The sequence below is a fragment of the Polynucleobacter sp. AP-Latsch-80-C2 genome (genome assembly GCF_018882185.1).
In the GTDB taxonomy this organism is placed as follows: domain Bacteria; phylum Pseudomonadota; class Gammaproteobacteria; order Burkholderiales; family Burkholderiaceae; genus Polynucleobacter.
Genome location: NZ_JACVOY010000001.1, coordinates 115344 through 345381 on the forward strand (window position 1 = coordinate 115344; position 230038 = coordinate 345381).

Annotated in this window: 236 protein-coding genes, 2 tRNA genes, 1 other RNA gene and 1 pseudogene (2 of these 240 only partly in view); 170 read left to right on the top strand and 70 right to left on the bottom strand. The window is 45.7% G+C overall.

What is annotated here, in order from left to right; all coding sequences use genetic code 11:
* Positions 1–307, bottom strand: the 5' portion of a protein-coding gene (trxB, locus tag ICN47_RS00555; protein WP_216217979.1) for a thioredoxin-disulfide reductase. It extends 650 nt beyond the left edge of the window; only the first 307 of its 957 coding nucleotides appear in the window; its start codon is at positions 305–307; its stop codon lies beyond the left edge, outside the window.
* 105 nt (positions 308–412) lie between these two features.
* Between trxB and ICN47_RS00560 the strand changes: the two genes are divergently transcribed.
* Genes ICN47_RS00560 through serS form a run of 3 tightly spaced genes read left to right on the top strand, consistent with a single transcriptional unit; the run spans position 413 to position 4702 of the window.
* Positions 413–2650, top strand: a complete 2238-nt coding sequence (locus ICN47_RS00560; RefSeq protein ID WP_216218271.1) for a DNA translocase FtsK — start codon at positions 413–415, stop codon at positions 2648–2650.
* 10 nt (positions 2651–2660) lie between these two features.
* Positions 2661–3350, top strand: coding sequence for an outer membrane lipoprotein carrier protein LolA (locus ICN47_RS00565; RefSeq protein ID WP_255538863.1), 690 nt, complete (start codon positions 2661–2663; stop codon positions 3348–3350).
* 41 nt (positions 3351–3391) lie between these two features.
* Positions 3392–4702, top strand: a complete 1311-nt coding sequence (gene serS / locus ICN47_RS00570) for a serine--tRNA ligase (RefSeq protein WP_216217981.1) — start codon at positions 3392–3394, stop codon at positions 4700–4702.
* Here the strand turns inward: serS and ICN47_RS00575 are convergent.
* Entirely contained in the window at positions 4699–5121 is a 423-nt protein-coding gene (locus ICN47_RS00575) for a type II toxin-antitoxin system VapC family toxin (protein ID WP_216217982.1), read from the bottom strand. The two genes, serS and ICN47_RS00575, sit on opposite strands and share 4 nt — an antisense overlap.
* Complete coding sequence (locus ICN47_RS00580) at positions 5121–5366, bottom strand: AbrB/MazE/SpoVT family DNA-binding domain-containing protein (RefSeq protein ID WP_216217983.1); 246 nt, start codon at positions 5364–5366, stop codon at positions 5121–5123. The genes ICN47_RS00575 and ICN47_RS00580 overlap by 1 nt, the downstream gene beginning before the upstream one ends.
* Positions 5367–5498: 132 nt before the next feature.
* Here ICN47_RS00580 and ICN47_RS00585 point away from each other — a divergent pair.
* The 3 genes from ICN47_RS00585 (at position 5499) to ICN47_RS00595 (ending at position 6516) form a co-directional block, all read left to right on the top strand.
* Positions 5499–5588, top strand: a tRNA-Ser gene (locus ICN47_RS00585).
* 229 nt (positions 5589–5817) lie between these two features.
* Complete coding sequence (locus ICN47_RS00590) at positions 5818–6222, top strand: Rap1a/Tai family immunity protein (protein WP_216217984.1); 405 nt, start codon at positions 5818–5820, stop codon at positions 6220–6222.
* An 18-nt stretch (positions 6223–6240) separates the two neighbouring features.
* Positions 6241–6516: a YMGG-like glycine zipper-containing protein gene (locus ICN47_RS00595; protein ID WP_216217985.1), complete on the top strand. Its 276-nt coding sequence runs from the start codon at positions 6241–6243 to the stop codon at positions 6514–6516.
* 58 nt (positions 6517–6574) lie between these two features.
* On the opposite strand, the gene ICN47_RS00600 is transcribed toward ICN47_RS00595, so the two are convergent.
* Both ICN47_RS00600 and ICN47_RS00605 read right to left on the bottom strand, forming a co-directional pair.
* Positions 6575–6982, bottom strand: a complete 408-nt coding sequence (locus tag ICN47_RS00600) for a BON domain-containing protein (protein WP_216217986.1) — start codon at positions 6980–6982, stop codon at positions 6575–6577.
* A gap of 21 nt (positions 6983–7003) precedes the next feature.
* Complete coding sequence (locus ICN47_RS00605) at positions 7004–7159, bottom strand: DUF3309 family protein (RefSeq protein WP_216217987.1); 156 nt, start codon at positions 7157–7159, stop codon at positions 7004–7006.
* 175 nt (positions 7160–7334) lie between these two features.
* Here ICN47_RS00605 and ICN47_RS00610 point away from each other — a divergent pair, with 175 nt between their 5' ends.
* On the top strand, positions 7335–7559 hold the full coding sequence (locus ICN47_RS00610; RefSeq protein ID WP_216217988.1) for a CsbD family protein: 225 nt from the start codon (positions 7335–7337) through the stop codon (positions 7557–7559).
* Between the two features lie 124 nt (positions 7560–7683).
* On the top strand, positions 7684–8148 hold the full coding sequence (locus tag ICN47_RS00615) for a hypothetical protein (RefSeq protein ID WP_216217989.1): 465 nt from the start codon (positions 7684–7686) through the stop codon (positions 8146–8148).
* Positions 8149–8155: 7 nt separating this feature from the next.
* Here ICN47_RS00615 and ICN47_RS00620 read toward each other — a convergent pair whose 3' ends face one another.
* The 3 genes from ICN47_RS00620 to ICN47_RS00630 form a co-directional block, all read right to left on the bottom strand.
* Positions 8156–8842, bottom strand: coding sequence for a Crp/Fnr family transcriptional regulator (locus ICN47_RS00620; protein WP_216217990.1), 687 nt, complete (start codon positions 8840–8842; stop codon positions 8156–8158).
* A gap of 124 nt (positions 8843–8966) precedes the next feature.
* On the bottom strand, positions 8967–9686 hold the full coding sequence (locus tag ICN47_RS00625; protein ID WP_216217991.1) for a Crp/Fnr family transcriptional regulator: 720 nt from the start codon (positions 9684–9686) through the stop codon (positions 8967–8969).
* 190 nt (positions 9687–9876) lie between these two features.
* Positions 9877–10125, bottom strand: a complete 249-nt coding sequence (locus tag ICN47_RS00630) for a hypothetical protein (protein ID WP_216217992.1) — start codon at positions 10123–10125, stop codon at positions 9877–9879.
* 236 nt (positions 10126–10361) lie between these two features.
* On the opposite strand from ICN47_RS00630, the gene ICN47_RS00635 reads away from it, so the two are divergent.
* The 7 genes from ICN47_RS00635 to ICN47_RS00665 all read left to right on the top strand — a co-directional run bounded on the left by ICN47_RS00635 (position 10362) and on the right by ICN47_RS00665 (position 16208).
* Positions 10362–10697: a BON domain-containing protein gene (locus tag ICN47_RS00635; RefSeq protein WP_216217993.1), complete on the top strand. Its 336-nt coding sequence runs from the start codon at positions 10362–10364 to the stop codon at positions 10695–10697.
* A gap of 67 nt (positions 10698–10764) precedes the next feature.
* Positions 10765–10941, top strand: a complete 177-nt coding sequence (locus ICN47_RS00640) for a CsbD family protein (protein ID WP_216217994.1) — start codon at positions 10765–10767, stop codon at positions 10939–10941.
* Between the two features lie 213 nt (positions 10942–11154).
* Positions 11155–12423, top strand: a complete 1269-nt coding sequence (locus tag ICN47_RS00645) for an NRAMP family divalent metal transporter (protein ID WP_216217995.1) — start codon at positions 11155–11157, stop codon at positions 12421–12423.
* A 43-nt stretch (positions 12424–12466) separates the two neighbouring features.
* Positions 12467–13219, top strand: coding sequence for a class I SAM-dependent methyltransferase (locus tag ICN47_RS00650; protein WP_216217996.1), 753 nt, complete (start codon positions 12467–12469; stop codon positions 13217–13219).
* Positions 13220–13252: 33 nt separating this feature from the next.
* Positions 13253–14287, top strand: a complete 1035-nt coding sequence (locus ICN47_RS00655; protein ID WP_216217997.1) for an alpha/beta fold hydrolase — start codon at positions 13253–13255, stop codon at positions 14285–14287.
* Positions 14288–14402: 115 nt separating this feature from the next.
* Positions 14403–15368, top strand: coding sequence for a dienelactone hydrolase family protein (locus ICN47_RS00660; RefSeq protein ID WP_216217998.1), 966 nt, complete (start codon positions 14403–14405; stop codon positions 15366–15368).
* 33 nt (positions 15369–15401) lie between these two features.
* On the top strand, positions 15402–16208 hold the full coding sequence (locus tag ICN47_RS00665; RefSeq protein WP_216217999.1) for a hypothetical protein: 807 nt from the start codon (positions 15402–15404) through the stop codon (positions 16206–16208).
* Positions 16209–16213: 5 nt separating this feature from the next.
* Here the strand turns inward: ICN47_RS00665 and ICN47_RS00670 are convergent, their stop codons facing one another.
* On the bottom strand, positions 16214–16921 hold the full coding sequence (locus ICN47_RS00670) for a hypothetical protein (RefSeq protein WP_216218000.1): 708 nt from the start codon (positions 16919–16921) through the stop codon (positions 16214–16216).
* A gap of 112 nt (positions 16922–17033) precedes the next feature.
* Between ICN47_RS00670 and ICN47_RS00675 the strand changes: the two genes are divergently transcribed.
* Positions 17034–17267, top strand: coding sequence for a hypothetical protein (locus ICN47_RS00675; RefSeq protein ID WP_255538864.1), 234 nt, complete (start codon positions 17034–17036; stop codon positions 17265–17267).
* A gap of 20 nt (positions 17268–17287) precedes the next feature.
* On the opposite strand, the gene ICN47_RS00680 is transcribed toward ICN47_RS00675, so the two are convergent.
* Positions 17288–18166 (bottom strand): hypothetical protein, encoded by an 879-nt coding sequence (locus ICN47_RS00680; RefSeq protein WP_216218001.1) that lies wholly within the window; start codon positions 18164–18166, stop codon positions 17288–17290.
* Between the two features lie 217 nt (positions 18167–18383).
* Here ICN47_RS00680 and ICN47_RS00685 point away from each other — a divergent pair, with 217 nt between their 5' ends.
* On the top strand, positions 18384–18608 hold the full coding sequence (locus ICN47_RS00685) for a YdcH family protein (RefSeq protein WP_216218002.1): 225 nt from the start codon (positions 18384–18386) through the stop codon (positions 18606–18608).
* 3 nt (positions 18609–18611) lie between these two features.
* Here the strand turns inward: ICN47_RS00685 and ICN47_RS00690 are convergent, their stop codons facing one another.
* The 4 genes from ICN47_RS00690 to ICN47_RS00705 are packed head-to-tail and all read right to left on the bottom strand — an operon-like array spanning position 18612 to position 19821.
* Complete coding sequence (locus ICN47_RS00690; protein ID WP_216218003.1) at positions 18612–18953, bottom strand: zinc ribbon domain-containing protein YjdM; 342 nt, start codon at positions 18951–18953, stop codon at positions 18612–18614.
* Positions 18954–18962: 9 nt separating this feature from the next.
* On the bottom strand, positions 18963–19313 hold the full coding sequence (locus ICN47_RS00695; RefSeq protein ID WP_216218273.1) for a phage holin family protein: 351 nt from the start codon (positions 19311–19313) through the stop codon (positions 18963–18965).
* 59 nt (positions 19314–19372) lie between these two features.
* Positions 19373–19576: a SlyX family protein gene (locus tag ICN47_RS00700; RefSeq protein ID WP_216218004.1), complete on the bottom strand. Its 204-nt coding sequence runs from the start codon at positions 19574–19576 to the stop codon at positions 19373–19375.
* A 26-nt stretch (positions 19577–19602) separates the two neighbouring features.
* Positions 19603–19821, bottom strand: a complete 219-nt coding sequence (locus ICN47_RS00705; protein ID WP_216218005.1) for a hypothetical protein — start codon at positions 19819–19821, stop codon at positions 19603–19605.
* A gap of 33 nt (positions 19822–19854) precedes the next feature.
* Between ICN47_RS00705 and ICN47_RS00710 the strand changes: the two genes are divergently transcribed.
* Entirely contained in the window at positions 19855–20853 is a 999-nt protein-coding gene (locus ICN47_RS00710) for an LLM class flavin-dependent oxidoreductase (protein WP_216218006.1), read from the top strand.
* On the opposite strand, the gene ICN47_RS00715 is transcribed toward ICN47_RS00710, so the two are convergent.
* Both ICN47_RS00715 and ICN47_RS00720 read right to left on the bottom strand, forming a co-directional pair.
* Positions 20848–21258 (bottom strand): putative toxin-antitoxin system toxin component, PIN family, encoded by a 411-nt coding sequence (locus tag ICN47_RS00715; protein ID WP_216218007.1) that lies wholly within the window; start codon positions 21256–21258, stop codon positions 20848–20850. The genes ICN47_RS00710 and ICN47_RS00715 overlap by 6 nt on opposite strands.
* A 21-nt stretch (positions 21259–21279) precedes the next feature.
* Entirely contained in the window at positions 21280–21828 is a 549-nt protein-coding gene (locus ICN47_RS00720; protein WP_216218008.1) for a YaeQ family protein, read from the bottom strand.
* A gap of 91 nt (positions 21829–21919) precedes the next feature.
* Here ICN47_RS00720 and ICN47_RS00725 point away from each other — a divergent pair, with 91 nt between their 5' ends.
* The 4 genes from ICN47_RS00725 to ICN47_RS00740 all read left to right on the top strand — a co-directional run bounded on the left by ICN47_RS00725 (position 21920) and on the right by ICN47_RS00740 (position 26762).
* On the top strand, positions 21920–22909 hold the full coding sequence (locus ICN47_RS00725) for a tripartite tricarboxylate transporter substrate binding protein (protein ID WP_255538865.1): 990 nt from the start codon (positions 21920–21922) through the stop codon (positions 22907–22909).
* A gap of 9 nt (positions 22910–22918) precedes the next feature.
* Positions 22919–24547, top strand: coding sequence for an NAD(P)/FAD-dependent oxidoreductase (locus ICN47_RS00730; RefSeq protein WP_216218009.1), 1629 nt, complete (start codon positions 22919–22921; stop codon positions 24545–24547).
* Positions 24548–24553: 6 nt separating this feature from the next.
* The gene (hemN, locus tag ICN47_RS00735; protein ID WP_216218010.1) at positions 24554–25969 is read left to right on the top strand and encodes an oxygen-independent coproporphyrinogen III oxidase; all 1416 of its coding nucleotides are present in this window, start codon (positions 24554–24556) and stop codon (positions 25967–25969) included.
* Positions 25970–26126: 157 nt separating this feature from the next.
* Positions 26127–26762 carry an OmpW family protein gene (locus ICN47_RS00740; protein WP_216218011.1) on the top strand — a complete coding sequence of 212 codons (636 nt, stop codon included), beginning with the start codon at positions 26127–26129 and terminating at the stop codon, positions 26760–26762.
* A gap of 48 nt (positions 26763–26810) precedes the next feature.
* Here ICN47_RS00740 and ICN47_RS00745 read toward each other — a convergent pair whose 3' ends face one another.
* On the bottom strand, positions 26811–27407 hold the full coding sequence (locus tag ICN47_RS00745; protein WP_216218012.1) for an AAA family ATPase: 597 nt from the start codon (positions 27405–27407) through the stop codon (positions 26811–26813).
* Between the two features lie 67 nt (positions 27408–27474).
* Between ICN47_RS00745 and ICN47_RS00750 the strand changes: the two genes are divergently transcribed.
* Positions 27475–29403: an ATP-binding cassette domain-containing protein gene (locus tag ICN47_RS00750; protein WP_216218013.1), complete on the top strand. Its 1929-nt coding sequence runs from the start codon at positions 27475–27477 to the stop codon at positions 29401–29403.
* A 7-nt stretch (positions 29404–29410) separates the two neighbouring features.
* Here the strand turns inward: ICN47_RS00750 and ICN47_RS00755 are convergent, their stop codons facing one another.
* From ICN47_RS00755 to ICN47_RS00765, 3 genes are all read right to left on the bottom strand, one after another.
* Positions 29411–29722, bottom strand: coding sequence for a chaperone modulator CbpM (locus tag ICN47_RS00755; protein ID WP_216218014.1), 312 nt, complete (start codon positions 29720–29722; stop codon positions 29411–29413).
* A 5-nt stretch (positions 29723–29727) separates the two neighbouring features.
* Positions 29728–30708: a DnaJ C-terminal domain-containing protein gene (locus ICN47_RS00760; RefSeq protein ID WP_216218015.1), complete on the bottom strand. Its 981-nt coding sequence runs from the start codon at positions 30706–30708 to the stop codon at positions 29728–29730.
* A gap of 70 nt (positions 30709–30778) precedes the next feature.
* Entirely contained in the window at positions 30779–32326 is a 1548-nt protein-coding gene (locus ICN47_RS00765; protein WP_216218016.1) for a UxaA family hydrolase, read from the bottom strand.
* Positions 32327–32501: 175 nt separating this feature from the next.
* Between ICN47_RS00765 and ICN47_RS00770 the strand changes: the two genes are divergently transcribed.
* On the top strand, positions 32502–33647 hold the full coding sequence (locus ICN47_RS00770) for a mandelate racemase/muconate lactonizing enzyme family protein (protein WP_216218017.1): 1146 nt from the start codon (positions 32502–32504) through the stop codon (positions 33645–33647).
* On the opposite strand, the gene ICN47_RS00775 is transcribed toward ICN47_RS00770, so the two are convergent.
* Positions 33634–34572 carry a 3-hydroxyacyl-CoA dehydrogenase NAD-binding domain-containing protein gene (locus ICN47_RS00775; RefSeq protein WP_216218018.1) on the bottom strand — a complete coding sequence of 313 codons (939 nt, stop codon included), beginning with the start codon at positions 34570–34572 and terminating at the stop codon, positions 33634–33636. The genes ICN47_RS00770 and ICN47_RS00775 overlap by 14 nt on opposite strands.
* A gap of 151 nt (positions 34573–34723) precedes the next feature.
* Between ICN47_RS00775 and ICN47_RS00780 the strand changes: the two genes are divergently transcribed.
* From ICN47_RS00780 to ICN47_RS00795, 4 genes are read left to right on the top strand one after another with little or no spacing between them, the layout of a single operon-like run.
* Positions 34724–35656, top strand: coding sequence for an SMP-30/gluconolactonase/LRE family protein (locus ICN47_RS00780; protein WP_255538866.1), 933 nt, complete (start codon positions 34724–34726; stop codon positions 35654–35656).
* A 1-nt stretch (position 35657) separates the two neighbouring features.
* Positions 35658–36392, top strand: coding sequence for a GntR family transcriptional regulator (locus ICN47_RS00785; protein WP_216218019.1), 735 nt, complete (start codon positions 35658–35660; stop codon positions 36390–36392).
* A 6-nt stretch (positions 36393–36398) separates the two neighbouring features.
* On the top strand, positions 36399–37457 hold the full coding sequence (locus ICN47_RS00790; protein WP_216218020.1) for an Ldh family oxidoreductase: 1059 nt from the start codon (positions 36399–36401) through the stop codon (positions 37455–37457).
* 19 nt (positions 37458–37476) lie between these two features.
* Positions 37477–38448, top strand: coding sequence for a tripartite tricarboxylate transporter substrate binding protein (locus ICN47_RS00795; RefSeq protein WP_216218021.1), 972 nt, complete (start codon positions 37477–37479; stop codon positions 38446–38448).
* 22 nt (positions 38449–38470) lie between these two features.
* On the opposite strand, the gene ICN47_RS00800 is transcribed toward ICN47_RS00795, so the two are convergent.
* The 4 genes from ICN47_RS00800 to ICN47_RS00815 all read right to left on the bottom strand — a co-directional run bounded on the left by ICN47_RS00800 (position 38471) and on the right by ICN47_RS00815 (position 41397).
* Positions 38471–39175, bottom strand: coding sequence for a pirin family protein (locus ICN47_RS00800; RefSeq protein WP_216218022.1), 705 nt, complete (start codon positions 39173–39175; stop codon positions 38471–38473).
* A gap of 34 nt (positions 39176–39209) precedes the next feature.
* On the bottom strand, positions 39210–39662 hold the full coding sequence (locus ICN47_RS00805; protein ID WP_216862578.1) for a phosphate-starvation-inducible protein PsiE: 453 nt from the start codon (positions 39660–39662) through the stop codon (positions 39210–39212).
* A gap of 114 nt (positions 39663–39776) precedes the next feature.
* Positions 39777–41051 (bottom strand): NAD(P)/FAD-dependent oxidoreductase, encoded by a 1275-nt coding sequence (locus ICN47_RS00810; RefSeq protein WP_216218277.1) that lies wholly within the window; start codon positions 41049–41051, stop codon positions 39777–39779.
* Between the two features lie 10 nt (positions 41052–41061).
* Complete coding sequence (locus ICN47_RS00815) at positions 41062–41397, bottom strand: c-type cytochrome (RefSeq protein ID WP_216218023.1); 336 nt, start codon at positions 41395–41397, stop codon at positions 41062–41064.
* A 185-nt stretch (positions 41398–41582) separates the two neighbouring features.
* Here ICN47_RS00815 and ICN47_RS00820 point away from each other — a divergent pair, with 185 nt between their 5' ends.
* The 6 genes from ICN47_RS00820 to ICN47_RS00845 are packed head-to-tail and all read left to right on the top strand — an operon-like array spanning position 41583 to position 47604.
* The gene (locus ICN47_RS00820; protein WP_216218024.1) at positions 41583–43307 is read left to right on the top strand and encodes a glycosyltransferase family 39 protein; all 1725 of its coding nucleotides are present in this window, start codon (positions 41583–41585) and stop codon (positions 43305–43307) included.
* Complete coding sequence (locus ICN47_RS00825; protein ID WP_216218025.1) at positions 43304–44554, top strand: exo-alpha-sialidase; 1251 nt, start codon at positions 43304–43306, stop codon at positions 44552–44554. The genes ICN47_RS00820 and ICN47_RS00825 overlap by 4 nt, the downstream gene beginning before the upstream one ends.
* Positions 44551–45171, top strand: coding sequence for a hypothetical protein (locus ICN47_RS00830; RefSeq protein ID WP_216218026.1), 621 nt, complete (start codon positions 44551–44553; stop codon positions 45169–45171). The genes ICN47_RS00825 and ICN47_RS00830 overlap by 4 nt, the downstream gene beginning before the upstream one ends.
* A gap of 47 nt (positions 45172–45218) precedes the next feature.
* Entirely contained in the window at positions 45219–46373 is a 1155-nt protein-coding gene (locus tag ICN47_RS00835; RefSeq protein WP_216218027.1) for a DUF3300 domain-containing protein, read from the top strand.
* A gap of 19 nt (positions 46374–46392) precedes the next feature.
* Positions 46393–46761: a Rap1a/Tai family immunity protein gene (locus ICN47_RS00840; RefSeq protein ID WP_216218028.1), complete on the top strand. Its 369-nt coding sequence runs from the start codon at positions 46393–46395 to the stop codon at positions 46759–46761.
* A 54-nt stretch (positions 46762–46815) separates the two neighbouring features.
* On the top strand, positions 46816–47604 hold the full coding sequence (locus ICN47_RS00845; protein WP_216218029.1) for a hypothetical protein: 789 nt from the start codon (positions 46816–46818) through the stop codon (positions 47602–47604).
* Here the strand turns inward: ICN47_RS00845 and ICN47_RS00850 are convergent.
* A complete protein-coding gene (locus ICN47_RS00850; protein ID WP_216218030.1) occupies positions 47601–48587 on the bottom strand; it encodes a tripartite tricarboxylate transporter substrate binding protein in 987 nt (328 codons plus the stop codon). The genes ICN47_RS00845 and ICN47_RS00850 overlap by 4 nt on opposite strands.
* A gap of 117 nt (positions 48588–48704) precedes the next feature.
* On the opposite strand from ICN47_RS00850, the gene ICN47_RS00855 reads away from it, so the two are divergent.
* The 3 genes from ICN47_RS00855 to ICN47_RS00865 are packed head-to-tail and all read left to right on the top strand — an operon-like array spanning position 48705 to position 50779.
* Complete coding sequence (locus ICN47_RS00855; protein ID WP_216218031.1) at positions 48705–48986, top strand: SemiSWEET family sugar transporter; 282 nt, start codon at positions 48705–48707, stop codon at positions 48984–48986.
* 36 nt (positions 48987–49022) lie between these two features.
* On the top strand, positions 49023–49715 hold the full coding sequence (locus ICN47_RS00860; protein WP_216218032.1) for a fumarylacetoacetate hydrolase family protein: 693 nt from the start codon (positions 49023–49025) through the stop codon (positions 49713–49715).
* Positions 49716–49717: 2 nt separating this feature from the next.
* A complete protein-coding gene (locus ICN47_RS00865) occupies positions 49718–50779 on the top strand; it encodes an alpha/beta fold hydrolase (protein ID WP_216218033.1) in 1062 nt (353 codons plus the stop codon).
* Here ICN47_RS00865 and ICN47_RS00870 read toward each other — a convergent pair whose 3' ends face one another.
* Positions 50780–51559, bottom strand: coding sequence for an enoyl-CoA hydratase/isomerase family protein (locus ICN47_RS00870; RefSeq protein ID WP_216218034.1), 780 nt, complete (start codon positions 51557–51559; stop codon positions 50780–50782). It abuts the gene before it with no gap.
* An 86-nt stretch (positions 51560–51645) separates the two neighbouring features.
* On the opposite strand from ICN47_RS00870, the gene ICN47_RS00875 reads away from it, so the two are divergent.
* From ICN47_RS00875 to ICN47_RS00895, 5 genes are all read left to right on the top strand, one after another.
* On the top strand, positions 51646–51804 hold the full coding sequence (locus tag ICN47_RS00875; RefSeq protein WP_216218035.1) for a DUF5993 family protein: 159 nt from the start codon (positions 51646–51648) through the stop codon (positions 51802–51804).
* Positions 51801–52364 carry a disulfide bond formation protein B gene (locus ICN47_RS00880; RefSeq protein ID WP_216218036.1) on the top strand — a complete coding sequence of 188 codons (564 nt, stop codon included), beginning with the start codon at positions 51801–51803 and terminating at the stop codon, positions 52362–52364. Before ICN47_RS00875 ends, ICN47_RS00880 begins: the two co-directional genes overlap by 4 nt.
* Before the next feature lie 30 nt (positions 52365–52394).
* A complete protein-coding gene (locus ICN47_RS00885) occupies positions 52395–53378 on the top strand; it encodes a tripartite tricarboxylate transporter substrate binding protein (RefSeq protein WP_216218278.1) in 984 nt (327 codons plus the stop codon).
* A 105-nt stretch (positions 53379–53483) separates the two neighbouring features.
* The gene (locus ICN47_RS00890; protein ID WP_216218037.1) at positions 53484–53969 is read left to right on the top strand and encodes a hypothetical protein; all 486 of its coding nucleotides are present in this window, start codon (positions 53484–53486) and stop codon (positions 53967–53969) included.
* A gap of 56 nt (positions 53970–54025) precedes the next feature.
* The gene (locus ICN47_RS00895) at positions 54026–54448 is read left to right on the top strand and encodes a glycine zipper family protein (RefSeq protein WP_216218038.1); all 423 of its coding nucleotides are present in this window, start codon (positions 54026–54028) and stop codon (positions 54446–54448) included.
* Between the two features lie 13 nt (positions 54449–54461).
* Here ICN47_RS00895 and ICN47_RS00900 read toward each other — a convergent pair whose 3' ends face one another.
* From ICN47_RS00900 to trxA, 5 genes are all read right to left on the bottom strand, one after another.
* The gene (locus ICN47_RS00900) at positions 54462–55853 is read right to left on the bottom strand and encodes an MATE family efflux transporter (protein WP_216218039.1); all 1392 of its coding nucleotides are present in this window, start codon (positions 55851–55853) and stop codon (positions 54462–54464) included.
* A 3-nt stretch (positions 55854–55856) separates the two neighbouring features.
* Positions 55857–57572 carry a glycosyltransferase family 39 protein gene (locus tag ICN47_RS00905; RefSeq protein ID WP_216218040.1) on the bottom strand — a complete coding sequence of 572 codons (1716 nt, stop codon included), beginning with the start codon at positions 57570–57572 and terminating at the stop codon, positions 55857–55859.
* Positions 57573–57657: 85 nt separating this feature from the next.
* A complete protein-coding gene (locus ICN47_RS00910; protein WP_215363251.1) occupies positions 57658–58005 on the bottom strand; it encodes a type B 50S ribosomal protein L31 in 348 nt (115 codons plus the stop codon).
* Positions 58006–58184: 179 nt separating this feature from the next.
* Entirely contained in the window at positions 58185–59447 is a 1263-nt protein-coding gene (gene rho, locus ICN47_RS00915; RefSeq protein ID WP_011903147.1) for a transcription termination factor Rho, read from the bottom strand.
* 250 nt (positions 59448–59697) lie between these two features.
* Positions 59698–60024 (bottom strand): thioredoxin TrxA, encoded by a 327-nt coding sequence (gene trxA, locus ICN47_RS00920; RefSeq protein ID WP_068948270.1) that lies wholly within the window; start codon positions 60022–60024, stop codon positions 59698–59700.
* Between the two features lie 132 nt (positions 60025–60156).
* On the opposite strand from trxA, the gene ICN47_RS00925 reads away from it, so the two are divergent.
* From ICN47_RS00925 to ICN47_RS00955, 8 genes are all read left to right on the top strand, one after another.
* Positions 60157–63171, top strand: coding sequence for a PD-(D/E)XK nuclease family protein (locus ICN47_RS00925; protein ID WP_216218041.1), 3015 nt, complete (start codon positions 60157–60159; stop codon positions 63169–63171).
* The gene (locus tag ICN47_RS00930) at positions 63168–66686 is read left to right on the top strand and encodes a UvrD-helicase domain-containing protein (protein ID WP_370626232.1); all 3519 of its coding nucleotides are present in this window, start codon (positions 63168–63170) and stop codon (positions 66684–66686) included. The genes ICN47_RS00925 and ICN47_RS00930 overlap by 4 nt, the downstream gene beginning before the upstream one ends.
* A 106-nt stretch (positions 66687–66792) precedes the next feature.
* Positions 66793–67611, top strand: coding sequence for a tetratricopeptide repeat protein (locus ICN47_RS00935; RefSeq protein ID WP_255538868.1), 819 nt, complete (start codon positions 66793–66795; stop codon positions 67609–67611).
* A 40-nt stretch (positions 67612–67651) separates the two neighbouring features.
* On the top strand, positions 67652–68155 hold the full coding sequence (locus ICN47_RS00940) for a DUF1993 family protein (RefSeq protein ID WP_216218043.1): 504 nt from the start codon (positions 67652–67654) through the stop codon (positions 68153–68155).
* 292 nt (positions 68156–68447) lie between these two features.
* Complete coding sequence (locus ICN47_RS00945) at positions 68448–68921, top strand: LexA family transcriptional regulator (protein ID WP_255538869.1); 474 nt, start codon at positions 68448–68450, stop codon at positions 68919–68921.
* 1 nt (position 68922) lies between these two features.
* A complete protein-coding gene (locus ICN47_RS00950; protein WP_216218044.1) occupies positions 68923–70218 on the top strand; it encodes a Y-family DNA polymerase in 1296 nt (431 codons plus the stop codon).
* A 36-nt stretch (positions 70219–70254) separates the two neighbouring features.
* Positions 70255–70386, top strand: a complete 132-nt coding sequence (locus tag ICN47_RS12905; protein ID WP_255538870.1) for a hypothetical protein — start codon at positions 70255–70257, stop codon at positions 70384–70386.
* A gap of 203 nt (positions 70387–70589) precedes the next feature.
* A complete protein-coding gene (locus tag ICN47_RS00955; RefSeq protein ID WP_216218045.1) occupies positions 70590–71159 on the top strand; it encodes a phasin family protein in 570 nt (189 codons plus the stop codon).
* 68 nt (positions 71160–71227) lie between these two features.
* On the opposite strand, the gene ICN47_RS00960 is transcribed toward ICN47_RS00955, so the two are convergent.
* Positions 71228–71587 (bottom strand): hypothetical protein, encoded by a 360-nt coding sequence (locus tag ICN47_RS00960; RefSeq protein ID WP_216218046.1) that lies wholly within the window; start codon positions 71585–71587, stop codon positions 71228–71230.
* 195 nt (positions 71588–71782) lie between these two features.
* On the opposite strand from ICN47_RS00960, the gene ICN47_RS00965 reads away from it, so the two are divergent.
* Positions 71783–72151: a hypothetical protein gene (locus ICN47_RS00965; protein WP_216218047.1), complete on the top strand. Its 369-nt coding sequence runs from the start codon at positions 71783–71785 to the stop codon at positions 72149–72151.
* A gap of 87 nt (positions 72152–72238) precedes the next feature.
* Positions 72239–73228: a sulfurtransferase gene (locus ICN47_RS00970; protein ID WP_216218048.1), complete on the top strand. Its 990-nt coding sequence runs from the start codon at positions 72239–72241 to the stop codon at positions 73226–73228.
* A 288-nt stretch (positions 73229–73516) separates the two neighbouring features.
* On the opposite strand, the gene ffs is transcribed toward ICN47_RS00970, so the two are convergent.
* Positions 73517–73615, bottom strand: an RNA gene (ffs, locus tag ICN47_RS00975) — signal recognition particle sRNA small type.
* Between the two features lie 32 nt (positions 73616–73647).
* Between ffs and dnaX the strand changes: the two genes are divergently transcribed.
* The 15 genes and pseudogenes from dnaX (at position 73648) to ICN47_RS01050 (ending at position 89863) form a co-directional block, all read left to right on the top strand.
* Positions 73648–75306 (top strand): DNA polymerase III subunit gamma/tau, encoded by a 1659-nt coding sequence (dnaX, locus tag ICN47_RS00980; RefSeq protein ID WP_216218049.1) that lies wholly within the window; start codon positions 73648–73650, stop codon positions 75304–75306.
* 58 nt (positions 75307–75364) lie between these two features.
* Positions 75365–75688, top strand: coding sequence for a YbaB/EbfC family nucleoid-associated protein (locus ICN47_RS00985; protein ID WP_216218050.1), 324 nt, complete (start codon positions 75365–75367; stop codon positions 75686–75688).
* Positions 75689–75697: 9 nt separating this feature from the next.
* Positions 75698–76312, top strand: coding sequence for a recombination mediator RecR (gene recR / locus ICN47_RS00990; RefSeq protein ID WP_216218051.1), 615 nt, complete (start codon positions 75698–75700; stop codon positions 76310–76312).
* 85 nt (positions 76313–76397) lie between these two features.
* Complete coding sequence (locus ICN47_RS00995) at positions 76398–76616, top strand: ParD-like family protein (protein ID WP_216218052.1); 219 nt, start codon at positions 76398–76400, stop codon at positions 76614–76616.
* Positions 76613–76885 carry a type II toxin-antitoxin system RelE/ParE family toxin gene (locus ICN47_RS01000; RefSeq protein ID WP_216218053.1) on the top strand — a complete coding sequence of 91 codons (273 nt, stop codon included), beginning with the start codon at positions 76613–76615 and terminating at the stop codon, positions 76883–76885. The genes ICN47_RS00995 and ICN47_RS01000 overlap by 4 nt, the downstream gene beginning before the upstream one ends.
* 215 nt (positions 76886–77100) lie before the next feature.
* Complete coding sequence (locus tag ICN47_RS01005; RefSeq protein WP_216218054.1) at positions 77101–78516, top strand: carbohydrate porin; 1416 nt, start codon at positions 77101–77103, stop codon at positions 78514–78516.
* A 186-nt stretch (positions 78517–78702) separates the two neighbouring features.
* Positions 78703–80247, top strand: a complete 1545-nt coding sequence (locus ICN47_RS01010; RefSeq protein WP_216218055.1) for a TolC family protein — start codon at positions 78703–78705, stop codon at positions 80245–80247.
* Between the two features lie 9 nt (positions 80248–80256).
* A complete protein-coding gene (locus tag ICN47_RS01015; protein ID WP_370626233.1) occupies positions 80257–81537 on the top strand; it encodes an efflux RND transporter periplasmic adaptor subunit in 1281 nt (426 codons plus the stop codon).
* Positions 81538–84615: an efflux RND transporter permease subunit gene (locus ICN47_RS01020; protein WP_216218056.1), complete on the top strand. Its 3078-nt coding sequence runs from the start codon at positions 81538–81540 to the stop codon at positions 84613–84615.
* A gap of 2 nt (positions 84616–84617) precedes the next feature.
* Entirely contained in the window at positions 84618–85418 is an 801-nt protein-coding gene (gene surE / locus ICN47_RS01025; RefSeq protein WP_216218282.1) for a 5'/3'-nucleotidase SurE, read from the top strand.
* 29 nt (positions 85419–85447) lie between these two features.
* Positions 85448–86071: pseudogene (locus ICN47_RS01030) on the top strand (protein-L-isoaspartate(D-aspartate) O-methyltransferase); the annotation flags it as partial.
* Positions 86068–86868: a peptidoglycan DD-metalloendopeptidase family protein gene (locus tag ICN47_RS01035; RefSeq protein WP_216218058.1), complete on the top strand. Its 801-nt coding sequence runs from the start codon at positions 86068–86070 to the stop codon at positions 86866–86868. The pseudogene ICN47_RS01030 and the gene ICN47_RS01035, both read left to right, overlap by 4 nt.
* A gap of 6 nt (positions 86869–86874) precedes the next feature.
* Complete coding sequence (locus tag ICN47_RS01040; protein ID WP_216218059.1) at positions 86875–87696, top strand: 3'-5' exonuclease; 822 nt, start codon at positions 86875–86877, stop codon at positions 87694–87696.
* Positions 87689–89122 carry a 23S rRNA (uracil(1939)-C(5))-methyltransferase RlmD gene (rlmD, locus tag ICN47_RS01045; RefSeq protein ID WP_216218060.1) on the top strand — a complete coding sequence of 478 codons (1434 nt, stop codon included), beginning with the start codon at positions 87689–87691 and terminating at the stop codon, positions 89120–89122. Before ICN47_RS01040 ends, rlmD begins: the two co-directional genes overlap by 8 nt.
* A 324-nt stretch (positions 89123–89446) precedes the next feature.
* Positions 89447–89863 carry a hypothetical protein gene (locus ICN47_RS01050; RefSeq protein WP_216218061.1) on the top strand — a complete coding sequence of 139 codons (417 nt, stop codon included), beginning with the start codon at positions 89447–89449 and terminating at the stop codon, positions 89861–89863.
* Between the two features lie 70 nt (positions 89864–89933).
* On the opposite strand, the gene ICN47_RS01055 is transcribed toward ICN47_RS01050, so the two are convergent.
* Positions 89934–90635 carry a Bax inhibitor-1 family protein gene (locus tag ICN47_RS01055; protein ID WP_216218062.1) on the bottom strand — a complete coding sequence of 234 codons (702 nt, stop codon included), beginning with the start codon at positions 90633–90635 and terminating at the stop codon, positions 89934–89936.
* Positions 90636–90902: 267 nt separating this feature from the next.
* On the opposite strand from ICN47_RS01055, the gene ndk reads away from it, so the two are divergent.
* The 14 genes from ndk (at position 90903) to ICN47_RS01125 (ending at position 107202) form a co-directional block, all read left to right on the top strand.
* Positions 90903–91328, top strand: coding sequence for a nucleoside-diphosphate kinase (gene ndk, locus ICN47_RS01060; RefSeq protein ID WP_216218063.1), 426 nt, complete (start codon positions 90903–90905; stop codon positions 91326–91328).
* Between the two features lie 27 nt (positions 91329–91355).
* A complete protein-coding gene (rlmN, locus tag ICN47_RS01065; protein WP_216218064.1) occupies positions 91356–92546 on the top strand; it encodes a 23S rRNA (adenine(2503)-C(2))-methyltransferase RlmN in 1191 nt (396 codons plus the stop codon).
* Positions 92547–92550: 4 nt separating this feature from the next.
* Positions 92551–93816 carry a flavodoxin-dependent (E)-4-hydroxy-3-methylbut-2-enyl-diphosphate synthase gene (gene ispG, locus ICN47_RS01070; RefSeq protein WP_216218065.1) on the top strand — a complete coding sequence of 422 codons (1266 nt, stop codon included), beginning with the start codon at positions 92551–92553 and terminating at the stop codon, positions 93814–93816.
* A gap of 19 nt (positions 93817–93835) precedes the next feature.
* Positions 93836–95155 (top strand): histidine--tRNA ligase, encoded by a 1320-nt coding sequence (gene hisS / locus ICN47_RS01075; protein WP_216218066.1) that lies wholly within the window; start codon positions 93836–93838, stop codon positions 95153–95155.
* Positions 95156–95192: 37 nt separating this feature from the next.
* Positions 95193–95852, top strand: a complete 660-nt coding sequence (locus ICN47_RS01080) for a tetratricopeptide repeat protein (protein ID WP_216218067.1) — start codon at positions 95193–95195, stop codon at positions 95850–95852.
* Positions 95852–96994 carry an outer membrane protein assembly factor BamB gene (gene bamB / locus ICN47_RS01085; protein WP_216218283.1) on the top strand — a complete coding sequence of 381 codons (1143 nt, stop codon included), beginning with the start codon at positions 95852–95854 and terminating at the stop codon, positions 96992–96994. The genes ICN47_RS01080 and bamB overlap by 1 nt, the downstream gene beginning before the upstream one ends.
* A complete protein-coding gene (der, locus tag ICN47_RS01090; RefSeq protein WP_216218068.1) occupies positions 96991–98355 on the top strand; it encodes a ribosome biogenesis GTPase Der in 1365 nt (454 codons plus the stop codon). Before bamB ends, der begins: the two co-directional genes overlap by 4 nt.
* A gap of 151 nt (positions 98356–98506) precedes the next feature.
* Entirely contained in the window at positions 98507–98749 is a 243-nt protein-coding gene (gene hfq / locus ICN47_RS01095; protein WP_216218069.1) for an RNA chaperone Hfq, read from the top strand.
* Positions 98742–99983 (top strand): GTPase HflX, encoded by a 1242-nt coding sequence (gene hflX / locus ICN47_RS01100; protein ID WP_255538891.1) that lies wholly within the window; start codon positions 98742–98744, stop codon positions 99981–99983. The genes hfq and hflX overlap by 8 nt, the downstream gene beginning before the upstream one ends.
* Positions 99973–101475, top strand: coding sequence for an FtsH protease activity modulator HflK (hflK, locus tag ICN47_RS01105; protein WP_216218071.1), 1503 nt, complete (start codon positions 99973–99975; stop codon positions 101473–101475). Before hflX ends, hflK begins: the two co-directional genes overlap by 11 nt.
* A complete protein-coding gene (hflC, locus tag ICN47_RS01110; protein WP_216218072.1) occupies positions 101475–102344 on the top strand; it encodes a protease modulator HflC in 870 nt (289 codons plus the stop codon). The genes hflK and hflC overlap by 1 nt, the downstream gene beginning before the upstream one ends.
* A 20-nt stretch (positions 102345–102364) precedes the next feature.
* Entirely contained in the window at positions 102365–103531 is a 1167-nt protein-coding gene (locus ICN47_RS01115; RefSeq protein ID WP_216218073.1) for an ATP phosphoribosyltransferase regulatory subunit, read from the top strand.
* Positions 103532–103588: 57 nt separating this feature from the next.
* The gene (locus tag ICN47_RS01120) at positions 103589–104929 is read left to right on the top strand and encodes an adenylosuccinate synthase (protein WP_216218074.1); all 1341 of its coding nucleotides are present in this window, start codon (positions 103589–103591) and stop codon (positions 104927–104929) included.
* A gap of 59 nt (positions 104930–104988) precedes the next feature.
* Positions 104989–107202, top strand: a complete 2214-nt coding sequence (locus tag ICN47_RS01125; RefSeq protein ID WP_216218075.1) for a malate synthase G — start codon at positions 104989–104991, stop codon at positions 107200–107202.
* Between the two features lie 665 nt (positions 107203–107867).
* Here ICN47_RS01125 and ICN47_RS01130 read toward each other — a convergent pair.
* Together ICN47_RS01130 and ICN47_RS01135 are read right to left on the bottom strand one after the other, a co-directional pair.
* Entirely contained in the window at positions 107868–108023 is a 156-nt protein-coding gene (locus ICN47_RS01130) for a hypothetical protein (protein ID WP_216218076.1), read from the bottom strand.
* A gap of 97 nt (positions 108024–108120) precedes the next feature.
* The gene (locus tag ICN47_RS01135) at positions 108121–108576 is read right to left on the bottom strand and encodes a hypothetical protein (protein WP_216218077.1); all 456 of its coding nucleotides are present in this window, start codon (positions 108574–108576) and stop codon (positions 108121–108123) included.
* 115 nt (positions 108577–108691) lie between these two features.
* On the opposite strand from ICN47_RS01135, the gene ICN47_RS01140 reads away from it, so the two are divergent.
* Genes ICN47_RS01140 through ICN47_RS01160 form a run of 5 tightly spaced genes read left to right on the top strand, consistent with a single transcriptional unit; the run spans position 108692 to position 112198 of the window.
* Positions 108692–109921, top strand: a complete 1230-nt coding sequence (locus ICN47_RS01140) for an MFS transporter (RefSeq protein ID WP_255538871.1) — start codon at positions 108692–108694, stop codon at positions 109919–109921.
* Positions 109922–109931: 10 nt separating this feature from the next.
* Positions 109932–110615, top strand: a complete 684-nt coding sequence (locus tag ICN47_RS01145) for a dienelactone hydrolase family protein (RefSeq protein WP_216218078.1) — start codon at positions 109932–109934, stop codon at positions 110613–110615.
* A 16-nt stretch (positions 110616–110631) separates the two neighbouring features.
* Complete coding sequence (locus tag ICN47_RS01150; protein ID WP_216218079.1) at positions 110632–111129, top strand: hypothetical protein; 498 nt, start codon at positions 110632–110634, stop codon at positions 111127–111129.
* A gap of 8 nt (positions 111130–111137) precedes the next feature.
* Positions 111138–111863 carry an AzlC family ABC transporter permease gene (locus ICN47_RS01155; protein ID WP_216218080.1) on the top strand — a complete coding sequence of 242 codons (726 nt, stop codon included), beginning with the start codon at positions 111138–111140 and terminating at the stop codon, positions 111861–111863.
* Entirely contained in the window at positions 111863–112198 is a 336-nt protein-coding gene (locus ICN47_RS01160) for an AzlD domain-containing protein (RefSeq protein ID WP_216218081.1), read from the top strand. Before ICN47_RS01155 ends, ICN47_RS01160 begins: the two co-directional genes overlap by 1 nt.
* 15 nt (positions 112199–112213) lie before the next feature.
* Here ICN47_RS01160 and ICN47_RS01165 read toward each other — a convergent pair whose 3' ends face one another.
* Both ICN47_RS01165 and ICN47_RS01170 read right to left on the bottom strand, forming a co-directional pair.
* On the bottom strand, positions 112214–113182 hold the full coding sequence (locus tag ICN47_RS01165; protein WP_216218082.1) for a tripartite tricarboxylate transporter substrate binding protein: 969 nt from the start codon (positions 113180–113182) through the stop codon (positions 112214–112216).
* A gap of 23 nt (positions 113183–113205) precedes the next feature.
* Complete coding sequence (locus tag ICN47_RS01170; protein ID WP_216218083.1) at positions 113206–114357, bottom strand: mandelate racemase/muconate lactonizing enzyme family protein; 1152 nt, start codon at positions 114355–114357, stop codon at positions 113206–113208.
* A 218-nt stretch (positions 114358–114575) separates the two neighbouring features.
* On the opposite strand from ICN47_RS01170, the gene ICN47_RS01175 reads away from it, so the two are divergent.
* Both ICN47_RS01175 and ICN47_RS01180 read left to right on the top strand, forming a co-directional pair.
* On the top strand, positions 114576–115382 hold the full coding sequence (locus tag ICN47_RS01175) for a DUF2092 domain-containing protein (RefSeq protein WP_216218084.1): 807 nt from the start codon (positions 114576–114578) through the stop codon (positions 115380–115382).
* Positions 115383–115397: 15 nt separating this feature from the next.
* Entirely contained in the window at positions 115398–115889 is a 492-nt protein-coding gene (locus ICN47_RS01180; RefSeq protein WP_216218085.1) for a hypothetical protein, read from the top strand.
* Between the two features lie 117 nt (positions 115890–116006).
* On the opposite strand, the gene ICN47_RS01185 is transcribed toward ICN47_RS01180, so the two are convergent.
* Positions 116007–116093 (bottom strand) — tRNA-Leu (locus ICN47_RS01185).
* Between the two features lie 152 nt (positions 116094–116245).
* Between ICN47_RS01185 and rnr the strand changes: the two genes are divergently transcribed.
* Genes rnr through ICN47_RS01200 form a run of 3 tightly spaced genes read left to right on the top strand, consistent with a single transcriptional unit; the run spans position 116246 to position 119634 of the window.
* Entirely contained in the window at positions 116246–118630 is a 2385-nt protein-coding gene (gene rnr / locus ICN47_RS01190) for a ribonuclease R (RefSeq protein WP_216218086.1), read from the top strand.
* Between the two features lie 22 nt (positions 118631–118652).
* The gene (gene rlmB / locus ICN47_RS01195) at positions 118653–119408 is read left to right on the top strand and encodes a 23S rRNA (guanosine(2251)-2'-O)-methyltransferase RlmB (protein WP_216218087.1); all 756 of its coding nucleotides are present in this window, start codon (positions 118653–118655) and stop codon (positions 119406–119408) included.
* A gap of 40 nt (positions 119409–119448) precedes the next feature.
* The gene (locus ICN47_RS01200; RefSeq protein WP_216218088.1) at positions 119449–119634 is read left to right on the top strand and encodes a DUF2892 domain-containing protein; all 186 of its coding nucleotides are present in this window, start codon (positions 119449–119451) and stop codon (positions 119632–119634) included.
* 25 nt (positions 119635–119659) lie between these two features.
* On the opposite strand, the gene tal is transcribed toward ICN47_RS01200, so the two are convergent.
* Positions 119660–120628 carry a transaldolase gene (gene tal, locus ICN47_RS01205; protein WP_216218089.1) on the bottom strand — a complete coding sequence of 323 codons (969 nt, stop codon included), beginning with the start codon at positions 120626–120628 and terminating at the stop codon, positions 119660–119662.
* 91 nt (positions 120629–120719) lie between these two features.
* On the opposite strand from tal, the gene rpiA reads away from it, so the two are divergent.
* Positions 120720–121430: a ribose-5-phosphate isomerase RpiA gene (gene rpiA / locus ICN47_RS01210; protein ID WP_216218090.1), complete on the top strand. Its 711-nt coding sequence runs from the start codon at positions 120720–120722 to the stop codon at positions 121428–121430.
* Between the two features lie 260 nt (positions 121431–121690).
* Here rpiA and ICN47_RS01215 read toward each other — a convergent pair whose 3' ends face one another.
* Positions 121691–121963 carry an oxidative damage protection protein gene (locus tag ICN47_RS01215; RefSeq protein ID WP_062308940.1) on the bottom strand — a complete coding sequence of 91 codons (273 nt, stop codon included), beginning with the start codon at positions 121961–121963 and terminating at the stop codon, positions 121691–121693.
* Between the two features lie 15 nt (positions 121964–121978).
* Positions 121979–123343 carry an amino-acid N-acetyltransferase gene (argA, locus tag ICN47_RS01220; RefSeq protein WP_216218091.1) on the bottom strand — a complete coding sequence of 455 codons (1365 nt, stop codon included), beginning with the start codon at positions 123341–123343 and terminating at the stop codon, positions 121979–121981.
* A gap of 53 nt (positions 123344–123396) precedes the next feature.
* On the opposite strand from argA, the gene hrpA reads away from it, so the two are divergent.
* From hrpA to xth, 10 genes are all read left to right on the top strand, one after another.
* Positions 123397–127410, top strand: a complete 4014-nt coding sequence (hrpA, locus tag ICN47_RS01225; RefSeq protein WP_370626240.1) for an ATP-dependent RNA helicase HrpA — start codon at positions 123397–123399, stop codon at positions 127408–127410.
* 77 nt (positions 127411–127487) lie between these two features.
* Positions 127488–128486: a cytochrome D1 domain-containing protein gene (locus ICN47_RS01230; RefSeq protein WP_370626241.1), complete on the top strand. Its 999-nt coding sequence runs from the start codon at positions 127488–127490 to the stop codon at positions 128484–128486.
* A 45-nt stretch (positions 128487–128531) separates the two neighbouring features.
* Positions 128532–129287: a polysaccharide deacetylase family protein gene (locus ICN47_RS01235; protein ID WP_255538872.1), complete on the top strand. Its 756-nt coding sequence runs from the start codon at positions 128532–128534 to the stop codon at positions 129285–129287.
* A gap of 3 nt (positions 129288–129290) precedes the next feature.
* Positions 129291–130262, top strand: coding sequence for a sterol desaturase family protein (locus ICN47_RS01240; RefSeq protein ID WP_216218094.1), 972 nt, complete (start codon positions 129291–129293; stop codon positions 130260–130262).
* Between the two features lie 30 nt (positions 130263–130292).
* Entirely contained in the window at positions 130293–131162 is an 870-nt protein-coding gene (locus ICN47_RS01245) for an EI24 domain-containing protein (protein WP_216218095.1), read from the top strand.
* Positions 131155–132009: a molybdopterin-binding protein gene (locus ICN47_RS01250; protein WP_216218096.1), complete on the top strand. Its 855-nt coding sequence runs from the start codon at positions 131155–131157 to the stop codon at positions 132007–132009. The genes ICN47_RS01245 and ICN47_RS01250 overlap by 8 nt, the downstream gene beginning before the upstream one ends.
* Before the next feature lie 206 nt (positions 132010–132215).
* Positions 132216–133631 (top strand): type I glutamate--ammonia ligase, encoded by a 1416-nt coding sequence (gene glnA / locus ICN47_RS01255; protein WP_216218097.1) that lies wholly within the window; start codon positions 132216–132218, stop codon positions 133629–133631.
* Between the two features lie 26 nt (positions 133632–133657).
* Entirely contained in the window at positions 133658–134779 is a 1122-nt protein-coding gene (gene glnL / locus ICN47_RS01260) for a nitrogen regulation protein NR(II) (protein ID WP_370626242.1), read from the top strand.
* Positions 134776–136227 carry a nitrogen regulation protein NR(I) gene (gene ntrC, locus ICN47_RS01265; RefSeq protein ID WP_216218098.1) on the top strand — a complete coding sequence of 484 codons (1452 nt, stop codon included), beginning with the start codon at positions 134776–134778 and terminating at the stop codon, positions 136225–136227. The genes glnL and ntrC overlap by 4 nt, the downstream gene beginning before the upstream one ends.
* Positions 136220–137065 (top strand): exodeoxyribonuclease III, encoded by an 846-nt coding sequence (xth, locus tag ICN47_RS01270; RefSeq protein WP_216218099.1) that lies wholly within the window; start codon positions 136220–136222, stop codon positions 137063–137065. The genes ntrC and xth overlap by 8 nt, the downstream gene beginning before the upstream one ends.
* Before the next feature lie 35 nt (positions 137066–137100).
* Here the strand turns inward: xth and ICN47_RS01275 are convergent, their stop codons facing one another.
* The 4 genes from ICN47_RS01275 to ICN47_RS01290 are packed head-to-tail and all read right to left on the bottom strand — an operon-like array spanning position 137101 to position 143344.
* Positions 137101–139224, bottom strand: coding sequence for a M3 family metallopeptidase (locus ICN47_RS01275; RefSeq protein WP_216218100.1), 2124 nt, complete (start codon positions 139222–139224; stop codon positions 137101–137103).
* Between the two features lie 53 nt (positions 139225–139277).
* A complete protein-coding gene (gene folD, locus ICN47_RS01280) occupies positions 139278–140132 on the bottom strand; it encodes a bifunctional methylenetetrahydrofolate dehydrogenase/methenyltetrahydrofolate cyclohydrolase FolD (protein WP_216218101.1) in 855 nt (284 codons plus the stop codon).
* Between the two features lie 14 nt (positions 140133–140146).
* Positions 140147–140794, bottom strand: coding sequence for a response regulator transcription factor (locus tag ICN47_RS01285; protein WP_216218102.1), 648 nt, complete (start codon positions 140792–140794; stop codon positions 140147–140149).
* A gap of 36 nt (positions 140795–140830) precedes the next feature.
* Complete coding sequence (locus tag ICN47_RS01290; RefSeq protein ID WP_216218103.1) at positions 140831–143344, bottom strand: PAS domain S-box protein; 2514 nt, start codon at positions 143342–143344, stop codon at positions 140831–140833.
* A 204-nt stretch (positions 143345–143548) separates the two neighbouring features.
* Between ICN47_RS01290 and aceE the strand changes: the two genes are divergently transcribed.
* From aceE to ICN47_RS01380, 18 genes are all read left to right on the top strand, one after another.
* Complete coding sequence (aceE, locus tag ICN47_RS01295) at positions 143549–146245, top strand: pyruvate dehydrogenase (acetyl-transferring), homodimeric type (RefSeq protein WP_216218104.1); 2697 nt, start codon at positions 143549–143551, stop codon at positions 146243–146245.
* A 15-nt stretch (positions 146246–146260) separates the two neighbouring features.
* Entirely contained in the window at positions 146261–147850 is a 1590-nt protein-coding gene (gene aceF / locus ICN47_RS01300; protein WP_216218105.1) for a dihydrolipoyllysine-residue acetyltransferase, read from the top strand.
* 10 nt (positions 147851–147860) lie between these two features.
* Positions 147861–149633: a dihydrolipoyl dehydrogenase gene (gene lpdA, locus ICN47_RS01305; RefSeq protein ID WP_216218106.1), complete on the top strand. Its 1773-nt coding sequence runs from the start codon at positions 147861–147863 to the stop codon at positions 149631–149633.
* 113 nt (positions 149634–149746) lie between these two features.
* The gene (locus ICN47_RS01310) at positions 149747–150607 is read left to right on the top strand and encodes a helix-turn-helix transcriptional regulator (RefSeq protein WP_216218107.1); all 861 of its coding nucleotides are present in this window, start codon (positions 149747–149749) and stop codon (positions 150605–150607) included.
* Positions 150608–150733: 126 nt separating this feature from the next.
* Positions 150734–153718 (top strand): molybdopterin cofactor-binding domain-containing protein, encoded by a 2985-nt coding sequence (locus tag ICN47_RS01315; RefSeq protein WP_216218108.1) that lies wholly within the window; start codon positions 150734–150736, stop codon positions 153716–153718.
* Positions 153715–154554, top strand: coding sequence for a xanthine dehydrogenase family protein subunit M (locus ICN47_RS01320; protein WP_216218109.1), 840 nt, complete (start codon positions 153715–153717; stop codon positions 154552–154554). The genes ICN47_RS01315 and ICN47_RS01320 overlap by 4 nt, the downstream gene beginning before the upstream one ends.
* Positions 154551–155045: a (2Fe-2S)-binding protein gene (locus tag ICN47_RS01325; protein ID WP_216218110.1), complete on the top strand. Its 495-nt coding sequence runs from the start codon at positions 154551–154553 to the stop codon at positions 155043–155045. The genes ICN47_RS01320 and ICN47_RS01325 overlap by 4 nt, the downstream gene beginning before the upstream one ends.
* A complete protein-coding gene (locus ICN47_RS01330) occupies positions 155038–156573 on the top strand; it encodes an AMP-binding protein (protein WP_216218111.1) in 1536 nt (511 codons plus the stop codon). Before ICN47_RS01325 ends, ICN47_RS01330 begins: the two co-directional genes overlap by 8 nt.
* Before the next feature lie 22 nt (positions 156574–156595).
* Positions 156596–157405 (top strand): enoyl-CoA hydratase/isomerase family protein, encoded by an 810-nt coding sequence (locus ICN47_RS01335; RefSeq protein ID WP_068321263.1) that lies wholly within the window; start codon positions 156596–156598, stop codon positions 157403–157405.
* Between the two features lie 22 nt (positions 157406–157427).
* Positions 157428–158609 (top strand): ABC transporter substrate-binding protein, encoded by a 1182-nt coding sequence (locus ICN47_RS01340; RefSeq protein WP_216218112.1) that lies wholly within the window; start codon positions 157428–157430, stop codon positions 158607–158609.
* 95 nt (positions 158610–158704) lie between these two features.
* Entirely contained in the window at positions 158705–159577 is an 873-nt protein-coding gene (locus ICN47_RS01345) for a branched-chain amino acid ABC transporter permease (protein ID WP_255538874.1), read from the top strand.
* Positions 159570–160553, top strand: coding sequence for a branched-chain amino acid ABC transporter permease (locus ICN47_RS01350; RefSeq protein WP_216218114.1), 984 nt, complete (start codon positions 159570–159572; stop codon positions 160551–160553). The genes ICN47_RS01345 and ICN47_RS01350 overlap by 8 nt, the downstream gene beginning before the upstream one ends.
* Entirely contained in the window at positions 160553–161308 is a 756-nt protein-coding gene (locus tag ICN47_RS01355; protein ID WP_255538875.1) for an ABC transporter ATP-binding protein, read from the top strand. Before ICN47_RS01350 ends, ICN47_RS01355 begins: the two co-directional genes overlap by 1 nt.
* Positions 161305–162015, top strand: a complete 711-nt coding sequence (locus tag ICN47_RS01360; RefSeq protein ID WP_216862580.1) for an ABC transporter ATP-binding protein — start codon at positions 161305–161307, stop codon at positions 162013–162015. Before ICN47_RS01355 ends, ICN47_RS01360 begins: the two co-directional genes overlap by 4 nt.
* Before the next feature lie 19 nt (positions 162016–162034).
* Complete coding sequence (locus tag ICN47_RS01365; RefSeq protein ID WP_255538876.1) at positions 162035–163021, top strand: tripartite tricarboxylate transporter substrate binding protein; 987 nt, start codon at positions 162035–162037, stop codon at positions 163019–163021.
* Positions 163022–163053: 32 nt separating this feature from the next.
* Positions 163054–164478, top strand: a complete 1425-nt coding sequence (locus ICN47_RS01370) for a UbiD family decarboxylase (protein WP_216218115.1) — start codon at positions 163054–163056, stop codon at positions 164476–164478.
* A 12-nt stretch (positions 164479–164490) separates the two neighbouring features.
* Positions 164491–165069, top strand: coding sequence for a UbiX family flavin prenyltransferase (locus ICN47_RS01375; protein ID WP_216218290.1), 579 nt, complete (start codon positions 164491–164493; stop codon positions 165067–165069).
* A complete protein-coding gene (locus ICN47_RS01380; protein ID WP_216218116.1) occupies positions 165066–165347 on the top strand; it encodes a DUF4936 family protein in 282 nt (93 codons plus the stop codon). The genes ICN47_RS01375 and ICN47_RS01380 overlap by 4 nt, the downstream gene beginning before the upstream one ends.
* Positions 165348–165408: 61 nt before the next feature.
* Here the strand turns inward: ICN47_RS01380 and ICN47_RS01385 are convergent, their stop codons facing one another.
* Positions 165409–165963: a phasin family protein gene (locus ICN47_RS01385; protein ID WP_216218117.1), complete on the bottom strand. Its 555-nt coding sequence runs from the start codon at positions 165961–165963 to the stop codon at positions 165409–165411.
* Positions 165964–166174: 211 nt separating this feature from the next.
* Here ICN47_RS01385 and ICN47_RS01390 point away from each other — a divergent pair, with 211 nt between their 5' ends.
* Both ICN47_RS01390 and ICN47_RS01395 read left to right on the top strand, forming a co-directional pair.
* The gene (locus tag ICN47_RS01390; protein ID WP_216218118.1) at positions 166175–167062 is read left to right on the top strand and encodes a DMT family transporter; all 888 of its coding nucleotides are present in this window, start codon (positions 166175–166177) and stop codon (positions 167060–167062) included.
* A 97-nt stretch (positions 167063–167159) separates the two neighbouring features.
* A complete protein-coding gene (locus ICN47_RS01395) occupies positions 167160–168158 on the top strand; it encodes a serine hydrolase (RefSeq protein WP_216218119.1) in 999 nt (332 codons plus the stop codon).
* Between the two features lie 9 nt (positions 168159–168167).
* Here ICN47_RS01395 and ICN47_RS01400 read toward each other — a convergent pair whose 3' ends face one another.
* The 13 genes from ICN47_RS01400 to ICN47_RS01460 form a co-directional block, all read right to left on the bottom strand.
* On the bottom strand, positions 168168–168992 hold the full coding sequence (locus tag ICN47_RS01400) for an IclR family transcriptional regulator (protein WP_216218120.1): 825 nt from the start codon (positions 168990–168992) through the stop codon (positions 168168–168170).
* 83 nt (positions 168993–169075) lie between these two features.
* On the bottom strand, positions 169076–170107 hold the full coding sequence (locus tag ICN47_RS01405) for a quinone-dependent dihydroorotate dehydrogenase (protein ID WP_216218121.1): 1032 nt from the start codon (positions 170105–170107) through the stop codon (positions 169076–169078).
* A gap of 8 nt (positions 170108–170115) precedes the next feature.
* Complete coding sequence (locus tag ICN47_RS01410; RefSeq protein ID WP_216218122.1) at positions 170116–170862, bottom strand: arginyltransferase; 747 nt, start codon at positions 170860–170862, stop codon at positions 170116–170118.
* A complete protein-coding gene (gene aat, locus ICN47_RS01415; protein ID WP_216218123.1) occupies positions 170859–171596 on the bottom strand; it encodes a leucyl/phenylalanyl-tRNA--protein transferase in 738 nt (245 codons plus the stop codon). Before aat ends, ICN47_RS01410 begins: the two co-directional genes overlap by 4 nt.
* 8 nt (positions 171597–171604) lie before the next feature.
* Positions 171605–172165: an NUDIX hydrolase gene (locus ICN47_RS01420; RefSeq protein ID WP_216218124.1), complete on the bottom strand. Its 561-nt coding sequence runs from the start codon at positions 172163–172165 to the stop codon at positions 171605–171607.
* Between the two features lie 9 nt (positions 172166–172174).
* Positions 172175–174007: a bifunctional chorismate-binding protein/class IV aminotransferase gene (locus ICN47_RS01425; RefSeq protein ID WP_216218125.1), complete on the bottom strand. Its 1833-nt coding sequence runs from the start codon at positions 174005–174007 to the stop codon at positions 172175–172177.
* A 21-nt stretch (positions 174008–174028) separates the two neighbouring features.
* Positions 174029–174604: a peptidylprolyl isomerase gene (locus ICN47_RS01430; RefSeq protein ID WP_216218126.1), complete on the bottom strand. Its 576-nt coding sequence runs from the start codon at positions 174602–174604 to the stop codon at positions 174029–174031.
* 72 nt (positions 174605–174676) lie between these two features.
* A complete protein-coding gene (locus ICN47_RS01435) occupies positions 174677–175303 on the bottom strand; it encodes a 2-hydroxychromene-2-carboxylate isomerase (protein ID WP_216218127.1) in 627 nt (208 codons plus the stop codon).
* Positions 175300–176613, bottom strand: a complete 1314-nt coding sequence (locus tag ICN47_RS01440) for a replication-associated recombination protein A (RefSeq protein ID WP_216218128.1) — start codon at positions 176611–176613, stop codon at positions 175300–175302. Before ICN47_RS01440 ends, ICN47_RS01435 begins: the two co-directional genes overlap by 4 nt.
* Before the next feature lie 7 nt (positions 176614–176620).
* Complete coding sequence (locus tag ICN47_RS01445; RefSeq protein ID WP_370626234.1) at positions 176621–177100, bottom strand: DUF3429 domain-containing protein; 480 nt, start codon at positions 177098–177100, stop codon at positions 176621–176623.
* A 32-nt stretch (positions 177101–177132) separates the two neighbouring features.
* Positions 177133–177987 (bottom strand): 3-hydroxybutyryl-CoA dehydrogenase, encoded by an 855-nt coding sequence (locus ICN47_RS01450; RefSeq protein ID WP_216218129.1) that lies wholly within the window; start codon positions 177985–177987, stop codon positions 177133–177135.
* Between the two features lies 1 nt (position 177988).
* Positions 177989–178696: a glutathione binding-like protein gene (locus ICN47_RS01455; protein WP_216218292.1), complete on the bottom strand. Its 708-nt coding sequence runs from the start codon at positions 178694–178696 to the stop codon at positions 177989–177991.
* A 51-nt stretch (positions 178697–178747) separates the two neighbouring features.
* Positions 178748–179950, bottom strand: a complete 1203-nt coding sequence (locus ICN47_RS01460; RefSeq protein WP_216218130.1) for a pyridoxal phosphate-dependent aminotransferase — start codon at positions 179948–179950, stop codon at positions 178748–178750.
* 78 nt (positions 179951–180028) lie between these two features.
* Here ICN47_RS01460 and yaaA point away from each other — a divergent pair, with 78 nt between their 5' ends.
* Positions 180029–180805: a peroxide stress protein YaaA gene (yaaA, locus tag ICN47_RS01465; RefSeq protein ID WP_216218131.1), complete on the top strand. Its 777-nt coding sequence runs from the start codon at positions 180029–180031 to the stop codon at positions 180803–180805.
* Positions 180805–182016: a DUF2863 family protein gene (locus ICN47_RS01470; RefSeq protein ID WP_216218132.1), complete on the top strand. Its 1212-nt coding sequence runs from the start codon at positions 180805–180807 to the stop codon at positions 182014–182016. Before yaaA ends, ICN47_RS01470 begins: the two co-directional genes overlap by 1 nt.
* 82 nt (positions 182017–182098) lie before the next feature.
* Here ICN47_RS01470 and ICN47_RS01475 read toward each other — a convergent pair whose 3' ends face one another.
* Complete coding sequence (locus ICN47_RS01475) at positions 182099–182470, bottom strand: hypothetical protein (RefSeq protein ID WP_216218133.1); 372 nt, start codon at positions 182468–182470, stop codon at positions 182099–182101.
* 12 nt (positions 182471–182482) lie between these two features.
* Entirely contained in the window at positions 182483–183472 is a 990-nt protein-coding gene (locus tag ICN47_RS01480; RefSeq protein WP_216218134.1) for a malate dehydrogenase, read from the bottom strand.
* Positions 183473–183608: 136 nt separating this feature from the next.
* On the opposite strand from ICN47_RS01480, the gene ICN47_RS01485 reads away from it, so the two are divergent.
* The 26 genes from ICN47_RS01485 to ICN47_RS01610 all read left to right on the top strand — a co-directional run bounded on the left by ICN47_RS01485 (position 183609) and on the right by ICN47_RS01610 (position 207168).
* Complete coding sequence (locus ICN47_RS01485; RefSeq protein ID WP_216218135.1) at positions 183609–184370, top strand: GntR family transcriptional regulator; 762 nt, start codon at positions 183609–183611, stop codon at positions 184368–184370.
* A 156-nt stretch (positions 184371–184526) separates the two neighbouring features.
* Positions 184527–184946: a succinate dehydrogenase, cytochrome b556 subunit gene (sdhC, locus tag ICN47_RS01490; RefSeq protein WP_216218136.1), complete on the top strand. Its 420-nt coding sequence runs from the start codon at positions 184527–184529 to the stop codon at positions 184944–184946.
* Between the two features lie 24 nt (positions 184947–184970).
* A complete protein-coding gene (sdhD, locus tag ICN47_RS01495) occupies positions 184971–185336 on the top strand; it encodes a succinate dehydrogenase, hydrophobic membrane anchor protein (protein WP_216218137.1) in 366 nt (121 codons plus the stop codon).
* 4 nt (positions 185337–185340) lie between these two features.
* A complete protein-coding gene (sdhA, locus tag ICN47_RS01500) occupies positions 185341–187119 on the top strand; it encodes a succinate dehydrogenase flavoprotein subunit (RefSeq protein ID WP_216218138.1) in 1779 nt (592 codons plus the stop codon).
* A 16-nt stretch (positions 187120–187135) separates the two neighbouring features.
* Positions 187136–187840 (top strand): succinate dehydrogenase iron-sulfur subunit, encoded by a 705-nt coding sequence (locus ICN47_RS01505; RefSeq protein ID WP_062308838.1) that lies wholly within the window; start codon positions 187136–187138, stop codon positions 187838–187840.
* Positions 187837–188106 carry a succinate dehydrogenase assembly factor 2 gene (locus ICN47_RS01510; protein ID WP_216218139.1) on the top strand — a complete coding sequence of 90 codons (270 nt, stop codon included), beginning with the start codon at positions 187837–187839 and terminating at the stop codon, positions 188104–188106. The genes ICN47_RS01505 and ICN47_RS01510 overlap by 4 nt, the downstream gene beginning before the upstream one ends.
* A gap of 82 nt (positions 188107–188188) precedes the next feature.
* Complete coding sequence (gene gltA, locus ICN47_RS01515) at positions 188189–189502, top strand: citrate synthase (protein ID WP_216218140.1); 1314 nt, start codon at positions 188189–188191, stop codon at positions 189500–189502.
* A 17-nt stretch (positions 189503–189519) separates the two neighbouring features.
* Positions 189520–190929 carry a 3-isopropylmalate dehydratase large subunit gene (gene leuC, locus ICN47_RS01520; RefSeq protein WP_216218141.1) on the top strand — a complete coding sequence of 470 codons (1410 nt, stop codon included), beginning with the start codon at positions 189520–189522 and terminating at the stop codon, positions 190927–190929.
* A gap of 10 nt (positions 190930–190939) precedes the next feature.
* Positions 190940–191140, top strand: coding sequence for a hypothetical protein (locus ICN47_RS01525; RefSeq protein WP_216218142.1), 201 nt, complete (start codon positions 190940–190942; stop codon positions 191138–191140).
* A gap of 33 nt (positions 191141–191173) precedes the next feature.
* Positions 191174–191821 (top strand): 3-isopropylmalate dehydratase small subunit, encoded by a 648-nt coding sequence (leuD, locus tag ICN47_RS01530; protein WP_216218143.1) that lies wholly within the window; start codon positions 191174–191176, stop codon positions 191819–191821.
* Positions 191822–191844: 23 nt separating this feature from the next.
* Positions 191845–192915, top strand: coding sequence for a 3-isopropylmalate dehydrogenase (gene leuB / locus ICN47_RS01535; RefSeq protein WP_216218144.1), 1071 nt, complete (start codon positions 191845–191847; stop codon positions 192913–192915).
* A 55-nt stretch (positions 192916–192970) separates the two neighbouring features.
* Entirely contained in the window at positions 192971–194128 is a 1158-nt protein-coding gene (gene asd, locus ICN47_RS01540) for an aspartate-semialdehyde dehydrogenase (protein WP_216218145.1), read from the top strand.
* A complete protein-coding gene (locus ICN47_RS01545; RefSeq protein ID WP_216218146.1) occupies positions 194128–195501 on the top strand; it encodes a FimV/HubP family polar landmark protein in 1374 nt (457 codons plus the stop codon). Before asd ends, ICN47_RS01545 begins: the two co-directional genes overlap by 1 nt.
* 8 nt (positions 195502–195509) lie before the next feature.
* On the top strand, positions 195510–196340 hold the full coding sequence (gene truA, locus ICN47_RS01550) for a tRNA pseudouridine(38-40) synthase TruA (RefSeq protein ID WP_216218147.1): 831 nt from the start codon (positions 195510–195512) through the stop codon (positions 196338–196340).
* 25 nt (positions 196341–196365) lie between these two features.
* Positions 196366–197043, top strand: coding sequence for a phosphoribosylanthranilate isomerase (locus ICN47_RS01555; protein ID WP_216218148.1), 678 nt, complete (start codon positions 196366–196368; stop codon positions 197041–197043).
* A gap of 30 nt (positions 197044–197073) precedes the next feature.
* A complete protein-coding gene (gene trpB / locus ICN47_RS01560) occupies positions 197074–198267 on the top strand; it encodes a tryptophan synthase subunit beta (RefSeq protein ID WP_216218149.1) in 1194 nt (397 codons plus the stop codon).
* Between the two features lie 43 nt (positions 198268–198310).
* Positions 198311–199108, top strand: coding sequence for a tryptophan synthase subunit alpha (gene trpA, locus ICN47_RS01565; RefSeq protein ID WP_216218150.1), 798 nt, complete (start codon positions 198311–198313; stop codon positions 199106–199108).
* Positions 199109–199114: 6 nt separating this feature from the next.
* On the top strand, positions 199115–200002 hold the full coding sequence (gene accD / locus ICN47_RS01570; protein WP_216218151.1) for an acetyl-CoA carboxylase, carboxyltransferase subunit beta: 888 nt from the start codon (positions 199115–199117) through the stop codon (positions 200000–200002).
* Positions 200003–200006: 4 nt separating this feature from the next.
* The gene (gene folC / locus ICN47_RS01575) at positions 200007–201332 is read left to right on the top strand and encodes a bifunctional tetrahydrofolate synthase/dihydrofolate synthase (RefSeq protein ID WP_216218152.1); all 1326 of its coding nucleotides are present in this window, start codon (positions 200007–200009) and stop codon (positions 201330–201332) included.
* 3 nt (positions 201333–201335) lie between these two features.
* Positions 201336–202142 (top strand): SPOR domain-containing protein, encoded by an 807-nt coding sequence (locus tag ICN47_RS01580; RefSeq protein WP_216218153.1) that lies wholly within the window; start codon positions 201336–201338, stop codon positions 202140–202142.
* Positions 202142–202708, top strand: a complete 567-nt coding sequence (locus ICN47_RS01585) for a CvpA family protein (protein ID WP_216218154.1) — start codon at positions 202142–202144, stop codon at positions 202706–202708. The genes ICN47_RS01580 and ICN47_RS01585 overlap by 1 nt, the downstream gene beginning before the upstream one ends.
* Positions 202709–202712: 4 nt before the next feature.
* Positions 202713–204251 carry an amidophosphoribosyltransferase gene (purF, locus tag ICN47_RS01590; RefSeq protein ID WP_216218155.1) on the top strand — a complete coding sequence of 513 codons (1539 nt, stop codon included), beginning with the start codon at positions 202713–202715 and terminating at the stop codon, positions 204249–204251.
* 59 nt (positions 204252–204310) lie between these two features.
* Entirely contained in the window at positions 204311–205519 is a 1209-nt protein-coding gene (locus tag ICN47_RS01595; protein WP_216218156.1) for an O-succinylhomoserine sulfhydrylase, read from the top strand.
* A 25-nt stretch (positions 205520–205544) separates the two neighbouring features.
* Positions 205545–206165 (top strand): class I SAM-dependent methyltransferase, encoded by a 621-nt coding sequence (locus tag ICN47_RS01600; RefSeq protein WP_216218157.1) that lies wholly within the window; start codon positions 205545–205547, stop codon positions 206163–206165.
* Positions 206166–206190: 25 nt separating this feature from the next.
* Positions 206191–206682 (top strand): rhodanese-like domain-containing protein, encoded by a 492-nt coding sequence (locus ICN47_RS01605; RefSeq protein WP_216218158.1) that lies wholly within the window; start codon positions 206191–206193, stop codon positions 206680–206682.
* 84 nt (positions 206683–206766) lie between these two features.
* Positions 206767–207168 carry a sulfurtransferase gene (locus tag ICN47_RS01610; protein WP_370626243.1) on the top strand — a complete coding sequence of 134 codons (402 nt, stop codon included), beginning with the start codon at positions 206767–206769 and terminating at the stop codon, positions 207166–207168.
* Positions 207169–207224: 56 nt separating this feature from the next.
* On the opposite strand, the gene ICN47_RS01615 is transcribed toward ICN47_RS01610, so the two are convergent.
* A complete protein-coding gene (locus ICN47_RS01615) occupies positions 207225–208334 on the bottom strand; it encodes an ABC transporter ATP-binding protein (protein WP_216218160.1) in 1110 nt (369 codons plus the stop codon).
* Entirely contained in the window at positions 208334–208987 is a 654-nt protein-coding gene (gene modB / locus ICN47_RS01620; RefSeq protein ID WP_216218161.1) for a molybdate ABC transporter permease subunit, read from the bottom strand. Before modB ends, ICN47_RS01615 begins: the two co-directional genes overlap by 1 nt.
* A gap of 108 nt (positions 208988–209095) precedes the next feature.
* On the opposite strand from modB, the gene ICN47_RS01625 reads away from it, so the two are divergent.
* The 17 genes from ICN47_RS01625 (at position 209096) to mnmH (ending at position 221891) form a co-directional block, all read left to right on the top strand.
* Positions 209096–209431 (top strand): helix-turn-helix transcriptional regulator, encoded by a 336-nt coding sequence (locus ICN47_RS01625; protein WP_216218162.1) that lies wholly within the window; start codon positions 209096–209098, stop codon positions 209429–209431.
* 35 nt (positions 209432–209466) lie between these two features.
* Positions 209467–210867 carry a sulfite dehydrogenase gene (gene soxC, locus ICN47_RS01630; protein WP_216218163.1) on the top strand — a complete coding sequence of 467 codons (1401 nt, stop codon included), beginning with the start codon at positions 209467–209469 and terminating at the stop codon, positions 210865–210867.
* Positions 210851–211939: a c-type cytochrome gene (locus ICN47_RS01635; RefSeq protein ID WP_216218164.1), complete on the top strand. Its 1089-nt coding sequence runs from the start codon at positions 210851–210853 to the stop codon at positions 211937–211939. The genes soxC and ICN47_RS01635 overlap by 17 nt, the downstream gene beginning before the upstream one ends.
* 67 nt (positions 211940–212006) lie before the next feature.
* Complete coding sequence (gene soxY / locus ICN47_RS01640) at positions 212007–212459, top strand: thiosulfate oxidation carrier protein SoxY (RefSeq protein ID WP_216218165.1); 453 nt, start codon at positions 212007–212009, stop codon at positions 212457–212459.
* Between the two features lie 55 nt (positions 212460–212514).
* Positions 212515–212823, top strand: a complete 309-nt coding sequence (gene soxZ / locus ICN47_RS01645) for a thiosulfate oxidation carrier complex protein SoxZ (RefSeq protein WP_216218166.1) — start codon at positions 212515–212517, stop codon at positions 212821–212823.
* A gap of 44 nt (positions 212824–212867) precedes the next feature.
* The gene (soxA, locus tag ICN47_RS01650; protein WP_216218167.1) at positions 212868–213680 is read left to right on the top strand and encodes a sulfur oxidation c-type cytochrome SoxA; all 813 of its coding nucleotides are present in this window, start codon (positions 212868–212870) and stop codon (positions 213678–213680) included.
* Positions 213681–213699: 19 nt separating this feature from the next.
* Positions 213700–214338 (top strand): sulfur oxidation c-type cytochrome SoxX, encoded by a 639-nt coding sequence (gene soxX, locus ICN47_RS01655; protein ID WP_216218168.1) that lies wholly within the window; start codon positions 213700–213702, stop codon positions 214336–214338.
* Positions 214339–214385: 47 nt separating this feature from the next.
* The gene (gene soxB / locus ICN47_RS01660) at positions 214386–216116 is read left to right on the top strand and encodes a thiosulfohydrolase SoxB (RefSeq protein WP_216218169.1); all 1731 of its coding nucleotides are present in this window, start codon (positions 214386–214388) and stop codon (positions 216114–216116) included.
* 53 nt (positions 216117–216169) lie between these two features.
* Positions 216170–216577, top strand: a complete 408-nt coding sequence (locus ICN47_RS01665; protein ID WP_255538892.1) for a DsrE family protein — start codon at positions 216170–216172, stop codon at positions 216575–216577.
* Positions 216578–216628: 51 nt separating this feature from the next.
* Entirely contained in the window at positions 216629–217564 is a 936-nt protein-coding gene (locus ICN47_RS01670) for an MBL fold metallo-hydrolase (protein ID WP_255538877.1), read from the top strand.
* Between the two features lie 58 nt (positions 217565–217622).
* The gene (locus tag ICN47_RS01675) at positions 217623–217940 is read left to right on the top strand and encodes a hypothetical protein (protein WP_255538878.1); all 318 of its coding nucleotides are present in this window, start codon (positions 217623–217625) and stop codon (positions 217938–217940) included.
* Between the two features lie 20 nt (positions 217941–217960).
* Positions 217961–219082, top strand: coding sequence for a YeeE/YedE family protein (locus ICN47_RS01680; RefSeq protein ID WP_216218171.1), 1122 nt, complete (start codon positions 217961–217963; stop codon positions 219080–219082).
* 24 nt (positions 219083–219106) lie between these two features.
* The gene (locus ICN47_RS01685; protein WP_216218172.1) at positions 219107–219538 is read left to right on the top strand and encodes a YeeE/YedE family protein; all 432 of its coding nucleotides are present in this window, start codon (positions 219107–219109) and stop codon (positions 219536–219538) included.
* A gap of 7 nt (positions 219539–219545) precedes the next feature.
* Complete coding sequence (locus tag ICN47_RS01690; RefSeq protein WP_216218294.1) at positions 219546–219983, top strand: YeeE/YedE family protein; 438 nt, start codon at positions 219546–219548, stop codon at positions 219981–219983.
* A 43-nt stretch (positions 219984–220026) separates the two neighbouring features.
* Positions 220027–220371, top strand: coding sequence for a TIGR01244 family sulfur transferase (locus tag ICN47_RS01695; RefSeq protein ID WP_216218173.1), 345 nt, complete (start codon positions 220027–220029; stop codon positions 220369–220371).
* Positions 220372–220380: 9 nt separating this feature from the next.
* Entirely contained in the window at positions 220381–220800 is a 420-nt protein-coding gene (locus ICN47_RS01700; protein WP_216218174.1) for a thioesterase family protein, read from the top strand.
* A 17-nt stretch (positions 220801–220817) separates the two neighbouring features.
* The gene (mnmH, locus tag ICN47_RS01705; protein ID WP_216218175.1) at positions 220818–221891 is read left to right on the top strand and encodes a tRNA 2-selenouridine(34) synthase MnmH; all 1074 of its coding nucleotides are present in this window, start codon (positions 220818–220820) and stop codon (positions 221889–221891) included.
* Positions 221892–221896: 5 nt separating this feature from the next.
* On the opposite strand, the gene ICN47_RS01710 is transcribed toward mnmH, so the two are convergent.
* Positions 221897–223075 (bottom strand): acyl-CoA dehydrogenase, encoded by a 1179-nt coding sequence (locus ICN47_RS01710; protein ID WP_216218176.1) that lies wholly within the window; start codon positions 223073–223075, stop codon positions 221897–221899.
* A gap of 100 nt (positions 223076–223175) precedes the next feature.
* Here ICN47_RS01710 and ICN47_RS01715 point away from each other — a divergent pair, with 100 nt between their 5' ends.
* Positions 223176–223886 (top strand): queuosine precursor transporter, encoded by a 711-nt coding sequence (locus tag ICN47_RS01715; RefSeq protein ID WP_216218177.1) that lies wholly within the window; start codon positions 223176–223178, stop codon positions 223884–223886.
* A 98-nt stretch (positions 223887–223984) separates the two neighbouring features.
* Positions 223985–225592, top strand: coding sequence for an ABC-F family ATPase (locus ICN47_RS01720; RefSeq protein WP_216218178.1), 1608 nt, complete (start codon positions 223985–223987; stop codon positions 225590–225592).
* A gap of 23 nt (positions 225593–225615) precedes the next feature.
* Here ICN47_RS01720 and ICN47_RS01725 read toward each other — a convergent pair whose 3' ends face one another.
* The 4 genes from ICN47_RS01725 to ICN47_RS01740 all read right to left on the bottom strand — a co-directional run bounded on the left by ICN47_RS01725 (position 225616) and on the right by ICN47_RS01740 (position 229203).
* Positions 225616–225879 (bottom strand): DUF1289 domain-containing protein, encoded by a 264-nt coding sequence (locus ICN47_RS01725; RefSeq protein ID WP_216218179.1) that lies wholly within the window; start codon positions 225877–225879, stop codon positions 225616–225618.
* Positions 225876–227045: a GNAT family N-acetyltransferase gene (locus ICN47_RS01730; protein WP_216218180.1), complete on the bottom strand. Its 1170-nt coding sequence runs from the start codon at positions 227043–227045 to the stop codon at positions 225876–225878. Before ICN47_RS01730 ends, ICN47_RS01725 begins: the two co-directional genes overlap by 4 nt.
* Before the next feature lie 6 nt (positions 227046–227051).
* Positions 227052–227438: a lactoylglutathione lyase gene (gene gloA / locus ICN47_RS01735; RefSeq protein WP_216218181.1), complete on the bottom strand. Its 387-nt coding sequence runs from the start codon at positions 227436–227438 to the stop codon at positions 227052–227054.
* Between the two features lie 94 nt (positions 227439–227532).
* Positions 227533–229203 (bottom strand): electron transfer flavoprotein-ubiquinone oxidoreductase, encoded by a 1671-nt coding sequence (locus ICN47_RS01740; RefSeq protein WP_216218182.1) that lies wholly within the window; start codon positions 229201–229203, stop codon positions 227533–227535.
* A 156-nt stretch (positions 229204–229359) separates the two neighbouring features.
* On the opposite strand from ICN47_RS01740, the gene ICN47_RS01745 reads away from it, so the two are divergent.
* Positions 229360–230038 carry the 5' portion of a CoA transferase subunit A gene (locus ICN47_RS01745; RefSeq protein WP_216218183.1) on the top strand. The gene runs 23 nt beyond the window's last position, so 679 of the gene's 702 nt are visible here — the first part of the coding sequence; it begins with the start codon at positions 229360–229362; its stop codon lies off the right edge, out of view.

The following is a 230038-nucleotide window of genomic DNA, read 5'->3' on the forward strand; positions in this document are numbered from 1 at the left end:
AGTCGCCAACGAGGCGAATTGGCTTTTCTGTGAGGGCCGCCGTATGAATATGGTCAAAAATGATCTCAGTATTAAAGCGCTCAGCATGCTTTAAAAAGCGATCCATGAGTTCTGGGCCTTGGACGCCATCAGGGTCAGCAGGCCAGTTTTCGACGTCTGTAGTGGTCATTAATTGACCGCCTTGAGCCAGACCAGTAATGAGGGTAGGGTTCAGATTGGCCCTCGCCGCGTAAACCGCTGCTGTATAGCCTGCAGGGCCGGATCCGAGGATAAGTACTTTAGAGTGTTTAGGAGTATTTGTAGTCATACCCAAATTATAGGTTTGCTTGTTTACAATCGGTGGAACATGGCAAGAACCGTATATCCGAAGTCCAAGATTCCAACACCCCCCGATAATGCCGGGCAGGGTAGGATGCCCCGCCTCCTGCTGGAGGCCCGCTGGTTCATCTCCCTAGGCCTATGTCTGGGTTTATTTGCCATTTTGTTGACTTATTCCAAGGCAGATCCAGCCTGGTCCCACGCCAGTTTTGAGGCTCCTAAGAACCTGGGTGGCCGTTTTGGGGCCTATTTAGCCGATTTATTGCTCTATATCTTTGGTATTTCTGCATTTTGGTGGGTGGCCCTATTTGGGCGCCGAGTTCTGAATGGCTGGCGCGAGCTTTGGAGTATTCCATTGCCGCTGGATCCAGAAGCAAAGCCAGATTCCTTATTGGTGCGTTGGCTGGGCTTTGGACTGACCTTAATCTGCAGCATGGGTCTTGAGTCCATTCGTCTCCATTCGCTAGGTTGGGAGCTTCCTAGGCCTCCTGGCGGCATTTTGGGTGAGCTCATCGGCGATCCTTTGCAGATGTCTCTCGGATTTACGGGGGCAACCCTCGTTTTATTGTTTGGCCTGTGTGCTGGCCTTTCTCTGTTCCTGCATTTTTCTTGGTTAGATGTTGCCGAAAAAGTAGGTCGCTTTTTAGAAGTTTCTTATCACCGTATTCGTGAACGCCGCGATAGCGAGGCTGATCGCAAGATGGGTGAAGTTGCTGCGGAAGAGCGGGAAGAGTTTGTTGAAGAGTTTCGGGGTCGCGTAGAAGTAGCGGCACCAGTGCAGATTGTGCGTGCACCAGTAGAGATTCCGAAGAGCGCTCGGGTTGAGCGTGAAAAACAGCAACCTTTGTTCGTAGATATTCCGGATTCAGAATTGCCACCGTTGGCTTTATTAGATCCTGTGCCCGAAGCAAAAGAAACGATCTCTGCAGAAGTATTGGAATTTACTTCACGCTTGATCGAGCGTAAGTTAGCTGAGTTCAATGTACAGGTCACAGTGATTGCTGCGTATCCTGGGCCAGTAGTGACGCGCTATGAGATTGATCCTGCCATTGGTGTGAAGGGCAGTCAGATTGTGAATCTCTCGCGCGACTTGGCACGCTCATTGGGTGTAGTCAGTATGCGTGTAGTCGAAACGATTCCAGGTAAAACCTGTATGGCATTGGAGTTACCAAACCCAACACGCCAATCCGTTTATCTGTCGGAGATTTTGACTTCACAGGTCTACAACGACAATCATTCCTTGTTAACCCTGGCATTAGGTAAAGATATTTCTGGTAGCCCGATGGTTGCCGATTTAGCCAAGATGCCACACTGTCTGGTTGCAGGTACCACTGGTGCTGGTAAGTCTGTTGGTATTAATGCCATGATTTTGTCGCTGCTCTTTAAGGCTAAGCCTGATGAAGTCAGGCTCATCATGATTGATCCGAAGATGCTGGAGATGGCTATCTACGACAAGATTCCCCATTTGCTTTGCCCAGTGGTTACTGACATGAAGCAAGCCTACAACGCGCTCAATTGGGCCGTGAATGAAATGGAACGTCGCTACAAACTGATGAGTAAGTTTGGTGTGCGTAACCTGGCTGGCTTTAATAAAAAGATTCTTGAGGCGGAAGAGAAGGGTGAGAAGCTCACCAATCCATTTAGCTTGACTCCAGAAGATCCAGAGCCAATCTATAAGGCGCCTGTCATCGTAATCGTGATTGATGAGTTAGCCGACTTGATGATGGTCTCAGGTAAGAAGATTGAAGAATTGATTGCGCGTATTGCACAAAAAGCTCGTGCAGCAGGTATTCATTTGGTATTGGCAACCCAACGTCCAAGCGTGGATGTTATTACTGGTTTGATTAAGGCGAACGTGCCAACTCGTATCTCATTCCAGGTGAGCAGCAAGATTGATAGCCGCACTATTTTGGATCAGCAGGGTGCAGAAGCGCTCTTGGGTATGGGTGACATGCTTTACATGGCGCCAGGAACTGGATTGCCGGTTCGCGTTCACGGTGCCTTTGTTTCAGATGATGAAGTTCATCGCGTAGTCGAGTGGTTGAAAGAAAAAGGCGAAGCCAATTACATTGATGGCGTACTCGAAGGTGCCGATGAATCCAATGTCGATGCATTGACCGGTGAAAGCGGTGGCGAATCTGATCCACTGTACGGCCAAGCTGTTGCAATTGTTCTTGAAAATAAACGCCCATCGATTTCACTGGTACAGCGTCACCTGCGTATCGGATATAACCGTGCCGCTCGCTTACTCGAAGATATGGAAAAAGCTGGCTTGGTGTCGAAGATGGGTAATGGTGGTAATCGCGAGATTCTTCACCGTCCTTCGGAATAAGGTTGCAATTTTGTACTCAACATTCTTGAAGATTGCCATTTCAATAGCTATCTCTCTATCAACTCTCCTGGCGACTAATTGCGTTTTTGCTCAAGCTGATAGCGGTGTTGAGCAGTTGCGCCAATTTGTGCGCAACTCTAAAACGGCTGAAGGTGATTTTGTGCAACAGCAGTTGCGCGCACCAAGAGCCAATGAGTCTCAGGAAAAGGGTTTGAAAGTGGTGCGTGAGACTCGTGGGCATTTTGTTTTTCAAAGGCCGGGTCGTTTTGTTTGGGATACCCAAAAGCCTTACGAACAAAAACTTATTACCGATGGTAAGCAACTGATCTTGTGGGATAAGGATTTAAATCAAGCTACCTTTAGACCTGCAGGGCAAGCGCTATCAGCTACGCCGGCTGCCATCTTATTTGGCGAGGCTTCTTTAGATCAGAACTTTGATTTAGTAGAAGGTGAGGAGCGCTTAGGAATGAAGTGGGTTGCCTTGGCACCCAAGCGCAATCCCAATGCGAAGAATGATCTGCCGTACACCAAAATTTCCGTCGGAATGACCAATGGTCTACCTAGAGCGCTTGAATTGATTGATGGCTTGGGCAGTGTTGTTTTGGTGACTTTGGACAAAATCCAGCTCAATATCAATGTGCCAGCAAATCGCTTCACTTTTAACCCACCTGCGGGTGCTGAAGTTCTGCGCTTAAACTAGAGCCTATCTTATCGAATTACCCCAAACCAGTAGAGCATTACATGATTGATCCGCAATTACTCCGTAAAGACATCGCCGCCGTGGAGGCGCGCTTAGCTACTCGCAAATTCAAATTGGATGTTGAGAAATTCAACACCTTAGAGTCCGAGCGCAAATCTTTGCAAACCCGTACCGAAGAATTGCAAGCTAAGCGCAATCAATTGGCTAAAGCCATTGGCATGAAAAAAGGCAAGAGTGAGGATGCATCTGCTGAAATGGCAGAGGCAAGCCAGATCAATGTGGATATGGAATCTGGTGCTGCAAGACTGAGTACTCTACAAGCAGAGATCGCCGATTTCTTAATGGGGATTCCGAATCTTCCTGACGCCTCAGTACCTGTTGGTAAAGATGAAACAGAAAATCAAGAAGTGAAGCGCTGGGGTGAGCAACCCATTTTTGATTTTGAAATTAAAGATCACGTAGATCTGGGCGGTCCACTCGGATTGGATTTTGAAGTCGCAGCCAAGATTAGCGGCTCACGCTTTGTAGTGCTTAAAGGACCCATTGCAAGACTGCACCGGGCTTTATCGCAGTTCATGCTTGACACCCATACAACACAGCATGACTACCAAGAGGTGTATGTGCCTTATATGGTGAACGCCGCCTCGATGCGTGGTACGGGACAGTTGCCGAAGTTTGAAGAAGACCTCTTTAAGGTGCCGCGTCAAATGGGCGGTGAAGATGAGGGTGGTGAAGCGAAGACTGAAAACTTCTACCTCATTCCCACGGCAGAAGTACCAGTGACGAATTTAGTAAGAGATGAGATTGTGAATGCTGACAATCTCCCCATGAAATTTGTAGCGCATACACCATGCTTTCGTTCGGAAGCAGGAAGTTATGGGCGCGATGTGCGTGGCATGATTCGTCAACATCAATTTGACAAAGTTGAGTTAGTGCAAATCACGAAGCCAGAAGATTCCATGCAGGCCTTGGAAGATCTGACTGGTCACGCAGAAAGAATCCTAGAGCTCCTCGAGTTGCCATATAGAAAAGTATTGCTCTGCACGGGCGATATGGGTTTTGGTAGCTCCAAGACTTATGACTTAGAGGTTTGGGTCCCTTCACAAAAAGCCTATAGAGAAATCAGCTCATGTTCTAGCATGGGTGACTTCCAGGCAAGACGGATGCAAGCCAGATTTAAAGCGGGTCAAGGCAAACCAGAATTGCTTCATACCTTAAATGGATCAGGTCTTGCAGTAGGTAGAGCATTGGTTGCTCTGCTTGAGAACAAACAGCAGGTGGATGGCAGTATTGCCATTCCTAAGGCATTGCAGTCTTACTTAGGTGGTATGGATGTGCTAAGGCCGAATTAAAGTAGCACAGCTTTAATTTTTACCCTGGCAGCATTTTTCCCCAAGATCTTATCGAGAGTTGCCAGGGATCTAGATTTGAATTGTTTTGCAACAGCGAGATGTAGGGCGTCACCAGCCCTGAGGTTGGACTTGCTATCAACAACTAAAATTCCCGCGGAATAATAGGCTTTGCCTTCAACGGGCATTAGTTCAATATCATTTTGACAGAGAGTATCAAACTTTTTCCAGGCTTCGCGACTCTGCTTTTCTGTTATTTGATTGGTTCTGACTTTAAGACTCAGGGCGCTAGAGAATTCCGTAAAGGCCCAAGTCGAGGAAATCATTTTTGCAGAACTGCTTTCATGCCATTTATCAACAACCTCGCTCTTTGGTTCAGTTGTGCACAAGGCCACCAAAATGCTTGTATCAACATAAATCATTAGTAACGCGCCTCCGAACGAACTTCGTCCATTACTGATTTACCCATCTTCAGCGTGGCTCTGAATGCTCTTAGCTGTGCTGCGAGTGCCTTGCGATCCAATTTTTGCGGTCTAATAATTAATGAGCCATCTTTTGATAGGGTTGCTTCAACCTTGTCCCCATCTTTTAACTTGATTTCTTTGATGAATGCAGCAGGAATGCGAAGTGCCAGGCTATTGCCCCACTTTGAAATTTGGATATTCATGATTTCCCTTAATATAGATATACATAAGCGTATATCTATATTAAGGGAAATCACCTCTTCTGACCAGTCTATTTTTAGTCAATACCCAATGCATGGCTTTATATCTCAATAGCTATAATGATTTCTTGGTCTGGAGAGGTGGCAGAGTGGTCGAATGTACCTGACTCGAAATCAGGCGTAGGGTCAAACCTACCGAGGGTTCGAATCCCTCCCTCTCCGCCAATGTCAATGGTTTTATAAGGTTTTAATAGACTAAGCACTTTTGGCACCAAAACGTTACTCAAAGCTATCCAGAGGGATGAATTTCTGTTGATGGTGATTAGGCGATATTGCAAAAATTTATTGCTAGTTTCCGTCTAAACATAGTATGTCTGATAACAGACAGACCAATTTACTAAACCTTTCTAGACTTATTTAGTTAGTTAAATTAATCAGAAAGAGTGGGTAGTCTATGAATAAAATCACAATACATTTAGCATCATTATTGTTTTGCTCTGGAGTTGTAATGGCTGCTCCAGATGGCACTAGGGCAATTAGCACTCAAGAGTTAGCGGGTGTATGTGGAGATCAGTCTAGCCCGCAACCACAAATCTACTGTGATGTATATGGTCAGGGTGTATATGATAGCTATCTCGTTACGCGCCATCCTAAAAAGGCTCCAGACTTCATTTGTGTAGTTCAACCTGCCCCTTCTAGGCGTGAGGTGATGAATCAGTTTATTGATTGGGTTAAACAAAATCCTGGATACAACACTGCTCCTGCGGCAGATACATTGTTGCGATTTTTAGCCGTGCGTTTTTCTTGTGAATCTTCAAGTATGTCGCCCGGAAATGCAGTTAACAAAATTATTCGCTGAAAGCATAAGGAAATCACAATGAAAAAGACTCTGATCATTTTATCTGCAACATCTATATTTGCCTTATCAGCATGCTCAAATATGAGTGACACTCAGCAAAGAACTTTATCAGGAGCTGCAATTGGATCGGCTGCGGGAGTTGGTATTGGGGCGCTTACTGGTGGAGGTCTTTTATGGGGTGCTGCGGGAGGTGCTGCTATAGGTGCTGTGGGAGGTTATGTTTATGATCAACATGAAAAAACACAAAGCAACTCACCACCCAAATCCAATTCTTCAAAATCAACGATTAATTGAGGAATTAAAAATTAATAAAAAAGCCGCATTAGCGGCTTTTTTAAGGTTTAAAAATGAATTACTTTGAGAATGCTAGCTTGCTTTTTACAGATTGAACGCCCTCGATTGCAGCAGCTAATTTTATTGCCTTATCGATATTAATTTGTGAGTCGGCAGATCCAGAAAGAGTCACGATACCTTTTTCGGTAACAACAGTGATTTTCATTAACTGCATCCCAGGTTCAGTTAGAAGTGCTGACTTCACCTTTACGGTGATGGTAGAGTCATCAATTGCTTGGCCAGTCTTATTTGCTTGTTTTATAACAGCCTTATCAGCTGCATTGGATACAGAAGTAGAGACATTTTCTGTGACTTGATCGATTTTCTTACCTGCCTTTTCAGCTGGACCTGGATTATCGCAAGCCGCTAGGCCAGAAATAATCATCATTGATGCGAATACTGCTTTAAAGCTATTGTCCATTTTCATGAGATTTCTTTCTTAAAGAATTTAAATTCTGCCGGTCAGTAGAAGAATGAGTAGGATGATTACTACAAGACCTAATCCTCCGCTAGGTACATACCCCCAATTTCTACTGTGCGGCCAAGCAGGTATGGCGCCTAATAACATCAAAATCAAGAGTACTAAAATTATTGTTCCCAACATATCTATTTCCTTTGCGTAAATTGCTTAAGACCAATTTACTTTTTTTGTTGTTCATTGACTGTTCGCTATCAGACATATGATCGAGATATAAATATATTACTTTGTGTGCGGCATCGCACTAAATGACTGCGTTTAAGGTATTACGATCAGCATTCATTCAGCGGAGGAATTTTTTATGAATTGGGATATTGTCGAAGGAAATTGGAAGCAATTTAAGGGTAGGATTCGTGTTCGATGGGGAAAGTTAACTGACGATCAGCTAGAGCGTATTGCAGGCAAGAGAATTGAATTGGCCGGCAATATTCAAGAGGCTTACGGCATAACTGTTGATGAAGCAGAGGAGCAAATTAAGTTATTTGAAGAGCAAAATAAAGACTTTAAGGCTACGGCAGTCAAGTAAAGTGGGGCGGCGCTGTATTGTAGATTTAGTTTTTTAGCGACTTCTAGATCATGCAGCGCCAACTTTAAATTTATTGAGAATTATTATTCACAAATATTTTAAGCTCTTGGTATGCGCACTCTTCATGATATTAGGCTATAGATGCTGCCTTGCAGATTCGTACGGATCCATTGATCTTATTGCTCCAATAAAAAAAAGTGAGCTTTGGCTAAATCCCGGCTTACTTTCTTATCACTTTGATCAAACCAAGAACTTCAATGCCGTTAATTATGGAATTGGAGGTGAATATAGATTTTCATCCATTGCCTCTTTAACGGCGGGTACGTTTCGCAATAGTAATTATCATCAATCAAGCTATATTGGTGTTTATTGGCAACCTATTGCTATAGGGCCAGTCAATATAGGATTAGTTGCTGGAGGGTTCAATGGCTATACAAGTAATAACAATGGCGGTTGGTTTCCTGCAGCATTGCCCGCTTTTACGGTTGAGGGCAAGTGGGTAGGATTCAATTTAATCGTTATTCCAACTATTGGAGAGCGTGTATCGGGATCTTTGTCATTCCAATTTAAATTTAAGGTCTTTGAGTAGCGCAGGCTTACCCAATCAGAGAGGAGTAAATTTTTTGATTCTTTATGTAACAGCTGCAAGCTTCCGCCTTAAGTGCTGGTCTATTCAGTATCTTGATTTCTCCGCGATGATATTCAATTAAGCCTCTTCTCCTAAAATCAGCCGCTGTAGTTGTAACGCCTACCCGCCTAATGCCAAGCATTAGGGAGATAAACTCATGTGTCATGCGAAAGGTAGGCGATTGGGCACGATCTTGACTCATTAATAACCACTTAGCTAGGCGTGGCCCAATCTCATGAAAATGTTCGCACGCAGCCGATAGCCCAAGTTGATTAATGCGAACTGCAAGATAGGTATTAATGATTTCTTTTAGCTCAGGACTGCTGCTAATTTGGCTTAGGAAAAATTGGGACTCCAATTTCCATGCACTTCCCGCTCCCTGTACTAATGCGCTGAATGGATTGGTGCTTATCCCAAGAGCAGTTTCCGCACCAAGCAAGCCTTCTCTGCCAATCATACCAATTTCAATAGGGGGGTAATGATCAATCCCTTGGGTGATAGAAATAAAACAGTTGATTGGAAAGAAAATATGAGTAGTTGGCTTGCCAACGATGCATATTGTTTGAGATAAATTTAACTCAACCAGTTCAGCATTAGCTAAAACAGACTCTTGATTCTGCTGCGGCAACAAATTAATGAGAGCATTTTTATTCATTTACCAAGCCTTCAGGTTGTAGTGATAAACCTTACTCGGGCAATAGGGCTCTAATTTTGTATTTGATATCTTTCCCAGCTGAAGTATGTATGGATACTTTAGTTTGCTCTGTCCGTTATCGCACTTAAACGGCCATTTTTTCTGGGAGTAGGCGATCATATTCAGATTTCACTACTTGATAGCACTCGCAGATGCGCTTTTCTAAGCCCAATCGATTTAAGACGCTAATGTGTCCGCGAGAATATTTGATTAGTCCTGCCTTTTGGACTTTTAGGGCTGCCTCGGTAACACCCTCTCTTCGAACCCCAAGCATGTTGGCAATCAATTCTTGGGTCATACGTAACTCATTACTCGGCAATCTATCTAGACTCAAAAGTAACCAGCGGCAAAATTGCTGATCTAGTGTGTGATGACGATTACAAACTGCGGTTTGAGTCATTTGGGTTATTAATGCTTGGGTGTAGCGCAACAATAGGTGCATTACTGGGCCCGCTCGATTAAATTCTTCAAGGAGGATAGCTGATTTGATGCGATAGCCTTTACCTGCACTTTGTACAACCGCTCTACTAGATGTAGATTCACCGCCCATAAAGATGGAAATTCCAACAACCCCTTCATTGCCAACTATTGCAATTTCAGCTGACGAACCATTTTCTAGTGCGTACAGCAGGGAGACAATCGCTGTTGAGGGGAAGTAAACATGGCTCATTTTCATGCCGGGCTCGTATAAGACTTTGCCTAGCGGGAGCTCTGTTACTTCAATATGGGGAAGAAGTCTTTCCCACTCAATTGTGGGGATTGAATGGAAAAGATGATTTTGATCTTTTGGTGGCGTTTTTTCCATAATGGTACCTAGATATGAATTATCGTGTTGAGACACATCCAATATATTTTCTATAATCATTTGAGTATGTGCGATACCGTACATAAAGTCAGCTTACACGATAAAAACCCACCACATAGTGGTGGGTAGGGTCGTTTATTTGAGTATTTTGCCTATATCAGCATTTTTTACTCTATACAGTCGCAATAACCTATGACTTCATTGCCGGGGCTGAATTGGCGGTATTTTTTAATGCAGCCTCACTATGTTCATTTGCCTGCAGAGTATGACCTTGAGCTACTGCAGCATGAAAGCCAGCTTGCTTAACATCACCAGATTCGCAATGTTTTGCAGCTTCTTTATGGGCCATAGATGCAGCATCACAATGTTCTGCAGCTTTAGCATGAGTTTGTTGTGGAGTAGCCTGCATAGTGCTGCTTGATTTTGGATCGATTGCCATATATTTCTCCTGAAAATATAAATAAAGAGTTCTCTATTTATGTGAGTCAAAAAGTAAACTCACAGATTACTTTAGGGCTTACATAGTATTTACTAAGTCTGATAGCGAACTTATAAAAAATAAATCCTTATGTCTGATAGCGAACATGAAATTAAATACTTCAGGAATACGCTTAAGCCTTGCATAGGGAAATATCGACACCCCAAGTAAGTCGACTACATATATGAAAGAATCAAGTGACCGTACTTAAAAAAATAGCCGCATTAGCATTTTCTAGTATTTTAATTTCACTATCAGCTTGTGCTGCAACAGAAACCAAGGAGAGTACTGGCCAGTATGTCGATAACAGTGTTTTAACTGCCAAGGTTAAAACAGCGATCTTCAATGAACCTACATTAAAGTCTTCGGAAATTACTGTGGAAACCTTTAAGGGGGAAGTCCAGCTCAGCGGCTTTGTCAGTAGTATTGATCAAACTAAAAGAGCTGTTGAAGTAGCTAAGAGTATTCCAGGAGTTACTTCAGTCAAGAACGATATGCGAGTCAAAGGAAGCAATAACCCTTTTTACAAATAAAAAACTATGCAAGAAAAACTTGCGTAAAAGTAGTTCCGCTGTCTAACGCAATACTAAGGAGTTCGCTATGAATAAAGATCAAGTAAAAGGCCGCATTGAAGAGGTTAAAGGCAAGGTAAAAGAGGTTGCTGGTAATGTTGTAGGAAATAAGTCTCTTGAGGCGGAGGGCCTATCTCAAAAAGTAGTTGGAAAGATCCAGGCTGGTTTTGGAGACGCAAAGGATGATTTAAAAAGTAAGCTTTAATTCAGGTTAATTAACGAATTTAACCGCCTTCGGGCGGTTTTTCTTTGATAAACTAATTTAACCGGCCGCATAGATTTATTAGCCAAGATGGCATTTGCTTAAGCGTATTCCACCCCCCCCTTTTTTTTCTTATTCCAAGTGTTGATTGGTTTACTATGGGTTTAAGGTAAACCACTTGGAGATACTTCAAATAATGAGTATTCATTCGCTTTGATGAAGCACTCTCTCTGGAGTCGTATTAAAAACCATCCCCTCTTGAGAGTCGGCCCTGGCCTAGTAACTGGTGTGGCTGATGATGATCCCAGCGGGATTGTTACTTATTCTCAGGCCGGCGCTCAATTTGGCCTCAACATGTTGTGGACGATGCCTATTGCGTATCCTTTGATGGCTGCAATACAAGTTTTATGCGCGCGCCTTGGAAGAGTCACTGGCCATGGCTTGGCATCCAACATCAAAACTACATTTCCACCGGCAGTACTATTTTTGTTGGTACTTCTTTTGCTGATAGCGAATGTACTCAATATTGCTGCTGATATTGCGGCAATGGGTGAAGTGGCAGCATTAGTTACCGGTATTAATTGGCATGTGATGACCGCTTTTTTTGTCGTACTCACTTTAGCCTTACAAATCCTTGTCCCTTACCATCGTTACGTTTATTTCTTAAAGTGGCTCACCTTATCGCTTCTGGCTTATGCAGCTGTATTGTTCACGGTAAGCGTTCCCTGGAGTGAGGTATTTTGGGCCACCCTGATGCCGAGCTTTAAGCTCAACTCAGATGCGGCGGCAATGGTAGTGGGCATCTTTGGTACAACGATTAGTCCTTACCTATTTTTTTGGCAAGCCTCTCAAGAGGTGGAGGATATGAATAGTCGTCACCAGAAAAACTTATTATTAGAAGGTGAGGGCATTGCGCACTCAGAGCTCAAGCGGATTAGCTGGGATACTTGGAGCGGCATGCTGTATTCGAATGTAGCTGCTTATTGCATCATCCTAGCCACAGCTGTCACACTGCACGCCGCAGGAATCACGGATATTAATACTGCAGCCCAAGCAGCTTTTGCCTTAAAGCCCTTGGCTGGAAACTCTGCCTATTTCTTATTCGCAATCGGTATTTTGGGGGTTGGCTTGATTGGTGTTCCAGTATTAGCTGGGTCAGCGGCCTATGCGCTTTCGGAAGTATTTGGCTGGAATGGAAGCCTTGAGCATTCACCACGCCACGCGATTAAGTTTTATATTGTTATTGCACTGAGCGTATTGGGCGCGCTGGGAATACAGTATTCACCAATCAGCCCAATGAAGGCTTTATTTTGGAGTGCCGTGATAAATGGCGTAGTGGCAGTGCCTTTAATGATGGCTATCATGATCCTGGCTTCCAAAAGGTCAGTCATGGGTGACTTTATAGCCAGCAAGTCGATATTGTGTTTAGGGTGGTCTGCCACGATTATTATGGGTATTGCGGCCTTGTTTATGTTTTTTGGCTAAAGTAATTACTGGAATAATTTGAGACCTTGGGAGTCATGTTGGCATGAGTCATCTAACAATTGAACAAATTCATAAGCAAAAAACAGGGAAGGTCAGTGACAAATGGTCTTCTTATCTTCCTTTCTATGATGCGTTATTTGAAAAATATCGCACACAAAAATTAAATCTTTTAGAGATAGGCGTTCAAAATGGCGGATCTTTGGAGACTTGGAAAACCTTTTTTGCTGATGCCAATGTATTAATTGGTTGTGATATCGATGAGCGATGCGCCAATCTTCGTTACGAGGATCCTCGAGTACATGTCATAGTTGGAGATGCAAATCAGCCAGAAACCCACGATCGAATCACCGCTATATGCAAAGACTTTGACATTGTTATCGATGATGGCTCTCATTTATCTAATGATATTTTGAATAGCTTTCTGATCTACTTCCCCCTAGTTAAGCCGGGCGGTTTATTTATAGTAGAAGACGCTCATACCTTGTACTTAAATGATTGGGGAGGGGGAGTGTTAAATGAATTTTCTGCCTATAACTTCTTTAAAAAATTGGTGGATGTCATTAGCATTCAGTTTTGGGGGAATGAACTTCCTCTAGATGTCTATTTCAGAACCTTCTTTGGCTTGGGGCAAATGCCGGCCTTCATAAAGGAAGGTTGGATTGAGTCCATTGAATTTAGAAACTCCATTATTGTCATTAGAAAATCTGCAACTGCTACCCATGAAAAACTCGGCGATAGAATTGTGAGTGGTACAGATGCGATAGTAAATAGCGATATCCTTCAATTCCGTCAATAGCAGATTGCCTAAAATATTTCCCCATCTCCAGAAATGAAAAAAATTCTTCCAGCTCTGCTTGCTGTCATCAGCTCATTCTGTTTTGCAATTGATTATCCCAATCAAAAAGAAGGTGTTTGGATTGCAAAAGATTTCCAGTTTCATACGGGTGAAACTTTAAAAGAAGCCAAGATTGGCTATATCACTTTAGGTGATCCCAGTAATCCCGCTGTACTGATCTTGCATGGCACTGCCGGTACGGCCAAGGGCATGCTCGGAAAAGATTTTGGTGGCGAGCTGTTTCAAGCAGGGCAGCCCTTAGATGCCAACAGCTATTTCATCATCATTCCAGATGCCATTGGTGTCGGTAAATCCAGCAAGCCCTCGGATGGGATGAAGGCGCAATTTCCCCGATATAACTACAGTGATATGGTCCAGGCGCAATACCGCCTTGTTACAGAGGGGCTGGGCATCAAACATCTCAAGCTCGTTTTAGGCAATTCCATGGGCGGAATGCAAACCTGGTTGTGGGGCACCAATTACCCCGGCTATGCTGACTATCTGGCGCCCATGGCCTCCACTCCAAGTGCAATGTCTGGACGCAATTGGATGATGAGGCGCTTTATCTCTGAATCCATTCGTCGCGATCCTACCTGGAATGGTGGAAATTACGAAACACAGCCCAAGAGCGCTCATTTTGCGAGCGTCTTTTATCCCTTTGCTACTAGTGGCGGAAATCAGCACCTACAGTTCTTAGCTCCCAATAGCGAAAAGGCAGATGCCATCGTCAATGAACGACTCAATACCCCTTTATCTATGGACGCTAATGACTTTCTCTATCAATGGGAATCATCGCGGGATTTCAATCCAGGGCCTGATTTAGAAAAGATCAAGGCAAAGGTATTGGTGATTAATTCAGCCGATGATGAAAGAAATCCCCCTGAGCTTGGAATCATGCAAAAAGAGTTAAAGCGCATTAAATCTGCAGAGCTCTATTTAATTCCCGCAAGCGAGCAGACCCTGGGTCATTCAACCACAGGCCAGGCTAAGTGGTGGAAGGATAAGCTGAGTCAATGGATGGCGAAGTAAGTTAGCGCAGTAAGCTGGATTTAGGATTTTTCCTTTAGCTTCGGGTAAGATGTTTTAGCGATATCAATTTATAAAAATAAGTCGTTAATCAATCGTATTTTGGAGACTAAAACTAATGAAGTATTTTCTATTAGCCATTCTGGCGGGCCTATCCTTATCCGCACAAGCTGCTGAGATTGTTTATCCACCTCGCGCAGAAATTTATTCCATTCCAACCCTGACGATCTCCGATAAGCAGTTTTTGCAAGGCGATAAGAATGGTAAGGAAGTTACTGTCAACGGTATTTTACGTTTCCCCCCAAAACCAGTCAGTCAAAAAATCCCGGTGATCTTTTTGATTCACGGCTCAAGTGGCATGGGGGCTAATGTGGAGTATTGGTCAAATCACTTTTTAGGTGAGGGCTATGCCACTTTTAGTCTAGATGGCTTTACTGGAAGAGGTTTAACGGTAGTGGGGCCAAATCAGGCTTTGCTAGGTAGACTAAATCTGATTCTTGACAGTTATAAGGCTATGGAGATTTTGGCCAAGCATCCGCGCTTAGATTCCAGCAAATTTGTCATGATGGGATTCTCGAGAGGGGGTCAGGCAACTTTGTTTGCCAGTGTCGAGCGCTTTAATAAGCAGTGGAATAAGAGCGGCACGGTATTTGCAGCGCACATTCCCTTTTATGCCGACTGTGTCACCAGTTACATCGGTGATGATAAGACCACAGGTAAGCCGATCCAGTTACATCATGGTAAAGCGGATGATTACAACCCTATTGGCGCCTGCAAGACCTACGTCAATAAGTTAAAAGCTGCCAAGCAAAATGTGGAATTGTTTGAGTATGACTTTGGACCTCATGCCTTTGATTCTCCGCTGGGAACTGTACCGCCAGTGATTTCTAAAAATGCGCAAACAGTGAGAGCTTGCACCATTGTCGAAAAGACAGAAGGACTCTTAATTAACACCCAAACCAATCAAGAGTTTCAATATTCTGATGCGTGTGTGCAGTTAGACCCCCACGTTGGGCGTGATGATGACGCTACTCAAAAATCGACGCGTGAGATTGATGGCTTTTTGGCAAAACTCTTTAAATAATCTATCAAGAACAATACATTTTTTAGGAACGCTATGAAAATCACTAAATTATTAGGCCTCGCATTATGTTTGCTGCTTGTGCAAGGTATTTCTCTTGCGCAGCAAAAGCCAACTGTTCAAAGCTATCCCAAGGATGCGCCTAAATCAGTCGCCTTTATAGGTAATAGCTTTTTCTATTTCAATAACGGGATTATTAGCAACCTCGGGCCAATGGTTGCCGAAGGCATGAAAGGTGCTCCACTACGTCAAAGCATGATTACGATCAGTGGTTCGGGCTTTGATTGGCATGACGTGGATTCTTATTTCCGTCCTAATGCCATTGGGAAGTACTCCTTTGATGCGCAAAACAATGTGGTCATGAATCCTGCGCAGAAACCCTTGTTTGATGCGGCGATCTTGATGGACTGCAGTCAGTGCCCCATTCATCCGCAAATGAAATCCGTTTTTACAGAGTATGCAAAGAAGCACAGTGATACGGTAAAGCGTCATGGCTCAGTACCAGTCTTCTTCATGTCATGGGCTTATAAAGATAAGCCTGAAATGACGATTCCTCTGGCAGATGCTTATACCGCTGCTGGTAATGAGAATGGGGTCTTGGTAATTCCAGTTGGGTTAGCGTTTGCCAAATCCATCGCTTCAAAGCCTGACTTGGAGTTGTATGCCCCTGATAAACGCCACCCTAGTGTGGCTGGAACCTATCTGTCAGCTGCAACCACTTATGCAACGCTCTTTAATCAATCACCGGTTGGTCTTAAATATAACGCGGGCTTAAGCCCTGAAGTTGCTTTGTATTTACAGCAAGTGGCCTACGATACTGTTAAGGAATATCAAAAGCGTTAAACGTTTTAAAAGGCGATAGCTGCTATTAGTTTAATAACCCAGTTATCGCTATTTAAGTTGGTTCCCTTGCCCACACCAAAGTTGATCGTTGACTTATCAATTTTGGTGTCCACTACCAGGTAAGCCGTATTAAAGCGTTGAGAGACGGGGAAAGAGTTAGTGGTATTGCTCATTTCACTGTAATACTCTGCGCCCAAGGAGGTGTGGGGTGTTACTGAGTAGGCAATTTTTCCCGTGGGGGCAAAGGCGACACCACCACTTTTATTCAGCCCAAAGTCGATTGATGGGTTGATGGTAAAGCGCCATTGTTGTAGTTGTACCGCAAGAATGGGCGTCATTTCCCAAAAGAGTTGGTTCTCGGTACCAATATCTTTGAGGTAGATAAGTTCATTTTTAATGCCGTAATGAAAAATGCCATCCTCTTCATGGGTGGGAACATACATTTGACTGAGCTTGCCGCCATTAACGTAAGAAACGCCGTTGTAATTACTGAGAAAGATATTGGCGCCAATTTCATTTCCTTGCACAATGCCATAGGCATATTCAAGTCTGGTTTGAAACACATCGGATTTGATCCCCTGCGCTGCACTGGCCTGGAAAAGATTGGTTTCAATCTCGTAACTTGACTCATGCAGCTCCGCAATAAGCTCGTCATGGATCTTGATCTCAAAGGGGGCTGCCCACAGACTTTTACTAAAGAAGCACAAAGTCAAGAGAGCCCCTAGCGCTAAAAACAAAGGTCTAGAATAGGGTCTACTGATGAATATATGGGGATGCTGCATGATGTTTAATCAAGTCGGCTTAATACGCTACAGTCTATTAATAATGTCAGCCTGCATTATACTGGCTTGCTCTACGCCGCCTTCTGAGTTTAGGGTTTATCAACAGTCAGATGGAACTATTGGATTGCATGTTCCCAAAACCGCTAATGAAGCAGAGACGCATGAAGTAGCTGAGGCGGAATGCAAGAAGTTAGGAAAGCGGACTGCTACTTTGGTTGACAGTCGAAAGACTGTCAATGACCGCTTTCCTATGTCCTATACCTACCTCTGTAGGTGAGGACAAGATTGCTTAATGAATTAACTCAGCAACCACTTTTTGATAGATTTGTTTACGCACATTGCATCTAATGCCAAGCCAAAGAATTCAGAGCCGTTGGTGACCATGCTCTCAATTGCCTCAACCTTGCCAGACTTAATACCACGTAAATAAGTAGCAGCGCGGTAGCGTAAGAAATGCTCTGTTTTGCCTTCTTCATTCTCAGTAGAGCAGAGTTCTAAGCTGCCATAACGGGTTTCTGGATTGATATTCAGAATCGCTAGGCCTAGGGCTCCGATCAAATTGTCTGGAACGGAGATAGGGACGTAGGAGTAGAGCGATATCAACATCTCTTCTTCATCTACTTCAATGATGTGATCGATCTCAAATACATCTTTTTCAGTGAGTTCAGTTTCCCCTGAATCGCCACCACCAAAAGTAGATTCAAACTGCAACATCGCAGTGTTGCTGCCTTTGGAGATTTCGATCATGTCAGGATAACCAAGCAAACCTTTCCACCAATACATCAGGGAGAAAGTGCAAGGCTTTACTTCTACCAAACCTTTTTTAGTGGATTTTGCAAAATACAGACCGTAGAACTCATCGTCTTGCTCGAGTCCGTATTGGTCTACCTTTGGTGATTTAGCAGAAGATTTTTTAACTACCTTCTTGCTTACTTTCTTAGCTGCTGGTTTCTTAGTTGCTGGCTTTTTAGCAGGAGCTTTCTTAACAGCTACTTTTTTTGCTACAAGCTTTTTGGCAACGGTTTTTTTAGCTGCTGGTTTTTTCACTACCTTTTTTACTGTCTTTTTGGCAGCTACTTTTTTAGTAGCAACTTTCTTGACCGCTTTTTTTGCAGGGGCTTTTTTTACCACCTTAGTAGCTACTTTCTTTTTTGCTGGTGACTTCTTTGTAGCCATGGTTTATTACCCTTCTTTTCATTTAGTAGTGCTTAGTGCACCTATCGATATTACTGCAATTTCTATCAAGAAATCCTCATTCCCATATGGGGTTTTTCCTGCTCATTACAAGGGGTGGGGAGCAATTAAATTTCTCATGAAATCCATTGTTCTGTGGACTGCGGCTTGATAAACTAAAAACGTGCAGTTTTGATTAACTTCAATGAAAAGAGCGTCTATGTTTCCTGAATATCGTGAACTCATCACCCAGCTAAAAACCTCAGATCGTCATTTTTCTCATTTATTCGATAAGCACAACAATTTAGATCAAAAGATTTTACGTATGGAGGCGCATTCAGAGCCCAGTACCCCTGAGCAAATAGAGATCCTCAAGAAGGAAAAACTCCTCTTGAAGGATCAAATCTACGCTGTTCTGAAAAAGGCGAGCGCCGAGGAAGACTAGGAACTAGGCCTTCTTCAAGAAGCAGGCTTTGAGCAACATGCTGCCTGCTTCTGTTTTGCAATCGACTTCATGATCGCCGGGCACTAGGCGGATTCCCTTAATCTTGGAGCCGACCTTAAGGGTGGTGGACGAGCCCTTCACCTTTAGATCTTTGATTAAAGTAACCGTATCGCCATCTGCCAGAAGGTTGCCATTGGCATCTTTGACAATCAGCCCAGTCTCTTCCTCAATAACTGCTCCCGCTATAGGCCATTCATGGCCACATTGTGCGCAAACATAATTGTCGCCATCGGGATAGGTCATATCCTCCTGACAAGCGGGGCATTTAGGGAGACTCTCGCTCATTGAGTCAGCTTAAGCAATGATGCTCACAACAAAGAGGCTAAATAAAGAAATGAAGATGCTGGCAAAGAATGCGGTCCAGAAGCTTGAAATCGTAAAGCCACTCACCACTGCAGAAACTAACATCAATACCAAAGCGTTAATGACCAAAAGGAATAATCCCATCGTGACCACGGTTAACGGCAAGGTAAAGAGAATGAGCAATGGCTTCACAATGGCATTGGCAAAGCCGAGAAGCAGGGCAGCAATGATGAGTGAGCCGCCGTCAGCAAATCGTAGGCCGCTAAAAATATAGCTAGCAACCCACAGCGATAAAGAGGTTAAGCCCCACTGAACGATAAAAGGTGTTAAGTTGCCCATGATTTGGTCCTTTAGGTGAAGTGAAAAATGACTGCTTCTACAGTATGAATCTTATCAGTCGCCTAGTAGTGCGGCGGGATTTCATCTTTTAAGCTACCCGAGCCACCGCTACCAGCTTGTTCCTTGACTGCTTTGAGCTCTCGATACAGAAACTCAATTTGCTGTTGTTGTTTGTAGACCGTCTCATTGAGCTTTTCAATCAAATCCTCGGTAAAGCTGAGTTTGATCTCTAAATTGGTGATTCTGTCTTCGCTGGGGTTGCTCATTTGGGGTTCCTATTTCTCTTATCTTATTACTCAATGAGCTCAAAACGCCCATCTTCCATTTCTGCCTGGGGTCGGATCCAAAAATCATGTGATTGCATAGATTCATATACGTATGCAGGCTCTAGAGTAGCTTCGACATTGGCCAAAAAGACGACTTTATAGAATCCACCGGTCTTAATGTGCTTAAGTTTGGCGCCGGGCTTAAAGAGCCCTGCATCAGGATCTGCCATTTTAGGTTTGCTCATGATAAAAAACGACTTTCTCAGTATGATCTGGTAATGGCCAATCCCATCCCGTACTCCATTCTAGATATATCTCCCATTCCACAGGGATTTACTGCAGGAGACGCCTTGCGCAACTCATTGGATGTGGCGCAGCATGCGGAGAAGTGGGGTTACACACGCTACTGGGTCGCTGAGCACCACAATATGACGGGTAATGCGAGTTCAGCCACAGCAGTGTTAGTGGGGTATCTAGCGGGCGGCACTAAAACGATCCGTGTGGGCTCAGGCGGGGTCATGCTGCCTAACCATGCGCCACTCGTGATCGCAGAGCAGTTTGGCACCTTAGCCTCCATCTACCCTGGACGAATTGATTTGGGCTTAGGGCGTGCTCCCGGTACTGATCAAATGACGGCTCGCGCTCTGCGCAGAGATTTATTGGGAAGCGACGACCGCTTTCCGCAAGACGTGAGAGAGTTACAGCATTACTTCGGGCCAATTTTGGAGGGACAAGCAGTCAAAGCTATTCCAGGTGCAAATACTGAAGTGCCGATTTGGATCTTGGGCTCTAGTTTATATGGCGCACAACTGGCTGCACACTTTGGCTTACCTTATGCATTTGCATCCCACTTTGCTCCAGAGCAACTATTAGAGGCGATGAAGATCTATCGTGAGCTCTTTAAGCCATCAGATAAGTTAGATAAACCCTATTCTGCTTTTGTAATGAATGTTGTTGCTGCAGATACGGATGAAGAAGCGCAACATCTATTTACTACCCTACAGCAAAATGTCATTCGGATGCGTCGCAATACTCGCGGACCGCTACCGCCGCCAATCAAAGATATTGATGATTTTTGTGAGCCCTATGAAAAAGCAACGGCATCACATGCCTTGCAGGTCTCTGCAGTTGGATCTCTAGAAACGGTAAGAAAGACAATGCGCCATTGGTTAGATCTGACTGGCGCCAGTGAATTGGTCGTAACAGGCCAGATCTTTGATCATCAGGCGCGTTTGAAGTCTTTTGAAATCGCCGCTCAAGCAGCGCAAGGGCTATAAGCAGTTGTAGTCTGCAGTAATCTGTACACCTTCTTTTGCCGCGCCACTGGCTAATTTCAATACTTCATTATCTTTGCTAATCAAGATACAAGGCTTACAGGTAAAGGCTAGATCCAAAAAGATTTGGTCATCCATGTCCCGGCATTGCCAGGGAGCAGCAATAATCTTTTGATCCTCAATAATGCGAGCCAGTGATTGCCATTCTTGGACTAGCCTTTCTTGAGCATCTTGCTCTAATGAAAAGAGTGGGCGCGAGATCACATCGGCAAATTCTTCTAATGTTTGACGGCTAGCGAGAGCATCTAATTGCTTCTCTGCCAATGCTTGTTTGATATGAAGTGCCCTAAAGTCGTTGAAGATAAAAAGATCTAGCAAGACATTGGTATCAAAAATGACGGTCTTCATTGCACTTCTTTGCAATTTGATTTAGGTGGATTGATTGCGCCAGATCTCTGGGGTAATCGTCACTTGACCTTGATCGGATGAAACGTAGGCTTCCCCATCTTGAATATTCACATGCAGGACCATGCTGCGCTCAACCAATTTATTGAGTTCACGAGCTTGCTCGGCTGGAATGGAGATGATTTGGAGATTTTTTGCTCTAGTGAGCTTATTAGCAATGCCGTCCCACCAAATTTTGCTAGTGTGTCCACCATAGCAATACACAACCACTTGATCCGATCTACCGCATGCTTTGAGAATGCGGCGCTCGTCTGGCTGACCTATTTCAATCCACAATTTAATCGAATCGGTGAGATCTTTGATCCATAAATCAGGTTCATCGGTATCGCTCAGGCCCTTCGTAAAGGCCAAATCTTCGTGGGCCTGTAAGACAAAAGCAATGATCCGGACCATCATCCGTTCTTCAGTTTCAGAGGGGTGCTTGGCGATGGTTAGCGAGTGGCTGCCATAGTAGTGACGGTCTGAATCGGCGACGTGAAGGTCGGCTTTGTGGATAGTTGCGCGTAGAGCCATGGCGCATTATCGCCTTTTACCGAAAATACAGAGGGATTTGCCATATTCCCAGTATCATTTTAGGAATTTGTTTAACTCCCTGGAGTATTTGATGAAGCTCGGTCCTATGAAGAAAATGCGCTTTTCTGTCAGTATTTTCGGGGGTCTACTACTGGCCTGCTTTTTCCATTTATCAGCTGCAGCAGCTCCATGGCCAACAAAGCCGATCAAAATCATCGTCCCATTTTCTCCAGGCAGTGTTCAAGACGCCTTAGCGCGTTCATTTTCAAATGAGCTTGGGGTTGCGTTAGGTGAGACCGTTTTAGTAGAAAACAAAGCTGGAGCAGGGGGCACGGTAGGTACTGGAATCGTGGCGAAGTCACCAGCTGACGGCTATACCTTTGTGATGGCAGCAGCAAGCCACAACATCAATGGCACTTTATTTCCAAAACTCAGCTTTGACCCACAAAAAGATTTCACGGCAGCCGCATACATCGGCACTAGCAGCTACGTCATGATGACAAACTCGGAGTTCCCTGCAAAGAACGTGGCTGAATTCATCGCATTAGCAAAAGCCAAGCCGGGACAATATAACTACGCGAGCGCTGGCAATGGCAGTGCCTCCCATTTAGCCATGGCCTACTTTGATAGCATGGCCGGAATTGATTTGGTACACGTACCCACCAAGGGAACCGGTGATGCGATTACTGAGCTCTTGGCGGGGCGCGCTCAAGCAGTCATTGCTGCCAATGTGGCTGCATTGCCTTTCGCAAATGATTCACGCATTCGCTTTCTCGGGGTTTCATCTGAAAAGCCTTCCCCATTTGTGCCAGGCGTTGCACCTATTGGCAATACGGTAAAGGGTTATGTATTTGATAGCTGGTTCGGATTGCTAGCACCAGTAGGCACGCCTAAGGAAGTGATTAATAAAGTTTCAGCAGAGATGACTAAGCTATTAAAGCAACCTGACATTATTGAGCGTATGCGTCGCCAAGGCATTGAGATTGGCGCCTTGACGCCAGCAGAATTTAATCAGTTGTTAGCAAAAGATTTTGATCGTATGGCTAACGTTGTGAAGAGCTCGGGAGCCAAGGCTGAGTAAGTCGTCCACATGATTCGCATTACTGAACTACGTTTACCCATTAGCCATCCGCCGCAAGCGCTTGAGGAAGGCATTCTCAAGCGCTTAGGCTTATCTGCAAAAGATTTGATTGCGTTTGATATCTTTAAGCGTAGCTATGACGCTAGGACAAATGTAGCGCTTGCGTTTATCTATACCATTGACTGTTCCGTCAAGGATGAAGATAGCTTACTTAAGAAGTTTGCGAATGATATTCATATTAGGCCATCCCCAGATACGAGTTATCACTTTGTAGCAAAGGCCCCCGAATCGATTCTGAATGGTGACGTGTTACGCCCAGTCGTCATTGGCTTTGGCCCTTGCGGAATTTTTGCCGCCTTAGTGCTAGCGCAAATGGGCTTTAAGCCGATTGTCTTAGAGCGTGGCAAGCCCGTACGTGAACGCACTCAAGATACCTGGGGTCTGTGGCGTAAAAATATTCTCAATCCAGAGTCGAATGTGCAATTCGGAGAGGGTGGAGCAGGGACATTCTCGGATGGCAAGCTCTACAGCCAAATTAAAGATCCCAAATTTTATGGCCGCAAGGTCATTGCAGAATTTATCAAAGCAGGTGCGCCCGAAGAAATTCGCTATGTTGCCAAACCCCATATCGGCACCTTCCGTTTAGTTGGGGTAGTAGAAAAGATTCGCCAACAAATTATTGAGTTAGGCGGTGAAATTCGTTTCTCTCAAAAAGTCGTAGGCTTTGATATTGAAAATGATCAGATCACAGGTATCAAGATTGAGAATCAACCTGATTTAGCCGCTAATCATGTGATCCTGGCGCTTGGACATAGTGCACGCGATACTTTTAAAGCGCTTCATGAAGCAGGCGTCTTTATGGAAGCCAAGCCTTTCTCGGTGGGCTTTCGGATTGAGCATCCTCAATCATTAATTGATAAGGCGCGCCTAGGACCGCATGCTGGAAATGAATTAATCGGCGCCGCTGATTACAAATTAGTGCATCACGCAAAAAATGGCCGCTCGGTGTATAGCTTCTGTATGTGTCCAGGTGGTACTGTAGTAGCCGCGACATCAGAGCCAAACCGCGTGGTTACTAATGGGATGAGCCAATACTCGCGTAATGAGCGTAATGCTAATGCAGGCATTGTTGTGGGCATAACGCCAGAGGATTACCCTGGTGGCCCGTTAGCTGGGATCGAGTTCCAACGCGCTTTGGAATCTAAGGCCTATGAACTTGGTGGGCGCACCTATGAGGCCCCCGGACAATTAGTGGGTGATTTTTTAGAAGGTAAGCCGTCAACTGAATTTGGTAGCGTGATGCCCTCCTATAAACCGGGTGTCCATCTCACGGATTTAGCGCAAAGTTTGCCAGACTATGCCATTGAGGCAATTCGGGAGGCCATTCCTGCTTTTGAGAAGCAAATCAAAGGCTTCTCGATGAAAGACGCTGTCTTAACTGGAATTGAAACTCGCACCTCTTCGCCACTGCGCATTACTCGGGGGCCCAACTTTCAGAGTTTGAATATTAAAGGTCTTTATCCAGCAGGTGAGGGTGCTGGCTATGCAGGCGGCATCTTGTCGGCAGGTGTTGATGGGATTAAAGTAGCAGAAGCACTTGCGCTTGATTACTGCTCAAAACAATCATCATCCATATAGCTACTTATGAACTCAGCAGTCATTCTTCCGTCAGTACCTGAAAAAGAAGTCTTGTTTCATCCAGAGTTGCTGCAAAAGTTCGATATCAATGGACCGCGCTATACCTCTTATCCAAGCGCTGATCGCTTCCATAACGCGTTTGCAGAGGCTGACTATCTAGGAGCACTCAAGCGAGTGGCAGGCGCTCATGAGCCACTCTCGCTTTATTTTCATCTGCCTTTTTGCCCCAATATTTGTTATTACTGTGGCTGCAATAAGATCATTACAAAAGATCACGGCCGTAGTGCCAAATACATTAAGTATTTAGCTAAAGAGATGGCAATGGTCTGTGCTGCGATGGGCGCCACGAAAAAGATTCCGATTACCCAACTACATTGGGGTGGTGGTACACCTACTTTTTTATCTCATGAAGAGATGACAGAATTAATGCATCACACTCGCACGTATTTTGAATTACTCCCTGGTGGTGAGTACTCGATTGAAATTGATCCGCGACGTGTGACAGAAGACGATATTGCCTTACTGGCGGAGCTGGGCTTCAATCGCATTAGTTTAGGTGTTCAAGATTTCAACTTAGCAGTGCAAGAAGCAGTGCATCGAGTGCAGACGATTGAAGAAACTCAAGCTGTGATGGATTGGTCCAGAAAGTATGGCTTTAAGTCTAGAAGCGTAGACCTGATCTATGGTTTGCCAAAGCAGACCCCAGCCACTTTTAAAGAAACAGTGGATACCGTTTTAAAGATGAATCCCGATCGCCTCTCGGTTTATAACTATGCACACTTACCGCATATCTTTAAGCCCCAGCGCCGTATTTCAGAGGCGGACCTTCCGCCAGCTGCAGACAAGCTCGATATTCTCTCCAATACGATTGAGCGCCTAGGCGAAGCAGGTTATGTCTTTATTGGCATGGATCACTTTGCCAAACCAGATGATGAGTTAGCGATCGCGCAGAAGGAAGGCAAGCTCCATCGTAATTTCCAGGGTTACTCGACTCAAGCCGAATGTGATTTATTGGCCTTTGGTATTTCATCAATTGGCAAGGTGGATGATTGCTACTCACAGAATGTGCGTACGCTTGATGAGTATTACGCTGCGATCGATGAAGGACATCTACCAACTTTGCGCGGATTACAACTTGATCAGGATGACTTGCTGCGTCGTGAATTGATTGGTGAGTTGATGTGTCAATTTGCTTTGGATATTGCAGCGTTCGCAAGCGCTCATCAAATTGACTTCAATACCTACTTCAAAGTAGAACTAGAGGAACTCAAAGGTCTTGAAGAAGCAGGACTTTTGGAATGGCAGGGATCCACCTTAGTGGTGCCGATCAAAGGTCGATTATTAGCCAGAAGAGTAGCTATGACATTTGATCGCCACCTGAGAGAATCTCAGGCAAAAGGTACGTACTCTAAGGTTTTGTAGGTCCCGTTTGATCTAGATCAATGATTGCTCAAAACAGTGTTGCTTTTGAGCAAATATAAAATTTGTAAGCATCTTCGATTTGATACACATCAAATTAATTCCTCTAAATCAATTTCAAAATGAACTCATCGAAATTGAAAACAAAAGGGGAATCATCATGCGTATTAAAACTCTCGTAGTGGCAATGGCTGCCGTAGCTTCACTAGCTCCAATCGTATCACAGGCTCAGTCGTCTGAAGACAATCCTTGGATGTTACGTGTACGTGCCGTAGATTTGCTTTGGCAAAATGGGCAAACGAATACACTTTCGACCTTGAATGTGAAGGCAGAGAATCAGGTTATTCCTGAATTTGATATTTCTTATTTCTTTACAAAGAATATTGCCGCTGAGTTGGTCTTAACTTACCCACAGCAAGTGAATATCACAGCAGGCTCTGGCAATACTAGCGTCGGTAAAATTACTGCACTCCCACCATCATTGTTAGTTCAGTATCACTTCACTGAACTAGGTGCCTTCAAGCCATACGTTGGCGTTGGTGTGAATTACACAATTTTCGGTAATCGTCAGAACTTCCCAGCATTAGGTAACTCTGTAACAGTTGATCAATCCAGTCTTGGTGCAGTTGCTCAAATCGGTGCAGACTATATGTTTGATAGAAACTGGGGTGTGAACCTTGATTTGAAATATGCCACAATCAGCACTAATGTGAATACTGTTGCCGGCAACACTAACCTGGGTAAATTAACATTGAATCCATGGATGCCTGCAGTGGGTGTAACTTACAAGTTCTAAGCATTCAGTTCCTAGATCTTGAGATAGGGCCCTAAAGGGGCCCTATTTTTATTGGATTAAATCTTCCAGCAGCTTGTCAAACACTTGCGCATCAAATTGCAAATGGTTAAAGCGATGTATTAGCGTATGGGTAGGTGGTCCAGTTCTGCGTAGCGCATATTGATCCCAGTGATTCAGTTTCCAATCATCTCTGGGGTCAGATCTTTTTTCCATACGCATCTTGGCTTCATTTTCAGGCAAATCAATCCAGGCAATCTGAATACGGGTTTGCGCAGGAATTCCAAGAGCTTCTGGATCAAACATACGGCCACTCTGAATCTCTTTCGAGAAGGGCCCCACCAAAATCACATTGACTCCTAGCAGTAAATTTTCTCTAGCAATCTCAATCAAGCCTTGATATTCCCAATCGCGGAGATTTTCGAGGTAGTAGGGGCTGTCGCGGTCATGGGAGTTATGTGTAGTGAGCTCCATCACATGGGCGCTATAGGCGCCATAGACAGTATCTTTATCCAAAAAGAAAAAATCTTCCCCGGTTTTCTCAATAATGAGTGGCAATGCTCTTTTGGCTAAAGTGGTTTTACCGGTGCCTGCATGACCTGCAAAGAGGATCAGGCGGGGCGATGAGGGACTGAGTTTGCAGATCATAGGTACCTAGTCTCGCAGAAATTAGCGGAAATATCCCAGCTTTTACTGTAGCGACGATAATGTTGGCATGGCTTTAATCGTACTTACTGATGCAAAACTGGCTTTTGGCCACGTTGACCTCCTCGCAAACACTGCTTTTTCCCTGGAATCAGGTGAACGTGTTGGCTTAATTGGCCGTAATGGCACGGGTAAATCTTCTTTATTGAAGATCTTGGCTGGCATAGAAAAAATGGATGACGGGCTCTTGCAATACCAGCAAGGCTTGCGCATTGCCTATGTCCCACAAGAACCTATTTTTGAGGCAGAAGAAACTGTTTTTGATGCCGTCTCCAAAGGGGTGGCACAAGCAAAGGCCTTGCGTGAAGAATATGAAGCGCTTAGCGTTGGAGAGTGGGATGATGCCTCTCACCATCGCTTAGATGAAGTGCAGTCCCAGCTCGAAGCTTTAAGCGGCTGGAACTGGGAGCAGCGTGTGCATGAAACATTGGATCGTCTGCATTTGGAAGCTGATGTCAAAATTAGTACGCTTTCTGGTGGAACCAAGAAACGGGTTGCCTTAGCGCGTGCACTGGTAGAGATGCCTGATGTGCTCTTGCTCGATGAGCCTACTAACCATCTCGATTTAGATTCGATCGCTTGGCTCGAAGATCTATTAAAAGAGTACCAAGGCTCTGTCATTTTGATTACCCATGATCGCGCTTTCTTGGATAACGTCTGCACCCAGATTGTGGAGCTAGATCGCGGAATCTTGCGTTCCTACCCAGGAAACTTCTCTGCGTATGAAGTCCTCAAGGACCAAGAACTTAATTCGGAATCCCTCGCCAATGCCAGAGCGGATAAATTATTGGCTCAAGAGGAAGTATGGATACGCAAAGGGGTTGAAGCCCGTCGTACCCGTAGCGTTGCTCGTATAGCCCGCTTAGAAAATTTACGCTCAAGCCGTGCGCAGCGCAGAGATGCTATAGGTCAAGTGAAGTTAGCAGTATCAGCGGGTGATAGAAGCGGCAAGATTGTTGCTGACTTGCAAGAAGTATCTAAGTCTTACGATCGTCCGATTGTGAAAGATTTCACGGCCACCATTTTGCGTGGTGATAAGGTTGGTTTATTAGGCCCCAATGGTGCTGGTAAAACGACCTTACTAAAACTCATTCTGGGAACAATTGCTCCCGACTCTGGCACTGCAACCATGGGAACGCGCATTGAAGTGGCTTACTTTGATCAAATGCGTGAAGGCCTAGATCTCAATGCCTCGCTTGAAGATTACATCAGCCCAGGTAGCGAGTGGATTGAAATTAACGGCAATAAAAAACACGTTAAGAGCTATTTGAGTGACTTTTTATTTGCTCCAGAACGCACTAATTCTCCAGTAAGCACCTTATCTGGAGGCGAGCGCAATCGCTTATTGTTAGCGCGTCTATTCGCTAGGCCTGCGAACGTATTGGTTTTGGATGAGCCAACCAATGACTTAGACATTGATACCTTAGATTTACTAGAGCAATTACTGCAAGATTACAAAGGCACTGTTTTCTTGGTGAGTCATGACCGATATTTCTTAGATAACGTGGTCACGAGCATTATTGCGAACGAGGGCGATGGATTCTGGCGCGAATATGAGGGAGGTTATGAGGATTGGAAAATCCAAAAGGCCCGCTCCGACAAGATTCGGGCAGCAAACTCCAGTGCAAAAGCACAAAGTGCAACACCTCCGAAGGCTGAGATCAAGGCAGAGGCAAAAGTAGAGACTAAGCCAGCAGTAAAAAGTGGCGTCCAGAAGCTCAACGGCAAGGAGCGCCACGAGCTAGAAGTCTTACCAGCTCAGATTGAAGTGCTGGAAACAGAGCAGGCAGACATTGGTATTGCGATGAGCAATCCTGATCTTTACAAAAATGAGCCTGAGTTGGCAGCCAGTATGCAAGCGCGTTTGACGGAGATCACTGAGCAGCTAGATCAACTGTTGCAGCGCTGGGAGCAACTGTTAAGCCGCTCCGAATCTTAAAGGGTTCTTAGCTGCCGATTTGGATACGGGCACGCAGATGTGCGATCTCATCTAAGAGATCTAAAGCTAGTGCAACACCCGGCGTATTGAGCTCTAAATCATGAGTGAGGTGAGCAGCGGTCTTTGCTCTACGCAGTGACTCACCGCTAAAACGCCAATCTTGCGGGGATGATCCGGTGGGGCTTAAGACACCCTCGGATACCCACGACATGATGAGATCTTCTGGAGTGCGAGAGGCATGTGAGAGTTCCACAATGCTCATGTGTACTTCATTTTCGACAACGCTACCTTCGATCCAGGTGATATTGGTTTGGGTCATGTTCATCATCCCTTCAAGTGAGTTCTGGGGTTGAAATCAAAAGCCTTTTCAAAAGTTTGATAAGCCTCTTTGTGTGCATCTGAATCAGCAGGTGGCAAAACGATCGTAGGCACGACATACAAATCACCAGCTTCCGCACTAGGGATGCCTTTGCCTTTAAGACGCATCTTACGACCAGCAGTAGTGCCAGCGGGAATCTTGAGTTCTAGTGTTGTACCTGCAGGAGTTGGAACATTGACTGTAGTGCCTAAGGCTGCCTCCCAAGGTGCTAGGGGAATGTCGATGTACACATCTTTCCCATCGACTCGATAGATAGGGTTAGGGTGGAAATCAATTTCTAAATAGAGATCACCTGCGCCACCTTCGCCCATGCCAGGCCCGCCTTGACCAGAGAGGCGTAAATTTTGTCCGGCTTTAATTCCTTTAGGAATGCTGACATCTAATTTACGCTCTTGGGTGCCGACATGACCTTGGGCATCCATGCTGGGCATGTGCAAAGCAATCGTACGCTTAGCACCGTTATAAGCATCCGCAAGATCGATCAAGATTTTGGCATGATGATCTTGGCCTTTAAAGTTCATGCCTTGGCGTGCATTGCCTCCACGACCGCCTTGGCGATGTTTGCCTCTACCAAAAAGAGATTCGAAGAATTCACTTTGATCGCCTTCAAAGCCGCCGCCATAACCAGGGTGACCTCCGCCATAGCCGTCATCAGCGTATTCAAAACCTTCGTTCCAATTAGGAGGAGGGGTGAAATCTTGACCGTTTTTCCAGTTCGCTCCAAAGCGATCGTAGGCTGCACGTTTTTCAGTATCTTTGAGTACAGCATAAGCTTCGCCAATCGCTTTGAACTGCTCTTCAGCGCCAGCTTCTTTGTTCACGTCAGGGTGAAACTTGCGAGCCATTTTGCGGTACGCAGATTTGATCTCAGCCTCAGTGGCAGAGCGCGCCACCCCTAGTGTTTCGTAGTAATCCTTAAATTTCATAAGCCTTATACATTTCGATTAAGTCTTGTTCGGTCTTGATTGAACCTCAAGGATTAATTCTACAGGCCTATTAGCTCATTACGCCGATTTGCCAAGGCACAAATTCATAATCTCCTAGACCCAGCAATTCACTTTTTGAGGCTTCTCCTGAGGCAGTGCGCAAAAATAGTTCAAAAATACGTTGCCCCATTTCCTGGACTGAAACGGTGCCATCGAGGATTTCACCGCAATTGATGTCCATATCCTCAGTTAAGCGCTGGTACATCGGGGTATTAGTAGCTAACTTAATGCAGGGGGCTGGCTTAGATCCAAACATCGAGCCCCGACCAGTAGTAAAGGCAACCAGGTTTGCGCCACCAGCAATTTGGCCGGTGGCAGAGACGGGATCAAATCCAGGGGTGTCCATGAACACAAATCCCTTGGCGGTGACAGGCTCTGCATATTTATACACTTCCATGAGGGGGCCGGTGCCTCCTTTCATGGAAGAGCCTAAGGATTTTTCAAAAATATTGGCAAGGCCACCAATTTGATTTCCGGGGCTCACTTGGCCATTGATTTGCACATCTCGGCCAACAGAGTATTCATCTTTCCACCAGCGAATGCGTTTAATCAGTTTCTCGCCAATTTCTTGGCTGGCAGCTCTACGCGTCAAGGTATGCTCAACACCATAGATCTCAGGAGTTTCAGAAAGAATGCCAGTGCCGCCATGGCGAGAGAGGATATCAATCGCTGCACCCAATGCCGGGTTTGCAGTAATAGAGGAGAAGCCATCTGATCCACCGCATTGCAGTCCAACCGTTAAATGACTAGCGGATACGGTTTCACGTTTTGCTTTATTGGCTTCGGGTAATAAGGCTTTCACTGCTTCAATACCAGCCTCAATCGTTTTGCGTGTACCGCCGCTCTCTTGCATGATGAAGGTATGCAGGTTATGACCTTCTTTGAGATCCTCTTGTTCCATCAAGCCTTTGAGTTGATTGCGCTCGCAGCCTAAGCCTACGATTAATGAAGCTGCGAGGTTAGGGTGACGCGCATATCCCGCCATCGTGCGACGGAGTAACTGCATCGGTTCACCACTCATTTCCATGCCGCAACCAATGTCGTGACTAAATGCCACCACACCATCTACATTTGGAAAATCTTTGAGGCGCTCTGGTGTAAACCAGTCAGCAATCCTATTGACTACCGTTGCTGAGCAGTTCACGGTCGATAAGATGCCAATGAAATTACGGGTGCCGACTTTACCGTTGGGACGCACATAACCCTGGAAGGTAGCGCGCTCAGACTCAGGAAGCATTTGGGTAGGCTTATATTCACTGGAGTAGGCATAGTCACGATCGAATTCACGAAACTCGGTGTTATGACTGTGCACCACGGTGCCAGGCTCAATATCGACATTGGCAAATCCAACCGTAACGTTGTACTTGAGAATAGGATCGCCTTTCAAAATTTTCTTAGCAGCAATTTTGTATCCGGCTGGAACCTGACTGCGGCTAGTGAAATGTTCACTAGGCACTTCTGTACCAATGGCAATATCAACGCGTGCCACCACAATATTGTCATTTGGGTGAAGGCGAATAATGGAGCCTGCTAATTTTTTTCCAGAGGTTTCAATCATGTCATTCTTTCAGTAAAGTAATTTTGTATTTAGGTATTGCGTAGTCGATCGCCAGAGGCGATTGGGTCAGTTGATGGGCAATAATGCCAAAATCAGCATTCTCATGTAATGTTCTCCATAATCGTTTTTATAAGTTATTTTTTAAGTATATTTATTAAAGCATTGATCTAGACAAATGAAAATTACTAGCGCGACCATTTACCCTCTCTCTGTACCGCTCATGGAGCCGATTAAGATGTCGCGGGAAATTGTTGCAGATGCAAAAACTGTACTGCTCTGCATCAGCGATGAGGAGGGTAGGCAGGGCTGGGGTGAAGCCTCGGTAGCTCCGCTCATGACCGGTGAAACCTTGGATAGCCTAGTGGGGAGCGTTAAGTATTTGGTCGAGCAGGCAAAGAATTGGGAATGGACTGAGCCGAAGAAATTTGCGGAGGAGTTTGCAAAAATTTTATACGGCAATGCTTCGGCAAAGTCTTGCTTAGAAATGGCACTGCTAGATTTATTTACGCAACAGCAATCGATTCCGCTATGGCGATATCTGCGCCAGGAAAATAATTTACCGGATGTTGAAACTCCTGCTCCCATCCCACTTCTACGAATGCTCGGTGGTTCTTTTGATAAAGAAGTGGCTGACGCTAAATCATTTCGTGAGCTTGGCTTCCGGCATTGGAAGATCAAAATTGGCTCTCTCTCATTAGCAGAGGATTTGCATCGAGTAGAAGCACTTTCTAATTTACTCGAGGGTGATGTCATTTCTGTAGATGCAAATGGTGCAATGAGTTTATCTGATGCAATCCAATTCTGCGAATCTAAAGAGGCCAGTAAATTAAGTTTTGCAGAACAGCTCGTTCCTGCCGATTTACCGTTAGAAGATTTTGTTCTATTGAAAAAAAGATCGCCCATTCCAATTGGCTTAGACGAGTCCATCCATGGTTTATCTGAAATTGAAGAGTTCATTAAGGCTAAGGCCTTGGATGGTGCAAGCCTGAAGCTCATTAAAACTGGCGGGGTTCTTCCAGCGCTCGAAGCGGGCAAGACCTTGCTAAGCCAAGGCCTCAAAATGAATTTAGCCTGCAAAATTGCAGAGACCTCTCTCGCGGGCGCAGCGACTGCGTCCATTGGCTTTGCTCTTGGAGAAGTACCCTGGGGATTTAGCATGTCAAATCAATATCTGCAGTTTGATATTTGCAATCAGCCGCTAAAGGCTCAGGAAGGCAAACTGGATGTTGCGCAACTGTCTATTAGCGGCATTGGTGTCACACCCAATCTGGATAGGGTTAAGAGCGCCATTGCTAAGGGCTACGCAGCTATTGAATGTTAAGCACATCAAACGCTGCCTTTAATCTTCTGGAATAAGAATCTGACACCTGGGTGATTTCCTCGGGCGTCCATTTTCTAAAACCTTCGCCTGCTTTCATCCCCGTTTTTCCCTCACTCATCAACTGCTCTACTTTGGCCGGCAGGGTGGTGATATTAGAGAGGGAAGGGTAAATCTCACGAGCAGCATTAGCCATGCCGTCCCATCCGGAAATTTCTTTTTGTGTCATTGGCCCAACTGCGGCGTATCGAAAACCAAAGCTATATCTCACGGCATCGTCAATATCATCTGGAGTAGCAATACCTTCTTGCACTAAAGATAAGGCCTCTCTCATGAGGGCATGCTGAATTCGATTGGCCAAAAAGCCTGGAATATCTTTTTTAACCAGCACTGGCTTCTTATCAATGCTTCGATATAGCTCGCATGCTTGTTGTGCAAAAGATAACTCCGTATTTTGTCCCATCACGATTTCTACTAAGGGCACCACTTCTGCAGGCATGAAGTAATGTGCTCCCATCATGCGATTAGCAGTCTTAAGTCCTTCAGCAATTTTGCTAATCGGAAATCCCGAGCTATTGCTGCCAATGGGAATATTGCTTGGTACTACACCGTCAAGATACTGAAACACTTTTTGCTTGAGCGCTAAGTTCTCAGCAACCGTTTCGATGATCCATTGGCATTGATCCCAATTCGTCCAGTCTTCAAGGACAGCTGTGGATTGCGCTGACTTGATCGCTGCTACATCTTTTTTGGCATTCTCACCAACCAAGCCAATTTTGTTGGCCAGAGTAATGGCCTTATCTAAGCAGGCGTCGGATTTGTCTTTTGACCTTCCCAAAATGACCACGGGGATGCTTTGCGCAATAAACCCAGCGGCGATGCCTGCAGCCATAATTCCGGAGCCAATAACGGCGACCTGTTTCGTCATATGTGAGCCTATACGGTTAAGTTGTAATATTTTTTTAATAGCAATATATGATATCGCTCATCTATTTACTGTAGATTATCATTAATCATGGTTTAATAGCAAAAGAATAAGAACTACTTATACGGATAACTTAATAAAGGAACCTTAATATATGACAATGACTAACCCATTCCAGCCTGTTGAAAAGATTAAAGCCGAAGTCTTTATGTCTATGCCTGAGAAATTCAGGAAAAAATCCCGCACGGGTTGGTCTGATCCCAACCGCCAAGGTCAGGAAGTGGAGTGCTTCTTAGAAGGCCCTTCCTTTGATCGTGAAGGTAATTTGTGGTTTGTGGACATTCCATTTGGCCGTATTTTCAGAATTACTCCAAAAGGCGATTGGGATCTCGTGACTCAATACGACGGTTGGCCTAATGGTCTGAAGTTCCATAAAGATGGCCGCGCATTCATCTGCGATTACAAAATGGGTTTGATCGCACTCGATCCTAAAACAGGAAAGATTGAAACTGTTTTGGGCTCCATGTATAGCGAGAACTTCAAAGGCCTTAATGATTTACATTTTGCTTCTAACGGCGACTTGTATTTCACAGACCAAGGGCAGACTGGTATTGCAGATCCAACAGGTCGCGTATTTAGATTGCGTGCCAATGGACAGTTAGATCGCTTGGCAATCAATGTACCTAGCCCTAACGGTATTACTTTGAATACTCAAGAAAAGCATGTATTTGTTGCAGCAACGCGTTCACAACAAATCTGGAGATTGCCATTGATGGCTGACGGTTCAGTTTCTAAAACTGGCGTTGCTATTCAATTAACCGGCGGAGTTGCAGGTCCTGATGGTATTGAGATGGACTCAGAAAATGGCTTATTGGTTTGCCATTTAGGAATTGGTATTTGGCGTTTTGATAACAATATGTTGCCAACCCATTTGATCTATTCAGACAATCCACACCATCATCATTTGGCTAATATGTGTTTTGGCGGCCCTGATGGCAAAGATCTTTACATCACTGAATCGTTGTCTGGAGACATCCTCAAGGCCCGTCTCCCAGTTGCTGGCAAAAAGATGTTTGGGTTAAGTTAAATTGACTGAGCGCCTACCGTTATATAAGTCATTAGCCAATTCGCTCGAGGAGCGTATTTATAACGGCGACTGGCCTGTGGGGTCTGCTTTACCAACCGAGGCAGACCTTTGCAAAAATTTTCAGGCTAGCCGCCATACCCTGCGTCATGCCTTACAAATTTTAGAGGCCAATGGCTTGATTTTTCGTCGTCAAGGTGCGCCTACACAAATCATTTCTAGAAGAAAGCTGAGACGCTTTACACAGAGCTTTAATTCTCCAATAGATATTTTGAGTTATCCACGGGATACCTATCGTGTGAATCTAGTAGAAGAGTTCATTGAGATTGATCAAGTGCAGAGTGAAATGATTGGCTGCCCAATTGGATCCTCTTGGTATCACATTGGCGGTATTCGGAAGCGCCAAGAAACTGAAGAAATCATTTCATGGTCCGATATTTATATCTTGCCGCAATTTGCCTCTTTAACCACTGACCCAGAGCATCCACAAGTGATGGTGTTTGAGCAAATTGAGCAGAAGTATGGCGCCAGAATAGAGCGGGCAGAACTTGACGTCTATGCTTTAGCTGCGCCAACACGGATTGCAGAGCATCTCAAGTTGAAGCCTTCGGATCCCTGCTTAGTCATTATTCGGCGATATTTCGATAGCCAAGATAAGCTTTTTGAAGTTACTGTTACTTATCATCCTGAAAAAAAATACGTCTACAGTATGGAATTTAAAGCGAGCACGGAGATTTAAGAATTCATGGCAACTACGAAATACTTATCTATCGCCGATGCTGAGCAATTCATTGCAAAGGCGCTGGTTGCTAATGCTGTTCCTAGCGCTGATGCTCTGATTGTTGCGCAGTTAATGGTTAAGTCAGATTTAGTAGGAGCGGATGGTCATGGTTTATTTCGCTTGCCTGCTTACCTCAAAAGAATTCGTGCGGGTGGCGTTAATCTCAAGCCCAATATTCGGATTGAGCGTGAGAAGGGTGCTACCGCATTAATTAATGGCGACAACGCTTTAGGTCATCTCGTGATGAACAAGGCGGTAGAAGTTGCCATCGAAAAAGTAAAAGAACATAGTGTTTGCTGGGTAGGTAGTCATTATGGCAATCACTCTGGTGCTGCATCAGTCTATGTTCGTAAATTAGCAGAACAAGGTTTCATTGGCATCTACATGGCCGTAGGCAATGCGAATCATATGGCCCCTTGGGGCGGCATTGATTTGCTTTTATCTACTAACCCGATTGCGATTGCTGTTCCAGCCGGAGACCATCCAATGGTCTTGTTGGATATAGCTACAACAGTGGCTGCTTATGGCAAAGTAAAACTAGCCGCCCAGAAGGGCGAGTCAATGCCAGATGATTGGATGATTGATCGTCAGGGTCGGCCTATTACAGATCCGAAGAGATCATCTGAAGGTTCTTTATTGCCCATCGGTGGATACAAGGGTTATGGCCTGGCGGTCATGATTGGCTTACTGGCCGGCGCTTTGAATAATGCGGCAGTAGGCAAGGGTACTATTGACTTTAATGCCCATCATGATCTGATTACGAATACAGGGCAAACTATCATTGCGGTTGATCCGAGTGCGTTCGGAGATAAACAAGAATTCATCAATCGAGTCATTGCGTTGGTAGACGACTTAAAAAGTTCATCAACATTGCCCGGCGTAAAAGAAATACGTGTACCTGGAGAGGGTGCTGCAAAAATGATGGCTGAAAGAATGCGTCTGGGGATCCCGATTACACCCGAGTTATTGGAATCTTTAAATAGCTGTGCCAAGGAGTGTGGAATTGCTTCTTTGAGTATCTAAATTAAGTGGAGGAGACAATATGTTTAAGAAAATAATAAAAAACATAGCATTAAGCGCAGTGGTATTGCCTGTAGTCATCGGGTCTGCTGTTGCTGCCTACCCAGATAAGTCAATCAAAATGATGATTGGTTATGCGCCAGGAAGCTCAACGGATATTGTTGGCAGAATGATTGCCAATGATCTCAGTCTTGCATTGAAGCAACCGGTGATTGTAGAAAATCGTGGTGGTGCAGCAGGTAGCTTGGCTGCAGAAGCGGTGGCTAAAAGCACTCCAGATGGTTACACCATTTTGTTTGCGCAAAACGGTCTCGCGATAAACGTAGCTGCCAATCCAAAATTGCCATTTAATGGACAAAAGGATCTACTCCCAGTAGTCGGGGTGGCTGCTACCCCCCATATTTTGATCGTGAATAACAATTCCAAAGTCAAGAATGTGGCTGATTTGATTGCCATGCTCAAAGCAGATCCAGGCAAGCTGAGCTTTGGCTCATCAGGTATTGGCAACTCCGATCATATGGCTGGCGAGTTATTTTTAGCCACCACGGGATTGCAAGCGATTCATATTCCGTACAAGGGTGGTTCTCCAGCGGCTACTGATTTAGTGGGCGGACAAATTGACTTCTACTTTGCAGGTATGCCAGTGGGTCTTCCTTTATACAAAGGCGATAAGGCCCACGCATTAGCAGTGACTAGTAAAAATAGATTTAGCGGTGCACCTGAATTACCAACAGTTCAAGAGGCTGGCGTTAAGGGTTATGAAATGGCGCTATGGCAAGGGGTATTTGTGCCGGCGGGGACTTCACCTGCCATCGTACAAACACTGAACAATACCGTACTTAAAATTTTAGAGACACCCGAAATGAAAGAGCGATTCATCAAGGCGGGCGTACAGATTGCGCCAATGAATACTCAGCAATTCTCGGACTTATATTTCTCCGATATTGCTAGGTGGAAAGTGGTGATGGAGAAATCGAAGATTAAGTTAGATTAAATCTCCAGAAATCTGCGGCAAATCACTCAGCGCTGAGGTCGAACACTAAGACTTCAGCGCTTTTTCCATTGCTAATTTGGATTTGCGTTTCATCTTGAATAAAAAGCGCATCGCCGGCAGTCAAAGTTAGACCATTTACCTCTAAAGAACCTTGAATCAGGTGCACATAAGCTTTGCGCTTTGGATCAAGGGCCAATAAGGCGGTTTGATCGCCATCAAATAATCCAGAGTACAGATAGGCATCAGCATGAATTAAGACGGAATGACCTTGCCCACTAGGAGATGCTACTAAGCATAACTTACCCTGCTTATCAACTAATGGAATCGTTTTTTGTTCATAGCTGGGTGCCACTTCTAAAGTATTAGGCTCTATCCAGATTTGTAAGAAATGGGTTGTTTGATCTTTAGCGTGATTAAACTCGCTATGCGTTACACCCGTACCAGCACTCATGCGTTGCACATCACCCGGCGGAATGCCTTTGATATTGCCTATGCTGTCTTCATGCGCTAATTCACCAGAAAGAACATAGCTAATGATTTCCATATTGCGATGTCCGTGCTTGCCAAAGCCCATGCCTGGGGCAACGCGGTCTTCATTGATCACTCTGAGATTACCCCAGCCCATAAAGCGAGGGTCATGATAGCTACCGAAGGAAAAAGAGTGAAAGCTTTTTAGCCAACCGTGATCGGCATAGCCGCGTTCTTGAGATTTTCTGAGAATTTGCATAATTTAAAAATGAGTTATGAAAACAATAATCTGTTTACTCGCTCTCTCCCGATCTGCTAGGAAATTTATAGGAGGCATAGCGCACTACTGCATTTGCCAGGGCAAGGATGAGAATGGTTAGGCCCATCAGCAAGATTGGCATATCGGCTTCATGCTTGGTATTGACTAAATCAATGATGAGGCGCGTTACTGCAGTGATTGCTACATAGATCAAAAAACGTACCGGCATATGGTTAGTCTTAAAGTAAATGCCGACCATGGCGCCAATCTCTAAATAGATAAATAGTAAGAGTAAGTCTTCGATAGAGGCTGAACCCTTATTAACCATTCCAAGGAAAGCTACGGCTGCAGACCAAACAGTGGCACCACCAATTCCAAATAAGGCTATTCGATGAAATAAGGAAACAAAAAGGTTTCCAATGGGCACTGTCCATTTTTCAATAGCATCTTCAAGCTTGGAGGCATCTTTTGGCAAGGTTGGTGGCATGGTTATTACATCTCCTGCTTTTTTAATGGTTATGCCCCAGTATATTTCTCAAACAGCGGGTTGTAACAAAAAAGAGGCCGAAATGCCCCTTTTTTTGGAAAGTATTGACCTAGATCACGCCAAACTATCAGCCCAGATGTTGTGGGCCCATCCCCAAGCATAAACACCTTCTAGAGTAGAGGGTGCAGGAGAGAGACCGCCAGATCCAGGAACGGGTTTGAAGGTTTTTTCTGCGGCAATATATTGGTGAACGCTGGCAACGTGGACAACTTCTTTGTCGTTCACAAAGCTATAGCAGGTGTTGGTGAGTACTGGGGCTGGATTGACTTCCCAACCACTGAGCTCAGCAACGATTGCGGCTGCAGCAACTTTGGCGTGTTGATTGGCCATGTGTCCAGATTTTGGCATTGCATAGGCAACCTGGATTGAATCTCCCAGCACATGAATATCTTTTTGGGCGGTAGATTCAAAGTTGATGAAGTTGACATTCACCCAGCGACCATTAGAGTTAGCTAAACCCGTTTTAACGGCGATCTCACCAGCACTCATTGCTGGTAAAAGATTTAAAACGTCCCCTTTGATGTCATCTTGTATTTCTAATTTGACAGTTTTGGTTTTAGCATCGACAGCAGTGACGTTGTGTTTTGGTAGGTACTCAATAATTCCGGAGTACTGTTCCGCCCACACTTTCTTAAACAGTGCACCCTTAGAGGTAACGTCCTGATTGGCATCCAAAATCAATACTTTAGATTTAGGTTTATTTTGCTTGAGATAATTCGCTACTTGGCAGGCACGCTCGTATGGTCCTGGAGGGCAGCGATAGGGCGCCTCAGGTACGCTCAATATAAAAGTTCCGCCATCGCGCATAGCAGCTAACTGCTGATGCAATGCCACGGTTTCAGCGCCAGCTTTCCAAGCTTGTAATGTAACTCCTGCTTTGTTGGCTTGCTCTAAACCCTCGATGCTATTCATCATTAGCGTAACGCCAGGAGAAACGACGGCCTTGTCATAACGCAAAGTTTTGCCAGAAGCAAGCTTCACCGTCTTCTTATCAGCATCCATGCTCACTACGCTATCTTGAATAACCTTAATCCCATGACGTTTACTCAGATTGTCATAAGAGGAAGTAATTTCAGAGATGGTGCGCGAGCCACCAACCACTAAATTGGAAAGAGGGCAGGAAATAAACGATGCATTAGGCTCAATTAAGGTTACCTTGGCAGTGTTATTGGAAAATAGGCGTAAGTATTTAGCGGCAGTTGCGCCGCCGTAGCCACCGCCAATTACCAAGATTTCTGCTTTTTGTAAGTTGGCATGGGCCCGTCCAGAGAAGCCGGCTGCTAAGCCGAAGGCGGCAGCGCTTTGACCAATAAAGTGACGACGATTCATGATGGCTTCCTTATTGTTTTTTGCTAAGTTGATTGGCGATGGTTTCGAGTTGCTCATCGCTGTAGCCTTTGGCAAGCTGAGGCATGATGGTGCCTTCACGGGCGCCAGATTTAAATGCTTTGAGTTGTGCCAACATTTGTTCACTCGTCAGACCGTTGATGAGGGGCATGCCGCCATCGACAGCGCCTTTTCCATCTGTGCCGTGGCAATTAGCGCAAGTAGCTGCTAATGACCGTTTGTATAAATCCGTTGCCGCGGAGTTTTGTGCCAGGCTTGAGCTACTCCATTGACCAAGGCCAATAATGGCCGCAGCTAAAAATGCGGTTTTGAGGTGCTTTGCACGCATGGGAACAATCTCCATTTCGATTTTTTCTCAGTGTTTAGAACTAGGTGAATTTCACTTATACATATCTTAAACAAGAAGTTGAGGGCAGTGCCGTATAGCTCAGATTCATTTCTTATAAGCTCATGTGCAAAAGTGCTCGATTCAGCTTTTCTCCAGAAGGATTGCAAGCCCTATAAACTAGCGCTATGCGTGGTTCATTTTCATACCGTTCGGCTCTCTTCATACTCTTTTTAGGTGTATTTACCTATTTATATGGCTTGGATAGTCGCTTTGCCCCCAAAAATGGCGATGAATATCCCTATATGCATATTGTTCGCATGACGGCAAATACTGGCGATTGGCTGCCTTTGCAGTCGGAGATGCAGGGGCTCAAGAACACCAAGCCCCCGCTGATTTTTTGGCAGGGCTTAGTCACCACCCAGTGGGCCAATCATTGGTCATTATTTAATTTACGTTGGCCTGGAGTTTTCTATACGGGCCTCACTGCTCTTTTCTTATTTCTGGCGGTACGCTGCTTTAGTGGAAATGCCAAGACGGGATTATTGGCAGGCTTAGTGTGGCTTTCCTTTTTTGCAACTTATCGATATGGTCGCCCATTCTTAACTGATCCCCCAGAAGTATTTTGGATTAGCTTGCCGTTTATGGCACTTTTATATTGGGGTAAGACTGCCTTCGATTCCAAAATATTGTTTCCATTGTTTGCTGGGATTTGTTTAGGTTTCGCTTTACTTGCAAAATCGTTCGCTTATATCGTGCCAGCCACTTTTGCCTTGACTCTGTATTACTGGCGTTGGCGGCAGTGGGGCATATCCAAAACGCTGATCAGCGATTTCTATAAGTTATTCCTCATTGGCATCCTGGCCTTGAGCGTGTTTGCTCTCTGGTTTGCACTCGATCCTTATCCCGAGGCTATCTGGAAAGAATTTGTCCTTGGAGAGAATGCTGGTAAATTTGATGCGCGCAGTAGTAATTACTTATTGGACTTATTAAGTGGGGGCGACAGCATCTGGATGTTGATGCTGACTACTTTAGGCAATGCTGGTTTATTTGCTTTTGTGCTGATCTCTACCTTATGGCAGTGTTGGCGTGAGCGCCGATTTTTCACTGTCGAAGAAAGTCTATTGCTGTTATTAGCGATTGCATTCTTGATGGTGTTTAGTTTTCCAAGTCAACGTTCAGGCCGTTATCTTTTGCCTGTGATGCCCGCTTTTGCTGCATTGATTGCCTTGCATTGGGAACGCTTGCCTTTGTGGGGCTTTCGTATTGCCCTGATATTACAGATCATGATTCTGGCGATCTTGATATGGCTTGGTAGTCGTCTGCAGTTGTCCGTGCTGATTGGTGGGGCAGGCTCGTGGACTTACTCCTATGCGCATTGGTTTCTCATGGGTGCTAGTGTGCTGCTTGTACTGGCCGGACTGTTCAAGAGGGATTTCTGTAAAACCGCTGCACTAGCAAGCTGCTTTTTGGTCTACTGCGCTCTTAACAGCAGCCTCTCTCCCTTGGAAGGACAATTGGGTAGATATTCCCCAGCAGTGATCGCGCAAGTGCAGGACAAGGATGTGTGGATTCCGTGTGATTACCGGGCGAAGGATGAGGAATACCGACTCTTGTTGCCAGGTGGGCGTTTGCATGGATACTCAGCCTCAGAAGCCAGTGAAGCAGCGCAACTGAGTGCAAACTACCCATTAGTCTTGGTGCAGGCTCCATTAGGGGTTAAACCACTGGTGTGTGATTCTTGTCAAGTCTTGGGTCAAAGAATGGAAATGAGAGCGCGTCATTCTGATAAAGAAATAATCGATATGCTCAAAGGAAATCTTGCTGAGCATTTATTTGTTAATGAGTTCTTGATCGCAACCCCAGTAGTGAATTCATCGGCCATGGTAAATGGTAAGGATGCCTGTAGATGAGTCGCGTTATTTCTCTCTGCTTTTTATTGCTAGCTGCGGTAATCGGCTTTCTACATCTAGATAGCCGTCCAGCTTGGTCGCCGTTTGCTGAAGTAACCCCAATGGCTATTGAAGAGCCAGTTGAGCAAGCAGTGTCTTCTAAAACGAAGCAAGCGATTCAACCGAGCATTGCTCAGCCACTGGCAACTTGGTTGCCGGACACTGGCGCAGCATCAGTTCATGCTGCCTCTCTGATTGCTTTAAAAGATGGATTCATCAGGGCGTTTTGGTTTGCCGGTAGCCGTGAGGGCGCTCCTGATGTTGTTATTAATAGCGCCGTCTATGATCCGCATTTGGCAACTTGGAGCGCTCCAACCGTCGTGATTGATCGACTTTCCGCTCAGAGTGGCCTCTCACGCTATATCGCTAAGTTAGGCAATCCAGTTCCTAGCAGAATGGCTGATGGCCGCATGCAATTGTTCTTTGTGACGGTTTCTATTGGTGGATGGGCGGGTAGCTCGATCTCCACCATGATCTCGGACGATGAAGGGCTTACTTGGGGTCGACCACAACGCTTGATTAGCTCACCTTTGTTTAATTTAAGTACTTTAGTAAAGTCACCAGCCTTGCAGTTCGCTGATGGGCGCCTAGGTTTGCCTGCCTATCATGAGTGGATTGGACGCTTCGGAGAGTTTTTAAGAATAGAGGCAACCCAGGTAATCGATAAACGCCGCATGAGTTCTGGGCGTAGTGCGATCCAGCCAGTGGTATTTGTAAATGATCCCCAATCGGCTACTGCCTTATTTCGACAAACCAGAAGTTCTACCCTTCCAAAACAAATTCCGGTTAGCCAAACTAGCAATGCTGGCAAAACTTGGCAATCTGCTGAAGATGTATCGGTTGCCAATCCAAACTCTGCGGTAGCGGGCCTGACTTTAAAAAATGGCATCCGTTTATTGGCGCTCAATAATATTGCGGCAGGGCGTTATCGTTTAGTCTTGTTGATGCAGTCTGCTCCATCTGCGCCATGGCAAGTCGTGCGAGTGCTAGAAGATGATGAGGCCTTACCAAATGAGCAAAGAAAAGAGTTTTCTTATCCTTATTTAATTAGTGCTCATGGTGATGATGCGCATGTAGCCTATACCTGGGACCGCAAAAAAATTCGGCATATCTATTTTTCTCCTGCATGGCTAATGCAAGCATATAGCCAACTGCCACAAGCGCCGATTCCCGCTAAGGATGCAAATACTAAGGAGGGGCAACCATGATCGATTGGATGCAGAACTTCGCTCTGATTGAAATGGCAATCACTTGTGGGGTGATATTGGTTTGGTTTGCGCAAGCTTTCTCTGATAAGCCACTTTCATATCCAGTGAAGTGGTGTTTGTTGATTCTGTTAGCAAATCTTTTCTTCTGGCCATTCGGTTTAGGGACGGCCTTACCTTTGGCCGCTTATGTGCGGGGCATCGTAGGTGATTTGAGTGTGGTGCTTACTTTATTACTCTGGAGTTCGGTAATGTTACCAAGCCGTCCTATTCCTTTAAGCTTTAAATTCTCGGTCACCTTGATCTCACTGATTTTTTATCCGCTGGCCTTGGGTCTGGGAATGTTCGATCCGTATAGTTGGGGTTACGGCTCACTAGGCATGCTAATAGCCGTCTTACTATTTGCTTTAGTTTTGGCATTATTGGGCTGGACTAAAGGTGTTTGGATTATTGCGCTTGCCATTATTGCGTGGGCAGGTCATTGGCATGAGTCCACAAATCTTTGGGATTATGTTTTAGATCCATTGTTGGGCATCTGGGCGGTGATTGCTCTAGTAAATATCCTGCATCGTAAGCGTCGCGATAAGGCGAGGTCTGGTTACTTATTTAGACCAGGTTAAGGTTTGATAAAAGCAGATCATTATTCCTGCTTATTAAGGGAGTGCGTATGAAATCAGTAGTGCAAACAAGTTCTAGTTTAGGGCGAGTAATAGGCTGGGTTTTCGCGGCCCCGCTTGTCTTAAGTGCCTGCGCCAATAATTACAACCCTTATCAGCAATATGCCTACCCACAGTCTTATATGCAAATCGCTTCTTATACAGGGACAGGTTCGCCTCTAGTGCTATCAAATGCGCAACTCGAATCCCTGTTATCTCCCATTGCGTTGTATCCCGATTCTTTACTCTCTTTGATGTTATTGGCTTCCACCTACCCATTAGAGGTGGCTGAGGCTTATAACTGGAGAAACGCTAATGCCAACCTGAAGGGGGTTGATTTACAAAATGCACTGAAAACTCAGACCTGGAACGATAGTGTGAAATCACTCATGTCCTTTCCGCAGGCATTTAACATGATGGGTAGTCAGTTGCAGTGGACGCAAAACTTAGGCAATGCCTATAAGCTGCAATCATCTGACACCATGAAGGCTATTCAGTCGCTCAGAAAGCGAGCTATACAAGCGGGCACTTTAAAAAGCTCTCCGCAAATGACGGTGACGACCGATGCAAGTTCTAATATTCTGATTGCTCCGAGTAGTCCTCAGCTCGTGTATGTACCTACTTATAGTCCTACTGCGGTTTATGGCACTTGGCCTTATCCCGACTATCCACCATACCCCGCCTTTAACCCGGCATGGGGGCCTATGGCTTTTGGCTTGGGTTTGGCGGTTGGTGATTCTTTCTGGGCTACCCCAGCTTGGTCTAATGGCACGATCAACTCCACTAATGTCAATACCAATCCATCGCGCGGTTTGATTGGCCCGAGCAATGTGCAGAATCAGCAAAGGCTACTCAATGATTGGAATAGCAATGCAACTCCACAAGATCGTCAGGATGCCCGCAATGCAGCCCAGCGTGCCGACAATACATTTCAGCGGGATGCTACGCCACAAGAACGTGCGCAAGCAGATCGCATGAATCAGGAAGCGCGCAACACTTATCAACAAGATAGAGCAAACCCAAATTTTTACCGCGAGGCTGCTCAAGAAAATGCCTTCCGTGAACAAGCCCGTTTTGATGGTGGACAAGATCGATTTGGTGCCAGTCGTATGGGTGGTGGCGGTGGTGGATTTGGTGGCGGCCACATGGGTGGATTTAGACGTTAATTATTTGAAAGCATTCAACATGAATACCTTAAAGAAAATCGTATTATTTCTAGCCTGCTTATGTTGTTATCAGCAGTCAGCAGTAGCACAGGCCAACATGCCAGCGAATGACGCTTCAACTGCCGCTTTAGTGGAGTTGTGCAAGAACCGCAATGATCAGGATGCCCAAAACTTTTGCTTTGGCTTTGGTGAGGGCGTATTCCAGGCTTACTTAGCCAACCAACCTACTAATGCCAAGCCTAGCGTTTGCTTCCCGCAACAAGGCGGTTCCCGCGAAGCTATCTTGCAAGAGTTTTTAAAGTGGAACCGAGCTAACCCCCAATTTAATCAAGAGCGAGCAGCAAAAACGCTCGTGCGCTTTTTTACGCAGAGTTACCCCTGTAAGTAGGGGATAGAATGATTGGCACTCGCAAAGTGCCAATCATTGCTAAACTCTTGCATCATGTCTCAATCCAGCGGTTTACTAGCCCGCATCCTAATAGTATTTGCGCTTGCCATATTGCCTGTTAAATCAAAAGCAATGTTGCAGGATGAAATACAGGTATACGACGACGAGATCAATGCAAAAGGCGTCTCTAGTATGGAATTACATATTAATAGCACGCCTCGGGGCATACAGACTCCCTCCTATCCCGGTGAAATCACCAGTAATAATGGTGTTCGTGTCACGCCTGAGTTTGCATATGGCTTGGGACATGATTTAGAGGCCGGCCTTTATATCTCCTACGCAAATGCAAATAATCAATTTCAATATGCTGCCACTAAGGTGCGGATGAAGTGGTTACCGATTCGCGAGGAAAAAGGAGATTCATTTTTTGCGGGTGTGAACTTAGAGTTAGCAAACGTTCAACCCCAGTTTGATGAGTCTAGATACAACAGTGAAACCCGTTTTATTATCGGTAAGCATTTTGATGAGTGGCTGATCTCTTTTAACCCTATTATTGATATGCCCCTGTCGCAGCCGTATGTCCATCAAGCACCTTATTTTTCAACGGCAACCCGCCTCTCTAAAGAGGTGACACCAGAATTGGCATTGGGAGTTGAGTACTACTCAAACCTGAATCAAATCAATCAGCCAATCAATTATCAAAACACCCAACAAATGGGATTTTTGATGATGTATTACGACGGTAAGCCGATCTCTTTTCAGGCAGGTGTAGGCAAAGGCTTTTCTAACAGCACCGACTCTTTAACCTTAAAGGCAATCTTTTCTATTCCCTTATGGGATTAATCGGGCTTGATGTTGGAGTCTTTAATGACTTTCTCCCACATCGTTACTTCACGATGGATGCGTTTAGCTGAATCTGCAGGCGTTAGGTAATTCACATAAACGCCAGCACCGAGCATGCGTTCCTGCACATCAGGGCGCTGTAAGATCACTTTAATATCCGCATTGAGTTTATCAATGATCGGTTTTGGAGTTCCGGCTGGAGCCAGAATTCCAAACATACTCACTACATCAAAGTTCGGCATACCAGTTGCTTCAGTCACCGTAGGAACGTCTGGCAGCTGACTAATTCGTTGCGCAGTAGTCACTGCTAATGCGCGTAATTTACCGGTTTGAATAAATGGCAATGCTGCTGGCACTGTCTCTGACATGCTCAAGACTTGACCGCCCACTAAATCGGTCATTGCAGGACCGCTACCTTTGTAAGGGACATGTAAAAGATCAAGGCCTAATTGCGCGCGAAACATTTCCATCGCGAGACGTTGTGGAGCGCCAGCACCTGAGGAGGCAAAAGTAAGCTTGCCAGGATTGGCTTTGGCATAAGCAATAAACTCTTTCATATTGTTTACGGGTACTGTTGGGTTGACAACAAATACCAAGGGCACTACACCCACTACGCCCACCGGTGTGAAGTCTTTTTCTAAGTTGTACTTAATGCCATCTTTATTTAAACCAGTATTGATGGCGTGCGAGGTGAGTGCAGCCAGGAGGAGGGTGTAGCCATCGGCTGGAGACTTTGCCACCATATCCGCACCAATGTTGCCGCTATCGCCTGAGCGGTTGTCTGGTACCACTTGCTGATTGAGTGATTTCGATAGCTCCTGAGCCATGATGCGACCTATGACATCGGTTGCACCACCCGGTGGGAATGGAATCACCATACGAACCTGCTTATCCGGATAATTTTTGATGGCTGCAGTACTTTGCGCATAGGTGTTACCCAATAGTGCGGATAGGCAAAGGGCAAGAAAGAGGGATTTTTTCATGGCTTGTCTCGAAGTCCGTTTTTATATTAATAAAGAAGCGTTTTTTCTATTATCGACAGAAATCCAATTCCTGCCTTAGGTCAATGTATCTAGGATAGAGCTAATTACAATAGGTCTATGAACCTTCAAGCCCATGAAATCGAGATTATTGGTTATTGCGCTGCATTCTTAACCACGGTTGCCTTTTTGCCTCAGGCATTTCATTCATGGCGGAACCGTAATCTCTCAGGGGTTTCCTTGGGTATGTATTCTTTATTTACTGCTGGGGTAGGTTTATGGCTGATCTACGGCCTCATTATCGAAAAGTGGCCTTTGATATTGGCCAATGCCATCACTTTTGCCTTGGCTCTTAGCATCTTGTTATTGAAATTGCGTCATACTTCCAAAGAACCGAAATAAATTATCCAACCATTGCCTATCAAAGAAAGGTTAGTCATGAGTTCCAATTATGTTATCGAGCCACCTGTAGTGACTTCATTGCCAGTGACTGGCGATACTCGTCGCTTTGCTGTCAATCGTATTTATTGTGTGGGTCGTAACTATGCGGATCATGCGCGCGAAATGGGTCATGATCCAGATCGTGAACCACCATTCTTTTTTATGAAGCCAGCGAACTCCATCGTGACAGATGGCAAAGATATGGCCTTTCCTCAGTTATCTAATGATGTCCATCATGAAATTGAAATGGTGGTAGCTATTGGTAAGGGCGGTGCCAATATTGCCGCTGATAAAGCACTCGATCACGTTTATGGATATGGTGTTGGTTTAGATATGACGCGTCGTGATCTCCAGGGTGAAGCGAAAAAAATGGGACGTCCTTGGGATACTGGCAAAGCATTTGATCAATCTGCTCCTTGTGGTGAAATCACCCCAGTTGCAAAGTGCGGACATCCAAGTGCGGGTGCCGTGAAGTTATTAGTGAATGGTGAAGTGCGCCAAGAAGGTGATCTCAATCAGTTGATTTGGAATGTGCCAGATACGATTGCCTACCTCTCTACTTTATTTACTTTAGAGCCCGGTGATTTGATTTATTCCGGTACACCTGCAGGAGTAGGGCCCGTGAAAAAGGGTGACGTCCTCGAAGGCAGCGTGCAGGGCCTAGTTAACTTAAAAACAAAGATCATTTAATCATGAAGAGATGCATATTTAAGGCGCTTTCACTAGCAATCGTATTGCCAATTCTTCTAGCGGCATGCGCTAGCTCTGACAAGACCAATACCGAGAAGACAAGCGCACCAACGCCGGTAGCTAGTTTATATAGCAATGCATCTCCTTTGGATTTACGCTTAAGTGCATGGCCTTACCCATATCCGCTCAAAGAATATAAAACCAGCCTACAAGGGCAGCCTGCAAGCATGATGTATATGGACGTGCCTGCAGTTGGCAAGCAGAAGGGTGCGGTTGTGCTCTTTCATGGCAAGAACTTTTCTAGTGACTACTGGGCTTTAACCATTGCTGGTTTAACTCAAGCAGGCTATCGCGTGATTGCTCCAGACCAAATTGGTTTTGGTAAGTCCTCTAAGCCGGATGTGGCATATCACTTTGACGACTTAGCTGCCAATACGCAAGCATTACTGAAGTCCCTCAAAATTAGTAAAGTGTCAGTCATTGCAAATTCTATGGGCGGTATGGTTGGCGTACGATTCGCGCGTCTGTATCCACAGACCGTGCAAAAGCTTGTGCTAGAAAATCCATTGGGTCTTGAGGATTACAGCAAAGATATTCCTCCGCAGCAAAACGATACCTTGCTCAAGCTGGAGATGGCACAAACAGAAACGAGCTATCGTAATTTCTTAAAGAGCTATTTTCCGAATTGGCAGCCAGCCTATGAGCAGTTTATCGAGGTCTATGTGCGTGTCCAAAAAGGCCCAGACTATCCAGCCTACGCTAGAACCTCTGTGCTGACTTATCAAATGATTGCGGAAAAGCCAGTGGTAAATGACTTGCCGCAATTGAAGATGCCAGTTCTTTTGGTGATCGGACAAAAAGACCGTACCGTATTTGGTCGTCGCTTTGCGCCACCAGAGGCCGTCAAATCTTTAGGGAACTTTCCGGAGTTGGGTCGTAAGGCGCAGGCTGCTATTCCGAATGCCAAGTTGGTAGCAATCGATAACGTAGGGCATGTACCCCACGTGGAAGTACCAGACCTCTTTATAAAAACCGTCGTTGAGTTTTTAAACGTTAAAAACTAATTACTTGCCTCTCCATTGGGGCGGGCGACCTTCGAGGAAGGCGTTTACGCCTTCCCGAAAATCTTCACTGTTATAGGTTTCGCGCATCAGGTCCGTGCAATTGGGAAGATTGCTACGCAATAAGCGTGCGATTCCCAATTTGCTTGCTTTTTGTGTGATGGGCGCGAGCACTACCATTCTCTTGGCCAGCGCATCGGCCGCATCGGTAATCTGCGATGACTCTACTGTTTGATACAGAAAGCCCGAGGCCAATAATTCGGGGGCCTTTATTAACTCTGCAGTAAGCAACATTTTTTTCACCATTGGAATACCTAGGTGAGCACTAATCCAATTAAGATTGCCTGGTGAGAGACAGTTGCCCAAAGTTTTTGCTACTGGAATGCCAAAGCGCGCATCTGGTGTAGAGATACGGAAATCACAAGCGGTAGCCATAAGCAGGCCACTGCCTACTGCTAAACCTTCAATGACAGCAATCGTTGGCATCGGGAGTTCTTGCAAGGACATAAAGATGCGATCCACATCTACCTCATAGGCTTCATCTTTTTTAAGATGAACAAATTGTTCGATATCGCTTCCAGAGACAAACGCTTTATCGCCAGCACCACGAAAAATGACTACCCGAATATCTGCATTTTTTGCTAAGGCATCACAAATCGTTTTGAGCTCCTCGTACATCGACCATGTCATGGCGTTACGTGAGGTCGGATTATTGAAGGTGATCCGTGCGATGTTGCCATCGATTAAAAGATCTAGGCAGGGAGGTATAGAAGGGTTGCTCATGGGGTCATTCTAAACAAAAGACCTAGATAAACGCTGTAATTGCTGGGTTTGCCTGAAGAAATTGCCGCCTGCGCTAGAATTCTGATATGTATATGTTTTTCCCATTTCTGACAGCCTTTATCGGACTGATCCTGGTCTGGTTTGAGAAGCGTCTTGTCGGCTTAATTCTGTTGGCTATCACGGTTGGAACCCTCATGGTCTGGTTCTATTTTCACGCTACCGATCACCTCAATATCAGTCTGTGAACAAGCATTCCTTCCCTTCTCTTGCTGCCCTAGGCAACCAGTTAGCGCTATTAGCTATTGTTGGCATGCTTTCTTATGCCTTTGTAGATCAACTGTATTTTGGCGAACTTCCATGCCCACTATGTTTGATGCAAAGAATAGGGTTTGTGATTATTGGATTTGCATTAGTACTCAATATTCGTTGTGGTGCGTACTCTGCACATTACGGCTGGGGAATTATCGGTGGCTTAGTAGGAATGACCGTTTCCTTGCGTCAGGTGTTCTTGCATATTGCTCCGGGCGATAAAGGCTTTGGCGCTACTTTTTTAGAGTTGCATTTTTATACTTGGGCTTTTGTAGCCTATTTAGGTTTAATGGCTGGCCAAGCGATTTTATTAATGCTGCCTAATCGAGACGTCCGCTCTCGCAACTGGTTTGCAAATACGATCGTTATTCTCTTTATCTTGATGGTCTTTGCCAATCTAGTATCAACCTTATTGGAGTGCGGCACTGGCCCATGCCCAGATGATCCTGTGAGCTATACAGGCTGGATTTGGTTGCGTAACTACTTGGGCTTTTAAGTTTCTCTACTTCATTCGATTTCATACATGATGCATTTTTGTAGGGTGGCTAAGGCCCTCATTATTGGTCTTGGCTTTTGCGGAGTATTGACTGCCCAAGCACAGACCAATCAGCAATGGCCTAAGCAGCCGATTCGGATTGTGGTGAGTTTTACTCCAGGCGGGGCACCAGATATTTTGGCTCGTGTTCTTGCAGAGCATTGGCAAAAAAATTTAGGTGTTCCTGTTCTGGTAGAAAACCGTCCCGGCGTCGGCGGCAACATTGGCGCTGACTTAGTTGCCAAGAGCGAGCCAGATGGTTATACCTTGTTGATTGGTACAGTAGGTATTCAGGCTATCAATGGTGCTTTGTATGACAAGATGTCTTTTGATCCTGTAAAAGATTTCACACCCATTAGTTTCTTGGCAAGCACTCCCAACGTATTGGTAGTAAATAAACAATTGGGGGTTACCAATTTGCATGAACTCATTGAGCTCGCCAAGGCAAAACCCAATCAACTCACTTTTGGATCCTCTGGTGTTGGCACTTCCTTGCATATGTCCGGCGAACTCTTTAAAGAATTTACCGGAGTGCAAATAAGGCATATTCCTTACAAAGGGCGCGCTCAATCTTTGCCAGATTTATTAAGTGGGCGCATTTCAATGCTCTTTGATAACCTCTCCTCATCGCTGCCCTTGATTAAAGCAGGAGAGGTGCAAGCTTTAGGAGTGACCACCTTAAGGCGTTCACCTGCGGCCCCAGAAATCCCGACGCTTGCCGAACAAGGTTTAACTGGATTTGAGGCAACCTCTTGGTTTTCATTGGTGGCCCCAGCCAATCTAACGCCCAGTATTCAGATGCGCTTGAATCGCTTAACCCGTCAGGCTTTAAATAGCCCTGAAGTTAAGGCGCGTTTATTAGCCAGCGGCCTAGACCCAGCCCCAGGGAGCCCGCAAAGCCTCTCAAAACTGATTGCTGCAGAAGCAAATAAGTGGGGTAGAGTAATTGCCAAATCAGGCGCAAAATTAGACTAAGAAATACCTTATTTTTATGTCAGCTTGAATCTGCCTGGGGCGTTATAGAGGGTAGAAGGTAATAAAAGTATCAGATCGTTACAAATAGACCAATTAGAGGGGTCGATGATGAAACTCAATAAAAAACATATCGCTTTAGGAATTGCTCTGGCAGGCTTACTCAGCCTGAGTCCTTTGGCAGCCAATGCTGGTAATGTGGGTTGGAATGTCAGCGTAGGCGGTGGCTATGGTGGTGGTTATGGTTATGGTGGTGGTTGGCGCCCAGCGGCTTATGGCCCAGGTTGGGGTCGTGGCTATGGCTATGGTGCTTATGGTGGTGGCTGGCGCGGTAATTGGGTTGGTGCTGGCTATTACGGCTATCCTCAAGCGGCCTACTACGCTCCACCTGTAGCCTATGCGCCCCCTGTAGTGGCTTACGTTGCCCCTCCACAACCAATGGTTTTGGCTTCTCAGCCTCAGCCAGCAGTTTGGTATTTCTGCGAAGCGACTGGCAATTACTACCCTTATGTTCAAGAGTGCGCATCTGGTTGGAAAACCCAGCCTGCCACCCCTCCAACAAGCAGTGTTACAGCTAAAAGACCTCAGTATTAAAGATCTTTAAAATAGTGCGTAGTAATTAGTGAAAAAGAATTTTTTAAAGGTTTGAAATGAAACGATTGACGTTATTAGTAGTGCTGGCGGCTTCATTAACAGCGTGCGTATCTGCTCCGACAGGGCCTACCGTTGCAGTGATGCCGCGTGAGGGTAAGCCGTTTGATTTGTTTCAACAGGAAGATCTGTATTGCCGCAACTTTGCCGCAAATTCAGTCAGAGATACTAGTGATGCTGCTTTAAAAGAAGGCGCTACTAGCGCTGCAATCGGGGCTGCTTTAGGTGCTGTTGCTGGGGCTGTTATTCAAGGTGGTAATCACGCTAATGTGGGAACGGGTGCTGGCGTTGGTTTACTAGGCGGTGCTGCAATGGGTGCCATGAATTCTTCTGGAAAGCAAAATCAAGCGCAGGCTCAATACAATATTGCTTATCAGCAGTGTATGTATGCCAAAGGCAATCAAGTGCCTAGTATTCGTTAAGCACTTCGCTTCACTACACTTCAACTGGCGGATGCGTTTTTTCAAAGCGCGCCGCCGTTTTTCTAAAGAGATAGAGTAGTAAGCAAGCAGCTAAACCTAAGCTGATGCTATTGCCGGCCCAAAATCCATTAGCCCCCTGTAAGAATGTTGGCGTATTGCCCAGCACATTAAATCCAAGCAAGTAACCACCACCTAATCCCACGCCCCACAAAGAGCCGGCATAAATGACCATGGGCCAGAAGGCGACTCGATAAGCTCGCAAAATAAAAGCTGCGGTTACTTGTAAGGCATCAAAGACTTGGTAAAAAGCAATGAATAAAAAGAGCGGAATCGAGAAGACTTTGACTGCTTCCGGTGGATTGTAGAGATCTAATAAATGCAGGCGGAGTACCCAAACGCCAATACCAATCGCAATACAAAGCACGGTCGTAAAAAATACCGATGACCAGCCAATTTCTTCAGCCCGCTCTGGTTTATTGGCACCAATCGATTGAGATACTAAAGTCATGGTGGCAATGGAGAGTGATAGTGGGACCATATAAATTACCGTACCCATGTTTGCCACAATTTGATGGCCTGCTAATGCAGTGGTGCCTAGGCGCGCAATAAACAATGACATGAAGGTGAACGAAGTGACTTCAATGAGGTAGCTAAAGCCAATAGGAGCGCCTAGCTTTAGCAAAGTCCAGATACGATGCCAATCTGGTGCGCTAAAACGGCTAAAGATTTTAAAAGGGCGATAAAAGCGATCAATCAAGACAAAGCTCAATGTGATGATGAGCCAAAGCCAATTAATGATGACAGTAGCCGCTGCGCAACCCGGCCCACCCATGCCTTCAATGCCAAAGCCCCCATAAATAAAGAGTAGGTTCAGAGGCAGCTTTAATCCTAAGCCAATGAGTTGCACCACAGTTATGACAGCGGGTCGCGAGACCGCGTTATGCAGTGCCATGAGGACACGCATACCCATGCTTGCAGGTAAACCAAGTGCCAAAATATTGAGGTAGAGGCGCGCCTTACCTTCAATGTCAGCGGTGACGCGTGAGATCGCAAGCAAGTAATCGGCATTGATAAGTACGATGCACCCCAATACCGTGAGACCTACAGCGAGCCAGGTAGCCTGACGCACTTCTTCGCCAATTTCATCAAGGCGTTTTGCACCAAAGAGTTGCCCTGCGATCGGGGCCAGAGCAGAGATGACTCCTGTTAGGCCTACGTAAATGCTAATGAAAATGGCAGAGGCCATAGCCAAAGCAGCAAGATCTTCTGCTGAGTAGCGCGCCGTCATGGCGGTATCCAGCACGCCAAAGGTAATGACTGCCAATTGGCCAATGAGTAAAGGCCCAGCTAATTTAAGTAGAGCGGGAATATCCTCGCGTAGGCGCGATAACTTAAAGTGCAGCACGCCTTATTCCGGAATAACTTCGTAGAGACGCAGACGTTCGTCGCGGTCAGATGGGCGGCGATCTTCCCATAGCAAGCTGAGTTTTTTATTATTTAGGCGCGCATAAGCCGATGCTTCTGACTGGCTATGAGTCAGCAACCATGGGCAGCTTGGGTCATCTCGTAAATCGAGCTTCGTAAAGTAATCAAAAGAGGCAAGCTGTGCATAGCCTAAGTTACTGGTATCAATACAACCTTCGCTTGGAACGGCTTGCACTAAACGAGCGGATACATGGCGATAGGTTTTTGCGTAATTGATGGTTGGCAACCATAAAGTCATCAATAACACCCACATCAAAGTAGTGCCAGATGCAGAGATGATGAGGCAGCGCCAAATTTCTTTGGGGGCGCGTGAGGTTCTCCAGCGAACAATGGCAAGCCATAAACCAGTAATGACTAGGGCAACGATAAAGGCGAGAGGGTTAAATTGACCTTCAAAGCCCGGCAAGTAACGTGCCACATTATCCGCAATTTGCTCTGGATAGCCGCTTATCTTAGCTAACCAAATGACCCAGATCGCCAAAGCAATTAATGAGAAGCTGAACATCGCAAACCAGTCAATGAAGCTAATTACACTGCGCTTCAGAATGGGTAAGCTAAAAGCCGCAATGATGGATAGGCTCGGAATCAAAATCATGAGGTCATGTTCATTCGCCTGGCTACGGAACAAGACATAAATAAAGCAACCAATAAACAAGCTTAGTGGAATGCAAAGATGTGGAGCCCGCCATGCGCCGGATTCTTTTACGCGACCCCAGTGAAACAAAGCAATCATAGCTAAAGGCCATACTGGCCAGGCATAGGCCCAAAAGTTCACACTCAAAAATTCGACGGATTCGAAAGAGGGCACTAAGCGCATCTCCGGCGTATTGCGCCAGCCTTCTTCTGCAATGTGGCGCCACTCAGGACTGATGTCAGACATGTACCAAAGCGCTGGCCAAGAGAGCACACCGACGATGCCAAAGAAGGTGCTCGTAATGGTCCAGCGAAAACGTAATCGGGCATTACTAGCGATGACTGCAATGATGGTCGATGCAATCACAATCAGACTTAATGCGAGATTGCTTGAGAGAGAAACAATCGTGACGCCTAAGCCTGTCCAGAGACCGCCTTGCCAAGGTTTATCTAAACCACGGACTGTCCCGTACAGCACAATACTGATGCCCATCAGTTGCGCCATCATCGGCGTTGTTTCATGAGCGCGCTGCGCAAGACCTACGCAAGCTAAGAAGATGAGGAGGGCGCCATCAGCCAAGGTCATGCCATAACTCTTCAAGTCAGGCTGACCGCCTACCGCTAATGCAATCGGCTGCACTTCACGACGACGACCCAGTAAATAAGTGGCGTACCAAATAGCGATTGCTGCAGCAAAAAAACAAATTGCGGAATAGAGGCGCGCTGCATTGGCGGCGCCAATCCAAGGGCCAAAGAGTTCAATTAAGCTAGCACCCATCCAATAAGGAAGTGGGGCGCCTAGGGAGATATCGCGGCCTGCTAAATGAGGAACGACCCAATCTAAAGAGTCGCCACGAAATAAAGTCCACATTCCGCCAAAGCCAATCGCATCTTCATTTTTCCAAGGATCGCGAAAGAAGAGGCCAGAAAATCCATACACCAAAGTCAGCGCAAAAATAATGATGCGAGGGATAGATTTGGTGGCGGCGGCGGTGAGTTTAACCATGCGTAACTATATGCAAAATCAATAAAAAAGGCAGCAAACGCTGCCTTGATTATCTCGCAGAGAACCCTGCAAAGGAGAAAGGAATTTAAGCCTTCTTCTTAGCAGGCTTTTCAGCAGCTTTAGCTTCTGCAGCAGCCGCTTTTTTCTCAGCGGTTTTAGCAGCGCCATCACCAGTAGCTTTAGCAACCGCTTTGCTACCGAATTTCTGACGGAATTTCTCAACACGACCAGCGGTATCCATGATTTTCTGGGTACCAGTGTAGAAAGGGTGAGATTCAGAGGAAGTTTCGATCTTGGCTAATGGATATTCATTGCCGTCTTCCCACTTGATTGTCTCTTTAGTAGACATAGTGGAGCGAGTCTTGAAGCTGAAGTTATTGGAAACGTCTACAAAGACGATTTCACGATATTCGGGGTGAATGCCAGGTTTCATTTTGAGTCCTATGAGCGGGTAGCCGTTTTGGTTAAAACAACCTAAATACTTTCCCAGGTTTTAAAAGCAGTAAAGGCTAAATTATGCCATGAAATCAACAACAAAGCGCTGTTTAGCTAAGTAAAAGGGGTTAAAACAACCCCTTTTATGCATCAAAGCGCCACTCGGGGGGGCTTAAATTAGCCTCCGCGACGCATTAAGTCGAAGAATTCACCGTTATTTTTGGTTGATTTGAGTTTATCCACAATAAAGTTCATCGCCTCGATATCGTCCATATCAGCCAGCAATTTGCGTAATACCCAGATCTTTTGGAGGTTTTCGGCTTTAACCAGCAACTCTTCACGGCGAGTACCGGACTTATTGAGGTTGATCGATGGGTAAACACGACGCTCAGCCAAACGACGCTCAAGGTGAACTTCCATATTGCCGGTACCTTTAAATTCCTCATAAATGAGGTCATCCATGCGGCTACCCGTTTCAATCAGGGCAGTAGCGATGATGGTTAAAGAACCACCTTCTTCAATATTACGAGCCGCACCAAAGAAACGTTTTGGACGTTGCAGGGCATTGGCATCCACACCACCGGAGAGTACTTTTCCAGACGAAGGAACAACCGTGTTGTAAGCACGTGCTAGACGCGTAATGGAGTCAAGCAAGATGATGACATCTTTACCCATCTCTACTAAGCGCTTAGCCTTTTCAATCACCATTTCGGCAACTTGAACGTGACGTACTGCTGGCTCATCAAAAGTAGAGGCGACAACTTCACCGCGCACAGAGCGCTGCATTTCAGTAACTTCTTCAGGACGCTCGTCAACGAGCAATACGATGAGAATGGCTTCAGGATTATTGGCAGCAATCGCATGAGCAATGTGCTGCATCATGACAGTCTTACCGGACTTTGGTGAAGCCACAATCAAGCCACGCTGGCCATAGCCAATGGGGGAGATCATATCGATGATGCGGCCAGTTAAGTTTTCTTCAGCTTTGATATCACGCTCAAGAGAAATCACGCGATTTGGATGTAATGGCGTTAAGTTTTCGAACATGATGCGGTTCTTGAGGGCCTCTGGAGCCAAACCGTTGATCTTGTCTACTTTGACCAAAGCAAAGTAACGCTCACCATCTTTTGGTGTACGTACTTCACCTTCTACGCTATCGCCAGTATGTAAGTTAAAGCGGCGAATCTGTGCAGGAGAGATATAAATGTCATCTGGTGAAGCCATGTAAGAAGCTTCAGGAGAACGTAAGAAGCCAAAGCCGTCAGGCAATACCTCTAAGGTACCGTCACCAAAAACCGTTTCACCGGCTTTAGCGCGTTTCTTCAGAATAGCAAACATCAATTCTTGTTTGCGCATCCGTTGGGTATTTTCAATCTCCAAGCTAGCTGCCATTTCAAGCAGAGCGGAAACGTGGAGGACTTTGAGTTCAGTTAATTGCATGTGGTTCTCGGGTATTAATAAGAGGGGAAAAGAATTATGTGTTTTGAGGTATGACTGTCCTGATGAGAATCAGACAGATATGGTCAAACAGAATTGTGGAGTTTTGCTAAAAGAAGGGGGGATAAATTACTGAAAAATCGGAGCACTGATTAGTGCGTTTGAGTAATACTACACCAAAAATGGGGTGTGACAAGCGTTTAAAGCGGGAAAAACCACGAGCTCACCTAGTGAACCCGTGGAGCAATACGATTTACAGATGACTATCAATAAAAGCAGTCAACTGTGATTTAGCCAAAGCGCCTACTTTTTGAGCAGCAACAGTGCCGTTCTTAAAGAGGATCAGCGTAGGAATGCCGCGAATATTGAACTGGGCAGGAACGCCTTGGTTCTCATCCACATTCATCTTGGCGATCTGTAATTTGTCACCGTATTCACCGGAAAGCTCTTCCAGGATTGGGCCAATCATTTTGCAAGGACCGCACCATTCAGCCCAAAAGTCGAGCAAAACAGGTTTATCGGACTTGAGGACGTCTTGTTCGAAAGAGGCGTCAGTTACATATTTAATGCCGGCACTCATGAAAATTCCTTATTTAGACTTATTTAGCGAGTTGTTTAATTGTGTCGTTACAACGCTTATATTAGCAATAAGCGAAAGATTGTGCCGAAAATTCAAAATAAGCCCTAAAACGAGAGTTCATCAAAGTCAGTAATGTCAGCAGCATTTCCCACCATTTCTAAGCAAGAGCAGCCCTATGCTTGGGCTGTTGCGCCCAATGCTGACGCTCTCAAGGTCCTGGCTGAAGGTGTTTGGAATTGTGCGCTGCAAACTAGTCAACGCCTCTTAGTAGTTCTTAGCACAGCAGGCCCTCTCATTGGACTCAGGGTGGCGCTCGAAGAAACGAGGCCAAAAGATCTACCCAATCAGATCGCCTTCTTGCCGCAAGTCATCAGTTTTACGGATTGGTTAGAGGCAGCACCAAGCGCCTGGAAGTTTCCAAAGAAGCAATCGGATTTAGAGCGCTGGATTTCAGTCTATGTGAATTTGCGCAAGCATCCCAAACTCAAAACTTGGTTTAAAGCAGAGAGCGATGCAGGTGCGTGGGGATTAGCAAAATCCGTGATTGATGCATGCGATGCATTATCTGAAGCGGTTGTTCCAAAGTTGCAAGGCGAGCTTAATGGTTTGCTGGAAACACATTCGCGAGATGTAGATGTGTGGCTTAAAAAAGTAGAGCAAATTTTAGATCAGGCGATTGCAAAAGCCTATGTCGGCCTCTCCAAGAAAGTGGTTGATGATGAATCAGAAGTTCTTCTAGCATTTTGGCGTTACCTCACCAATGTAGGTGACCCCGTCATTCGCAAGCACTTGGCTATGGCCGATCATCTACAAACTGTAAAAACAAATTCGCAACTTGGAAATGTAGCCAGTCGTCCATTCATCTGGGTTCAGACTGCCGATCCAAAACCCGTCGATCAAGAATTAATGAATGGATATCTTCATGATTACGCCCAATTTGCGCCAGTAGTAAAGGTCAATCTAGACTGGGAGTCAGTAGCCTTATGGTCTGAAGCACTGTGTGGTTTAGACGGAGAAGGTCAGATTGCGCTAGCTGATACTAGCGAGCAGCAGCAAATAGCTAGTAACGTTCAGGTCAATAGGCGAGAAGGGTGGCGATTGCTAGCGGCCACGCGTTTTGAAGAGTTGGCTTGGGCTGCTACTAAATCGATTGAGACTCATCTCATTGCCGGCAAGAAAAATATTGCACTCGTTGCGCAGGACCGTCTAGCTGCCCGCAGAGCGCGCGCTTTACTCAGCCGGTTGGGTAGTTCTTTGCGCATTCGCGATGAAACAGGTTGGAAGTTATCTACCACTAGAGCAGCAGCAGCCTTAGATAGTTGGCTTGAATTAATTCGATCACCAAAAGAGGGGCCAAGTGCAAACGTATTGCTGGAATTTTTGCAAAACCCTTATTTTGATCTGGCGAAAAGTCTGAACATCTCGTCTGAGACGAGTATTGGATTGATAGCTCAGCTAGAAGATATTTTGATAGCAAGTCAGGCGAAATCAGGATGGCAGACTTTCCTGATGGCTGTTGAGCGAGCTAACTACTACACCGCAACCAATGGCGGCTTGCCTAATGAGCAACTTCAGAAACTCATTATCTTTGTGAGTCAACGTCATAGCGCCTGGCAAAAAGACTCCTTAGCCTGTTCTGATGCTTATGAGCGTTTACAAAGTGATTTGCTTGAGATGGGCATGCATGATCGCCTTGAAAAAGATTCCGCAGGGAAGCAGTTATTAGAGACCCTCAAGGGTTTTGATCTTAGCGCTGGGATTTATCAAGATATCAAAATGCGTTTGCCCGAATGGCTGAGCCTTCTAAAAACGATTATTGAAGAGGCCTCATACGAGGAAGAGGGCAAGAGTGCAGAAGCAATGTTGAGCATCTTGCCGCTCAGCTCAACTAGACTCCGTCAATTCGATGCGGTAGTGCTGGTAGGTTGTGATGAGCAACAGTTACCAGCGTTTTCTGAGCCCCCATTATTCTTTTCGGACACGCTAAATCGGCTTTTAAAGTCCTCAACGATTGCCGCTCAATATGTACAGCAGGCCAGAGATCTCTCCGGTCTTTTGGTAACTTGTCAGAATGTGGATTTGCTTTGGCAGAGTAAGAGTAAGAATGGCGAGCCACTCAGGGCATCTGCTTGGATACAGCGATTGCAGGCAGCGCTAAAGCAATCTAAGCCATGGCAGGTAACAGAGGTGAAGTTCGAACCCTATGCGGCTCAATCGGCGCCTATTCAAATGGCAGTAAGTACGCCCGATCAAGATTTGGCAATTCCTGTAACGGTATCCCCAAGTGCCTATAAGGCTTTGCGTGATTGCCCTTATCGCTATTACGTTGGCAGTTTGCTTGGATTGCGCAAAGCAAAGGAATTCGAGGAAGGCTTTGATGCCTCCTTAGCGGGACAAACCTTGCATGCACTTTTGAAAACGTTTTTTCAGGCACTCAAGACTGAAGAAGAAAAGCCACACTCTTCGATTGGTGAGGGTGTTGAGATTCGTCGTCAATGGATGATTGATCACTTGCGGCTCGGTTCTGAAAAAGAGTTTGAGCGTTTGGTTGCTGGTGACGCGAGAGTACTGGGGACCCTGCGTGATTGGCAGAAGCAAATCCCAAGCTTTGTTGACTGGCAGCTAAAGAGAGAGCAAGAAGGCTGGCGCTATCACGATGCTGAGTTGCCGGTTGGATTTACTTTGACCATACAGGATCCCGATGGCATTTCAAGAGAAATCAACATTGCAGGTCGTGCGGATCGGTTTGATATTCATATAGGTGATGAGTCTGCAGCAGCAGTCATCGATTACAAAAATCAACCGATGAAAAAGATTGCCCAGCGAGCCGAACATATTTTGAATGATCCGCAGCTCTTGATATACGCTCGCGCTGCTAATGAAAATCCGGTCTCGGTACATCTGCCTGGGCGCACGGTAGATCAAGCCGAGTGGGTGACTCTTAAGGCTGAGCTTGATAAAGGTGAAGCAAAAAATATCCGCGCGACTGCAGTAGAAGATATGCCTAATTTGATGGATCAATTCTCCATTCAAATTGAGAACGACTTAAGTGTCTTATGGGCAAGACAGCCAATGCAGGCATTTGCTCCTAATAGTGTGTGCCAATACTGTGAAGCCCGGGGTATTTGCAGAAAGGGGATGTGGTGAGCGAAGAATTCGATTACGCCGTAGCCTGCGACCCTAAACAATCAGTCGTCGTCTCTGCATGTGCAGGAAGTGGGAAGACTTGGTTATTGGTCGCCCGCATGATTAGACTTTTGTTGGCAGGTGCTAATCCTCAAGAGATCTTGGCGCTCACATTTACTCGCAAAGCTGCGCAAGAAATGCGCGATCGTCTTTATGGCTTGCTCGAAGAATTTTCCACTGCAGATGATCAAACGCTGATTAAGGAATTAACAGACCGAGGCATGACAATTGAAGAGGCAATCAGTTCAATTCCAAAGGCCAGAGACCTCTATCTCAAAGTATTGTCTAGTCCCCAAGCAATCGTAATTGATACTTTCCACGGTTGGTTTGGTCGCTTACTTGGCGCAGCACCAGTATCAGCAGAGGTGCAGCCGGGTTTTAATTTGCGAGAAGATGCTAAGCGCCTGCAAGAGGAGTGCATGGAAGATTGGTGGGGCAATCTTCCTGAGAATCTTAAAGCGCACTATGACGTATTGCTGGATGAGTTTGGCGCCTTTGAGACGCAAAAGTTTTTGATGGGCAACTACAGCCTCTTTAAACAAAGAGGCGCATGGACATTTTTTCAAGATGCCTGCATTGCTAATAAGGTGAAGCCGATTGACTGCTTGCAGAAAATCTTGCCTTATCAAAATCAGCCAAATCCGCTAGAGACATTCTGGGAGCAAGAGCAAACCTCTGCCAATTTAGAGATTATGTATAAGTGCTTCAGTAATGGCACGCCAACTCAAAAGAAGAACGCGGTCTTTATAGAGATGCTCATGGCTCATAAACGTGCTGGCAAGTCGGTCATGGAGATTGCTGATCAATGGCAAAGTTATTTCCTGACGCAAAAACGAATGCCTTTGGCTGATATTGAGAATATGTCAGTGCCGATGAAAAAATATGTGGAGACCATGGGTGGCGATGTGGTTCGAATTACCGATATTCGTAACGATTGGGCTCGGGCTTACCAAGCGCTTTTTGACTGGGAAAGCGAGCATCTCATCGACAAGTTAAATGTTGCCTGGTTCGCTATGAGTGAGGCTATGCTAGAGCATTTAGAAAAAACCAAAGAGTCCATGCGGGTCAGGGATTTTGATGACCTAGAGATCGGCGTAAGCCAATTAATGGCTAGTGCTGCAAACGCATCGTATCTTCAGGCCCGCTTGGATGCGAAATACGCCCATATTTTGATAGATGAATTCCAAGATACCAATCCCTTGCAATGGCAAATCTTGCGATCATGGCTAGATGGTTATGGCGACGATGGAACAATGCCCACCGTATTTATTGTTGGCGATCCTAAGCAGTCGATTTATCGTTTCCGCCGAGCTGATCCAAGGTTATTTGAAAGCGCCCAACTTTTTTTAAAAGAAAAATTAGATGCTGCTTATTTACCTAAAAATACGACAAAGCGAAATGCACCTGCTATTAATAAAGCGGTAAACGATATTTTCTTGGCAGGAGCTTTGCCTCCAAGTTATCGATATGCAGAGCAATATACAGACTGGAAACCCTTATTAGAGGGATTGCCTTCTCAGGAATACTCAGCAAAGGGTGAAGTATCCCTATTGCCATTAATTGAGCGCGTCGATAGCGATCCCTTAGGGCGTGTGGGTACAGCCTTTGATGCTCCGATCGAGGATATGGGTCAAACCGCTGGCGATCAACAGCGCTACTTGGAAGGTAAACAAGTAGGGCGCTTGATTCATTATATTTTGGCAACACGCCAAGTGATGGATAAAAAGGATGGAAAAGGATTTTGGCGGCCAGCAAGGGGTAGCGACTTTATCTTGTTGGTCAAACGCCGACAATATTTACCTCAGTATGAGCGGGCTCTCCGTGAGGCAGTCTTGGCGTATGACAGTTCACGCTTGGGAGGTCTCCTCAACACGTTAGAGGTAGATGATTTGATTGCCTTGCTTACAGTCTTGGTATCACCAAGACATGATTTGCCGCTAGCTCAGGTACTGCGTAGTCCCATTTTTAGTTTTACAGAAGCCCAAATGCAAGAGCTCAGCATCAGCATTAGGCAGGGTTACAGCTCTTGGTGGGATGCATTACAAGCAAATCAAAGTCCGCTGATTCAGAAGGCTGCTCGATATTTAGAGCATTGGCGCGGGCTTGGCGAAGCGCTACCAGTACATGACTTACTGGATTTGATTTATCACGAAAGTAATTTGCGAATTAAGTACGCCATTGCCGCTCAAAATCTGGCGCGCGCGCGAGTACTGGCGAACTTAGATGCATTTTTAGAATTAGCCCTGAATCAAGATGGCGGTCGCTACCCTAGCTTGAGCCGTTTTATTGATGAGATCAATGCAATGCGTCGGGGTGATGATGATGAGACTCCGGATGAAGGTGATGTAGAGGCAGAAGGGGCCTCTGAAGCAAATGAAGATATTGGCGAAGTAGATGTAGCAAGTGAGATGTCAGAGGAGGAGCGGCATAGGCGAGTGCGCATGATGACTATTCATGGGGCTAAAGGTTTGGAGGCGCCATTTGTGATCATGCTCGATGCAAACAATACGGAATGGCGAGCGCCACATCGCGGTGTCTTGCTGGACTGGTCTCCTGAAGATGCTAGCCCTGCACATCTTTCGCTTTACACCTCTAAAACCTTAACTGGTGAACGCAGTGCTATTTTCAAAAAAGAGAATGACGTCGGTCAAAATGAAAATTGGAACTTGCTTTATGTTGCCATGACTCGGGCAAAACAAGGCTTATGGCTAAGTGGCGTAGAAGCAAGAACCAAGACTGGCATTAATGAGCGCTCTTGGTATGGCAGGGCTCTGGCTGCAAGTGTGGAGACTTTGGATGTCGCTTCACTAAATTTGCCAAACGAAAATCCCCAAGAAGCTGAAGTCCAGCAAGAGCTTGGGAGCATGCCATTTAAGATCGACCATTTTGCGATTGCCTGGGATGATGCCGTTAAGGATCATGAGGCCCGCCTCTCTGGAATTGAGAGTGGTGCTTTAGCAGATGCGCTAAAAGCCAAATTGCTGGAGAAGGCAAAAGAAGAGCCCGATCCCGAACTCTTGCAAGAGGGTACGAACTTTCATAAATTGCTTGAGTTCTTAACCCCAGACTCTGGCAATCAAAACAAACCCGCAATGCCAAGCGAACAAGAGCTCATGCATTGGTTGAGCATCGATCAAGAGAGTGCCAAACAGTTGCTTGATCGAGCAAGGACTGTTTTAGAAAAACCAGCACTGCAACGCTACCTCACTTCAGGGGGGTGGATTGCCGCCTGGAATGAACTGGATCTCGTGGGCGAAAAAGGCAAAAGCTATCGCATGGATCGCCTGGTAGAGCTAGACGATCACTTTGCCATCATCGACTACAAACTCACCATTCCAGATGAGGGCAGTGAAAAGTATGAAAAATACTGTAAGCAATTACAAGACTACAAAGTAGAGCTAAAGCGTATTCGCGAAGGCAAAGAGATTAAAACCTTCTTGATTTCGGCAAAAGGCGAGCTCCACCAGGTGCTGTAGCTAAACCCCCTTGAATTCCCTCAAAAAGCCCTCATATAGCTAGGGAATAGCAAAAATGCATAAATTGGTGATAATCAAAATCGCAAGAATCATTTCATAAGGAGTCATGATGAAGATGCAACATTTACTGAAGTTATTGATTGGCGTATGTGCAAGCCTAGTCTTACTGACAAGTAATACGGTTTTTGCTGAACCAACTTTGCCTGAGGTGTATCAAGCAGTCCAAGCGGGCCAGTTGGGTAAAGCAGATGCCATGATGAAAGAGGTTCTGCAACTTCATCCGAATAGCGCTAAAGCACACTATGTTGCTGCTGAGCTTTACCTCAAAGAAGGAAGGTTAGAAGCGGCGCGCAGTCATTTTCTTCAAGCAGAAAACTTAGCGCCAGGCTTACCTTTTGCACAAGCAGAGTCAGTGCAAAAACTACAAATGCAATTGGCGAGCTCTGCAGGTACTCCTGTAGCAGGCTCTTCTTCTATTTTTAGTAATCCCTTGTTCTGGGGTTTGATTGCCATTTTGGTCATTGGCACCATCATTGTCATGAGACGTCGTAATCGTGATGCGGTTCAGGTCTACAACGCGCCAGCCGCTGGTTATCCTGGCACTCCTGGTGGTCCAGCGCCGTATCCCGGTGCGCCTGGTTATCCACCAGCAGGTGGCGCTGGTAGCGGCTTGATGGGCAGCTTAGCAACAGGTGCTGCTTTGGGCGCTGGTATGTATGCTGGCCAAGCTTTGGCGAGTCATCTCATGGGTGGTCATGAAGGCAATACCGGTAATTTTGGTAACAATCCCAATATGAATCAAGTGGGCGGCCCTGCAATGGATGATCCTAATTTTGGTGTGCGTGATGCCAGCTCTTGGGATGATGGCGGTAGCGCAAGCAGCTGGGATGATAGCGGCGGCGGTGATTTTATGAGCGATGTATAAGACATTGCTCTTTTAGGTAGGACTCTTTTAGAAAGTATTTATGGCTATTTCAATGTACCAAGCATCTGTTCCACAACTGAAAAAGATGTTGAACAACCTCTCTAGCATTCTGAAAAAGAGTGCAGAGTTTGCTGCAGATAAGAAGATTGATGAAAAGGTGTTAGTGGAATCTCGCCTAGCTCCAGATATGTTCCCATTGGCCAAGCAAGTACAAATCGCTTGTGATCAAGTAAAAAACGGGATGGCTCGTATAGCAGGCGTCGAGCCACCTAAGTTTGAAGATACTGAAAGCACATTTGCAGACCTTCAAGAGCGCATCGCTAAAACGATCGCCTTTGTTGATGGTATTAAGCCAGAGCAGGTAGATGGTACGGAAGCTAAAGAAATCAAATTCTCTATCTATGAATGGAAATTTGAGTTTGTTGGCGACCAGTATTTATTGACTTGGATCATCCCGAATTTCTATTTCCATGTCACGACTGCTTACAACATCCTGCGTCACAATGGTGTGCAGATTGGCAAGACCGATTACTTGGGTGGCTAAATAAGGCGGTTAAACTAGCTATATGGATTACTTTGCAGAGATGTTTGAGACGGTGATACCTTGGTTCTATCGAGCCAGCATGTACTTGTCCAATGCTTTTGTGGATGACCCCGCTATTCTGGCTTTCGCCTTTTGCTAGAGTCAATAGCAATCCTCTTAGACCACCTTCGGGTGGTTTTTTCTTGCCTAAAATTGAGGCAAATAGCTCAAAAGCAACAAAAATCACCTCATTTTTGCGGTTTTTACATATACTGTATAAACATACAGTATATTAATCACTATGACGCAGCAAATGAACCCCACAAAAGCAACCCTCAGCCAAGCCCCACAAGCTTTGGCGGCCCATTTTGCCGCCCATGAGACAAGACTCTTAAGTCATCGGATTTCAGCGGGATTCCCAAGTCCAGCGGCTGATTACGCTGAAGAAGGCTTAGACCTCAATCATTACCTGGTTCAGAACAAACCGGCCACATTCATGTTTACCGTTCAAGGTGATTCGATGATGGGTGCGGGTATTTGTGATGGCGATAAGGTGGTTGTTGATAAAGCCCTAAAGCCAAAACACAAAGACATCGTAGTAGCAGTAGTCGATAGTGAATACACCATCAAGCGCCTGTATCAATTGCGTGGTCGCATTGAACTCCAACCAGAAAACCCAAGCTACCAGCCCATCACTTTTAACGAAGGCAGCGAGTTACAAATTTGGGGCGTCGTAGTGGGAGTGGTGCGTAAATACAGCCATTACAGCGGTAGGGGCGGTAAGTGAGATGAGCGCCTCTACCAATCCATTATTTGCACTAGTCGATGTGAACAACTTCTATGTTTCCTGCGAGCGTGTCTTTGCTCCAAAGCTAGAAGAGGTGCCAATGGTGGTGCTATCAAACAATGATGGTTGCGCAGTAGCACGTAGTGCTGAAGTAAAGGCATTGGGTGTGAAGATGGGAACACCTTGGTTTCAGATGAAAGATCTTGCCAAGAAGCACGGCATCGAGGCCTATTCCTCTAACTACACGCTGTATGGCGATATGAGTAATCGCGTAGTACAAGTACTCAGAAAATTTACACCCAATCTAGAGGTGTACAGCATTGATGAAAGCTTTCTGCAAATTGAAACTGTTTTAAAGCAGCATCCTGACACGATTGCATTTGGAAAAATAATTAAGCAGCAGGTAAAAGACACAACGGGTTTGCCAGTCTGTGTTGGTATTGGTGCTAGTAAAACCTTAGCGAAGTTTGCCAATCACTTGGCTAAAAAACATCCGCAGTTTGCTGGCGTTTGCGATGTTGAAGCAATGCCTAAACCCGAGCTCTATCAATGGATGAGCGAGACTGCCGCTGCTGAAGTGTGGGGGATTGGACGTCAGCTGGCCAAGAAACTCAAGGTTTTGGGTATCCATACGGTTTTTGATCTTCTGCAAACCTCACCGCAAGCAATGCGTCAGCAATTTGGCGTAGTTATGGAAAGGCTTTGTTATGAATTGCGTGGCACATCTTGCTTAAAGTTGGAAGAGGTGTCGCCAGCCAAGCAACAAATTATTGCCTCACGCAGTTTTGGGAAGTTAGTCACTAAGCAAGAAGAGCTTGCGCAGTCTGTTGCTATGCATGCAGCACGCGCTGCAGAAAAGTTACGGGGCCAACATTCTGTAACGGGCGCGATAACAGTCTTTATTCAGACTAATCCTTTTAAGCAAAACGAGCCACAGCATCATCAGAGCATCACCATCCCACTAGCGGACCCTAGTGATAACACGGTGACCTTAACCAATGCAGCGCTCAAAGGGCTTAAACAAATTTATCAAAGTGGCTTTCGTTATAAGAAGGCGGGCGTCATTTTCAATCTGATTGCAGATAAGCCGACAGTTCAGCAATCTTTATTTGAGGATATGGAGAGCAAAGGGAAGTCTGCTGATCTGATGCAAGCAATGGATACGATTAATTCACGGTTTGGTAATGCCGTGATTCGCTTAGCAGCATCCGGTACCAAACAAGAGTGGCAAATGAGATCGGGCAACAAGTCTCCCAACTACACCACGCGGTGGGATGAGTTGCCGGTAGCCCATTAATCAATTTAAGAAGCAAATATCACAAAGGAGAAACACATGGACTTATTCAACAACTTCAACGGCATTTCACTGGCGATCATCATGGTGCTGTCTTACTGCGCTGTGCTTAAAAATACCCAGCGCGACCAGAGTCTTAAGGGAACTATTAAGTCACTTTTAAGCTTTTAAGTAGGGCAGTCTAGTTTGGTGCAAAATTTGCCTAATTATTAGGCAAAGACACCAGACCCCCTGTTTAAAAGGGTCAAATTTGCAGGTTTTTGAAATATTTCAAATATTCATGCAAATTTCATAAATATTATTTAAAATGGTGCAATGCAGTAATTGCAGTGCACCATAAATTATTAAGTAAATACCCTAACAGGAGAATCGCAATGTTTCAAAACACACTAAACACTACATTGACCGCTACTCAAGCTAAATCTATTGAGTCTGCACAAGCTATCGCTCAATTGGCTGTAAAAAGCGCTGAGCAAATTGCTGAGATCAACTACGACGCAGCTAAAGAAGTTGTTACTGCTGCTCAAGCTAAGTCTGCAAAATTGACTCAGTTGAAAGATCCTAAAGCTGCTTTAGAAATGTTTGATGCTGATTCAGCAAAAGAAGTTGCTGCTCAAGTTGTTGGTTATCAGAACAAAGTAAATACAGTTTTGCGCAAGAACAGCAAACAAGTTGCTAACTTGATCGACTCAGGGATTGATGATTCACAAGCTGATTTGAAAAAATTCGTTAAAGAAGCTGTTGCACAAGCTCCTGCTGGTTCAGAGGCTTTTGTATCTTCTTTCAACACAGCATTTGACGCTGCTTTGAAGAGCTTTGAACAAGTTCGCGCTACATCACAAGACGCTTTTGTAAACTTTGAGAAGAGTGTTGACGCTGCAATGAGCTCTTTCCAAGGTCAAGTAGCTCCAGCTACTAAGTCACGTAAGCAAATCGCTGCTTAATGCATTAGTAACAAGCCTTACTGAAAAAGCCCCATTGATTGGGGCTTTTTTATTGGCCAGAGTAAACACTAGAGCCAGCCAGCACTTCGAACATCAGCCTCAATCAGAGCCAGTGTGTCTGCTGCAGTTTGCGCTCTGGGTCCCACGCCATTCTTGCCGACAATAAAACCCCCATCCTTGGGGATATAGGTATGCACATAGAATTCATTTTTACTGCTGCCTAAAACGATCTGTAGGATCGGTTCTTTACTGGCGCGATCATAGGATTCAGTAAAGCTGGAGTAGGAGATATTTTCTCCATGCTTTTGGGCCAGGCGAAAAATCAAATTACTAATACCCTCAACAAGCAGGCAGTACTCCTGATGAAAGGTGGGATTACTCATTCGAAAGTCTTCGATTGCAATTGCGTGAAGGGCACTGTTAGCCATAGGTGCTGGAGATATTGATTATTTTTTCTGATATCAATATACGCCTGAGAACTAGCCTCCGGAAGTCTTTTTGATACTGCAGTGCCGCATAGAGAATTCGGTAAAAACCCAAATAGCAGCAGGGAGATGGGGGTAAGATTAATCAGGCATAACAACGCTGCTGAAGTTCAACCCTAATTGAAAGTGAAGGCTCAAATGACTAACTATCCGATTGCCATTGAATTAACTGCCTGGGTTGAGCTTGGATTAAACCAATATGAGGTGACGTTAGGGGAAGTCTCTAAGGTGACCGTTAAAAGAACGGATGATGTATTGCACTCTAGAGAGCTCACTTCCTCCGAAGCTGAGTCATTACTAAAAGCCATTCAGAGTGTGACAGTGCCAGTAACGCAAGAGCTTCCAGAAAACCCAAACCACAAGCCAGTCTCTAGTTATGAGCTCATTATTGAGTCCGCCCATTTTTCTCTAGAGTACAACTGGGAAGATGTGGATGCGCAATCATCTAAGGCATTTGATTCGGTAATCGATTTAGCACAATTGATTAAAGGCATTGGTAAATTTTAGTTCTGAATTGATCTTTAAATGGATAGTAATATATAAGAAATCAATGTATTGATAGATTATTTGCTCCATTAACCCAAGGGAATTTTCGTGAAATTATTAGTAACAATTGTTCTGGCATCCATTTATTCCATGGCATTTGCCCAACAAAAAACAACCATCATCCAAACAGATCAAATGCAACAGGCAATTGCTCGCGGGGCGATTATTTGGGATGTACGTGATGAAAAGAGTTACCTAGAAGGTCATATTCCTGGGGCAATCAATATTGGTGAGGTCGGTAGCGTGCTGCGTGACCCCAATAAAGAAGACTATATTTCTACTGAGCAAATTCAGAAACTTTTTAACAATGCTGGCTTAGATGTTAATCGGGATATTGTGGTTTATGGTGTGCGCGGGAACCCATACACCTATTTTGGCCTGTACACCATTAACTATTTTGGTGGAAAGAATGCACAGGTTTACCATGACGGCATAGATGGCTGGAAGCAAACCGGTTTGCCAATCCAAAAGGAGCGCCAAACTTTAGCGCCAGCATCAGTAGTGCTTGTGGCGCAGCCTCAATTAGTGGTTAGTAATGAGGAGATGCTTAAGATTGCCCAATCCAAATCCGTGCAAATTATTGATGCCAGAACTCCTGATGAATTTTCAGGCAAGGACGTACGGGCAATTCGGGGCGGTCATATTCCTAACTCCGTTAATATTCCCTTCGAAGATAACTGGCAAGATCCAACCACTGCTATCAAGTTGAGCAAAAAGCAAGTTTCCGATAACTCTGGCATGGCACTTAAAAATCAAACCGATCTCAAAAAGTTATATGCCAATCTTGATCCTGATAAAGAAACGGTTGTCTATTGCCAAAGTGGCGTACGTGCAGCTGAAACAGCAGTCGTTTTAAAGACTTTAGGCTTTAAGAAAGTCAAAGTCTATGACTCAGCATGGTTAGGCTGGGGCAATAACCTCAAAGCGCCAGTAGCGGATGAAACTTTCTTAAATGTCGGCGCCCTCAACGCCAAGATGGCCGCAATGCAAAATAAAATCAATCAGCTAGAAGATGCTCTGAAGGCTAAAAATAATTAATGCCAAGCGAGCATCAGGCAAATAAAGACAATGTTGGATCAATCCTTTCCCACAAGCAGTTCATCCCCAATCCCTAGGCATTAACCATCTAAAGCTCTACGCTGAATCCTTCCATATAGAGGAGGATTCGGATTGCGAGTTTCTATTGAGTGTTCTCACAAGCAACTACAGCTATTTAGAATTTCCTTAGACGCGCGAACCGTCCTAGTTTTGCTGATTATTTGGCTAATTTGGGGAATATTGAGGATTCTGAAGATCTTCTGAATCGCCTATATATCAAGAGTGGGGGTGGACGAGCCCGACCCCCGGCACTGGCAGAAATTGGGTTTGGCTGCTTCGTTCCCGACCTGACCAGGTTGTCCAACCCACCATGCGGGGAGGCCCGTCCAATTCCATTTTAGCTTGTTAGAATGTAAGACATGACAGCACTGGCATTGGCCCGCTCTTGGCGCCCTAAAACTTTCTCCCAATTAGTTGGTCAAGACCATGTGGTTAAAGCCTTAACCCATGCTTTAGATCAGGGCCGTTTGCACCATGCCTGGCTCTTTACGGGTACTCGTGGAGTGGGTAAGACCACTATTGCCCGCATTATGGCTAAAGCGCTCAATTGCACTGGTGAAGATGGCCAAGGTAAGATGACTTCAGAGCCTTGCGGAAAATGTCCAGCCTGTTTAGAGATCGATGCAGGTCGATTTGTTGACTATATCGAGATGGATGCGGCGAGTAATCGCGGTGTTGATGATATTGCTGCTTTATTAGAAAAAGCAGCTTACGCTCCTAGCAATGCGCGTTACAAGGTTTACATGATTGATGAGGTACACATGCTCACCAATCACGCCTTTAATGCGATGCTCAAAACTTTAGAAGAGCCGCCAGAGCACGTCAAATTTATTCTGGCAACAACGGATCCCCAAAAGATTCCCGTCACCATTTTGTCGCGTTGCTTGCAGTTCAATCTCAAGCAAATGCCTGTGCCCCTCATCGTGGAGCATCTAGAAAAGGTGCTTGCCGCTGAGAAAGTGGAATACGAAGTCAATGCATTGCGTGTGCTTGCTAAAGCAGCGCAAGGTTCTATGCGCGATGCTTTATCCCTAACCGATCAAGCAATTGCTTATGCTGCTGGCAAAGTGACTGAAGAATCAGTACGCGGCATGCTGGGTACATTAGATGATGCTTATCTCATTCGCATTCTCGATTGCTTGATGGCTAAAGACGGCGCTAGTCTTTTGGCGGTTGCCAATGAGATGGGTGAGCGCAGCATGTCTTTCTCATTAGCCTTGCAAGATCTTTCAAGCTTGTTGCAAAAGATTGCATCAGCTCAAGTAGTTCCAGAGTCGGTATTAGACGACTGGCCAGAAGCGGGCGAGATTCGTCGCTTGGCAACCCAATTAACCAAAGAAGAAGCACAACTCTTCTATCAAATTACGATTACGAGCCGTCCTGATTTATCACTTGCTCCGGATGAGCAAACTGGTTTTTCAATGACGCTCTTAAGAATGTTGGCATTTCGTCCAGGTAGCGGTGGAGGGGGTGCAACTGCACCATCAGCGCCACCAGTAGCTAGTGCACGTCCAGCTTCAGCATCACCAGCTTCAGCACCAACCGCTAGAGCTGCAGCAGCTGCTCCAGCTGCACTAGCAACGAAACTCGTTGCTCCCGCTGCTTCCGCTCCTGCCGCAGTGGCAAGTTCTGCAGATCGTCCTGACTGGCATGCTTTGATGCGTCAGTTGCCAGTTAAAGGTATGGTGCAGCAGTTGGCGTTTCAAACAGAATTACAAGCTTGGTCAGATTCGGCTGCTGGTGTGAAGGCAACGATTGTTACCCCAATGCCACAGTTAGCATCCGAGGCGTCCGTTGGCCGTTTAGCCGATGCACTGACTGCTCACTTTGGTAAGCCAGTAAAGATCGTGATCGAAAAAGGTGAAGTCGAAGGCAAGACCGTTGCCAAAGTCGATGCACAGATTCATCAAGAAAAAAGAATGAATGCTGAGCAAATGATTGCCGCTGATCCTTTTATTCAACAATTGCAAAAAGAGTTTGGTGCCACCGTAGTAGGTGGTTCTGTAAAGCCACTCTAAATTGCATGCAGATTTATCAATCATTTAATTAATTCATAGTCATTAAGGAAAAAATACGATGATGAAGGGTGGACTTGCTGGCCTCATGAAACAGGCGCAGCAGATGCAAGAGAAAATGAAAACTGCGCAAGCGGAGTTGGCTGCGTTAGAAGTTACAGGTCAAGCTGCTGGCGGCCTAGTGAAAGTCACGATCTCTGGCAAATACGAACTCAAGCGCGTGCAAATTGATCCAGGCGCAATGGATGATCGCGAGATGTTAGAAGACTTGATCGTCACGGCATATACCGAAGCATTCAAACAAGTAGAAGCAGCAAGTACACAAATGATGTCAGGCGCTACTGCCGGCATGCCCATGCCTCCTGGCTTCAAGCTTCCTTTCTAAGTTAATTTAATGGCGCGTCATGAAGCACCTCAAGATGCTCTCGGTCGTTTGATCGAAGCACTGCGTGTATTGCCGGGAGTCGGCCCGAAGTCTGCACAACGCATGGCTTTTTATCTACTGCAGCATGATCGCAATGGCGCGGCAGTACTTGCTCAGTCCTTGGGTGAGGCAGTGGAGAACGTCGGTCACTGCGCACGCTGTAATACTTTTTCAGAAACGCAGATCTGTATTACCTGTTCTGATGAGCGTCGTGATCCTTCATTGCTTTGTATTGTGGAAACGCCTGCTGACCAAGTAATGGTTGAGCAGACCCTCAGCTTTAAAGGCAACTACTTTGTATTGATGGGGCGCATCTCTCCATTGGATGGCATGGGCCCGAATGAAATTCATTTTGATCGACTTCTCTCACGTATCGAAAGTCCAGACACTGGTGTACCGATTCGTGAAGTGGTGCTTGCTACGAACTTCACTAGTGAAGGTGAGGCAACAGCCCATTACATTGGTGAAGTACTCAAGGTAAAGGGCATCAAAGTCACTCGCATTGCTAGGGGCATCCCAGTCGGTGGCGAGTTGGAGTACGTTGATGCTGGCACCTTGGCCAGAGCGCTGATGGATCGCCGCTAGATCACACTTATTTCCCATTCTCCAAAAAGTTGCATTTTGCAACCTTTTGTGTTATATTATAACCTATTCATGAGGGGAATAAGTTATGCCTATAGCTATCAAATTATCTGACCTTCTGGTAGAGGATGCAAAGCCTTATGCGCAGGCAATGCATCGGTCCGTTCCTAAGCAAATTGAGTACTGGGCTCGTTTGGGCAAGGTAGCGGAGGAGAATCCTGATTTGCCAGTTCAAATGCTTCAGGATATGTTGGTAAGCATTGAAGAGGTGAAAGCAGGAAACCTTAATCCGTATAAATTCGGATGATCGTTTCAACAACCCCTAGATTCGATAGGGCAATCAAGAAAATATCCCCCGCTGAGAAAAAGACTTTCGATAGTGCAGTCAAGTCCATTATTGCCGAACCATTTAAAGGGGAAATGAAAAAAGGTGACTTGTCGGGCATTCAGGTCATTAAATTTAGACATCTTCAGCAGCAGATGTTATTAGCCTATTCCGTAAGTCTTGATGGTAATCAGCTCGTGCTGATGGGGTACGGAGTTCATGAAAACTTCTATCGAGATTTGAAGCGCTAACAGCCCTCAAACACTCATCTCCAAAGTGGTATATCCGCACATGCCATCCCCAAATCGTCACCAATTCGACATAAAGACTAGGTAAATTGCTCCTTTTTGGGGATAATTTGGTCTGCGCCACCCTTGGGCTTCAATCTCAAGCTGTGAGCTGCCAGTTTTTTCTATCGGCATGTTGTCATTGCGTTATGCATCGGCAACTCAATCAGAAATTGTGAATGACCCGCAAGTTATATCTAACTCTCCTGTTGAGCATTATTTGCACTTTGCTAGGCGCTTCTGCGTTTGCGCAAAAGGCAGGGTCAGGATCTGACCAAATTGCCACCTTTGCTGCCCCAATTGATGGAGTTTCAACCGAAGGAACTTTGTTTGACTTGCCAGTCAATCTGCATGGACAAACTACGTACATCAATCAGCGTTACAACAATTTCAACGCATCCTATTCGGGTCAAAATAGTTTAGCTGCTTTTAACTCCATGAGTTACACCTGGTCTGGCACCTTGTTCTTTGGTGCGCGTTTAGCGCCGAATACAGATGTGTATTTCAACCCCGAGGTGGTTTCTGGAGTGCCATTTTCTGGATTAGTTGGTCTTGGTGGCTTTACTAATGGTGAAGCCACTAAAGCTAGTGGCGCGCAGGCGAAGTTTTATTCTGCACGCGCCTTTGTACGCCAAACGATTAATCAAGAGGGCGATAAAGTCCTTTTGGAAAATGAAGCCAATCAAATCACACAAACAGTCAGTAGTAATCGAGTGGTTGTAACCGCTGGTCAGTTTTCTACGCTCGATATTTTTGATGACAGTCGTTACGCTAAAGACCCTCGTGTTCAGTTCATGAACTGGGGTAATATGACTTATCTAGCGTATGACTATGCTGCTGATGCCCGTGGCTACAGCTGGGGCTTGGCGGGCGAGTGGTACTTGGATCATTGGGTGTTACGCGCATCCCGCATGCTAGCCCCGAAGAGCCCTAATGGGCGAGATCTCAATTGGCAGATCTTTAACACTTATGGTGATCAAGTAGAAATTGAGCGTCAGCACAATATCGCTGATTTACCTGGCAAGGTTAGTGTGCTTGCCTATCGCAACAAAATGATTCTGGCGCGTTTTCAGGATGCTACTAATTACATTAATGCCAATAATGCGCAAGGTACACAAGCGATTAATAATGTGCGTACCAATTATCAATATAAAACCGGTGTTGGTCTGCATGGAGAGCAAGCGATCACGAACGACTTAGGCGTCTATGGTCGTGCATTCACTTCTGATGGTCATACTGAAACGATGTCTTTCACTGAGGCGGATAACTCTATCTCTGTTGGCCTGGGAATGAATGGCACAAGCTGGAGCCGTCCTAGTGACAGCATCGGTATTTCGATGATGCAAAATGGCTTATCTAGTTACCGTAAAAATTATTTGCAATCTGGTGGAGTGTCATATTTCATTGGTGACTATGCTGGCCCAGGCAAGACGATTACTTATCGTCCGGAACGAATTGCAGAACTCTATTACAACGCTACGCTAGTAAAAAACGTTCTAGCCGGATTGAACTTTCAGCACATCAGCAATCCAGCCTATAACGCAGCCCGTGGACCGGTAAATATCGTGTCTTTTAGGATTCATGCCGAGTTTTAAGCTTTCAATGACGGAACGTTTTGATTATTATCTTTAGAATCAATAACATAGCGATTGTCAATAATTCGACTTTTGGCTTTTGTACTCTATAATCCCTAAAACCCTCTGAAGCAGGCTTGGAAGCGATTCAAATCAGCATCGGGGGCTGTAAAAACAGCATTTTTATTGATTTAGAGGCAGCAGCGTTTGTTGATTCTCAGCACATATAAAACTAGTGCAGTAAACCCACTCAAAAGTGTTGCCAAATTGGCGATTCTTGCTTTTGCGGCAAGCGCTGCTACTTTTCCTGCATTTGCCCAAATTGGCGAAATTGCTACTACCCCCGTATCTGGCGCCGTCTTAGTTCAGATTGATCAAGGTAATACCTTAGGTATGCCGCCTCCAATTGGCGCGCAAACTCCTGTGATGGATAAGAATGGTAAGCCGCTAGAGTCCTTGCTTCCATCAACTCCAGCGAACACGCCGAAGATTTATACCAAGTCAGCGTCATCAGGCCCTTCAGAAATGGATTTGCGTCAACTGTGGACTGAGCTCAAGTTAAATAATCCGCAGTTAGCTTCTTTGCGTGAATCTTATTTATCCGCTAAAGCCACTGTTCCTCAAATTGCTGCTCCAGCCAATCCGCAGGTTGGTTTAGTGTGGTCAGGCATGCCACCAAATTCTCCGCTTGGCTTAGGTGGTGCCAATGCGCCAACAGCGCAGAACCCTACTGGCATCAGTAGCAATAACTCCATTTCTTTTGCGCAACCATTTCAGTTTCCGGGTAAGAAGAGTTTGGCCTCTGAAATTGCCAATACTAATGCTGAGGCACTGCTTGCACAAAGTGAAGCGACCTATTTGCAATTGGGCGCGCAGTTATCCTCCTTATTCTTTAATGCACTGGCTTCCCAAAAGCAGTTACAGGTATTGAGAGAGTCAGTAATCCGTTTGGAAATGATTAAGAACGTCGCTAAGGCGCGATATTCTAATAACGCTGCAGCTTATGTTGAATACCTCAACGCCCAAGTAGCACAAAGTGCTGCGCAAGCTGATCAGTTCAATGCTGAGCGTCAACTTGATGTGGCGATTAAAAGTATTAATACCTTAGTCGGTCGTCATGCCAGAGAAAAACTGGTTTTACGCGCTGACGTACGCCGTGCTTTGAGTAGTGTACCAACCCTAGTAGAGTTAGAGGATTATGCGGAGTCTAGCCATCCAAGTCTTAAAAGTTCAGCGCTGCAATTAGAAGCTGCTCGCAAAGGTGTGACTCTTGCTAAGAAGGCCTACTTGCCAGATTTTCAAGTCATTGGATCTTCGTACACACCACGCGGTCCATTCGCCGCTAACAACGGTGCTATGTTTTATCAGCTTGAGTTAGATTTAGTGATACCTCTGTATTTCTTTACCAAAGAAAAGTACGGAGTAGAGCAGGCACAACGCAATCAAGCGGCTGCAGAAGCAAGTGATATTTCAAATCGTCAGCAAATTGTCCTGGCTGTGAACTCTGCCTATGCCTCTTACCAACAGGCTAAAACTACAGCCAACTTCCTAAAAGACCGCCAAGTACCTCAAGCGGATGCTGCTTATAAGGTCGGTTTGGTTCAGTACTCAAATAATGGCCAAGGATTTAACGATCTGTTGACGGCACAAACTCAGTTACGTAATTTAGAAGTGCAATTGGCACTTGCAGAGGCTAATCTTCTGCAGGCACAAGCGGTATTGTTAGTTACCGCTGGTAAGGAACCTTTTTAAGGAGTTGTTGTGAAGGATAAGCTTAATCATCTTTATCAGCGCCTCAAGGATTTGTGTAAACCTATCATTGAGGGGGCTCATAGGCTCAAGGCTAAGTTGGGTGCTCGCGTTGCTGCGAACATCAACAAGATTCATGACTCTTATTGGAGCCTTCTGCCTGAGACACGTGTTCGTATTCGTTTGACTCTAATCTGTGTATCGCTATTAATGTTCGGTATCGTGATTGGCTTGATAGTAAACGTAAACCGTCCTGTGAAGTTCGACAATGTGGCAAAGACATTAACCATTGAGAACACTGGGGCAATGGAGTTAAAACTCCCTGGTATGAGTTTAAATCCTGCCATCTATGTATTTAGTGAAGCAGTTAAGTCAGAGGTACCAGTTGAATTAAGCATGCCTGGGCGGTTAACTTTTAATGCTGAAAAATCTAAATTACTGTCCGCAAGAGCACCTGGTCGCGTAGAACATATTTATGCCTTTGATGGAGCCAAAGTAGATGTAGGCTCACCTATTGTGGAGTTATACAGCCCAGAATTCTTGTCAGCTCAGCAAGAGTATTTGCTATCTTCCAAAACAGCTAAAGTGCTTGAGGCAAATAAGACAATGAGTGATTTATTGGGTGATGCCCAGATTACGCAGCAGGCAGCGGCTAATCGTATGCGTAATTTAGGCGCAAGCGATGGCGATATAAGGAATCTGGATCAGACTGGTAGGACTCAATACAATCTTGTCATGCGCTCACCACTGGAGGGTGTTGTAGTGAAGCGCGCAGTTGACCCAGGCGCCGTAGTAAATGCTGGTGATGTACTAGTAACTTTGGCTAATCCTAAAGAGCTTTGGTTCTTGGGAAATGTTTATGAGCAAGATATAGCGAAGATTAAAAAAGGCCAAACCATTGTTCTGCGCACTGAGGCTTACCCAGGCAAAACCTTTACTGCTAAAGCTAATTATATTGCTCCAACAATAGATCCAGATACAAGAGCGCTGGTAATTCGTTGTGATGTGAATAATCCTGATGGACTATTGCGTTCAGATATGTATGCATTGGGCAAATTACAGGTGGGCTCTTCTCAAGCAGTAGTGCTTCCTCAATCTGCAATTGTGCGCGTCCGTGAAATGCGTTACGTCATTACTAAAACTGGCCCGGATACCTTCAAGCGCTTTGCTGTTAAGGGCTATGATTTAGATGGCAAGCAATTCGCGGTAACCGAAGGGGTTGAGGCAGGAATGCAAGTATTAGTTGACGGCGCTGTTCTCCTAAATGATCGCTTCGCAAAGCAGGAGGAGTAATTGAGTGTCGTAACAAACTTTCTTAGGGGCGTTTTAGACAAACGCGTCCTGATTCTCTTTGCCTCTCTTGTGCTTTTGGGTCTGGGCACATTTAGCTTAAAGCAGTTACCTATTCAGCCGTACCCAGGCGTGGCGCCCTTAACTATCCAAGCTATTTCTCAGTGGCCCGGACGAAGTACTACCGAAGTGGAGCAGCAGGTCACCATTCCAGTTGAAAATGCTTTGGCTGGTATTCCCGGTGTAAAAGCATTCCGCTCGGTATCACTTTTTGGTTTATCTGTTGTTACATTAAAGTTCAATGACAATGCGGATCCATTTAAGGTGCGCCAAATTTTCATTACTAATTTGAGTAATGTGACATTCCCTCCGGGTGTTAACTCTAGTGTCAGCCCGGATTCAGATGCAACAGGTGAAATTCTTCGCTATCAAGTGAAGTCAGATTATGCTTCTCCAACTCGATTAAAGACCCTACAAAATTATGAGATCTACAAAGAGTTAAAGCAAACACCTGGTATTGCAGATGTCTCTTCTTTTGGTGGAAAAGTCCGTCAATACAATGTGATTATCCGTCCCGAAAGCTTGCAATCTAAAAATGTGACGGTTGCTCAGTTAATCGATGCCTTATCAAAAGCCAATGACAATACTGGTGGCGGTGTATTACCTAGTGGCGAGCAACAATTCGTGGTTCGAGGCGTAGGGTTGCTGAGGAATCTGGAGGACATTCGGCAAGTAGTAATTACCGTTAATAACGGTGTGCCTGTTCGCATCGGTGATGTAGCTACTGTTGAGATTGGAAATGCACCTCGTTTAGGCTTGTTTCAGTTCGATGAAAATCCTGATTCAGTTGAAGGCATTATTTATTTGCGCCGTGGTGAGAACGCCTCAGAAGTATTAGCTCGGGTTCGTGAAAAAATTACCACCATAAACGCGCATGTACTGCCGCCTGGTATTGAAGTAAAACCTTTTTATGATCGTCAGGTCCTATTGGATATTACTATAGGTACTGTCAAGCACACCATGTTCTTTGGAATTTCCATGGTGTTAATTCTTTTGTACATCTTCTTGGGTAACTTTAGAGCCGCTGCAGTTGTGGCAGCTGTTATTCCTTTGGCGCTGTGTTTTTCTTTCATCATGATGTATGTCTTTAACGTCCCTGCTAACTTGATTTCTTTGGGGGCAATTGACTTCGGGGTGATTGTGGATGCAGCAGTGATCATCACGGAAAATATCATGCGGCATTTAGAAGAGGGGGAAAAACGCCTAAACCAAAGTATTATTCTGGCGACCGCTGAAGTGCAAAGAGCCATGGTGTACTCCACGAGTATCATCATCGTGGCTTACTCCCCATTATTTTTGATGGGTGGTGTAGAAGGTATTATTTTCAAGCCAATGGCATTTACGATGGGCTTTGCTTTGATTGCTTCCATCATATTGAGCCTGACTTTTCTACCTGCTTCAATTTCTTATGCGTTTGGTGAAAATTTCCACCACGAGCCGCCAAAGTTCATTACCTGGATGCTGGAGCGTTATAAGCCATTACTTCGACGCTTAATGGATCATCCTCGTCATGTAATTACGATATCTATTTTGGTATTAGGTGTCACGCTATTTAGTGCAACCCGTTTAGGCACCGCTTTTTTGCCTACATTAGAAGAAAATAATATTTGGTTACGCGTAGTCTTGCCGAATACAGTAGATTTAGATTACTCAATCAGCATTGCAAATCAACTGCGTGAAACGTTTACAAAACAGCCTGAAATTGAACGGGTTGCAGTACAGATTGGTCGCCCTGATGACGGTACAGATTCTACGGGTGTTTTTAATCAAGAATATGGTCTCTACCTAAAAGCACCAGAGCTCATGCCGAGGGGTTCTAGCAAAGCTGAATTACTAAAGCGCTTACAGGGTGAGCTCAATCGCATACCTGGTGTATCTTTTAGCTTTTCTCAATATATACAAGATAACGTCAATGAGGCTTTATCGGGAGTGAAGGGTGAAAACTCAGTCAAGATCTTTGGTACAGATTTGGCAATTCTGAATACCAAAGCACATGAAGTAATTGACCAACTAAAAAAAGTACGTGGAATTGAAGATGAAAGTATTTTGAAGGAGCTTGGTCAGCCAACCTTGAATATCCAAATTGATCGTGATCGAGCTGCGCGGTATGGAGTAAATGTTGCGGATGTCAAAACACTGGTGGCAAATGCTATTGGTGGCGCCCCAGTGTCTAATTTTCTTGAGGATGAAAAAACATTTGGTATTGCAGTTCGCTTAAACGAGACAAGTCGCAATGACCTTCCTGATATCGCTAATTTACTGATTGATACACCCGTTGGTGCCCGAGTTCCTTTAGGAATGGTCGCTAATGTTGAGCTTACTGATGGTCCGTTCTTTATTTATCGTGAAGCGGGCAAGCGCTATATTGCCGTGATTTTTAGTGTAAGAGATCGAGATTTGGGTAGCGCGGTGGAAGATGCAAAGTATTTGGTAGAGAAGAATGTAGCTCTGCCTGCTAATTATTCCATTGCATGGGATGGGCAATTTAATCAAATGAAGGCTGCCCAACAAAAGCTCATGGTTATTATTCCATTAACACTCTTGGCAATCTTTGTATTGCTTATTACCGCCCTAGGAAATATTCGTGATGCGGTGATTGTTTTGATTAACGTGCCATTTGCTGCGATTGGCGGCATTATTGCCTTGCATCTTGGTGGTGAGACCTTAAGTATCTCTGCGCTATTTGGTTTCTTATCGCTATTTGGTATTGCGATTCAGGATGGTGTGATCCTGATTTCTTATATCAATAAAACTGTTGCTGAAGAGCATGGTGCGATGAAAGATGCAATGGTGGATGGTGCAGCTTTACGTGTCAGACCAGTATTAATGACAGCTTTATTGGCCGGCTTAGGTTTGCTGCCTGCAGCCCTTTCACATGCAATTGGTTCAGAAGCACAGCGTCCATTAGCCTTGGTTATTGTGGGTGGAATGGTGACCACTACGATTTTGACTTTATTGGTATTGCCAGTCATTTATGCGGCAATGAGATCTCGTGGTAAACATAAACCAGGACTTGCTTAATGATGTCAAAGCAAGTTCATATTTTAGTTTCTAACGATGATGGTTATCTAGCGCCTGGCTTGCTTGCCTTAGTCAATGCCGTTCGTCCCTTGGGCAAAATTACCGTGATTGCGCCAGAGCAAAATCACAGTGGGGCCTCGAATTCATTAACACTCTCTAGACCGCTATCGATTCATCGAGTTGCTGGCGGTGAGCGTGATGGCTTTTTCTTTATTAATGGCACACCAACGGATTGCGTCCACGTAGCGATGACGGGCTTCCTGGAGCAAAAACCCGACTTAGTAATCTCCGGTATTAATCAGGGAGAGAACATGGGTGAAGATGTTTTGTATTCAGGTACGGTGGCAGCAGCTGTTGAAGGTGTGATGTTTGGTGTTCCCGGAATTGCATTTTCCCAAATTGATCGTGGCTGGAACCGGATTGATGATGCTGCCAAAGCCGCTCATGATGTAGTAGCCCAAATGCTGGTCTCCAATTTAGCTAGCCCACAATTGGCTCGTCAAGATGGTATCGCCACTCTATTAAACGTTAACATTCCCAATCGTCCTTATGCAGATTTGTATCGCTGGCGTGTCACTCGCTTAGGTAACCGCCATCATTCACAACCGGTAGTCGTGCAAGATAGCCCTCGTGGTGAAAAGATTTATTGGATTGGGGCAGCAGGAGATGTCAAAGACAATTCAGAGGGTACAGACTTTCATGCTATCGCTGATGGCTGTATCTCTATTACACCAATGCAGCTGGATCTCTCGCATCATGCTCGCCTAGCGGCGATGCGTGCGAATGGTTGGGATCGCGGTTGAAGGCTCCAACAGAACGTTTTGCAGCTTACCGTCAGGCACTAGCTGCAAAAGTGCATGCTGGTGGCATTAAGCATGGCAAGACCTTAGAAGCGCTGGCAACTGTGCCTCGCCATGCTTTCATGGATGCGGGACTACATGCTCAAGCTTACGAAGATTCAGCGTTGCCGATTGGTCATCAACAAACCATCTCTAAGCCATCGGTAGTAGCGCGCATGATTGAGTTACTGCACAAGCCTAGACAACCCCTAGGTAAGGTTCTAGAAATTGGCACGGGCTGTGGCTATCAGGCAGCAGTGTTGAGCTTGCTCTCTGAAGAGGTTTATTCAATTGAACGTATTCGCCCGCTGCATGACATGGCAAGATCAAAGTTACGTCCTTTTCGTATTAATAATCTGCGTCTGATCTATGGTGATGGCATCTTGGGCTTGCCCCAAGCCGCTCCCTTTGACGGTATTATTTTGGCAGCTGCCGGGCTCGGCATCCCCGACGCTTTATTGGATCAATTGGCCATTGGTGGCCGTTTAGTTGCTCCAGTGGCCAGAAATGCAAAAGAACAGCAGCTAGTCCTCGTTGAAAGAATGAGTTCCCAGCGCTATCAAAGGACTGTGCTGGACGAGGTCTTTTTTGTCCCCTTACAATCAGGGGTAGTATGAAACGCTTATTTCTCTCAATGCCCCATTCTTTCTCTAAAGTAGCCGCTTTATTACTCATTAGCGCTTCTATGCTGCTGGTGACTGGCTGTTCTTCTACCCGTACAAAACCAGCAAGCGTGACCGATCGCAGTGCTGGATCATCCGTTTCTAATGAACCAACCCCTCCAGGCTACTATCGTGTGAAGAAGGGTGATACCTTAGCCAGAATCGCTTTGGATCATGGTCAAGCACCACGAGATGTAGCGCAGTGGAACAGTACAGCCAACCCTAGCTTTAATCAAAACATTATTGAAGTGGGTGATCTCATTTTGGTGAAACCACCAGCAAGTGCTAAAGCCAGCAAGACAATTGAAGTAAAGACCATTGCTCCAGAGAAGGCGGATACTACTAAAGCCGATAGCAAAGTGCCCGCCAGCAAACCAGAGATGGTTGCTGAATCTGGCATTCGATTATCTTGGCCAGCAAAAGGCAAAGTGACTGATGAGTTCAGTGACAAAAATAAAGGAATTGATATCGCCGGCAAGGTTGGAGAAACAGTTCAGGCGGCATCGGATGGCAATGTGGTTTATGCCGGCAATAGTTTGCGTGGTTACGGAAACCTCATCATCATTAAGCATGACAATACTTATCTCACTGCTTACGCTCATAACAGCAAGCTCTTGGTGAAAGAGGGTGATAATGTTCGCAAAGGGCAGAAGATTGCGGAGATGGGTGATACCGACACGAATTCTCCCAAGCTGCATTTTGAGTTGCGGGTAAATGGTAAGCCGGTGAATCCCACCCCTTACTTGCAGTAAGCGGCTATGGCCACAGTTCTCGTTTTTGATATTGAGACGATCCCAGATGTAGCGGGCTTACGTCGTCTAGAAGACTATCCCGATAGCATGAGTGATGCCGAGGTCGCTGCAAAAGCGATGGCTGAGCGTGCCGCCAAAACCGGTAGTGAATTTCTGCCTTTGTTTTTGCAAAAGATTGTGGCGATCTCTTGTGTAATTCGCAGAACCACAAAAGAGGGCACCCCTCAAATTAAAGTGGGAACACTAGGCACTCCACAAGACGATGAAAAAGTTTTGGTTCAAGCCTTCTTTGATTTGATTGAAAAGTACACACCTCAACTTGTGTCATGGAATGGTAGTGGTTTTGATTTGCCGGTGTTGCATTACCGCGCATTAGCAAATCACATTCAGGCGCCACGCTATTGGGAGATGGGTGATAGTCAAGAAGCTGATAGTCGCGACTTTAAGTGGAACAATTACATCAGCCGCTATCACATGCGTCATCTCGACATGATGGATCTCTTGGCTAAATTTAATGGTAGAGCCAATGCGCCCTTGGATGGCTTAGCAAAGCTCTGCGGCTTTCCTGGGAAGATGGGCATGGATGGCAGTCAGGTCTGGCCTGCTTATCAAGAAGGTAAGATTAATGACATCCGTCGGTATTGTGAAACCGATGTAGTTAATACCTACCTCATGTATTGTCGCTTCCAACTATTACGCGGTGGTTTCTCTCTAGAGGAATATCAAGAAGAAATCGCCTTTGTAAAAGCCTATTTAGAAAAAGAATCTAAAGAGCCTAATGGTGGTCAATGGCAAGAATATCTCCAAGGTTTTTCTGGGGATGCGTAGAGGGCATAAGCCAGTCAATATTGAAGTGACTGAGCCAGTAAGAGTTGAAGCGCTCGATTTAGATGCCCAAGGCATTGCCCGCTTAGCCCCGAATGCGGAAGAAGCGGCACAAGGGCAGAGCGGTAAAGTCGTTTTCATCAAAGGTGCGTTACCGACAGAGCTAGTCACTTACACCATTACTAGCGATAAAGCCCGCTTTAGTAAAGCCAAATTACGCGAGATCCTCAAGCCCGCTGTATTTAGAGCAGAACCTAAGTGTGCGGCTTTTGGAGTGTGTGGTGGTTGTACGATGCAGCATCTTGATATTCGGGCGCAAGTGGCGATGAAGCAGCGGGTTCTCGAAGATGACTTGCAGCATATTGCCAAAATGAAACCCCTTGAAATTTTGCGACCGATGGGTGGTCCTGCATGGGAATATCGTCATCGCGCTCGTTTAAGTGCCGTCAATCGTTCCATTAAAAAAGGCACTGTCCTGATTGGATTTCATGAGGGCAAGAGTGGCTATGTTGCCGATATGTTGGCTTGCGAGATTTTGCCCAAGCATGTTTCCGATCTGTTGCCAGAGATGCGTAAATTGGTCATGGGTCTCTCCATTGTCGATCGTATGCCGCAAATTGAGATTGCTGTTGGTGAGCCCGAAGACCCTGATTCGGATGACCCCAAGAAAAATAAACCGGTTACTGCTTTAGTGTTTCGCAATCTACAGCCGTTAACGCCAGCGGACGAGTCCTTACTAAGGGCATTTGCCGATCAGCACCAAGTCTGGATCTGGTTACAGCCTAAGGGGATTGAGACGGTGGCGCCGTTTTATCCCGAGACTGGCAAGCTTTGCTATCGCCTACCCGAGTTTGAAATTGAAATGCCATTCAAACCAGCTGACTTTACGCAGGTGAATCATTTGATGAACCGTGCATTAGTCAGTAGAGCGATTCGTTTGCTCGAAGTAAAACCCACTGATCGCGTACTGGATCTATTTTGCGGAATCGGTAATTTCACATTGCCTCTTGCTAGACAGGCAATACACGTTTTAGGTATTGAAGGTCTTGAAAGCTTAACGAGTAGAGCCCAGTCGAATGCGCAGCACAATCAATTAGCAGACAAAGCCAGCTTTATGCAAAGCGATTTATTTTTAACTACACCAGAAACAATTGCCTCCTGGGGAAAAGCAGAGCGTTGGTTAATGGACCCACCGCGCGAAGGCGCGATGGAGATATGTAAGTCGCTAGCCGAGCTTCATACACAGTCTAGTGACCTCCTCCCTCAGCGGATTGTCTATGTCTCTTGTAATCCTAAAACGCTGGCACGAGATGTCGAGATTTTGTGCCATCAAGCAGGCTATACGCTCAGTGGCGCTGGTATCGTCAATATGTTTCCGCACACTTCTCATGTGGAGTCGATGGCTGTTTTTGATAGGCTCAGCCTTTAAATAAGCTCTAAGTCATTGTTTTCATGCACTTTATAGGTGCCCAGTGCTTCATTTCGCCTGATTGCGGTGCATTAGATGGAGTAGGCAGTCTTATATAAGAGTAGATTGAGCTTGTGCGGAGATGTCAGGCCGTTAGCGTTTCATTACTCTAATAGGAGTGCGTCATGAGAGCCTCGGATAGTTTTACGATCATTTTGATTCTGATTGCGCTGTCTTATGCGGTAAACATGTTTGTTGCAAACTAGCTTGATAAGACGGTAACTCGATACCCTAGTGTGATAAAACAGCGTTGTAATCTTTACTAATTTCACACGAAGGTATCTTATGAAATCAATCATTGGCCTCACGCTTGGCCTCGGGATGAGTTTCCTTGTAAATGCCCAGAGCATTCCTACTTTGGCCAAGGTGTATGCCGGTAGCACAGCTGAAACTTCTATTAATTCGTCACAAAAGAATCCCAAGATTCAAACACAAAAAGAAGCGGCAACTTTAACTATCCTCAAGCAGGATGGCCAGCACGTTGAGTTCACTTATCAAAACCCAGCATACAAAGCTTATGAAATCGGTACGATTTCTGCAGATGGTAAGAAGCTACAGATAGCTTACAAGGGTGGCTCCGGTGTGTATGACATCGTCGACAACAAACTCGTTGGTTGTGGTTCGGGTCGCGTTAACGAGGGTCCATTCGGGAAATGGATTAATACCTATTACGCTTGGTGTGACGATCTAACTGCGAAGTAGCATGAACAAGATGGCGAAGAAAAAAGGCGCCTAGGGCGCCTTTTATTCATTAGGGCTAAGGCCTTAGCGCTTAGTCTCGATTGCCACCGAAAATACCCAAGAGTGCGAGCAAGTTAGTGAAGACGTTATACACATCTAAGTAGATCGCTAAGGTAGCCATGATGTAGTTAGTTTCACCACCATGCACTACGCGCTGCACGTCAACCAAGATAAAGGCTGAGAAGATCGCAATTGCTAGCACCATGACAGTCAACATCAAGGCAGGCAGTTGCAACCAGATGTTGGCTAAAGAGGCCACGATCAAGAGCAGTACACCAACCAAGAGCCATTTAGCCATGCTGGAAAAGTCACTCTTGCTCACTGTGGCGATGGTTGCCATCGTTGCAAAAATCAACGCTGTTCCGCCAAATGAGAGCATCACCAGGGAAGCGCCGTTACTGTAGCTGTTCAAGGTGTAGCCAACTAAGCGGGATAGCATGAGACCCATGAAGAAGGTAAAGCCGAGGAGGAGCAGTACGCCTACACCGGTATCTTTGTTTTTCTCGATGGCCCAGAAGAAGCCGAAGGCAACTGCCATGAATACTACAAAGCCAAGAAATGGGCTTTGTGCCATGAAGTTAAAGCCCATCGCAATGCCAAGCCAAGCGCCAATCACGGTAGGAACCATGGATAGTGCCAATAAGGCATAGGTATTGCGCAGTACGCGGTTACGTATCTGGGCGGTGCTAATTGAGCCTGTTTGCCCAAAGCCGTAAGAGTTCAGATCACTCATATTGACTCCTTCTTTATCGTTATTACAAGAGCCCATGAAGGGCTGTTGAGATTAAGTATAGACAAAATGGGTGAATTTCAAGGTCCTATTTAAAAAGACTACAAATCATGGGGTTATGCCCTGTAAATTCAAAGGCTTAGCCCTGCTTATATAGGGGTAAATACGGTCAAGCAATGTATAATTTGGGGGTCGTCGGAATAGGGCGAGGCTTAGGCCAGTTTTAGCTCTTTCCCACAAAAATCTTTGAAATCACTATTGGAGTCTTGAATGGCAATTGAACGCACCCTATCTATTATCAAACCTGATGCTGTCGCTAAAAACGTCATTGGCAAAATCTATGACCGTTTTGAATCTGCTGGTTTGAAGATTATCGCGTCCAAAATGGCGCATCTCTCACAATCAGAAGCAGAGCAGTTTTACGCTGTTCACGCTGCCCGTCCTTTTTTCAAGGATTTGGTGAACTTCATGATTTCTGGTCCAGTCATGATTCAAGTATTGCAAGGCGAAGGCGCTATTGCTAAGAATCGCGATTTGATGGGCGCTACTGATCCTAAGAAAGCAGATAAAGGCACTATTCGTGCTGATTTTGCTGACAGCATTGATGCTAACGCTGTTCATGGTTCCGATGCTCCTGAAACAGCTGCCGTGGAAGTTGCTTTCTTCTTCCCAGGCATGAATGTTTTTAATCGTTAATCAATAACCTATTTATAAGTAGGCGCATTGACCTCCCCGCGCGTAAATCTCTTAGATTTTGACGCTGACCAAATGGCGGCGTATGTCGCGGGGTTGAATGAAAAGCCCTTTAGGGCAAAGCAGCTCATGCAGTGGATACACCAACGTGGTGTTTCCGATATCAATGACATGAGTGATTTAGCAAAAAGCTTTAGAGCGAACTTGCTAGATAAAGCAGAAATTCTTTCTCTTCCCGTTATCAAAGATGAACATGCATACGATGGCACACGCAAGTGGTTGCTAGACGTGGGCGCCGGTAATGCGGTGGAGTCCGTTTTTATTCCTGAGGATGGTCGCGGCACTTTATGCATCTCTTCTCAGGCAGGTTGCGCAGTGAACTGCCGTTTTTGCTCAACTGGGCATCAAGGCTTCTCGCGCAATCTCACTGCTGGTGAAATCATTGGGCAGCTATGGTTTGCCGAACATCTTTTACGTAATGATCCAGAAGCGGTTCGCAGAATTGAGAAATATCCAACCCCAGGTTGGGAGCACACTGGTCGCGTGATCTCGAATGTCGTGATGATGGGTATGGGCGAGCCATTGCTCAATTACGACAATGTAGTGACCGCCTTGCGTCTCATGTTAGATGACAGGGCTTATGGTTTATCGCGTCGACGTGTGACAGTTTCCACCTCAGGTGTAGTGCCGATGATTGATCGTCTGGCACAAGATTGTCCGGTCGCATTAGCGGTTTCTTTGCATGCGCCGAATGATGCATTACGTGATCAGCTGGTACCACTCAATCAGAAATACCCTTTGCGAGAATTGCTCGATGCCTGTGAGCGTTATTTGCCATTTGCACCGAGAGATTTTTTGACCTTTGAATATTGCATGCTCGATGGTGTGAATGATTCCGATGTCCAGGCAAAAGAATTAGTACGATTGCTTAAAAATATTAAATGCAAAGTGAATTTAATTCCTTTCAATCCTTTCCCAGAGTCTGGTCTCAAGCGCTCAACGGCCCAGCGGGTTCATGCCTTTGCTAGCATCTTGTTGGATGCAGGCATGGTGGCTACAGTGCGCAAAACGCGTGGTGATGATATTGCTGCTGCTTGCGGACAATTGGCTGGTGATGTAGTAGACCGCACTCGAGTACGTGAACGCGCTGTACATGACGCAGAAATTATTCAAACAGAAGTACAAGAGCAGCCGATTGAATGGCTCAAGAGGTTGGATTAATATTATGAGCGCCTTACCTCCACTTCCGCTCGGACCATCTCCTAAGCGTGCAACCCGTCAAGCAACGGTTGCCTGGAAAACGAACATCATTACGGTTGGTGGGGATGCACCGGTGCGCGTGCAGTCAATGACCAATACCGATACTGCCGATGCAGTAGGCACTGCAATTCAAGTAAAAGAATTGGCCCGTGCTGGTTCAGAGATGGTGCGCATTACCGTGAACACACCAGAGGCTGCAGCAGCAGTGCCTTACATTCGCGAGCAGTTAGATAAGATGGATGTCTTAGTGCCGCTGATTGGCGACTTTCACTATAACGGCCATACGCTATTAAATGATTTTCCGGATTGCGCAAAAGCGCTCTCTAAGTACCGCATTAATCCTGGCAATGTGGGGAAGGGCGCTAAGCGCGATCCACAGTTTGCACAAATGATTGAAGCAGCATGCAAGTATGACAAGCCAATTCGCATTGGTGTGAACTGGGGAAGCTTAGATCAAGACCTCTTAGCGTCCATTATGGATAGTAATGCAGCCTTACCAGTTCCTAAAACGGCTCAAGAAGTCATGATCGAAGCCTTAATTCAGTCTGCTTTACAGTCTGCAGAAAAAGCAGTCGAGTTTGGTATGAATCCCGATCAAATTTTGCTCTCTTGCAAGGTGAGTAATGTGCAAGATCTGGTGGCGGTCTATCGCGATCTCTCGCGTCGCTCTGACTATCCACTGCATTTGGGTTTAACTGAAGCGGGTATGGGTAGCAAAGGCATTGTGTCTTCTACTGCGGCAATGGGCATCCTGTTGCAAGAAGGTATTGGCGATACGATTCGGGTTTCCTTAACGCCAGATCCTGGTGCACCTCGTGAGAATGAAGTGATTGTTGCGCAAGAGATCTTACAAACCATGGGTCTACGCAATTTCACACCAATGGTGATTGCATGTCCTGGATGTGGCAGAACGACTAGTACTACCTTCCAAGAGTTAGCCGCCAATATTCAATCGTATTTACGCCAGCAAATGCCAATTTGGAAGAAAACCCATCCAGGTGTTGAGAATATGAATGTCGCTGTGATGGGGTGCATCGTCAATGGACCAGGAGAGAGTAAGCATGCCAATATTGGTATCTCTTTGCCGGGCACCGGTGAGACTCCGGCTGCTCCTGTTTTTGTCGATGGCGTTAAAGTAAAAACATTGCGTGGCGAAAATATCGCCCAAGAGTTTCAAGTGATTGTGGATGACTATGTCAAACAGAATTACGCCGCCAAAGAATCCATCTGAACTAGAACAATAATAAAAAATGACTGATCCAAAGAACCAAGCCAAAGTACAGAAGATAAATGGCGTTCGTGGTATGAATGATTTATTGCCAGCGGATGCTGCTCAGTGGGCGCATCTGGAGCATGTATTGCGCGATCTTACCCGTGCCTATGGATATGAGTTTTTAAGAACGCCCATCGTAGAAGCTACGGCCGTATTTCAACGGGGTATCGGCGAAGTTACCGATATTGTTGAAAAAGAAATGTATTCCTTTGAGGATCGTTTAAATGGTGAGCAACTCACCTTACGACCAGAAGGTACCGCAGCACTCGTGCGATCCGTGATTGAAAATAATTTGTTATACGAAGGTCCAAAGCGCCTTTGGTATACGGGCCCTATGTTTCGTCATGAGCGTCCACAGCGTGGTCGCTATCGTCAGTTTCATCAGTTTGGAATCGAAGCCTTAGGCTTTGCTGGCCCCGATATTGATGCAGAAATTATTCTGATGGGGCAGCGTCTATGGGATGAGCTGGGTTTAAAAGGAGTGCGTCTTGAGATTAACTCCTTAGGTCAGGCGAATGAGCGTGCCGAACATCGCGCAGCCTTAGTCACATACTTTGAGAAAAACCAATCTCAGTTGGACGAAGATTCACAACGCCGTTTACTGACTAATCCATTGCGGATTCTGGATTCTAAAAATCCAGAGATGCAAGTGTTGATTGAAGGTGCTCCAAAGTTATTGGATTTCTTGGGCGAGGAATCCCTTGCTCACTTCAATGCAGTGCAAGCCTTGCTCAAAGCGAACAATATTCCTTGCAAAATTAATCCGCGTTTAGTGCGAGGCTTGGATTATTACAACCTCACGGTTTTTGAGTGGATTACCGAGGAGCTTGGTGCGCAGGGAACAATTGCTGGCGGTGGCCGCTACGATCCATTAATTGAACGTATGGGTGGCAAAGCAGCTCCTGCTTGCGGTTGGGCGATGGGTATGGAGCGTGTTTTGGAGTTGATGAAGGTTTCTGGATCAACTCCCGAAGCTCAGGCTCAATGCGATATCTTTGTATTGCATCAGGGTGGCGAGACATTGACTGCAGCCATGATCATTGCTGAGCGCTTGCGTAGCGCGGGCATAGATACCATTTTGTTTTGCCCTCCGGATGGCCAATCCGCGAGCTTTAAGTCGCAAATGAAGAAGGCCGATAGTAGTGGGGCTGCTTTTGCCGTCATCATCGGACCTGATGAATTGGCGAAGGATGAGGCTCAGCTAAAGGACTTACGGGGTAGCGGTGAGCAGAAAGCCGTAGCTTTGGATGGGGTACTTGAGGCAGCAATTGATGCATTAGTGGGCGCCTCCGAATAGAATTAACTTAATTAACTAAGAACAAGCTTGGATTGACATGCCTTTAGATTTAGAAGAACAAGAACAATTAGACCAATTCAAAGCGTTTTGGCAAAAATACCGCAACCTCATTACTGGTGTACTGACGGCTGCCTTGTTTGCCTATGCCGCCTATAGCGGTTATCAATGGTGGCGCAATAATCAGGCTACCGAAGCATCTAAGCTTTATGAAACCATGGTGGCGGCAATTGCTAAGGGTGATAAAGATCTCACTTTGCGCGCTGCCAATGATTTACAAAAAGATTTTGCTCGCACCCCTTACGCTGCGATGTCTAGCTTAGTCGCTGCTCGTATCGCCTCAGATGCTGGTGATAGCGCTAAAGCAATTGACTTCCTCCGCTGGGCTGCTAAGAATGCATCCAATGATGGTTACTTGGCTTTGGCTAAAATGCGTTTGGTATCGCAGTTAATTGAGCAGGGTAGTGAAAAGGATTTCGCTGAAGCGGATCAGCTTTTGAAGGACAAACCTATCCAGGGATTTGAGGCTTTATGGCTCGAGCGTCGCGGTGATTGGTACTTAGCACAAAAGAAAAATGCTGAAGCTAAAGCAAGTTACCAAGATGCATGGAAAAAATTAGACCAAGCAAAAGAGTTTCCTGAAGAGGCACGTCGTCTCTTGAAAGTTAAGCTTGATGCTCTTGGAGGAACTGCTCAGTGATGATTTCGATAAAGCGTCTTGCAAGCATCTCTATGGTGGGTGCAATCGCCATAGTTCTGGTTGCCTGTTCCGGCAGTGCGCGCGTGCGCAAGCCTGCTGAGTTGACGCCTGTCGCAAATCAGTTTGAGATGGTGCCAGTCTGGACTACTAATATTGGTTCCTCTGAGACCTTTAATTTTCACCCGGCTGTTGCTGGCGATGGTGCCTATACCGCATCCAATGGTGGCAATGTCACCAAGACTGATTTGGCTACCGGTAAGAAAATGTGGGAAGCATCCGTTCCCGAGAATCTTGCGGTTGGCCCGGGTTCTGATGGCCGAACTACCGCAGTAGTGGGTATCAAAGGCAATGTGTATGCTTTTGACGATACTGGTAAAGCGCTATGGAATGTCAATATTGGCAGTGAAGTGTTAAGTGAGCCAGTTGTAGCTGGTGGCGTAGTGATTGTTCGTGCCTTAGATAATCGTTTTGTGGGCTTAGATGCACAGACTGGCGCACGCAAATGGACTTATCAACGACCCCAATCTGCTTTGTCATTACGCGTTGGTTATGGCATGTTGCCAATTAACAATGAAGTGGTTGTAACGGGATTTTCAGGCGGCCGTTTTGGCATGATCGCGATAGCGAATGGCGGATTGGTTTGGGAGACCCCCATTTCATTTCCAAAAGGCTTTTCAGAAATCGAACGTTTGAATGATGTCACTGCTAAACCTAGTATGGAGAGTGATGTCGTTTGTGCCGTCTCTTATCAGGGACGCATTGGCTGTGGACAGGTACGCACCGGGAATCTTTTATGGTTCAAAGATTTTTCTAGCTACACCGGTACCGCTCAAAGTACTGATATGGTGTTTTCTGCAAATGAAAAGTCATACGTCACTGCGTTTGCTACCAAAGATGGCACTCAGGTTTGGGAGAACACCAAGCTGACATTCCGTGATGTAGGCGAACCCCTGGCTATTGGTAAGGTTCTGCTGATGGGTGATGCGGAAGGTTATGTGCATGCATTTTCACAGGCGAATGGCGATCTTGTTGCACGCTTTCGTCACGATAGCAGTCCAATCACAGCCGCCCCGATTGCAGTGGGCGGTCTCATCTTGATTCAATCTCAAGGTGGAAAACTAGCGGCGTACAGTCCAAAATGAATCCAGTAATTACCATTGTCGGTCGACCCAATGTTGGAAAGTCGACACTCTTTAATCGTCTGACGCGTTCACGCGATGCATTGGTAGCCGATTTTTCAGGCCTCACGAGAGATCGTCACTACGGCAAAGGCCGTATTGGTGAGCGCGCATTTATTTGTGTGGATACCGGCGGATTTGAGCCGGTTGCCAAGACCGGCATTGTTGCTGAAATGGCGAAGCAAACCAAGCAGGCGGTAGCTGAGTCCGATATTGTGATTTTCTTGGTAGATGGTCGATTAGGTATGGCGCCACAAGATCGCGTGATTGCAGACTTTTTACGCAAAACCGGTCGTCCTGTCATATTGGCTGTTAATAAAACTGAAGGTATGCAGGCTGGCGTTGTAACTGCAGACTTTCATGAAATGGGTTTGGGTGAGCCTTTCCCAATTTCTTCAGCACACGGTGATGGTGTTCGCGGACTCATAGATGATGCGCTCGATTCTTTAGGTATTGCAGAGCCAGATGAGGAAGAATTAGCGAACGATCCAAATCGCCCAATGAAGATTGCGGTAGTGGGTCGTCCTAACGTTGGTAAGTCGACTTTAATCAATAAGTTGATTGGTGAAGAGCGTGTGATTGCGTTTGATATGCCAGGTACTACGCGTGATGCGATTGAAGTGCCTTTTGAGCGTAACGGTAAACCGTATATCTTGGTAGATACCGCAGGCTTGCGTCGTCGCGGCAAAGTATTTGAGGCTATTGAAAAGTTTTCAGTAGTTAAAACCTTGCAAGCCATTGCGGATTGCAACGTCGTCATTTTGATGTTGGATGCGCAGCAAGATATTTCTGAGCAAGATGCGCACATTGCGGGATTTATTGTTGAAGCAGGTCGTGCTTTAGTGGTGGCAGTCAATAAATGGGATGGCCTAGACGCCTACGTTAAAGAACGTGCTCGTCTAGAGATTGCGCAAAAATTACGTTTCTTGGATTTTGCTAATGTGCATCCAATTTCTGCAAAAAAGGGCACGGGCCTCAAAGAATTATTTAAAGACGTTGATTTGGCTTATGCTGCAGCGATGGCGAAATTGCCAACCCCACGCTTAACCCGTATCTTGCAAGAAGCCATCGAGCATCAACAGCCTAAACGGGTTGGTATGGGTCGTCCAAAATTGCGTTATGCACACCAAGGGGGCATGAATCCACCTATTGTGGTGATTCACGGTACCTCCCTCAGCGGCGTGACGGATAGCTATAAACGATACTTAGAAGGTCGATTCAGGGATGTCTTTAAGTTACGCGGAACGCCTTTGCGCATTCAGATGAACACCGCAAAGAACCCCTACGTCGATGAGGATAAGGGAAAAAAGGGCAAAAAGAAGTAATTTTGAGATAAGCTTTTGGTCTTGGGCTTGATTTTTGAAGAATTGAGCCCAATATAGAGTCTTATAGGAAATAGAGATCATTATCAGTACAGGTCGGTGCCATAAATAAAAAAAGCAAGACTCCCAAAATACAAGATCAATAAGGAGCAGTATGAACAACAAACAAATTCAATTACTACAAGATCCTTTTCTAAACGCTTTGCGTAAGGAGCATGTACCAGTTTCCATTTACTTGGTGAACGGTATTAAATTGCAAGGCAATATCGAATCATTTGATCAATACGTTGTGCTGTTGCGTAATACCGTTACGCAAATGGTTTACAAACATGCGATCTCTACAATCGTCCCTGCTCGTGCGATTGATTTCCGTATAGAAGAAGGTAGCCCTGTATAACACTGGAGTAGATGCGCCTCGCGCTGTCTTGGTTGGTGTCGATACAGGACGGGAAGATTTTGCTGACAGCATGGCTGAGCTCAGTCTCTTAGCTGACAGCGCTGGATCTATTCCTACTGCTAGTGTCATTGCCCGCAAAGGCAAAACCGATCCTGCCTTATTTATTGGCTCGGGAAAGGTAAATGAGCTCAAGCGCTTGATGGAGGAGAATGACGCAGAACTTGCCATCTTCAATCATCCACTCTCGCCAACTCAGCAACGCAACTTAGAGCGTCATTTAGGTCGTCATGTGATGGACCGTACCGGTTTGATTTTGGATATCTTTAGTCAAAGAGCGCAAAGTCATATTGGTAAAACGCAGGTTGAACTAGCCCAAGTCCGCTATCGCATGTCGCGCTTAGTGCGGGCATGGAGTCACTTAGAGCGGCAGCGCGGTGGTATTGGTGTGCGTGGCGGCCCTGGCGAAACCCAAATGGAGCTGGATCGCCGGATGTTGGCTACCAAGGCCAAGCGCCTTGAAAATGAGCTCGAAAAATTACAGCGCCAGCAAAGAACCCAGAGAAGAGCCCGCAATCGCAAGGATGTGTTTTCCGTTTCCCTGGTGGGCTATACCAATGCGGGTAAATCAACCCTCTTTAATGCCCTCACTAAAGCAGGCACCTATGCTGCCGATCAGCTTTTTGCCACGCTAGATACCACCTCTAGAAGGGTGCATTTGGAGGGTGTGGGCTCGATTGTGGTCTCCGATACCGTTGGATTTATCCGGGATTTACCCCATCAGCTAGTGGAGGCATTTAGAGCCACCTTGGATGAAACCATCCATGCCGACCTGATTTTGCATGTGATTGATGCCTGTAGCCCGGTTTCTAGAGAGCAAAAGGCTGAAGTTGAGGCAGTTTTAGCTGAAATTGGCGCTGATGACATCCCTCGGATCGAGGTGATGAACAAGATCGATCTGATGCCTCAAACCTTTACCCGTGGGGCTGTTTTGGAGCGGGATGGCGAAGGTGCCCCGAGCCAGGTTTTCCTCTCAGCCCAGACCGGCTTGGGCCTCGATTTGTTAAGGTCGGCCCTAGCGGAATGCTCCCAAATGACTGATAGAATAAGGGTCGAACACAACCGTGCCAAGAAGCAAATAGCCCCGGAAGAGTTTTTAGCCCCTTTACCCGAACGACCAGAGTCTTCTGAATTTAATCCGATTTCCAACCGAAGCTATCTTCCTAATGACGCGTAAATTTTTAGATCTTTTTTCGGTCAATGATCCAGGTTGGGGCAATAGCCACAATAGCAATGGATCAAAAGATGCCAAAGACGGGCAGGGCAATGATCAAACTCCAAAAGGGGATCCTGGTACTGGAAATCAGCCCGCCGATGCTCAGCCCAATAATTCCCCTGTAAAACCGCCTGCTGCTAAGCCGGATGGTCCGCCGGATTTGGATGAACTGTGGCGTGACTTCAATGACAGGATAGCCGGCATTTTTGGCGGCAAGAAAAAGCCTGGCATGAGCAGCACTCAAAAACCGAAGCCTAGTAGTACTGATATCCCTCCACCTTCAGAGCGTGGTGGTCAAGGTGGTGGTAACGGTCGTGGCACCCCTACATTTGAATTTACTAACCCCTTTGGATCTAAAGCCAGCATTCTGCTTGCAGTAGCCGGTGTTTTCTTTGTTTGGATCTGTAGTGGATTTTTTATTATTCAAGAAGGTCAAGCTGGTGTCGTCATGACTTTTGGTAAATATGACTACACTGCCAAGCCTGGAATCAACTGGAGAATGCCTTGGCCAATCCAGTCAGATGAAACCGTCAATCTTTCGGGTGTACGTTCTGTCGAGGTAGGTCGCCCAGTATTAATTAAGGCAACCAATCAAAAAGACTCATCGATGTTGACTGAAGATGAAAACATCATCGACGTTCGCTTTGCTGTCCAATATCGACTTAAAGATCCTACAGATTATTTATTTAATAATCGCGATCCCGATGCGGCAGTGATTCAAGCTGCAGAAACCGCTGTTCGTGAAATTGTGGCGCGTAGCAAGATGGATACCGTTCTCTACGAAGGGCGTGAAAAGATTGGCATAGATTTAGCGAGCTCCATTCAGAAAATCTTGGATAGCTATAAGACGGGTATTTATGTCACCAGCGTTACCGTTCAAAACGTGCAACCACCTGAACAAGTTCAAGCGGCTTTTGATGACGCAGTAAAAGCCGGGCAAGACCAAGAGCGTTTAAAGAGTGAAGGTCAGGCGTATGCTAATGACATTATTCCCCGTGCCAAGGGTACTGGTGCTCGCTTAATTCAGGAAGCAGAGGGTTATAAGGCACGCGTAGTGGCTACTGCCGAAGGGGATGCTACGAGGTTCAAGCAGATCCTGGTGGAATATTCGAAGGCGCCTCAGGTTACTCGTGACCGCATGTATATCGATAGCATGCGTGAGATGTATAGCAACGTCACCAAAGTCTTGGTCGACACTACAAAGAGCAATAGCTTGTTATATCTCCCGTTGGATAAGATTGTTGCCCAAGTTAGCGCTGAGAGTGCGCAGGCTGCAAATACACAAGCGAGCCCAAGTAATCCAACGACACCTACAGGATCTGTGACCGTCGGTGGAGCAACTGGGATCAATAATCCTGCGCCAACTCCCGCGCCTGCAGTAAGTCCAGCTCCTGCAGCAAACAATGTGGATAAGCGTGATGGTTTGCGCAGTCGCGATCGGGAGGCAAGATAATGAATTTCAATCGCCTCATCGCAGCAGCAATTGCATTCATTGCGTTGACGTATGTCTTGTCATCCAGTATTTTTGTGGTCGACCAACGAAAGTTTGCGGTAGTGTTTTCTTTTGGTCAGATCGTACGTGTGATTGAGAAGCCAGGCCTGCAAATAAAATACCCAGCCCCATTTGAAAGCGTTCGTTTCTTTGACCGCCGCATTTTGACAATCGACAATCCGGAAGCAGAGCGTTTTATTACTGCCGAAAAGAAAAATCTCTTGGTGGATTCTTATGTGAAATGGCGCATTGTTGATCCCCGTAAATTCTTTATTAGCTTTAAAGGTGACGAGCGTTTGGCTCAGGATCGATTAACGCAATTAGTGCGCTCGGCCCTCAATGAAGAATTCACGAAGCGCACTGTGCGTGAGTTGATCTCCGATCAACGTGAGCAAGTCATGCAAGGTATTCGTAAAAAGGTTGCTGATGATGCTTCCGATATTGGCGTCGAGATTGTGGATGTCCGCTTAAAGCGGGTTGATCTCTTGGCAGAAATTAGTGATTCTGTTTATCGCCGTATGGAAGCAGAGCGCAAGCGGGTTGCTAACGAACTACGCTCTATGGGTGCTGCTGAGTCTGACAAAATTCGTGCAAATGCCGAGCGACAACGCGATACCATTTTGGCCGAGGCTTACCGCGATGCCCAGAAGATTAAGGGCGCTGGAGATGCAAGGGCAACAGCACTTTATGCAGAAGCATTTGGACGTGATCCACAATTTGCACAGTTCTATCAGAGTCTTGAAGCCTATCGTAGCTCTTTCAAAGATAAGAAAGATGTCATGGTAGTTGAGCCTAATGGCGAGTTCTTTAAGTTTCTGCACAAAAAATAAGAAAGTGAATTCTGTACATCATGAATCGTTGGTTACTTCCTGAAGATATTGCTGATGTTTTACCAGCAGAGGCTCGCAAGGTCGAGACTTTGCGTCGTGCTATCTTGGATTTATATCAATCCTATGGTTATGAATTAGTTGCCCCACCGATTCTGGAGTTTTTAGATTCACTGCTAACGGGTACTGGCTCAGACCTCAATTTACAGACCTTTAAGTTGGTTGATCAGTTATCGGGCCGCACTTTAGGTTTGCGTGCCGATATCACTCCACAAGTTGCTCGTATTGATGCTCACTTACTTAATCGCACGGGCGTGACTCGTCTTTGTTATGCGGGCTCTGTAGCTCATGCTCGTACGCCGGTAGGGAGTTCAGCCCGCGAAGAGTTGCAGCTTGGTGCAGAAATTTATGGCTGCGCTACCTGGGAAGCAGATTTTGAAGCGATCTCACTATTACTCAAGACGCTGGGATTGGCTGGCTTGGACAAGGTTTACCTAGACTTGTCTCATGCCGGTATCTTGACGGGGATTTTGAGTGGTCAAGATCTAGATAAAGCATCAATTGAAGCGCTTTATGAATTATTGCAAAGCAAGGACCGTCCACGCCTCGAGCAATGGGCCACTTGTTTGCCTGCCAAAACAGCAGAAGCACTCATGGCATTGACTGAATTAAATGGACCCTGTGCTGAAGTATTGGCTACAGCAAAGAAAGTCCTACCAAAACATGCTGCTATCGATCAAGCGCTCAGTGATCTTGAACGATTAGTAGCTGCTGCAAGTAATTTATCTAATAGTTTAGAGTTCAGCGTCGATTTATCCGATTTGCGTGGCTATCAGTATCACAGCGGCGTAATGTTTGCTGCCTATGTTGAAAAATTGCCACAACCGATTGCAAGAGGTGGCCGCTATGACCATGTTGGTCAAGCGTTTGGACGACCGCGCCCAGCCACTGGATTTTCATTGGACTTATTGACCTTGGCAAATTTGTCACCATTAAATGTGCGCAAACTCGCTATCGCAGCACCTTGGATTGATGATGCTGCGCTTAATGCAGTGATTGCACAGCTGCGTAGTAAAGGCGAAGTGGTCATTCAGGTATTGGCTGGCGGGATAGTAGAGGCAGCCGAGTATGAATGCGATCGTGAATTAGTAAAGCAGGGCAGTTCTTGGGAAGTTATAAAGAAAAAGTAAGCCCTTTAACACTCGAAAAAATTAACCTATTTTGTAATTATCTTTTTGGATTTCAATATGTCTTCAAAGCAGCAAGCTCAAGGTCGTAACGTCGTTGTCATTGGCACCCAGTGGGGTGATGAAGGCAAGGGTAAGGTAGTCGATTGGCTCACCGATCATGCGCAAGGAGTAGTGCGCTTTCAGGGTGGCCATAATGCTGGTCATACCTTAATCATTGGTGATAAGAAAACCATTTTGCGCTTGATCCCGTCTGGAATCATGCACAAAGAAGTTATCTGCTACATCGGCAATGGCGTGGTGTTGTCTCCTGAAGCGCTCTTTAAAGAAATTGGTGAGCTTGAGGCGGCTGGCTTAGATGTGCAATCGCGCTTAAAGATTTCTGAAGCAACTACTTTGATTCTGCCTTATCACGTAGCGATTGATCATGCTCGTGAGAGAAAGCGTGGCGAAGCAAAGATTGGAACGACTGGCCGCGGAATTGGACCAGCCTATGAAGATAAAGTAGCGCGTCGTGCACTGCGCGTTCAAGATTTGTTCTATGCAGAAAAATTTGCAGCGCAATTGCGCGAGAATTTGGATTATCACAATTTCATGCTCACGAATTACTATGGTGCAGAGCCGGTTAATTACGACACAACATTAGCTGAAGCCATGTCTTATGCAGAGCGCCTTAAGCCGATGGTGGTTGATGTATCTAGTGCGCTTTATGCAGCCGAGCAAGCAGGACAAAATTTACTGTTTGAAGGTGCACAAGGCACCCTGTTAGATATCGATCACGGTACATATCCATACGTCACATCAAGCAACTGCGTGGCAGGCAATGCTGCTGCAGGATCTGGAGTAGGCCCTGATTCTTTGCAATACATTTTAGGCATTACGAAAGCCTATTGCACTCGTGTTGGTGCTGGACCATTTCCTAGTGAGCTCTATGATCACGACAATCCTACCAAGCAAGATCCAGTGGGTATACGCTTGGCAGAAGTTGGTAAAGAGTTTGGTTCTGTAACTGGTCGTCCACGCCGTACTGGCTGGCTCGATGCTGCTGCACTAAAGCGTTCTATTCAGATAAACGGTTTATCTGGATTGTGCATTACTAAGTTAGACGTACTTGATGGATTTGAAACCATCCGCTTATGTGTTGGCTACAACTTGGACGGTCAGAAATTAGACGTACTGCCACGTGGTGCTGAGTCTGTTGCACGTTGCGAACCTATTTATGAAGATTTCCCAGGCTGGAAGGGAACTACTTTTGGTATTCGTGAGTGGGATAAATTGCCACCTGAAGCCCAAAAATTCTTACGTCGTATTGAAGAGGTTGCTGGTAAGCCGATTGCCATGGTTTCTACAGGCCCAGAGCGTGATGAAACTATCTTGCTTCAGCACCCATTCCAAGATTGATGGACAATATTTAAATCCCTTTTTTATTAACTTTCGTACCAGAAACAAAGGTTTACAAAATGACTGCGCGCACTACCTGCAATAGCCTCCAAGTAGCTACTCCCCTCTATCGTTTCATTGAAGACAAAGTTCTTCCCGGTACTGGCATTAAGAGTGCTGATTTTTGGAAAGGCTTTGACGAGCTCGTTAAAGACTTGACACCCAAGAATGAAGCTTTGTTGGCCAAACGTGATCGCATTCAGCTTGATCTGGATAAATGGCATCAAGCTAATCCTGGTCCAATCAAAGATATGCCTGCGTATCGTAAGTTTTTGAAAGAAATTGGTTATTTAGATGAAGTGCCCGGCAAGGTAGTTGGCACGACAAAAAACGTTGATGATGAATTAGCACTGCAAGCTGGACCACAGTTGGTGGTACCCGTTCTGAATGCGCGCTATGCATTGAATGCAGCCAATGCACGTTGGGGCTCTTTATACGATGCTCTCTACGGTACAGATGTCCTGTCTGAAGAAGATGGCGCAACTAAAGCTGGCGCATACAACCCTATTCGCGGTGCAAAAGTTGTTGCCTTTGCGCGTAACTTTTTAGACCAATCCGCTCCTTTAGCAAAAGGCTCACATCGTGATTCAGTAGCCTATACAGTGGATGGCAATAAGCTGTCAGTAAAACTGAAAGACGGTAGCTCTACAGGTTTAGCAGATGAGCAGCAGTTTGTTGGTTATCAAGGTGATGCCGCAGCACCAAGCTCGATCTTGTTGCGTAATAATGGCGTGCACATTGATATTGAAATTAATAAAACAAAAACGATTGGTGCAAGTGACCCCGCCGGTATCAACGATGTTGTTTTAGAAGCGGCCTTGTCAACCATTTTGGACCTGGAAGACTCTATTGCTGCGGTGGATGCTGATGACAAGGTTCTGGCTTACGAGAACTGGTTGGGCATTTTGAAGGGGACTTTGGTTGAGGAAGTAAAGAAGGGTGACAAGACCATTACGCGCTCCCTCAATCCTGACCGTAAATACAAGGCAGGTATTGGTGCTGTGAATGCTAAAGATGGCATTGTCACTTTGCATGGCCGCTCGCTCTTATTCTTGCGCAACGTAGGGCATTTAATGACAAACCCAGCCATCATTACTGGTGACGGCAAAGAGATTTATGAAGGTATTTTGGATGCCGTAGTGACAGTGTTAATTGCTCTCTATGACATTAATCGTCCAGCAAGCCAGGCGATTGGTAATACCCGTAAGGGCTCTGTTTATATTGTGAAACCAAAGATGCATAGTCCAGAAGAAGTGGCCTTTGCTGCTGAACTCTTTGGTCGCGTCGAGAAGATTCTTGGCTTACCAGCTGACACTGTGAAATTAGGCATCATGGACGAAGAGCGTCGTATGAGTGCCAACATTAAAGCGGCAATTGCTGCTGCAGGTGCGCGCGTTGCTTTTATTAATACAGGATTCTTGGACCGCACTGGCGATGAAATGCATACAGCAATGTACGCAGGCCCAATGATGCGCAAAGGTGATATGAAAACCAGCAAATGGTTATCAGCCTATGAGCGTCGCAATGTGTTTGCAGGTTTAGATTGTGGATTGCGTGGCCGTGCTCAAATTGGTAAAGGGATGTGGGCGATGCCGGATATGATGAAGGCGATGCTTGAGCAAAAGCATGTTCATCCAAAAGCAGGTGCCAATACCGCCTGGGTACCATCACCAACCGCTGCTACCTTACATGCGCTTCACTATCACGAAGTAAACGTTGCTGATCTTCAAAAAGAAATGGAAAAGCTTGATACGGCTGCAGAAGCTGAAGCTTTAATCAACGACTTGTTGACTGTTCCAGTAGTGGAAAAGGCTAACTGGTCCAAAGAAGAAATTGCCCAAGAATTGGATAACAATTGCCAAGGTATCTTGGGTTATGTGGTTCGCTGGATTGATCAAGGTGTTGGTTGCTCTAAAGTGCCGGATATTCATAACGTTGGCTTGATGGAAGACCGTGCAACTTTACGTATCTCCAGTCAGCATATTGCTAACTGGTTATTACATGGTGTGGTGACTGCCGATCAAGTGAATGAGGCATTGCAACGCATGGCTAAAGTCGTGGATGGCCAGAATGCTGGCGACCCACTCTACAAACCAATGATGCCAAATTACAAAGATTCTTATGCCTATAAAGCTGCTAGCGATTTGATTTTCAAAGGTCTAGAGCAGCCCAATGGCTACACAGAACCACTATTACACGCTTGGCGTCTTGAGGTTAAAAAGGCAAACGCTTAAGGCTCTTAAGCTGCGCTTTGAGAGATGGATTTGTCGCAAGGCAAGTCCATTTTTCATTTAGGCTCCAGCAATCAATATGTTCGGTTTTTTAAACCCCTTTCGGTCTCACTCTCAATTCCCATTCAAAAGAAATGATGGGGGGAGGGGGTCTGTTGGCTTTAAAGGGGGTGCTGGGGATTGTGTCGTCAGGTCTATTGCCATTGCATCCGGTTTGCCCTATTTGCAGGTCTATGAGGATCTAAGGAGTGCTAATGCCAGTTATGCTGATCTGCGTAATGACAAGCTCGCCAGACGATTGAATCAAACAGGCTCTTCGCCGCGAAATGGTAATCACCGTAATGTGTTTCATGACTATATTCTGGGGCTTGGCTTTGAATGGGTTCCTACCATGAAAGTCGGGGCCGGGTGCCAAGTACACCTACGGCCAAATGAGCTACCTTCTGGAGTATTAATTGTTAAGGTTTCCAAGCACTTAACGGCGATAATTGATGGAGTCATTCAAGATACGCATGACCCCTCTAGGGGTGGAAACCGCTGTGTTTACGGCTATTACTTCAAGAAATAGCTTAAGAATGCTGCCATGAAAAAAGCCCCTAAATATTTTTAGAGGCTTTTCTTTAATACAGGCTTAAATTGCTAAAAATTAGCGATAAATCAGGGTTTTATTACCAATTTACGCTGTTTTTGTGGCTTTTCTGTTCCATATCCTTAGCTTCTGACCATGCTGATGCAATTAAGGCAAAAAAGTCGCGAATCGCAAATAAAGGCTTAAAACTAAAGCTTGGTGAGTGATGAAACTGGGCTGTATTGGAATGTGCCATTTTGCTTCTCCTTAGGGTATACCCTGATAATACTCCCTAACCCAGAAAAATGTTGCAAAGCAGCACCTCAGCGGTATTTATGTTCGTATTTAGCTCTTCAAGCCTGCCGATAGATGTTGGTCATATTGATCATTGCTGAGGTTGTCCAGGCCAGTGAAAACAAGCCAGTAAAGGCGATAAAGAATGCCAGGCTCTTCCATCCCCAGGGAAGACTATCTGGAGCAAATCCCACGGTGGTGTAGCAACTTCCAGAAAATATAACCGCACTTAAAGTGTCATTTATTAAACCAAGCATCCTTAAAAAGATTGCCCATAACAACACTTCAAACATATGAATCAGGGCTATAGAGATGAAGGCACAGTAAAAGTGAAAAAATACCCAGGTGTACTCCTTATTTGCCAAATTGTTGTCAGTTAGACGGTCAAACCTCATGGTCACTTTATTAATCGCACTACCGTGATAAATGAGAACCATTAATAAAAGAGCAGTTCCTATCAGGATCTCTTTTAATAGCGGCAATAGAAAAGGGTAGTTGCTTAAGAAAGTATTCATCTGGAATGGCAGTTTTAGGGTGATGGCAGTATAAAGACCTGGCTGATGAGCTTAAAAACAAGGATTGGTCATAGGGGCGATAATGACATACCCCTAAATTCAAGTAAAGCCAGCATTGAGCAATCATCCTATTTCAAGCAATAAGAACCAAGAACGCCTCTTCTTATTGGCATTAGCAGGCATTCAGTTCACCCATATTTTGGACTTCATGATCATGATGCCCTTGGGTCCTGAGTTTATTAAAGCGCTTGACATCAACACCCATCAATTTGGTTTATTGCTCTCTTCTTATACGTTTGCCGCTGCGATTGCAGGTATCTTTGCCACTTACTATGTCGATCGTTTCGAGCGTCGTCAACTACTCTTAAGTTTGTATGCGTGCTTCATCGTTGCCACTTTGGCTTGCGGTTTGGCGCCAAGTTACGAAACCCTCTTTATTGCGAGAGCATTTGCGGGTGCGTTTGGTGGAATCTTAGGTTCTTTAGTGCAAACCATAGTGGCCGATTCCATTCCCTTTGAGCGTAGAGGTAAAGCTTTGGGAACGGTGATGGCAGCATTTTCAGTGTCAACCGTTGCAGGTGTTCCCCTCAGTTTATTTTTAGCCCATCACATTCCATCCTTGGGCTGGAGGGCGCCTTTCATATTTATTGCCTTGATTTCTACAGTCATTATGTATTTGGGCTATCGCAATATTCCCAAGATTGCAGGGCATTTGGACCATGTTCATGAGGGGAGTCGCCTCAATCAAATCCTCAAGATCTTGCTTGCGCATCAACATATCAAGGCCTTTGTATTTATGGCCTTCATCATGATCACAGGATTCTCGGTGATTCCTTACATCGCTTTATATTTAACCTCCAATGTGGGTATTAATACTGCCTACATCTCATTGATCTATTTATGCGGCGGGGTTGCTACCTTAATGAGTTCACGTTTTATCGGTCATATGGCTGATAAGTACGGAAAGGTAAAAGTCTTTCGCGCATTAGCAGTAGTGAGTTTGATTCCTTTATTGGTAACGACCAATTTGCCGGTGATGCCTTTATGGATTGTGCTTATTAATTCAACTGCATTCTTTATTCTGGTATCGGGGCGCATGATTCCGGCGATGGCGATGGTGAGTCAGGTGGTAGAAAATAAAATTCGAGGGACTTTCATGAGCTTGATCGGCTCGGTGCAAATGTTGGCCTCAGGAATTGCAACGGTTCTGGCCGGCATGGTCGTAACGATTGGTGCCGATGGCAAGATGGAGCACTATAACTGGGTTGGCTATGGTGCTGCGTGTTGTGGTTTGTTGACTATTTGGCTGGTAGGATATATTCATTCAGATCCTAAAAAAAACTAAAGGAGTAGTCGTGATTCAATTTACAAGGCCTGATGGCAAAACAGTAAACGGTTATTTGGCTGAGCCCGCTAATGTGACAAATGCTCCTGGAGTTGTGGTGATTCAAGAGTGGTGGGGCATGGATGATCAGATTAAAGAAGTTGCCGATCGTTTTGCGAAGTCTGGTTATCGCGCATTGGTTCCTGATTTATACCGTGGGAAGTTGGCGCTTGAGGCAAATGAGGCCGAGCATCTCATGAATGATTTGGATTTTGGTGATGCCGCATCTCAAGATATTCGTGGTGCAGTTCAGTACCTCAAGGCTACAGGCAGCGCAAAAGTAGGGGTGACTGGTTTCTGCATGGGCGGTGCGCTCACGGTACTCACAGCCTGTTTCGTACCAGAGGTCGATGCGACAGTTGTTTGGTATGGCAATCCACCCGCAGAATTTGTAGATGCTAAAAATATCACTACGCCAATGATGGCCCACTGGTCGCTCCAGGATGAGTTTTTCTCACCAGCCGGCGTGGATGAGTTAGAGAAGAAGTTAAAAGCAGCAGGGGTTCATCATGAATTTCATCGCTATGATGCAAAACATGCTTTTGCAAACCCTAAATCTGACTCACGCGGTCTAGCGCCTTTGCAATATCACCATGAGTCTGCTGAGATGGCATGGAAGCGCTCCCTCGAATTTTTCAAGAAACATTTGACTTAGTCACCGCGAGTTACTTATGCATCTCTTCGCTGAAAATCTAGCAGTTGAAATCTCTACCTATTATCAGAACCTCGTCTTAGGCCATGGCGTAACACCTAAAGTTTTTACCTTAGTAAACGGCGAGGGTAGTCAATATCTTTTCTTCATTGATGATTTGGGAATGGAGCGGGATGAAGAGAATCAATTCTTGGCCTTCATCGTCCAAGCGCATGAAGCTGTCTGCTATGCCAGGGGCACTTTAGTCATTGTGGAAAAGAATCAGCAATATATTGAGTTTGCAGTAGTGGATCATGATGATCAAGATGCGATAGTGTGCTCTGCGCAATTGACCAGGGATATTGATGACAAGCCCATTGGCTTGACGGAGTTTGATAAGACTTTGGTGAAGAAGCAGACGATCGTGTTCGGTGGTCTTTTTGAGCCGATTCAATTGTCAGATGAAAAAACTGAAGATTTTGAAAGCCTCTGGGAAGAAATGAAGCCCAAGATTTTGCATCGGATGATGGGTCTCTAGCTCTCAATATGACACCAGAACAAAAGCAAGTCTTTGTTGATGGTTTCAAGGAGATGTCTCGCTCTGGTGTAACGATTCTCACATGGGGATTGGTTACGGGAATTGCGATGGCCAAGTCAACGCTAACGCTGTATGAAGCATTGGCTATGAGTCTGTTTGTCTATGCAGGCGTATCGCAGTTAGCGGCGCTCCCACTGATCGCTGCTGGACTGCCAGTGTGGATGATCCTGGTCACCTCATTCATGGTGAACTTACGTTTTGTGATTTTTAGTCTTGGACTGCAAGCGCACTTTGCTTATCTACCTACTTGGCGACGGGTGATACTCGGTTACTGTACGGCTGACTTTAGCTATCTGTTTTTTATCCGGCGTTATACAACGCCACAAACCATTGCTGAACAGCGAGCCAATACCAAGCATTTGCAGATGTATTGGTTAATGGGTATGCAGATTTCTAACTGGGTTCTGTGGCAGATAGGTTCTATTACTGGAATACTGTTTGCCAATCAGATACCTAATAGCTGGGGTCTTGAGTTTGCTGGTGCGATTGCCTTGGTGGCGATCATTGTGCCCATGCTCGATCGTGATTCTGCACGCTGGGCTGCAGTAACTGCTGGGGTGGTGGCGGTCATGGCCTACGGTATGCCATTTCGCTTAAACATTGTCTTAGCAATTATTGCTGCCATTGTGGTGGGTATGAAAACTGACAAGTCGCCAAAGGGAATGACTCCCTAATGGAAATGAATACCCATATTTTTCTATTGATTCTGGGTATGTCCCTTGTGACTGCCTGGACCCGCAGCTTCTTCCTCATACTGGGGGAGCGGATCAAGGTGGCGCCCTGGGTATTAGAAGCGATTCGATTCGCGCCACTGGCTGCCATGATTGCTATCTTGGCACCAGAGATTTTTCTTCCAGCGAGCGCAAGCAGTGTGGCTGAATTTAATCTCAAACTTCCCAATATTTGGGGAGGCATTGCAGCCATCATTGCTTTCTATGTGACCAAGAAAATGCTCAGCACTTTAGTGATCGGTATGGCGGTGTTTACCGCTGCAAGATTCTTGGTTTAACCACCAGCAATCTCTTTAGGGTTCAATCTTTGCCATTTTGACAATAGCACCAAACTTTTTGCTTTCGCTATTGCTAAAGCTTTGAAATTCAGTCATCGTCATATTTCCAGGTTGTGCACCTTGTTTCTCTAAAGCCTCTTTTACCTCTGGTATGCGTAAGACATCAACAATATCTTTTTGGATTTTTTGAGCAATGGCATTCGGTGTGCCGCTAGGAACATACACGCCAAACCATTGGGTGAGATCAAAATTTTGCAGGCCAGGCGTTTTTGCTAACGGCGGAATATTTGGCGCAGCAGATGAGATTGCTTTTGAAGATAGTCCAAGTGCCTTAAGGCTACCTGACTGAATATGGGGAAGGGCAGTTGGCAATCCGGCAAAGCCAATATCGACATGCCCGGCAAGTAGATCCGATACGGATGGTGCAACACCTTTATATGGTACATGCACTAACTTAATCCCCGCTTGCTCTTCAAGCATGACGGCTGCTAGGTGCTGAGGTGTTCCTGGGCCTGAAGAAGCGTAGGTCACTGTATTGGGATTTTTCTTAGCAAAGGCAATTAATTCAGCTGCTGTTGAATAGGGTTTGGATGGATTGGTCACTAAAACAAAGGGTAGTTTCACCAAAAGAGTTACTGGTTTTAAATCAACATCTGGGTTGTAAGACATCTTCTGCATGAAATGCTGATTAATCACAACCTCTGCTGTGGCAGACATGAGTATCGTTAGTCCATCAGAAGGTGCGTGTGCAACAAAATTTGCGCCAATCGTGCCGCTTCCACCAGCTTTATTTTCTACTACAACTGGCTGCTTCCAGATATCGGCCAATTTTTGACTGACTAACCGGGCTACTGGATCAACTCCGCCTCCGGGGGCATAAGGAACAATCACTTTTACAGTTTTATCGGGCCAAGATTGTCCCAGTGCTGAATGACTTAAGCAAATAGCAATGAATAGACTGAGAACGTGAATTATTTTCTTCATGGTGTGAATATGTCTATTAAAATTTAATATGAAGTTGCAATCAAGAATGGCTTCAGACTCAAGAGGTCAGGCTCTATTCCTAACCCGGGTTTATCGCTCAAGATTACATCACCATTAAGCGGTTTGGGTGTGGGAAGGGCTAGAAGCTCTCTCAGTAGATTTGGATTTGAATCGACCTCTACAAATCCCGGGCCCCCCACTGCTGCTTTGAGGTGCATGGAGGCAAGCAAGCCAACACCGCCACCAAGCCAATGCGGACAGAATAGTTTGTTGCGTTTAAGGGAGGCAAGACCAACGTTGATACATCCACTAAAGCCACCCCATTTGCCAAGATCAGGCTGTATGACACCAAATGCATCACTCTCTATCGCGGCATTGAATTCTTCAGTGCCGCGCATATTTTCACCAGCAGCCAGTTGAATGGGAGATGCTTTTTTAGCAAGAGCGTTCCAGGTGTTTAGTGAGGAGTCTGCTGGCAATGGTTCCTCAATCCAAAAGGGATTTAAAGAGGATAGGGATGAAATATTTTCAACCGCATTTTCTGGGGTCCATGCTTGATTTGCATCGACCATTAATTTTGTAGTGCTTCCAAACAAGTTTCTTAATGACTGCAGATTCTTAAAATCCCGCTCGTTTCCAAACCCAACCTTTAATTTGAAAGCTCGATATCCTTCATCCCATTTTTGCTGAGCCAGCTTTTCTGGGTTAGTGGGGCTAAGACCAGAGGCGTAGGTTGAAATCTTCGCGCTTCCGCCAAGGAGCTTCCACAGCGGTTGATTCATTTTCCTCCCTACCAAATCCCAGAGAGCTATATCTGCTCCGGCGATAGCTTGTGCAATAGTTCCAGGTTCACCACATTGAATTCCCAATATGTGAAGACGGCTAGTCAGTGTATTGAAGGCTGTTAAGGGAGAGTTCCACGATTGTTCTAATAAAATCGGTGCAAGCACTGAATTAAATAAGCGTGCCCGGTGCTCTGCCCCTACTGAAGGAAAGTTGCACCAAATTTCGCCCCAGGCAACAAGCCCATCGCCATCTTCAATCCTGACGAGGACCGCAGGGCGGTCGTACATGATTCCAAAAGAAGTTTGGACGGGTTCATCGATGGGGGTGCGATAGACGCTAGCCTCAGCTTTTATCAGGCAAATTGGGCTAAATGAAAAATTGGTATCCATACTTAATAATAGCCAATTAGCGAAATCTGTTCATGAGCATCTTGCGGCGGTCTTTACAGGCCTCGTTATGGGGCAAAACATGGAATAAATTTATTGTACGGGAGTGATATGTCGTTTAAAGTATGCGAGGTAGATTAGTGAATCCCACTCCATGGCTCGATGTTGAAAAGATCGCCCATTTATTGAGATTTTTTCATCATCATCATGCGGAGTAATTCATGCGCCCGTTTATCAGGTTGTTGTTAATTCTTATTTCGAGTTTTGGTTTGTTGGGCGGTGCCTTAGCTCAAACCAATACATCTAAGCGCCCAGAGTCGTCACCAAGGCCAAGTTTGCCAAAGAATATTAAGCCTATAGAACAAGAGGCATTAAGTCTTTTAAAGCAAATGACGCAAACCTTAAGTTCTGCTAAAACAATCCAATTTGAGTCTGTTGTTCAGTCTGAGTTTCCTTCGATTGATGGAATTCCTGTGATGTATACCACTGCGGCAAATATCGCATTACAAAGACCTAATAAATTTGACGTTGTTGTAAAGGGCGATGGCCCGTCTAACGAAATATTATTTAATGGCAAAAAACTGTTTGCCTATAGTCCGGAAAAGAATTTAGTGGCGGTAAGTGATAGCCCTGACTCTATCGATGGTGCAGCACAATTTGCTTACGAAAAAGCAGGAGTTTTCTTTCCGGGGGATGATTTAGTTTTATCTAACCCTTATGAGCATCTTACCGCAGGTTTAACTGACGCATTTATTGCTGGTAAGTCAAAACTCATTGGAGGTGTGGAGACTTATAGCATCGTCATGGCTGGCCGAGAGTTGCAAGGTCAGGTATGGATTGGGGTAAAGGATCACCTTCCTTATATGGCCTCATGGATTTATTTGGGCGATAAGGCGCGCCCTCGTACGACCTTGGTATATAAAAATTGGAAAATTGATTCTCTTATATCTCCAGAACGCTTTAATTCAAATCGATTTTCAAAGGCTGTTGTCACTGAGTTTGCTCTGCCGAATGCGCCTCTTAATTAAGAATAGAGAGATACGATGAAATTTTTTAATATTGTTATAGCGAGCCTGATGGGCTTAATTACCCTATCCATTGCTACTGATGCCGAAGCTTATTGGCACGGTTACCGAGGTGGCTGGAGAGGTGGTCCTGGTTGGCGTGGTCCTGGTTGGGGTGGTTGTTATCGTTGCGGTCCAGGCTGGGGTCCGGTAGGAGTGGTTGCTGGAGCTGCAGCTGTAGAAAATGCCGAGGTAGTGGCTGCGGAATCACGCCCAACAGTAGTATATGAAAATCCACCTGTAGTTGTAGCTCAGCAAGCTCAACCATCCGTATTGGTGTCTCAAGGTGTTGCACCACCAGCAGTAGTAACGGAAAGTTCAATTCCCCCGGTAGGTGCTACTTATCCAAATTTACTACCAGGTTGCGTTCTGGCACCGCGAAACGGTATTAATTTTTATCAATGCCAAGGATTTCGTATGAGGCCCTTATACGGAGGTAATAGCTTTTATTACCGAGTCGTTCCTGGTTAGGATTCAAGATGCCACCTGCGGGTGGCTTTCTTTTGAGTCTGCTAGATGGATGGGGGAATAATCAGTGACTATTAAAAAGGAGGATTTTGCTCCCATATAGGTCATAGCAAGAGTATTTGGTGCCCAGGAAGGGACTCGAACCCCCACAACCTTACGATCGCCAGCACCTGAAGCTGGTGCGTCTACCAATTTCGCCACCTGGGCATGCCACTATTATAGAGGGAGTGTCTGATTGGGGCATTTCTCAGCAATTCGGGCTTTTCCCCTTCAGACTTCATGGTTTGATACAGTAGCCTTATTCATAACAAAAATAGATATCAATAGATATACAGGGCATGTATTGCCGAAGGAATTAAATGCGTAAAGCAAAAGACTTGGTGCCGCGTGAGGCTGATCGCTTAGGAACAGTCCAAGGACACCGAGATGGATTTGGATTTGTCATTCCGGATGATGGCGGTGAGGATATTTTTCTTTCTGAAAGAGAAATGTCACGAGTCATGCATGGCGACAGAGTCAATGTCAGAGTTTTAGGAACGGATCGACGTGGACGCCCAGAAGGGCAGATAGTTGAGGTCGTCTTACATGCCAATAAAGTAGTAATCGGTCGACTCTTAAATGAGAATGGCGTGCTGATTGTTGCGCCTGAAGATAAACGTATTGGCCATGACATTTTGATTCCTCCAAAAGGGCAGGGGAATGCCAAGTTGGGACAAGTGGTTAGCGTTGAAATTATTGATTACCCCGATAGCTATCGTCAGGCAGTAGGACGCGTGGTTGAGGTCTTGGGTGAAATTGATGATCCAGGAATGGAAATTGAAATCGCTGTTCGTAAGTATGGCGTTCCCCATGAATTTTCTGCAGCTGCAATGAAAGAAGCGGCAGCATTGCCAGATACGGTTCAACAAGCAGATCTAGAGGGCCGCGTTGATTTGCGCGATGTGCCTTTGGTCACTATTGATGGCGCTGATGCCCGAGACTTCGATGATGCGGTCTATTGCGAGCCAGTCATGTATGGCAAAACCAAGGCTTGGCGTCTGATCGTGGCTATTGCCGACGTTTCTCATTATGTGAAGCCAGGTCAGCCTTTGGATGATGAGGGCTTATTGCGCGCTACTTCGGTGTATTTCCCTAGACGGGTGATACCAATGTTGCCAGAGAAAATCTCTAACGGCCTTTGCTCCCTGAATCCTGGGGTCGATCGTCTCTGTATGGTGTGCGATTCAGTGGTCGATAACAACGGAATTGTTTTAGCCTATCAGTTCTATCCAGCAGTGATGCATTCTGCGCAGCGCTTTACTTACGATACCGTTTGGGAAATTCTGTCTAATAGCAAAGGCCCCGAGGCAACGCGTTTTGCACAATTCCGCCCCTTGCTAACGAATCTGTATTCACTTTACAAAATATTATTGGCCGCACGTGAGAAGCGTGGCGCGATTGAGTTTGATACCACTGAAACCCAAATTATTAGTAATGAGCTGGGCAAGATTTTGCGGATTGAACCTCGTATTCGTAATGATGCTCACCGCTTAATTGAAGAGTGTATGTTGACGGCTAACGTTTGTGCTGCTGACTATATTGATAAAAATAAACATTTAAGTCTGTACCGTGTTCATGGCGAACCTTCTGAAGAGAAATTAGTCACCTTACGTCAGGTCTTAAGAACATCAGGACTTTCCTTAGGTGGAGGCGAGAAGCCAAAGCCACGAGATTTTGCGAAACTCATGCGTGAGGTTAAAGACCGTCCAGATGCCAACATGCTCCAGTCGGTGGTCTTACGCTCAATGCAACAGGCAATGTACCAGCCGGATAATGAAGGCCATTTCGGTTTGGCTTATCCAGCGTATTCCCATTTCACTAGTCCGATTCGCCGCTATCCTGACTTATTGACGCATCGCGTAATCAAATCGATTCTGCAGAAAAAGCCTTATGTCCCGGTTTTGCCGCCAAAAGTGCCTTTAAATCTGACTTTACCTCGTAAAGGTAAGGGTCGTGAGAATGCAGTAAATGCTAAGAAGTCACAGAGTGATGCCAAGGCTGGGCCTGCCAAAGGCGCCAAGTTGCCTAAGGGTGCGAATGCAGCTTTACCAATTTGGGGTCAACTAGGCGTCCACTGTTCTTCTAATGAACGTCGTGCTGATGAGGCATCCCGCGATGTTGAAGCATGGCTTAAGTGTTATTACATGCGCGACCATTTGGGACAAGAATATGCAGGCACAGTAACGGGTGTTGCTAACTTTGGATTATTTATTCAGCTAGAGAACTTATTTGTTGAAGGCATGGTTCACGTTACTGAGTTGGGCGGTGATTATTTCCAGTACGACGAAGCCCGCCAAGAGTTGCGTGGCGAACGTACAGGTATCCGCTATCGCTTGGGTGATCGCTTGCACGTGTTAGTAAGCAGAGTGGATCTTGATGCCCGTAAGATTGAGTTCAGTCTTGTTAAGTCTATGGGTGCTGAGCCTGGAGGTTCAAGCAATCGCCGTCAATTGATCTTAGCTTCCGACTCTGGTCGACCTAATAAGAAGGCTGCCTCTAAGAAGAGCAGACCTTCAAGTAATGTTCCGCAAAAGCCCAGCGGCATTAATGTGAATGCAGCTAAATCTGCAGGAACTCTAGGTGCTACCCAATCCAAAAGTAAGGCTAGCCGCAAAAATGGTAAGGCCAATAAGCAGGGAAGATCGGTAGGCAAGCCTGCAGGATCCAAGCCGCCAGTGCGTAGCACGAATGCTAGACGCAAATAACACGCACATTAGATAGAAAAAGATGAAACAAATATTAGTAGGTTTTCACGCAGTTCAAGCGCGCTTGCGAGTAGACCCCGAAAGTCTGAAGTCGGTGTACTTTGATCCCAGTCGTCGCGATAGACGCATGGGTGATTTTTTAAAGCAGGCAGAAGAAGTGTTAGGTGAAAGACTGCATGCTGCTGATGCAGAGCGTTTACATAAGTTAGCTGGTCACGACCGCCATCAAGGGGTTGTTGCCTTAGCTGAAAAAATGACGATTGCTCGCACGATTACTGAGGTTGTCGAAGATGTTGAGGGTGCAAAAGAAAAGCCATTGTTCCTGGTATTGGATGGCATCACCGACCCGCATAACTTTGGCGCTTGTTTACGAGTCGCTGATGGTGCTGGGGTAGATGCAGTAGTCGTTCCCAAGGATCGTTCTGCATCGATTAATGCCACTGTCAGCAAGGTCTCTAGTGGGGCCTCTGAAGTCATTCCTGTGATTACCGTCACTAACCTGGTTCGCAGCATGAAAGAAATGCAAGAAGCAGGTGTTTGGCTGGTTGGTACTGATGATGAAGCGGAAAAATCAATCTACGATCTCGATCTGACGGGCTCTATTGCGATAGTCATGGGCGCCGAAGGTGAGGGAATGCGCCGTTTGACTCGCGAAACCTGCGACGAGTTAGTTCGCATCCCCATGCAAGGAGCGGTAGAAAGTTTGAATGTTTCTGTTGCAAGTGGCGTATGCTTGTACGAAGCATTAAGACAGCGCTTATTAAAGACTGAAAAGTAAGAAGCCAGTTGGCAACTCAATTCTCTAAGAGGGGATGAATATGAAATGTAATATTGGTCACACAGATCGTGTACTTCGCATGACCGTTGGCGTTACTTTGATGGGTTTAGCTGGCTTTGGCATTGTTGGCGCTTGGGGCTGGATTGGTATTATTCCTCTAGCAACCGGCATGCTCGGTAATTGTCCAGCCTACAATCTGCTCGGCATCAATACCGCCAAGAAGTAATACATCACTAGAAGTCTGATGCCTCTTACTGGGCAAGTAAGGCTTCTAGTTTTTCGGTATCAATACAGAAGTTCCGAATACCTTCGGCCAGTTTTTCTGTAGCCATCGCATCATTATTTAATTGCAGGCGGAAGTGAGATTCATCCAACTTCAGCGCAGTAAGATTTTCAGCGCTTAATGCCTTCTGCGCATTCGCAGCATCCAATTTTTTTTCTACAGCGGCATTGCTATTTTGTAATTCCGCCAATAGCTCAGGGCTAATCGTAAGTAAATCACAGCCTGCTAACTCTAAAATCTGACTTGTGCTTCGAAAGCTGGCGCCCATAATTTCTGTGGAGATGCCAAAGTGCTTGTAGTAATGGAAAATTCTTTTGACCGAGGTAACACCTGGATCATTAGCTCCACCATTACTCACATCACTCCAGTTGCTAGCTAATTTTGCCTTATACCAATCAGTAATACGCCCCACAAACGGGGAAATGAGTTGTGCTTTTGCTGCTCCACAGGCGGCAGCCTGTACTAATGAAAAGAGCAAAGTCATATTGCAATGAATGCCTTCAGCCTCGAGTTCTTTTGCGGCAGCAATACCTTCCCAGGTCCCTGCTAACTTAATCAAGATGCGTTTGCGATCAATTCCATGAGACTCATAGAGGGCAATCAGATGCTTTGCTTTAGCTACAGTCGCTTTAGTGTCAAAAGATAGGCGTGCATCCACCTCGGTAGAAACCCGGCCAGGAACAATCTTGAGTATTTCTAATCCAAAAGCCACTAGGATGTAGTCGACTAGGTCACCAGGTGCCATGCCAGGATGGGTCGCCTTCACCGCATTGACCAAGGATTGGTAATTGCTTTGCGAAGCCGCCTTCAGGATTAGGGAGGGGTTGGTGGTGGCGTCCTGAGGGGCAAACGCTTTCATACGTTCAAAATCGCCCGTATCGGCAACTACCGTAGTGAGTTTTTTAAGTTGACTTAAGGCTGAGGCGTTGCTATTCATAGAAATATCAAGGTTCTAAAAGGATGGCTCGTGATTATCATATGATAGATGCATTAATTACTCTGTTCCAGTAAAGGCGTTTAGCAAGACTATGAATCAGGATCAATTGAAGCAAATGGTAGGTGAAGCAGCAAGAGACGAGGTCTTAAGGCTGCAGGCAGGTCAGGTGCTGGGGGTTGGAACTGGATCGACTGCAAATTGCTTTATCGATGCACTGGCGCCTCATAAAGATCATTTTGCTGGGACCGTTTCGAGTTCAAATGCGACCACTGAGCGACTTCTCAAGCATGGCTTTAAGGTGCTAGATCCTAATGATGTAGTGAGTCTTCCTGCCTATGTCGATGGTGCGGATGAAATTAATCCAGCAGGACATATGATTAAGGGCGGCGGCGGCGCCTTAACGCGCGAAAAAATTATTGCCTCGATGGCAAAACAATTCATCTGTATTTGTGATTCTTCAAAGCAAGTTCCCGTTTTGGGAAATTTTGCACTGCCGGTAGAAATCATTCCCTTGGCAAGAGGAGTGGTTACAAGAGAATTGGACAAGCTTGGCGGAAAAGTGACTCTGCGTTTGGCAAAAAATACTCGTGCTGATTTGGGTCAAACCCCAAGCGAGCCTTTTGTTACTGATAATGGCGGGTGGATTTTGGATGTGGCTGGGCTGCAGATTGCCGATCCAATCCAAATGGAATCTATGATTAATCAAATTGCGGGAGTCATTACTGTTGGCTTGTTTGTAAAAGAAAAAGCCAATGTACTTTTGGTAAGTAATTCGGCCGGGGTAGAACGGATGACGTTTTAGGATGTAAAAAAACCCGACGGGGTTTCCCCATCGGGTTTGATTGCCATGCTTGACATGGCGTAGACAAGCGGAAGAGTATTGGTTCCGCTGTCCTTAAACGCATAGATGCGTTTATCTCAAGTGGCTTTCGCCAATGTGGCGGACACAAAATCTGTCTCGTCACAACTTCATCCTATGCCTCCAAGTATGGAGTGTCAACAGCAATTCAAATTATTTTTTTAAATTAAAAATGAAGCGAATCAATTATTGTACTGCAGCAATCACTCTGCAGGTGGCACATAACCTTGCGCCATATCTGCGCCACCTTCAAAGAAGTATTTTTCAACTTGCTTTAAGAGGTATTGGCGAGCGCGCGGATCAGCCATATTGAGGCGATTTTCATTTATCAGCATGGTTTGTTGCTTTAACCAGGCGGCCCAAGCTTCTTTGGATACTTGATTCCAAATCTTTTTGCCAAGCTCTCCTGGAAGTGGTGCGAAATCCATTCCCTCAGCTTCTTTATTGAGCTTAATGCATTGAACCATGCGTGCCATCTGTAATGCCTTTCTTTATAAGTCTTTTGTTAAAACCATGGACTTGCGATCCCAGTTATAAATTTCTTTACGTTCTTCCGGTAAATCATCGACGGAGGCGCGTTTAAAGCCGCGCTTTAAAAACCAGTGCTCAGTACGGGTTGTCAGAACGAATAATTTTTTAATGCCTTCTTGTTTGGCGCGCATTTCAATCCGCTTGAGAAGGCGTTCACCATCGCCTGAGCCCTGAACATCGGGATCTACTGCAAGGCAGGCTAACTCTCCAACGCCTCCAGGGAAAGGAAAGAGGGCTGCACAGCCAAAGAGGACGCGATCATGCTCGATGACTGAAAAGCGCTGGATATCACGTTCGATCACATCTTGTCCGCGAGCCGCTAAGATGCCTTCTTCTTCTAAAGGCATGGTGAGTTGCAAAATGCCACCGACGTCATCTTGATTGGCTTCACGTAAATTCTCAATATCGGACGAAGCTAGCATCATGCCTATACCGTCATGGGTAAAGAGCTCTTCCAATAGTGCGCCATCCTGATTGCAGGGGAGGAAGTGAACGCGACTGACGCCAGCACGAATTGCTCTTCCAGAAATATTGAGAAGACTCTTTATGCCCATTTCAAGATCTTTGTTCTGATTTACTTGTTCTTGAAGCTGTGGCAAGGACAACTCAGTAATGAAGTCACCTTCTTTATCTTTTAGTCCAGAGAAAGGGCTAAGGAAAATCAGTTTGTCTGCTTTTAGGGCAGCAGCAGTTGAGGCGGCCACATCTTCAAAGGCAAGATTAAATGCCTGACCCGTTGGGGAGAAGCCAAGAGGCGATAGCAGCACAATCTTATTGCTATCGAGTGATTGCCTGATTGAGGATGAGTCCACCTTACGCACTAAACCAGTATGAATGTAATCCGTGCCTTCGACCACACCAACCGGCATAGCGGTAATGAAATTTCCTGAGATCACGGAGATGCGTGAACCCGCCATTGGGGTATTCGGTAAGCCACGACTAAATGCGGCCTCAATATCTAAACGCAATTCACCAGCAGCTTCTTTGACGCACTCGAGCGCGGCAGCATCGGTAATCCGATAGGTATTCATTGCGCTCTTACCAAACTTGCTCTTGATTTTGCGCAACATCAACTGCTCTTCAATCTGGGGGCGTATGCCATGAACCAAAACAATGCGCATCCCCATGGCATGCAGCATGGCGATATCTTCAATCAGATTCTCAAGGCCGATTTCTTGGGCCAGTTCGCCAGCAAAAGCAATGACAAAGGTCTTTTCTCGAAAGCTGTGAATATAGGGCGCAACATCGCGCAACCATCCTACAAAGGGGAAGTTGGGGGTAGATTCTTCGGCGTTTGAGGCCTGATTTGGTGCGTTTGTTGGCATAGTGAGAAAATTATAGGGTGCAAGAGCCTATAAACCAACAAAAACCCAAAGCAATCCCAAACCCTGTGCCTGCTTCCAACACCCCCCGCAAGCTCGAAATCCGTTTTCCAGAGGAATTGCCGGTCTCTAGTCAGCGTCAGGTCATACAGGATGCGTTGCAATCACACCAGGTGGTCATCGTCTGTGGTGAGACGGGCTCAGGTAAGACCACGCAGTTACCTAAGATCTGTCTTGAGTTAGGTCGAGGAACGATCAATGGAGGTAAGTTGGTTGGACATACCCAGCCACGCCGAATTGCTGCCACTGCTACTGCAAAAAGAATTGCCCAAGAGCTAGGATCTCCAATCGGCCAGGATGTGGGCTACCAAGTCCGTTTTGCGGATAAGACCAGCGCCACCGCCTCGATTAAGCTAATGACGGACGGTATTTTGTTGGCTGAGACTCAACGTGACCCTCAGTTACGCGCTTATGACACTCTCATCATTGACGAAGCCCATGAGCGTAGTCTCAATATTGATTTCTTATTGGGATATCTCAGACAGCTTCTCCCTAAGAGGCCAGATCTGAAGCTGATCATTACCTCGGCCACCATTGATGCCCAACGTTTTGCGGAACACTTTGCCATCGATGGGAAATTAGCCCCAGTGATTGAAGTGAGCGGACGTCTCTTTCCCGTAGAGCAGCGCTATTCACCGTTAGAGCCAGATGCAAAGCCGGATGGCAAAAAAGAATCTAAGCAGGCAAAAGAGATTCCGGATGCTGTTGCCGAAGAAATTGCCAAAGTTTGGCGTGAAGGCACAGCGGGAGCAGGGGATGTACTCGTCTTTTTACCCGGTGAGCGAGAAATCCGAGATTGCGCTGAAGCCCTACGTAAAGATCATGTGTTGCAGCAGCGTTTTCATCCGGAGGTGCTGACCTTATTTGCGCGTCAATCTGTGGCCGAGCAAGAAAGGGTATTTAGTCCTGGTAATGGGCGACGCATTATTTTGACGACCAACGTGGCTGAGACCTCTTTAACCGTTCCTAATATTCGCTATGTCATTGATAGCGGGTTGGCACGAGTTAAACGCTACTCCTATCGCAATAAGGTAGAGCAGTTGCAGATCGAGCCTATTTCACAAGCGGCTGCCAATCAAAGGGCAGGTCGTTGTGGGCGCGTATCAGATGGCATTTGCATTCGTTTGTATAGCGAGCAGGACTACCAAGGCCGTCCTAAATTTACCGATCCTGAAATTTTACGCAGTTCATTGGCAGCAGTCTTATTGCGGATGAGTTCACTCCGCCTACCGCGTATTCAGCATTTTCCTTTTTTGGATAAACCGCTTGGTAGGGCCATTACAGATGGAGTGCAGCTCCTAGATGAATTGGGTGCCATCGAGTTTGATGAAAATCTTGCTGGTGATAATCAAGATATTAATCAAAGCTTTAAATTAACTGGTATTGGTAAGCAATTAGCAGATCTACCGCTAGATCCTCGCATCGGTAGGATGTTGTTAGCAGCTAAAGAACAGAATGCCTTAAAAGAAGTCACGATGATTGCTTCGGCATTGGCCACACAAGATCCACGAGAAAGACCGCTAGATCAGGTGGCAGCTGCAGATCAAGCACATTTGCAATTTGCTGATGAGCGCTCTGAGTTTCTCAGTTTTGTAAAGCTCTGGAATTGGTATCAAGATGCTTTGCAACACAAACATAGTAATCGTCAATTAGAAATGCTCTGCCGTAGTAAATTTTTATCGCCACGTCGCCTCCGAGAGTGGCGTGATGTGCATGGTCAGTTGCATACAATGCTCGGAGAAAAAGGCTGGAAAGAAAATGCCTTGCCCGCAACTTATGAACAAGTCCATCTTTCATTGCTAACTGGCTTATTGGGCTACGTCGCTAAAAAAGAAGAAGATGAAAAGTCTCAGGAGCGAGGAAGTAAGACCGGCGGATATATTGGTGCCCGTGGTATTCGTCCCTTCATCTGGCCCGGTTCTACTCTTGGTAAGAAGGCGGGTGCGTGGATCTTGGCGGGAGAGTTGCAAGAAACTACCCGAATGTATGCCCGAACGATTGCTAAGATTGAGCCTCAATGGGTTGAACGTGTTGCAGCCCATCGACTCATTAAATCCTTGAGTGATCCTTTTTGGGATAACCGCCAGGGTGAAGTCATGGCCTTTGAGCGCGGCACTCTATATGGACTGCCTATCTATCATGGACGGCGCGTGCGTTATGAGCCTCACAACCCTGAGGAAGCTCGTGAATTATTTATTCGCCAAGCATTAGTTCAAGAAGAAATGTTTGGCCGCATGGATACGCCAGCCCTCCAACGAGAAACCGAGACGGAAGCCAAGAAAAAATACCCTAATCTTTTTGGTTTCTTCTGGCATAACCGACGCTTAATCAAAGAAATCGAAGCGCTGGAGCATCGTTCACGTCGTCCTGATGTTTTGGTTGACGACGATTTGCTTTTTGCTTTTTATGACGCCCGGATTCCAAAAGGGGTCTGCAGTAGAGAAGGCCTTTCAAGCTTGTTTAAAAAGCAGGGGGAGCTCGATTCTCAGTTGCGTTTGGCTAAGGTGGATCTGATGCGCCATGAAGCAGCTGGTATCACTATCGATCGCTATCCCAAAAAGATGATGGCAGGCGGAGCTGAGCTTGGTTTGACCTATCACTTTGAACCAGGCAGCCCAAAAGATGGTGTGACTTTAGTGATTCCCTTAACTCAGCTGAACCAAGTCGATGGCCGTCGTTGTGAGTGGTTGGTCCCAGGGATGTGTGAGGAAAAAGTGTTATTGCTATTAAAGTCTCTCCCACAAAAGCTTCGACGTCATTGTGTGCCATTGCCTGACTATGCAAAGTCATTTTTGGAGCGACAGTTAGATGAAAAACAATTTGGCATTGGAGATTTTTTAGATAGCTTGATCAGCGATATTCGACAAGAGCGTGGTTTGGAAATTAAACGCACAGACTTTAGACCAGAATCATTGCCGCTACATTGCTCTATGAATTTTCGCTTGATTGATGAGCATGGTAGGCAGCTCGAGGTCGAGAGAAATTTAGCGCGCCTGCGTTCTGAGTATGGCGAGACTGCACGTAGTGCTTTTCAGGCGATTGCGCAAGTAGCGGCTCAGGTAGAGCTTGGAGTAGAGACCTCAACAGCTAAAGCTCAACCTCAGAAAGTCAATGCTCGAGCTGACAATGCTAGAAAAGTAGAACAGGGTGGATATCGCTCCTGGGAGTTCGGTGAACTTCCAGAGACCCTGGAAATTCAAAAAGGCAATCAGACCCTTTTTGGTTATCCGGCCTTAGTGGATAGATCTGACTATGTAGATTTGGAAGTATTCGATGATGTATTAGAAGCCAGAAAGCACCATCAGCAAGGATTGCGACGTCTTTTTGTATTGGCAAATAAAGATACGCTCAAAGCATTGCAAAAACAATTGCCAGGCTTGCGTGAACTTGGATTGTTATTTATCAACGTCGGTTCGGTAGATGGTCTGGTAGAGCAGATTCTGAATCTCGCAGTTGAGCGGGCATTCATGGCTGATGACTTGCCCATGAATGCAGAACAATTTTCTGAACGCTTGTCAGCCGGCAAGCCAAGACTGGCTTTAATTGCCCAAGAAGTAGCTAAGCACGCCTTAGTGGCTTTGCAAACCCATGCCGATTTACAAAAGAAACTTGCCCAGGCAAAGGCAGCTTCCCCAAGTGCTTATGCTGATATACAGAGTCAGTTGCAGGCCCTGATCTTCCCTAAATTTGTCGCAGAGATTCCCTACGCTCAACTAGTGCATGTTCCAAGGTATCTCAAGGCTATTGCCATGAGAGTTGATAAGTTACGGGCCAATCCTACAAGGGATGCACAATGCCAAAAAGACTGGGAGTCTGTGGCAAGGCCTTGGCAAAAGCTACTTCAAGGTAATCGGGGGTCTGCTTCCTACGCTATGGCTGAGGATCAGGGCTTGCAGGATTTTCGCTGGCAGTTAGAAGAACTTCGGGTGGCCCTATATGCACAAGAGCTCAAGACGCCAACCCCAATGTCCCTCAAGCGCCTAGAAAAGGTTTTAGCTAGCTTGCGCTAGGTCAAATCCTCTTTGTTTTTGAGGGCTTTTACCTGGCTGCGATTGCTTACAATGTCGTAATGCACACATTTATCAAGATTAGAGGATTTCGCATTCTTGCGAGATCTGCGCTGTTCTCCATTCTCTCCCTGAGTGCAGTCGTTTTTGCTCAGGCGCCTGCTCCAGTCGAACCTAAGTTGGCCGTCATTTTGAATTCAGGAGATGCTTCGGTTAGTTTGATTGATATGCCTACACGCAAGGTGATCAAGACAGCAGCAGTAGGCAAAGAGCCGCATCATCTGATGATGACGCCCGATCAAAAAACATTACTTATCGCCAATGCTGCGGGCAATGATGTTGCGTTGATGAATCCAGTAAGTGGTGAGCTCACCGGTAAGATTCCAAACATCATCGATCCCTATCAAATCGGCTATTCACCAAACCACAAATGGTTTATTGCTAACGGCAATCGTCTTGATCGTGTGGATATTTATTCTGCAGATGGTGCCAATCTAAAATTAGCTAAGACACTGAAGCTTGCGAAGACACCAAGTCATATTGCTTTTACTACGGATAGCAAAACCGCTTTTATTTCTTTGCAGGACTCCAGCGAGTTGGCAGCGATTGATCTCGATACGCAAACGATATTGTGGAAAATGCCCACGGCTAAAGTGCCAGCTGGCCTTTGGATGACGCCTGGGGATCAATACCTCTTGGTAGGTATCACTGGCGAAGATAGCGTACAAGTGATTGATTGGAAAAACCGCAAGGAAGTGAAGCGGATCTTTACCGGCAAAGGTGCTCATAATTTTCGTCCGCTGGGCGATAAGAAGCATGTGTTTGTCAGTAACCGTATTGCCTCCACTATTAGCTTGATTAATATGCAGACCTTGGAAAAGGTAGGCGATATTACTGGTTTGCCAGCGGGACCAGATGATATGGAAATTACGCCCGATGGTAAAACCATGTGGGTGACCTTTCGATTCTCTAAGAAGGTCGGCGTGATCGATATTCCCTCTATGAAGTTAGTGACGGTGATTCCGGTTGGCAAGTCACCTCACGGCGTCTTCTTTACACCTAGAGCTTCTTGGGAATAAGGTTTAATGCCTCTTACTGCAACTATTGCTAATCGAATGCTTCAGATGACAGCCGCGCTTTTGCTCGGCTGTATTTCATTTGCGGCTAGCGCTCAGACTGCAAGCTGTCATAAGACCGTTTATCTTACTTTCGACACGGGCAATATGTCTGTTGCAGAAAAGGTCGCCGAAATTTTGAAGCTACAGGATGTCAAAGCCACCTTTTTTCTATCGAATGAAAAAACATTTCGTGGAGATTTTGCTTTAGATGATTCTTGGAAGTCCTACTGGCAGGAAAGGGTGCGCGAAGGGCATCACTTTGGTAGTCATACTTTTGACCATGTATATTTTGTAAAAGATGGACCTAAGGGTGAGGTGTTTGAAAAGCCTCAATTTGGAGCCAAAGCGGGTATGACTTTGCTCTACAACGAAGCGGCGATGTGTAAAGAAATCAGACGTGTAGATCAACGCTTTATTGAACTCACTGGCCAATCGATTGAAAAAATCTGGCGTGCCCCTGGGGGTAAAACATCGCCTACCTTAATTCGAATGGGAAATATGTGTGGGTATCAGCACATAGCCTGGGCTGGGGCAGGCTTTTTAGGCGATGAGCTTGACTCAGACAAACACCCTAATGACAAGTTGCTCGCCAAGGCTAGCCGTGGCATCAATGATGGCGACATCACCATGGCTCATTTGGGGATATGGTCTAGAAAAGACCCATGGGCGCCCGCAGTACTGGAGCAATTAATTGTGAATCTGAAAAATCGCGGCTTCTGTTTTGGTTTGTTGCCCCAGAATTCCTTAAATCAGTCAAAATAAGGAATGGACTTTTCCTTCATTACCTCTCCCATTGCTAACGCTTACGGAAGTGTTCAAGAATTCCTTTTCACGAACGTACTAGGCCCTATCCTTTATCAATTTGACTTAATGTCGCTCGCAGAAGATGCGTACGATGGTATGGATTGGTTTTTATTTGGCTGCATTCAGATTATCTTAATCGCCGTGGTGTTGAGGACTTGGGAGCGCTGGGCGCCTGCTGAAACACAAGAGTCGTTTGCCAAGTCCAGCAGGGCGGATGTGCTCTATACCTTATTTCATCGCTTAGGTATTTTTCACGGACTTATCTTTGTAGCCTTATCCGGATTTTTCTTTGAGATCGATTCGCTCTTGCATGATTTCCGCTTTGATCGACTCAATGTTGAGTCTTGGTGGCCAGGAGTCACTTCAATTCCGGTAATTAGTTTTGTAATTTATTTAGTGCTTCTAGATTTTGTGGAGTATCTTTACCACCGTGCATCGCACTCATTCAATTGGTGGTGGCAGTTACATGCCTTGCATCACAGTCAAACGGTGATGACTGCTTGGTCAGATAATCGCAATCACATTCTCGATGACATCATGCGCGCTGCAGTGCTCTCGTTCTTTGCGCTGTTATTTGGTGTCCCGCCAGGTCAATTCATTGTATTGATCGCTTTAAGTCAATTCATCCAAAGTTGGCAGCATGCCAATATCAAAGTGGATCTTGGGGCAGCGAAATACTTTCTGATCTCTCCGTTGTATCACCGCATGCATCATGCAGTGGGATATGGTCATGAAGCAAAAGGTAAACCTGGAGTATTGGGGGGCTGTAATTTTGGTATTTTGTTTCCATGGTGGGATATGGCGCTCAAGACTGCTATTTTTTCTGAGAAGGTCTATCCCACAGGCGTGCGAAACTTAAAGGTGTCGCAAAACATCTTTGCCCAGCAGTGGCAGGGATTAGTTCATGCGCTGAGGGAAGTATTGCCAAAATAAACATGCACTGATGCATGTATTAGGAGCGTTATGGTTGGATTACAGCAGGTATTTAAATCCTTTGGTTTAGCTTTTATCGGCACCATGCATCCCAGAATGTTGTGGCTTAGCTTGCGACCATTCTTAATCGTGTCTGTGCTTTGGGGTTGCTTGATCTGGCTAACTTGGACTCCAGCGCTTGAGGCCTTGAGTATTTTTCTGACTACCTCGATGTTCACGAGCTGGATTCAGGACGGTTTGATCTGGGCTGGTTTTGAAAATGCGCGGGCCTGGATTGCGCCTTTGTTTTTTGTCATGCTCATCATTCCCTTGATCACCATTAGCTTGCTCGTCTTTATTGCCTTTTCTACTGTGCCTTCGATTGTCAATGTCGTTGCAAGGCAAAGCCCCTATCTCGATTTGGAATGCAAACGGGGCGGCGGCTTCTTTGGTAGTTTTTTTTATACGCTGTGGTCAGCGTTAATTTGCTTAGCCTTAGTGATGCTGACATTGCCGGTGTGGTGGATACCGCCCTTGGTGGCCGTATTGCCTCCACTGCTGTGGGGTTGGTTGACGATGCGCTTAATGTCCTATGATGTTCTTGCTAAGCATGCCAGCGTAGAAGAGCGGGATATCCTGCTGGAAAAATACCGCTGGGCTTTACTCACCATGGGCATTGTTTCAGGGATGCTGGGGGCCGTGCCTACTTTCTTCTGGGCGACGTCTGCTTTAGCATTGATTCTATTTCCAATCGTTAGCTTTGTAGCCCTATGGATTTACTCGCTGATCTTTGTCTTTGCGGCGCTTTGGTTCAGTCATTTTTTATTAGACGCTTTAAAAGAATTGCGACAAGAAGAACTCAACAAATCTTTAACAGTAGAAACACGTGTAGTTGATATGGAGCTTACGTACCATGGTTGATGGATTAAAAAAAGTAGCAATAGATGTGCCAGCACCAGCAGGGCGGCGCTTTGGTTTAATTGTGATCGGCGATGAGATCTTGTCAGGTCGTCGACAAGACAAACATATGAGCAAACTCATCGAGCTTTTAAATGAGCGTGGCCTAAGCTTGTCTTGGGCAAAATATGTTGCCGATGATCCTGATCAAATTACAGCAACGCTGAAAGAAAGTTTTGCGAGTGGTGATGTGGTCTTTAGTACCGGCGGGATCGGTGCAACACCCGATGACCATACTCGTCAATGTGCAGCATTGGCTTTGGGGACTAAAACGGAATTACATCCAACAGCTCAGGAATTGATTGCTGGCAGAATCCAATCAACGGCAGAAGGCGATCCTATTAAGGCTGACCTCAATACTCCAGAGAATCAGCATCGCTTCAAGATGGGCGAGTTTCCGATCGGTAGCGAAATCATTCCCAATCCTTACAATCAAATTCCTGGGTTTCGCATCAAAGAGCATCACTTTGTTCCTGGGTTTCCGGTCATGGCAGCGCCGATGATGGCTTGGTGCCTAGATACCCACTATCAGAATCTATTTCATCAAGAAAATTGGGCAGAGCAAAGCTTTATCGTGCCCAAGGGGGTTGAGTCAGTGCTAACGCCTTTAATGGAGCGTATAGAGGCTAGTTTTCCTGGGGTGAAGGTCTTTAGTCTTCCGTCTGTGGGGGACGTCTCCAAAGGCGGCGTTTATGCAGAGCGTCATATTGAGTTGGGCATTAAAGGGAACGCCAATTTATTGGAAAGTGCCTGGATTGCCTTACGTACTGGCACCCAAGGGCTGGGTTACGAAATCCACGATATTAGCTAGGACAGTTATGCACTAATACAGTGCAAATCAGTTATTTCCTGGCTATTAATGGGGTAAATGAGCACTTAATTAGTGCAATAATGGGTGATCCCACTTGTTTGCTTCAGTAAATTACATACATCCATTAGGCATGTTTGGTGCCTGGAATGAACAAGGGTGTATGCCTTAGGTTTGAATTCCGAATTTAGTTAATAGAGGAGATTTGCATGACGAAGACCGTCGCTGATGTGATGAAGTTAGTTAAAGAGAAAGAATGTACTTTCGTTGATTTCCGCTTTGTGGATACAAAGGGTAAAGAGCAACATACAACAGTACCTATTTCTGCTTTTGACGAAGACAAGTTTGAGAGTGGCCATGCATTTGACGGTTCCTCTATTGCTGGTTGGAAGGGTATTGAAGCTTCTGACATGTTGCTCAGACCAGATCCAACAGCTGCTTATATCGATCCATTCTATGAAGAGCCAACATTGGTTCTGACTTGTGACGTGATTGAGCCTGCAGACGGCAAAGGTTACGACCGCGATCCACGTTCTATTGCAAAACGCGCTGAAGCGTATTTGAAGAGCACTGGTTTGGGCGATGCTGCTTACTTTGGACCAGAGCCAGAATTCTTTATTTTTGACGGCGTTCGTTGGGGTGCTGACATGCAGGGTTGCTTCGTGAAGATTGATTCCGAAGAGGCTCCATGGTCATCAGGCGCAGAAATTGAAGGTGGTAATACTGGTCACCGTCCAGGCAAAAAAGGCGGCTATTTCCCAGTTGCTCCAGTCGATACATTCCAAGACATGCGTTCTGAAATGTGTTTGATTCTTGAATCTTTAGGTATTCCGGTTGAAGTGCATCACCACGAAGTTGCTGGTCAAGGCCAAAACGAATTGGGTACGAAGTTCAGCACTTTAGTACAACGCGCTGACTGGACTATCTGGCAGAAGTACGTGATTCAAAACGTTGCTCACGCTTATGGCAAAACAGCAACATTCATGCCTAAGCCAGTAGTTGGCGATAACGGTTCTGGTATGCACGTTCACCAATCTGTTTGGAAGAATGGCGAGAACTTGTTTGCTGGTAACGGCTATGCAGGTTTATCAGAATTCGCATTGTTCTATATTGGCGGCATCATCAAGCACGCTAAAGCATTGAACGCGATTACTAACCCAGGTACAAACTCATATAAGCGTTTGGTTCCAGGGTTTGAAGCTCCGGTGAAATTGGCTTACTCAGCACGTAACCGTTCTGCTTCTATCCGCATTCCACACGTACCAAGCCCTAAGGGTCGTCGTATTGAAACTCGTTTCCCAGATCCATTGGCTAACCCATACTTGGCATTCTCTGCCTTGTTGATGGCTGGTTTGGATGGCGTACAAAACAAGATTCATCCGGGTGAAGCTGCTGACAAGAATTTGTATGACTTGCCGCCAGAAGAAGATGCAAAGATCCCAACTGTTTGTGCAAGCTTGGAAGAGGCATTGGATGCATTGAAGAAAGATCACGAGTTCTTAACTCGCGGTGGTGTATTCACTGAATCCATGATTGATGCATATATCAATTTGAAGATGGAAGATGTCACACGTTTCCGTATGACAACCCATCCTATCGAATTTGATATGTACTACTCCCTGTAAGCGAAGGAGAGAACTTGAGCGCAGGTCTGTTGCGCAATTCGTTCAAGGGAGCAGCTTCGGCTGCTCCTTTTTTTCCGACATTGCTTGATCAGATGCCCAATGCCATCGTGGTATTTGGGGCTGAGAACCAACAATTGGTATATGTGAACCCAGCTGCCGAGTCAGCTTTGGATCTGTCACGTAAATCACTTGAGGGTCTGTCTGTGCATGATTTATTCGGTGATAACGAAGCCTTAACTAGCATGATAGAAGAGGTTAAGCTCGGGCATGTAGCTGCTCAACGGCAAGAAATGATCTTGCACTCTTTGCCTGGCAGTATTCATCAAGACTCAATTCCTGCCCATGTGGTGGTGGCTCCTTTAGAAGACCCCGACTTAATCATGATGGAGTGGTTTCCAATCGATCAGCAGTTGCGTAGCGAACGTGATGAACGCGTAACGCAGCAAGTGGAAGCTAATAAGCAGTTGATGCGTAACTTGGCGCATGAAATTAAGAATCCCTTAGGTGGAATACGGGGTGCAGCACAACTCTTGGAGTATGAGCTTCCCGAAAAGGTTTTGCGTGAGTACACGCAAGTCATTATTAAAGAGTCTGATCGTTTGCAAACCTTGGTAGATCGCTTGTTAGCACCACATCGCAAGGCGCATGTGATGGAGTCCTTTAATGTGCACGAGGCCTTAGAGCGCGTCCGCAGCTTAGTTTTAGCAGAGTTCCCCAAAGGCCTCAGAATTATTCGCAACTACGACACTAGCTTGCCAGATGTTCTAGGTGATCGCGAGCAGTTAATACAGGCAGTACTTAATATTGTTCACAATGCGGCGCAGGCACTCTCGGAGGAAATCCACTCGGGGGTTGCACAGATTGAACTCAAAACACGGATTGCTCGGTCAGTCACGATTGCGCGGCAGCGCTATAAATTAGCCATGGATTTACATGTCATCGATAACGGCCCCGGAATTCCGGAAGAGATAAGCGAGCGTATTTTCTTTCCATTAGTTTCCGGTCGGGAGGGTGGCAGTGGTTTAGGCCTCACTCTTGCTCAAACCTTTGTACAGCAGCACCAGGGTTTTATTGCATGCGATAGCCGCTCTGGACGCACCGATTTTCATATTCAAATTCCATACCGTAGGCAGGAGAAAGCATCATGAAACCAATTTGGATCGTCGACGATGACCAATCTATTCGTTGGGTTTTAGAAAAAGCCTTGGCGCGAGAAAATATTCCGCACAAGAGTTTCTCTAATCCGAATGACGTTCTCAATGCCTTGGAAAAAGAGACTCCTCAAGTATTGATCTCAGATATTCGTATGCCTAGAGGTAACGGCTTAGATCTTTTACAGCACGTGAAGGCAAGTCATCCGAATTTGCCGGTCATCATCATGACGGCTTACTCAGACCTTGATTCTGCAGTGTCCTCTTTTCAAGGTGGCGCTTTTGAGTATCTGACCAAACCGTTTGATGTCGATAAGGCAATTGAATTGATTCGTCGGGCAGTCGAGCAGGGTATTCGGAACGATTCTGGATCTAAAGAGTCAGCAGGTTGGCGACAAGATGCTAGTGAGATTATTGGTCAAGCCCCAGCGATGCAAGAAATCTTCCGCGCGATTGGACGTTTGGCTCAATCTCATGCAACGGTTCTGATTACCGGTGAGTCAGGAACGGGTAAAGAGTTAGTAGCGCATGCATTGCACAAACATAGCCCACGTGCAAAAGGACCTTTTGTTTCTTTAAGTACTTCAGCAGTGCCAAAAGATTTGCTGGAGTCTGAGCTCTTTGGCCATGAGCGTGGCGCCTTCCCGGGGGCACTGACTTTACGTCGCGGTCGTTTTGAACAAGCAGATGGCGGAACTTTATTTCTTGGTGAGATTGGTGATTTACCGTTTGATTTGCAAACAAGACTATTGCGTGTTTTATCAGATGGACACTTTTATCGCATTGGTGGCCAAGATCCTATTAAGGCTAATGTACGCATCATTGCCTCAACACACCAAAACCTAGAGTCACGAGTAGCATCAGGTTTATTTCGTGAAGACTTATTGCATCGTATGAATGTGATTCGCTTGCGTATGCCAGCCTTACGGGAGCGCAGTGAAGATATTCCTGTGTTAGCCAGACACTTCATGCTCAGTTGTGCCAAGTCTTTGAGTGTTGACCCTAAGAAGTTATCGGATGAGGTTCTCAAAGAGATGAGCACGATGCCATTCCCAGGCAATGTTCGTCAACTAGAAAACTTATGTCATTGGCTTACTGTGATGACGCCTGCAAATGTCATTGGTGTCAATGATTTGCCAGCAGATATTGTTGCTGAAGCAAACGCATCCCCGGTAATATTGCATGGTGAGTCTTCTCAAGTCAACCCCATTACTGCCAAATCAACTCCTGGAGATTGGGAGGGTGGTTTGGGGCGCTTAGCGGTAAAGATGCTGCAAGATGGTGACAAAGAGGTTTACGATGCCTTGTGTGCTCGCTTTGAAAAGGCAGTATTGCAAGCCGCTTTAGAAGTGACTCGGGGACGTCGTGTTGAGGCTGCACAGCGGCTGGGTATTGGACGAAACACCATCACACGCAAGTTACAGGAATTGGGAATAGATGACTGATTTGGTTCGAATTGCGGCGTGGAATGTGAATTCTTTAAAAGTTCGCCTTCCACACGTACTTCGTTGGTTACAAGATCAAGAGCGAGCCAAGGCACCCATTGATGCCCTTTGTCTGCAGGAGCTCAAGTTAATAGATGATAAGTATCCTCATCAGGAGTTGGAGGAAGCTGGCTACGTCAGCTTAGCCGCTGGGCAAAAAACATACAACGGCGTTGCTATTATTGTGCGCAAGGCAGCTTTAGCCCCAATTGCAAGTGATATAGAAACTACTTTTTTAAAGCCCATTAGAAATATTCCGGGTAACGCTGACGAGCAACAGCGTATCTTGGCGGCAACGGTGTGTTTCAGCGGCATGCAGCCAATGCGTTTGGTTTCAGCCTATTTTCCCAATGGTCAGTCACCTGATAGCGACAAATTTATTTACAAACTGGGATGGCTTAGCGCTTTACATTCCTGGTTAGCTGCAGAGCTAGAGCAACATCCGCAGTTAGCATTGCTCGGGGATTTCAATATTGCTCCCGCGGATGCGGATGTGCATGATCCCAAAGCTTGGGAGGGTCAGAACCTAGTTTCACCTCCAGAAAGAAATGCATTTCAAGAATTATTAGGGCTTGGTCTACACGATTCCTTTAGGATGTTTGAGCAAGCGCCTAAAACATTTAGCTGGTGGGACTATCGCATGATGGGGTTTAGAAGAAATGCCGGCATGCGGATTGACCACATTCTCCTCAGTAAGCCATTACAAGAAAAATGCACTTCCAGCATAGTCGATAAAGAACCTCGCACCTGGGAGCAACCATCTGATCATGCTCCTGTGATAGCAACTATTCGGAAGTAATTCTCAGTTCGTTAGTCAGACAGCGATTGAGTTTTTTACGCAAGTCCACCGTGGCGGAGCAGAGCATCAATACTGGGTTCACGACCACGGAAAGCTTTGAAAGATTCTGCCGCAGGGCGACTGCCGCCAACTTCTAAAATCTCTTGGCGGTAACGCGTGCCGGTTTTAGCATCAAGCACGCTGCCAGTCAGTTTTGCAGCTTCCTCAAAAGCGGAATAAGCATCAGCAGATAAGACTTCAGCCCACTTATAGCTGTAGTAACCCGCAGCATAGCCTCCAGCAAAGATATGGCTGAAGGTATTAATCCAGCGTGAGATCTCCGGTTGAGGGATGATGTTGTATTCGTCTGCAATCTTTCTAGAGACATCTAGTACAGCATGCCCCTTCGCATTGGTAGTATCAAAGCTAGAATGCAAGCGCCAGTCTGTTAATGACATCACAATTTGACGTAAGGTGGCTAATCCGTTTTGGAAGTTTTTAGCAGCCAACATCTTTTCAAATAATTCACGGGGTAATGGTTTACCTGTTTCTGCATGAGCAGTCATGTTCTCCAATACTTCCCATTCCCAGCAAAAATTTTCCATAAATTGACTGGGCAGCTCTACGGCATCCCATTCAACCCCATTAATCCCAGAAACACCCAGAGCACCCACTTGGGTTAAGAGATGATGGAGACCATGGCCACTTTCATGAAAGAGGGTGATCACATCATCGTGCGTAATAGTGGGTTGGCGTAAGACGCCATCTACTTTTACAGGGGGTGCAAAGTTGCAGACTAGATAGGCAACAGGCACTTGAATTTCGCCATTAGGTAATTCTCTGCGACCACGCGCGTCATCCATCCAGGCGCCTCCCCGTTTTCCGGGTCGTGCATAAGGGTCTAAATAGAAATAGGCTCTGACTATTTCGGAATGATCTTTAACCGAGAAGGACTGTACATCGCTATGCCATGTGGGCAAATCGGCAGCTTCAATCTTGACGCCAAATAAAGTCTGGATCACTTGAAAGAGCCCTTCAAGAACTTTAGGCAAAGGAAAGTACTGCTTTAGTTCATTTTCAGAAAAAGAATAGCGCTGCTGTTTGAGGTGCTCGGAAGCGAAAGGGATATCCCAAGGCTGCAGACCATCAGTCAGTTGTAATTCTGATTGAGCAAATTCTTGTAGTTCAATCCAGTCTTTTTGGGCAAAGGGTTTTGATTTAGCTGCAAAGGTACATAAGAAGGTATCTACTTCATTGACGCTGCCAGCCATTTTTGCAGCCAAACTTAAATCAGCGTAATTGGCAAAGCCCAGCATGCGAGCCTCTTCATCCCGCAGGCGAAGTTGCTCAATCATATTTTGTGTGTTGTCCCATGCCAACTTACCATTGGAAAATTGAGGCGCCAACTCGGAAGAGCGGGTCACATAAGCCTCATACATTAGGCGACGAAGCGCCCGATTTTCTGAGTATTGCATCACCGGATAGTAAGAAGGGAAATGCAGTGTAAAAGCCCAGCCCTGAAGGCTCTTCTGTTGTGCGGTATCAGCAGCTGCAGCAATGGCATCTTCTGGAAGTCCAGCCAACTCTTTTATATCTGTGACAACATGAACAAATTCATCGGTAGCATCAAGCACATGATCTGAAAATGCTTTCCCCAGAACTGCTTGTTCATCTTGGATTTGGGCAAAGCGTGGTTTGTCTGCGTCGCTAAGCTCAGCACCGCCTAAACGAAAATCTCGCAAAGAGTTTTCAATCACTTTCTTGTGGGCTGGTGACAATGCTTTAAATTCTGGGCTAGCGCTGAGCGTTTTAAACTTTTGATAGAGCGCTAGATTTTGACCTAGACTGGAAAAGAAGGCGGTAACTTTTGGGAGCATTTCTCCATAAGCAGCTCGTAATTCTGGAGTATCAGCGACACTATTGAGATGAGAAATGATGCCCCATGACCTTCCAAGAAATTCAGTGGCATTCTCCAGCGGCTCAACTAAGGCATCCCAGCTGGCAGTGGTGTCAGATTGGGTGGCAAGATCAACCGCATCTTGGGCATGCGTCAGCAAGAAGTCAATGGCAGGAGCAATATCCTTTGGCCTCACATCAGAGTAGGCGGCTATCCCGCGTCCAAAAGAGATTAGGGGATTGCTTTGAAGTGCTGGCGGAATTGAGGGGGAATAAGTAGTCATCCCTCTAGCTTAATGGACGATACTTATCTTTGCCAAAACTACTAGAAAATTCCTTAAGGTTTAGCGGCCTTTTCAGCTGCTTCCAGGGTATTCATTAGTAGCATGGTGATGGTCATTGGGCCAACACCGCCAGGAACTGGCGTAATCCAGCCAGCAACATATTTGGCAGCATCGAAGTCCACATCACCACAAAGCTTGCCATCGGGCAAGCGATTAATGCCCACGTCGATGACTACAGCGCCATTCTTGACCATATCACCAGAGATCATCTTGGGTTTACCGGTAGCGACTACTAAGATATCGGCATCTTTAGTGTGGTGCGCTAAGTCACGCGTTTTACTATTGCAGATAGTGACAGTGGCACCAGCCTGAAGTAATAGCATGGCCATCGGCTTGCCCACAATATTAGAGGCGCCTACGATCACTGCACGTGCGCCGCGGATGGGGTATTCAATGCTTTCTAAAATCTTCATGCAGCCGTAAGGAGTACAGGGCTTAAACGACGGTTGACCAACCATCAGCGCTCCAGCATTAGCCACATGAAAACCATCCACATCTTTTTCTGGTGCGATGGCTTCTAAAACCCGTTCAGCTGCGATATGTTCTGGTAGCGGAAGTTGTACCAAGATGCCATGTATAGAAGGATCAGCATTGAGTGTGGCAATGCGTGCCAATAGTTCCTCCTCACCCAACTCTGCAGAGTAGCGCTCTAACACTGAATGAAAGCCAACATCTTCACAGGTCTTCACTTTATTGCGCACATACACTTGGCTGGCTGGATTATCACCAACGACAATCACTGCTAGACCGGGTCTTACCCCTTTGGCCGTCACAATCGCGGCACGAGCGGCGATTTCAGTACGGAGTTTTTTAGAAAGTAGATTTCCGTCTAGTAATTGGGCAGGCATAAGGCAACAGAATATTAATTAGGTTGAGGATCAGATAAGGCAAGGCGCAGCAAGTCTGCTACGGTATTAACGTTCAGTTTTTCCATGATGTTTGCGCGATGGGCTTCTACTGTTTTGATGGAGATGCCTAGATCATCCGCAATTTGCTTGTTCAGGCGACCAGCAACAATACGCTCTAACACTTGACGCTCACGACCTGTCAATTTACTAAGCAAGCTTTGGGTAATTTTGCGTTGGCTTGCTTGAGAGTAGTCAACACGCGCTTTGCTTAGCATGCGATCTACCAGTGCACAAAGATCATTTTCTTTAAATGGCTTTTCAATGAAATCCACCGCACCACGTTTCATGGTTGACACCGCCATAGAGACATCGCCGTGACCAGTAATGAAGGCCACTGGCATTGGAAGATTCTCGCTAATTAAGCGTTCTTGCAACTCGAGACCAGACATCCCTGGCATACGCACATCCAAAATAGCGCAAGAGATAGTGGATTTGTCGGTACTTTGTAGCGACTGTAAAAAACGCTCAGCGCTTGCATGGCATCGAACGACATAACCATTACTCTCAAGGAGCCAGGTGAGGGAGTCGCGCACCGCCTCATCATCATCAACTACATAAACAACTTCTGCTTGATTTGGTTTATTGGCGGCGCTTAAGTTCATATAGGGTCTCGCGGGATAATGCGGTTGATATTGCAGTTAAAGATTACCCAAGGAATCAGTTGATTCTAGGGGTAGAAGTATTGTAAAGGTGCAGCCAACCAGCTTGGTTTGTGCGCCATCCATGATGTTTTTAGCCCATAGGCGGCCATGGTGGGATTCCACAATAGAGCGGCAAATATTGAGTCCCATGCCCATTCCATCCGATTTTGTGCTGAAAAATGGCTCAAACATGTGTTCGATGACCGATTCTTCAATGCCGACCCCGTTATCCGTTACCTGAATTCTGAGCATAGCAGGGAAGATGCTGGTATCTAAGTCGGCACTAATTTTTACGGGAGGGGCTGACCAGCGAGAGGATAAGGGGTAGGCCTCCCGCAGGCTATCCAGACCATTTTTAAGTAGATTGACCAAAACCTGAAGAATTAAAACAGGATCTAAATTCACTTCCGGCAGATCCTGGGCAATATCTGAGGTAATGCTCAGGCGATGTCGATGTGCCTCGATTTCCACAAGACCAACGGCATCGTTAATGATCTCCTTAATATCGGTGGCTTTTCTTTGAGGCTCACTGCGTTTCACAAATCCACGAATACGCTGAATAATGGTCCCAGCTCGATGTGCTTGTTCAGAGGCTTTTTCTAGTGCAGGCAGGATTTCTTTGCTCAAGGCGGGGTCGAGTTGACCATCCAGACGTTTTGCCACGCCCATGCAATAGTTTGAAATCGCAGAAAGCGGTTGATTTAATTCATGCGCAAGGGATGATGCCATTTCACCCATGGTGGTGAGGCGACTAGTAAATTGCATACGCTCTTCTTGTTGGCGAGCAAGATCTTCGGCTTCTTTACGTTGCGTGATTTCCGTTGCAATCAGAAGTTGTGCTAGATGTCCATCAACCCAAGGAATAAAACGCGTACGAACCTCATACCAACGATTGCTACCATCAGCCAACTCAATTTCTTCTGATTCAGATTCTTGATATAGAAAGGAGGTTGGAATACCTGGGGGAGAATCTTGCAAATCTTCAGCAATATCCCGCAAATTTTTATTGCTACGTTCATTGCCAATTAAATTGAAGTGACCTTTAGAATCATTGCCAAAATTTTCACGATAGAAACGGTTTGCAAATAGTAACTCGTCAGTCTCGAGCGCAACAACTGATACCGCAGCATCCAATCCTTCCAGAACCGTTGTAAAGCGCTCTTGAGATGCGGCTAATTCTTCACGAATTTTCTTTGGCTCAGAAATATCAATTAAGGATGTGACCCAGCCAGATTGCCGACCTTTTTCGTTGATTAAAGGCGCGATGAAAGTGCGGGTTTGGATTAAGGAGCCATCCTTACGCAAGATAGCGCCTTCGATGCCAGTCTTGATACCATCAGAGCTGAGAGCGCGATTCATTTTTTCTACCAACTCATCTTTTCTGCTCTCTGGCCAGAAGGGAAATGGTGGAGAGAGGCCTACTAGTTCTGAAGCCGTCCAGCCTGTCATTTCAGAAAATGCCCGGTTGACATAGGTGATACGTTTTTCCATGTCATGCGCCCGAATTCCAACGGGGGTGGAATTTTCCATGGCGCTACGAAAGCTGGTTTCAGTCCGCAAATTTGCTTCAGCCTCTTGGCGTACTTGCATTTGTTTTAAGACAGACCACAAACTCCAGATCACAAATGTACACAAGCCGATCACAACACCAATCAGCATTCGGAATGTGAGATTGGTTGGAGGTGGGTAGGTATCAATGCGCAAAGTTAAGTTAGGGCTAAGCACACCCATGTCTAAGCTAGTTTGATTGCTAAATGCTCTTTTCGGAGTATCTCGATCCGATGAAATCGCTAAAAGCTTTTCGTTATCCGTTAAAAGAGTGAAGCGATATTGGCTTTTGAGTTCACCAGGGATAACATCCAAGATTCCCTGCGTGGTGTAGAGCGCGGCCAAATATCCGACAATCTCTCCGCCTGAAATATTGGGGACTACTTGCCAAAAGACATTTTTTCTTTCTCGCGCCAAGGGCTCGTCATTCGATATGTTCAGTGAGATGAACTGGCTAAAAGCTGCTCTATTAGTAACGCGACTTAATTCAATGGTTGTCTTGAGTCCCTCATTAATAGCGGGGGCAATGTCAGATTGATTCATCCAGTCCGTTTTTGTGGTGGTCGGTGGAACCATCCATTGGCGTTGATTATCTGCATTGAGCCAAATAATTCTCACAATCTCATGATTGCTAATAGCAAGATCATCTGCTTGCTCATACGCAATTTGCTTGAGCTTTTCTTGATCGGTGGTAGCCGCTATCTCTCGGTTAATCGTGATGAGTGAATCTGTGTTGTTGGCAAAGCGCAGTTGAATGCGTTGTTTAGCGAACGCAAGCTCGCGAAAGAGTGCAGACTCTTGTTGGCTTTTTTCTTGTAGTTGTAGAGTGCCCAAAATGACGCCCATAACAGCCGTAAAGAGCACGATCGCTAAGAGAGGGGTGTAAACCAGCCTAAAGCCCCGAATTTTTCGGAGCCATTTAATGGGACTAAGTCGCCAGATGGAGAATGCTGAAAATTTCATGAATGTGACCCATTTTGCCCTATTGGAGCGACCATTCGGGTATTCAAGGCCGTGGGCCTATTTTTATTTGCGCTGCAATAAAATACCACATTATGAGAAATACTATCATTATGTGGAAAATTGCTTGTTTACACCCATATACCTTCCTAGAATATTGCCTATAGAGTGAGTAGCTAATAGAGAAACATCTAACGGAGGCAGTTTATGGCAGCGGTACCAGATCAAATCTTAGGTAAGACCAGCGCACAAGATGCGGATCCCGGCGAGACGCAGGAGTGGTTGCAGGCACTAGATGGTGTCATTCATAACGAAGGCCCCGAAAGAGCTGCTTACTTAATAGACCAGCAAATCTCTCATGCGCGTGTGAATGGTGTTGTTCAACCATTCCATGCAGAGACCCCGTATATCAATACGATTCCGGTTGAAAACCAAGCTCGCTTACCAGGCGATCAAAATGTTGAACACCGTATTCGTTCATACACACGTTGGAATGCTATGGCCATGGTGCTACGTGCAAATAAGGACACCAACGTTGGTGGACATATTTCCTCATTCCAATCGGCTGCAACTTTGTATGACGTAGGCTTTAATCACTTTTGGCATGCACCTTCACCAGAGCATGGTGGAGATCTGATTTTTGTTCAGGGCCATTCATCACCTGGAGTCTACGCGCGTGCATACATGCTTGGTCGTTTATCCGATGATCAGCTAAATAATTTCCGTCAAGAAGTGGGTGGTAAGGGTATCTCTAGTTATCCGCACCCATGGTTGATGCCTGACTTCTGGCAGTTCCCAACCGTATCAATGGGTCTTGGCCCGATCATGGCGATTTATCAAGCGCGCTTTATGCGCTATTTACAAGATCGTGGCTTTATCAAACATGAAGGAAGAAAAGTTTGGGCCTTCTTGGGTGATGGTGAGACCGATGAGCCAGAATCACTCGGTGCTATTGGTATGGCCGGTCGTGAAAAACTCGATAACCTCATTTTTGTCGTCAATTGCAACTTGCAGCGTTTAGATGGACCTGTACGCGGTAACGGAAAAATTATTCAAGAGTTAGAGGGCGAGTTCCGTGGTGCTGGTTGGAATGTCATCAAAGTCTTATGGGGCGGTCAATGGGATGCCTTGTTTGCACGCGATAAAAAAGGCATCTTGATGCAGCGTCTTGCAGAGATCGTGGATGGTCAGTACCAAACAATGAAGTCAAAGAATGGTGCTTACGTACGTGAGATCGTATTTAATACACCAGAACTCAAAGCACTAGTCAGTGACTGGAGTGATGATGAAATTTGGCAACTCAATCGTGGCGGTCATGATCCTCACAAAGTGTATGCCGCCTTTCATGCTGCGGTAAATCACAAAGATCAGCCAACTGTCATTCTTGCTCATACTATTAAAGGTTACGGTATGGGCGGTTCCGGTGAAGCAATGAATATTGCTCACCAAGCGAAGAAGATGAATGACGATGATGTCCGTCGTTTCCGTGATCGTTTCGAGATTCCTGTTAAGGATGAAGAGCTCGATGACATGCCTTTGGTTAAATTTACCGAAGGCAGTCCAGAGCTTGAGTACATGAAGGCGCGCCGTCAAGAGTTGGGCGGATATTTGCCGCAACGTCGCACCAAAGCTGAGAGCTTGCCTGTGCCAGCGCTCGATGCTTTCACACCATTACTTGAGGCTACCTCTGAAGGGCGCGAGATCTCAACCACGATGGCCTTTGTGCGCATGCTCAATATTGTGGTGCGCGATAAGACGATTGGTAAGCGTGTTGTTCCGATCGTGCCAGACGAGTCACGTACCTTTGGTATGGAAGGTATGTTCCGTCAATTGGGCATTTGGAACCAATTAGGGCAACTCTATACCCCAGAAGATCATGATCAATTGATGTTCTATAAAGAGGATAAAACGGGTCAGATTTTGCAAGAAGGTATTAACGAAGCCGGCGGTATGTGTGATTGGATTGCGGCAGCGACTTCGTATTCCACTCATGGCGTTCCAATGTTGCCGTTTTATATTTTCTATTCGATGTTTGGTTTCCAGCGCATTGGCGACTTAGCATGGGCTGCCGGCGATATGCGTAGCCGTGGCTTCTTGCTCGGTGGAACTGCGGGTAGAACAACCTTGAACGGCGAAGGCTTGCAACACGAAGATGGCCATAGTCATTTATGGAGTGGGGCAGTTCCAAACTGCATCAGCTATGACCCAACCTTTGCATTTGAATTGGCCGTGGTGATTCAAGATGGTATGCGTCGTATGTTGGAAGTGCAGGAAGACGTTTACTACTATGTCACTTTGATGAATGAGAACTATGCCCATCCTGCAATGCCTAAGGGTGTAGAGCAAGACATTATTAAGGGAATGTATAAACTCAAGTCAGTCGGCGACAGCAATGCGAAGTTGCGCGTTCAGTTGCTGGGTTCGGGCACTATTTTCCGTGAAGTAATTGAAGCTGCTGAGATCTTGCATAAAGATTGGGGTGTATCTTCCGATCTGTGGGGATGCCCAAGCTTTACTGAGTTGGGGCGTGATTGGGCTTCAGTACATCGCAGCAATCTTTTGAACCCAACCGCTGCCCCCCAACTTTCTCATGTCGAGAAGTGTCTTAAAGATACTTCAGGTCCTGTGATTGCAGCAACCGACTATGTTCGCTTATTTGCCGAGCAAATTCGTCCTGCGATTCAGCACATGGGTCGTCGCTATGAAGTGTTGGGTACTGACGGCTTTGGTCGCTCTGATACCCGTGAAAAATTACGTGATTTCTTCGAGGTCGATCACCGCTGGGTAGTTCTAACGGCCCTGAGATCTTTAGTGGATGCTGGACAGATGGATCGTCAAAAGTTGGCTGAAGCAATCAAGAAATACGGGATTGATGCCACTAAACCAAATCCAATGACGGTTTGATAAGAGAACAACAATATGAGTCAAATAATCGAAATCAAAGTGCCGGATATTGGTGACTACAAAGATGTACCAGTCATTGAAGTCTTGGTTAAACCAGGTGACAAAGTCGAAAAGGAACAATCCATTGTTGTTCTGGAATCTGACAAAGCCACGATGGATGTTCCTTCATCACACTCCGGTGTTGTGAAAGAAGTCAAAGTCAAGATTGGTGATAACTTATCTGAAGGATCAGTAGTAATTACTTTGGAAGAGGGCGCTGCATCTGCGGCAGCTCCTGCACCAGCGTCTACAGCTCCGGCTGTAGCGGCAAGTACGGGGAGTGCCCCAATCGAAATCAAAGTGCCGGATATTGGTGACTACAAAGATGTACCAGTCATTGAAGTCTTGGTTAAACCAGGTGACAAAGTAGAAAAAGAACAATCGATTGTTGTTCTGGAATCTGACAAAGCCACGATGGATGTTCCTTCATCACACTCCGGTGTTGTGAAAGAAGTCAAAGTCAAGATTGGTGATAACTTATCTGAAGGTTCGGTGGTTGTGATCCTGGAAGCAAACACTGGCGCAGCTCCAGTAGCAAGTCCAGTGGCCACACCTGCAGCTGCTAAGCCTGCGGCAGTTGAGCCGCCTATCCCGCGTGCACCTGCACCTCCTCCAATGAGCAACACTCCCCCAGCAGTGGATGCTGCGGTTAGTCATGCTAGTCCGTCAGTGCGTAAATTTACGCGCGAACTTGGTGTCACGATTACTCAGGTCAAAGGATCAGGCCACAAGGGGCGCATTACACAGGAAGACGTACAAGCCTTTGTAAAAGCGGCCATGAGTGGTGGTGCTAGCAGCTCTGCGGCAGTATCGAGCGGTGGAAGCTTAGGTGGTCTGAATCTGATTCCTTGGCCAAAAGTGGATTTCACGAAGTTTGGCGAGATTGAGCGTAAACCATTAAATCGTATCAAGAAACTGACTGCTGCCAATTTAGGTCGCAACTGGGTCATGATTCCGGCGGTGACATATCACGAAGATGCCGACATTACCGATCTCGAAGCTTTCAGGGTATTAACCAATAAAGAGAATGAGAAAAAAGGCGTCAAGATTACGATGCTGGCCTTCTTAATGAAGGCGGCTGTTGCGGCTTTGAAGAAATATCCTGAGTTCAATAGCTCACTGGATGGTGATGATCTCATTTTGAAGAAATATTTCAATATTGGTTTTGCTGCCGACACCCCTACAGGTTTGGTCGTGCCGGTCATTAAAGATGCAGACAAGAAAGGCATCTTTGAGTTAGCCAAAGAAACTTCAGAGTTAGCAGCACTTGCACGTGACGGCAAATTAAAGCCGGATCAAATGCAGGGCGCTAGCTTTACTATCTCATCTCTGGGCGGTATCGGTGGTACGTATTTCTCACCAATCGTCAATGCTCCTGAAGTCGCCATTATGGGCGTGAGCAAGGCATCCATGAAGCCAGTATGGGATGGTAAGCAATTTGTGCCACGCCTCATTTGCCCATTGTCACTTTCTGCAGATCATCGCGTGATTGATGGTGCCTTAGCTACACGCTTTAACGTGTATATTGCGCAGCTCTTAGCCGACTTCCGTCGCGCTAGTCTGTAAGGGGGGATCTATGGCTAAGCAAACGATCCTCGTTCCAGATATTGGCGACTATTCAGATGTCCCTGTGATTGAGGTATTGGTCAAAGTGGGTGATGTCATTGAAAAAGAGCAGCCTTTATTAGTACTAGAGTCTGATAAAGCGACCATGGAAGTTCCAGCTGATGCAGCAGGAACCATTATTAGTATTGCGGTGAAGCTTGGCGACAAAGTTGGCAAAGGTACTGTGATTGCAGAAATTGAGGCTAGTGGTGAAACGACTAAACCAGCTCCCGCTAGTGCTCCAGTACCTGCTCCTGCACCGGCTGCAATTGCTCCCGCACCCAAGGCTGGACAGTACAACGGCAAAGTGGATCACGAGTGTGAGGTATTGGTTTTAGGTGCAGGGCCTGGTGGTTATAGCGCAGCCTTTAGAAGTGCTGATTTAGGGGTGAGTACTATTTTGGTAGAGCGTTATCCAACTCTAGGTGGCGTTTGTCTCAATGTGGGCTGCATTCCATCAAAGGCACTATTGCACACCACCTCTGTCATGGATGAAGTCAAGACTATGGCAAAGCACGGCATTACTTTTGGCGCGCCTAAGATTGAGATCGATCAATTGCGCGGCTACAAAGAATCCGTCATTGCCAAATTGACAGGTGGTTTGGCTGGTATGGCCAAAGCACGTAAAGTTAAAGTGGTGCGTGGTTTGGGTAAATTTTTAGATGCAAACCATGTAGAGGTCGAGCTCACTAATGGCACTGGCCAAGATTTAACTGGTCAAAAAGAAGTGGTACGTTTCCAGAAGGCGATTATTGCTGCGGGTAGTCAGCCAGTGAAATTGCCATTTTTGCCTGAAGACCCTCGCATTGTGGATAGTACTGGCGCCTTGTTGCTCAAGAGTATTCCAAAAAGAATGTTGGTCATTGGTGGCGGCATTATTGGTTTGGAGATGGCCACGGTTTACAGCACATTAGGCTCACGGATTGATATCGCAGAGATGATGGATGGTCTGATGGCAGGCGCTGACCGCGATTTAGAAAAGGTCTGGGAGAAGTTCAATGCCGGACGTTTTGAAAAAATTATGCTCAAGACCCGTGCAGCCAAGGCAGAAGTAAAGCCTGATGGTATTCAGGTGAGCTTTGAAGGTGAGAATGCTCCAGCGGAACCGCAAACCTATGATTTGGTTTTGGTTGCAGTGGGCCGTACGCCAAATGGTAAGAAGATTGATGCAGGTTTGGCTGGTGTGCAAGTAGACGAGCGTGGCTTCATTCCGGTCGATAAACAAATGCGCACTAATGTCCCAAATATTTTTGCGATTGGTGATTTAGTTGGTCAGCCGATGTTGGCTCATAAGGCGGTGCATGAAGGTCACGTAGCTGCTGAAGCTGCTGCAGGCGAGAAGTCATTCTTTGATGCGAAACAAATTCCATCAGTCGCTTATACCGACCCAGAGGTAGCTTGGGCTGGATTAACGGAAGAGCAGTGCAAAACACAAGGCATCGCCTATGAAAAGGGCCTCTTCCCTTGGGCTGCTAGTGGGCGCGCGATCGCCAATGGACGTGATGAAGGATTCACTAAGCTCATTTTCGATGCGACAACACATCGCATTATTGGGGGCGGTATTGTGGGTACGCATGCGGGTGATTTAATTGGAGAGGTATGTTTGGCAATTGAGATGGGTGCAGATGCAGTTGATATTGGCAAAACCATTCATCCACATCCAACCCTTGGCGAGTCTGTTGGCCTAGCTGCAGAAGCTGCACACGGTCATTGCACAGATTTACCGCCAGTGAAGAAAAAATAGAGTTTAGATAACTCTTGCCTACTGGAAGCCCTGAGAAATCAGGGCTTTTTCTTTTGCGGTGCAATAAAAAAATTTGCCTATGAATAGTGCCGCTATGTGAGATGATTTAACGCATGTCAAAAGTAATTCGACTCCTTCATGGTGATTTTGGTAGGGTAGCGCTCCTTGAGATGGATGCGCCCTTGGTAACCCATGCCCACCATCACTGCCACATTTTATGTAAGGTGGCTGGACCAGATATTGCTTTTCAGGTAAGAGGACAGCTTTGCCCATTGACGGATGACAATGCAGTTCTCATCAACGCCTGGGAAGAGCATTCTTATCTTCATTTGCCAGTTAATGGTGAAAATCCTATTCTGCTTGCGTTATACCTAGAGCCAAAGTGGTTAGCATCCTTTAGCAAAAAATTCTTAGCAAGCAGTCATCCTCGTTTCTTTATCAATAACTTATCTAGCTTAGGCGCCCATCAAAAACAGGTATTAGAAAAGATATCAATGGAGTTATGGTGGGCGGATCAAATTACCCATGACTACCTTGAGTCGATCTTGCTTGAGCTCGTATTAAGCTTTATGGATGATGCCGATCTTCTAACCCAGGGTGATTTGCGTAACTCTGGTAATTCATTGGCATTTATGGATCCTAGGATACGCAAAGCAATCCATATCATGCGTACCTCCCCTCAAGGGTTTAGTGATATTTCCATGGTTGCTCAAAGCGTTGATCTTTCGCGATCTCACTTTTTTGAGCTCTTTAGGCGCTGCACTGGGCTTTCACCGGTTGTATTTGCGAATGTTCTTAGGATGGAGTTTGCATTCGATGCTCTTGCTGATAAGGGTGAGAGCCTAATTCATATTGGCGACGAGCTTGGGTTTTCTGCCCAAAGTCATTTCACTAGATTCTTTAAGCAGCATCAAGGGGTTACTCCAAGCCTCTATCGTCAGCAAGTAGAAAAGGCTCCCAAGCTAGACTCTTAGGGTTTTCCTGATATACATAATCGGACTCTAAGGTAAGTTATCGGACTTAGGGGTAAGCATCCTTTTTGCGCCATCATTAAGCTTCTTTCAGTATTAATTATTCTTAATTTAGCTGAAAAGATTGCATTGAAAACAAGTTCAAACTATTTAGGCAAGTCATGTGAGCGTGTAGAAGATACCGCTTTACTGACGGGGGGAGGTCGCTACCTAGATGATCTTCCCTTGCCCGTTGGAACCCTATATGCAGCGGTTGTGCGCTCTCCGATTGCCCACGGAAAAATTATTTCTGTAGATATTGAATCAGCACTGCAGCTTAGGGGTGTTAGAGCAATTTTGACGATTGATGATGTGCAGGCTTGGTCTAACCCATTGGTGGTTGCTGTTAAAACTCCAATGCGCCAATGGGTATTGGCAAATGACTATGTGCGTTATGTTGGCGAGCCTATAGCGGTGGTTATCGCTGAATCAAGGGCATCAGCAGAAGATGGCGTAGAGAAGATTGTTTTGAACATTCAACCATTACCCGCTGTGGTCGATGTAGATGTTGCGTTAGCCCATACATCTATAGTTCTGCATAAGGACATCGGTAGCAATTGTGTTTTGGATCGATCATATCGATACGGTGACCCAGAGAGCGCATTTAAAAATGCAGCACGCATCGTTGAGGTGGATATTCGTTATCCTCGAAACTCCTGTACACCCATTGAAACGGGCGGGGTAGTGGCGCAATGGCGAGCCGCAGACTCCTCATACGAAGTAACGTCAAATTTTATGGGGCCATTTTCATTGCATGTCGTAATGGCTGCTGCGCTGAAAGTCCCCGGAACAAAATTGCGTCACCATGTTGCCCCAGATTCTGGTGGTAGTTTTGGTGTTAAACAATCGGTATTGCCATACGTCATCATGAGCTGTTTGGCATCGCGTAAAGCAGGTGCTCCAGTGAAATTTATAGAGGATCGTTTGGAGCACCTTCAGGCTGCTACATCTGCTACATCCCGTCATACGCATCTTCGCGCTGCAGTGGATGGCAATGGAAAAATTCTGGCCTTAGATTACGATCAAATTGAAGATTGCGGTGCATATCTGAGAGCGCCTGAGCCTGCAACGCTTTACCGCATGCATGGCTGTGTGACTGGCCCCTACCAAATTCAGAATTTGAATGTTCGCAACCGTGTCGTCCTTATTAACAAAACGCCTACTGGTCTAGTGAGGGGTTTTGGTGGTCCTCAGGTTTATTACGCACTTGAGCGCTTGATTCAGAAAATTGCAAAATCTTTAGGTAAAAGTCATCAAGAAATAGCTGCAATAAATTATGTTCAAAAAGATCAGTTTCCCTATCGAGCAGCGGCAGGGGCATTGCTAGATTCGGGTGATTACCAACAGGCCTTAAAAACGCTTGAGGGTTCACCTGAATTTCAAAAGATACTAGAACGTAGAGACCAGGCGAAAAAGAAAGGTCGTTACTACGGTATTGGTATTGCATCGATTATTGAGCCTTCAGTATCCAATATGGGTTACATCACCACTGTTCTTACAAAGGAGCAAAGAGCAAAAGCAGGCCCTAAAAATGGCGCCATCACTTCAGCGACAGTCAGCGTAGATCCTTCTGGAAATATTGCCGCAAATATCGCATCAGCCCCTGCCGGACAGGGTCATCAGACAGTTATTAGCCAGTTATTGGCGGATGTTTTTGGGGTCTTACCATCTCAGATCCAGGTGAACGTTGATTTTGACACTGCAAAAGATCCATGGTCTATTGCTGCCGGAAATTATTCAAGTCGTTTTGCTGGCGCAGTTGCGGGGACGGTATTTTTAGCGGCTGAAAAGTTAAAGGCTCGGATTGCGGATTATGCTGCTCATGTACTTAAGGTTAAGCCTGATCAATTAATTTTTGTAAACGGCAATATATCCGTGGTTGGAGATGAGGATGGCGGCATCCCATTTTCTAGAGTTTGCGGAAACTTTCACTGGTCGCCCGGATTGATTCAAGCGGCCCTAGGGCGTGATACCACTCTAGCGCTGCAAGAAACGCAATTTTGGAGCGCAGATGTACTAGAGGCGCCCGATGAGGATGATCGAATTAATACATCGGCAGCATATGGTTTTGCTCTTGATGCTTGCGGTATTGAAATAGATCCTGAAACCTGTTCTGCAAAGATTGATCAGTACATTACAGTGCATGATGCCGGGAGAATATTAAACCCGGCCTTAGCGGATGGTCAGATTTATGGTGCGTATGCACAGGCGGTAGGCGCAGCCCTTTTTGAAGAGTTTGTCTATAGCAGTGATGGTAATTTTCTCTCCGGTACTTTCGCGGACTATCGCTTGCCTACTGCAAGTGATGTCGGTGTTCCAAAAATTTACCATCAAGAGTCTCCCAGCCCTTTTACGCCTTTAGGCGCTAAAGGCATAGGTGAGGGTAACAGTATGAGCACCCCAGTTTGTATTGCTAATGCCATTGCAGACGCTTTAGATCTCGAGAATGTCGTTCTGCCTGCAACACCCAGTCGCATTCATGCGTTACTTGTGGAAAAAGGTGCGCTAAAGCTTGATAAACCTTCGAGTCAAGTTTCGTCAATGACTACAAATACCGACTATCCATTAAAAGCGCAAGGCGAGGTTAAGTTGGAGGTCCTTCCGGAGGATATCTTTGCCGTACTGATGGATCCAGAAAGATTAAAGAATGTCATACCAGGTTGTGAGTCCATTCATAAGAAATCTATAGCTAACGGTATTCGGTATGACTGCATTGCGGTTGTACGTATTGGTATCGCAAAAGCACGATTTGCTGCTCAGGTTGATTTAACTAACGTTCAAAGTCCGGATAGTTTCGTCTTAGGTGGAGAGGGGCGGGGGTCCTTAGGAATGGCGCTTGGAATGGGTCAAGTTAGCCTTAAAAAAGAAGGCACCACAACTATTCTGATCTACGACTACCAAGCCCAGGTGTCTGGCAAGCTTGCTGCAATTGGTAGTAGGTTATTGGAGGGCGCAATCCGCTTAGTGTTGGATCAACTATTTAGAGCACTTGCAAAAGAGGCTGGCGCAAAACATGAGGGTCTACTTAAAAGCCTAATTACAAAATTATTTGTTTTATTGGGGGTGGCTAAATGAAATCTGCACCATTCGTGATGCACCAAGCCCACTCCCAATCTAATATTTTGGATTTACTGGATCAATATGGTGAGGATGCCCGCGTTATTGCTGGAGGTCAAACTCTGGTCCCTGTGTTAGCAATGAGGGTAGCTAGCCCTGATCATTTAATTGATATAAATAAGGTCATAGATCTAAAAAATTTCGGCGTTACTGATGGCGCACTGCAAGTTGGGGCCGGCGTTAGGCAGTCTGAATTGGAGCATTGGAGTGAGCTTCGTAAGACTCAGCCACTTTTAAACATGATGTTTCCGTGGATAGCTCATACCCCTATTCGAAATCGGGGTACGGTATGTGGATCGATTGCGCACGCAGACCCCAGTGCTGAGTTGGTTCTTGGCTTGGCTGTACTAGAGGGCTCAGTCACTCTAGCAAGCAAGAAAAAGAAGCGAGTAGTGCAGGCCAAAGATTTTTTCTTGGGAGCGCTTCAAACCAGTCGTCAGTCAAATGAATTCATCGAAGCTGTCCAGTTTCCTATTCGTGGCCCTCATGCGGGATTTGGATTTGCAGAATATGGATATCGACACGGCGATTTTGCGGTGGTGGCCGTTGCAGTTATTAAAGAAGATGATGTCTGGACCATTGGGTTTGGCGGCATTGATGATGTTGTAAGGATCTACAAATGCACTGCCATCTCGCTTGATCAGGTTAAGCAGTTTATCGACGAACTAGCTGCAGAGACTGAGGTAAGAGAGGATCCCACCGCAACTTCAGGGTTGCGTAGACATTTGATGCGCACATTAGGAGCGCGCGCCTGCCAACAAGCTATGGAATTTAAAAGTGGTGAAATAAGATGAAGATCCAGCAGGTAAAACTAACTTTAAATGGGGTTGAGCGTGAAGGGACTTGCGAATCACGTACGACATTACTGGATTTTATTCGCCATGATTTAGGATCAACGGGTACCCATGCAGGTTGCGAGCATGGTGTATGCGGAGCATGCACAGTTGAACTTGATGGGCAAATCGTTCGCTCTTGCCTCATGTTTGCATGCCAGGCTGATGGCGCAAAGGTTACTACGGTAGAAGGCATTGCAAAGTCAGGAGAAATGTCTGACTTACAAAATGCATTTAAAAAACACCATGCATTGCAATGTGGATTTTGTACCTCAGGATTTTTACTTTCAGCAGAAGATCTACTTAAAAAGAACCCTTATCCAAGCGAGTTAGAGGTGCGCGAGGGTTTGTCAGGAAATTTATGTCGTTGTACTGGTTATGTTGGAATTGTCGAGGCAGTTTTAGAGGTTGCCGCAGCCAGAGCACGCCAAAATGGAGGAGAGCATGCTTGATCTAGGTCGAACTTTTTTGCAGGCTGTTGAGCGTGAGCCTGATAAGTTGGCGATTGTTGATGGGGCTAGGCGTCACACCTACGCGGAGTGGGCGCTTCATATTGGCGCCATTCAGCAATTTTTTAACGATCAGGGTCTCAAGCGTGGCGATCGGATCTTGACTGTTTTGCAAAATCGCTATGAGGCGGCAACAATTCATTGGGCGTGTCAGATGGCAGGCATAGCTATCGTTCCTTTGAATTGGCGCTCTAAGCCAGATGAAATTGATTACTGCGCACAAAATGCTGATGTGAAATTGGCCTTTGTTGAGGAGATATCGCTCAATAACTACCTGGAATCGGAAACGAGTAAATCTATTTCGGTAATTCTATGTATGGGGAAGGTATCTTTAGATGGATATCGCTATTTTGATCAGTTAATTCAGAAGGGGGCTGAGCCAGAGGCACGCGGTCATGTTGAAGATATATCAGTCATGCTTTTTACCTCTGGCACCACAGGTAAGCCGAAAGGCGTTCCGAGAAAGCAGCGCGCAGAGCGTGCGGCAGGCATTGCGCACGTTGCGCAAAACCAGTATGCAATGGGTGAGGTGACATTGGGTGTGATGCCGCTTTATCACACGATGGGTGTAAGAACGCTGTTATCGCTATGTATTGTGAATGGAACTTATGTGGCAGTACCGCGTTGGGATGTGAATAAGGCGATAGAAGCAATTGAGAGTGAGGCGGTTACACATCTTTATTTGGTTCCAACGCTTTATCACGACATGATTCAGTCAAACAATTTCAACTCAAATCGGGTAAAGACCGTAAAGAAGCTTGGATTTGCAGGTGCCCCCATGCATGATGCTTTATTGCTTAAATTAAGCGAGGCCTTTTCTCCTGAATTGTTTGTGAATCATTATGGTTCAAGTGAGATTTACACATACACCATCAATCAAAATGCCGTATTAAAGCCAGGCTGTGCTGGAAAAGCGGGCATCAATGCACGCATCAGAGTGGTTAAGTTGGATCAAGGATCTGCGCAAACACAGCCAAGTCAAATAGCGGCTTGTCACGAAGAGGGGCAGATCATTTGCGATCTATCGGGGGATGAAGCATTCGAAGGGTATTGGAAGCGTCCCGATGCTGATCAAAAATCTATTCGTGATGGCTGGTATTTCACGGGTGATACGGGCTACTTTGATGAATCTGGTGACTTATTTGTTACAGGTCGGGTCGATGACATGATTATTTCTGGCGGAGAAAATATTTCCCCCGTTGAAATTGAGTCTATTTTATCTCTGCATCCATCTGTAAGTGAGGTGGCTGTCGCTGGGTTGAAGGATGACCGTCTTGGACAAAAAGTAGTTGCCTTTATTAGGGCATCGGGGGATGTTGATTCAGACGCCTTAGATGAATATTGCCGCAGATCAGATTTGATCAACTTTAAACGTCCTCGAGAGTATGTATTTGTTAAAGAGATTCCCAAGTCGCCTGTGGGAAAGGTATTGCGACGCATGTTAGTCGCCGGCGAATATGAAAGAGCTTAATTTTTTTTACTAGAAAGACCTTATGACTACTATTTTGAAACATCCTTTTAGCAATATCCTAGACAACCTTGACGGGTTCTATGTGGAAATTGATGAGGCTCATCAAAGGGCTGACATTGTTTTAAAGAGGCCTCCATTTAACGTCATACAAATGCCTCAGCGCGATCAATTACGAGCTGCATTTGAGGCTTTAGATGCTGATGACCGTGTCCGCATCATTGTATTGAGGGCAGAAGGCGAACATTTCTCTAGCGGTGGCGATATTAAAGGCTTTTTAGAGGCAACACCCGAGCATGTATCCAAGCTTGCTTGGAATATTGCCGCACCTACGCGCTGTACTAAACCTGTGATTGCAGTAAATCATGGCTACTGCTTCGGAGTGGGCTTTGAAATTTCACTAGCATGTGATTTCCGTATAGCGGCTGAATCAACTTTGTATGCTTTGCCAGAGCAAAAGTTAGGACAAATTCCTGGCTCAGGCGGATCGGCACGTTTACAAAAAATGGTAGGAATCACCCGAACTAAAGATATTGTGATGCGCTCCAGACGTATTAAGGGTCAGCAAGCCTATGAGTGGGGTGTTGCAACCGAATGCGTTCCAGACGCAGAGCTTGCGAGCGCCACATCTAAATTGGTTGATGAATTGCGCGCATTCTCACCTATGGCCCAGAGAACGGCCAAAAAGATGCTTAATGAAACGGAGGACTGCTTGTTAACTACAGCTATTGAAGTTGAAGGCCATTGCTACAGCCGCTTGCGTAACTCAGAAGATTTTAAAGAAGGGGTTGAAGCATTTCATGGAAAGCGCCAACCAAATTTTGTTGGTCGTTAATTTATTAAAGGAGACGTACATAATGAAAAAGCAATTTCAAACAAAGAAAATCGCTCTAGCGGTTGCCTTAAGCCTTGGCGCATCATTGGTTTACGCACAAACCGGCCCAATCAAAATCGGTGTTGTGACGCCTTTATCGGGTACGTACACACCAATTGGTGAGCAGGTAAAAATGGGTTTAGATCTAGCGGCAAAAGAAATTAATGCAACCGGCGGTATTAATGGTCGAAAAATTGATTTGATTTACGAGGACGAAGAAGCAAACCCGGCAGTTGCAACTCAAAAAGCAGAGAAGTTATTTCAGGTAGAAAAAGTAGAGTTTTTAACTGGAACAGTTAACTCAGGATCTACTTTAGCTGTAGGGCAGTTGGCCGAGCGAAATAACAAGCTGATAGCAACGACAGTTTCATTTGCTGATTCAATTACAGCAGATAAATGCTCGCCAAACGTTTTTCGTGTGAATGCTCGCGCTGGAATGCAATCTGCAGCATTGGCAGCTTGGGTGGATAAGGAGATTCCGAAGGCTAATATTTTCTTTATAGGCCCTGACTATGAGATGGGACGCAGTACCGTATCAGCTTTTAAGAAAGCATCTACTGAAAAAGGTGCCAAGGATGTTGGTGAAGTCTTTGCACCACTCGACAATAAAGACTACTCACCATATTTTGGTCAGGTAAGAGCTGCTAAGCCTAATGTTATTTATACCTCTGTGGCCGGTAACGACACGGTACGCTTATTTACTCAAATGGATGAGTATGGCGTGAATAAAGGAGTAACCATTATTGGTGCTTCTGGGACAGTCACATCGCAAAATATGGGTGCGATTGGAAAATCTGCAAATGGATTCGTTACTGGTGTTGGCTACTCTCCTAAGTTAGATAACCCAGCTAATAAAAAGTTCGTAGCTGATTTCCAAAAAGCCTATAACAAGCTTCCTGATCTTTATGGTGCTGACTCCTATGGCCTTTTATATTTTTATAAGGCCGCGGTTGAAAAAGCGAAATCTACAGAAACCGACAAAGTTCGAGCTGCCATGAATGATCTTAGTTGGCAAACTCCACAGGGCACGAAGAAAATGCGTGCCGGTGATCACCAGGCGATGCAAGATATGTTTGCGGTTCGCGTAGAGAATGGCGAGTTCAATATTGTTGGAAGAGTACCTTCAGACCAGGCAATTGGGCCTGATACATGCGCTCGTTTTTAATTAATTAGTCAATTACTCCACATCCTTCCTGTGCGGATGTAGAGTTTTTGGCTTGAGAATTTCATTAAGGGATTGGGTTTTCAATGCTAGAGAGCTTGCAATATATTTATGCGCCACAGATAGTCAATGGACTTTCAATCGGCGTTGCTGTGGTCCTCATGGCCTTGGGTTTAACCATTATTTTTGGCTTGCTAGACGTCATTAATATGTCGCATGGCGAATTTTACGCAGCTGGCGCATTTATCAGCGTGAGTCTGATGGCGATGGGTGTGTCATTTTGGTTATGCCTATTATTAGTTCCTTTGTTATTGATTCCAATTGGTTTTGCAATGGAAAGGCTGTTGATTCAAAAAGTATTTCACTATAAAGACCGACATATTCTGACTCTGCTACTGACATTTGGTGTTGCGATGGTTTTGGAAGATGGTTATAAGATTGTTTGGGGTGCTAACCCAATCAAGCCTAGCGCTCCAATCTCTGGCGCCAGTGAATTATTGGGAGTAATGTTTCCAAATTACCGACTATTTCTAATGGTGTTCGGTGCTTTAATTATTTTCTCTGTATGGGCTCTAATTTATAAAACTCAGCTTGGGGCGATTGTGAGGGCTTCAGCATATGACAAAGATATGAGCTCTTCGCTAGGAATACCGGTGATGCGAGTTTATGCGCTGACTTTTGCATTTGGCGTTGCCTTGGCTGGCCTAGCGGGGGTGTTACTTGCTCCAATCTATTCAGTTTTCCCCACTATGGGAAGAGATTTTATTTTAATGGCCTTTAGCGTCGTCATTGTCGGCGGTCTTGGAAGTATTAAGGGTGCAGTTATTGCAGGAATTTTATTAACGCAATTGCAATCCATCTCTTCGTTATTCATTTCGCCGGTCTGGTCCGATCCCCTAGTCTTTACGGTAATGGTGCTGGTATTGATGTTTAAACCATCTGGTTTATATGGGGGCATGAAAAATGCGTAATCCCCAGGTCAAGGCTATTCGTCTGATTGAAATACTTTTGCTGGTCTCCGCAGTTGGCTTATTTGTCATTGGCAGTATTTTGGGTGACACCTTTTTCTTGAGATTGGCTACAGAGTCGTTAATCTTTGGTGGATTAGCGATGTCTGTAGATCTTTTACTGGGAATAGTAGGGTTGCTATCTCTCGGGCAAGCATTGTATTTTGGTTTTGGCGCCTATCTATCCGCTTTAGTTTTAAAAGAAATTTCCCCATCATTTTTCTTGGCCATAGGCGTTGTCACCCTATCATCTATCGTATTGGGGTGGTTAGCGAGTTTTGTGGCGCTGAGATCTAAGGGTGTCTACTTTGCATTAATAACCTTTGGATTAGCGCAAGTAGCTGCTAAGGTTGTCTACAACGCTCGAAGTCTCGGGGCATCAGATGGGATGATGGGCGTACCCATTTTGCAAATCTGGACCCCATTTGGTGTTGTTGATGCTGGCCATCCAGGTGCATTTTTTGTAATTACTATGCTTACTATTGGCGCCTTGTATGCAGTCTTAAAATATTTTTTGACTACTCCTATGGGTTCTATTTGGCATGCAATTAGTTCTAATGAGGATCGTTTGGCTTACCTCGGTTATAAATCCAAAGGGCCAAAACAGGTGGCATTTATTTTGGCATCAGTAGTTGCAGCGGTTTCTGGCGCCCTCTATCCGATGTTAAGAGGTTTTGTTTCTCCCGAGCTGATGTTCTTTAGTGTCTCTGGAAATGCTGTTGTAACCGTTGTTTTGGGTGGGGTAGGAACTTTAATCGGACCCATATTGGGCAGCGTTCTTCTAACCTCATTTAAGTCCATCATTGGTACCTGGACAGTACATCATCATATTGTTATCGGACTTATCTTTGTGGTGGTAGTAGTTTCCGCTCCCAAGGGCATTGCTGGTCTGCTAACAAAATATTTTGGAAAAATTCATTCTCACAAAGGAGGGGAGTGATGAAGAATGAAGAAATGATTCTTAAGGCAAAAAGTCTTAGTAAGCGCTTTGGCGGTCTTACCGCTGTAGACGATGTGAGCTTTGAAGTAACGCGTTTAGGTGTTACTTCGATTATTGGTCCAAACGGCGCAGGCAAGAGCACGCTCTTTAATTTGTTGAGCGGTACTTTTATGGCTGATTCTGGATTGGTGGAGCTTGACGATCAAAATATTACACGCATGAGTCCTGAGGGGCGCTTGTCATGCGGGATGGCTCGATCATTTCAGATTACCAACCTCTTTTTTGATCTCTCTGTGATTGATAACTTAAGAATTGCAAGTCAAGCATTAGAGTCGCGTTCTAATTTGTTCTTACCTTTAAGCAAAAGCACTATCGCAATGGATCGAGCTAACGAATTATTAGAAGAATTTGGTTTGCTGGAATGCCGTGATCAGCTTGCAGGGGCCTTATCCCATGGTCAGCAAAGACGTCTTGAGATTGCTGTGACATTGGCAACTCGGCCAAAACTTTTGTTATTAGATGAGCCAACCCAAGGCATGTCTCAGGGTGATACTCAGGATACGGCTGAGCTCATTAAGCGCCTGGGATTAAAAATTACAGTTTTATTGATTGAGCATGACGTGGATCTTGTGATGGATTTATCTAAAACGGTGATCGTCATGGCGCAAGGCAAGAAATTAGCGGAAGGCATTCCTAGTGATGTACGCGCTAATCCGCTTGTTCAAACGGCATACTTTGGTGAGGAGTTGGCATGATTTTGGAGATGCATGATGTACATGTCAACTTGGGTTTGTCCCATGTTTTACAGGGCGTCAATTTATCTATTAAGCCTGGCGAGACTGTAGGCGTATTTGGAAGGAACGGGGTTGGGAAGACTACTATCGTCAAAACCATTGCCGGCTGGCATAAACCTTCCCAAGGAAAGATATTATTTCAAGATCAAGCTATTGAAGCCTTACCCCCAAATGAAATTACCCGCTTGGGTATGGGTTTGGTGCCTGAGGATCGAAGAATATTTCCTGGCTTAAGTGTTGAGGGAAATCTGAAACTAGGGTTAATGCAAGTTCAGGCAAGCGAGCGTAAAGTCGCTGAGCAACGTATACAAATGGTCTTTGAGCGATTTCCGCGATTAAGCGAACGCCGAAATCAATCAGGTACTACTTTGTCTGGTGGCGAACAGCAAATGCTAGCAATGGCTCGTGTATTAATAGGCAATCCAAAATTACTATTAATTGATGAGCCGACAGAAGGTCTTGCCCCAATGGTAGTGGCAGATATCTTCCGTCTAATGGAGGAGCTTAAGGCTCAGGGAATTTCAATTCTATTAATTGAGCAAAATATTCATAAAGCCATTCATTTGTGCGATAGACATTATGTGGTTGAGCGGGGTAGGGTTGTGCTTGAAGGTAACTCTCAAGACCTTGAAGAGCGTAAAGAATTAATTAGGCGCGTTAGCGTTTAAAACAATACGGGAGATATTTATGAGAACTAAAACAGTAGCTTATTTTCTTTCATTAGCAGTTGGCATGCTTGGGCTTACTTCAGGCCAATTATTTGCGCAAGGCTCTGCGGCATATCCAGAGAAACCGATCACCATCATTGTTCCTTATCCTCCTGGCGGCTTTAACGATACGCTTGGTAGGATTGTTGGAAAAAAATTGAGCGATGCATGGGGCGTAAATGTAATCATAGAAAATAAGCCGGGTGCAGGCACTACTATTGGGACTAACTTTGTCGCCAGATCTGCGCCAGACGGTTACACAATATTGGTTGCTCAATTCCCATTTGCTGCCAATCCATTTATTTACAAGTCGCTTCCATATGACAGCAGTAAGGCATTTGCACCAGTTGTACTGGCAGGTAGAGCCCCTATGGTTTTGGTTGTGAATGAAAACTCCAAGATTAAATCGCTTGCTGACTTATTGGCTGCCGCCAAGAAAAGTCCTAGCAAGATCGACTATGGTTCCTCAGGGTCAGGATCTTCGGAGCATTTAGCAATGGCCCTATTTGAGAATATGGCTAATGTTAGCCTTAATCAAATTCCTTATAAGGGAAGCACTCCATTGTTAACGGATTTGGCTGGTGGTCAAGTAGAGGTTGCATTCGATGTATTTCCAATGGTTCGTCCATTTATTCAATCAGGAAAAATTAGGCCTATTGCTATTGCCACTGATGTACGGTCTCCGCTTTTACCTCAGGTTCCAACTGTTGCTGAGGCTGGATTAAAGGGGTACGAGGTATCTTCATGGCATGGGTTTATGGTTCCCTCAGGTACTCCACCTGCAATTATTGATAAGTTAAATAAACAGATTAATAGTATCTTGACTCAAGAGGATATTAAAAAGACGTTTAATGAGCAGGGGGTAGTACCTGATGGTGGAACAGCAAACCAATTTGATGCGTTTATTCGAAAACAAATGGAAATCTGGAAAAAAGTTGTTGTCCAGGCGGGAATTATTCCAGAGTGATATTTATTCTCCATATCTTATAGGCTGCCTCGATGAAAAAATTTACCGAACTTCGAACATGGCTAGCCCATCTTGCGAATACCAATCGCCTGCTTGCTACAAAAAAGAATGTCCTACTTAAGCATGAGTTAGCGGCAATAGCTAAGAAGCTAGATGGAAAAAGTAGTGTCTTTTTTCCCAATCCAAATGGGCACGTAATGCCGGTAGTTTCTGGTTTTATGTCTTCACGCTCCTGGATTGCCGAAGCAATGGGTGTTAGCGAGGCGGATTTACTGAATGCCTATCGTGTGGCAGCCGATAATCCGCTACCTTGTCACTTGGTTAAAGAAGCGCCTTGCCAGGAAGTTGTACATCAGGAGTTTGATGTGAGGACTCTATTGCCCGTGCCAACCCATAGCGAACATGATAGTGGGCCGTACATTACTGCTGGCTTGGTCATAGCGAAAAATTCTAAGACAGGTATTCAGAATGTATCAATTAATCGAATTCAAGTGAATTCAAAAGATCGTATGGCCGTGCTGATTTTGCCAAGACATCTTCATGCCTTTCAACAGGCTGCAGAAGAAATGAATCAGCCATTGCCTGTTGCCGTGGTGATAGGAGTTGACCCATTGACGCTTTTGGCTTCTCAAGCAATTGCACCGATTGATTCGGATGAGCTTGAAATTGCTGGCGCTCTGCACGGAGCACCTCTGGATGTAGTGAAATGCATAAGTAATGATGTATTGGTGCCGGCAAATGCAGAAATAGTCATTGAGGGTCATATTCCACCTAGGGTACGTGAGCTTGAGGGCCCCTTTGGTGAATATCCCAAATACTATAGCTCTCAAGAGAAGCGCCAAGTTATTGTGGTCGACATGGTTACACACAGAGAAGATCCAATCTTTCACACCATTGTTCCGGCAGAGTTAGAGCATCTATTGCTTGGTTCAATTCCAAGGGAGGCGACAATCTTGTCGCATCTGCGTAGAAGTTTTCCTGGTGTATTGGATGTTCATTTATCGCTCGGTGGAGTTGGGCGCTATCATCTTTATGTTCAGATCAAAAAGACACATGAAGGTTTACCTAAAAATGTAATTTCGGGCGCCTTCAGCTCTCACTATGATGTAAAGCACGTTGTGGTCGTAGATGAGGATGTCGACGTTCATGATCCAGCTCAGGTCGAATGGGCTATTGCAACTAGATTTCAGGCTAAACGTGGCTTGGTAGTTATTCATGACACGCAAGGTTCGGTTTTGGATCCGTCGACAACCGTTGGGTTGCCTGTTGATGCGGATGGAGTCATTCCGGCTCAATTTCAGGGTATGAGTTCAAAAATGGGTCTAGATGCAACTAAGCCGCTTACTTATGAGGGGCACGTATTTACCAAGGTGAAGGTTCCCGGTGAGGATGCGGTAAATCTAGATGCTGTGCTTGATCCTCAGTTTCCTATTGCTTCATATCTGAAATCAAATTAATTACTAGGAATCATTTTGAACAAACGCTTAATTGTCGCCATTACAGGAGCATCGGGAACGATCTATGGGATACGCATTCTTGAGGCCTTGAGGGATATTGGCGTTGAATCTCATTTGGTAATGAGTGACTCAGCAAAGTTGACTATGGCAGCTGAAACAAGTTACAAGCCAGCCCAAATTGAGGCTATGGCTGACGTTGTCCATTCGGCAAAAAATGTTGGCGCTTCCATCTCTTCGGGATCATTTAAAAGTCTTGGCATGGTCATTGCTCCGTGTTCAATTAGAACGTTATCAGAGATTGCCTGTGGGGTGACTAGTAGCTTGGTTTCTAGAGCTGCTGATGTGGTATTGAAGGAGCGCCGCCGCTTGGTATTGTTAGTAAGAGAGACGCCCTTACATTTAGGCCATTTACGTTCGATGTCTCAGGTTACTGAGTGTGGTGCGATTGTGATGCCTCCAGTACCCGCTTTCTATGCCAAGCCAAACTCTCTAGATGATATGGTAAGTCACACAGTTGGAAGATGCCTAGACCTTTTTGATTTAGATAATACGCTTGTAACTCGTTGGAATGGAATGGATGGCGGCAAATGAATTTATATGTTTACTTTAAATTTGTTGTTGGCGATCATCCACTGGTCTTGCGGTGTATTGGAGACATGCAAGATCAATTAGCGCTTGAATTTCCAGGTTTAGTTTGCGAATTGCTCAAAAGGCCTTTACCTGATCAGGATGGGAAGGAGACTTGGATGGAGGTATACCACGGGGTGGCAGCTGATTCAGTTGATTTCATAGAGCGACTTTCGCAGTTGGCCTTAAAAAATGCATTACCTCAGCCTCGACGAAATGAAGTATTTATTCCAATTGAGTAGCATCTCTAAAAATAAAAAAGCCCCGATGATTCGGGGCTTTTTTATTCAGATGAATTCTGAATTATTTCTTTTTAGCAGCCTTGCTTGCTGTAGCTGCTGTTTTCATCACAGCATCAGTAGCGCTGTTTAAGTTGGTTTGAGCAACTTCAACTGCATGCTTTACTGCTTTTTGACTTGTTTCAAAAACATTGTTTGCAGAAGCAATGGCTTGCTTCATTGCTTGAACAGCAGCATCAGATCCTGCTGGGGCATTCTTGGTCCAGTCTTCAACTAATGCATTTACTTTCTTTTGACCAGCTTGCAATTCTTTTTCAGCGGACTGAGTAAAGCTTGCTTGAGTTTCATGAGCTAAGTCATAAAGGTGACGGCTATAAGCCATAATTTTTTCTGCCATTGGCTGAACTGCTTCAGCTTGATGGGCGAGAAGTTGTTGAATATCTTTTACTTCCAAAGCTTTCTTGGCGCTGTTCATACTGTCGCTCAAACTTTGTTTAGCGATCTGCATATTTAATTCAACCAATTTCTCAATACTCTGGAGTGCTTGGTTTGTGAGGCCGCTCAAGGTTTCTAAATTGGCTTTTTGTGCAGCTGCGATTTGTTCTGGCGTTAAGTTCATATCAATCCCTTTCGTCTGGATTTACTGTTTGTTTGTACTCTTACTGGGTAAGGGTGTAAATAGCGTATGCACCATTATAAATCATTAATGTTGCAACGCAACATTAATATTCCCCCAAGGGCTGATAAGAAGGATTAGCAGGGGGATTCTCAAAATAAGCCTAAAATCGAGGATTCGAGAGAAAAATCCTAATAATTTCAGTAAGTTATCCATGAATCTACCCCTTGATAAGGTCATAGCGCCCATATTTGTTCTGATATGGAGTACGGGATTTGTGATTGCAAGGTTGGCAATGCCTTACGTGGAGCCTGCTACTTTCTTGTTTTGGCGATTTGCCGGTGTATTAATGGCTATGGCGGCCCTCAGTATGGTGTGGAAAATCACATGGCCCAACAGGGATCAGATAAAGCACATAGCTATAGCAGGGACAATGCTGCAATTTGGCTATTTAATGGGTGTTTGGGTGGCTGTTAGGTTGGGTATGACTGCAGGCTTAGTGGCGCTGATAGTCGGGCTACAGCCCATTCTGACCGCTTGGTTTGCTGCTTGGGTTTCAGAAAAGGTAACGCCGAAGCAGTGGATTGGTTTGGCATTTGGTTTTGCTGGTGTAGCTTTAGTTGTGGCGGCAAAAGTAGGCTTTCTCAATATTCCACTTATTAGCTATTTACTAACAATCGCTGCATTACTTTCGATTACCTTTGGGACGATCTATCAAAAAAAATACTGCCCAGTGTTTGATCTACGCGCTGGATCCTCGATTCAGTTTGGTGTCTCTGCAGTGCTCTCATTCCTTTGTATGTTCTTCTTTGAGACTGGCGTGATGGTTTGGAATGCCCCGGTAATTGGTGCTTTACTCTGGGCAATATTTCCCATCTCGATTGGCTCCATTAGCTTGCTGTTTATGATGATTCGCAAAGGGGCTGCAACTAAGGTCACTAGTTTGCTGTATCTCACGCCACCTACAACAGCGGTGATGGCATGGCTCTTATTCGATGAGCCCTTTACTATATTGATGGCTGCAGGCTTGGGATTAACGATGACTGGAGTTGTGTTGGTCAATGCGCGCCAGACTAATACGGTGGCAACCATTGCGGAGTAGGTGGAATGGAATAACCAAGATGGGGCTAATAAATCGCCTTGTTCTGGAGAAATTAATTATCATCTCGTATGTTGAAAGTTTTGGAAGGTATTTTGGGATGCATTTGAATCGATTTTGGCTCTTGGTTTGCGCAGTGCTATTCACCGGTGGTGTCTTAGTCAATGCACCTGCGTTTGCTGCCACTAAGGACAAGCAGAGCAAAACTACCAAAGTGGCTATCAAATCAGTTAAGAAACCCAAATCCGTTCGCGTTACCGTTACTCGCTCAACCGAACCTGTCGTAGCTGCAAGACCATCATTAGCATCTGCGCTTGGTATGCGCGGACAGCATGACGACTTGAGTCTTAAATCTAGTGTGGCCATGGTGGTGAATCAAGATACCAAAGAGGTTTACTTCGAAAAGAATCCCTCTGTCAGTTTGCCAATCGCTTCGATTACAAAACTCATGACAGCAATGGTAGTTCTCGATTCCAAACTGCCTTTAGATGAATCACTCGTCATTAATGCAGATGATGTGCATATCTATCGCACTTCACGCCTTGCGGGTGGGACAGTGTTAACCCGTGAAGAGGCGCTTTTGTTAGCGCTCATGTCCTCTGAGAACCGCGCTGCATATACCTTAGGCAGAAATTACCCAGGTGGCATACCGGCATTTGTAGACGCCATGAACCGTAAGGCTAAAGAGCTGGGTATGGATCATTCTCACTTTGCAGACCCTACTGGTTTGCTTAGTGAAAACGTTGCTTCCGCAGAAGATCTCACTCGCATGCTTAGCGCTGCCTATCAATACAAAATGATTCGGGAGTTTTCTACTTGGCCGGATCTCACAATGGTGATTGCTAAGCGCCCACAAAAATTCTTGAACACTAATCGCTTAGTGCGTGCAGGGGATATGAATATTGGTTTGCAAAAAACCGGTTTTATTAATGCGGCAGGAAAATGTTTGGTGATGCAGGCAAGGGTGAATAACACACCGTTGTTATTGGTTTTCTTGGACTCGGTTGGAACTCAGTCGCGTTTTGCTGATGCAGTGCGTGTGCGTGACTGGTATGAGCGCATGCCTTCAGGTGCGCAGCCTATTAGACGCTTGATGTAAAGTGGGGAGCTAGGTAGAGGCACCTGGCTCTAAAGACTTAGGCTTATAGCCCATCCCTTTAGAAATTTGTATGGCAGTTTCTTGTAGCGCTCTTAACCAATCGGCTTGAATACGATCAGTTGGTGCGCTCAGCGAGAGACCAGCTACTAATTTTCCAGTGTCATCTAAAATGGCGGCAGCAAGGCAGCTCACGCCAAGTTCTAATTCTTCATCATCGCGAGCATTACCCACTTTTCTGACTTGATTCAGTTCGGACTCGAGTTTGCTTAAATCAGTAATACTGTTTCTGGTGTGACCAGATAATCCAGTGCGAGTGACATAGGCACGAACTTGATTTGCATCATCACTGGCTAAAAATAGTTTGCCAACAGAGGTCAGATGTAATGGTGCTCTGCCACCAATTGCACGAACCACCTGCATGCCGGAGCGCTCGCTATATGCACGATCAATATAAACAATTTCATCGCCTTGGCGGACAGACAGGTTTACTGTTTCGCCGGTCAACTTATGAAGGGTGCGCATCGGAACTTGCGCGGCTTCTCGCACGGATAAGCGCGCCTTAACTAAGTTGCCTAGCTCTAAAAGCTTCAGCCCCAAGCGGTAGGTGCCACCATCACCGCGTTCTACCAAGCGGCAGGCAACCATGTCATTGAGGATGCGGTGTGCTGTTGAGGGATGCAATCCAGTGTCCTCGGCTAAGAACTTGAGACTGCTCGATTCTTCCTGCTCAGCTAGGGCATCAAGCAAATTCATCATGCGCTCAACCACCTGGATCGCTGTTTTACCAACTTCACCAGTACTTTTAGAGGTTTTGACGATTTTGCTATTGCTCATGGGGTTTATTGTAGCCATTCCCAGGCAAATTGCATATTGTGAAATGGGATTTTACGAAATCCCAAGCAAAAAACCCAATAAATCTAATGTCTTAGGGCGTTTGCGCACTCGGTGACTAGCTCGGGTCCTCGGTAAATGAGGCCGCTATAGAGTTGTACCAAGCTGGCTCCAGCCATGATCTTTTCACGGGCATCAGCGCCCGACATAATGCCGCCGACGCCAATGATGGGTAAATCATTTCCTAGTCTAGCTTTGAGTGTTTTGATCACTTGGCTAGAGGCCTGACGAACCGGCGCTCCAGATAGTCCACCAGCTTCATTACCAGATGCCATACCTTGAACTGCTTCACGCGAGATAGTGGTGTTGGTGGCAATGACGGCATCCATTCCAAATTCTAATAAGAGGTCAGCGATGAGATGTATGTCATCTTGATTAAGATCTGGTGCAATTTTTAAGAAGAGGGGTTTTTTAACGCCATAACGATCACTGAGTTTTTTTCTTTCTTCACTCAGTTCTCGTAAGAGCGCTCGTAACATTTCTTCACTCTGAAGGGAGCGTAGATGTTGAGTGTTGGGGGATGAGATGTTAACAGTGATGTAAGCGCTGATTTCATAGACGGCCTCCATTGCAGCAACATAATCTTTCGAGGCTTCTTCAATGGGCGTGCTGGCATTCTTGCCAATATTCATACCCAGTACGCCACCGTTCTGCCAAAATTGCGAGCGACGGACTCGGGCAACGCATGCCTCAACACCATCATTATTAAATCCCATGCGATTAATAATCGCTTGTGCCTCAGGCAATCTAAACATGCGAGGCTTAGGATTTCCAGGTTGTGGACGCGGGGTTACTGTGCCAATTTCTAAAAAACCAAAACCTAAGGCAGCCAAGGCATCAATATGTTTGCCATCTTTATCAAGACCTGCTGCCAGGCCTACTGGATTTGGAAACTCAATACCGCAAAGGGTATGGGGGTCGGCAACTGGCTTGCTAACAAAGCGCTGTAAGAGGCCCCAACGTTGCGCGCGATCTAAATTGCTGAGCGTGAGATTGTGAGCTTGTTCGGGATCAAGACAGAAAAGCCAAGGGCGTAAAAAGGAATAACTATCGATCATGGTGGATATTATGAACCAGACAGTAACTGCCAATGATCATCGATCAAGCCTTCCATGGGCTGGTACTTTGCCTTATAGGACATCTTTTCACTCTCTTTAATATAGTAGCCAAGATAGAGATAGGGCAAATGCAGATCTAAGCACTGTTGAATTTGCCAGAGGATGCTGTAACTACCGTAGCTGGCTGTACTGCTGCTGGTATCAAAAAAGGTATAGACCGAAGAGATTCCTTGCTCCAGAATATCGATCATACTCACCATGCGTAAGCGTCCTGGATGAGAGTCATGCGGCCCATCTCGAAACTCCACAATGCGTGAATTCACTCGGCTTTGAAGTAAAAACTGCATATATTGGTCTTGATCATCGCGATCCATCTCCCCACCAGCGTGCCGCTCATTTTGATAACGTTGATACAGTTGGTAGTGCTCATCCTTATAACCAAGATTGAGTACATGTGCCTCTAATCCGGCATGTTTTTTCTGGGCGCGTCGTTGGCTACGAGTCGGAACAAATTGATTTACCAGAATTCTTGTAGCAATGCACGCTCTACAACTATCGCAATAAGGGCGATAGGTATACAGGCCGCTTCTACGAAACCCTGCATTAATGAGTTCACCATAGACATCCGCATGAATCAGATGGGATGGCGTTGCCACCTGTGAGCGTGCCATGCGATTGGGAAGATAGCTGCATTCATAGGGAGCGGTAGCATAAAACTGTAGCGCAGTGAGGGGAAGTTCTTTGAGCTGGGTCATAACCAGTGAGCTAAGATAGTTTTATTAAAAGTCCAAGGTCTCTCAATAGTAGATGGGTTTAAAGATGTTTGCAGCTTAGCTAGAAACTCTGTACGGGGAATGGGTGCCGCCCCAAGGGAGTGAAGATGTGCAGTCTCTTGCTGGCAATCAATCATGCTAACTTGATTTTGTAGACACCAAGCGCTTAAAGCGGCTAATGCGAGCTTAGAGGCATTAGTTTCATAACTAAACATCGATTCGCCGAACACCATTGCTCCAAACGAAACGCAATAGAGGCCGCCAATCAGTTGCCCTTGATGTGCTACTGCAATGCTGTGGGCATGGCCTTGTTCATGAAGTGCTGTATATGCCTCCATGATTTCATGGGTAATCCAAGTGCCATCTTGATCTTTGCGTTTGCTCGTAGCGCAGGCACGAACTACCGCACCAAAGTCAGCATCGACGAGCAATTCTGATTCGGGATCTTGGCAAAAGTGACGCAGATGCTTTTTCAGAGAGTCGCTGCACTTAAAGTTTGCGGGATCTAAGACCATGCGGGGATCTGGAGACCACCATAGTACGGGTTGATTATCTGAGTACCAGGGAAAGATTCCAGTTTGATAAGCACGCGCGAGCTGCCCTGGATAGATTCTTTCGCTAACAGCCACTAAGCCAGGAACGCTTGGGTCCGGATCTGCATGGGTCAGCGGATCTGGAAAGGGGTCTTGTGGACCCAGCCAAATAATCTGACTCATCGTACTAATTAAATCTTTTCAGAGGGAAGAACATCGCGGCTACGCACATGAAATTCTTTTCCTGCTTCAAGAAGGCCGGCAGCACGATCTGCAAAAAACCATTCCAAAGTCTGTTTCACGGTAGGGAAGGCTAAGTCATCCCAGGGAATTTCATGTTCATGAAATAGGGCCACTTCAAGGCTCTCTTCACCAGCAGAAAAATCGGCATTGGCCATTTTTGCTAAGTAAAAGAGATGTACTTGCTCTGCATGAGCAACGTTGAGGAGGGAATATAGAGGACCAATTTCTACGATTGCACCAGCCTCTTCGAGGGTTTCGCGAGCGGCCCCTGCGCCAGTGCTCTCACCAAGCTCCATAAAGCCGGCGGGAAGAGTCCAGTAACCATGACGCGGAGCAATGGCGCGACGACACAATAAAACTTGCTCACCATAGACTGGAATACTGCCAACAACATTCCTGGGGTTTTGATAATGAATGCTGCTGCAGGCATCGCACACATATCGTTCACGAGAATCATCTGCCGGGATTTTTACGGAAAGGATATTGGCGCAGATAGGGCAAAACTTCATGACAGCTTTCTAAAAATGAGCCTGGATCGCTCCGCGAAGGGCATTCGTAAGCATAATCTCTTCCGCCATTGAAACATCTTTAATAGTCAAGTTAGCTTCACGGGCATTCAGGAGGGGGTCTGCGAGTAAGTTTGCGCGCATGACGCCCGGTAGCAGCCCTGCGGAAAGGGGTGGGGTCAGCCACTGTTTGCTGTCTTTTGGTCGAATGAAGATGCTGCTTCTTCCACCTTCGGTAACAAAACCCTGTTCATTAAGAAACAGGGCATCGAACCCCCCAAGCTCAACGGATTTTTGCCAAGCTTGGTCATAAAGCGCACGTTTGCTAACTTTATGTTGAAGTAGGGGGTCGCCAGAATACATCAAGCAATCACCTTGCAATATATCGGTTGCCCAAAATATTTTTACAGAATCGTGAAGCACATCTAGCGGGCCGATCGTACATGAGAAATGGCCGTCCATCGAAAGATCGAGTCTTAGTCGATAAACATGGTTCACATCGAGATTGTTACAGGCATCTAAAACACGAGTATTTGCGACGGAGCGATCAAATGAAATACCCAAAGCACATGCTGATGATTGCATGCGATCCAGGTGTGCAGATAAATTCAAGGGAGATGCATTCTTCAGGGCAATTGTTTCAAATATTCCAACAGCACTGGGAAGATCCATTAAAAAAGCAGACTTAATTCGACACTCTTCCCATTCTTGCGCAGCATCTGAGTCAATCGTGATGCCTGCGCCAACACCTAGCGTAAAAGTATTGCTATGCGATTGCGGGTCTTCTTCAATTTCAATCGTGCGAATCGGTACGCTAAAAGCAAAGTCGCCATCAGGATCAAGCCAGCCCAGCGCACCGCAGTAATACTCGCGGTCTTGTGCCTCTAATTCTTGAATGATTTGCATACTCCGCTTCTTGGGCGCGCCTGTTACTGAGCCACAGGGAAAAACAGCCTGCAGAACATCGGCTAAAGCAGTTTCGGGTTTAATCTGCCCTTGAACGGTAGAGGTCATTTGCAGAACGTCACCATGCCGTGCCACTTCAAATAAGCTTGGAACGGAAACTGTGCCTGGCAAGGAAATACGACTTAAGTCATTGCGCAGAAGATCTACGATCATCACATTTTCAGCTTGATTTTTTGGATCATCAGAGAGGTCGCTTGCACCAGAAGACAAAGCATTTGCCGTACCCTTCATCGGCATCGCTTTAAGAATCTCTCCTTGCTTTTGGATAAACAGTTCAGGAGATTGAGAAAGCAAATATCGATTGCCATTCGTATTCGATTGCGCGATATAAGCACCAAACCGACCAGGCTGACGCTTGCGGAGTCTGCTGTACAGCGCTAGAGGTGGCCCGTAAGTCTTGCCAGTAATTCGATAGGTGTGATTAATCTGATACGTATCGCCATTACGAATGTATTCCTGAATGCGAGCAATATCCTCAGTAAATTTTTCTTGGGTGATGGATTCAACTACATCCATTACGCCTGCAAGAACTTCCTCATTCCCTAAGCTTTTTAGTTGTTGCTCTAAGAATGCATCAACCTGTTCTTTAGAGAGCGTTTGATGAGTCTCAAATGACCAAGCTTCAATCAGAGGGTGGGAAGAGGTCTGTGCTCGTGGAGTCAGTTGATGAATAAATTTACCAAGCTCATAGGCAAAAGTTACTACAACAAAGTGCCCTTGCTGAAGGGCTTGCTGGATTTCAGCTAAGCACAGCTCAATTGCGCGCTGATCTTTGCCAAGGTCGCCACTAGGAAGAACGCACCATGATTGCAGCGGTGAGTCATAGAGGCGACTTGAGGGCTTAGCTGCGCTGCTTTGTGAATCGTCGAGCAGAATCATTGCAGCTAGCCTAAGTGCGTTTTATTTCAGAATGGTGGCAGATTCGATAGTGACCGTTTTGCTAGGCACATCAGCCATACGTCCCATGCGCGGTGCATTAGCAACCATCGTGGGTACTTTACGAATAGCATCAATGGTTTGAGTACCGGAGATCACCTTTCCAAAGACGGTGTAGCCATTGCCCATCGCATTTGGATAATCCAATGCTTGATTGTCTTTGACGTTAATAAAAAATTGGGCAGTAGCAGAGTCAGGATCAGAGGTCCGCGCCATAGCAATGGTATACGTATTGTTCTTCAAACCATTTTGCGCTTCTGATACTACCGGTGCATCCGTTGGCTTTTGTATCATGTCAGCAGTAAAGCCACCACCTTGAATCATGAAGCCATCAATCACTCGATGGAAAATAGTGCCGTTGTAAAAACCGCTTTTGACATAGTTCAAAAAGTTTGCAGTTGTCTTAGGCGCTTTATCGCCGTCTAGCTCTACTACAAAATTACCGAGGTTGGTCTTGAATTCTACTTTTGGACCTGCGAAGGCTGCATGAGTAGTTAGGCTGGCAATGCAGAAAATGAGGCTGGCAAAAATCTTGCGCATAAATACTCCTTGAATAAATGAAAACGAACACCTCATTGTATTGCGCAATGACCTACTGGGAGTGCAGTGAAATTAGCCTAATCCGTTAGGGACATTGCCGGCATAGGCATAAGAGGCTTCCTCAAACATCCCGGGTCTGGCGAGGTAGTCCAAGGTCCAGTCAATGGCATCTACACCCCAGAAACAGTGCTGATTGACTATCAGGGCAGGTATTCCAAAGGCACCATCAAGTTTGGCCTGATTCGTATTGGCAATCAGTTGCGCTTTGACTTCGGGATTTTCTGGTCTTGGGGTGTCTGCAGGCAAGCCTAGGTAAACGCAAAATTCTGACCAAGAAAGATTGGGGTCTTTGCCTTCTATCCACACATAGTCAAAAGCCCGTTCAACCATTGCCCAGTCGGCTTTTTCTTGAATCAGCAGACGCTGCGCTGCTATGGTTGTAAAGGGGTGGTGTTCCGGAAAGCGGAAAGGAATTCCCAGTTTTTCAGCTTGCCAAACGCAGAACTGATACGTGTGAGGGCGCTTGGCGGCAATTTCACCCGGGCCTTTGTTATCAGCCGCTCTTAACAAGCCTCCCAAGAGTATTGCTACTGGCGTGATATCCAATTTAGTTTCTAGGCGTGAGCGTTGCTTGAGATATAAGTAGGCAAATGGCGAAATAATGTCGTAAAAAAAAGTGGCCAGTACTTTTGCGCTCATTTCTTTTTGGCCTCTAGATCGAGATTGCGTAAAAAAGCCATCTTCTCCCCAATTTGGGTTTCGAGTCCACGGGGGACTGGCTCATACCAATGAGGTTCTACCATTCCATCGGGAAGATAGGTTTCACCAGCAGCATAGCCATGAGCCTCATCATGTGCATAGCGATATTCTTTGCCATGACCAAGCTCTTTCATAAGCTTAGTGGGGGCATTACGTAAATGATTGGGGACGGGCTGGGATTGATCTTTGGCAACATAGGCGCGTGCGGCATTAAAGGCTTTATAGCTCGCATTACTTTTAGAAGCCACGGCCAAATACACTACCGCTTGGCCTAATGCTAATTCACCTTCTGGTGAGCCCAGTCTTTCATAAGTTTGGGCGGCGTCGTTGGCTAGCTGCATAGCTCTTGGATCGGCTAAGCCGATATCCTCCCAGGCCATTCGAATAATGCGACGAGATAGATAACGGGGATCGACGCCGCCATCGAGCATACGGCAAAGCCAATACAGTGCTGCATCTGGGTTAGAGCCTCGTACCGATTTATGCAGCGCTGATATTTGATCATAAAACTGATCCCCGCCTTTATCAAAGCGACGCGCTTGTACGGTGAGTGCATTCTCAATGAAGAGTTGATCAATCACCTTGACTGGATTGCTTGGATTTGATGCTGCATTCCGAATCTGTTCGACGACATTAAGCAAACGTCTTGCATCACCATCGGCATTGTTGATTAAGGTATCAATCGCACTCTCTTCAAACGCGATCTCAGGCATTACAAATGCTTGTGCGCGCACAAATAATTGCTTGAGCTCAGCAGCATTTAAGGACTTTAGTACATAGACCTGCGCACGAGAGAGTAGGGCTGAATTCACTTCAAAAGAAGGATTCTCGGTAGTGGCACCAATAAAGGTAAATAAGCCAGATTCCACATGTGGAAGTAAAGCATCTTGTTGGCTTTTATTAAAGCGATGGATTTCATCAACAAATAAGATGGTTTGCTTGCCATACTGCGCCATGCTTTGTTGCGCCTGCTCAATCGCCTCACGAATTTCTTTGACTCCCGCTAACACTGCGGAGATCGCAATGAACTCACGATCAAAGGCTTTTGCTGAGAGACGTGCCAAGGTCGTTTTGCCAACACCTGGAGGCCCCCACAGAATCATCGAGTGAGGTTTGCCGGAAGCAAAGGCCAGATTGAGGGGTTTGCCTGCTGCTAATAAATGGGTTTGACCAATAACCTCTTCAATCGTTTTAGGACGTAGCGCTTCCGCTAGAGGCGGCGGCGGAGTGCTGTCAAAGAGACCGCTCATCGAAGCATCACGCCTGAATAAACAATATGACGAGTGCTGCCCAAGTAAGGCAGGCGGCAGCAACATAGGTTAAGCGATTGCGCATCGTCATGAATGCAGTGCGGGCTTCATCACTCGAAAAATAGTATTGATAGGTATTTTGATCAATATTGCGCTGAATAATTAAAGTCGCAGCTAAGATCAAGAGCCCGACTGGAATATAGATGTGCAAGGCTACCCACGCAACTAAAGCTGGAATCACTCCCCAAATCCAGGCATTACGATCTTCCCATCTATCGCCTGGAGGGGTCTTACCTAAAGTATGTAAGTTGGCGCCCCAATGCAAGGCTCCCATAAAGGAAGTAATGACTGCACCATAGCCTGCCAAAGATTCTGCACTTAAATAATTGAGCGGTGTTGGTGCCAACTGAACTAACAAAGCGAGGCCAACAAACGGAATTAATCCGGCATAAGCTAATTTAAGGACAAGAGGTGATATTGGGTTCACGTATTTTCTATTTTCTATTGAAATAAAAAGAATTACTTATCGTAGGAATAGACGCCGCGCCCAGTTTTACGACCAAGATATCCTGCGGCTACCATTTCACGCAGGAGTGGGCAAGGGCGGTATTTGGAGTCGCTGAAGTTTTCAAAATAGACTTCCATGACTGCTAAGCAAGTATCTAACCCAATGAGGTCTGCAAGAGCAAGAGGACCAATGGGCTGATTGCAACCTAACTTCATACCGGCATCAATATCTTCTGGGCTAGCCAGTCCTTCAGAAAGAACAAAGAAGGCTTCATTAATCATCGGTAACAAGATGCGATTCACAACAAAGCCGGGGGAGTTCTTCACGGTAATGGGTTCTTTACCAACGCGCTTAGCCATTTCAATAATCGCTGCGTGGGTGGCATCGCTGGTCTGAAGACCGCGTATCACTTCGACTAGAGCCATCATGGGTGGGGGGTTAAAGAAGTGCATGCCAATAAAGCGCGCAGGATTTGAGTCCAGTGCAGCGAGCTTAGTAATAGACAGGGATGAAGTGTTGGTAGCAATGAGGGTATCCTTGCTCACAATCTCATCGACCTGATGCAAGATCTTTTCTTTGATGGCTTGATTTTCAGTAGCCGCCTCAATCACCAAACCAAGGCCCCTGAAGTCTTCATAAGAGGTGCTGCCTTTAATGCGCTTCAGGGCTGCATCTTTTGCCTCAGGCGTTAAAGTTTCTTTTTTAACTAAGCGGTCTAAGCTTTTGCTAATTTGCTCTAAGCCGCGAGTCACCGCTGCTTCATTGATATCAACCATGACGACGTCAAGACCGGCAACCGCACATACTTGTGCAATGCCATTACCCATAGTGCCCGCACCGATCACACCGACTGATTGAATCTTCATTTCATTTCCTTTTTTGATACTGGGTTGAACCAAACAATTGCTCTCTTGCTTTAGCGTCGTGCAAGGGTTTACGTAATGCTGTTAATACTTCACATCCTCGCTTTACTTCTGGACGCTCACTCATTTTTTCAAACCACTTTTTAAAATACGGGTAATCATTCAAATCCATTCCCTGATTTTTCCAATTGCGCGTCCAGGGATAAATTGCCATATCGGCTATTGAATAGGTTTTACCAGCAATATAGGGATTATCTTTCAGTTGACGATCCAATACGCCATATAGACGCTTTGCCTCATTGGTATAGCGATTGACTGCATAGTCGATTTTCTCAGGAGCATAGATTCTGAAGTGGTGGTTTTGCCCAAGCATGGGGCCTAATCCGCCCATTTGGAACATTAGCCATTGGAGAACTTCGTATTTGCCGCGAGTAGACGAGGGTAAAAACTTACCCGTTTTGCCTGCGAGGTAGAGCAAGATTGCGCCAGACTCAAAAATGCTTATAGGCTTTCCATCTGGCCCATTTGGATCGACTAAAGCAGGGATCTTATTGTTTGGACTAATTTTCAGAAACTTGTCAGCAAACTGATCACCCGCGCCAATATCAATCGGATGGGCAATCCAATCGCGACCGAGCTTGTAACCACACTCTTCAAGCATGATGTGCACTTTATGACCATTGGGTGTGGGCCAGCTGTATACATCAATCACATCTTGTTTGGATTTGCTCATGGGGTCTCCGAGATTTTTTAGTTGATTTATCTAAAGTTTTTGTAAACGCTCTAATGCATTCGACAGGGTTTGCTCTTTTTTAGCAAAGCAAAAACGAATCACGCCGGACTCTGTAGGCTCTTCATAAAAAGCAGAGACTGGAATTGCAGCCACTCCAATTTCTTTTGTCAACCATTGACAAAAGTCTGACTCATTGAGTTTTGCTTGCGGAATATTGAGCTTGGAATAATCGACGCATTGAAAGTACGTTCCTGGGGTAGGAAGTAATTTCAGTTTTGTAGATGTCAAACCAGATCTAAAAAAATCACGCTTGGCTTGATAAAACTGCGGCAGATTTAAATAATGACTTGCATCGGCTAAATAAGAAGAAAGTCCATATTGCATAGGCGTATTCACGGTGAACACGTTGAATTGATGGACCTTTCGAAACTCTGCTGTCATGGCGGCTGGGGCGGCAACATAGCCTACTTTCCAGCCAGTCACGTGATAAGTCTTGCCAAAGCTAGAGATGAGAAAGCTTCTGGCTGCCAGTTCTGGGTGAGAGGCTACGCTGTGGTGTTGCGCGCCATCATAGACCATGTGTTCATACACCTCATCACTCAAAATGAGTGCAGAAGTATCTTTGACCAATAGAGCAAGACGTTCAAGATCGGCTCTTTCCCAGACCATTCCTGTTGGATTGTGTGGCGTATTAATAATGATGAGCCGCGTTTTTGAATTAATCGCAGCAGTTAATGCTTGCCAAGGAATTTCATATGCACTGACTTGACCATTTTCATCGCGCGTTGCTTGCAAAGAAACTGCCCTGACTTTTCCACCAGCCAATTCAATTGAAGGTCTATAGCTATCGTATGCTGGTTCAATGAGGACGACTTCATCGCCGGGGCTGACACAACATAAGATTGCGGTCAAAATTCCTTGGGTACCACCTGCGGTAATCGTAATCTCAGATTCTGGATCATATTGGTGGCCATATAAATTGGCGATCTTGTTAGCGATCCCATCGCGTAACTCAGAAATGCCAATCATGGGCGGATATTGATTGTGATTGGCAATCATGGCTTGGTTTACCCCAGTAATTAACTGAGGGTCGCATGGAAAGTCTGGAAATCCTTGTCCTAAATTAATGGCTTGATGGTTCGCAGCGAGTGCAGACATCACTGTAAATACCGTAGTCCCAACTTTAGGTAGGCGACTTGGAAATAGAGGGGTGGGGTCCTGAATTTGGCTCATGGAAAGGGTGCGTAGGGATTTAAGGCAGAGTAATCTTGTAGTCGCTAGAATGGAAGTAATACATAGACAAATTGTGCCATGCTGATCGTACTTTCCCCTGCTAAATCCTTAGACTATAAAACGCCTGCCAAGGTCAAAGAACCTACTTTGCCTGAGTTTGTCTCAGAATCGGCTAAGTTAATTGCTGACCTCAAGAAACTAGCGCCCCAAGATGTGGCTAAATTAATGGGTTTATCCGACCAATTGGCAGTGCTTAACGTGGGTCGTTATCGTGATTGGTCTAAAAAATTTACCGAGAGTAACAGTAAGCCAGCAATCTATGCTTTTGATGGCGATGTTTACGATGGCTTTGATGTCAAAACCCTGAATGCCAAAGCTGTGGAATTTGCTCAAGCCCATATTCGCATCCTTTCAGGCTTATATGGTGCACTAAGACCTTTGGATCTCATGCAAGCCTATCGCCTGGAGATGGGTACTGCTTTTAAGAATGCGCGCGGTAAGGATTTGTATGCATTTTGGGGCAGTAGGGTGACAGATTCTCTGAAGAAGATTCTAGCGAAAGAGAAGAAGCCGGTATTGCTGAACTTGGCTTCGGAGGAATACTTTAAGGTGTTGCAAGCCAAAGATCTGGACTGTCCTGTGATTGCTCCAGTGTTTCAGGATGCCAAAGACGGCAAGTACAAGATTATTTCCTTCTATGCCAAGCGGGCTCGTGGCTTAATGGCTCGCTATGTTGTCGAAAACCGCATTAGTGACCCCGCTGATTTAAAGGGGTTTAATTTAGATGGTTATCAATATTGTGCTGCTGAATCAACAGCCATGAAGCCAGTCTTTAGACGTGCAGAAAGAAAATAATGGCTGTACATCGCACTAAGTCCTCGCAGCGAAGCTCTCCCGATGTGGAGCGCTTGGTTGCTGATGCTATTTCTCTAGCTGCTTCTGGCAGTCAGGTAGAGGATCGATTTTGGGAAGAGCGTCTCAATGTTCGTCTGATGCGCTTACTTAAAAGCCAGAATCAGAATGTGATTGATGCAGCATTAGATCAAACCTTCCGTATCAATACCGTAGCCTTTGAAGTCTTGGCAGATTGTGCTGAAACTTTAGCGGAATCCTTGCGTATTGAGCATCAGGGTCAAGAGTGGGATGTTCTTTTATTGGCTTTACCGATTGTGGCCCATACGCGTTATCAAATTCCTTCGGGGCCATTACCAGTCAATATCATTGAGTCCACCGCACAAGCCTTGCATGCTGCGATTGCTGCTAGTGATACCCGCTTAGCAATCGTTCCCTGGCTCTACAGTATTGATCAGATGCCCCATTCGCATTGTCAAACTCGAGTATTAACTGAGGCCTTAGCTAATGCTGCGATCTCCTCAAATGAGGTGAAGTTAGAGTTGCGAGACATGACTGAAACAATCGCAGTGCTTGCGGATCCTCGCTTTATCATCACTGCATTATGTGCGCCTACCGGCTCACCGATATTTCGTTGGCAGGCAGAACCACCAACACGCCAAGAGCGTGGCGTTAGTTTGATCGGTTGGCAAAATGCCATGCATGATCCGATTGCCTCATTACTCCCGGGTTGTGAATTCGAACTATTGCTACCTGAGGCCTACTTCACCAACTGTCGCCTAGCAGACAAGCATGTTCGACCCTTAAGCATTCGTGCCGCAGTCAACTTCTTAGAGAGTAGTTTGGGTATTTTGCCGGCAGGACTGTCATGTGTTGTTGGTGCTTTTGGTGAAGAGCAGGCCGATGAATATCGTATTTCATTTAGCGCAAAAGGCTCCTCAGAAATCATCTATGGCGTAATCTGGCCTTTATATGATCGTGAAAGCGTCAGTAACGATGCCTTGAATGATTTGTCAGATGACGAGAGTCCTATCAAGAAAATATGCGATGCATTGCATGATGCTGGTGTGGAGGATGTATTCCGTCATGCCATGCTATTTGATCCAGAATTATGTGATGACTGTGGTGCGCCTTTGTTTCCAGATCGCTCTGGAGAGGCAGTGCATGCGGAGATGCCTGATGATGCACCCACGCAACAACCCTTATTTCATTAAAGCAAATCTCTAAGCAATTCTTTTAAAATAGGACAATAAAAAAGCCGAGGATCGCTCGGCTTTTTTATTGAGTGCTAATTATTTAGTTTGGTACAAAAGGTTCTGCACCTGCAAACAAGTAAGGTAATTTGCCTGATTTCATTTCTGCTGTTTGGCAGAAATCAGCCAGACGAACGCCTGCCTTAATGTTAAAGAGCATTGCCTTGTTGCCAAGCACTACAAGATCATGACCAGAGGTTGTGTTCTTGTAACGCAAGCTACCAGGTAAGGAAGTTTGACGATCTAAGTCATAAGATTTGGCTTCCCAAATAATACGAATTTTCTCAGTTGTACCTGCGGTTTTGAACTGTTTATTTTCGCTACACGTCCAAACCACTTCTTCATTTGCAATCGCGTTGGCAGTAAAGCCTAAGCCTGCAATCGCAACGCTTACAGCAAGAAGAGTTTTTTTCATTGGGTATTTTCCTTAAGAGAGCAAATGCTTAACGCCAGCTTGCTCTTCGAGTAATTCATTGAGGGTGTGATTCATGCGCTCGCGAGAGAACTCATCGATCTCTAAACCTTCGATCATTTTATATTCACCATTTTCGCAAACTACTGGGAAGCCATAAATGACTTCGGCTGGAATGCCGTATTCACCTTTTGACGGAATGCCCATAGTGACCCATTTGCCATTTGTACCCAGTACCCAATCATGGATGTGATCAATTGCGGCATTCGCCGCAGAAGCTGCAGATGAAAGGCCGCGAGCATCAATAATGGCTGCACCACGCTTGCCAACAGTTGGAATGAAAACATCTTTATTCCATGCTGCATCGTTGATGGAATCTTTTACAGACTTGCCATCAATCGATGCGAAGCGATAGTCTGGATACATTGTTGGGCTGTGGTTACCCCAAACAACCAACTTCTCGATATCAGCAACAGGCTTATTCAATTTGTTAGCCAATTGTGAGAGTGCGCGGTTGTGATCAAGGCGTAACATCGCTGTGAAGTTCTTCGCAGGAATATCTGGAGCAGACTTCATGGCGATGTAAGCATTGGTATTAGCTGGATTACCAACTACCAATACCTTGACAGTTTTCTTGGCAACGGCATTCAATGCTTTACCTTGCGCTGTGAAAATTTGCGCGTTAGCGGAGAGCAAATCTTTGCGCTCCATGCCGGGGCCGCGTGGACGTGCACCTACCAAGAGGGCAACATCAATGTCTTTAAATGCAGTCATTGGATCTGAATGAGCGCTCATGCCTGCTAAAAGCGGGAATGCGCAGTCTTCGAGCTCCATCATGACGCCGCCTAATGCTTTTTGTGCTTTTTCGTCTGGAATTTCAAGTAATTGCAGGATAACGGGCTGATCTTTGCCCAAAAGGTCGCCATTGGCGATACGGAATAAGAGTGAATATCCGATTTGACCGGCTGCACCGGTTACAGCGACACGCATTGGGGCTTTTGCCATTACTTATTACTCCAGAGGATGGTTAAGAGGGTTAATTAATGAAAACTTTTCTATTATCCATTCAAGTGTATGGACTTTCCATTTACACTGTCAATGATGTCTTATATAAGACTTAGAATTAGCTGAATTTTATCCAATGGATGCTTGTCATGGAGTTAATTTGTCAGAAATAATCCTGCCCACCCCTTCATTTAGCCCTCTGTACCAGCAGATTAAGGCCATGATCTTGGCCAGTCTGCAAGCCTCAGAATGGCTGCCTGGGGCTGCTATTCCAAGCGAAATGGAGCTCGCAGCCCGTTATGCCGTCAGCCAGGGTACCGTCCGCAAGGCAATTGATGAGTTAGCCGCTGAGAATCTGCTCGTGAGACGCCAGGGTAAGGGCACTTTTGTTGCTACCCATCAGGAAGACGATTGGCAGTTCCGTTTTTTGCGCCTGGCTCCGGATTCTGGTGAGAAATTTCACCATACCAACCAGTTTTTGGCCTGTGAAAAGGTCTCTGCAGTTCCGTATATTGCCCATTTGCTTAAATTAAAGGCAGGGGACCCTGTCATTCATATCGATCGAATCCAGAGTTTTGCTGGGAAGCCCATTGTTTTTGAGGAAATCTGGCTACCTGGCAATCGTTTCAAGGGCCTCAGCCTTGAAGTCATTAATGAATGGCATGGTCCGATGTATGCCTTTTATGAGAGTCAATATGCCACCCATATGGTTCGAGCTGAAGAGAAGATTAAGGCCGTAGCAGCGGACGAAAAATTAGCCTCCCATCTGCACTTGCCCGTGGGCTCTCCTTTGCTTTCTGTAGAGAGGGTGGCATTTACCTACGGGAATAAACCAGTAGAAATTCGTCATGCTCGGTACGATACTGCTGAACAGCATTACGAGAACAAATTGAACTAAGCTTATCCGCATACATTGAAGCTTCCTTATCTGTAAAAACCAGTATTTAGACCCTAAAAACCCTATAAAATCCACACCACGTTCAAGGTTTCCAATAGAATATGTTGCGTTACAACAAAATCACACTGAACCTCCACCTAAAGATTGAGATTGCCCATGGTTGATGCACAGCAAGAAGTAAAAAAAGACAGACCTGTATACCGAAACATCGGTCTAGCCCAATTGATTAAATACCGCCTTCCTTGGGCAGGTAAAGTTTCCATTCTTCATCGCATTAGCGGAGCAGCATTGTTCCTCTTGTTGCCATTTATTTTGTATCTCTTTGATCAGAGTCTCGCATCTGAGATGAGTTACCAAAAGTTCCAGGCTTTTACTAGCAACATCTTGGTAAAAATTATTTGCCTCGGTTTGATTTGGTGTTTCTTGCACCACTTCTGTGCTGGTATTCGCTATCTCTTGCTCGATTTAGAAATCGGCGTTGAGAAGTCAGAAGCCAATCGTTCAGCAATTTTTGTGCTGTTTCTTGGTTTGGCTTTGACTGCAGTTGTTGGCCTCAAATTATTCGGCTTGTATTAAGCGCACATCATTTAAGGAAATTTCATGCCTATTTATCAGATTGGACCAAAGCGCTTAGTAGTAGGTGCTCATTACGGTCTCAAAGAGTGGATTATTCAGCGCGTTACTGCCATTGTGATGGTGGTGTTTACGGTTGTTCTATTAGTTGACTATTGCATCACTGGTAGCGCGACATACGAAGGTTGGGCTGGTTTGTTTAGTAATCAGTTCATGAAGCTTCTAACGCTTTTGGCTTTTATCAGCTTGTTCTACCACGCCTGGATTGGTGTGCGTGATATCTGGATGGACTACATCAAGCCAGTCAGCATTCGTTTAACACTGCAAGTGTTAACCGTTTTGTATCTCGTAGCGTGTGCGGCCTATGCCGTTCAAATTTTGTGGAAAGTGTAATTCGATGACTGCAATTAAAAAATCATTGCCACGTCGCCGTTTTGATGCGGTTATTGTGGGTGCAGGCGGTTCAGGTATGCGTGCTTCATTGCAGTTAGCAGAAGCCGGCTTGAATGTTGCCGTATTAACTAAAGTATTTCCAACGCGTTCACATACTGTTGCAGCACAGGGTGGTATCGGTGCTTCATTGGGTAATATGAGCGAAGACAATTGGCACTATCACTTTTATGACACCATCAAAGGTTCTGACTGGTTAGGTGACCAAGACGTTATCGAGTTTATGTGTCGCGAAGCTCCAAAAGTGGTTTATGAGTTAGAGCATTTTGGTATGCCCTTTGACCGTAACCCTGACGGCACTATTTATCAGCGTCCATTCGGTGGTCACACTGCAAACTATGGCGAGAAAGCAGTTCAGCGCGCTTGTGCTGCTGCTGACCGAACTGGCCATGCCATGTTGCACACTTTGTATCAACGTAACGTACGCGCCAAAACCAATTTCTTTGTAGAGTGGTTGGCGCTTGATTTGATTCGTGATGATGCCGGTGACGTTGTTGGTGTTACTGCACTCGAAATGGAAACGGGTCAGGTATATATCCTCGAAGCCAAGATAGTGATGTTGGCAACCGGTGGTGCTGGCCGCATTTGGGATGCATCTACCAACGCATTTATTAATACTGGCGATGGCATGGGTCTTGCTGCTCGTTCAGGCATTCCATTGGAAGATATGGAGTTCTGGCAATTCCACCCAACCGGCGTAGCTGGTGCGGGCGTGCTGTTGACAGAAGGTTGCCGCGGTGAAGGCGGTATCTTGCGTAATAAAGATGGCGAGCGTTTTATGGAGCGCTATGCACCAACTTATAAAGATTTGGCGCCACGTGATTTCGTATCACGCTGTATGGACCAAGAAATTAAAGAAGGTCGTGGTTGTGGACCGAATGGCGACTATGTGGTTCTTGACTTGACCCACATTGGCGCTGAAACCATCATGAAGCGTTTGCCTTCTGTATATGAAATCGGTATTAACTTTGCTAACGTTGACGTTACAAAAGAGCCAATTCCAGTTGTGCCAACCATTCACTATCAGATGGGCGGTATTCCAACCAACATCAATGGTCAAGTTGTTGTGCCAGGTAACGGCAAGCACAATGAAATCGTGAACGGTCTCTATGCCATTGGTGAGTGCTCATGCGTTTCTGTACACGGTGCAAATCGCTTGGGTACTAACTCCTTGCTTGACCTCTTAGTGTTTGGTCGTGCAGCAGGTAACCACATCGTTAACTTGGATCTCAAGAATCGTGAGTTCAAGCCATTGCCTGCAAATGCTGGTGAGCAGACTTTGGAGCGTATTGCTGCTCTCGATAACTCTACCTCTGGTGAGTATGCTCAAGATGTAGCAAATGACATTCGTAAGTGCATGCAAAAGTATGCAGGCGTATTCCGTAATCAAGAATTGATGGATGAAGGTGTTCGTCAAATGGCTAAGTTGACCGAGCGCGCAAAGCACTTATGGCTCAAAGATAAGTCCGAGATTTTCAATACTGCCCGTATTGAAGCTTTGGAAGTGGCTAACTTGGTTGAGACTGCAAACGCAACCATGATTTCTGCAGCAGCACGTAAGGAAAGTCGTGGCGCTCACTCGCACGATGATCATCAAGAACGTGATGATGAAAACTGGATGAAGCATACGCTTTGGTACAGCGAAGGTAATAAGCTGACCTATAAGCCAGTTGTATTGCAGCCATTGACTGTTGAGTCCTTCCCACCTAAAGAACGTACTTTCTAAGTAAAAGAGATAGAAGATGAGTGATATCCGTATATTTGAAATTTACCGCTACGATCCAGATGTTGATGCAGCTCCACGTATGGAGCGTTATGAGTTAGAACTTACTGGTGAGCGGATGTTGTTGGATGCTTTGATTTCCTTGAAAAAGCAAGATGAAACCATTTCGTACCGTCGCTCATGCCGTGAAGGTGTGTGCGGTTCTGATGCGATGAACATCAACGGTAAAAATGGCTTGGCTTGCTTGACCAATATGTTGACTTTGCCTAAGGTCATCACATTGCGCCCATTGCCTGGCTTGCCAGTAGTGCGCGATTTGATCGTCGACATGACATTGTTCTTCAAACAATACTTGTCGATTAAGCCTTACTTGGTAAATGATAATCCACCTCCAGAAAAAGAGCGTCTCCAGAGTCCTGAAGAGCGTGAAGAGTTGAATGGTTTGTATGAGTGCATCTTGTGTGCGTCTTGCTCAACTTCATGCCCATCATTCTGGTGGAATCCGGATAAGTTTGTTGGACCAGCTGGCTTGCTGCAAGCCTATCGCTTCATCGCCGATAGCCGTGACGAAGAAACCGCACAGCGTCTTGATAACTTAGAAGATCCGTACCGTTTATTCCGTTGCCATACCATTATGAACTGCGTGGATGTATGTCCTAAGCACTTGAATCCAACGAAGGCGATTGGCAAGATCAAGGAGTTGATGGTCCGTAGGGCGGTATGACCCTAGGAAATGCAGAGTTATATCGTTTAAAGAGCGATGCCCGTAGGGGTTTGCTTGAGAACGATTTAATTCTGCAACGTTTCTTTGAGCGCCATGGTGCTCAGCTAAACGAAGAGGATGGAAAAGTGTTAACTCAGCTGTTAGCTTTAGATGACAACGATCTAATGGATTTATTGATTGGACGTAAAGATTCTGTTGCAACACTGGAGAAGGAGATGGAGTCAGGATCCTTTAAAACAGTTTTACAAAAGCTGAGAGAGAAGTAATTCAGTCTTTTGGTGCAGTGGTAGCGGAAGCGTGTGATCGAATAGTGTATTAATCATAATTTTGAATGACTAAGGATTAGAAATGATTGAATCGGACATCAAGGCAAAACTCTCGTTTTCAGATGGCACCCCAGATATTGATCTGCCAATTTACAAAGGGACTGTGGGTCCTGACGTAATTGATATTCGCAAGCTCTACGGCCAGACTGGTAAATTTACATACGACTCAGGCTTTCTTTCTACTGCTGCTTGTAATAGCAAAATTACCTATATTGATGGCGACAAAGGCGAGCTTCTGTATCGCGGTTATCCGATTGAAGATTTGGCAGGAAATTGCGACTTCTTAGAAGTTTGCTACCTCTTGCTCAATGGCGAGTTGCCAAACGCAACTGAGAAAAAAGGCTTTGAAGAAATGGTCATGCACCACACCATGGTTCATGAGCAAATGCAATTCTTCTTGCGCGGCTTCCGTCGTGATGCACATCCAATGTCTGTATTGACAGGCTTGGTTGGTGCAATGGCTGCTTTCTACCATGATGAAATTGATTACAGTGATGAATATGCCCGTGAAGTAGCACAAATTCGTTTGATCGCAAAGATGCCAACTTTGGTTGCGATGGCCTATAAGTATTCCGTTGGGCAGCCATTTATCTATCCAGATAACTCTTTGTCTTATACCGCTAACTTTATGCGCATGATGTTTGCAACACCATGTGAAGAGTACAAAGTAAATCCAGTATTGGTACGTGCTTTGGATCGCATCTTCACATTGCATGCAGACCATGAGCAAAATGCATCTACTTCTACTGTGCGTTTGTGCGGATCTTCAGGTACCAATCCGTTTGCAGCGATTTCTGCTGGTATTGCTTGTCTCTGGGGTCCAGCGCATGGCGGTGCTAATGAAGCTTGCTTGCAGATGCTCAATGAAATTCAAGCCAATGGTGGCGTTGAAAAGATTCATGAATTCATTGCACAAGTTAAAGATAAAAACTCTAGCGTTCGTTTGATGGGCTTTGGTCACCGTGTTTATAAAAACTTTGACCCACGTGCAAAATTGATGCGTGAAACTTGCTATGAAGTATTGAATGAGTTGGGTCTCCAGGATGATCCATTGTTCAAGTTGGCAATGACACTCGAGAAGATTGCTTTGGAAGACGACTATTTTGTTAGCCGTAAGCTTTATCCAAACGTAGACTTCTACTCAGGTATTGTTCAGCGCGCACTTGGCATTCCAACAGAAATGTTCACTTGTATCTTTGCGCTGGCAAGAACAGTGGGTTGGATTGCTCAGTGGGAAGAAATGATTACTGATCCTGAGTACAAGATTGGTCGTCCACGCCAGCTGTACGTTGGTGAAACTGCCCGCAAGGTTCCAAACATTTCTGTTCGTAAATAAAGGTCTTAAGGTCCCTCATGTCTCGTACGCTTTATGACAAATTGTGGGATGACCACGTTGTTTACTCTGAAGAGGATGGCACAGCCACAATCTATATTGACCGTCAGTTATTGCATGAGGTAACCAGTCCTCAGGCATTTGAAGGTTTGAATTTAGCTGGCCGTCCGGTTTGGCGCATTTCTGCCAACCTTGCTGTATCCGATCACAATGTGCCAACGACAGATCGCTCAGAAGGTATTGCTGATCCTATTTCTAAGTTACAAGTGGATACCTTGGATCAGAACTGCGATGCCTTTGGTATTACGCAATACAAGATGAATGATGCCCGCCAAGGAATTGTTCATGTCATTGGGCCAGAGCAGGGTGCAACTTTGCCTGGCATGACAGTAGTTTGTGGCGATTCTCATACTAGTACACACGGCGCATTCGGTGCCCTGGCTTTCGGTATCGGCACTTCTGAGGTAGAGCACGTCCTTGCCACTCAAACTTTGCTGATGAAAAAGAGCAAGAATATGTTGGTGCGCGTGGATGGTCGTTTGCAACCAGGTTCAACCGCGAAAGATATTGTCTTGGCAGTGATTGGCAAGATCGGTACAGCGGGTGGCACTGGTTACACCATCGAATTTGCTGGCGAAGCGATTCGCAATTTATCAATGGAGGGTCGTATGACCCTTTGCAATATGGCGATTGAAGCTGGTGCCCGCGCTGGTTTGGTTGCTGTCGATGAAACCACTATCGAATATATTCAAGGTCGTCCTTACGCTCCTAAAGGCCCAGCATTGCTTCAGGCCTTGCAGTATTGGAGAACCTTGCATTCTGATCCTGATGCCAAATTTGACGCAGTAGTTGAATTGCGTGCCGAAGAGATTGCACCTCAAGTAACCTGGGGTACATCACCAGAAATGGTTTTGGCAATTAGCGAACGAGTACCTGATCCAGAAAAAGAGCGGGACCCTAATAAGCGCTCTGCGATGGAGCGCGCATTGGAATACATGAATCTGATTCCGAATACGCCGCTCAGCAATATTACGATCGATAAAGTATTTATTGGCTCATGCACTAATAGCCGCATCGAAGATATTCGGGCTGCTGCTAAAGTCGTTGACCGCCTCGGTAAAAAAGTGTCACCAAATGTGAAGTTGGCGTTAGTGGTTCCGGGTTCTGGTTTGGTTAAAGCCCAGGCTGAACGTGAAGGCTTAGACCGTATTTTTAAAGCTGCTGGCTTTGAATGGCGTGAGCCAGGTTGCTCTATGTGTTTGGCGATGAATGCTGATCGCTTAGAGCCAGGCGAGCGTTGCGCTTCTACTTCAAACCGTAATTTCGAGGGGCGTCAGGGTAACGGTGGTAGAACCCATTTAGTCAGTCCTGCAATGGCTGCCGCCGCTGCCATCGAAGGCCATTTTGTTGACGTTCGAAAAATTTCATAGGGGTATTACAGTGCGCAAATTTCTTTCTTTATCCTTAATTGCTCGTCTTGCCTTGATTGGCCTAGCAGGCTTGTTGATATCTGCTTGTAGTAGCACCATGGAAGGTATGGGTAAGGATTTGCAAACCATGGGTAATGCCATGGGTGGCTCACAAAGCAATAATCCATCCCAGACCAAGGGCAAGGATGTTGTAGTTACTCCAATTAAATAAGTTACGCATTTACTCAGAAGCAAAGTCAGAATCATGGAAAAATTTACGGTATACAAAGGTTTAGTTGCTCCGCTTAATCGCGAGAACGTGGATACCGACGCGATTATTCCGAAGCAGTTTCTCAAGTCGATTAAAAAAACGGGCTTTGGTCAAAACTTATTTGATGAGTGGCGTTACTTAGACCATGGCGAACCAGGACAAGATTGCAGTAATCGACCAATGAATCCTGACTTTGTATTGAATCAAGCACGTTACAAAGATGCTGGAATCTTATTGGCACGTAAAAACTTTGGCTGCGGTAGCTCAAGAGAGCATGCGCCTTGGGCATTAGATCAGTATGGTTTTAGAGCGGTGATTGCTCCGAGCTTTGCGGATATCTTTTTCAATAACTGCTTTAAAAACGGTCTTTTACCGATCGTTTTGACTGAGCAGCAGGTTGATCATCTTTTTAATGAAACGATGGCATTTAATGGCTATCAGCTCACTATTGACCTTGAAGCCCAGCAAGTTATCGCTCCTGATGGCACCGCTTACAGCTTTGATGTAGCCCCTTTTAGAAAGTTCTGCCTACTCAATGGCTTGGACGATATTGGCTTAACCCTGCGCCATGCAGATAAAATCAAGGCTTATGAAGCCGAGCGCATTCTCAAGATGCCTTGGCTTACGACACAATTGCCGTAATTTTGTAGAGTTAAGGGTCTTTCATGAAAATTGCAGTTCTCCCGGGCGATGGTATTGGCCCGGAAATCGTCGCTCAAGCCGTTCGTGTTCTCAAAGCACTTGGACCTCAATTTGATTTAGAGGAGGCTCCTGTTGGGGGAGCTGCTTATGACATTTCGGGTCATCCTTTGCCGCCGGCTACTTTAGAGCTGGCGAAAAAAGCAGATGCTATTTTGTTTGGTGCAGTAGGGGATTGGAAATACGATACCTTGGCTCGCGAACTACGTCCTGAGCAGGCTATTCTCGGTTTGCGTAAACACTTAGAATTGTTTGCAAATTTCAGACCCGCTATTTGTTATCCAGAATTAACCGCCGCTTCTAGCTTGAAGCCAGAAATCATTGGCGGGCTAGATATTTTGATTGTGCGCGAACTGAATGGTGATATTTATTTTGGCCAGCCTCGTGGCATTCGCACTTCTGAGCTGCCTTTATTTAAAGGTGCCCGCGAAGGCTTTGACACAATGCACTACAGTGAGCCAGAAGTAGAGCGCATTGGTCGAGTTGCCTTTGAGGCTGCACGTAAGCGCGGCAAAAAAGTCTGCAGTGTTGATAAAGCAAACGTATTGGAAACTTCTCAGTTATGGCGTGAAGTCATGATTCGGGTTTCAAAAGAGTATCCGGATGTTGAGTTATCCCATATGTATGTGGATAACGCGGCGATGCAATTGGTCAAAGCGCCAAAAGCATTTGACGTCGTTGTCACTGGCAATTTGTTTGGCGATATTCTGTCGGATGAAGCGGCTATGTTGACTGGCTCCATTGGAATGCTGCCATCGGCCTCATTAGATAAAAATAACAAGGGCTTGTATGAGCCAAGTCATGGTTCAGCTCCTGATATCGCTGGTAAAGGTATAGCCAACCCATTGGCTACGATTCTATCGGCCGCCATGATGTTGCGTTACTCCTTGGGAATGCCGGCTGAAGCCGATCGAATTGAGAAGGCTGTACAAAAGGTATTGGCGCAAGGTTTACGTACAGCTGATATCTATACCGAAGGTACAAAAAAGGTTTCTACCATTGAGATGGGTGATGCGGTTGTAGCAGCCCTCGCCTAAATATTAGAAACACATTGCAAGAAAATCATTCATCTTATTTATTCGATAGTTCATCATGGCAAATACAAAAACTCCTTTAGTAGGTCTAGTCGGCTGGCGCGGCATGGTGGGCAGTGTGCTCATGGAAAGAATGCTCGCTGAAAAAGATTTTGATTTTATTGAGCCAGTATTTTTTAGTACTAGCCAAGCTGGTGGTGAAGTGCCATTGCTCAATGGTCAAAAGGTCACCAAGAGCGAAAGCACTTTGCAAGATGCCAATGACATTAAGGCCTTGTCTCGTTGCGACATTATTTTGACTTGCCAGGGCGGCGATTACACCAATGAGATTTTCCCTAAGCTGCGTGCTGCTGGCTGGAATGGTCATTGGATTGATGCTGCTAGTGCCTTGCGCATGAAAGATGATGCGGTATTGGTCTTGGATCCAGTAAATCGCTCTGTGATTGATAAGGCATTAGCTGCTGGTGGCAAAAATTGGATTGGTAGTAACTGCACCGTCAGTTTAATGATGATGGCTATGGGTGGCTTGGTAAAAGCAGACATGGTTGAGTGGATCAGTGCTATGACCTATCAGGCTGCTTCTGGTGCAGGCGCTCAAAATATGCGCGAACTCCTCTTGCAAATGGGCGCTTTGCGCGACAGCGTTGCTACCGAGTTGGCGGATCCTTCTTCATGGATCTTGGATATCGATCGCAAAGTCACTGAAACTTTACGCTCTACAGATTTTCCAAAGAAAAATTTCCGTAATACCGCTCTGGCTGGAAGCTTGATTCCGTGGATTGATGTTCCAGTAGAGAATGGTCAAACTAAAGAAGAGTGGAAGGGTGGCGCTGAGTTCAATAAGATCTTAGGTCGTCCAGCATTCCGTACTCCTGGCAGTATTCCAATTGATGGTTTATGTGTCCGCGTGGGCGCAATGCGTTGCCACTCACAAGGCTTGACGGTCAAACTCAAGAAAGATATTCCACTCAAGGAAATCGAAGCCATTTTGGCCAATGACAATCAATGGGTCAAAGTGGTTCCGAATGATCGTGAAACAACTGAGCGTGATTTATCTCCTGCTGCAGTTAGCGGTACCTTGACAGTGCCTATTGGGCGTTTGCACAAAATGGCCATGGGACCTGAGTACTTAGGCGCATTTACTGTTGGTGATCAATTATTGTGGGGTGCTGCAGAACCATTGCGTCGCATGCTCCGCATTCTGCTTGAACATTAATGTCGCGATCAAGCCAACTAAGCTGCTTTAAAGCACTTTGCATTGTTTGGCTGAGTTGGTCTTGCTCTGCCTGGGCAGTCTCATTGGGCTCGCCTCAATTGCTTTCTCGCCCAGGAGAACCACTCCGCGTTGAAATCCCGATTCGCATCGGCTCTAGCGAAGAAGAAGCGCTGTCTACTCTTAAAGCTGTTCTACCAAACAAGGCGGCATTTGAGCGTCTTGGCATTTCTCCAAAAATCTTAGAGCTCAACCCGCAGGTAATGGTGTATCGCAACCGTCAGGAGCAATTGATGGTCTTGCTGGAGACTGTGAATCCAGTTCCATTAACAGATGATCCATTTATTGATGCGCTCATTAATATCAATTGGGCTAGCGGTAGTCTCACGAAAACCTATACCTTGCTATTGGGTGACGTGCAAAAGGTAGTGATAAAACCAGGCCAAACATTATCGGAAATCGCTGCCTTGATGCTGCCTCAGTTAGATGGCGCGACATTGGATCAAGCCATGTTGGCTTTATTTAAAGCGAACCCAGATGCATTTGCTAGCGGTAGCATTAATCGCTTAGCTGCTGGTGCTGAACTCAACAAACCTAGTCAAGCACTCTTGAGATCGATTAGTCCTGCCGAAGCCAATCAATTTGTTGCGGATGCCAATGAGCAATGGCGTGAAGGTAAGGGCGCAACCAAATCTTCTGATGTATCTTCCAAGACTGGATCAAGTCAATCAGCAGAGTCAGGACAAAAAGACCGTCTCAAGATTGGATCAAGCGCAGATAGCGGCAATGATGAAAAGCGCTTTACTGAAGAGCTGGTTGCCCAAGAGAAAGCTCTAGAGCAAGCTAAGGCTCGTGTTTCTGAGCTTGAGAAAAATATTGCAGACTTGCAGCGCTTGTTGGATAAATCCAAAGAGAAGAAAGCGGTTGAAAATAATTTTGGGCTAGGGGGTTTTGGTCCAGCTATCTTAGGGGTTGGCTTAATCTTGCTGACGGGGATATTACTGTGGGCTTTGGCTCGCAATGCACGTCGCTCAGAGCTCACTGTATTGAAGGTGCCGACAGGCCATGGTGATGCAAAGCATGAGCCTCAATTGCCAAGGGTAATGCCAGAGCGTGCCAAAGCATTGTTTGCTGGAATTGACCTCGATTTATCTAAACCATCTTCAAATCCTGCGCCTGTGCTGCCCAAGTCAAATCCGCTGTTAGATGCATTGCGAGTGAAGCTCAATCTTGCTCGTGCCTACATCACTATTGAGGATTATGCGGCAGCCAAAAAGTCACTTGATGAAATTTTGCGCGTCAGCAACTCCGTGGATCCAGCGTTGACGATTGAGGCTCAAGGGCTGTTATCTGAGCTGAATCATCGCAAGGCCTAAGACTTCAAATGCGAATAGCGCTTGGTCTCCAGTACGACGGTAGCTCTTACTCGGGTTGGCAAACGCAATCCAATGGCAACACAGTTCAAGATGAATTAGAAAAGGCGATCTCTGCCTTTATTGGAGATCAGGCAAGTAAAGCCCATCCGGTGAGTACGATTACTGCTGGTAGAACGGATGCAGGGGTTCATGCATTGGGGCAAGTGGTGCACTTTGATAGCAATGTAGAGCGCGATCCTTTCTCATGGGTGAGGGGGATCAATTCTTTTTTACCCAAGTCTATTGTTGTGAACTGGGCTAAAGAAGTGTCAGATGAATTTAGTGCACGATTCTCTGCATTTGAGCGTACTTATATTTATGCTCTGCATGCTGGACCATGTCGTGCGCCGCTCGTTAATTCTCGCGCTGGATATCTACTACTGCCTCCTCAAAAATGGTTTGATATTGATGCCATGAAAAAATCTGCTCAGTGTTTAATTGGTGAGCATGATTTTTCTGCGTTTAGATCTTCAGAGTGCCAAAGTAAAACGCCAGTAAAAACGATTTACTCAATAGACATCCTTTCGCAAGAGCCTTGGCTGTATTTCCGGATCAGAGGTAATGCGTTTTTGCACCACATGGTACGCAATATAGTCGGTTCTTTTTTGCAAATTGGTACGGGCAGACAAGATCCTGAATGGATGGCGCAATTGCTACTGGCTAAAGACCGTCGTTTGGCAGCCCCAACCTTTATGGCAGACGGTCTGTATTTGGCCAAAATTGCCTATCCTGATCAATTTGATATTCCTATGCCTTGGTTAGAAAACTCTTGGCTCCCGAATGAGCTCACAGGCGCTTAAGGGTCGACGGCCTTATTATTGATATATGGGCTTACTGACATATTCTCCGACCCGTACGCGGGTCAAAATCTGCGGATTACGCACTCCAGCGGATATTGATGCTGCTGTGGCCGCAGGGGTGGATGCGGTAGGATTTGTGTTTTATCCGCCCAGCCCACGTGCTGTAAGTCCTAATATCGCTGCCCAGCTGATTTCTAGGCTTCCAGCAGGGGTAGATGCGGTTGGCCTACTTGTAAACGCAACAGATGCTGATTTTGCTGCGATTAAAGCCATTGCACCCATCACCTTATGGCAGTTTCATGGGGATGAGTCCCCAGAGCACTGTGCCGCCTTGGCCAATGGGGAGCCTTGGATGAAAGCCGCTAGGGTGGGGCAAGCCTTCGCCTTCAATGATTTTTCCCTACAATATGGGCATGCAAACGCTTTTCTGCTGGATGCTCTCGTTGAGGGCTATGGTGGGGGAGGCGTCCCTTTTGATTGGCAAGGAATTCCGCAGACATGGGTAAGCGAAAACGCGCCTCGGGTCGTTTTGAGTGGTGGATTGAACACGCACAACGTGGGCGAGGCAATTGTACGCCTGCATCCTTGTGCGGTTGACGTCTCTAGTGGCGTAGAAAGCAGCAGGGGTGTTAAGGATCCTGTACTCATGGCTGACTTTGTAAAAGCGGTGCGTGCAGCAGATGCTAAAACATCATCCCAATAATTTGCTGTAAATAATTCAAAAGAGGTAGCTATGTACGACAAGCCAGATGCACGAGGACACTTCGGTCCTTACGGTGGTGTGTTTGTATCCGAGACGTTGATGTATGCATTAGATGAACTCAAAGAAGCCTATGCAAAATATCAACACGACCCAGAATTTATTGAAGAGTTTCATTACGAACTCAAGCATTTTGTGGGTAGACCATCCCCCGTTTATCACGCTAAGCGTTGGAGCGAAATGCTTGGTGGCGCGCAAATTTATTTAAAGCGCGAAGACTTAAATCACACTGGCGCACACAAGATCAATAACGTGATTGGTCAGGCAATGCTTGCTAAGCGTATGGGTAAGCCTCGCATCATTGCTGAGACAGGTGCAGGGCAGCATGGTGTTGCAACGGCAACCATCTGCGCGCGTTTCGGTTTGGATTGCACCGTATATCAAGGTTCTGTTGACGTTGCACGTCAAGCACAAAACGTATTCCGCATGAAGTTACTCGGCGCTAAAGTGGTTCCAGTGGAATCTGGTACTAAGACTTTGAAAGATGCGCTCAATGAGGCGATGCGAGATTGGGTTACCAATGTCGACAATACTTTCTACATCATTGGTACCGTAGCAGGCCCACATCCATACCCAATGATGGTGCGCGACTTCCAAAGCGTCATTGGTGAGGAGTGCAAAGTGCAAATGCCCGAGATGACCGGCCGTCAACCAGACTATGTCTTGGCGTGTGTTGGTGGTGGATCCAATGCCATGGGTATTTTTTATCCCTATATTGATTTTCCTGAAGTGAAGTTGGTTGGTGTTGAAGCTGCAGGCCATGGCTTAGGTAGCGGTTTACACTCAGCGGCATTGTGTGTCGGTAAGCCTGGCGTATTGCATGGGAATCGCACTTATTTGCTACAAGATGAGAATGGTCAAATTTCTGAGACGCATTCCGTTTCGGCTGGTATGGACTATCCAGGCGTTGGTCCTGAACATGCATGGCTGAAAGATTCTGGACGTGCTGACTACGTTGCCATCACTGACGAAGAGGCGCTTAAAGCATTTCATGATTGTTGCCAGATCGAAGGCATTATTCCTGCTCTCGAGTCCTCACATGCGATTGCCTATGCCTGCAAGTTGGCTAAGACCTTGCCTAAAGATCAAACTATTTTGGTCAATCTCTCCGGTCGTGGCGATAAGGATATGCATACCGTTGCGCAGGCAACGGGATCTGAAGGCTAAGCAATTCAGAATAAAAAAAAGAAGAGAAGAATAAGAAACATTTATGTCAAAAATTACCGCGCTCTTTAAAGAGTTAAAAGCCAATGGCAAGAAGGGGCTCATCCCTTTTATTACTGCTGGCGATCCTGATCCAAAACTCACTGTGGATTTAATGCATGCCTTAGTGCGTGGTGGATCTAGCGTGATTGAGTTAGGTGTGCCCTTTTCTGATCCAATGGCTGATGGTCCTGTCATTCAAAGATCTTCTGAGCGTGCATTGACCCAAGGCGTTACTTTGCATGGCTGCTTGGAGATGGTGAAAGAGTTTCGCAAAAAAGATGCTGATACCCCAGTAGTGTTGATGGGCTATGCAAATCCTGTTGAACAAATGGGGGCAGAGCGTTTTGCCACTGAGGCAAAAGCTGCGGGTGTTGATGGTGTTTTGATTGTGGACTATCCACCAGAAGAGTGCGTTGATTTTGCGGCGCGGATGCGGATTGCAGGAATAGATCCTATTTTCTTATTGGCGCCAACTTCATCACATGATCGTATTAAAGCGGCTGCCAAAATAGCTTCTGGTTATATCTATTACGTGTCTATGCGCGGTGTGACAGGAGCCTCCCATCTCAATACTCAAGATGTGGCCAGTATCATCCCCAAAATTCGTGAAGAGACGGATATTCCGATCGCCGTAGGCTTCGGTATAAGCGATGCGGCTAGTGCTAAAGCGGTGTCTGCCAGCGCGGATGCCGTGGTGATTGGTAGTCGAATTATTCGTCTTTTAGAGGATGCGCCCCCAGGTCAAGCAGTACAATCACTGGAAACCTTTATTCGTGAAATTCGCGACGCTTTGGACAGTTAAATACGCATGAGCTGGATAGATAAGTTACTCCCACCCCAAATTCAACATACCGATCCTGTTAATCGCAAGTCGGTTCCTGAGGGATTGTGGGTAAAGTGCCCAGATTGTGCGACAGTTCTCTACAGCACTGACTTAGAAGCGAATCTTTCCGTTTGTCCAAAATGCAGTCACCACATGCGCATTGGCGCACGCCAGCGTTTGGATAGTCTTTTAGATGAAAAAGGCCGCTATGAAATTGGTGCTGATATTTATCCAATTGATCCTCTGAAATTCAAAGACTCTAAAAAATATTCTGATCGTATTAAAGAGGCAAACGATGCCTCTGGTGAGACAGAAGCCTTGATTGCCATGGGTGGAAAAGTAGAAGGCATTCCAGTAGTCGCTGCTTGCTTTGAGTTTCAATATATGGGCGGGTCTATGGGCTCTGTAGTGGGTGAGCGTTTCGCTCGCGGTGTACAGGAGGCGATTCATAAAAAATGTGCTTTTATTTGCGTTACCGCTACTGGTGGTGCACGTATGCAAGAGTCATTGCTCTCTTTGTTTCAAATGGCAAAGACCAACTCGATGTTGACGCTCTTGTCTAAGAAAGGCTTGCCTTACATTAGCGTTCTGACTGATCCAACGATGGGCGGTATTTCTGCCAGCTTTGCCTTCATGGGTGATGTGGTGATGGCTGAACCAAAAGCCTTGATCGGGTTTGCAGGACCACGCGTGATCGAGCAAACAGTTCGTGAAAAATTGCCTGAAGGATTTCAGCGCTCAGAATTTTTGATGCAAAAGGGTGGGATTGACATGATTGTTGATCGTCGCCATATGCGCGGTGAGATAGCGCGTTTGCTTGCTTTGTTGCAACAGCTTCCTGAGCCTGCGATCGCGGGTAGCGCAGCTGTTTAAGCGCTTGACTACCGCACATCAATCCCCCGAATTATTTTCTAGCCTGGAGGCTTGGCTGAGCCACCTCGAGACCGCTCATCCCGTTGGTATCGATATGGGGCTGGAGCGGATTAACCGTGTGAAGGCGGCTCTCGACCTCCATTTTGATTGCCCAGTGATAACGGTTGCAGGCACTAATGGTAAAGGCTCTACTTGCGCTTATCTTGAAAGTATTTTATTAGCGTCTGGTTATCGCGTGGGGTGTCATATGTCGCCCCATTTACTCAAATTTAATGAGCGTGCACGCATCAATGGCGCAGACGTTGGTGACAATCTTTTATTGGAGCATTTTGCTGCGGTCGAAAAAGCGCGCGTGAGCTTAGTCGATGCGCCAACACTGACTTATTTTGAATTCACCACCTTGGCAATCATGCATTTATTTGCCACCTCGAACTTGGATGCTGTTGTTTTAGAGGTGGGTATGGGCGGCCGCTTGGACGCAGTCAATATTGTGGATGCTGATTGCGCAATTATGACCAGCATTGATATTGATCATGCTGATTATTTGGGTGGTACTAGAGAGGCTATTGGTTTAGAAAAAGCCGGCATTTTTAGACCAGGACATATTGCCATTTGCGGTGATCCCGTTCCCCCGCAGTCCTTGATTGACTGTGCTGAAAAATTGGGTTGTGACTTATGGCTGCAAGGCCGTGATTACAACTTCCAGGGTGATAAACAGCAATGGGGTTGGGCAGGGCGCCAAAAACGATTTAGCGGTCTGGGATATCCCGCATTACGGGGCGCCAATCAGATTCTGAATGCCTCAGCGGTGATCGCTGCCCTAATGGCGCTGCACCAGCGTCTGCCTGTGAGCGCCCAAGATATTCGTAATGGATTTGCCTTGGTTGAACTTCCCGGTCGATTCCAGGTGCTCCCTGGCCAGCCTACAGTGGTATTGGATGTTGCCCATAACCCTCATGCAGCTGCAACCCTGGGGCAGGGCTTGGAAAGAATGGGTTATCACCCCTATACCTACGCTATTTTTGGTGCCATGGCGGATAAGGACATCGAAGGGGTCATCAAGCCCTTGTTGGGAATTGTGGATTTTTGGTTCTGCACCGATTTACCTACTACAAGGGCAGCTAGCGCTCAGGACTTGGCCAAGAAGCTTGAGGTATTGGGCGTGAAGCCTAAAAATGGGGCAGATGGCGGAATTGAGTGCTTTCCGGATCCTGCTGCAGCGTATCAAAAAGCGCTATCTCAGGCTGGTGAGAGTGATAGAATTGTGACCTTCGGATCCTTCTATACCGTTGCAGGCGTAATGGCTTATCGAAACAACCAGGCGCATTGATCCATGATTCGTTTACCGAAGCTTTTTAAGCGAAAAACACAGGCTGATGACCTTGATCTAGGTTCAGTCAGGGGTCGTCGCACCACCAAGAATCCTTCTCCTCGTAGTTTTCAGAGCGCCGCCGAAGCGGAAGAGCTCGCCTTAACTGAAGATCCAGAACAGCAACGTGCGCGCCATCGTTTAATTGGTGCGGCTGTATTGGTTCTGATCGCCGTTGTAGGTCTACCTCGAATTTTGGATAACAAGCCTAAGTCAGTAACAAACGATATTGCTGTCAATATCGTTACCAGTTTGCCCGCCCCGTCAGCAGAAACTAAATCTATTGATAAGCCTAAAGTTGACGCTACTGTGGATAAAGCGATCAAAGAGGCAGCATCTGAGCCTAAGGCTGAAGTGAAGCCTGAGGTAAAAGCAGAAACAAAAGTAGAAGCTAAGGCAGAAACTAAGCCAGTAGCTCCAGCACCAGCAAAATCATCTGGACTAGGTCTTGCAGCTGGTGAGGAGGTAGTGAGTGCACCTGCAAAACCGAAGCCTGAAGAAGCCGTGCCAAAGTCAGCAACAACGGGCTCAGGAAAATTTGTGATTCAGATCGGCGCCTTTGCATCTGAGGAGCGCGCTAAAGGTTGGATAGCAAAACTCAAAGAGCAAAAGATTCCGAACTACGTTCTGAATAAGAACGGAACCGACGGTGCTAAGTTATATATTTTGCGTGCCGGACCCTACACCGATAAAGATGCAGCTGAAGCAGCAGAGAAAAAAATCAAGGCGATGGGTCTCTCACCAAGACTTGTCGAGACTGGTAAACAGTAATGGAATACATATCCACCCTAAAATTTACAACGGTGGATTATTTCACCCTTGTGGTCTTGCTGGTGTCTGCATTGATTGGTATTTCACGTGGACTATTTAAAGAGGTGCTTGCGCTAGCTTCTTGGTTTGTCGCTGCCTGGGTGGCATATCACTACAGCAATTATTTATCGACCGAGTGGTTGTCAACCCTCCATCTCGACGAGCTATTCAGCTTGGGCATTAGCTTTTTAATTCTATTTATTTTGACTCTGATCGCTTGTGGATTATTTGGTGGAGTCATTCAAAAAATTATCCTATCCGCAGGTTTGAGTTTGACCGATCGATTCTTGGGTTTGGTATTTGGTTTAATGCGCGGCGCTTTGATTGTGGTTGTCTTGGCTACCTTAGCGGCATTAACCCCTATTCCTCAGAGTGTGGCTTGGCAAAAAGCCATTACGCGGCCTGCCATTGATATGGCCACAGGATTAATTAAAAGTTGGTTGCCTGCAGATTGGGCAAAACAATTGGGTGATGCAATGCCTAAAGTGACTCCAACCATCACTCCTAAATTAACGATAGGGATCTAGAAATATGTGCGGCGTTGTAGGAACAGTTTCCCACTCCCCAGTTAATCAGCTCCTTTATGATGCTTTGTTGCTCTTGCAACATCGCGGACAGGATGCTGCAGGTATTGCCACGATGAACGGCAACTCATTCACCATGCATAAAGCCAATGGCTTAGTGCGAGACGTATTTAGAACTCGCAATATGCGTAGCTTAGTCGGTAGTGCCGGTATTGGACAGGTGCGATATCCAACCGCTGGTTCGGCTAGCAGCGAAGAAGAAGCCCAACCTTTTTACGTCAGCGCTCCCTACGGAATTATCTTGGCCCATAACGGTAACCTCACAAATGCGCCTAGTCTGCGCGTTGAAATGGCTTACCGTGATCGTCGTCACATCAATACCAGCTCTGACACAGAAGTATTGTTGAACGTCCTTGCGGATGAGTTGCAAAAAGAAACCAATAGCGCAGCCTTGGATGAAGGCGCAATGTTTAATGCCGTTACTGCCGTTACGCAACGCGTTAAAGGTTCTTATGCTGTGGTTTCTTTAATTGCAGGCTATGGCTTATTGGCATTTCGCGATCAGTATGGCATTCGTCCTTTGTGTATTGGCCGCATTGATACAGCAAAAGGTCCAGAATGGATGATTGCCTCAGAATCAGTTGCTCTAGAAGGTCTGGGCTTTACCTTTGTCCGTGACGTGAATCCTGGCGAAGCAATTTATATTGACTTGGATGGTAACTTCTATTCACGTCAATGCGTGCCTAATGCGGTTCTGACACCTTGTATTTTTGAGTACGTCTACATGGCTCGTCCAGATTCAACGATTGATGGCGTTACCGTCTATAACGTTCGGATGCGTATGGGTGACTATCTTGCGGAGAAGATCCGCAAAGAAACCAATGTTTCTGAGATTGATGTCGTGATGCCAATTCCGGACTCAAGCCGTCCAGCAGCAATGCAGGTTGCGAAGCGTTTAGGGGTGGATTACCGCGAAGGCTTCTTTAAGAACCGTTATATCGGTAGAACATTCATCATGCCTGGGCAAGCAGTACGTAAGAAGTCGGTACGCCAAAAGCTCAATGCAATGCGTATTGAATTCAAAGACAAGACTGTATTAATTGTGGACGACTCGATTGTTCGTGGCACTACCTCATTTGAGATTGTGCAAATGGCTCGTGAGTCCGGTGCCAAGAAAGTGATCTTTGCCTCTGCTGCACCTCCAGTGCGCTTCCCAAATGTGTATGGCATTGATATGCCTACCCGTAGCGAGTTAGTTGCGTATGGCCGTACCGATGAAGAGATTAATAAGATGATTGGCGCGGATCAACTGATCTACCAAGATGTTGAAGATATGAAGCAGGCGGTTCGCGATATCAATCCAGATATTCAGAACTTTGAAGCTTCTTGTTTTGATGGTTTTTATGTTACCGGCGACATCACTGAGTCTTATCTTGATGCTTTGGAGGCCGCAAGAAATACTTCTGATGCAAAGGCAGACCGTCAGCGGGATTCCAGTGATTTTGCCCGCTCTCAACTGCATCTTCATTTGGCTACTGAAGACTAAAAACGACAAGAATTTGCCTTTGCGAAGGCAAATCCGCGTTTCAATGTCAAAATAGCAGTATGAAGAGCAAAACCACCCGTAAAAAACCCGATTTTTCAAAACTTGCCCCAGAGACGCTGGCAGTTCGTGCTGGCACTCGCCGTACGAGCGAATACCAAGAGCATTCAGAAGCTTTATTTCTGACATCGAGTTTTTGCTTTGATAGTGCTGAGTTGGCCGAAGATGGTTTTGCTCATGCTGATCAAGGCTTTATTTATTCACGCTTTACCAATCCCACCGTCAGCATGTTCCAAGATCGCTTGGCTGCTCTGGAGGGTGGCGAGTCCTGTATCGCTACTGCATCGGGTATGTCTGCCATCTTAACGATGGCAATGGCGCATTTGCAGTCTGGTGATCATGTCGTTTGTTCGCGCTCGGTCTTTGGCGCAACGATTCAATTGTTTTCCAATATCTTGGGTCGTTTTGGCATTACAACAACGTATGTTGACTTGTCAGATACCAAGTCATGGCAAGCTGCTGTTCAGCCAAATACCAAACTGTTTTACTTAGAAACGCCATCGAATCCTTTAACCGAAATTGCGGACATTAGAGCGATTTCGAAGATTGCTAAAAAGGCAGGCGCACTCTTTGCAGTCGATAACTGCTTCTGTACGCCTGCATTGCAAAAGCCTTTGGCTCTTGGTGCCGATGTAGTGATTCATTCAGCTACCAAATACCTAGATGGTCAGGGTAGAGTTGTGGGCGGCGCAATTGTGGGCAGTAAAGATTTTGTGATGGGTAAAGTATTTCCTTACGTGCGCACTGCAGGACCAACGCTTTCTGCCTTCAACGCCTGGGTCTTTCTGAAGGGTCTAGAAACGTTAGAGCTGCGCATGAAACAGCAAAGTCAGAATGCACTTGCATTGGCACAATGGCTGGAGAAGCAGCCAGGTGTCGAGCGTGTATACCATCCGGGCCTAAAATCGCATCCCCAGCATGCCTTGGCAAAACGCCAACAAAAAGAGGGCGGCGCTATTCTGTCTTTTGTATTAAAGGGTGGTAAGAAAGCAGCCTTCAAACTCATTAATCAGACCAAGCTTTGCTCGATTACGGCAAATCTTGGTGATACCCGCACCACTATCACCAATCCAGCAACTACAACGCACTGCCGAGTTAGTCCAGAGGCGCGTAAGGCGGCTGGAATTACCGATGGTTTGGTAAGAATTGCGGTTGGCCTTGAAAATATTAACGACCTGAAGAGTGATCTCATTGGCGGGTTGAAGAAATAAGCAAGATTAAATAAGAAGGTAAGCCATGAGTTTTGAAGATGCTACTCAGTTCTGGAACGAACGCTTTGATAACGCAGAATTCATCTTTGGCAAAGAGCCCAATGAGTATCTAGTCGAGAAAACTCAACAGTATTTAAAGCCCGGTCAAAAAGTTCTTTGCATTGCCGATGGTGAAGGGCGTAATGGTGTTTGGCTGGCTAAGCAAGGAATGCAAGTTATCGGCTTTGATGCATCTGATATTGCGCTAGCTAAAGCTAAGCAGTTTGCTAAAGAAAATCAGGTAGAAGTCGAATACTCCTTCTCTGACACCGATAGCTTTGCGTGGCATGCCAATACGTATGACGCAGTGATTGGGATCTTTATTCAGTTTGCAGATCCAGCAATGCGTGAGAGAATTTTTCAGAAGACTTATGAGGCCCTAAAACCTGGCGGTATATTTATCCTGCAGGGCTACACCCCTAAGCAGCTTGAATACAAAACAGGTGGCCCCTCGTTAATAGAGCATCTCTATACCGAGGAACTGATTCGACAGCTAGCAAAAGGCCTTGATATTCGCGATCTCACCATCTATGAAAAAGAGCTATCAGAGGGTGCGCGACACACTGGTATGTCTGCTTTGCTTGGTCTGGTTGCGCAAAAACCATAATTTCGATATATTTTTTAGGATGGCTATGAAAAAGATTCAATGGGGTATAGCCCTTGTATTGACTGCGCTAGTTGGTCTTGTCCATGCGGCGACATTACCTGGACCGGTTGTTAGTGCTGATTGGCTTGCTACCAATATGAATGAAGTACAGGTTATTGAGGTTAGAACTGACTTGGCGAGTTATGTACGTAATCCAGTATTTGATACAGACAAAAAAACAGGGAAGAAATTTTTAGTTGAAGTTGGTGGGCATATCCCCAATTCAAGCCTCCTAGATTTTAAGAAAGTACGCGTAGAACGTTTAGTGGATGGCAAGAGGATTAAGTTACTCATTCCGGAGAAAGCTGATTTTGAAAAATTAGTCCAAACACTGGGAGTTAACTCGGATAAACCTATAGTTCTAGTTCCGATTGGCCAAGATATGTCGGATATCGATGAAGCACTGAGGATGTACTGGCAGTTTAAGGTTTATGGTGAAGATAGTGTTGCAGTATTGGATGGCGGTATCGCAGGATAGTTAGGCGAAGGTCGTGAATACACTACGGCAACAACTCAAAAATCCTCTGGTAACTGGGCGGCTAAAGCTTTTCGTCAAGAGCTCATCGCAAGTTCTGATGAGGTTGCAGCAGCCTCCAAAAGTGGCAAGCCACAATTGTTAGATGCTCGTCAGCCAGCGCAATACTTGGGCCTTACTAAGCGCCCGGATGTGCAAACCTTTGGTCATATTGCAGGATCTAAAGCCCTTGCACCTGAATTATTGGCTAAACCTACTAATGGCGCCCTGTATTTTTGGCAAAAGATTACCTATGATGCGTTGATGTCTGCTAATGGCTTAAGCACCAAAGCTCCAACAATTAGTTATTGCAATACAGGTCACTTGGCTGCAGGCGGTTGGTTCGTGATGTCAGAACTAGCGGGTAATAAGTCTACGAAGTTGTATGACGGATCCCTATACCTTTGGACTCTAGAAGACCGTCCTTTAATTGGTGTTCCTTTGAATTAATCCGGGAAGGGTGCATACTTAGCTGTCTGGGGTTGCACCTCTCTTAATACTCATAATTACTGCTCAACAAATCGTCTAGGGTCATTGATTGGCCTTAAGGGCATGATGTGAATCTTGGTGCTATCGATTTCAATTTGAGTAACTCCGCCAAGCTCTAAAGCAAGTCGCTTAATTTCAGCGGCAGATGCTTGCCAAGTAATAACATGAGCTCCATCATTCAGAGTCATTTGAATAACGGCTATTTGTCCTAATGTACTTATTTGGATTACGGTTGCAGGAATGCTCGAACTGCTTTGCTGTGCATGCAGGCTTAAGCCATCAGCCGGGATTACCCATGCAACCGGGGTATTAGGCGGAATCTTTCCTTTATCGATTACGTTGAATTGAAGTGCGCAAGCGTTCCAACTCAGTTTGCCCGCATTAAAAATACCCTCAAACATATTATTGATGCCGACCAACTCTGCAACACGCGAGTTTCTTGGTTTTTGGAATAATACTTGTGGCGCTGCAGTCTGTAATCCAATGCCTTGGTCAATGACGGTAATTCGATCAGCTAACAAGTCAGCCTCATGCAAGTCATGAGTAACCATCACGATGGGTATATTTAAATCCTTGCGCAGATCAGCCAGGGTTTTATAAAGACTTTGGCGAGTTGGCGCATCAATCGCAGAAAAAGGTTCATCTAGCAGCAACACCTTTGGCTGTCTTGCTAAAGCCCTAGCTAATGCAACGCGTTGTTGCTGTCCACCCGAGAGTTGATGTGGCATTCGCTGCGAAAGTTCTGCAATCCCCATGCGCATTAACCAGTCTTGAGCAATTTTTTTGCGCTCAGCGATGTTTTGGCCAGAATTTTGCAAAGGAATACAGACATTCTCCAAGGCGGATAGGTGTGGGAATAGGGCATATTGCTGAAACAGAAAACCACAAGAACGTGCGGATGGCGCAAGAGTCTTGGTAGCGCCATGAAGTTCATCACCTTCAAACCAAAGTTCCTTATCGCATTCAATTCTTCCGGAGTGTGGGTGACTTAATCCGGCAATGGTCCGAAGGACGGAGGTTTTTCCACTGCCAGAAGGTCCAACTAGGGCATGTAATTCGCCGGGCCCACATTCCATATTGATTTGCAGGGGGCTTGGTGTAGCTTGGATGACTTTTACCTTAAGCATCAAGTCCTCCGATTTCGTTGATGCAGGGGTGAGCGGCCAAAGACGCCATAGGAAAGGGCGATTGCTATAAGCGAGACAGCTAGTAAACACAGGGATAAGGCCCCAGCTCCTGAGGCATCAAAACTTTGCACCTTGTCGTATATGGCAATCGAAACGGTTTTGGTTTCTCCAGGAATTGCGCCGCCAACCATGAGGATGACTCCAAACTCACCCAAGGTATGTGCAAATGTCAAAACAGCGGCGCTAGTAATTCCGCGCCAAGCTAATGGAAGTTCAATTAAGCGGAAGATTTGCCAATTAGATAAACCACTGACTTGAGCGGCTTCTCGTATATCTGGGTTAATAGATTCAAAAGCACGCTGAATTGGCTGAATTGCAAAAGGAAGGTTGACGATCAGCGAAGCAATCAGAATGCCTGTAAAAGAAAAGACTAATGGTGTGCCCAAGATACTTTTGCCGCTCAACCCAATTAAAAGGTAGTAGCCCAATACCGTTGGCGGCAGTACCAGTGGAAGTGCGAGGGCAGCTTCAATCCAGGGCCTACTTTTGCCTAATTTCTGCAGGGAATGGGCTACCCAGATGCCAAAAGGCAGGATTAAGGCAAGCGTCCACAAGGCTAGCTTTAAAGAGAGAAGAATGGCTTCTATATCCATCAATGGATTGTATCGTCAGATGTACTCAGGGTATCTCACTATATAAGTCGATTCGTTACTGGGTTTAAATATGCTTATATACGCATATAAGCAAATAAATAGCCATTTATGAAAACACGAGTTCAAAAATCCACCAAAAATTTATCTCCAAAACAGATGGAAAAAGTCTTCGCAAAAGTAGCTGAATATTTCAGCGTACTTTCTGAGCCTTCCCGTCTGCGCATTATGTATGCAGTTTGTAGTGGTGAAAAAACAGTGTCAGAAGTTGTTGAGCTTTGTGGCTCCAGCCAGGCTAATGTCTCGCGTCAACTCGCTGCACTTCACAAGTCAGGCATATTACTCAGGCGTAAAGAGGGTGTAACGGTTTATTACTCTATTGCAGATAATGCAACCGTAGAGATGTGTCAAACAGTCTGCGCGAAGATTGCAGAAAGCTTGCACTAAGTGTTGAAAAATTTAACTTGTTAAGTAGAGATCAAATGACTAAGAAGCAAATTGAATTGAGCGCCCAGGACATCTCTTTTGTTGAGAAGCCCACAAATAGAGCGCGCTTAGTAAAAGCGCCTGAGCACTTCGTTTCCCAGGATTTGATTGCGGATATTAATGCCAATGGTCTGGATGAAAATCGCCGGGGCTTTTTGCGCAAAGGCTTTTTATCTGCTATCGGTGGAGCAGCTGCAAGCTTATCTGCGCCAATGGCATTTGCTGCTGGTGAAGGTGATCCAGCAATCCTAGAAAAACAAGAGTGGCAGACTACGCTAGGTAAAAACGTTGCCACGATGCCATATGGCGTGCCATCAATTTATGAATCCAATTTGATTCGCCGTGAATCACCGGGCTTAACTCGTGTATCAGCAGCTTCAGTTGCCTTCACGCCTTTACAGGGTTTATTTGGAACGATTACTCCAAACGGTTTGCATTTTGAACGTCATCACCAAGGTTGGTACAACCTAAACCCAGAAACCCATCGCTTAATGGTGAATGGCATGGTGAAGAACGCTCGTGTTTTTACGATGAGTGATTTGATGAGGCTACCTTCAGTCTCGCGTACGCATTTCATCGAGTGTGGTGCTAATACCGGTCTAGAGTGGGGTAACGTTGCTGTGCCAACGGTGCAATATACCCACGGTATGCTGTCTTGTTGTGAGTTTACTGGCGTACCTCTAAAAGTATTGCTAGAAGAGTGCGGTGCCGATCTGAAAAAAGGCAAGTTCTTGCTAGCTGAAGGTGGCGATGGATCTGGCATGACGCGGACAATTAATTTGGAAAGCTGCTTAGACGATACGATTGTTGCCTGGAGTATGAATGGCGAAATGTTACGCCCAGAAAATGGCTTCCCATTACGCTTAGTAGTGCCTGGTGTGCAAGGGGTGAGCTGGGTGAAGTGGCTGCGTCGCCTCGAGGTAGGTGATATGCCATGGAATGCAAAAGATGAGGCAGTTCACTATATCGAACTGATGCCAGATGGAATGCATCGTCAATATGCATCTATTCAAGAGTGCAAATCCGTCATTACTACGCCATCGGGCGGTCAGCAATTATTGGATAAAGGTTTTTATAACGTGAGCGGTATGGCTTGGTCTGGCCGCGGCAAAATTAACCGTGTGGATGTCTCGTTTGATGGTGGTAATAACTGGCGCACTGCGCGCTTGGAGACACCGGTTCTGACAAAGTCAATCACCCGTTTCAATATTGATTGGGTATGGGATGGTGCACCAGCGATTTTGCAGTCCAGGGCAATAGATGACACTGGATATGTCCAGCCCTCCATCAAGATGCTGCGCGATGTTCGAGGAAATCGCTCCATCTATCATAACAATGCAATTCAGTCTTGGAAATTAGATTCAAACGGCGAGGTGAGCAATGTACAAGTCGGCTAAAGTGATTGCTCGTTTAGGACTGTTCAGTCTTGCGGTATGTGTTTCTGGGATTGCCTTTGCACAATCTTCACAGAACTCTGTCAAGTTTCCCGGCATAGGTCGTAATGCGACACCGGCTGAAGTACTTGCTTGGGATATTGATGTCCGCCCAGATTTCAAGGGATTACCAAAAGGATCGGGCTCAGTTGAGAAGGGTCAAGCTATCTGGGAATCTAAATGCGCTAGTTGTCATGGCGTATTTGGCGAGTCCAACGAAATCTTTACGCCAATTGCAGGTGGTACTACAGCAGATGATGTGAAGACGGGTAGGGTAGCGTCGTTGGCTGATCGTAAGCAGCCTCAGCGCACAACCCTAATGAAGGTGCCGACGGTTTCTACTTTGTGGGACTATATCTATCGTGCAATGCCTTGGAATGCACCAAGATCGCTAACACCAGATGACACCTATGCACTAGTTGCTTTTATCTTGAGCTTAGGTGAGATCGTTCCGGATGATTTTGTGTTGAGTGATGCCAATATTGCTGAAGTTCAAAAGAAGATGCCTAACCGTAATGGCATGACTCGAAATCATGGCTTTTGGAGTGTGAATGGTAAGCCTGATGTTAATTCAACAGCCTGTATGAACAACTGCGTTAAGTTTGTGCAAATTGGCTCTACCTTGCCAGATTTTGCAAGAAATGCCCACGGAAATATTGCAGAGCAAAATCGTCTCTACGGTCCGTATCGCGGTTCCGATTCCACTAAGCCGCCTTTGGAGAAACTGCCTGGCTCAACTGGAGAAGGCTTAGCTCATGCTGCTGATACACATGCAGCGACAACTAAAGGGCCTGCAGCCCTATTTAAAAATGAGAACTGCTCAGCTTGTCATGCCCCTAATGCCAAGTTAGTAGGGCCGTCCCTTGCAGATATTGCAGAGAAATATAAAGGTCAAAGTGGAGCACAGGATAAGCTAATGGCAAAGGTTAAAAACGGCGGTTCTGGCGTATGGGGAGCCATTCCCATGCCTCCACAATCTCAATTATCGGATGAGGATAGAGCAACCCTCGTGCGATGGGTTTTAACAGGACAGTAGTTTTTAGGAAGCTTTTTGGAAATACCACTATATTTGATAGTAAGAGTAGATTAATAAAGGAGTTTTTATGAATCAGCAGCGACGCAGTTTATTGAAATATTCAGCCGTATTTGGCTTGATGGCTTCTGCGGGTCTCATTAGCGTGGCCCAAGCTCAAGAGTGGAACAAAGCCGCCTTCGAAGGTAAGAGCCTAGACGACGTATTCAAAATCTTAGGTGCTAGCAGCCCTGATAAATCTGGAGCTGTTACTTTAAATGCCCCTGATATTGCAGAAAATGGTGCCGTGGTTCCAGTTGGCATTGTTACTACCCTTAAAGCAGAGCAAATGGCTATTTTGGTTGAGAAAAACCCAAGTGCATTGGCTGCCCAATTCTTTATTCCTGCCGGTACTGAGCCATTCGTTACAACACGTATCAAGATGGGTCAAACCTCCAATGTATACGCCTTAGTAAAAGCAGATGGCAAGTGGAGTATGGCTGTTAAGGAAGTGAAAGTTACTTTAGGTGGTTGCGGCGGTTAATTGACGACGACTAAAAACATACTATTAATTAAATACTAGATTACAAGAGGAAAACATGGCTGATCCAATGCGCGTTAGAGCTGCTGAGAATGGTGGAATTGTGGATGTAAAGATTTTGATGAAGCACGATATGGAATCTGGTCAGCGTAAAGATGCTGCTGGTAAAACAATTCCTGCGTGGCATATCACTACTCTGAACGTCAAAGCAAATGGTAAAGATGTATTGAATGGTCAATTTGGTCCAGCAGTATCTAAGGACCCATTCTTGAACTTCAAATACAAGGGCGCTAAGGGCGACAAGATTGTTGTGAGCTGGGTTGATAGCAAAGGTGACAAGCGCACCGATGAAGCAACTGCTTCTTAATGCGATTGATCTTCACCGCCTCCATGGTTCTGAAAGGGTAAAAAATGCAGCGTAAATTAACCTTGGGCTTAGCCTCAGGAGTATTGACAACCTTGTTGTCGATGTCATCATTGTCTTTTGCGCAAAGCGCCACTGACGATATCGCAAAGTATCGCGAGATGATTGCAGATGGTAATCCTTCGGAGCTATACGAGGCTGCAGGTGAAGAGCTTTGGAAAAAACCTGCAGGACCCAAAAACGCTACTCTTGAAAAGTGTGACTTAGGTTTGGGGCCTGGAGTGGTCAAGGGTGCAGCAGCACAATTGCCGCGTTACTTTAAAGATACCAATAGGGTTCAAGACCTGGAGTCGCGTTTAATGACTTGTATGCAAAAGCTACAAGGTCGCGATCCACAAGAGATGATAGATGCACCATTTCAAAAAGGTCCAAAGAAGGATATGGAGGCGATTGTTGCCTACGTAGTGACCTTGTCAAAGGGTGACAAAATCAATGTCAGCACAAATCATCCAAAAGAAAAAGAAATGTATGAGCTTGGTAAGCGCGCATTCTTTTTTCAAGGGGGTCCAATGGACTTCTCATGCGCTTCTTGTCATGGCGAAGATGGCAAGCGCATTCGTTTGCAAGATTTGCCTAATATCACCACCCAAAAAGGTGCAGCTTTAGGCTGGGGTTATTGGCCAGCGTATCGCGTATCTAGTGGGCAGTTTTGGACCATGCAGCAGCGTTTAAATGATTGCTATCGTCAACAGCGCTTTCCATTCCCAATTTATGGCTCTGATTTAACTGTAGCTTTATCAATGTATATGTCAAAGAATGCCAATGGCGGCACAGTAGAAACGCCTGGCTTAAAGCGCTAACAGATCAGAGACAGAGAATATGAATATGAAGAACATGAAATCCCTCTTGGCCATTAGCGCATTAGGCTTCGCATTAATCGCACTGCAAAACTCTGCATTAGCTCAGCAAAAAAATGATCCTAAATTCAATAAGATGATGAAGGATGGCTTTAGGGCTGATGGTATTGCAGGCTTAGATCGTATCGATCAAGATGAAACGCAGAAGTTCTGCTCTGATCCTGTATTTGCGAGTAGCAAGCAGGGCGAAAAAATGCGCGAGAAGATTCAGAAGATGAATATGGATAGCATCAAGCAGCCTTCAGATGGTAAGTACATTGGCGATTGGAAAAAAGGTGAGGCGATTGCGCAAAGCGGTCGTGGCGCAACTTGGACCGACACTGCAGCGACACCTATTGGCGGCGGTTGTTACAACTGTCACCAAATCGATAAGAAAGAAATTTCTTATGGAACGATTGGGCCAACCCTATGGAATTATGGCAAGCTTCGCGGCTATACCAATGAAGTGGTCACCTATACCTGGAATCGAGTCAATAACTCGAAGGCTTATAACGCTTGTAGCAATATGCCTAGATTTGCCCACTTCAAACTCTTAAATGAGCAGCAGATTCAGGATGTGATGGCCTTACTGCTGGATCCTGCATCGCCTGTTAATCAATAAAGCACTAAAGAACAGGCCGACAGGCCTGTTTTCATAAGGGGAATGTTATGTCTTTAAGTCGTCGCGATTTTCTGCAGGCCTTGGCTATTGCATCGGCAGGTGGAATGAGTTTGCAATCAAACTTTGTAAATGCACAGAGCACTGCGCAGAAGTTTTATGACTTACCAAAATTTGGTAATGTCCACTTTTTGCACTTCACCGACTGCCACGCACAGTTGTTACCGATTTATTTCCGTGAGCCCAACGTTAATATCGGTATCGGCACGCAAGAAGGCAAGACGCCACACTTGGTGGGCGAATATTTCTTAAAGGCTAATGGCATTGCAGCGGGTACTCGTGATGCTCACGCATTTACTTATTTGGATTACGTGGCTGCTGCCCAGAACTACGGCAAGATGGGCGGCTTTGCCCATATGGCAACGTTAATTAAACAGATGAAGGCAAATCGCCCTGGTGCCCTATTGCTTGATGGTGGTGACACTTGGCAGGGCTCCGGCACTGCCTTATGGACGAATGGCCAGGATATGGTCGACGCCGCACTGGCATTGGGTGTTGATGTGATGACGCCTCACTGGGAGATGACGCTTGGGGAGAAGCGCGTCATGGAAATTGTGAATGGCGATTTCAAGGGGAAGGTGTCATTCATTGCGCAAAATATTAAAACTTCTGACTTTGGCGACCAGGTATTTAATCCCTATGTCATGAAGGTGCAGAACGGCATTCAGGTGGCTATTATTGGACAAGCATTCCCGTATACGCCGATTGCAAATCCACGTTACTTCACACCGGATTGGACTTTTGGTATTCAAGAGGAGAATATGCAAAAGACGATTGATGAGGTGAGATCTAAGGGTGCAAAGGTTGTAGTGCTCTTGTCACACAACGGTATGGATGTGGATTTAAAGATGGCTTCCCGAGTGCATGGTTTGGATGCAATTCTGGGTGGGCATACACATGATGGCGTGCCTATTCCGGTCAAGGTTAAAAATGCCGGCGGTATCACTCTAGTGACGAATGCGGGTTCTAACAGTAAATTTCTAGGCGTCCTAGATTTTGATGTGAAGGGCGGCAAGGCGGTTGATTTCCGCTACAAACTTTTCCCGATCTTCTCTAATTTGATTCCTGCTGATCCTGCAATGAGTAAGTTGATTTCAAAAGTGAGGGCTCCTTATGAAGCTAAGCTCAATGAGAAGCTCGCCACTACCGAAGGCTTGTTATATCGACGAGGTAACTTTAATGGCAGCTTCGATCAATTGATTCTCGATGGTTTGATGGCGCAAAAGAATGCTGAGATCGCTTTCTCGCCCGGTTTCCGCTGGGGCACTAGCTTGTTGCCTGGACAGCCCATAACGCGAGAAAATCTTTTGGACCAAACGGCGATTACCTATCCATACACTACCGTCACCAATATGACGGGTGAGACGATTAAAACGATTTTGGAAGACGTTGCAGACAATTTATTTAATCCCGATCCGTACTATCAACAGGGTGGAGATATGGTGCGCGTAGGCGGTATGCAATACGCCATTGATCCTGTTCAAACTACCGGCAAGCGAATTACAGACATGCGCCTGAACGGTAAACCAATCGAAGCTAGCAAAACTTATAAGGTGGCAGGTTGGGCGCCAGTAAGTGAAGAAGCGAAGAACGCCGGCGGCGAGGCGATATGGGATGTGATGGAGCGTCACTTACGTGATGTGAAAGTCGTGAAAGCCGTGAAGCTCAATGAGCCCATCATTAAGGGTATTTCTAATAACCCCGGCATGGTCTCCCTCTAATAATTGAATTGAAAGTGCATATGATGAACAAATTGACTGGTTTTGTACTGGTAATGCTATTTGCCCTGGGATTAAATTCTCCTGTAATGGCGCAAGGGGCTGGTTCAACTAAAGTGGTTTATCACATCGATGATGCTGAAACACAAGGTTTAAAGGGTTTGCGCAATATTCGCAATCACTTGGACACCTCTCCTCAAACTACGATCATTGTTGTCACCCATGCGAATGGCGTTGATATGCTGATGGAAGGCGCCAAGGATAAAAAGAATAATGTGGAATATGCGCCACTAGTAGGAGCTCTCAAATCTCGTGGTGTGAAGTTTGAGGTATGTGAAATCACTTTAAAGAATCGCAATCTCAAGAAAGATCAGTTCATTATGGATGCCGATTTCACGCCATCAGGAGTCGTGCGGGTTGCTGATCTCCAGTATAAAGACGGTTTTGCTTACATTAAGCCTTAAGCGCATTTCGTGAATTTTGGTATGTTGGTTTTCAGATATATAAAGCCATTGATGAGGATCCTTGTAGGATCCCTGATCTTTTCTGCTGCTGCCTATGGCCAAACCACATCACCTGTAGATGCAATTCAACTAAAGCCAATTCAAGTAGCCCCACATACTTACTTTGTTCAAGGCTTTCCAGAAATGGGTAGCAGCGCTAACCAGAATTTTATTTCGAATGCGGGTTTTGTCATTACTCCTAAGGGTGTAGTGGTAATGGACTCACTGGGTTCACCAGTTTTAGCAAAGAAGCTCATTCGAGAAATTGCTCGCATTACTCCACAAAAAGTAGTTGCTGTGATAGTGAGCCATTATCATGCCGACCATGTCTATGGTTTGCAAGAGTTCAAAAAGATTGGCGCAACAATTTATGCTCAAGGAGAGGGTAGAAATTACTTATCCTCTGAAACTGCAAAACAGCGCCTCATTGCTTCGCGTATTGACTTTGCTCCATGGGTTAATGATCAAACCAATCTCGTTTCTGCGGATGTCTGGATAGATCAGCAATTCAAACTGAGTGTTGGTGGAGTGGAATTTTTGATTAGCAGGGTAGGTCCTGCACATGCTCCCGAGGATTTAATGGTCTATGTGCCCTCTGAAAAGGTGCTCTTTGCGGGAGACTTAGTATTCCGGGGGCGAATTCCTTTTGTTGGCAATGCCGACAGTAAGGGATGGTTGTCTGCTTTGAATGAGATTGAGCGTCTCAACCCGGATATCGTGATTCCTGGGCACGGAAACTACTCAGTTCAACCCATTCAAGATATCGCCTTTACCAGAAGCTATCTCAAGTATCTAAGGGAATCGATGACTTCCGCAGCGACCAATCTGGATCCATTTGAAGAGGCCTATCAGCAAACAGATTGGTCAGAATACGAAGGAATGCCCTTATTTAGAGCCGCAAACCGCATGAATGCCTATAACGTCTACCTTTCGATTCAAGCAGAGTAGGGCAAACATAGTGCTGGGGCTTTAAAATAGCTATTTAATGCTAAATCCTTGATTTTTAATGAAAATGATTTTTGCCCGCGCTAGTGCGATCATAGTCCTTTGGGGTTTATTTACCCCCCAACTCTTTGCTGCGCCCGATTTGGCCAGCGGTAAGAGTATTGATCAGCAAAAGTGCTATGCCTGCCATTCAAAGAAAGCCGGTTTTGGCAATGGTGACATGATTTATACGCGCTCCGATAGCAAAGTGAAATCTGTTGCTGATTTGAAGAAAATGGTTGGGCTATGCAATACCGAGTTACGACTAGATCTATTTCCAGAGGATGAGACAGATGTGGCGGCTTATCTGGGTCAAACGTTTTACAAATTTAAACCTTAATTTTTTAGAAGTTATTCATTATGGAAGTTGTTGATATTGCATCGCTTAGTAAGTCAGTTCTTTGGGCTACCTTTGCGATTACTTTTTTGCTTGGTGCAGTGATGCAGAAAACCGGCTTTTGTAGCATGGGTGCTGTATCAGATGCATTCATCATGTCGAGCTGGGATCGTTTAAGACAGTGGTTTTTAGCCATTGGGGTAGCTATTATCGGTTTTGCACTGATGTCCTACTTAGGATTGATTGATCCTCTGAAAAGTATTTATACCGCGAACAAATTCCTTTGGCTTTCTACCTTAGTGGGCAGTATTTTGTTTGGGTTCGGCATGGTTCTTTCATCTGGTTGCGGTAGCAAGACCTTAGTGCGCATTGGCGGCGGTAACCTAAAATCCATTATTGTGTTTATGGTCTTGGGCTTAAGTGCTTACATGACTTTACGTGGATTTTTGGGCGTCATTCGCATCAATACGCTGGACACAGTGTTTATTGCTTTTAATACCCCACAAGATTTACCTAGCTTACTGAGTGCACCACTAGGGATCGCTCGGCCAATCCTCCATCTCGTTTTAGGTTTAGTGATTGGATTGGCATTCATTGTCTTTGCCTTAGCTAAGAAATCATTTTGGACTTTTGAGAATCTCTTTGCGGGTATTGCTGTTGGCTTGGCGATCTGTGCTGTGTGGTGGATTTCAGGAAGCTTGGGTTATGTTGCAGAGGATCCCAACACATTGGAGGAAGTATTTCTGGTGACCAATTCTGGTCGCATGGAAAGTCTCTCCTTTGTGGCGCCATATGCTTATTCATTGGATTGGTTAATGATGTACAGCGATACCTCTAAGGTATTGACAGTCGGCATTATTGCCGTGCTCGGCATGATCTTGGGTTCAGCTGCAATTGCGCTGTTGACTAAATCATTTCGCTGGGAATCATTTCGTAATACAGAAGACACTGGCAATCATTTGGTTGGCGCAAGCCTGATGGGCTTTGGCGGTGTTACCGCCTTAGGTTGCACAGTTGGTCAAGGCTTAAGCGGTATCTCCACTTTGGCAGTTGGCTCATTGTTGGCATTACCTGGATTTATATTTGGCGCTTATCTCGCATTGCGTTATTTGCAAATGCGCCTTGCTCCCAATCCGTGTAGTTAATCGCAAATAGATTGGATTTGATGTATGCATATTGATTGGTTCTCTTTCACACCGATTCCCTCTTTAGTAGGCGGGATTATCTTGGGCGTAGCTGCAGCGCTATACGTCTTGTTGCATGGACGAATTCTGGGTATCAGCGGTATTGTTTATGGCTTACTTCATCCCAAGTCAGGTGACTGGAACTGGCGCCTTAGCCTTGTCTTAGGCCTGATCAGTGCGCCATTTTTTGCTGCTTTATTTTTTGGCATTCTGCCTGTGATTGAGGTTGATGCGGGATGGGCTGCCATTATTGTTGCTGGACTCCTCGTAGGCTTCGGTGCTCAGTATGGCTCTGGCTGCACTAGCGGTCATGGCATCTGCGGACTCTCGCGTTTGTCACCACGATCATTAGTCGCAACCCTTTCATTCATGACTGCTGGATTTTTAGTGGTTTTTATTATTCGCCACCTTATTTGAGTCCATGATGAAAAAACACTTCAGTCTCATTAGTCAATATGCCATCGGAATTCTGTTTGGTTCGGGCTTAATTATTTCCGGAATGAGTAATCCCCAAAAGATTTTGAGCTTTTTAGATATTGCCGGACTATGGGATCCTTCATTACTCTTTGTCATGGGCGGCGCAGTCTTGGTTGGTCTGGCCGGTTTCTATTTGGCAGGCAAACGTAGTGAAGCCTTCTTTGGCGGCGCATTACATATTCCTTCTAGACGCGATATTTCCAGACCCTTAGTGATCGGCAGTTTTATTTTTGGAGCAGGATGGGGAATCGCAGGATTTTGTCCTGGCCCAGCTTTGGTAGCCTTGGGCGCTGGTCATGTTAAAGCTTTTGTTTTTGTCATCGCTATGCTTGTGGGAATGCTCATCTGCGAGCGTTTCTTCACAGCCCATCGTAAGCAAGCCTGATTTAGAATCGTAAATTATTAACCATGTTTGAACTGAGGATCTCATGAGCCTTCCTATTTCTTGCCACACCAGTCAATTTGGAACTTTGGGTCAAATTGATCCAAGTCATTTGGCCCAGATTGCTCAACAAGGCTACAAGAGCGTGATTAACAATCGTCCAGACGGCGAGGGTGGTCCTGATCAACCTACCAATGCAGCAATTCAAGCAGAGGCTGAAAAGCTAGGGCTAAATTACGCCTACCTTCCAGTGGTGGCAAGCGCTATTACTCAGGCTCAAGTGCTGGAGATGGCTCGATTGCTAAAAACTATGCCAGGACCCGTGTTGGCATTTTGTCGTTCAGGTGCGCGTTCTACTAATTTGTATCAAATGGCCTTGCAAGTTAGCTAATTCACTACGATGCGTATTTCTATTCCCGAAGAAAAAAAGTTTGTTCATGAAATGATCATGCCCATACGCTGGGGTGATATGGATGCTTATAAGCATGTGAACAATACAGTGTACTTTCGGTATATGGAGCAAGCTCGTGTTGAGTGGGTTACTTCCTTGGGTTATAGCGTTGCGCCTGGTCGCGAATCCATGTTGATGATCAATGGTTTTTGCAACTTCTATCAGCAGTTGTCATACCCAGGTGAATTGATACTCAAGACTTCAATTGGTGCAATTGGAAAATCTAGTGTGGATATCTATACCTCTATGTCCTTAACAACTGATCCAGAGGTGATTGCAGCAGAGGGTGGGGCAACGATGGTATGGGTCGATCTCACCACCAATAAGTCGGCACCGTGGCCTGAGCATATTTTGCAGATACTGCGCTAGTTCAATGCTGATTTGGCATGCAGCCTGTTAACCCCCATATCCTGAAGTTAGATCAATTCCTGACAGAGCTTGACCGCTTTGATTTGGTGATTGATGTACGCTCGCCAGCGGAGTTTGCTTTGGACCACATTCCGGGCGCGGTGAACTATCCCGTTCTCAATAACGAAGAGCGTGCGCAGATTGGCACCCTATACAAACAAGTCTCTCCTTTTGCGGCGAAAAAGTTAGGCGCTGCATTGGTTTCCAGAAATATTGCCAACCATTTGGAAAATCATTTCTTGGATTTTCCGCGTGAGTGGCGCCCATTAATTTATTGCTGGCGTGGTGGCGAACGCAGTGGGGCCTTTACCCATATCCTGAATCGAATTGGCTGGAAGGCCATGCAGCTTGAAGATGGCTATCAAGGTTTTAGGCGTACCGTGATTGATGGGCTAGAGCACAGCGCCCATGAATTTTCGTTTCAAGTGATTTGTGGGATGACCGGTAGTGGTAAGACACGTATGCTGCAAGAGATCGGTGCTCTTGGGGCGCAGATTTTAGATCTCGAGGGATTGGCAGTGCATCGCGGTTCTGTTCTTGGGAATGAGCCTAATATTGATCAGCCTTCACAAAAGGGTTTTGAGACGGCATTGTGGGATGCATTGCGTAAATTAGATCCGAGTAAGCCCGTATTTGTTGAGTCAGAAAGCAAAAAGGTCGGTGGTCTCCATGTGCCAGACGCCTTAATGGAAAAAATTCGTAAGGGTGCTTGCGTAGAGTTGCGTTCCAGTACGGCAACCAGGGTTACCTGGTTAATTCGTGAGTACCATCATTTTTTAACAGACACGGACAACTTTAAAGTAAAACTAGGCTTGCTAACGGCGCATTATGGAAAAGTGCAGATTGCGAAATGGTCGGAAGCCATTGATGCAGGTCATTTTCCGGAGCTAGTGGAGGAGTTATTGGTCAAACACTATGACCCGTCTTACTCCTCTTCTATCGTTCGTAATTTTCCTGCTTACAGCCAAGAAAATTTTGTAGAACTGGATAGTGATAGTGACGAGGCCTTTGCTAAATCAGCAAAGGCCATCGTGGCAAAGCTTAATGCTTAAGCGGATTAGCTAAATGCTTGAATGCCAGTTTGAGCGCGGCCCAGAATGAGGGCGTGAATATCGTGAGTACCTTCATAAGTGTTCACAACTTCTAGGTTCAGCATATGACGAACAACGCCATACTCATCAGAGATGCCGTTACCACCGTGCATATCTCGCGCCATGCGAGCGATATCCAAAGATTTACCGCAAGAGTTACGCTTCATGATGGAGGTAATTTCTGGGGCAGCGATCCCTTCATCCTTCATGCGTCCTAATCGTAAGCAGCCTTGCAGGGCAAGCGTAATTTCTGTTTGCATGTCGGCTAATTTTTTTTGAATCAATTGGTTGGCAGCTAGAGGCTTACCAAACTGCTTGCGATCCATGGTGTATTGGCGTGCTGCATGCCAGCACCATTCAGCAGCACCTAAAGCACCCCAAGAGATGCCGTAACGGGCAGAGTTCAAACAAGTGAAGGGTCCTTTGAGGCCGGTCACTTCTGGGAATTCATTTTCATCCGGGACAAATACTTCATCCATCACGATTTCGCCGGTGATAGAGGCGCGTAGACCCATCTTGCCGCTGATCTTAGGTGCGCTTAAACCCTTCATACCTTTTTCTAGGATATAACCACGAATGATGCCTTCATCATTCTTCGCCCAAACTACAAAGACGTCGGCAATTGGTGAATTAGAAATCCACATCTTCGATCCGGTTAATGAAAAACCGCCTGGAACTTTCTTGGCGCGGGTAATCATGCCGCCAGCATCAGATCCGAAGTTCGGTTCTGTTAAGCCAAAGCAGCCAATCCACTCACCGGTTGCTAATTTTGGAAGGTATTTTTGTTTTTGCGCTTCGCTACCAAATTCATTGATAGGTACCATCACTAGAGAGGATTGCACGCTCATCATGGAGCGATACCCAGAGTCAACTCGCTCAATCTCTCTAGCGATCAAGCCATAAGAAACATAGTTTAGGTTGGCACCACCGTATTGCTCAGGAATAGTGATTCCAAGAAGACCAAGTTCACCCATCTCACGAAAAATTGCAGGATCTGTAGTCTCATTGCGATAAGCATCATGGATACGTGGCATCAGACGGCCTTGTGCGTATTCAGCAGCTGCATCACGAACCATGCGCTCCTCTTCTGTTAATTGGGTATCAAGAAGAAGTGGGTCTTCCCACTGAAAGCTAGCTTTACTCATTGCGTTTAGTCATCCTCTAGTTTGTTTTAATCTAACCCTGTCCTGCGAATTTTCAGGAATGCAGATATTCTTGTTTCTATTATCCAATTTTTCTGGAATTATGGACGCCCCTAGACGCCACCACCACTATTACGACCTGATTTTGGCTGCCTTCGTAGTGGTTTTGTTGTGCTCCAACTTTATTGGGGCGGGTAAGGCTGCTACCGTCGACTTGCCCTATTTGGGGCCTACCGTCTTTGGTGCCGGCATTCTCTTTTTCCCGATTGCCTATTTCTTCGGAGATATTTTGACTGAGGTCTATGGCTATGCCTATGATCGCAGGGCAGTTTGGGCTGGATTTGCAGCCTTAGCTTTTGCTGCCATCATGGCCCAGATTGTGATTGCCTTGCCTATCGCTCCAGGGGCTTATATGGCCAATTATCAGAAGGGATTGGAAACAGTCTTCGGTAACTCCTGGCGCATCGCTTTGGCCTCAATGACGGCTTTTTGGTGTGGAAGTTTTGTCAATAGCTATGTCTTGGCTAAGATGAAAATCTGGACCCAAGGTCGGCATTTATGGAGCCGTACGATTGGCTCAACTGCCATGGGGGAGCTCGTGGATTCATCCTTGTTCTATTTTTTGGCCTTTTATGGTTTATGGCCTATTGAGGAGCTTTTACAGGTCGCTTTAGCGCAATATGTCCTGAAAACCTCTTGGGAGGTTCTGGCCACACCGCTGACTTATTGGATCGTGGGCTTCCTCAAGCGTAAGGAAAATGAGGATTTTTATGATAACCATACCAATTTCACCCCATTTCGGGTCAAAGTTTGATTTAGCCCTGAAGCTTTCTAAACCGTTAAAATAACGGTTTTTGTCCCCAAAGCTGGGGCAGTCTATTGAATTGAATTTCAGAAAGCTAGAAAACATCCGTGCTGTCAGCATCTAATATCACTATGCAGTTTGGGGCAAAACCCCTGTTCGAAAATATTTCCGTAAAGTTTGGCGGCGGTAATCGCTATGGCCTCATTGGTGCCAATGGTTGCGGAAAATCTACATTCATGAAAATTTTAGGTGGCGAGCTCGAGCCAACAAGTGGCAACGTCAGTTTGGATCCTAGTGTTCGTCTGGGTAAGTTGCGCCAAGATCAATTCGCGTACGAAGATGTTCGTGTTTTAGATGTGGTGATGATGGGGCATGAAGAAATGTGGAAGGCAGCCGCTGAACGCGATGCTATTTACGCCAATCCAGATGCCAGCGATGAAGATTACATGAAGGCGGCCGAACTTGAGGGCAAGTATGCAGAGTACGGCGGCTATACGGCTGAAGCGAAAGCAGGTGAACTCTTATTGGGTATTGGTATTCCAATCGAGCAACACAATGGACCCATGAGTAATGTTGCGCCTGGTTGGAAGTTGCGCGTCTTGCTTGCGCAAGCCTTGTTTTCTGATCCTGATGTCTTGTTGCTGGATGAGCCAACCAATAACTTGGATATTCATTCCATTCATTGGCTTGAAGATATTCTCAATCAGATCAAGAGCACGATTGTCATCATCTCCCATGATCGTCACTTCTTAAATGAAGTCTGCACGCATATGGCTGATATGGACTACGGAACACTGAAGGTCTATCCAGGAAACTATGACTCTTACATGCTTGCTTCTGTACAGGCGCGTACACAACAACTTAGCTCTAATGTGAAAGCCAAAGAAAAAATTGCTGAATTAGCAGCTTTCGTAGCTCGCTTCTCAGCAAATGCATCTAAAGCACGTCAGGCAACCTCTCGTCAAAGACAATTAGAGAAGATTGAGATTGTCGAAGTGAAGCCTTCCTCACGTCAAAATCCGTTTATTCGCTTTGATACAGAGAAGAAGTTACACAATATGGCGGTTGAGTGCAATGGACTGACCAAGGCTTATGACCGCATTATCTTTAAAAACTTTAAATTGGGTGTTCGTGCTGGAGAGAAGATTGCCATCATTGGTCAAAATGGTGCTGGTAAGACAACGCTTTTAAAAACGATTCTGAGCAAACGCTTTGAGGGTATTGCTGCCGATAGTGGTGATGTAAAGTGGGCTGAGAATGCCAACGTTGGGGTAATGCCTCAAGACAACACCGAGATGTTTGCCAAAGATGAGTTGCTCATGGATTGGATGAATTGGTGGCGTAATACAGGCGACGATGATCAAGTCATTCGGGGTACCTTAGGCCGTTTACTGTTTTCTGGCGATGACATCGGCAAGTCTGTCAAAGTTCTCTCAGGTGGAGAAAAGGGCCGCATGATTTGGGGTAAGTTAATGCTCCAAAAATATAACGTCTTAGCAATGGATGAGCCAACCAACCATATGGATATGGAATCCATTGAGAGTTTGCAAATTGCGCTCGAGAAATTCGACGGTACATTGATTTTTGTTTCCCATGACCGTGAATTTGTTTCTGCATTAGCCAATCGCATCTTGGAAGTGAAGATGGACGGTACGATTGAGGATTACTCGGGAACATACGAGGAGTATTTGCGTAGCCAAGCGATCGCTGGCTAAAGCATTCATGCTAAAGAGGACGGTTAAATCGACTTGCCTTCTTTAGCCTGTCTTTGAAAGCGCATAGCGGTGCCATCGGCCCGGATACGTTGCCACACCGAATCTTTTTCTTCCTGCGATAGGAATACCCAGTTACTGACTTCACTCAGGGTTCGACCGCAGCCCTGACAGATCTCATCGTACAAAGTAGTGCACACCCCAATACAGGGCGAGTCCGAAGCATCATCTCCTGTGGATAGAGAGTTTGATCCATCTTGTACATCAGGTTTTTGGCTTTCCGAATTCATGGCTGTACTTTAGTCGATTTCAGTGGACTGTGCTCGGCCAGCTCATCAACGTAAGCGCCGATGCCTTGGTGCTCTCGATTCAAAAAGTGCTGAACTGCTTTGGAAAATTGTGGGTCTGCAATGAAATGTGCTGATTTGATGGTGGTTGGCAAAAAGCCTCGAGCCATTTTATGTTCACCTTGTGCACCACCTTCAAAGGTTTGAATGTGGTTTTCAATGCAATATTCAATGGCCTGGTAATAAGCTGTTTCAAAGTGTAGGCAGGGCACATGCTCTACTGCGCCCCAGTATCTTCCGTAGACTTTTGAAGAATCAACATCGACTACTAATAGAGATGCAGCAATAGGTACTTGGTTGCGATGGGCAATGATTAAATGGAGATTCTCAGGCATGCGCTGTGCAAGAAGCTTAAAGAAATCTGCATTTAAGTAGGGACTCGATTGGTGTTCTAAATAGGTGTTCTCATAACATCGATAAAAAAACTCCCAGTCCTGGGCAGAGGTATCGCGACCAGAAATGTGATTAAAAGAAATATTTTCTCTAGCAACCTGTTCGCGTTCACGGCGAATATTCTTACGACGTTTCATTGTCAATGCAGATAAGAAATGCTCAAAACTTTCAAAGTCTTGGTTATGCCAATGAAACTGCACAGAGTCTCGGAGCATAAAACCTTGAGTGGCTAGCGCTTCTGCTTCAACCGCTTGTGGAAATAGAATATGCGCCGAAGAAAGATTATTTTCAATAACGAGCGTTTTGAGTCCTGCCATCAATTGAGTTTGAACTTGAGATAAGTCTTCCTTGGTATTGCATAAGATGCGTGCACCTTGAGCTGGCGAGAAGGGGATAGCGCAGAGTGCCTTTGGGTAGTACTGCATACCTTGCTGCTCATAGGCCTGTGCCCATGACCAATCGAATACAAATTCACCGTAAGAATGTTGTTTCAAATAAAGAGGCATCGCCCCAATAAGTTCTTTTTGCTTATAAAGACCCAGGTGGGCAATCTGCCAGCCAGTATTGCCGCCAACGCAGGCGGTCTCTTCAAGGGTGCTGAGAAATTCGTGCTTGAGAAAGGGGCCTGCATCATGATGAAGCAGCGCATTCCACCGTGCTGCAGGAATATATGCGAGCTTCTCAATAATTTCTATTTGGTATGGCTCGGCACTCACAGCATGCTAGCGTTGAATCAGTTCTATTTTGTAACCATCAGGATCGGTAACAAACGCAATAATTGTATCGCCACCCATCACTGGACCAGCAGGGCGTGTGACGTTGCCTCCGGAGGCATTTATCTTGTCGCAGGCAGCATAAGCATCTGGAACGCCAATTGCAATATGTCCATAGGCGGTCCCCATGTCGTAGGAGTCAACACCATGGTTATAAGTCAGTTCAATTTCTGCTTGTCCATCAGCATTGCCTTTGCCATAACCAACGAAGGCCAGTGAATATTTTTGATCAGGACGTTCTGTGGTGCGCAGTAAATTCATCCCAAGCACTTTGGTATAAAAATCAACTGAGCGAGTCAAGTTGCCGACTCTAAGCATGGTGTGAAGGATCATCATATTGATTAATATAAACGGAATTATCGAATGGCGCTCAATAAGAAAAATCCCAGCAAGGGGGCTGGGGTTTTAGAGATACTGCTCAGTAAGTAAATTACATTGAGGCGTAGTTCGGTCCACCACCGCCTTCAGGCGTGATCCAAACAATATTCTGACTAGGATCCTTGATGTCACATGTTTTGCAATGCACGCAGTTTTGGGAATTAATCTGCAAACGTGCCTTGCCATCTATTTCTACATATTCATAAACCCCGGCAGGGCAGTAGCGCTGTTCTGGTCCAGCATAAGTCTTGAGATTGAGATCTACAGGGATAGATGCATCCTTTAGGGTGAGATGAATCGGTTGATTTTCCGCGTGATTGGTATTGGAAATAAAGACCGAAGATAGGCGATCAAAAGTGATCTTGCCATCGGGTTTCGGATAATCAATCGGTTGATGTTGTGCGGCTGGCTCTAGGCACTCATGGTCTGCGTGCTTCAGATGCACTGTCCATGGCATATTGCCGCCCAGTAGCTTTTGCTCAAGCCCAACCATGAGCGTTCCCACATAAAGTCCTTTGGACATCCAAGGCTTAAAGTTGCGCGCTTGATTCAGCTCGGTGTGAAGCCAGTTATTTTGAAATGCAGTTGGGTAGGCTGCTAATACATCTGCTGAACGATTCTCATGAATCGCAGCCACCGCGGCCTCAGCGGCTAGCATGCCAGTTTTTATTGCTGCGTGGCTTCCTTTAATGCGAGACGCATTTAAGAATCCAGCGTCACAACCAATCAGTGCACCGCCAGGGAAGACTGTCTTAGGTAGGCTGTTGAGGCCACCAGCAGTCAATGCACGAGCACCATAGGCAATGCGTTTGCCGCCCTCAAAGGTTTCGCGAATCTTGGGATGGAGTTTATAGCGCTGGAATTCTTCAAAAGGGGAGAGATAGGGATTCTTATAAGACAAGCCCACCACTAAACCAACGGCAACCTTGTTGTCGCCAAGGTGATAGAGAAAAGATCCGCCATAGGTGTCATTTTCTAAAGGCCAGCCAGCGGTATGGACAACCAGACCAGGTTTACTTTTAGAAGGCTCAACTTCCCAGAGCTCTTTGATACCAATGCCGTAGCTTTGTGGATCAGCATCTTTATCAAGAGAGAACTTCGCTATCAATTGTTTGCCAAGATGACCGCGTGAACCTTCGGCAAAGAGGGTGTACTTGCCGCGCAATTCCATACCCAGCTGAAATTGATCCGTTGGATTCCCTTCTTTATCCAAGCCCATTGAACCTGTGATCACACCACTAACTGCACCTTGTTCGTTATATAAAATTTCTGCAGCAGGAAAACCTGGAAAAATTTCAACGCCCAGATTTTCAGCTTGCTGACCTAGCCAACGAGTGACGTTGGCCAGACTCACAATATAGTTACCTTCATTCTTAAAGCAATGGGGCAACATCCAATTGGGGACCTGAAACGAATTCTCAGCAGTTAAAAATAAAAATTGATCTTGGCTTACAGGGGTATCTAGTGGAGCGCCCATCTCTTTCCAATCTGGAAAGAGCTCTGTCAACGCTTTAGGATCCATCACAGCGCCAGACAAAATATGAGCGCCAATCTCGGAGCCTTTTTCGATAACGCAAACGCTAATATCTTTGCCATTTGCTTGAGCTAATTGTTTCGCTTTGATAGCGGCTGATAAACCAGCGGGGCCTCCTCCAATAATGACCAGGTCATAGTCCATAGACTCCCTTGGTCCAAATTGTTCTAACAGCTGTGCAGAATTCATTCAATATCTCCGTTTTTTCCGAAAAATAAGGCTTTTGGCCCTCTTAGTTTAGTTCTAAGTGGCAAAAACCAATTTAGTGCCAGTACTGGCTGGGCTTGATAGCTAAGGCGTTATGATTACTTTTTTACCATTTTTGGCAATATTAGGACAAATGTTATGAATAAAACCTACCCATCGGCAGTCGATGCCTTGAGGGATATCTTAAAAGACGGACAAAAGCTGGCAGTTGGTGGTTTTGGTTTGTGTGGAATTCCTGAGGCTCTGATTCAGGCGGTAAAAGATTTAGGCGCCCAAAATCTGACAGCCATTGCGAATAACGCAGGTGTTGATGGTTTTGGTTTGGGTTTGTTGTTGAACTCTCGTCAAGTCAAGAAGATGGTTGCTTCTTATGTTGGTGAAAATAAAGAATTTGAGCGTCAATATTTAGCGGGCGAGTTGGAGTTGGAATTTACTCCGCAAGGAACCTTAGCTGAAAAATTACGCGCAGGTGGTTGCGGTATTCCCGCTTTCTACACAAAGACTGGTGTGGGTACTTTAGTGGCGGAGGGAAAGGAAGAGAAGGAGTTTGATGGTGAGAAATACATCATGGAGCGCTCAATCATTTCCGATATCTCGTTAGTGAAAGCTTGGAAAGCCGATAAGTCTGGAAACTTGGTGTATCGCTATACCGCTCGGAACTTTAATCCAGTAGTGGCCATGGCAGGAAAAATTACCGTGGCAGAGGTGGAGGAGATTGTAGAAAATGGTCAATTAGATCCCGATCAAATTCATACGCCTGGCATCTATGTGCACCGTTTAGTTGTGAATACTACCCCTGAGAAGCGCATTGAACAAC

Bases quoted from the DNA above. Each gene is read 5' to 3' on its own strand.
- ICN47_RS00705 (WP_216218005.1), bottom strand. From the start codon at position 19,821: ATGAGCAAACCTAAAATGGCAGATCCTGATGCAGGGCTCTTTAAGCCC.
- ICN47_RS01330 (WP_216218111.1), top strand. From the start codon at position 155,038: ATGCTTGATCTAGGTCGAACTTTTTTGCAGGCTGTTGAGCGTGAGCCT.
- soxY (WP_216218165.1), top strand. From the start codon at position 212,007: ATGAATCAGCAGCGACGCAGTTTATTGAAATATTCAGCCGTATTTGGC.
- ICN47_RS00605 (WP_216217987.1), bottom strand. From the start codon at position 7,159: ATGTTGGGAACAATAATTTTAGTACTCTTGATTTTGATGTTATTAGGC.
- soxC (WP_216218163.1), top strand. From the start codon at position 209,467: ATGACTAAGAAGCAAATTGAATTGAGCGCCCAGGACATCTCTTTTGTT.
- ICN47_RS00840 (WP_216218028.1), top strand. From the start codon at position 46,393: ATGAATACCTTAAAGAAAATCGTATTATTTCTAGCCTGCTTATGTTGT.
- ICN47_RS01740 (WP_216218182.1), bottom strand. From the start codon at position 229,203: ATGAATTCTGCACAGCTGTTAGAACAATTTGGACCAAGGGAGTCTATG.
- bamB (WP_216218283.1), top strand. From the start codon at position 95,852: ATGATTTCGATAAAGCGTCTTGCAAGCATCTCTATGGTGGGTGCAATC.
- ICN47_RS01725 (WP_216218179.1), bottom strand. From the start codon at position 225,879: ATGAATTCGGAAAGCCAAAAACCTGATGTACAAGATGGATCAAACTCT.
- ICN47_RS00830 (WP_216218026.1), top strand. From the start codon at position 44,551: ATGATCGATTGGATGCAGAACTTCGCTCTGATTGAAATGGCAATCACT.
- ICN47_RS00850 (WP_216218030.1), bottom strand. From the start codon at position 48,587: ATGAAAAAATCCCTCTTTCTTGCCCTTTGCCTATCCGCACTATTGGGT.
- ICN47_RS01055 (WP_216218062.1), bottom strand. From the start codon at position 90,635: ATGAGTGATCTGAACTCTTACGGCTTTGGGCAAACAGGCTCAATTAGC.
- ICN47_RS01000 (WP_216218053.1), top strand. From the start codon at position 76,613: ATGATCGTTTCAACAACCCCTAGATTCGATAGGGCAATCAAGAAAATA.
- argA (WP_216218091.1), bottom strand. From the start codon at position 123,343: ATGCCAACAAACGCACCAAATCAGGCCTCAAACGCCGAAGAATCTACC.
- ICN47_RS01320 (WP_216218109.1), top strand. From the start codon at position 153,715: ATGAAATCTGCACCATTCGTGATGCACCAAGCCCACTCCCAATCTAAT.
- ICN47_RS01625 (WP_216218162.1), top strand. From the start codon at position 209,096: ATGAAAACACGAGTTCAAAAATCCACCAAAAATTTATCTCCAAAACAG.
- ICN47_RS00895 (WP_216218038.1), top strand. From the start codon at position 54,026: ATGAAACGATTGACGTTATTAGTAGTGCTGGCGGCTTCATTAACAGCG.
- mnmH (WP_216218175.1), top strand. From the start codon at position 220,818: ATGCAGCCTGTTAACCCCCATATCCTGAAGTTAGATCAATTCCTGACA.
- asd (WP_216218145.1), top strand. From the start codon at position 192,971: ATGGCAAATACAAAAACTCCTTTAGTAGGTCTAGTCGGCTGGCGCGGC.
- ICN47_RS01585 (WP_216218154.1), top strand. From the start codon at position 202,142: ATGGAATACATATCCACCCTAAAATTTACAACGGTGGATTATTTCACC.
- ICN47_RS00925 (WP_216218041.1), top strand. From the start codon at position 60,157: ATGTCAGCAGCATTTCCCACCATTTCTAAGCAAGAGCAGCCCTATGCT.
- ICN47_RS01420 (WP_216218124.1), bottom strand. From the start codon at position 172,165: ATGAAGTTTTGCCCTATCTGCGCCAATATCCTTTCCGTAAAAATCCCG.
- ICN47_RS01180 (WP_216218085.1), top strand. From the start codon at position 115,398: ATGAAATTTTTTAATATTGTTATAGCGAGCCTGATGGGCTTAATTACC.
- ICN47_RS00595 (WP_216217985.1), top strand. From the start codon at position 6,241: ATGAAAAAGACTCTGATCATTTTATCTGCAACATCTATATTTGCCTTA.
- ICN47_RS00945 (WP_255538869.1), top strand. From the start codon at position 68,448: ATGAACCCCACAAAAGCAACCCTCAGCCAAGCCCCACAAGCTTTGGCG.
- ICN47_RS00795 (WP_216218021.1), top strand. From the start codon at position 37,477: ATGTTTAAGAAAATAATAAAAAACATAGCATTAAGCGCAGTGGTATTG.
- ICN47_RS01710 (WP_216218176.1), bottom strand. From the start codon at position 223,075: ATGAGTAAAGCTAGCTTTCAGTGGGAAGACCCACTTCTTCTTGATACC.
- ICN47_RS00810 (WP_216218277.1), bottom strand. From the start codon at position 41,051: ATGAATCGTCGTCACTTTATTGGTCAAAGCGCTGCCGCCTTCGGCTTA.
- soxZ (WP_216218166.1), top strand. From the start codon at position 212,515: ATGGCTGATCCAATGCGCGTTAGAGCTGCTGAGAATGGTGGAATTGTG.
- ICN47_RS01035 (WP_216218058.1), top strand. From the start codon at position 86,068: ATGAAACGCTTATTTCTCTCAATGCCCCATTCTTTCTCTAAAGTAGCC.
- ntrC (WP_216218098.1), top strand. From the start codon at position 134,776: ATGAAACCAATTTGGATCGTCGACGATGACCAATCTATTCGTTGGGTT.
- ICN47_RS01250 (WP_216218096.1), top strand. From the start codon at position 131,155: ATGGTTGATGGATTAAAAAAAGTAGCAATAGATGTGCCAGCACCAGCA.
- ICN47_RS01335 (WP_068321263.1), top strand. From the start codon at position 156,596: ATGACTACTATTTTGAAACATCCTTTTAGCAATATCCTAGACAACCTT.
- ICN47_RS01605 (WP_216218158.1), top strand. From the start codon at position 206,191: ATGAAAAAGATTCAATGGGGTATAGCCCTTGTATTGACTGCGCTAGTT.
- ICN47_RS01080 (WP_216218067.1), top strand. From the start codon at position 95,193: ATGCCTTTAGATTTAGAAGAACAAGAACAATTAGACCAATTCAAAGCG.
- ICN47_RS00690 (WP_216218003.1), bottom strand. From the start codon at position 18,953: ATGAGCGAGAGTCTCCCTAAATGCCCCGCTTGTCAGGAGGATATGACC.
- tal (WP_216218089.1), bottom strand. From the start codon at position 120,628: ATGAATAGCAACGCCTCAGCCTTAAGTCAACTTAAAAAACTCACTACG.
- soxX (WP_216218168.1), top strand. From the start codon at position 213,700: ATGAATATGAAGAACATGAAATCCCTCTTGGCCATTAGCGCATTAGGC.
- ICN47_RS01340 (WP_216218112.1), top strand. From the start codon at position 157,428: ATGAAAAAGCAATTTCAAACAAAGAAAATCGCTCTAGCGGTTGCCTTA.
- ICN47_RS01245 (WP_216218095.1), top strand. From the start codon at position 130,293: ATGGTTGGATTACAGCAGGTATTTAAATCCTTTGGTTTAGCTTTTATC.
- serS (WP_216217981.1), top strand. From the start codon at position 3,392: ATGATTGATCCGCAATTACTCCGTAAAGACATCGCCGCCGTGGAGGCG.
- ICN47_RS00665 (WP_216217999.1), top strand. From the start codon at position 15,402: ATGAAAATCACTAAATTATTAGGCCTCGCATTATGTTTGCTGCTTGTG.
- ICN47_RS01505 (WP_062308838.1), top strand. From the start codon at position 187,136: ATGAGTGATATCCGTATATTTGAAATTTACCGCTACGATCCAGATGTT.
- aceE (WP_216218104.1), top strand. From the start codon at position 143,549: ATGGCAGCGGTACCAGATCAAATCTTAGGTAAGACCAGCGCACAAGAT.
- recR (WP_216218051.1), top strand. From the start codon at position 75,698: ATGGCGCGTCATGAAGCACCTCAAGATGCTCTCGGTCGTTTGATCGAA.
- ICN47_RS00800 (WP_216218022.1), bottom strand. From the start codon at position 39,175: ATGCAAATTCTCAGAAAATCTCAAGAACGCGGCTATGCCGATCACGGT.
- ICN47_RS01215 (WP_062308940.1), bottom strand. From the start codon at position 121,963: ATGGCACGCATGGTTCAATGCATTAAGCTCAATAAAGAAGCTGAGGGA.
- ICN47_RS00560 (WP_216218271.1), top strand. From the start codon at position 413: ATGCCCCGCCTCCTGCTGGAGGCCCGCTGGTTCATCTCCCTAGGCCTA.
- ICN47_RS00805 (WP_216862578.1), bottom strand. From the start codon at position 39,662: ATGCCACCAACCTTGCCAAAAGATGCCTCCAAGCTTGAAGATGCTATT.
- ICN47_RS01390 (WP_216218118.1), top strand. From the start codon at position 166,175: ATGAATCTACCCCTTGATAAGGTCATAGCGCCCATATTTGTTCTGATA.
- ICN47_RS00820 (WP_216218024.1), top strand. From the start codon at position 41,583: ATGCGTGGTTCATTTTCATACCGTTCGGCTCTCTTCATACTCTTTTTA.
- trxA (WP_068948270.1), bottom strand. From the start codon at position 60,024: ATGAGTGCCGGCATTAAATATGTAACTGACGCCTCTTTCGAACAAGAC.
- ICN47_RS01430 (WP_216218126.1), bottom strand. From the start codon at position 174,604: ATGCGCAAGATTTTTGCCAGCCTCATTTTCTGCATTGCCAGCCTAACT.
- ICN47_RS01615 (WP_216218160.1), bottom strand. From the start codon at position 208,334: ATGCTTAAGGTAAAAGTCATCCAAGCTACACCAAGCCCCCTGCAAATC.
- accD (WP_216218151.1), top strand. From the start codon at position 199,115: ATGAGCTGGATAGATAAGTTACTCCCACCCCAAATTCAACATACCGAT.
- ICN47_RS01700 (WP_216218174.1), top strand. From the start codon at position 220,381: ATGCGTATTTCTATTCCCGAAGAAAAAAAGTTTGTTCATGAAATGATC.
- ICN47_RS01115 (WP_216218073.1), top strand. From the start codon at position 102,365: ATGAATCGTTGGTTACTTCCTGAAGATATTGCTGATGTTTTACCAGCA.
- ICN47_RS01360 (WP_216862580.1), top strand. From the start codon at position 161,305: ATGATTTTGGAGATGCATGATGTACATGTCAACTTGGGTTTGTCCCAT.
- ICN47_RS00575 (WP_216217982.1), bottom strand. From the start codon at position 5,121: ATGATTTATGTTGATACAAGCATTTTGGTGGCCTTGTGCACAACTGAA.
- leuC (WP_216218141.1), top strand. From the start codon at position 189,520: ATGTCTCGTACGCTTTATGACAAATTGTGGGATGACCACGTTGTTTAC.
- hemN (WP_216218010.1), top strand. From the start codon at position 24,554: ATGAACTCAGCAGTCATTCTTCCGTCAGTACCTGAAAAAGAAGTCTTG.
- ICN47_RS00620 (WP_216217990.1), bottom strand. From the start codon at position 8,842: ATGAATAAAAATGCTCTCATTAATTTGTTGCCGCAGCAGAATCAAGAG.
- rlmB (WP_216218087.1), top strand. From the start codon at position 118,653: ATGAAACAAATATTAGTAGGTTTTCACGCAGTTCAAGCGCGCTTGCGA.
- ICN47_RS00590 (WP_216217984.1), top strand. From the start codon at position 5,818: ATGAATAAAATCACAATACATTTAGCATCATTATTGTTTTGCTCTGGA.
- glnA (WP_216218097.1), top strand. From the start codon at position 132,216: ATGACGAAGACCGTCGCTGATGTGATGAAGTTAGTTAAAGAGAAAGAA.
- ICN47_RS01290 (WP_216218103.1), bottom strand. From the start codon at position 143,344: ATGAAATTTTCAGCATTCTCCATCTGGCGACTTAGTCCCATTAAATGG.
- ICN47_RS01050 (WP_216218061.1), top strand. From the start codon at position 89,447: ATGAAATCAATCATTGGCCTCACGCTTGGCCTCGGGATGAGTTTCCTT.
- ICN47_RS00675 (WP_255538864.1), top strand. From the start codon at position 17,034: ATGTCAGCCTGCATTATACTGGCTTGCTCTACGCCGCCTTCTGAGTTT.
- ICN47_RS00650 (WP_216217996.1), top strand. From the start codon at position 12,467: ATGAGTCATCTAACAATTGAACAAATTCATAAGCAAAAAACAGGGAAG.
- ICN47_RS00655 (WP_216217997.1), top strand. From the start codon at position 13,253: ATGAAAAAAATTCTTCCAGCTCTGCTTGCTGTCATCAGCTCATTCTGT.
- ICN47_RS01155 (WP_216218080.1), top strand. From the start codon at position 111,138: ATGACACCAGAACAAAAGCAAGTCTTTGTTGATGGTTTCAAGGAGATG.
- ICN47_RS00580 (WP_216217983.1), bottom strand. From the start codon at position 5,366: ATGAATATCCAAATTTCAAAGTGGGGCAATAGCCTGGCACTTCGCATT.
- ICN47_RS00885 (WP_216218278.1), top strand. From the start codon at position 52,395: ATGCATTTTTGTAGGGTGGCTAAGGCCCTCATTATTGGTCTTGGCTTT.
- ICN47_RS00760 (WP_216218015.1), bottom strand. From the start codon at position 30,708: ATGAAATTTAAGGATTACTACGAAACACTAGGGGTGGCGCGCTCTGCC.
- ICN47_RS01580 (WP_216218153.1), top strand. From the start codon at position 201,336: ATGATTCGTTTACCGAAGCTTTTTAAGCGAAAAACACAGGCTGATGAC.
- ICN47_RS01130 (WP_216218076.1), bottom strand. From the start codon at position 108,023: ATGGCACATTCCAATACAGCCCAGTTTCATCACTCACCAAGCTTTAGT.
- ICN47_RS00645 (WP_216217995.1), top strand. From the start codon at position 11,155: ATGAAGCACTCTCTCTGGAGTCGTATTAAAAACCATCCCCTCTTGAGA.
- ICN47_RS00865 (WP_216218033.1), top strand. From the start codon at position 49,718: ATGAAGAGATGCATATTTAAGGCGCTTTCACTAGCAATCGTATTGCCA.
- rho (WP_011903147.1), bottom strand. From the start codon at position 59,447: ATGCAATTAACTGAACTCAAAGTCCTCCACGTTTCCGCTCTGCTTGAA.
- ICN47_RS01175 (WP_216218084.1), top strand. From the start codon at position 114,576: ATGCGCCCGTTTATCAGGTTGTTGTTAATTCTTATTTCGAGTTTTGGT.
- folD (WP_216218101.1), bottom strand. From the start codon at position 140,132: ATGCCTGCCCAATTACTAGACGGAAATCTACTTTCTAAAAAACTCCGT.
- truA (WP_216218147.1), top strand. From the start codon at position 195,510: ATGCGAATAGCGCTTGGTCTCCAGTACGACGGTAGCTCTTACTCGGGT.
- ICN47_RS01475 (WP_216218133.1), bottom strand. From the start codon at position 182,470: ATGAAAAAAACTCTTCTTGCTGTAAGCGTTGCGATTGCAGGCTTAGGC.
- ICN47_RS00780 (WP_255538866.1), top strand. From the start codon at position 34,724: ATGACAATGACTAACCCATTCCAGCCTGTTGAAAAGATTAAAGCCGAA.
- ICN47_RS01240 (WP_216218094.1), top strand. From the start codon at position 129,291: ATGGACTTTTCCTTCATTACCTCTCCCATTGCTAACGCTTACGGAAGT.
- ICN47_RS01120 (WP_216218074.1), top strand. From the start codon at position 103,589: ATGTCTTCAAAGCAGCAAGCTCAAGGTCGTAACGTCGTTGTCATTGGC.
- ICN47_RS01165 (WP_216218082.1), bottom strand. From the start codon at position 113,182: ATGAAGAAAATAATTCACGTTCTCAGTCTATTCATTGCTATTTGCTTA.
- ICN47_RS01690 (WP_216218294.1), top strand. From the start codon at position 219,546: ATGAAAAAACACTTCAGTCTCATTAGTCAATATGCCATCGGAATTCTG.
- sdhC (WP_216218136.1), top strand. From the start codon at position 184,527: ATGGTTGATGCACAGCAAGAAGTAAAAAAAGACAGACCTGTATACCGA.
- ICN47_RS01395 (WP_216218119.1), top strand. From the start codon at position 167,160: ATGCATTTGAATCGATTTTGGCTCTTGGTTTGCGCAGTGCTATTCACC.
- ICN47_RS00720 (WP_216218008.1), bottom strand. From the start codon at position 21,828: ATGGCTCTACGCGCAACTATCCACAAAGCCGACCTTCACGTCGCCGAT.
- hflK (WP_216218071.1), top strand. From the start codon at position 99,973: ATGACGCGTAAATTTTTAGATCTTTTTTCGGTCAATGATCCAGGTTGG.
- ICN47_RS01440 (WP_216218128.1), bottom strand. From the start codon at position 176,613: ATGAGCGGTCTCTTTGACAGCACTCCGCCGCCGCCTCTAGCGGAAGCG.
- ICN47_RS01350 (WP_216218114.1), top strand. From the start codon at position 159,570: ATGCGTAATCCCCAGGTCAAGGCTATTCGTCTGATTGAAATACTTTTG.
- ICN47_RS00985 (WP_216218050.1), top strand. From the start codon at position 75,365: ATGATGAAGGGTGGACTTGCTGGCCTCATGAAACAGGCGCAGCAGATG.
- ICN47_RS00630 (WP_216217992.1), bottom strand. From the start codon at position 10,125: ATGGCAATCGATCCAAAATCAAGCAGCACTATGCAGGCTACTCCACAA.
- ICN47_RS01135 (WP_216218077.1), bottom strand. From the start codon at position 108,576: ATGAATACTTTCTTAAGCAACTACCCTTTTCTATTGCCGCTATTAAAA.
- xth (WP_216218099.1), top strand. From the start codon at position 136,220: ATGACTGATTTGGTTCGAATTGCGGCGTGGAATGTGAATTCTTTAAAA.
- ICN47_RS00725 (WP_255538865.1), top strand. From the start codon at position 21,920: ATGAAGCTCGGTCCTATGAAGAAAATGCGCTTTTCTGTCAGTATTTTC.
- sdhA (WP_216218138.1), top strand. From the start codon at position 185,341: ATGACTGCAATTAAAAAATCATTGCCACGTCGCCGTTTTGATGCGGTT.
- modB (WP_216218161.1), bottom strand. From the start codon at position 208,987: ATGGATATAGAAGCCATTCTTCTCTCTTTAAAGCTAGCCTTGTGGACG.
- ICN47_RS01675 (WP_255538878.1), top strand. From the start codon at position 217,623: ATGAAAATGATTTTTGCCCGCGCTAGTGCGATCATAGTCCTTTGGGGT.
- ICN47_RS01370 (WP_216218115.1), top strand. From the start codon at position 163,054: ATGAAAAAATTTACCGAACTTCGAACATGGCTAGCCCATCTTGCGAAT.
- ICN47_RS01665 (WP_255538892.1), top strand. From the start codon at position 216,170: ATGCTATTTGCCCTGGGATTAAATTCTCCTGTAATGGCGCAAGGGGCT.
- ICN47_RS00835 (WP_216218027.1), top strand. From the start codon at position 45,219: ATGAAATCAGTAGTGCAAACAAGTTCTAGTTTAGGGCGAGTAATAGGC.
- ICN47_RS01670 (WP_255538877.1), top strand. From the start codon at position 216,629: ATGAGGATCCTTGTAGGATCCCTGATCTTTTCTGCTGCTGCCTATGGC.
- ICN47_RS01200 (WP_216218088.1), top strand. From the start codon at position 119,449: ATGAAATGTAATATTGGTCACACAGATCGTGTACTTCGCATGACCGTT.
- yaaA (WP_216218131.1), top strand. From the start codon at position 180,029: ATGCTGATCGTACTTTCCCCTGCTAAATCCTTAGACTATAAAACGCCT.
- ICN47_RS00855 (WP_216218031.1), top strand. From the start codon at position 48,705: ATGAACCTTCAAGCCCATGAAATCGAGATTATTGGTTATTGCGCTGCA.
- ICN47_RS00610 (WP_216217988.1), top strand. From the start codon at position 7,335: ATGAATTGGGATATTGTCGAAGGAAATTGGAAGCAATTTAAGGGTAGG.
- trpB (WP_216218149.1), top strand. From the start codon at position 197,074: ATGTACGACAAGCCAGATGCACGAGGACACTTCGGTCCTTACGGTGGT.
- gltA (WP_216218140.1), top strand. From the start codon at position 188,189: ATGATTGAATCGGACATCAAGGCAAAACTCTCGTTTTCAGATGGCACC.
- ICN47_RS01510 (WP_216218139.1), top strand. From the start codon at position 187,837: ATGACCCTAGGAAATGCAGAGTTATATCGTTTAAAGAGCGATGCCCGT.
- ICN47_RS01680 (WP_216218171.1), top strand. From the start codon at position 217,961: ATGGAAGTTGTTGATATTGCATCGCTTAGTAAGTCAGTTCTTTGGGCT.
- ICN47_RS01005 (WP_216218054.1), top strand. From the start codon at position 77,101: ATGACCCGCAAGTTATATCTAACTCTCCTGTTGAGCATTATTTGCACT.
- ICN47_RS01235 (WP_255538872.1), top strand. From the start codon at position 128,532: ATGACAGCCGCGCTTTTGCTCGGCTGTATTTCATTTGCGGCTAGCGCT.
- ICN47_RS01285 (WP_216218102.1), bottom strand. From the start codon at position 140,794: ATGAACTTAAGCGCCGCCAATAAACCAAATCAAGCAGAAGTTGTTTAT.
- ICN47_RS01595 (WP_216218156.1), top strand. From the start codon at position 204,311: ATGAAGAGCAAAACCACCCGTAAAAAACCCGATTTTTCAAAACTTGCC.
- sdhD (WP_216218137.1), top strand. From the start codon at position 184,971: ATGCCTATTTATCAGATTGGACCAAAGCGCTTAGTAGTAGGTGCTCAT.
- ICN47_RS01040 (WP_216218059.1), top strand. From the start codon at position 86,875: ATGGCCACAGTTCTCGTTTTTGATATTGAGACGATCCCAGATGTAGCG.
- ICN47_RS01275 (WP_216218100.1), bottom strand. From the start codon at position 139,224: ATGACTACTTATTCCCCCTCAATTCCGCCAGCACTTCAAAGCAATCCC.
- ICN47_RS00940 (WP_216218043.1), top strand. From the start codon at position 67,652: ATGGCTATTTCAATGTACCAAGCATCTGTTCCACAACTGAAAAAGATG.
- leuB (WP_216218144.1), top strand. From the start codon at position 191,845: ATGAAAATTGCAGTTCTCCCGGGCGATGGTATTGGCCCGGAAATCGTC.
- ICN47_RS01150 (WP_216218079.1), top strand. From the start codon at position 110,632: ATGCATCTCTTCGCTGAAAATCTAGCAGTTGAAATCTCTACCTATTAT.
- ICN47_RS01310 (WP_216218107.1), top strand. From the start codon at position 149,747: ATGTCAAAAGTAATTCGACTCCTTCATGGTGATTTTGGTAGGGTAGCG.
- ICN47_RS00965 (WP_216218047.1), top strand. From the start codon at position 71,783: ATGACTAACTATCCGATTGCCATTGAATTAACTGCCTGGGTTGAGCTT.
- ICN47_RS00875 (WP_216218035.1), top strand. From the start codon at position 51,646: ATGTATATGTTTTTCCCATTTCTGACAGCCTTTATCGGACTGATCCTG.
- ICN47_RS01365 (WP_255538876.1), top strand. From the start codon at position 162,035: ATGAGAACTAAAACAGTAGCTTATTTTCTTTCATTAGCAGTTGGCATG.
- ICN47_RS00905 (WP_216218040.1), bottom strand. From the start codon at position 57,572: ATGGTTAAACTCACCGCCGCCGCCACCAAATCTATCCCTCGCATCATT.
- ICN47_RS00730 (WP_216218009.1), top strand. From the start codon at position 22,919: ATGATTCGCATTACTGAACTACGTTTACCCATTAGCCATCCGCCGCAA.
- ICN47_RS01450 (WP_216218129.1), bottom strand. From the start codon at position 177,987: ATGAAGATTCAATCAGTCGGTGTGATCGGTGCGGGCACTATGGGTAAT.
- ICN47_RS00615 (WP_216217989.1), top strand. From the start codon at position 7,684: ATGATATTAGGCTATAGATGCTGCCTTGCAGATTCGTACGGATCCATT.
- ispG (WP_216218065.1), top strand. From the start codon at position 92,551: ATGAGCGCCTTACCTCCACTTCCGCTCGGACCATCTCCTAAGCGTGCA.
- ICN47_RS01545 (WP_216218146.1), top strand. From the start codon at position 194,128: ATGTCGCGATCAAGCCAACTAAGCTGCTTTAAAGCACTTTGCATTGTT.
- ICN47_RS01400 (WP_216218120.1), bottom strand. From the start codon at position 168,992: ATGAGCAATAGCAAAATCGTCAAAACCTCTAAAAGTACTGGTGAAGTT.
- ICN47_RS00640 (WP_216217994.1), top strand. From the start codon at position 10,765: ATGAATAAAGATCAAGTAAAAGGCCGCATTGAAGAGGTTAAAGGCAAG.
- ICN47_RS01635 (WP_216218164.1), top strand. From the start codon at position 210,851: ATGTACAAGTCGGCTAAAGTGATTGCTCGTTTAGGACTGTTCAGTCTT.
- ICN47_RS00825 (WP_216218025.1), top strand. From the start codon at position 43,304: ATGAGTCGCGTTATTTCTCTCTGCTTTTTATTGCTAGCTGCGGTAATC.
- hfq (WP_216218069.1), top strand. From the start codon at position 98,507: ATGAACAACAAACAAATTCAATTACTACAAGATCCTTTTCTAAACGCT.
- ICN47_RS01600 (WP_216218157.1), top strand. From the start codon at position 205,545: ATGAGTTTTGAAGATGCTACTCAGTTCTGGAACGAACGCTTTGATAAC.
- ICN47_RS01555 (WP_216218148.1), top strand. From the start codon at position 196,366: ATGGGCTTACTGACATATTCTCCGACCCGTACGCGGGTCAAAATCTGC.
- ICN47_RS01715 (WP_216218177.1), top strand. From the start codon at position 223,176: ATGGACGCCCCTAGACGCCACCACCACTATTACGACCTGATTTTGGCT.
- rlmD (WP_216218060.1), top strand. From the start codon at position 87,689: ATGCGTAGAGGGCATAAGCCAGTCAATATTGAAGTGACTGAGCCAGTA.
- ICN47_RS00890 (WP_216218037.1), top strand. From the start codon at position 53,484: ATGATGAAACTCAATAAAAAACATATCGCTTTAGGAATTGCTCTGGCA.
- lpdA (WP_216218106.1), top strand. From the start codon at position 147,861: ATGGCTAAGCAAACGATCCTCGTTCCAGATATTGGCGACTATTCAGAT.
- ICN47_RS01380 (WP_216218116.1), top strand. From the start codon at position 165,066: ATGAATTTATATGTTTACTTTAAATTTGTTGTTGGCGATCATCCACTG.
- ICN47_RS00660 (WP_216217998.1), top strand. From the start codon at position 14,403: ATGAAGTATTTTCTATTAGCCATTCTGGCGGGCCTATCCTTATCCGCA.
- ICN47_RS00860 (WP_216218032.1), top strand. From the start codon at position 49,023: ATGAGTTCCAATTATGTTATCGAGCCACCTGTAGTGACTTCATTGCCA.
- leuD (WP_216218143.1), top strand. From the start codon at position 191,174: ATGGAAAAATTTACGGTATACAAAGGTTTAGTTGCTCCGCTTAATCGC.
- ICN47_RS01170 (WP_216218083.1), bottom strand. From the start codon at position 114,357: ATGGATACCAATTTTTCATTTAGCCCAATTTGCCTGATAAAAGCTGAG.
- ICN47_RS01480 (WP_216218134.1), bottom strand. From the start codon at position 183,472: ATGGCAAAAGCCCCAATGCGTGTCGCTGTAACCGGTGCAGCCGGTCAA.
- ICN47_RS00775 (WP_216218018.1), bottom strand. From the start codon at position 34,572: ATGACGAAACAGGTCGCCGTTATTGGCTCCGGAATTATGGCTGCAGGC.
- ICN47_RS00745 (WP_216218012.1), bottom strand. From the start codon at position 27,407: ATGATCTGCAAACTCAGTCCCTCATCGCCCCGCCTGATCCTCTTTGCA.
- ICN47_RS00870 (WP_216218034.1), bottom strand. From the start codon at position 51,559: ATGAGCAACCCTTCTATACCTCCCTGCCTAGATCTTTTAATCGATGGC.
- ICN47_RS00935 (WP_255538868.1), top strand. From the start codon at position 66,793: ATGATGAAGATGCAACATTTACTGAAGTTATTGATTGGCGTATGTGCA.
- ICN47_RS12905 (WP_255538870.1), top strand. From the start codon at position 70,255: ATGGACTTATTCAACAACTTCAACGGCATTTCACTGGCGATCATCATG.
- ICN47_RS00740 (WP_216218011.1), top strand. From the start codon at position 26,127: ATGCGTATTAAAACTCTCGTAGTGGCAATGGCTGCCGTAGCTTCACTA.
- ICN47_RS00815 (WP_216218023.1), bottom strand. From the start codon at position 41,397: ATGCGTGCAAAGCACCTCAAAACCGCATTTTTAGCTGCGGCCATTATT.
- ICN47_RS00700 (WP_216218004.1), bottom strand. From the start codon at position 19,576: ATGAGCAACCCCAGCGAAGACAGAATCACCAATTTAGAGATCAAACTC.
- ICN47_RS00845 (WP_216218029.1), top strand. From the start codon at position 46,816: ATGTCTCAATCCAGCGGTTTACTAGCCCGCATCCTAATAGTATTTGCG.
- ICN47_RS01325 (WP_216218110.1), top strand. From the start codon at position 154,551: ATGAAGATCCAGCAGGTAAAACTAACTTTAAATGGGGTTGAGCGTGAA.
- ICN47_RS00600 (WP_216217986.1), bottom strand. From the start codon at position 6,982: ATGAAAATGGACAATAGCTTTAAAGCAGTATTCGCATCAATGATGATT.
- ICN47_RS00750 (WP_216218013.1), top strand. From the start codon at position 27,475: ATGGCTTTAATCGTACTTACTGATGCAAAACTGGCTTTTGGCCACGTT.
- ICN47_RS01405 (WP_216218121.1), bottom strand. From the start codon at position 170,107: ATGATCGATAGTTATTCCTTTTTACGCCCTTGGCTTTTCTGTCTTGAT.
- trpA (WP_216218150.1), top strand. From the start codon at position 198,311: ATGTCAAAAATTACCGCGCTCTTTAAAGAGTTAAAAGCCAATGGCAAG.
- ICN47_RS00790 (WP_216218020.1), top strand. From the start codon at position 36,399: ATGGCAACTACGAAATACTTATCTATCGCCGATGCTGAGCAATTCATT.
- ICN47_RS01695 (WP_216218173.1), top strand. From the start codon at position 220,027: ATGAGCCTTCCTATTTCTTGCCACACCAGTCAATTTGGAACTTTGGGT.
- rpiA (WP_216218090.1), top strand. From the start codon at position 120,720: ATGAATCAGGATCAATTGAAGCAAATGGTAGGTGAAGCAGCAAGAGAC.
- ICN47_RS01460 (WP_216218130.1), bottom strand. From the start codon at position 179,950: ATGAGCCAAATTCAGGACCCCACCCCTCTATTTCCAAGTCGCCTACCT.
- ICN47_RS00625 (WP_216217991.1), bottom strand. From the start codon at position 9,686: ATGGAAAAAACGCCACCAAAAGATCAAAATCATCTTTTCCATTCAATC.
- ICN47_RS01685 (WP_216218172.1), top strand. From the start codon at position 219,107: ATGCATATTGATTGGTTCTCTTTCACACCGATTCCCTCTTTAGTAGGC.
- soxA (WP_216218167.1), top strand. From the start codon at position 212,868: ATGCAGCGTAAATTAACCTTGGGCTTAGCCTCAGGAGTATTGACAACC.
- soxB (WP_216218169.1), top strand. From the start codon at position 214,386: ATGTCTTTAAGTCGTCGCGATTTTCTGCAGGCCTTGGCTATTGCATCG.
- ICN47_RS01160 (WP_216218081.1), top strand. From the start codon at position 111,863: ATGGAAATGAATACCCATATTTTTCTATTGATTCTGGGTATGTCCCTT.
- der (WP_216218068.1), top strand. From the start codon at position 96,991: ATGAATCCAGTAATTACCATTGTCGGTCGACCCAATGTTGGAAAGTCG.
- hisS (WP_216218066.1), top strand. From the start codon at position 93,836: ATGACTGATCCAAAGAACCAAGCCAAAGTACAGAAGATAAATGGCGTT.
- ICN47_RS00710 (WP_216218006.1), top strand. From the start codon at position 19,855: ATGGCCAATCCCATCCCGTACTCCATTCTAGATATATCTCCCATTCCA.
- ICN47_RS00950 (WP_216218044.1), top strand. From the start codon at position 68,923: ATGAGCGCCTCTACCAATCCATTATTTGCACTAGTCGATGTGAACAAC.
- purF (WP_216218155.1), top strand. From the start codon at position 202,713: ATGTGCGGCGTTGTAGGAACAGTTTCCCACTCCCCAGTTAATCAGCTC.
- ICN47_RS00680 (WP_216218001.1), bottom strand. From the start codon at position 18,166: ATGGCTACAAAGAAGTCACCAGCAAAAAAGAAAGTAGCTACTAAGGTG.
- ICN47_RS00685 (WP_216218002.1), top strand. From the start codon at position 18,384: ATGTTTCCTGAATATCGTGAACTCATCACCCAGCTAAAAACCTCAGAT.
- gloA (WP_216218181.1), bottom strand. From the start codon at position 227,438: ATGATGATCCTTCACACCATGCTTAGAGTCGGCAACTTGACTCGCTCA.
- rnr (WP_216218086.1), top strand. From the start codon at position 116,246: ATGCGTAAAGCAAAAGACTTGGTGCCGCGTGAGGCTGATCGCTTAGGA.
- ICN47_RS01485 (WP_216218135.1), top strand. From the start codon at position 183,609: ATGGATGCTTGTCATGGAGTTAATTTGTCAGAAATAATCCTGCCCACC.
- surE (WP_216218282.1), top strand. From the start codon at position 84,618: ATGTCAAAGCAAGTTCATATTTTAGTTTCTAACGATGATGGTTATCTA.
- hflC (WP_216218072.1), top strand. From the start codon at position 101,475: ATGAATTTCAATCGCCTCATCGCAGCAGCAATTGCATTCATTGCGTTG.
- ICN47_RS00770 (WP_216218017.1), top strand. From the start codon at position 32,502: ATGAAAATTACTAGCGCGACCATTTACCCTCTCTCTGTACCGCTCATG.
- aat (WP_216218123.1), bottom strand. From the start codon at position 171,596: ATGAGTCAGATTATTTGGCTGGGTCCACAAGACCCCTTTCCAGATCCG.
- ICN47_RS01435 (WP_216218127.1), bottom strand. From the start codon at position 175,303: ATGAGCGCAAAAGTACTGGCCACTTTTTTTTACGACATTATTTCGCCA.
- ICN47_RS01425 (WP_216218125.1), bottom strand. From the start codon at position 174,007: ATGATTCTGCTCGACGATTCACAAAGCAGCGCAGCTAAGCCCTCAAGT.
- ndk (WP_216218063.1), top strand. From the start codon at position 90,903: ATGGCAATTGAACGCACCCTATCTATTATCAAACCTGATGCTGTCGCT.
- ICN47_RS01410 (WP_216218122.1), bottom strand. From the start codon at position 170,862: ATGACCCAGCTCAAAGAACTTCCCCTCACTGCGCTACAGTTTTATGCT.
- ICN47_RS00910 (WP_215363251.1), bottom strand. From the start codon at position 58,005: ATGAAACCTGGCATTCACCCCGAATATCGTGAAATCGTCTTTGTAGAC.
- ICN47_RS00715 (WP_216218007.1), bottom strand. From the start codon at position 21,258: ATGAAGACCGTCATTTTTGATACCAATGTCTTGCTAGATCTTTTTATC.
- ICN47_RS01125 (WP_216218075.1), top strand. From the start codon at position 104,989: ATGACTGCGCGCACTACCTGCAATAGCCTCCAAGTAGCTACTCCCCTC.
- ICN47_RS00995 (WP_216218052.1), top strand. From the start codon at position 76,398: ATGCCTATAGCTATCAAATTATCTGACCTTCTGGTAGAGGATGCAAAG.
- ICN47_RS01355 (WP_255538875.1), top strand. From the start codon at position 160,553: ATGAAGAATGAAGAAATGATTCTTAAGGCAAAAAGTCTTAGTAAGCGC.
- ICN47_RS01385 (WP_216218117.1), bottom strand. From the start codon at position 165,963: ATGAACTTAACGCCAGAACAAATCGCAGCTGCACAAAAAGCCAATTTA.
- ICN47_RS01470 (WP_216218132.1), top strand. From the start codon at position 180,805: ATGGCTGTACATCGCACTAAGTCCTCGCAGCGAAGCTCTCCCGATGTG.
- ICN47_RS00755 (WP_216218014.1), bottom strand. From the start codon at position 29,722: ATGACCCAAACCAATATCACCTGGATCGAAGGTAGCGTTGTCGAAAAT.
- aceF (WP_216218105.1), top strand. From the start codon at position 146,261: ATGAGTCAAATAATCGAAATCAAAGTGCCGGATATTGGTGACTACAAA.
- ICN47_RS00960 (WP_216218046.1), bottom strand. From the start codon at position 71,587: ATGGCTAACAGTGCCCTTCACGCAATTGCAATCGAAGACTTTCGAATG.
- dnaX (WP_216218049.1), top strand. From the start codon at position 73,648: ATGACAGCACTGGCATTGGCCCGCTCTTGGCGCCCTAAAACTTTCTCC.
- ICN47_RS00765 (WP_216218016.1), bottom strand. From the start codon at position 32,326: ATGATTGAAACCTCTGGAAAAAAATTAGCAGGCTCCATTATTCGCCTT.
- ICN47_RS00955 (WP_216218045.1), top strand. From the start codon at position 70,590: ATGTTTCAAAACACACTAAACACTACATTGACCGCTACTCAAGCTAAA.